Here is a 230,686-nt window from a genome sequence, read left to right as displayed (position 1 = left end):
TTCAAGTTCGGATCAATCAACAAAGTCGAAATCGTCGTCGGCGAAATCTCATAGACATGTATCCGGCGGCAGTGTGACATCAATTGCCCAACAGCTTATCGGTGTTCCATATCAATATGGCGGTACCACGCCAAATGGTTTTGACTGTAGCGGCTTTATCCAATATGTGTTTTCCAAGGCTGGAGTGAGCGTGCCGCGGACATCAGGAGGTCAATACAGCGCTGGAAGCAGCGTATCAAGCCCAAGCGCTGGTGATCTTGTCTTCTTCTCAACTGACGGTTCTGGTGGCGTCTCACATGCAGGGATCTCCTTAGGAGGCAATCGTTTCATTCACGCCTCATCGTCCAGAGGTGTTACCATCAGCAGCCTCAACGGTTCCTATTGGGACAGCCGCTATCTAGGTGCCAAAAGCTACTAAAATGCATCAAGCAGGTAAGTGAGAGATCGCGTGATCCTCACTTACCTGCTTTTTTTATTTTCAGGTGCAACGCTCCCTTTATAATCTGGTTCTCTTAACCGATATATAATTTGATAGTGAGAAAATGATGACGATCATCCAACTGCAGCGGCAGCTCTTTCAGATAGAATCATCAGACCCCGAATAACAACTGAATACATAGGCAATGGAACAATGAATCATACCCCCGAATCATCAAAATAAGAAAGGTGTGTCACGCTTTGACGACTGCAACAAATGGAACCATTACCCATTTGATCAATGGGACATTACAATCACTTAAGACGGCTCTATCTTTAGACCATTCGATTTCGAAACCCGGTTTGCTTGAAACCCCTTTACAAGTCACATTCGGTGTCTTCATTGGTATTACCGGCGATTTCAAAGGTAAATTGGTGATTAACGGTCACCATCAAACATTTGCTAACATTGGTGAAAAAATGTTCGGGATGCCTTTGGAAGGGGAAATGTTGAAATCCTTCACAGGGGAGATCGGTAATATGATTGCCGGAGGTTTGTCAACGAACATCTATCATCAAGGCATTAAGATAGACATCACAGCTCCGACAGTTATGGATGGTGACTCACAAATAACCGGCTTTAGACAAGCGATCCATGTTCCAGTTCACTTCAACACTGATGAATCCTTTGACCTCTACTTGTTAGTTGATGAATAGGCAGAAAAGCGGGTGTCCCGAAAAATGGGCACCCGCTTTTTTAGTAGGAACGATCCCTTTTCAAGACTAATAGCTTAAAATCAGGGAAGATGTATACAAATAATTGTAGAATATTGTCTAAAATTTGGTTACAATTGAATAAGGAAAGGCAAAATTTTGGAGGATATCCTTATGTATGACGTTCGACTGCTAAGAGGCTTGTTTAAACCGAATCTATCTTTCTATCAATTGACCATCGCTGAAAGCTATAAGGGATTCCGCTGGCGATTGATTCTGTTAATGCTATTAAGTATTATTATTTTTTCCATCAGTGCGGGGTTTGGATTGGGAACGGAAGTGCTATCCGGCAGCTTAGCCCAGGTGTCCCCGGAAACCTTTGCGGCGACAAAATTAATGTACATATTTGGCAAAGCTATTTTGGGCCTCCTGTTTGCTGTGATCATATTGTTGGTTCCAAGTCTATTATATTGGACGTTAACGCCTAGCACTTATGGCAAACTCGTGATTGTGCAACTCTTTGTCCTATCCATTCTTCTGATTGAAAAAGTCATCATGATTCCTCTCGTAATTTGGGGCGGCATCGAGTGGTTTTCCTCACCTTTATCCTTAGGTGTCATCGGACAATTCATCACACATAATGAATTCGTGATTAAATGTTTAGGCATTGTTTCGCTGCTTAAGCTATGGGCCGTGATCGTTCAGTATAAGGGCATTAAACGGCTTAATCGGGAAATGAGTTGGAAGAACATTTTACTGATGGTCGTTATGATCAATGTCATCTTCTGGATCATCGAGGCTGTTTTGGCTTCTGTCAATTTTACACGGCTCATTTAAATTCAAGCTGTAAAAGGGGTGAGGCACTTGAAACCAAAGCAAAAGTTATCGATTTGGGTGGCGGCCATCGTTGTATTTATCGGGGTGAACGTTTATCTGATATACAAGGATAGCAGCGCCGCCGAACGACTTAATTACGTTAGTGATTGGGAGCGTGTAACAACCGATCATTTAGTCGAAACCATTGCATCATCAGGTGTGGTTGCACCTGCGACAACTGAACGTATGTATTTCGATCCTTCCTTGGGTTCCTTCCAATCATTTTTTGTGCAAAAGGGCGACACGGTAGAGAGCGGGGATCCTCTTTATGAATACGCCGTCACCGATGCGGCTGAGAACCGCCAATACTTAGAAGGAAAAATTGATAAACTTGAAGGGCAGATTGACGATATTGAACTGAACATCAACCAATTAGAAACATTAAAGGATACTGTCCCCGAGGAAACAGAAAATGAAGATGTGACTGTCAATAGTGGTGATCAATCAACATCTGATCAAACGCTGGCAACAGAATATGAGATTGAGATGAAAATCTCGCAAAACGAACTTAAAAGGGATATGTTAGAAACGAAACGAGAGACCTACGAAAGTCAGCTGCAAAGCCTTATGGACAGTCCGTCAAGTGTGACCGTGACAAGTCCTTATTCAGGCGTTGTGCAGACCATCCATCACGATTTAAATAATCCTGTTATCGCGATCGCCTCCGAAGACATCGCGGTTCATGGTAAGTTAAGCGAGCAGGCCACGAGACTGGTCAAAAGCGGTATGAAAACCTACATACGGTCATCAGCGGTTAAAGGCAAAAGAACGGGGACGCTTACTGACATCAAGCCCGTGCCTGTCGATGAGCCGGAAACCGAACAAGCGAGCAAGTACGCCTTTACTGTTGAATTGGAAGAACAGACGGAAGACTTACAAGTTGGCTATCATACACAACTGGCATTTGTAATCGATGAAGCCCAAGACGCTTTAGTTTTGCCAGAACAAACGATTGAAACGAACGATAAACAAGACTACACATGGGTGCTATCAAACAATGGTACCGTCATCAAGCAACAGGTCAAAACAGGATTGCAAGTGACAGGTGATGTGGAACTTACCAGCGGTGCTAAAGAGGGTACCCACGTTGTTCAAGAACCTGAACAAGTCAACGATGCCGGTGCCGGATTTATCACGCCGCTGAAATGGGATTTCATTGACACGTCGATCTTCACAGAATTGAACAAGCACGAGGTGTTTGAACATCTTTTGTTAGGCGTATTGGAATAATCAAGTTAAGATCAAAAAAAACAGGCCCACCCTTTTTTAAAGGGTGGGCGCTGTTAGAGGAAAAATGGGTTACCAACCATTATTGATCTCCTCATGTCCATAGTATTCGCATCAAATTGCCTTTCTATAACTGGGATTTGGGGCCTAAATTTCAAGGTAGTATAAGGAAATGATATAGGGTTTAAATCGGATAACCTTATCAGAAAAAATGGTGATTTCGACGGATGATCTATCCGATCGGGTTGTGATTGACCCGATTGACTGGTTCAAGTTGTCAGTGTCCGTAAGTGGACATCTTAGGTGACATACAGTCATAATAATACATATAAAGACAATAGGGTGACGATCAATCCCAAATGACAGATGATTAAAAGGAGGCATCCAAAGTGCTGAACTGGTTAAGAAGAATAACTGGAACAGAAAAGTGTTATCTGTGTCACAATAAAGCCGTGGAGCCCCGGTATTATCTTAATAATCAAGGAGAAAGGGTTGCTGTGTGTTTTAAATGTGTGAGCTATGCGGAAAGAAGGGCCATGAGGAAAGAAAAATAGAAATTAAGAGCTGGTTCTTCTATCTTCAATGGTCCATATAAAAAATCCAATGCCACCTGACATCGGATTTTGGGCTTGCAAGATTAGATGCTTGGTTCGTCTTGCTGATTGTTGCCTCATGGACCTAAAAGCTTTATATCGTCGTTATGGGCGCGCCTAATTTGTTGCATAGGGTATGAAGCAAAGTTAAGCACTCATCAATTTTAGAATAACTTGACATGCAATAGGTGGTGCGGTGCAGTTGTTTTTCTAGTGAGTAGTAGGAGAGATTGAGTTTTAGCTGTCGGCCGTTTTTAAAGGTGACTAACGATGTCTGATTGGTTAGCGAATGAATGTCATGAATATGGCGATAAGCAATCCAATGGCAGTGAAATTGATCGGGTGAGTGTGTGGGAAAGACATAGATGTTTTCGATTGGTGAGACAGGAATCGGTACCTTTTTCGGAATATGCAAGTGCATCTTCACAGCTTTACGTCTTCCATCGTAGGTTGATGCTCTCGCTACGCAAGCCTCATGAATCAATTGGGTCGGTGACTTTATTAAGTAATGATCCCCTTCTGTGTCTATCACCTTCAAATTGTACAGAGAATGGTTATAAGGTATCAGTGCCATTGTACTCCTCGATATTTCATAATGATCTTGCTCAGTAAGAACCTTTTCCATTGATGTTCCTCCTCTTCATTTTTAAGATTATTTCACTAACTGGGGATATATGTCTATTATAACTGAAGGCAACGATAAAACATAGTAGTTTTTACAAAAGAATGAAAATTTTTATAAAAACACAGGACTAATTGATCTTAAAATAAAAAATGACAAGCATATTAGCTTGTCAGTAGGTTTGAATCACTTCTCCAAATGGTGGTTTGGGTTTGAAATTAAATGGAACTAACCAAGTGACATCGTAATTAACTTCAATGTCATCCCAGATATAACCGGTTAAATCCGTTATGTAATAAAGTTGATTGACTTCGTTTTCCTCACACCATTCAAGAACATCTGTATAGGACCCTTTCCCATGTTTCTTATAGGGGATGGCGACTTTTTCTTTGGTCGTTGTTAATTGTCTGATCTTGAAGTCTGCGAATATCATGGGTATTTCAACAAGGGTTTTATTGATCAAATTGATGATATCTTTGATCGTTTCTTTTGGGTACTCATTAGTAGATGTATCAATCGCTAATGCCGAGTTCTTTATTTTGTTTTGGTTCATATCATTGATTAATTCCTCTTTCCAACTAATATATATCACTCCTTATAGGCCTGTTACTTATTATAGTGCCCCAAATTGGGCATTAATATATCTCACTTGGCGAATTAGGATATCATGCATAACACCTAATGAAGTCACATCTCCAGCCAATTCCACTCCGGATGCTTTTCATAGAATTCACGCCGCTTTTCAACCGCGAATAACCCTCTCAGAACTCCATAATAATATTGGACGAAGGACGTTCTGATAGCCCGGCGTTTATAGTGAAACACGGTTTCTTTAAAAGCCTGGATCACAGTCGAAACATGCCATTCCAACGGCATGTTGAAGTGGTAGCTACGGTAGGCCTGCTGGGCTTTTCCCCATAACTTAAAAATCTCATGTGCATGAGCAAAAAAAGGTTTAACAACAGCGACAAAATCTTCAGGAATGTTAGACGGAACAAAGGTATGATCTAGATCTGTCCATTTTGTTTGGGCAGCGTCAAGATCATGTGACTTAACGTTCTCTATGACATTCTTTAGATCTTTTTCTTTAGGAGCTTGAAAAAAACTCGTTTTTTCGGCTGTTGAAGAGTCATGATCTGCGTCACAGCGGTTGTCTATCGATCCGTCACGCTCTGTCAGATGTTCGTCCGACGGTGCATCAGCAGCTTGAAAAACAAAAATATTATGAGAGAAGCCACCTTTTGCTCGCACTGTATGATGTGTCGACAAAATCCCCAATTGTTTCGCCTTCCGTAGCATCCGCTCAAATGTGGAACGTGAGGGACCTTCTTTATGTTTATGATGTCCGGCAGCCACAAGCTTCGCGATCCGTGCATTGCACACACCGACCACCTTCACACTATGCTGCGTCAAAATCGTGAAAGCAAGCCGTTCCCCTTTGGAAAACGCCTCGCCATGATGATCTAAGAATTGTTTGATTGTCCGATTAAACGACGGGACATCGGTGAATTGACTGAAATGTTGATATTGCTGAATCAAACCGGGTTTCATTGATTTTCACTCCTGAGATATGAAATAGGGGTCTTCACTGTATATATAGAGCTCAGAAAGAAAAACGGGGGGGATGTTTTTCAAAAATTGCTGATGAATACTGTTATTTTTCCAAAGGTTGATTTCCGCTCCAGGATGCTCGCTTTCCGCGGGGCGGGCGGTGAGCCTCCTCGGCGCGCTGCGCCTGTGGGGTCTCACCTGTCCCGCTCGTCCCGCAGGACTCTAGCAAGACATCTTGAGTAAGCGGCGCTGAGGAACACACTAAGTTTAAGTGTTCCGAATCTCGACGCACCTTCCGCTCCAATCAACTTTTTCGATCTTTAGCTTTCATAATTTAAAAGCAACAATCTTTCAGAGCCTTTTCAAAAGATCGTTTTTTGCGGGCGGTTTATTTAATTATTGATGTTTTGTGGCAAAAAGGGATGACCTTTCAGTATGAGAGCTGATCGTTCCACAATGCGTATTAACCGTTCCAAAATTAGCGCTCACTGTTCCAAACAGACATTCACAATATCAAACAGACAGCTTCTATAGTGTTTCCGGAAAAAATTTAAATTTGGGGGATTCTTTAAAAAACGCGTACTCGCTCACCCCCAAACTTCAAAAATCTCTCAAGGAAACGTTAAAAATCCCCTCATTCGACACGGAGATTTGTCAATTTTCCTCATGTGAACGACATTCAATGTTTATCTATATTAAAGGTACCGCGGAATTCACAGAAAGGCGCGCTTTTCGAAGGGAAAGCAAAGTGTCACAGTGCGAGGTATCTTTTGAAGAACTGTCTCAAAACTATGATTCTATGATTAAAAAGCAAATCACATCCCTTGGCATCTATAAAGATTACGATCGTTATTACCAGTGCGGTTTGCTGGGTTTGTGGCAAGCCCAGCAAACTTATCAACCAGACAAGGGCAAGTTCTCGACCTATGCCATCGTGAATGTGAGAGGCAAGATGATGGATGAATTGAAACGTGAGCTGAGCTATTTGGAACGTCACAACTTTCCAGATGAAACCTATTTCGGTCAGATTGTCGACGAATCACAGGTACCTATTCTTGAGGAGGATATGCTCGAACCCTATATAGACAAACTTAATAAAGGTGAACAGACCTGGGTGCGGCATGCCATTATTGAGCAAAAGAAGGTTGGGGAGATTGCTAGTGACCTCGGCATGCCTATTGAAACCGTTAAGAATTGGCGGAAGCAGGCTTTGAGGAAATTGAGGGAGGGGCAGGTTAGGGGATTATGCTTTAAATAACTGAGTCAATTTCATCATTCAAGACTAAAGCAGAAAACCCAAACATTTGTCAGTGTGCTTGGCCTATTGATTGCCACTCTAGGCGGACGCTTTCCGCGGGCATGGCTTGAGCCTTCTCATGCTTCGCATTGCGGGGTCTCAAGACTCATGCTATTCCCGCAGGAGTCGCCGCCTTCCGTTCCAATCAACGATGTTAACGCACTGATTTGACAAACGTTAATACATTAGACCGTTCGAGTGTTCGGATCAATGATGAATATAGAGCATTTATGAAATTGACTCAATAACTAAGAAAAAATTAAGAATGAATCGTATCGAATTTTGTCAACCAAAATGTTATAATATGTAGGTCAAAATCGTTAATTTTGCTGGAATGATAGAAATCCTAATTTACTAATGATTGGCGGATATATTCTCAGAATTGCAACGAAGTAACAATAATAAGTATAATTTTAAGATAACAATAGGAGGAATGTTCAATGACTACAACAGCAACCATCGAGCCGCACGGCGGTCAACTTGTTCAGCGCGAATTACAAGGTGCTGAACGCGACGCTTATATGAATCGATTAGGCGATATGCCATCCTTAACGATTTCGAAATGGAGTATTTCTGATGTTGAATTGATTGCGATTGGCGGATTCAGTCCATTAACAGGTTTTATGGGTGAAAAAGACTACAATAATGTGGTTGACAATCTTCATTTGGCGAATGGCGCTGTTTGGAGTATTCCGATTACCCTACCGGTGACTTCTGAAATGGCGAACGGTTTACAGATCGGGCAAGAAGTGGCCTTACAAGGTGAAGATGGGATTACATACGGTGTTTTGCAACTAGAGGAAAAGTATCAGCCTAATAAAGAAAAAGAAGCGAAGAACGTTTATGGGACAACAGATATTGAGCATCCCGGTGTCAAACGTTTATTTGATAATGGAGACGTGTATTTGGCCGGACCCATTGTTATGATCAATCGTCCGAGCCACGAACCATTTGAAGCCTTTTACTATAAGCCCAGCGAAACTCGACAATTATTTGCTGATCTAGGCTGGAACACGGTTGTTGGTTTCCAAACGAGAAATCCAGTTCACCGGGCGCATGAATATATTCAGAAATTGGCTTTGGAGAATGTTGACGGGCTATTGCTGAATCCATTAGTTGGCGAAACGAAGAGCGACGACATTCCAGCTGATATTCGCATGGAAAGCTATCAAGTGTTACTAGATAACTATTATCCTAAAGATCGTGTACGCCTAGCGATTTACCCGGCGGCGATGCGCTACGGCGGACCTCGTGAAGCCATTTTACACGCGCTTGTAAGGAAAAATTATGGCTGTACCCACTTTGTTGTCGGCCGTGATCACGCGGGTGTCGGTGATTATTATGGCACATATGAAGCCCAAGACTTGATTAGTCAGTACGAAGAAGAAATGGGCATGCACATCTTTAAGTTTGAGCACAGTTTTTACTGCCAAAAGTGTGACCAAATGGCTTCTATGAAGACCTGCCCACATGACAAAGAGGATCGCTTCATTTTAAGCGGAACGAAAGTGCGTGGTTTATTGCGTAACGGGGAATTTCCGCCACCGCAATTTACACGTCCTGAAGTTGCTGAGATACTGGTTAAAGGGATGAAAGAAAACTAGTTGATTGACCCATGTTAAGAATAAGGCGTGATCCATTGTGACGTTGAAAATTGGGTTTGTTTTAGTTGTCGTTGTTCTAATGGTGGTCGGGCTTGTGTTTGAAGTGGCCCGGCCTGACATGATTTTATTTAGTGTTTTGACCCTCTTCTTATTAACAGGGGTTTTAACGCCAGAGTTAGCGCTTCAAGGCTTCTCGAATGAAGGCATGTTGACAATTGCCTTGCTGTTTATTATTGCTGGGGCTATTCGGAAAAGCGGCTTTTTTGATCGGTTAATATCTCGTGTCCTCAAGTCTGATCGGAAGCCCAAGTGGAATTTATTCAAAATGATGGTGCCGCTTTCTGGCTTGTCAGCGTTTGTGAATAATACACCTATCGTGGTTACATTTACACCGATTATCCGGAAGTGGTGCGAAGATCATCAACTATCACCATCCAAGTTTTTAATTCCACTGTCTTATTGTACAATTTTAGGCGGTATGATTACGTTAATGGGGACGTCAACCAATTTGGTTGTCCATGGCTGGTTGACTGACCGCGAATACCAAGGTTTTTCCCTTTTTCAACTCGCGATTGTTGGCATTCCAGCAGCGATTGTTGGCTTGATCTATATTGCGACCATTGGTTATAAATTACTGCCGAATTATAAGGCGCTATCTGAAACGTTTGATGAGAATGCCCGGGAATACTTGGCGGAGATGGCCGTTGAACCGCATTATGCGTATCTTAATCAATCGATTGAGCGCGCAGGTTTACGGAATTTACAAGGACTCTTTTTAATTGAGATTATTCGAGGCGATGAACGGATCAGTCCGGTTAATTCAACAACTCAGATCCAATCCGGTGATCGCCTAATTTTCACTGGGATGGTGTCAACCATCGCAGAATTACAGAAAATTAAAGGACTACGCCTAGAATCTGATTCTGACTTATCATTAGATACATTAGAAAGTAAGAACTCTCAGCTCGTGGAAACCGTTGTGTCCCATCAATCGTCTTTACTATATAGTAAGTTAAAGGATACGCAATTTCGAGGGAAGTATGATGCTGCCGTAATCGCTGTCCATCGCAACAATGAACGTATAAAAAGTAAAATCGGTGATATCACACTCAAACCAGGAGATACATTGTTGCTGTTGGCGGGGGCTGATTTCATGAAGCGTCACAGTCAATATAATGATTTTTATGTTGTCACACCCTTGGACACAACACTTGTTTCTGAACAAGAGGCTAAAAGTGAAACGAGAAAAGGCTGGATTGCTGTCAGCACATTGTTAGTGATGATTCTAATGGTCACTTTCCAAGTGCTTTCTATGTTCAAGGCAATGGCCCTGGCCGTAATTATTTTACTGGTGACGAAGGTTATTACACCTGAAGAAGCGAAAAAAAACGTGCAATTTAATATTTTGCTGCTGATCGCCAGTGCCCTCGGGATTGGTACAGCCCTAGACAAGACGGGAGCGGCGAGTTGGGTTGCGTCGGGACTTGTTCAAATCGGACAGCCTCTTGGGATTGTGGCGCTTTTATTTATTATCTATATTTTGACGAATATTTTTACAGAGACGATCACAAATAGCGCCGCAGCTGCGATGATGATTCCGATAGCCGTGTCTACTGCTGAACAAGTAGATGTGGACCCTACAGCATTTGCTGTAATTGTAGCGATTGCTGCCTCGGCCGCTTTCATCACACCAATAGGTTATCAAACGAATTTGATTGTCTATGGTCCCGGTCGTTATCGGTTTGTAGATTATGCTAAAATCGGAACGCCGTTAAATCTTATTGTTATGATTATGGCGGTGACGATTGTTTATTTTTATTGGGTTCAATGACTTTGTTTCATGCTTGTTTCAATTGGGTAGAATGATATGAAGCTGCTTATGAAGGGATTGATACTTGTGATTATAAATAACGACAGAGTATCTGACTTAAAGGCGTATGAAGAAAAATTCGAAGTGGACGGCTTTGAATTTTATTTAAATGGGTTTATTTATATCGACGGTTGCTCGCCAGGAATGGCTTCACTTAAAAAGTTTGCTGAGATGCTTAGAGTTCAGTCGTTGCGGGAAGCAATCAGCCGATTAAAGGGTAACTATTTCCTATATGTCGTTGACCAACAGGCACAGCGTCAATTCGCCTTTATCGATAACAGCGGGATGTATGAATCATTCTATTCTTCCAATCATATCTCAACATCGTTTCTTGATTTGGTTAGATATGAACATTTTACTTCTAATGATCTTGATAAGTATGCTGTTGTCGAGTTTCTTAACTTGGGTGGGACCCATTTTGATCGAACAATACTTGCCACCGTTAAGAAATTCACTGCTGATGATCTTATGACATTTGACAATGGAGTTGTCACTGGTTTAAAGAAAAATAGAACCCACATTGAGGAGGCTTCTGATTATCAAAATATTATAGATTATTTTGAAGCCTTTGCACCTCAGTTAAAAGATCGTAATATCAGTGTTGATCTTACAGGGGGTATTGATTCTAGACTTATTTTCACCATTTTAGATTACTTTGGTCTTCCATTTGAGGCTTCTGTCACAGGGGAAAAAGAAGATACTGATATCAAGATTGCTGAAACAGTTTCAAGGCAGACAGAGCACCAATTATATCGAACAGAACGGCCATCGTCATTGGATGAGCCATCTATTCATGAGGCTTTCTATTATGGTGATGGCTTGTTTGATGTCCTTAGGTTATATAGTGCTCGTCAAGCTCATCAAGACCGGTTAGGGCGGGGGATTGACCTCGTTATCAATGGGGCTGGTGGGGAGCTCTATAAAGATTTCTGGTGGATGCAAGACTTTCCATTTTATAGACGGAAGGCTTCCAATATCAAACGACTTTTAGATACACGGATTCTGCCAATACAAATGCCTGGGGAGTATTTAACAGAGGATTATCGCCAAAGGCATGCCTCATTTAAAAATGAGCTACTTGAAGAGCTAATGGTCTATCAATCTGAGATCAATACAGAAACCTATGATAAGATTCACTATTATTTTAACTTACAAAATAATGCGGGTCGGATTATTACCAGTGCGAATCAATATTTTGATGTTTACTCACCGCTTTTGGAATTAGAAAATATCAGAATGACGCATCATTTGCCGAAAATGACAAGGTTCCATAATCATTTTCATAGGGAAGTCATTACAAAGGTCAACCCTTCAATTGCGAAAATTAAGACAACAGAAGGTGGAATGACGGTATCTTCAAAACCTCACTATCAAATAAGAGACAATATTCTTTATGTAGCGGATCGAGGGAAACGGCTAAGTAAAAAAGTAGGACAAAAGGTGTTTAAGAAAACATTCTTCGGTGAAAAGTATCATCGCAATCACTTTTTTGAGCATTTAAGGCAGTTAGAGACCGTTCACCATTCGATTGATGTCCTTAAAGAAGAAGGGATATTACATCCAGATGTCGTGCTTGAGAATATTCCGGATGCTTCCTTAGGGAAATTAATGTCTTTGGGGATGATTATTAACTATATTAATAAGAATGAGTCATTCATTAGTTATTTTAATAAAAGATAACTACGGAACGAAACAAAGGAGAACCATGAATGTCAAATCCGATTAAAGTCATGACGATCTTCGGCACCCGACCGGAGGCGGTTAAAATGGCGCCAGTTGTTTTAGAGCTGGAAAAACATTCGACAGAGATCGAATCCATTGTTACCGTAACGGCCCAACATCGGGAAATGCTTGACCAAGTTTTAAATATATTTAATATTGTACCCGATTATGACTTGAATATCATGAAGGATCGTCAGACACTGACTAATATAACAACAGAGGCATTACAGGGACTGGACGATATTATGAAAAACGTTCAACCTGATTTCGTCTTTGTTCATGGAGACACGACCACGTCATTTGTGGCCAGTCTTGCCGCCTTATATAACCGAATTGCTGTTGGGCATGTCGAAGCTGGTTTGCGAACATGGGACAAATATTCTCCGTTCCCTGAGGAGACGAATCGTAACTTGACGGGAGTGATTGCAGATCTTCATTTTGCACCGACAGAAACAGCTGCTCAAAATCTATTAAATGAAAATAAACCAAGAGAATCGATTTATGTCACCGGCAATACCGTTATAGATGCTTTAAATACTACCGTTAGAAAGGACTATGCACATTCTGTGGTTGACAAAATTAAGCATAATCGGTTTATTCTTTTGACAGCTCACAGGCGGGAAAATCTGGGAGAACCGATGCGAAATATCTTTCGGTCTGTTAAAAACATCGTCGATGAACATGAAGACGTTCAAGTGGTGTATCCTGTTCATCTGAATTCAGCTGTTCGTGATATAGCGTATGACGTCCTTGGTCAGCATTCTCGTATTCATCTAATTGAACCACTGGATGTGATTGATTTTCATAACATTGTTTCACAGGCCTATATGGTCTTAACGGATTCTGGGGGAATACAAGAAGAAGCGTCATCCTTAGGAATTCCGCTACTTGTTTTACGGAATACGTCGGAAAGACCAGAAGGTATTGAAGCGGGGACTATGAAGCTTGCAGGAACCGATGAAACAGACATCTACAATATGACGAAAGAGTTACTCGTATCCGAAGAGGCTCACAGTAACATGTCAAAGGCTATCAATCCATATGGTGATGGTCATGCTGCCCAACGTATAGTCCAAGCCGTGTGGAGTTATTATCATCAATAAATAATGTGCAAGAACAGATCATTGCATCTGTTCTTTTCTTTATCTTTTTATCTCTGCTTCTAAACGATTCATTCAATTTATGGGGTTGTAAAATATTTCAAAAATCAGTATAAGATCTTTTTATCGATGGGAGTGTTTTATAATGTGGTAGCATTCATAACGCTCCTTAAAATTTAAAATAAGCTATTACTTAGTATTGCACAACTAACTATTCTGTATCATTAGTAATCTAATTGATATTAAACGTTAATCTATTGAAAAATAGTTCGAATAGATTCTATCATTTTGTCGAAATAGTTGTTAAAATGTAGAATGATCAAGTATAGGGGGAGGAAGACAGTTGAATGGTTAGAAAACTATTATTATTATTTGGTGGATTGTTTTTATCTCTGGGGTTATTCCAGCAAACGGCCGCCGCGACACCAAATTTTCCGGATGTCCCGGATAACTATCGGGCGGCAGAAGAGATTAATTATTTATTCAACCAAGGAATTATTGAAGGTTTTCGTAATGGCACGTTTCATCCAAATGAGGAAGTGACCAGAGCCGATGCTGCAGTTATGATTGGGAAGGCTTTAAATTTGGATGGAACGAAACAGAGTACAAAGTTTCCTGATGTCGCCAAAGACTTTTATGCTTCAGGGTATATACAGTCAGCCTATGAAAAGGGCATTATTACTGGGTATAGTGATGGTAACTATCGTCCACATGACAATGTTAAAAGAGAAGAGATGGCTTTCCTCATTTCGCGTGCGTTCTCTTTAAACGAAACAGGCTTTCTTTCTTACACCGATATTAAGCAAAATGACCAAATCTATAAACCTATTAATGAAGTTACAACAGCCGGAATAACCAATGGATTTCCTAATCATACTTTTCGACCGGACGCTTACATATCGCGGGCAGACTTTTCCTTAATGGTCGCCAGAGCAATTAACGAAAAGTTTCGTGTCACCATTACCCAATCAATCTCCGGAAACGGTGTTGTTACAGCTGATGTTCTACACGTTCGCCGTGGACCGTCAACGAACTATGATATTGTTGATAAATTGTACATGAATGATTCTGTAAAGATATATAATAGGGTGGGTCATTGGGCATTTGTCCAAAATAGCAATACAAAAGGCTACGTTCATATGAATTATATCAGGGAAGCAGATGAAGTCTTAGAAAATCGTGTTGTTACAATTGATGCTGGCCATGGCGGCCATGACCCAGGCGCCACGGGTCAAGGACTTAAAGAGAAGAATATTAATCTACAGGTGGCTAAAAAAGTGGCTAAGCATCTAAAGGACATGGGATTATCCCCATTTTTAACCCGAGATGATGACACGTTTTACGAATTACAAGAACGTGTTGATATGAGTGAAAGAGCGGGTGCTGAAGCGTTCGTTAGTATTCATGCTAACTCTTTCAAAGAAGAATCAGCTAATGGTACAGAAACCTATTATTATTCAGCAGATGTTAACCCTTATGGTAAGCAAAGTCGAAAGTTAGCTGATTTCATTCAAGACAGAATGGTTGAAGTGTTTAATTTAAATGATAGTGAAAATAGAGGTATTAAATATGGCAATTTCCATGTGCTTAGAGAGAATAGTGTTCCGGCTGCTCTTGTTGAACTTGGGTTTATCACCAACCCGTCAGATGCTGAGCATTTAAGTTCACCAGCTTGGCAAGATCGTGCGGCAAAAGCTATTGCATTAGGTATTTCAGATTTCTTTCATTATCTATATGAATAAAACAGAGAACGGGCAATAAGTCCGTTCTCTATTATAATGGTTAGACGAAGGATGTTGTTTATGAAAAAGATGGCTATCATTTTATCAATAACTGTTTTTATCCAATATTTATTACCTTTTGCCACTGCTACTGCTACTGCAAGTAATACAAGACATAAGTATCTCGTAACCTTTCGTGGTGAGCCACAATCTGATTTGATTGAAAAGCTTGGTGGAGATGTTCGCCACAGATTTGAGATGCTATCCACGCTTGCTGTTACCTTGTCTGAAACATCTGTTGTTCGTTTAAATAAAAATCCTGATGTTAAATTAGTTGAGAAAGATTTCGTCGTGGAAACAAAAGCACAGATAACCAACTGGGGAATCGACAGAATTCAGGCCAAGCCATTAATAGATTCAAAGGTAACGGGTAAAGGTGTCAAAGTAGCCGTTATTGATACAGGCGTCGATTGTGATCATCCTGATTTAAATATTGCTGGTGGCGTGTCAACGGTCAACTATACCAATTCCTATGAAGACGATAGTGGTCATGGAACGCATGTTGCTGGTATTATTGCTGCACAAGATAATAATATTGGTACAGTTGGTGTCGCTCCTGGGGTTAGTCTTTATGCAATCAAGGCGCTAGGCAGCGATGGTAGGGGTGTTCAGTCTAGTGTTATTGCTGGAATCGAATGGGCGATAAACAATAAGATTGATATCATTAATTTAAGTTTAGCAACGCCGAATGGGTCGAAGGCATTGCAAAGAATGCTTACAAAAGCTTATCAATCAGGTATTATAATTATTGGTGCGGCAGGGAATGTAAAGTCAAATGATGATGGTAATACGGTTCAGTACCCAGCAAAGTACAAGAGTGTTATGGCTGTAGGTGCGATTGATAGAGACAATCAGCACCCGTATTTTTCGGCTGAAGGATCGTCTCTTGAATTAGTTGCACCTGGTGTTAATATTTACAGTTCCTTCTTAGGTGAATCTTATAAAAGAAAAAGCGGGACATCGATGGCGGCTCCATATGTTTCTGGTGTTGCCGCCTTATATGAACAGATTAACCCAAAGGTGATCAATGAAAGACTTAGGGATGTTTTACATCAACGGGCTGTTGATCTTGGCAGCGAGGGAAAAGATACGTTGTACGGCTATGGACTTGTTCAAACCCCTACGGAGCTTAAAGCTGATATTATAAGTCCTTCGACGCCGCACAATTTCACAGCTACTGCTTCAAAATCAGTCATTTCGCTTAACTGGTCGTTATCACAAGATAATCAGGAAGTAGTCGCTTATGAATTATATCGCAACGGAAATAAGATAGATACTATCGCTAGTCAAAAGCATTCGTATCGAGATACCGTTTCTAAAGGGGAATATACTTATAAAATAAGAGCTATTGACCAATCGGCGAACAATTCTCAATTTAGTTCGGCTGTTTCGGTTGAAGTAACATCATCGATGGTAACTTTTTCAGATCTTAATGGAAGCGAATGGTTTGCTAATGAAGTTCAATTTCTTGCGAGCAACCAAGGAATTAAGGGCTTTCCAGATGGCACATTTCGTTCCCAATACCCTATTAATCGGGCCAATGCGGCGGTCATCATAGGAAGGCTGTTAGGTTTAGACATTGAACAAACAACAACTGTTTTTTCTGATGTTCCGCAAAAATACTATGCTTCAGGTTATATTCAATCGGCTGTTGAAGAGGGAATTATTAAAGGACGTGGAAACGGAACTTATGGACCAAAAGATAGCATTACCAGAGAAGAAGTGGCGCTTTTAGTGGCCAGAGCATTTTCATTATCGGATATGACGCATTCGTGTTTTTTAGATGTGAATTCATCAATGAATTCTTATAAGGCGATTAATCAACTTTGCAGTGCGGGGATTACCAATGGCTATAGGGATGGGACATTCAGGCCGGATCATTATGTTACACGGGCGGAGTTTTCTGTGTTTGTAGCAAGAGCGATCCATGATGCATTTAAATTATATCACTAAAAAGCCAGGATCTAAAAAAGATCCTAGCTTTTTAGTATAGAGCTCTGTATAGGAAGACAACAAACTCTGCCCGTGTTGTTTCTTCTTTTGGTTTGAAGGTGTTATTTTTATAACCCGTTGTTAAACCAGCGGCAGCCATTGCCTGAATACTGTCATAAGACCAGTCGTCTTCACTGACATCTTTAAAATCAACTTTTCTAGTATCAGCTGATAAGTTAAATACTTTAGTAAACAATGCAGCGACTTCCTGGCGAGTGATGGGCTGGTTAGGTTTAAATGTGCCATTTTTATATCCGTCAATATAGCCAGCCTTGTCTGCTGCATTAATCGCACCTGCGCCCCAAAAGTTGGATGAAACGTCGCTGAACGACCCACTGGAACTGGACGTGTCAAGATTAAAGTGATTGGCAAGGATTTGTGCAACTTCAGCTCGGCTAATGGTTTGCCTAGGACGGAAGGTGTCATCTTTATAGCCATTAATAACGTTATTTTTGCTTAGTTTAGTAATTTTTTCGTAAGCCCAGTAGCTTTTTGCAACGTCATAGTAATGTCCATTTGATAGTGGCTTTGGGTCAACATCTTGCTTTTTGATTGGCTCATTAATGACTCGTCGAGCACCTAAATATTTCGGTCCCCAGTAGTAAGGGCTGTTAATATTGTCAATCGTGACGCCATCTGTGGAAGAGGTATGAATAAAGTCCCCTCCGCCAATATATATGCCGGAATGGGATGGTCCGCTCTTATAAGTTTCAAAGAAAACAATGTCTCCACGTTTTAAATGAGATTTGGAAACGGCTTTTCCAGCTTGGTATTGTTGACTTGTTGTCCGGGGTATATTGATGCCAACTTTGTTAAATGCATATTGGACAAAGCCTGAACAATCAAAGCCCTTAGGTGTGGTTCCCCCCCAGCGATAGGGAGTCCCTATGTGTTGTTTTGCAGCGGTGACAACGTCATCACGCGTATTTGCCTGGGACTGTGGTACAAAGAAGACTGTGAACACTGTCAGTATTGAAATGACTAGTGTTAATGTTTTTCTGGCCAACCCTTTATCCTCCATTTATTTCAAATATTGATCCTAACATGTTGAGTCTAGCACATGAATTTAGTATGTGAGATTACAGTTTCATAATAATAAACGTCGAACTTGCAAACTTTTTGTAATATATCAACGGTAATTCTAATAGGACATCTGCATTAATATTCCTTATTTAATATGAAAAATGAGGAAATCATCTAGTAAAATAGCAAAATGTTTGCTAATTTTATTATGAGGATTATATATGAGGGGGAAGAACATGAAGAAATTTCTATCAGGTATTTTAGGCTTATTACTAGTCTTTTCGTTTATTACAGTTGGTCACGCTCAAGCAAACTTTCCGGACCAGTATGATTATGCTGAAGAGGCCATGAATGCATTAATCGACCAAGGAGTTCTCAAAGGAGATGGTAAGGGAAACTATTTTCCTGGAGATCAGATTACTAGAGCAGAATTTGCCGCCTTTGTTGTGAGATCATTAGACATAAAGGGAGGAGACTTTGACCCTTTCCCAGATGTGTCTTCTGATAGAGCGCTATATGATGAGATTCATCAAGCGGCAGCAGCAGGTATTGTTAATGGGTATCCCGATGGCACATTTCATCCTGATTTGAAGATTAGTAGGGAGCAAATGGCAGTGATGATTAATCGGGTTCTATCAATTAATGGAGTTGTTGCTGAAACAAAACCGTTAACCTTCACTGATAAGAATAAGATCTTACAAAAAGAAGAGTATTTAAACGCAGTTAAGACTAATGTTGCTCTAGGAATTATTAAAGGCTATTTGAATAATACTTTTCGACCGAAAAATAATACTATTAGAGCTAATGCAGCAGTTGTGATTTATCGTGTTCAGAACGTCTTGGAAAAGTCACAAGGTGAATATAGTGTTGCGTCAATTTCAAGTGACGGTGACATCAATAAGCAAAGTGAAATGTATCAAACATTTGATGGAGCTAAGCGTCAGGCTGATCACTCAAATGAAGTTGTTTTTCATGGTAATAAAATTGTTTGGATGAAAGATGGTCTTGTTCACGCAGGTGGATTTACGGTTTTTTATGAAACCTCAAGACTATCATCTGACCTAACTTATGTTTCAACTGGAACTGAACTAAAATATTTAGAATCTGGGGAGTCTTGGGTTAAGGTTCAATTAGGGAGATTAACAGGCTACATTAAGCAGGATGTAGCCGGCTTAAAACCGTCTGAACTTGCTGAGAAACGATCATATTATACTGTGGACAATGATGTCCTCTATCATCACATTGTCAGTGGTATGAGTGGAACTTATTCATATGGACCGGCCCCTGATTTCCTTCAAGAAGGTAAAAAGTATTATAGTTGGGACGGTCATACGTTCAAAACGATATCTGGACAGAAGGTCGGAACGGCATATCAATATTTTAATCTTTTACCTTTGAATACAAAGACCTCTTATACAGCTGAAGATCTTAATCGCTATGTCAAGAATAATATCCCGGATAGGATTAAGCAAAAGATGGGTGGCACTGGGCCTCTTGCAAGTTTAGGCGATGAATTTATCAAAGCCCAAGGAAAGTATGGTGTCAATGCCTTATACTTACTTGCCCATGCGATTCATGAGAGTGCGTGGGGGAGCAGTTGTATAGCTCAGGAAAGAAATAATATATATGGGTATCAAGCAAATGATGGCAGGGAATGTAGCGAAGTCTACAAATTTGACTCTTATCAAGATAGCGTCAACCAAGTTGCTCAATATGTTATCAATAATTACCAGGATCCTGATGGTCAATATTACTACGGAGCCATGCTTGGAAACAAAGCAGCTGGTATGAATGTGAAGTATGCGTCCGATGCGTATTGGGGTCAAAAAATTGCGGGCTATATGTATCGGATTGACAAATCGCTTGGGGGGGATGACTTCGGAAAATATAACCTAGGTATCGCTACGGCAGATTCCCTGAATGTCAGACCGAAGCCAAGCACCTCTACTACCGAACCATATCAGTATCCGCGTGCTGGCGCAGGTCTTATTATTAAGGATAAGGTAGAAAATAGCGAAGGTAAGTGGTTCAAAATCACTTCCGAAAATTCGGACTTTCGAAGTTTTGATTATCTATATACCTACAATAATGGTCAATACGGCCAGCTTGCAAAAGACGTTTCCATCGCCAAATAAAATACGACAAAATTAAAGAGGGTGCGACATGTTTCTGTCGCATCCTCTTTGTGTTATGATTAGGTTTGAAAAGTGACATTCATTTAAGTTGGTGGGTCAAAATGTCTTCATCAAAAGTCGATATCCTAGGAATTCAATTTATCAATTCGTCTTTAGTAGATATTATGAAACTATTAAATAATCATATACAAAAAAAAGAGAAAGCATTTGTTGTCACGGCAAATCCGGAAATTGTTGTTCATTCCCATCGTGATCAAAATTATAGAAAATTGATAAATACAGCAACATACATTACCCCTGATGGCACAGGGATTGTCAAAGCCTCACGCTTTCTTAACCAACCAATTTGTGAAAGGGTCACAGGCTTTGATATTTTTATGAATGCTTTGCAAGTAGCTGATGAAAAGCAGTGGTGCGTCTACTTTTTAGGCGCAAAAGATGCCGTTCTTAATAGAACTTTAGAAACGGTCAAACAATTATACCCATCTTTGAAAACTGTGGGTGCCCATCACGGTTATTTCGGTTTGGACGACGAACATATTATAGAGGATATAAGGCAGGCCCAACCCGATTTTATATTTGTTGCCATGGGATTCCCTCGCCAGGAGCAGTGGATTGCCCGTCATATTTCTAAATTTGAAAAAGGGGTATTTATTGGTGTAGGGGGATGTTTTGATGTCCTTTCTGGAACAACCAAGCGTGCGCCGCAAATCTGGCAGAAGTTAAATATTGAATGGCTTTATCGGTTGTTACAGCAACCCCAGCGTGGAAGACGAATGATGGCCCTTCCACTGTTCGCTTTGAAAATCTTAAAGCAGAAAGCTAAGATGTTAAAATGAAGCAAAGCATAGTAAAGGAACAACGGTTATCGCGATCGCAACCTTATTATCAAAAGTGTTAGGAAGCCTCTTTCGCATTCCGCTTCAAAATATAGCTGGTGACGAAGTTTTGGGTATTTTCACGTTGATCTACCCTTTATATATGGTTGCGTTAATAATATCAGTTGCTGGTATTCCGCTTGCAATTTCTAAACTCATTTCTGAAGCCTATTCCCATGGTAATGAAAGAGATATTCAATCCATTTATCAGACGGCTTGTATCATGGCTATTGGTTTTGGTGTTACAGGATTCTTAGTATTGACCTTATTTTCAGAACCCATAGCGATTCTGCTAGGTAATTCCGAGATGCAGTCAGCTATTATCGTTGTAGCAATCACACTTGTTATTGCCCCTTACATGGCATTACATCGCGGCTATTTTCAAAGTTATGGCGATATGCGACCGACCGCAATTTCACAAACGATTGAACAATTTGTTCGTGTCGGTATCATTTTAATAGCTGCCATATATTTTACCCGAATTGGTGCTTCAAGTATAAAAATATCGACATGGGTCATGACTGGCTCATCAATCGGGGCGTTTACTTCGCTCGTTTATCTGCGGCAAGTGTTCACACGTACTGATCTTAAAAATAAAGCAAAACAACCGTTTCGTATGGAGGTCTTTAAATATTGGTCAAAACGAATTACCAAGGTTTCAATACCTCTAGCTATCGGAACTTTGACGATGGCACTTTTAAATTTAGTCGGTTCGTTGACGATTCCGAGCTCATTACATTGGTATAAGAGTCATCAAACTAATGTCAGTGAGTTATATGGGATTTACGGTCGAGGACTCTTGATCATTCAAATTGGGACGGTGTTCTCAACTTCGATCCTTTTACCACTTGTTCCTGCCGTGTCTTTTTGGATTGTGAAGAATAATCATAAACAAGCCGCTAAGGTTATCAAGCAATCGGAAGCATTGAATCAATTGATATCCTGGCCAACAGCTATAGGATTTTCTAGTCTGGCGGTCCCGCTTAACCTTGCATTATTTGGTGATTTGCAGGGTAGTTTTGTATTTGCTTTACTTGGGTTCAGCTTCTTAGTGATTTCCTTACTACATTGTTTTTCAGAGCATCAATTATTATAAAGCGGCATCCTACGTCATTATATTGGGTGTTGTTGTTAAAGCGGTCCTTAATATTTTATTGGTGACAAACCTAGGTCTCATTGGTGCAGGTATTTCCACATTGCTTGTCTACACATTGATGTATGCAATTAGTATATTTTTGATTAAAAAAAAGGTTCCTTGCTCGTCTGTTCACAAAAGATGTAGGTGTTTTTATATTCGCTAGTTTTTGTATGGGAGCTGCTGTCGGTGTACCGTTGTTCATTTTTGATGTTGGATTGTGGTCAAGGTTAGAGGCATTCGTATATATTACCGTTTCCATTATTGCAGGAGCGGTTATTTATTTTACTTTAACGGTCTTAATTATGGGTCTTGAAAAATTGAAAAACTATCCTGTGGTTGGGAAAGTCATCACTAGAATCAAGTGATTTTATGCTTGAATAGAATTATGTGAAAGGGGGCTCGGATTAAAATGAATATTGTAATTTCTGGATATTATGGGTTTGACAATACTGGGGATGAAGCCATCCTTTTTGCCATCATTTCAAATTTGATACAATTGGATACAAACATTGAAGTTACTGTTCTCTCGAATAATCCAAAGGAAACTTCCAAAACATATGGGGTAACCGCTGTCAATCGTTGGCGTATTAATGATGTCGTTAAAGCCTTGAAGAAATCAGATGGTCTCATTAGTGGAGGCGGGAGTTTATTACAGGATGCAACGAGTTGGAAGAGTGTCCCCTATTACATAGCTGTGATGTTCATCGCTGTTATTTTAAGAACGCCTTTTGTTTTTTATGCCCAAGGTGTTGGTCCGTTAAAAACAAAATGGAGTCAATGGCTATCGAAACTAGTGATCTCAAAGGCGTCTTTAGTTACTGTTCGTGATAAACAGTCAAAGCGATTGCTACAGAAGATCGGAATAAAAAAAGATATTCATGTAGTTCCAGACCCCGTTATTGGACTCGATTTTCCGAAAAACAAATATATGCTTCAAAAGCGTGATAAATACTCGGAATCCGTTATAGCGGTTTCAGTCCGCGATTGGAAAAAAGGGAATGGCTACCAAAAAAAAATGGCCACTGCGTTAGATGGTGTTATTGATAAAGGATTTAAAGTGGTGTTCATCCCATTTCATGGCGGTGAAGATACTCGTGCTTCGCGTGATATCGCTTCTATGATGAAGGGAACGCCGGTGATTGCCTGCGATGATCTTAAATTAGAAGAGAAAATGGCGATCATTGACAATGCAGACTTGCTGTTTGGTATGAGGCTGCATTCACTTATTTTTGCAGCCGTTATGCAAACTCCTTTTATTGCCTTATCTTATGATCCGAAGATCGATGCGGTTGCAGAACAGTTTGATCAGCCTATTATAGGAAAGGTCGATGGGCATTGGTCGGCGGATGATTTAGAGCGATTATTACTTAATCAATACGATCATCTAAACATTGTAAGACAAAAGTTAAAACTGATGATTGAAAATGAACAAGAAAAGATTCGATTAACAGCAAAAAATACTTTGCAAGCCTTCTATAGTAAGTTTTAGACTCCTTTATTAATAACATATCTATGTCAAATCATTGACAATTTTCGAGGTTAGAAACAAAATTAACGGTTCAAACGTTAGATCAGTGGCAGATAAAGGTGCGAAAGTCATCGAAATAAGGTAAAATAAGTAGTGGATTTTTTAGATGCTAGACAAAAGGAGTAAATGTATATGGTAAATTTCGCTATTGTTGGTTGTGGTCATATTGCCAACAAACATGTCGAACAAATTGATAAAATAGAAGACGCTCATTTAGTAGCTGTTTGCGATAAGATTCCTGAAAATATGGAGAGGTTTGTAGAGAAGTATCATGTGCAAGCCCATGAAGATCTAACTGAAATGCTAAAAAACGACGATATTGATGTTGTTAACATCTGTACCCCAAGCGGATTGCATGCGCCGCTAACCACCCAAGTGGCTAACGCGAAAAAACACATCATTGTTGAAAAACCCATTGCTCTTACAATCGAAGATGCCGACACTATGATTGCTGCATGTAAGGAGAATGGTGTCAAACTTTCTGTCGTCCATCCAAATCGATTTCGTCCAGCGGTTATGGAACTTCGTAAGGTTATGGATGAAGGTAAGGTGGGCAAACTTAGTCACGCGAATGCCACCGTTCGTTGGAACCGGAATCAGGCTTATTATAATCAAGCGGATTGGAGAGGGACCAAAGCTTTCGACGGCGGGGTTCTCATGAATCAAGCCATTCACAATCTTGATTTGTTAGTTTGGTTAATGGGTGATGTTGAAGAAGTCTTTAGTATGGATGCGACCCGGCTACGTGACATTGAAGCGGAAGATGTATCCACAGGAATTGTTCGATTTAAGAATGGAGCCCTAGGCGTTATCGAAGCGGCAACAACCATTTATCCGACAAATCTTGAGGAGACATTAAGTGTCTTTGGCGAGAATGGAACGGTTAAAATAGGTGGTAGAACTGCGAATTATATAGAGCACTGGGACATCGAAGGTATGGAAGAAAAAGAAGTTAAAGGGATGATTGATCGGATTGAAAGTGACCCATTTGGAAAACCTGGTCATCAGTGGATTATCGAGGATATGATTTCGGCTATTGATGAAAATCGTCAGCCTATTGTAACTGGTGACGATGGTAAAAAAGCGCTAGAATTAGTATTGGGTCTTTATCGTTCGGCAGAAAGTCATCAACCAGTGAAACTAGATTAAAGTTCCATTGTTTTGTCTTAAAAAGGGGGGACATGGCATTGCGAAAATTCCATCGACTGAGGTTAATGATTGGCAAAATACTCTTCTTTATAGATAATAATTATAAAGCTTTTTTAAGTTACTTCTTAAGTCATTACTATAAAGAGAAGGTAAACAAAGTAGGTCAAGGTGTTAGATTTAATGGGAAGTCGAAACTCACTGGAATGAATCATATTGAAATAGAGGATAATGTTCATATAGGTGATAATGCCTTTATTCGTGGTGAAGGTGGATTGTTTATAGGAGAAAATACACATATTGCCAGAAACCTTGTGTTGTATACACATAGCCATAACTATGAAGGCGAAGCTTTACCATATGACAATTCATTTAGATTTCGTGATGTTATAATTGAAAAAAATGTATGGATAGGTATAAATGTCACAATAGCACCGGGAACGCATATTAAGGAAGGGGCTATTATTGGAGCTGGTTCAGTTGTGCATGGTGTCATTGAAAAAATGGGGATCTATGGTGCAAGTGGCCCTAACCTTTTACGTCAAAGAGATCAGGAACACTATGAAAAACTTGATAGAGAAAGACGATATGGAGGTATGAATGGTGTCCCGTTACCTGCAAAAGGCATTGGTGAGGTTCAACGAGTATCTAATGTTTCAAAGTCCTCGAAAGAAGAAGGCTGATTTTAGGGACTTCAAAACAAATGAGATAAAATCATCGGATTATCAACCCGTATTCTTTCTGTCTACAGGGAGAACAGGGACGAAATTTTTCACGGAGTTACTGAGTCATTCAAAGAATGTTTGTGTTTTCCATTCGCCTCAACCTGAATTTATTGAACAAGGAAAAATAGCCTATGAAGCTTATCAGTTATTAGGTCAATCTGATAGAGATAAGACATTAAATGAATTAATTTCACAAATATTTGTGGTGGGTAGAGAGGAATTGTTGTTTAAAACATATCTGAGGAATCAAAGATATATGGAAACCAACAATCGAATCACCTTCCTAGCACCTGCCATTAAATATTATATTCCTAATGCTAAATTTGTCCATTTGCATCGACACCCAGGTGAATTTATTCGTTCAGGTTTGCGGCGAGGATGGTATTCTGGGGACCTTTCACATGACAAAGGCAGGGTAGAACCAACTTCTAATTCTTCTAACTTCAATGAATGGAATAACTTTGATTCTGTAGAGAAGATTGCCTGGTTATGGAATGAAACAAATCAATTCATAAATGACTTTTTGGCTCAGTTAAACCAGGATGATTATTTTGTTTTTAATTTTAATGAATTGAATAGAGAGCATGTTTCACAACTGTTACAGTTTCTCGATATTGACGAAATTGAAGACGAAACGATAGGCAGACTTTTACCTCAGAAAGTAAACGAACAAAAAACCGGTTCAATTGATGAGTATCTAAATTGGGAAGAAGCTGAAAAAGAAAAGGTGAGGCGGATATGTCAAAAGTTAGCGGATGAGTATAACTACCTATTGTAAAACTAGCCCCTATCAGAGTTTATTAAGATGGTCTGTTAATTTTTATTTATGTGGAGGTAGCAATGATGAATTTATTTGAGTCTTTATCTCAAAAAATTGAATCGAAGCAAGCAACAATCGGTGTTGTTGGGTTAGGATATGTTGGCCTACCGTTGGCAGTGGAGAAAGCAAAGGCTGGTTATCATGTGATTGGCTTTGATGTTCAACAAACAAGGACGAATATGGTCAATCAAGGGATTAATTATATCGGTGATGTTGTGAATGAAGAGCTAGCGGATATTGTCAATAGTGGAAAGCTTAAGGCAACGACGGACTACTCTTTGATTGAAAGCGTTGATGCTGTTGCCATTTGTGTTCCTACACCATTAGATATCTACCAGCAACCGGACACTTCTTATGCTGAAAGTTCTGCAGAAGAAATTGCAAAATATCTACAACGTGGAACGTTAGTTGTCTTAGAAAGCACGACATACCCTGGAACCACACAGGAGATTATTAAGCCCATTTTAGAGAATCATAACCTTAAATGTGGCGAGGACTTTTTCTTGGCTTACTCCCCAGAGAGAGTTGATCCAGGTAACAAACAATTTAAAACAAAAAATACTCCTAAAGTTGTTGGTGGTGTTACTGAAAGTTGTACAGCCATTGCCGCAACCTTATATTCTAATGTACTTGAGGGGAAAGTTCATAAAGTGTCAAGTCCGGCTGTTGCTGAAATGGAAAAGATTCACGAAAATACATTTCGGCATATTAATATTGCCTTAGCTAATGAAATGGCTCTTTTGTGTGATAGAATGGGCATTGACGTTTGGGAAGTGATTGATGCAGCGGCAACGAAGCCCTATGGATTTATGCCATTCTATCCTGGTCCTGGATTAGGTGGCCATTGTATTCCAATCGACCCATTTTATTTAACATGGAAAGCCAGAGAATATAACTATCATACACGATTGATCGAACTTTCAGGAGAAATTAATAACGGCATGCCTGAGTTCGTCGTTAATCGTTGCATGCAGATCTTAAATGAATATAAAAAGTCAGTTAATGGAGCCAAAATTTTGGTTCTGGGTGTAGCATATAAAAATGATATAGATGATGTCCGTGAATCCCCAATACTGGATATTTTAGATCAAATTGATCAAGCGGGTGCTGATTGGACTGTAGTGGATCCGTTTGTAAATGAATTTGTTCTTGGTGATAAGAGAGTACAAACAATGGAGCTAAATGAAGAGCGAGTTAAAGATGCCGACTTGGTGCTCATTGGAACCAATCATTCAACTTTCGATTATAATTTAATTATGAATGAAGCCAAAGTAATCTTTGATACAAGAAACGCATTTAAAAACACAGAAGATATTCAGGGGAACTATTACAAGTTGTAGTTTTTAACACCCGAACTGGTGGTAAATTTATGAGAAAAAACAAATTCGTGTTAGATATTAGCAAAGTTATGAGCGGGATATTTTTAATAAATATCCTCTCAGTTATTACCCTGCCTATTATCACAAGAATTTATGGTACGACCGTATACGGAGCCTATTCATCAGTGTTAGCGCTCTTAAATATATTAGTGTCAGTTTCGACCTTAAAATATGAACTTGCCATTGTTATTCCTAAAAGTAAGTATGCTGGGAAGATGTTATTAAGACTCGCTGTTGTTATTATGATGGTGTTTTCAGGTCTTGTCTTGTTAAGTCTACTATTCTTTAATGGGCCCATAGCGAAAAATCTTCAAGTCTCTCGTTCAGTTGCTTTCTTATTGCCAATTCTGATTGCTTTAACGGCTATTAAGCCCGTTTACCAGGCATGGTTTTCTAGAAACCAAGAATATGGGTTGATTTCAAAAAACCATATTACGGATCAACTGATTACCAAATTAGGAACGATCGTAGCAGGACTTATTTCACCAACAGTTTGGTCGTTGGTGATTATGTACAGTGCAGGGAAGCTATTTACGACATTCAATCTCATTCGTCTGTCTAAAGTGAATTTTAGAAAAGTAAAAACAAAATTTTTGTTGGGATATATGCGTAAGTATAAAAAATTCGCTATATTTTCCACGCCAGCCACATTGGCCAACGTGACTTCAACACAAGCGCCAATCTTATTATTAAGTCATTTTTTTGGTGTTGAAATTGTGGCCTTTTACGCAGTTATTCAACGTTTAATAAGTATGCCGATTGGACTTGTTCAACAATCGTTGGGACAAGTTTATTATGAACGTGCTGCCAAAGAAATTAATAAAAAAGGGCATGCGACAAGTATTACAATTAAATTAATGTTGGTGTTGTCATCAATTGGAATTGTAGCAGGAGTGTTTTTATACTTTCTAGGACCGCCGATATTTTCTTTTTTCATAGGCAATCGATGGGCGGATGCATCACCTTACCTTATCCTATTATTACCATTTTTTTTGTTCCGTTTTATTAAATCACCAATCAATTATTGGACATTGATTAATCGGCAAGAATTGACCCTGATTTTCAATGTATTACAGTTTTTATTAACTGTTATCTCATTTTGGTTATTTCACGAAACTCCAAAACAGGCGATTTTCTCCTTTTCTTTATTTATGGCAGCTTTCTATATCTCAAATATTTTATTTATAATTATTCACAGTGTTCAGATTAAAAGGAGATCTCAAGTTGGTAGATGAACATTCTAAAGAGGAGATAATATGGTAACGATTGATATACCTAACCGTTTTACACAAGAATTAAATTATATTATTAAAACCATTTTTGGTGATTTTTTAGGTATTGATTACGAAATTATAAATTCAGATAGACAAAATTATAGAGTTGTTCTCGATAATGGGAAACAGTTATTTATTGACGACGCCTTTTTTTCAGAGCATCATCATCTTGATTACCTGAGTCAGAATCATATTCCCTCTAAGATTATATTTACAAAAAATCGGTTCACCCCTGAAAGTGATCTGCCAATCCTTTATGGAAATGAACGGTTGGATGTTGATGATAAGATAATTACCTGTGGTATCGATATATTTGCATCTGCTTTTTTTATGCTGACTCGTTGGGAAGAATATGTGAAACCTGAACGCGACCATTTTGACCGATTCCCTGCAAGTGCAAGCACCGCGTATAAATATGATTTTTTGCATCGCCCCATTGTGAATGAGTATGTTGAATTTTTGTGGTCTATGCTACAATACTTAGGTATTGAACAGGAACGGAGGAAACGTGAATATCGATTAATCCCGACTCACGATGTTGATCAAATTAACTACTGGAAAAACGCTAAGACGATGGTGAAATCATCTGCCAAAGCCTTAATAAGAAAAAAAGATGTCGTCGGTTCGATTCGTCCTTTTATGGACTATTCCAAAATAAAACTGCGCTTAAAAGAGGATCCTTATCATACATTTGATTGGCTCATGGATTTGTCTGAGGCGGCCGGCCTAACATCACGTTTTTATTTCATGAGTGGGGGTGTGACGAACTACGATAATTTTTACCAAGTTCAGTCTTCGCAGGTAAAGCGTCTAACAAATCACATGCTTGATCGTGGACATGAGATTGGCTTTCATCCAAGTTTTCAGACGTATAAGCATCCTGAGCAGCTAGAATGGGAAAAGCAAGCGCTTGAATCTGTCGTTGGTTTTAAAGTGACAGAAGGAAGACACCATTATTTAAGGTTTTCTGTACCCCATACGTGGCAACTTTGGGAAGATCATGGTTTATTGTCTGATAGTACAATGAGTTACGCCGATCATGAGGGTTTTCGGTGTGGTACATGTTATGAATTTCATCCTTTTAACATATTGACTCGGCAAACGTTGCAATTAATGGAATACCCGTTAATTGCCATGGAAGTAAGTCTCGGCGTTTACCAGTCAATTACGTGGAATGATATGTTTGAAAAGATGAAAAAGCTTGCAAATACAGTGCAAAAGTATAATGGGAATTTTGTGTTTCTATGGCATAACTCCAATTTTAATACCGGGATTTGGAGTCAACTTGGACATGCTTATAAACCGATTATTCAGCAATTGTCCAAAAATGATTAGGCTTACTAGAGGAAGTGACGTTAGTGAAAAGAGTTTTGATTTTTGCCAACCCTTACCCTCCGATGCAAAGTATTGGTACAAAACGCATTACTAAATTTATTAAGTATATGAAGGAAAATGGATGGGAACCAGTCGTTATTGCACCGAAAGTGGCAGGCTCCGATGACTTTGATAGACAATCGGATATAGAGGTCATCAGAGTTCCTATTGTTGGCCCAACTCAGTTATACAATGTTGCACGAAGTCTATTTCCACGGAAAAACAAACAACGTCGGTCCCATGACAGTGCTACCGAGCGTAACAGTTCAGTTAAAAAAAGCAGGAGTTCGGTTTTTAATCAATGGTTATTCATACCTGATGAATATATCTTTTGGAGTGTTAGTGCCGTATCAAAAGCTTTAAAGTACATAAAAAGGCATCCCGTCGATTTGTGTTTCGTATCTGGGCCCGCCTATAGTTCCTTTGTGTCTGGTGTTCTTTTTTCGAAACTAGCAAAGATCAAACTCATTACCGATTTTCGTGATCCTTGGATTGATAGTGAGTTTCTGGAATATAAAACAAATGCTCACTTTGCCCTAAATCGGTGGTTGGAGAAGCAAGTGGTTAAACAATCGGAAAAGGTTACAACGGTTTCTCCAGCCATTAAAGATATGTTTTCAAACCGATACCTTGAACAAAACAAGTTCTCAGTCCTATTTAATGGATTCGATCAGGATGATCTACCTGAAAGGCCGCTTGAAATTCCAGGTGGTGGAGTCATCAAACCGATCACCATTACACATACAGGAACTTTCTATGGGCAGAAAAATCCTTCGACGTTTTTGGAGGGATTGTCATTATTTAAACAGAGACATCCTAAAAGTGATTTTGTTGTGAATTTTGTGGGTGGAATTCATCAAGAATATCTGCAATATGCCCGTGACCATGAGCTTGAAGTCATTGATACGGGTAGGGTCACTTATAGTGAAAGCTTGATTCATCAGCAGCAGGGGGATGCTCTATTATTGATTCCCGGGCCCGGAAAGGGGACTATTACTGGGAAGTTCTTCGAATACTTAAATGCTAAAAAACCAATCTTTTGTGTGGGAATCCCAGGATCTGACTTAGATTATTTAATCAATCGAACGCATTCGGGCTTACTTGCCGATGTTTCATCACCTGAAGATATTGCCGATAAATTATCTGTCTTGTTAGAGGCATGGCAACGGGACACAGACTTATTTACATTTGAAGATATCGAGTCTTTCGAATTTCGTCATTTGACGGGTCAATTAACTGCCATTTTTGATCAAGAAACCAATTCAAGCTCAAGTGAAAGGGGGCAGAGGACATTTGATTCATAAGCTCCAGGATCTTAAGGTTCAAGTGATCATAGGTGTAATCCTGTCCGTTTTATTTGGATACTTATCTATTCATACTTCAATTACGTCCATATTTGCGATTATTGTTGCCGCCGCTTGTGTGTTATTTATGTATCAAAAATTTCTTAAGCGTTTCGGTACTATAACTGTATTGACGATAAAAGCTTGGCTAATTTCATCTTTTTTGGGTGCTGCCTTTTTTTCGATTGGTGTTGGTCCATTTAGCTTGTTTGCTTATCGTCTTCTGGCTATCGTTGTTTTTTTGTTTTTTTTCATCCAACTTTTTAAACGGAACACAGATATATTAAAGTGGGGGCAAATTCGGGTCAAACCGTTTATAGGTTATTTAATGGGATGGCTTTGTTATGCTTTTTTATCACTGGTATGGGTGAATTCGTTTTCATTAGGCGTGAAAGGTTTCATATTTCTTTTTTTAGGTATATTACCGATATTCGTGGTCGTTTTTTATTTCAAAACGTTAGCAGACTATATTGACTTTTTCTATATATGGCTAGGTATGACAGCATTTTTGGTTGCTATTGGTGTATGGGAGCATATCACTGGAAATCATTTGAGTACATCACGAATTGTGAATTCTCCGGTATGGGATCAGGATATCCCGACTGCTGTTTTTTTTAACCAGAACGATTATGCGACCTTTTTAACACTAAGTCTGTTTTTTATAATTGCTTTTATTAAGCATATAAGAAATGTTCACTTTAAAATTTATGGGACATTGCTGTTGGTGGTTTCCCTTTATCTAATTTATGTCACGGACTCACGTGCTAATTTCTTAGCTATTGCCTTTGGGGTAGTTTGTTGGTTTTTCTTTTTAACCAATTATAAAGAAAGACGGTGGATCTTAACCGGGGGTGGTTTGTTAGCACTCCTTGGAGTCGTTGTTTACCATAGTAAAGTTCTATCTCTAATAGATAAACTCACTAATATGTTTTCCTTTTTTGGTGGTGAAGTCGCGACCGGTAAGTCCATTGATATTAGAATTAACTTAATTAAGAATTCACTTTTGTTTCTGGTAGACACATTCGGCTTGGGTGTGGGTTCTAACAACGCTAAATATTATATAGATCACTATAGTATTTTTCCGACGTATACAGTTCTAGATATTCACAATTGGTGGGTAGAAATTGCTGTGAACTATGGTATATTTGTTTTTATAGGCTATTTAGTATTGTACTTATCATTACTCATTTCTTTGTATAGAATCTATAAGAGTACTGATAATGGTAAGGAGAAAATGATATGTGAGGCTCTCTTAGGCGGTATGTTTGTGTTTATCTTTGCTAGTATCAGTCCGAGTTCGATTTTAACATTACATTATCAATGGATATTTTTTGCATTTACAATCGGCTTTTTAAATTATTTTAGAATGAATGGTTACGGTCGAATACGATAGCAAGCTTTATTTAGAAGGGAGCGGTTGTGACAGCCATGAATAGTGTCAATAGAATATGGAGTCGTCTAAAAAAATACTTTTGGTTTTTACTATTACTTCCTTTATTGACCGGTGCAGTTAGTTATCTGTTAGAATCACAACAAAATCCAGTATACACTGCATCAATAAGCATTGGATTAGGGGATTTTGAAAACGATAGGAATTATACTAAACAGGGAAGTGCAAAAGAAATTATTCTGAGCACACAGTTTTTAAAACAGTTACAAGGTAATGATAAGACAATTATGCCTGTAAGTGACATTCAGAGTTCACTGTCTGTTAATGGGAAACCTAGAAATGTCATTAAATTAAGTTTGAGTAGTGGGAATTCCCAGAAAGTAAGGCGGACTCTAAAAGCTGTAACAAGTAGGTTCGTGAAGGAAAGTGAGGAAGTCTATAATAGAAGAATATCCTTTCTAAATGATACAATAAGTGAGCTGAAACAGAGCACTGCTGGACCTGAGGATAGCTTTGATAAACAAAAATTCTTATATGAGTTAAAGTCAAAGTTATTGGATACGAAAAAGACAAAAATTGTTGAAGATTTAACTTTATCAAAGCAAACAGGTCAACCTAAACGTCAAGCAACTGTTGGATTTTTGATTGGCATTGTGTTAAGTCTCTTAATTTTGTTTGTTCCAGAAATACTACGTCCGGAAAAAGATAAATATAAGAACAACAATGGTATAAAAGATAAGGAGGATGAGCAATGAACATTCCTATGCTTGATTTAAAAGAGCAATATCAAACATTAAAATATGATATCAATGCCGCCCTTGAAGAGGTGATGGCATCGTCACAATTTATTCTTGGCCAAAACGTAAAAAAACTTGAAAAAGATGTTGCTAACCTAAGTAACGTATCACACGGTGTTGGTGTGGCTAATGGTAGTGATGCGTTACATTTATCACTACTAGCCTGTGGTGTTGAACCAGGGGATGAAGTGATCGTACCCACGTTTACTTTCTTTGCGACGGCAGGGGCTGTGTCGCGAATCGGTGCAACCCCTGTATTTGCAGACATAGATCCGAAAACCTTTAACATAGATCCACAATCGATTAAGGCAAGAGTTACCGAACGAACAAAAGCAATTATACCGGTTCATTTGTATGGACAGGCCGCAGATATGGACTCAATTAATGAGATCGCCCAAAAAAATGGCCTTTCAGTTGTTGAAGATGCTGCACAAGCCATTGGATCAGAATATAGAGGTCGTCATGTTGGTGAGTTAGGAGACATGGCGTGTTATAGTTTTTTCCCAACTAAAAATTTGGGTGCTTACGGTGATGCGGGCATGATTGTAAGTGATCAAGAGTCATTAGCCGAGAAATCTCGTGTATTAAGAGTTCATGGCAGTAAACCAAAATATCACCATCATGTATTAGGATATAATAGTCGGCTTGATGAAATGCAGGCAGCCATCTTAAACGTGAAATTTGAGTATTTGAATCAATGGAATGAACTAAGGCGGCAAAAAGCAGAACAATATAACTCATTAATCAATGAAAAGTTGGCTGATGTGATTCAAACTCCTTATGAAGATGACAATAACTATCATATTTATCATCAATATACGATTCGTGTTCCAAGAAGAGATGAACTTCAGGCTTTTTTAAAGGAAAAGGGAGTCGCATCTATGATTTATTATCCTATTCCTTTGCATCTCCAACCTGTGTTTAAGGATCTTGGTTATAAAAAGGGAGATTTTCCAAAGGCTGAAGAGGCTTGTGATGAGGTCATCTCACTACCAATGTTCCCAGAGTTACAGCAAGACCAGCAGGAATATGTTGTTAAGCAACTTGAGGCCTTTTTCCTACGGTAAATTAAAAGAACCCGTGATATTATTATCATTCACGGGCTTCTTTTTATAGTTGTTAAGATAGATAGGGTTTTTATAAACCTATTCATAAACATTTAAAGGGGGCATCGTCAATGAGTGTAAAAAAAGCCATTATTCCCGCTGCGGGATTGGGAACGAGATTTTTGCCTGCAACAAAAGCTCAACCTAAAGAAATGCTACCCATTGTTGATAAACCGACGATTCAATATATTGTTGAGGAAGCGGCAGCTTCAGGTATAGAGGATATCATTATCATTAGTGGTCGTGGGAAAAGAGCGATTGAAGATCACTTTGATAAATCATATGAGCTTGAGTCGACCCTCAGGACTAAAAACAAGACAGAAATGCTTGAAACCATTAATCACATTTCTAGCCTTGCTAATGTCTATTACATCCGTCAGAAGGAGCCCTTAGGCTTAGGACATGCTGTATATTGTGCCAGCCGATTTATCGGAAATGAACCGTTTGCTGTCATGTTAGGTGATGATATTGTTAAGTCAAATAAGCCATGCCTAAAGCAATTAATTGATGTCTATGACCAACATCATTCTTCTGTTGTTGGTATACAAAAAGTTCCTGATGAAGACGTAAGCAAATATGGCATTATTGCTCCAAAACATGATCAAGAATCAAGCTTGATTGAGTTAGAGTCTTTAGAAGAAAAGCCAAGCATTGAAGAAGCTCCTTCGAATCTTGCGGTTATGGGCAGGTATATTCTGACACCAGAAATATTTAATATTTTATCAGACCTCCCTCCAGGGTCGGGGGGTGAAATCCAACTTACTGATGCGATCAAGGTTCTCGCAAGCTCGGAAAAAGTGATTGGTTATCCATTTGATGGTGACCGTTATGATGTTGGTGATAAGTTTGGTTTCATTAAGGCAACAATTGATTTCGCTATTGAACGAGACGATTTGAAGGACGGAACCATTAACTATTTACAGCAAGTATTAGAAGAACTTAAAAGTGGAGGAAAAGTATGAAAATATCTGTGGTCGGAACAGGGTATGTAGGTTTAGTCACAGGCGTTTGCCTGGCAGATATCGGTCATCAAGTCACTTGTATTGATATTGATAAAGAAAAAGTTAAGCAGCTAAAGGAAGGTATTCCACCAATATATGAACAAGGCTTAGAAGAATTAATGGCAAAAAATATTGAGTCAGGTCGTTTGTCCTTTACTAGTGAATTAGATGAAGGTTATAAAGATGTCCAAGTCATCTATATCGCTGTTGGAACCCCTCAAAATGAAAATGGTTCTGCGGATCTTTCTTATGTAAGCCTCGCAGCGAAAGGCATTGCTGAAAATATTAATCATAATGTCGTTATTGTGACAAAGAGCACGGTTCCAGTAGGAACAAATGATCATATCAAATCAATCGTACTTAAATACTTAAAAGCACCCGTTTCGGTTGATATGGTGTCAAATCCTGAATTTTTACGGGAAGGATCAGCGATTAAAGATACTTTTGAAAGTGATCGAATTGTTATTGGTTCTGACAACAAAGCAGCAGGAGATATGATTGAAAAGGTTAATGAGCCATTCGGTCTGCCTGTTTTTAGAACGGATGTTAAAAGTGCTGAAATGATAAAGTATGCATCCAATGCCTTCCTCGCGACAAAAATTAGCTTTATCAATGAAATAGCCAATATTTGCGGCAAAATTGGTGCCAATATTGAGGATGTCTCAAAGGGGATGGGCATAGACCGTCGGATTGGACCTCAATTCCTCAATGCAGGAATCGGTTATGGCGGATCATGTTTCCCGAAAGATACAAATGCTCTTGTTCAAATTGCTGGTAATGTCGAACATGAATTTGAATTGCTTAAATCAGTAATAAAGGTTAATAATCATCAGCAGTTATTATTGGTTAACAAAGCCAACCAAAGGCTTGGTGATTTAAAAGGATTAAATATTGCCTTGTTAGGTCTTGCTTTTAAGCCTAAGACAGATGATATGAGAGAGGCTCCGTCCATTGTCATTTCAGAGGAACTCGTTAAGCAAGGGGCTAATGTTACAGCTTATGACCCTCTAGCAATTGAAAATGCCCAAAGTATCTTTCCAAATGAGGTACAATTTACAGATTCTATTGAGGATGCAATTGGCCAAGCTGATGTAGCGTTTATTTTAACTGAGTGGGATGATATTAAAGATTTAAATTTGGAGCGGGCTTATCAGTTAATGCGTCAACCTATTATCTTTGACGGTAGAAATACTTTTCCGCTAGACGCAATTAAAGGGACAGGATTTGAATATCATTCAATTGGAAGACCAACGATCGATGAATTAAATGAAACATGATAAAAGGAGTGCTTACGGGCTTTGAAAGTTTTAGTGATTTCTCATCTCTATCCAACACATTTTAATCCTTATGCAGGGGCATTTGTTCATGAACAGGTAAAAGAGCTTATGTATCAAGGTTGTGAAGTCGTTGTCATTTCACCCGTAAGGTATGCTCCTTTCCCATTAAATCAATTATCTAGGAAATGGTCTGCCTATGCTCAAACACCTTATTATTTAGAAAATGAGGGTGTCCCGATATACCATCCTAGATATATATCGTTTCCAAAAAATATTTTATTTCATCAGACCGGTCGTTTTATGTATAAGGGAATTTATGATACGGCAAAAAAATTACATAAACAATATCAATTTGATCTCATTCATGCTCATGTTGCTTTACCTGATGGGGTGGCAACAATGAAATTGGCTCATCAATTGGGCCTTCCATTTGTTTTAACGATACATGGGAAAGACCTTCTTGGGACCATTCATACTAATCGTTCGTCTAAATTGCAGGTGAAAAAAGCGATACAAAGCGCCAAACAAGTTGTCCTAGTTAGTGACCGCTTGGACACCATAAGAAAACAGGCGTTTGAGGATGTTATAGATGAGAAATGTCATGTGGTTCCAAATGGCGTCAGTCCAATCTTTCTGAAAGAGCCTATGGATCAAGAAAAACAAAAGCCTTCATTTTCTCCTATATTATTAAGTGTATCTAATTTAAATCCACTTAAAGGCATCCAATATAACATTGTTGCTGTTTCAAAGTTAATTAAGAAATATAATAATTTACACTATTATATTGTTGGCAAAGGAGAAAGTGAACAATATTTACGGGACCTCGTCACTGAACATCAATTGCAAGATCATGTTACGTTTTTAGGTGCAAAAAGTAAGGAAGAGGTTAAGCAATTGATGGAACAATGCGATGTTTTTTCGATGCCAAGTTGGAATGAAGCATTCGGAATTGTCTATATTGAAGCAATGGCCTGCGGAAAACCTATTATAGGTACACGTGGGGAAGGTGTGGAAGAAGTTGTGTCAAATGAAAGCAATGGATTCTTGGTACCACCTCAGGATGAAGATGCGCTTGCTACGGTCATAGACAAACTTTTTGAAAATGAACAGTTACGGCGAAAAGTAGGTGGGAATGCCAAGGAACTCATTGAGGAAAAGTTCACGTGGAAACGTAACGGTGAGCATATGTTAAAAATTTATCAACGTGCTTTAGAATCATAATTCGTTGACCCGCGATTGGAATTATGGGCTATTTTATTAAAGCTTTATTGGAGGATCTTTATGAAAGTGTGTCATATAACTTCTGTGCATATATATAACGACACTAGGATCTTTGTAAAAGAGTGTCAGTCACTGGCCCAACATTATGAAACTCATCTCGTTGCCCCTGATGCTCCAGATAAGACCATTGAGGGTATTCACTGTCATGGTGTACTGAAGTCTGGAAGTAACCGATTGTCACGAATGACATCAACGGTTCGAAGCGTCTTTAAAAAAGCGTTGGAAGTCGATGCTGATGTATATCATTTTCATGATCCTGAACTTATTTTTTCTGGTATGATGTTGAAAAAAAGGGGCAAAAAAGTATTTTATGATGTCCATGAAGATGTTCCGAAGCAAATTCTTTCTAAAGACTGGCTTCCAAATGTTCTTAAAAAGCCGTTAGGCCTAATGACAAGGAATTTAGAGGCGTTTGCTTCAAAGAAATTTGATGGTATTGTGACCGCAACTCCGGAAATAACAGAGCGATTTGAAGCTTATAATGATCAAACGATTACTGTTCAAAACTTTCCGCTTTTAGACGAATGGGAGCAAGAAGATAATAACAATGCACAAACCTTTGACAATAAGGCAGCTTACATTGGTTCTATTACAAAACCAAGAGGGATCTTGGAGATTATTCAGGCTTTTGGAAAGATCAATGGAGGTACAAATGAAAATGTCAGGTTGCTCCTTGGCGGAAAATTTGGCACCCCCGAGTTAGAAAATAAAGCTCAGCAACTTAATGGTTGGCAATATGTCGATTTTCTAGGATGGCTAGGTCGAAATGAAGTCCGAGAGGTTCTAAACCAAGCAAAGGTTGGGCTGGTACTGATTCATCCTGAGCCAAGATATAAAGTATCTTATCCTGTTAAAATGTTCGAATACATGTCTGCAGGTATTCCGGTTGTTGCGTCTGACTTTCCTTTGTGGAAAGGAATTGTTGAACATAATGAGTGTGGGATATGCGTTGATCCTCTTGATCCCTCTGCGATCGCCGATGCCATCCAATTTATTTTGGATCATCCTGAACAAGCTAAGAAAATGGGCCAAAATGGGAGGCATGCAGTCACTGAAAAGTATAGTTGGGAACCGGAATTTAAAAAATTGCTGGAATCATATCAAAAAATCAGTCGTTAGTATGATAAAATAGTTTATGTTATTTTTAGTAGGAAATGAGGTTTTTTAATGGAACCGGCATCAATTGGACAAAATGTTATTATTGGGGAAGATGTTTCCTTTGGTAATAACGTAACTATAGGAAATAATGTTATCATATATGAAAAAACAAAAATTGGTGACGATGTTGTCATTCAGGATAACGTTGTTGTTGGCAAGCAGCCGTCTAGAGCTAAAAATTCAATCCTATCAGAGTCCCAGAAACTCCCCGGTGCTGTGATTGGCTCAGGGTGTACAATAGGTACATCGTCTATCATTTATGCGAATGCTTCGTTGGCGGATGATGTGTTTGTTGCAGACCTTGCGACAATTAGAGAACGGGTTACGATTGGAGAAAAAACAATTGTTGGACGGGGAGTATCAGTTGAAAACGACTGTGATGTTGGTCAGAAATGTAAGTTAGAAACGAATTGCTATGTCACTGCCTATTCAGAACTTGGTAATTACGTCTTTATGGCTCCTTATGTTGTGACGACAAACGATAATTATATGGCTCGTTCAAAAGAGCGTTATAATCATTTTAAAGGTGTCACAATTCGGGATGGTGGGAGAGTTGGGGCGAATTCAACCATTTTGCCGGGTAAGGTTATTCAAGAAGATGGAGCGGTTGGTGCAGGTAGTCTTGTTACCAAAGATGTGAATACAGGAGAAATGGTAATTGGTTCACCTGCAAAATTTTATCAAAAAGTACCTGAAGATCAACTGTTGAAAAACCAGTAAGTATTTTTAATATAGAAAGTTAATGTCTAATTGGCACTTTTCTTATAAGTGATTTTCAATACATGAGGTGAATATTTTGAGTACCTCCAGTGGCTATAACGATTCATCACAACCTTTAGTATCAATTATTACACCTTCATATAATTCATCGGATTATATAGAAGAAGCAATAAGTTGTGTCAAGAATCAAACTTACGAAAACTGGGAAATGATTATTGTTGATGATTGTTCCACTGATAATTCAAGGGAAATCATTCAAAAACAAGTGTCTTATGATCAGCGCATTCGCTTCATCCCTTTAAAGGAAAACAGTGGTGCGGCAGTTGCTCGGAACAATGCTATTTCCGCTGCAAACGGAAGATACATTGCTTTTCTGGATAGTGATGATTTGTGGATGCCACAAAAGCTTGTTGAACAAGTTGATTTTATGGAAAGGAATGACCTTGCCTTCACATTTACACAATACAGTGTCATTGATCAAAATGGAGAAGAGGTTAATGAAGTTATAAATATTCCAAGGGTTATTGACTATAAGGGCCTTTTAAAAAATACGATTATTGGTTGTTTAACGGTCATGATTAATATAGAAAAAACCGGGTTAGTTGAAATGCCCAATATAAGAACGAGACAAGACTTCGCCCTATGGCTATCTATTTTAAAGAGAGGTTTCAAAGCATACGGCATTCAGAAAAAATTGGCGCAATACCGTGTTGTTAAAGGTTCGATTTCTAGTAATAAATTTAAAGCAGCAAAAAGAAATTGGGAAATATACAGGGAAATTGAAAATCATGGATTGATGTATTCTAGCTGGTGTTTCATTAATTATATCTTTCACGCCATAAAAAAAAGAATATAGTGATAGTGAAAGGAACTGGGTGATTTCTCTTAAAATGAATGTAAAGAGTAAGTCACCATTTTTTTATTACTATATTAACTGCAGATAAGAAAATTTTGTTGAATATCAATCGTCAAACCTGCAAAAATTATGTCGAATGTTATAGTGAGACAGCCACACTTATGGTATATTTAAAGATGTGGAAGTGTATTTTAAGTCGAAAAAAGTAAGATGATATTTCCCTAATCAGGAGTTTTACCATGGTTTCTAGACAAGAATTTAATAGGAGAAATAAAGTGAAACGGGTTATCAAATCAACTGTTTTAACTGTACTCATTTTGATTTTGGCCGGCGTTTCTTTTGCAGGTTATTTAATTAATAACACGTTAAACGCGGCAAGTGATTCTTACAATCCGATTGATCGTGGTGGAAAATCAAAATATCGTGAAGAAAAGGTTTCGATAGCTGATGAGCCGTTTTCAATACTATTAATGGGTGTTGAAAATTATTCCTCGGGTGGTAAAAATGGTAGAACGGATACTTTAATTGCCTTGACTATTAATCCGAAGAAGAAAAAGGCTTATATGGTAAGTATACCTAGAGATACAAGGGTCGATATTGCGGGTGCTGACCGAAAGGCTAAAATCAATTCTGCCCATGTTTTTGGCTCTTTAAATGGCTACGGTGGTAATAAAGCCGCTGTTGAGACGGTTGAGAATTATCTTGATATCCCAATTGATTATTATGCCCAGGTTGATTTTCAAGGCTTTATTGATATCATAAAGGAAATTAACGGGGTAACGGTGGATGTTCCTTTTAAATTCTGGGAAAAGGATATTCTCCATGGGAATAAGAAAATTAATTTTGAGAAAGGCAAACAGCATTTAAATGCTGCAGAAGCCTTAGCATACGTTCGTATGCGTAAACGTGATCCATCAGGTGATTTTGGTCGTACTGAACGACAAAGACAGGTCATAACGGCTGCAGTGAATAAGGTTAAAACCTCTCACATGATATTTAAAATTGATGATATCGGTGAGATCATTGGTGACAATATTGAAACTAACTTAAGTGTCAAGGAGATTTATTCTTTGCAGAAACAATTCGCTGATATGAGCAATTTTGATATTCAATCATTGGCTTTTAAAATGAACGAAGGTATTCGTATCGATTCCAAATGGTACTATAGGCCAAATGAAGATAACCTTGAGAAGATTAAGCGAACACTTAGAAACAGTCTCGAAATTGGTGATGCAACCAGCGAAGAGGAAATGGATTCGCCTAATCCATCATACAATGAGAAATAAACAATTAATATAAATCCCTTATAATCGAGAGCTTAGGTTTTAGATTATAAGGGATTTTTAATATGAGTGGACAAACAAAAAACTCGGAGAAATTTTATTTTCCCCGAGATGATGATTGGTTCAATATTACTTTTTTCACGGTATTGAGAATGGGTTTTCGTCGTTTATTGAGGACATCAATGATTTCCATTGTAAATTGAAACATGATGACGGCTAATACTAAGAATAATAATGATCCCCATAGAACTGAGCGCGAGAATACAATGCCGCTAAATCCGAAGAATGCGCTAATGATATAAATAATCAGCACGGTTGTTTTATGGCTGAACCCAATGTTGAGCAAATGATGGTGTAAATGTGATTTATCGGGTGCCGAAATTTTTTGCTTTTTAATAAGCCTTCGAATAATCGCGAACGATGTATCAAAGATGGGAACCGCAAGAATCATGATAGGAATAATTAACGAAAAAATTGTTATACTTTTAAACATACCCAATATTGATATAACTGATAATGCATAGCCGATAAACAGTGATCCAGTATCACCCATAAAAATCTTGGCTGGGTTGAAGTTAAAAAGTAGAAATCCTAATGTACCGCCTAACAATAGTACGGATAGTCCGATCGGTAATATCTGATTGTTAAGCGCACTCATAATAATAATCGATGTTAAGGCAATTGATGAAACGCCTGTTGCTAAACCATCTAAACCATCAATTAGGTTAATGGCGTTTGTGATCGCAATAATCCAGAAAAGCGTAAAAGGGATAGCAAGCCAACCAAAGTGGATCTCACCAATCATTGGAATTCGGATAAATTCGATTTGAATACCCGAACTGACCACGATTACTGCGGCCATTATTTGTCCTAACAACTTAAGCTTAGGTGAAATAGCGAATTTATCGTCCAAAAATCCTGTTAGCGCAATAATGCCTGCACCAATAAGAAAAGCTGTCATAAATTGAAATTGAGGTTGTAAATAAATATATCCGGCGATGAAGCCAAGAATAATGGCTCCGCCACCCATGTAGGGCATAATATTATCGTGTACTTTTCGGTCATGGTCTGGTTTATCAACGACGTTAAGTTTGAAAGCTAATTGTTTCATCAATGGTGTCGAAAGTATAGTCACACATACCGAAATAAGAAAAGCAAAGGTGTACGAGTTCAATATGTCCATGAATTCACCTTCTCTGTTATCACCTTTATTTTAAGGTTGGTCTTTTGTCATGCGTAATATGCTTCCTTTACGTTCCAATAAACATCAACACTAATGATAATACGAATTCATTTTTTTGTACATACTAATCATAAAATTTATTGCTGTTTAATTCTAGATATTCCTCCCCATTCTGCGTTATTTGACAATTTCCACTACATAAATTCGTCATCCAGGTTGAAAATTCGTCAGTATTATCGACATCAACATATAATTCAATAGTTACTTTATGAGTGTAATGAGTGTCCTTTAACTTATAGTTTCGATTTCTTAATTCGTTTTCGACCGTTCCTAAAAGGGAGTAATCCATGGTCACAGCCATGACATTCATTAATTGCCGCTCAACAATTCCCGCCGCATGAAGGCCTTCCGAAGTCGCCCTTGAATAAGTGCGGATCAAGCCGCCGGCGCCTAGTTTAATTCCGCCGAAGTAGCGCGTGACCACAACGGCCGTGTCACGAAGATCTTTCTTTTTTAGGACCTCAAGCATAGGTACGCCCGCTGTACCACTCGGTTCACCATTATCACTGGCCTTTTGGATATGGTTGTTTTCTCCTATGACATACGCATAGCAGTTATGGGTGGCTTTCCAATGGTCTTTGTTAATGGTTTCGATGAAGTTTTGGGCATCCTCTTCAGACTCTACGCGTTTGACATGAGCAATGAATCGTGATTTTTCGACAATGATTTCATTTTCATTTGGCTGTTTTACTGTATAATAGGAATTAAGCATCGGTCATCCCCCTCTGGATCCTGAAAAAATTTGTCACATCTTCTTTCATCATAAGCGGGTGACCGAGTGTTATCAAATATTTAGACGACATAAACAGTAAAAAAGTTTCGAATGACTTTCCTAGATTTAAATAGTGACTTAGACCTATATACAAATATGGGTAAGAAGGTTCTAGTGCTTCTGGCGAGGATTCGGTAAAGTGAATTTGGGGGTCTATTTTATGTCAACCAAGCAGCAATCAACTACCCTAGATGCCAAACAGCTGGACGCCATTCTAACAAAAATGATGGAGACGGTGAGTGAAAGCCGTGATCAAATATTCGAGATCGGTGAGCAGAGTCGGGCCGATTATGACGGGCTGATGCAGGACTTAGCCGATGTAAAAAGACAAGCCGATGAGACTATTAACATGTACGATCAATTGGAATCGAAAGCACGGTTGGCACGCGGCCGTCTTGCCCAGGTTAGTAAACATTTTCAAAATTACAATGAAGAGGAAATTAGAGAATCTTATGAAAAGGCGAATGAGATTCAGGTCGAAATGTCCACTATTAGAGAAAAAGAGTACCAGTTAAAACAACGAAGAAATGATATTGAGCGCCGGTTGAGAACCTTAAAGGAAACCGTGGAAAAGGCAGAAAAATTAGTGGGACAAGTTAATGTCGTTCAAAATTATTTAAAAGGCGATTTAAAGAAAGTCGGGGAGCTTATTGAGGATGCCAAACAAAAGCAAACATTTGGCTTAAAGATTATCGAAGCCCAAGAAGAAGAACGGAAGCGCTTATCTAGAGAAATCCATGATGGTCCCGCACAGTTATTGGCCCATGTGTTATTAGGGTCGGAAATTGTCGGCCGCGTGCAGAAAGAAGAAGGCCCTGAGGCGGCTACTAAGGAACTGTCCAAATTCAGGGATATGGTCAAAAACGCGCTTCGTGAAGTCCGCAGGATTATTTACGATTTGCGGCCGATGACCTTGGATGACCTCGGACTTGTGCCGACGTTAGAAAAATATCTCACTCGAATCGAAGAGCAATATGCCCCTGTGAACATACAGTTCCGTAATATCGGTGAGGAACGTCGGTTACCGGGGCGAATGGAGGCCGCTCTATTTCGCCTTATTCAAGAAGCTGTGCAAAACGCCTGTAAACATGCTAAAGCGGATATGATTAAAGTCAGTATGGAATGCCGGCAAGATTCGGTCGTTTTACTCGTCAATGATGACGGGGTTGGCTTTGATCCCGACCAAGAACGAGACGATTCATTTGGTTTGATTGGGATGAAAGAACGCGTCGACGTACTTGAAGGACAACTCACAATAAAATCAGAACCAGGCAAGGGGACGCTCGTGATCTTTCAGATTCCGATACTTGAGGAGGAAGAATAGATGAATAATACCCGGGAAACCACAACGAATATTGTATTAATTGATGATCACCGTCTGTTTCGTGAAGGGGTTAGACGGATATTGGAAATGGAGCCAGGGTTTGAAATTGTCGCAGAAGGCGATGACGGTAAAGATGCCGAGGAGATTTTGTGGAAGCATCAGCCTGACGTTGTTTTGATGGATATTAACATGCCTGGTGTTAACGGTGTTGAAGCGACGCGTCGTTTGATCAGCCGTTCACCGAATACAAAAGTCATCATTTTATCCATTCACGATGATGAAAACTATGTGACCCATTCTTTGAAATCGGGGGCATCGGGTTATCTGTTAAAAGAAATGGATGCGGATTCTCTGGTTGAAGCCGTTCATGTTGTCACTGACGGCGGTGCATACATTCATCCTAAAGTCACTCATAATTTGGTGAATGAATTCCGGCGATTGGCGACGTCAGGCTCTAAACGTTCCGGATCCGGTTTTAGAGACGTGGAATATCGGAAACCGTTACATATTTTGACGCGCCGGGAGTGTGAAGTACTGCAACTGATGACCGATGGTAAGAGTAACCGTGCTGTTGGAGAAACATTGTATATTAGTGAGAAAACCGTTAAAAACCACGTCAGCAATATTCTACAAAAAATGAATGTTGAAGACCGGACTCAAGCGGTTGTTGAAGCTATCAAAAATGGTTGGGTGAAAGTTGGCTGACATTTTTCATACTTGAAGAAGGGATAAACTTTCTTCACATAATGCCATTAAGGTTTGGCAATAAGCAGAATTTTCTTAGAAAAATGATGCAACCTTGTCTGTTTTTCGATAAACTAAGGTTAAAACCGAAGATAGCGAGGTGCATTTATGTCAAAAATAGCCCTAGCAACGGACAGCACAGCGTATTTACCGCAGGACTATGCCGGTGAACATGGTATCCACGTTGTCCCGCTGCGTGTCAACTTCGATAATGAGTCCTATAAGGAATTGGATGAGCTCACGCCGGATGCGTTCTTTCAGAAGGTGAGAGAAGGGGGCGATTTGCCGCAAACGTCCCAGCCGCCCATCGGGGAGTTTGTGGAATTATATGAGCAGTTAGCCAAGGACGGATACACTGATGTCATCGTTGTCACGTTATCAGCTAAAATCAGCGGTACCTATGAAGCGGCGACATCCGCCGGTAATATGGTGGAAGGTTTGAATGTGCACACGTTTAACTCTGCAATAGCCTGCCTGCCGCAGGGATTCTATGTTATGGAAGCTCAGCGCATGCTCCAGGAAAGCGCTTCGGTGACGGATATCCTGACCCGTTTGGAAGCCATCCGCGAACGGGGGATGACGGCCTACTTCATGGTCGATGATTTAAATCACTTGCACCGCGGCGGGCGTCTATCGGGGGCGCAAGCAGTTGTCGGCAGTTTACTGCGCATGAAACCGATCATTACGTTCCAAGATGAAGTTATTAAGCCTTACGAAAAGATCCGTACGAGAAAAAAAGCTTTGAACCGGATTAAAGATCTGTTTCGAGATGATGTGGCAACAGCGAGTCACGTGCGCGTGGCTATTATTCAAGCCAATGTTAACGAAGCTGCCGAAGAACTGGCCGATTGGATGCGGACTGAATTTGATCATGTAGAAGTCTATATGAGCTATTTTGGTCCCGTCATCGGTACGCATGTCGGTGAAGGCACCCTTGGGATGGGCTGGTATCATGTCTAGCGGTAGGACCGGTAGGGGGCTTTTGAAGAGGATGGCCCCCTTGTGGCACCGTGCATCCTCAATTATCACCTCACGTTTGCACCGTAATATCATCTTATTTTTAAACAGTCACTTAACACCCTTTTTAACCCCACTTGCAAGATTTTCTACACAAGATCCACAGGCTATGATTGAACCCCATTGGAACCAAAAGCATTTGAATCCCCATTTTTCATACAGTCGACCATTACAAAAACAACTATATGGCAGGCATCTTTTACGCGCGGAACTGGATGTTGATGATGAAGTGCTGGAAGCTCATCTTGATAGTGGTTATGTCAAAATGGCTCCGGGCATCGTGCGTGACTCCGGTCGACCAATTTGTTTGCGGTGTGGGAACACCCAGCCACATCTATTTTCAAGTTATCATTGTTATCGGTGCCAAAAGCAGTGTATCTATTGCCGGCAATGTATCACTATGGGTGTTGTGAAAGCATGCACACCTCTATACACGTGGTCTGGGCCGCCGGTTGATTATGGTGATCAGGACTTTGTTGAAAGGTTTTTACAATGGGGCGGATCTTTAACGAAAGCGCAGCAGCGAGCATCCGATCAATTAGTTAACGCTGTTGCGCGCCGAGAATCCTTCTTAATTTGGGCTGTGTGCGGTGCCGGAAAAACAGAGGTATTGTACCAAGCGCTTGAGTACGGCTTACAGCGTTACGGGCGCCAAGCGATCGTCTCGCCCCGTGTTGATGTGATCATGGAATTATCCCCGCGCTTCCAATCAGTGTTCCCCGATGTTGATTTCATTTCCTTATATGGCGGGAGTCAAGACGAGGATCGATTAACGCCACTGACTTTAGCTACTGTCCATCAACTGTTGCGTTTTTACCAAGCATTTGACGTGATTTATGTTGATGAAGTTGATGCCTATCCCTTTCACAATAACCCATTTCTTAGATTTGCATTGGAAAAGGCACGCAAACCTGATGCGCCGATTGTTTATCTGTCAGCAACCCCTGATCGACAACTCAAGGATTCCTTTCAAAAGGGCCGTGTTGCTGGTACAAAAATTCCGTTACGTTATCATGGTCACCCGTTACCTGTACCCACTTTTCGTTGGCTGGGGAATTGGCAAAGACAATTGCGTGAGCGTCGTCTCGGTCGCTCGTTGCACCGTTGGTTGATGAAAAAGGTGGGTTGTGAGCATCCCATTTTCATGTTTGTCCCAACAATCGCGATGGCGGAAATATTGGCGGTTAGAGTTAGGCAGGTTGTGGATCAACCTGTGGCGTGTGTACATTCGGAAACCCCCGGTCGTCGTGCCATGCTGGAACAGTTTAAGGCGGGTGATATTTCGATACTCGTGACAACGACTATCCTTGAACGCGGGGTTACGGTATCCCGGGCTGATGTCGCGGTGTTCGGTGCTGACGATACACGTTTCGATGAGAAAGCGCTCGTGCAAATGGCGGGTCGCGCTGGCCGTGATCACCGTTATCCAGATGGTGAGGTTGTGTTCTTTCACTATGGCATCACCAATCACATGGTCAAAGCGAAAAATCATATTCAAATGATGAACCGGGAAGGTGGACAGGGGTGAGGGTTTGTGTGGGGACATCGTTTATTTTGCGAGGGATCTGATCGCTCACTTGTGTCGTGGGATCGCACTCACTTTGAAATCTGGAGAAAGGGGGTTTGTTTAGTATGAGCCATTGTCTTTGGTGTGGGGACTTTGTTACATCGAACTTAACGTGGTCAAATGTATTCCGTTTGGATGTCGACCACGGTTTCTGTGAATGGTGTGAGCGGCAGTTAGAACCTTTAGACGCTGCTCAATCCTTGTGTCGCCAGTGTGGTCGGGATTTATCACAGTTACCGGAAACGTTTCATGAAAAAGGGGTATGTCAGGATTGTTTACGTTGGGAAGCGAGTGACTGGAAGGGAGTGCTTGACAATAATCGCTCGCTCTATCATTATAATGAGTTTTTACGAGACGTGATGGCTCGTTACAAATTTCGAGGCGATGCCTTATTATCCGAAGCGTTCCGGACACCATTCCGGCGGGCCTTCAGGCGATACTTTAAGAACTTTTGTGTGGTGCCGATTCCTTTAAGCAAAGAGCGCATGTTTGAACGGTGCTTCAATCAATCGGAACGCTTGGCGGCATTAACCGGTGGAACAGTGGTTTCTGCTTTGGAGCGCCCGTTACATACAGAAAAACAAAGCAAGCGAACCCGGAGTGAGCGACTTGCCATCCAGCGTCCATTCCAATTGGTAGACAAGGCGACATCTGGGGTTATCGGAAAACATATTTTACTCGTCGACGACATTTATACGACGGGGACGACACTCCGGCAAGCGGCAGCGGCAGTGCGCGAGGCGCAACCCAATAAGGTATGCGCGTTGACTTTAGCGCGCGGATAGTCGGTAGAACTAGGGTGAAAAATTCTATAAAGGAAGTGGTCTGTTTGATTGTAAAAGAACGAACGGAACCCATCCGTATAAAATTGCTAGAGGCGTTAATAAGAAGATTGCCGGAAAACCATGCTAAGCAACGGAGTCTTAAAGAGGACTTAACTAAAAGAAAAGCGGGTTACGGTGGTGAACTGGAGTTAGACTATCATTTGCGGCTTTTACCTTATAGTTGGAAGATTTTCAATGATCTAAGGCTTACTTATCATAATCGTGCTTTCCAAATTGATGCGTTAATTTTGACTCCGAATTTTGCCGTTATTGTGGAAGCGAAAAATCTTGCTGGCAACCTGACCTACGATCCCACTTTTAATCAGTTAATCCAAAATCATAATGGAAAAGTCAGGCGAATTTCCGATCCCTTTGCACAAGTTATCCGCCAACGAAATCTATTAATCAAATGGTTAGAGTATCATAATGTCTATTCACTACCATTTGAATATCTGGTGGTGAATACCAATCCACGTACAATCCTTGAAGCTGATTCGAACAACCAGCATATAGCAAAACATTTTCTTCATGTTGAAAATGTCCCTATTTCAGTAAAAAATGTCACTTCAGTCTATAAAGATCCAATTATTAATGCTCGGGAATCACACCAACTCAGTACACTACTTGTGAATGCGTACCAACCCGCTTCCATCAATATTTTGGAAGAATACGGTGTTTCTAAGAATGAATTGTTACAAGGGGTTCATTGTCCGAAGTGTGAGGCGATACCCATCAAACGAAAAAACAGGAAATGGTATTGTCAAAAGTGTCAGAGTACCTCCAAAGATGCCCACGAACAAGCCATTCACGACTACTTTTATCTAGTTAAATCCACCATAACCAATGGCGAATGCCGAGATTTTCTGCAGTTATCATCACGTCATGTTGCTAAACGTCTTCTTAATTCAATGTATTTATTGACCCGATGTCCTCACCATTCATGGAAGTATTGTCTTAAGAAATGAACCTATCATTCATTCTGCTCAGTCTCAGCCAATCACTTCAAGAAAAAGAACCGCTCAATTTTCAGATGTTTTCGCTCACTTCAAGGAAAGAGCGCTCAATTTCCAGATGTTTTCGCTCACTTCAAGGAAAGAGCGCTCAATTTCCAGATGTTTTCGCTCACTTCAAGGAGGGAGCGCTCAATTTTCAGATGTTTTCGCTCACTTCAAGGAAAGAGCGCTCAATTTCCAGATGTTTTCGCTCACTTCAAGGAAAGAGCGCTCAATTTCCAGATGTTTTCGCTCACTTCAAGGAAAGAGCGCTCAATTTTCAGATGTTTTCGCTCACTTCAAGGAGGGAGCGCTCAATTTTCAGATGTTTTCGCTCATTTCAAGAAAGAACCGCTCAATTTTAGTTGTCCAATCCACCCAAACCATACATCATTTTCTTCATCCGGTAAAAGCTAATCACAACACTATATAGACAGGTGATATACAATGCCGGAATTACCGGAAATGGAAAATTACAAAAACCAACTCCAAAGCCACCTTATTGGAAAAGAGATAACCGAGGTCACGGTCAATCGATCCAAATCCATCAACGTTGCCAAAGAGACCTTTCAGCAGCAAGTCCACAATCGAAAAATTTTAGATGTTGAGCGCCGCGCCAAGTACCTACTTTTTCATCTCGATTCTGGAAAACAACTTTTATTACATCTTATGCTTGGTGGGAAAATGTATCTTGGGAGTCAAAATGACAGTCCCGACCGGACCAAACAAGTGGTGTTGTCGTTTGGCTCGGTTGATTTGTTTTTTATTGGATTGCGGTTAGGTTATTTACATTTGCTGTCACCTGAACAGGTTGAACAGGAAATGGGTGATTTGGGCCCTGATCCATTATCACCGGAATTGACGCTGGATAACTTCCGCCAGCGTCTCGAAACGAAACGCAGTATGTTAAAATCAGCGCTCGTCGATCAGTCGTGGATCTCGGGCATCGGCAATCGCTACTCGGACGAAATCTGTTTTGCTGCGGCATTATCGCCTGAGAAAAAGGTGAATGAACTGGATCAAGAAGAGGTGAGTCGTCTTCACATCGCAATCCAAGACGTTTTAGCAGAAGCGACACATCTAGGCGGTTACATGGATATGCCCTTTTATAAAGGGGATAACACAACAGGCGGCTATCTTCCGTATTTTAAAGTCCATGGTCGAGAAGAAGAGCCGTGTCCGCGTTGTGGAACACCGGTTGTTGTAGAAGAAGTGGCTTCTCATAAGACCTATTATTGCCCCAACTGCCAAAAAGAGTGAGTGGCACAGTGTACCTAATATTAAACAAACGTTTGATTAAACCTATACCTTAGAACTGCCCCTCTTGCTAAAACATATAACCTCCACGCAGGGGTGATTTTTTCGAGAATGACATTTGCAACAGCAAGCATTTCAAAGTATGATAAAGATAGATTATGAGACTGGGGAGAGATCACATACATGCAACGTTTGATGTGTAAGGGAAAGATTCACCGGGCTACAGTGACTGAAGCGGATCTTGACTATATTGGCAGTGTGACGATTGATGAGACGCTAATGAAAGAAACCAATATTCACCCATATGAGATGGTGCAAATTACTAATTTGAAAAATGCAGCGAGATGGAAAACTTACGCCATACCAGGTGAGCAAGGTTCCGGAACCATCTGTCTTAACGGACCACCGGCGCATCTATTTTCAAAAGGTGATCTTGTCATTATCTTGAGCATGGGACAGTTTGACGAGTCGGAAATTAGTGAATTGCGCCCTCGTGTTGCCTTCGTTGATGAAAATAATCAGATTACGAATGTCGAGGAGCACCGTCTCGATAACTGGAATCAAGATCAAGTCGAATCAACATCATAAAGTCATGACAAGTGAGGCTTTGATCTAGTGGGATCAAGGCTTTTTTTTTCGCTAAAAGGTGAATGTGTTGCTGGTTAATGTTTTATTACAGCGGGGGTCAGACACCACCTTTAATCACAGCATTTTATGCCGATATATATATTAGAGGAAGGTGATACAATGGCTGAATTGAGTAATTGCATTTATTGCGGACAGGTCTTTGTCAAAGAGTCATCATCGGTTTGCCGGAATTGTCAAAAGGATATCGACCGTCAATTTCATACGGTTTATGATTATATAAAGACGAAAGCGCACCGCCAAGCAACAGTTCAAGAAGTCCATGAAGCGACTCAAGTTGAAACATGGCTGATCTATAAATGGATTGAAGACAGACGACTTGACACCAAGTCATTTCCAAATATGGGTTATCCCTGTCATTCTTGTGGACAGCCCATTCAGCGCGGTAAACTTTGTGATAAGTGTCTTAAGCATATGCAACGAGATTTGGAGCGTGCCGAATCATCCCATCACGTTCAAGATGATCCCCGTGCATCCCAGTATTTGACCTATCATACTGAAGATCATTAAATGTGACTATTTTCTTATTAAACAATTCCGGCGTGCAGCCGATATAAATAATAGAATGAACAGACTCGGTCTTTGCGAGGTGTAACCATGAAAATCAACGGTTCTTCATATATGAAACAATTGCAAATGTATCAAAATCATGCCCAAAAGTCGCAACAGGCGTCAAAGCCTGTGTCCAAGCAGGATCAAGTTGAAATCTCATCGACTGCGAAAGATATGATGCAGACGAACCGTATTGAAAGCGAACGACAAGAAAAAGTTGAGCAACTCAGGAAGCAAGTCGCTGATGGCAAGTACGACATGAATTATAATGAAACAGCAAAAAAGCTAGTCAATTACTGGCGAGGAGCTATGAACCATGATGAATGATTTGGTGTCTACCTTAGATGATTTGCTTCAAGCGCACGAACGATTACTAGCTTTGGCGCAAAAAAAGAGTGACACCATTAAAGAGGGTGACTTTGCGACCTTGGATCAAGTCATGAATCAAGAACAATCGATGATTCAAGCTATCACGCAACTCGAAGAACGTCGACTGAACATGACAGAGACTTTTTTTCGAGAAAAAGGGGTTCACAATGACGGGACGTTGACCATGCTGATTGCTCATGCTCCTGAAGTCACCGGACGCAGGTTGCAAGATACCCAGCTTCAACTGGCTAATGTCCTGTATGAACTTCAAGCGGTCAATCAATTCAATCAAGAACTGTTATCCCAGTCATTGGAATGGGTTCACCTTAATATGAATCTCGCACAGCCGAAGACAGAACCGACGAACTACGAACCACCATCTAAACAAAAATTAAACACACCCGCGACATCACGATTTGATTCCCGGGCTTAGGAAAGGAGGCAGCCCCGATGCGCAGCACATTTGCCAGTCTAGAAACGGCCAGGCGCGCCCTGTCTGCCCAGCAAGCAGCAATTCGCACCACCGGCCATAACATTTCCAATGCTAATACGGATGGATATTCACGTCAGCGCGTGAATATGGAAGCGACACGAGCTTACCCAACACCTGGGATGTCACAATCAATGTCAGCAGGTCAACTCGGCACAGGTGTTGAAGCCGGTTCTGTTCAACGCATCCGTGAATATTTTGTTGATAGTCAAGTTCGCGAGCAAACCACTAAAGCTGGTTACTACAATGCGAAAAGCGAAGCGCTTAGCAAAATGGAACAAATTATGAATGAACCGACGGAAGAGGGAATGTCCAAGGTCATAGATGACTTTTGGTCGTCCTTGCAAGACTTGGCACAAAATCCGGCTAACTCTGGAGCCCGGTCAGTTGTTTTAGAAAAAGGGAAGGCTGTCGCCAATACCTTTAATTACATGTCATCCTCGCTTGAACAAGTTCAAACCGATTTGAAACAAGAAATGGATGTGACGGTCAACAGTGTTAACTCCTTGGCGACACAAATTAATGATATTAACAAACAAATTGCCCAAGTTGAACCGCACGGATTGGTCGCCAATGATTTATATGACAAACGCGATGGACTCGTAGACAAACTATCCGAACTTACGAATGTCAAAGTTGAACGAATTGAAAGCGGCGGGCAGGCATCATCGGCCGCTGCCGGCAAATATACAGTGAATCTTATTGATGAAGGCGGTACGGAGCATACCCTCGTTGATGGAGAAAACCTCACGGCGAATCAACTCAAGATCAGCTATGGTGAAAGCGGTGAATCACCGCAGCTCAGTATATCGGGTGAATCGGACCAGCAAGGACTTTCGCTTGGAGAAGGCGGCGGAAAGCTACAGGGACTCATCACGAGTTATGACACCGATTATAAAAGCATGTTGGGCCGGCTTGATCATCTAGCTGAAGGTTTGGCGAGCGAGTTTAATGCCGTCCACAGGGAGGGTGTTGATCTAAATGGAGAATCTGGGAATAACTTTTTTATTTCAGTTCCTGAAGATTCTGGAGACGGTCACTATGCCCAGCAAATGAAGGTAAAGGATAATCTAGGGGTTAAAGATATTGCAGCAGCAGCTGATGAAGAAAATGTTGATGGCAATAGTGACACCGTTCAAGGCGACAACGCAAATGCATACAATTTAGCGGATGTTTTGACGACGAAAATGGATATTAATGATGAAGCGGGTCAAGACCAGACCGTTAAGGAATATTATCAAAGCATGATTGGCGACATGGGTGTTAAGGCACAGTCGGCTAATCGAATGAAAGAGAATACGGCGACCTTAAAAAGTCAAGCCGAACAACGGCGAATGTCAATCAGCGGTGTTTCCGTTGATGAAGAGATGACGAATTTGATCAAATATCAACATGCCTACAGTGCGGCGGCACGAATGGTGACCACTGTGAATCAAATGTTAGACACCGTCGTTAATCGCATGGGCAGGGGATAGGTGAAATGTTATGCGCGTGACACAAGGGATGATGTCGCAGGACATTCTTAGACAAATCCGCAATAGCAACCAGCAGATGTCAAGATATCAACAACAGCTCGCCACAGGTAAAAAAATCACACGTCCATCCCAGGACCCGGTTGTAGCTACTATGGGGATCGGATACCGTACGAATGTTGCTCATGTTGAGCAATACGAACGCAACATGAACGAAGTGCAAAAATGGACGGACAGTACCGGATCAGCATTAGATCAGGTGAATAGTGTGCTGCAGCGTGTTCGGGAGTTAACCGTTCAAGCGAGCAATGATACATATGATGAGAGTCAACGTGAGCATATTGCCGGAGAAGTCGAGCAATTGCGTGATGAGTTAGTGAACATATCGGAAACAAAAGTAGCTGGCAAATATATTTTTAATGGTGAAAGCACCCAAGAGCCTCCGTTAAGCAAGAATGAAGATGGGGACTATCAAATTAATTTAGCTGAAGATCATAAGCAAGTGAAGATCGCGGTTAATGATGGGGTGAAAATTCAAGTTAACACACCCCCTGGCGATGTTTTTGATCCAGCCATGTTTAAGGACTTGAACAATCTGATCGGCAAGTTGAAAGGTGATTCAAATACCGAGGATTCGGCATCGTTCGATGATTTCATCGGGACGATTGACTCACATATTGACCGCGTGCTTGGCACCCAGGCTGAACTGGGGGCTAAGCAAAACAGAGTGGATATGGTTAAACAGCGGCTTGGTAAACAAAAGGAAATGGCTACAGAAATAATGTCAAACAATGAAGATGCTAATTTTGAAAAAACATTGATTGAGTTAAAGCAGCAGGAAAGTGTCCATAGGGCCGCTTTGTCTGTGGGATCTCGCATGATTCAACCGACGCTCGTTGACTTTCTAAAATAAGGTTGTTCCAGAGTGGAACGGCCTTTTTCTTTAACATGATATTTCAACCCCGGATATTCTCATGGACGGTGATGCTATGATGATGCCACATCTTGTGATGCATTCGACACAAGGAAAAATCGGTCTGAGATCCACAACACCGCAAGTCCAGATGCACCAACAAAAGGCTGACGTTTCTATCAAGCAGCAGCCAGCAAACATGTCTGTTAAGCGCCGTCCGGCTAAAGTGACCATTGATCAGACACAGGCTTGGCATAATTTGAATTTAAAATCGGCGATGGTTCGGATTAAGGATGCTGCTGATCAGGGTAAACAGGCCGTGCTTGAAGGGATCCGGCGTCGAGCGGGGCAAGGGGATCAATTGATGCGTATTGAGACTCCAGGAAACCCCATCGTCTCGCAAGCTGTGGAAAATGCATTTCGACAGGGTCACTACGATACTGGTTCCGTACCACCATCTCAAGCAGTTAAGCTTCATACTCGTCCTAGTTCTCTTGATATTCGTTGGCAAACGCATCAACCGGAGATACGTGTCAACATTAATCAACCGCAGTTTTCTTTTCAACGCGGCCGTGTGAACGTCTATATGCGGCAATATCCGGAGCTTGATATACAGGTTAAACAAACGTTTGATCAATCGGTGTGAAAACAAACGACTTTCCCACCTTAACGTCATTTTGGAGGGAAGAAATAATGATAGAGGATGTGTGCCATGACAATAGAGACCAAGTATCACGGTGAGATGGAGATTAATCATGATGAAGCGATTCATTTTGATCATGGACTCCCTGGATTCCAACATGAGACAACATTTGTATTGCTGCCGCTGGAGCAGGCGTCCCCATTCGTGGTGTTGCAATCGCTCAATCATCCTGAGGTGGCGTTCATCATGACGACACCTTTTTTGTTCTATCCGGATTACGCATTTGATCTCCCGGAAGATGCCATCGATCAATTGGCCATTGAATCAGAATTTGATGTTACGATTTATTCCATTTTAACGATCAAAGAGCCATTTGAAGACTCGACCATCAATTTGATTGCTCCTGTCATAATTAATCATCAGACAAAAGAAGCTAAGCAAATTGTTCTCCAATCCGATGATTATACGACGAAACATCCGCTTGTATCGGGCAAGGAGGGGTCCAATGCTCGTTCTTAACCGGAAGAAAAATGAATCCATTATGATCGGCGACGACATAGAGATTAAAATTGTTGATATAGACGGTGAACAAATCAAACTTGGCATCGATGCCCCGAACCATGTGGACATCCATAGGAAAGAAGTATACATGTCGATCCAAGAGGCTAATAATGAGGCGACACAGCAACAACTGTCGCTGGATGTCTTAGATCAGTTGAAGCAGCTTGGTAAGTAGAAAGTGATGCGTCAGGCTGTTGTTTATAGACACCCACAAAAAAGGCCATCTAGCAAATATGATAAAAAATCCAGCTCCAATAGAACTCATGTTCGCTATTTTGTGTTATACTAGATCATATACAGTTACATAAAAGCGGGATGGGCGGTGGCACCCCATTAATCTGTCGTTTGATAGAGAGAAAGGGGGTGTTGCGGTGGCCGTTTATGAAACGTTGGTACTAATGGTGAGTTTCGGAACATTAGTGGCGTTGATTATGACAGGCACAAATAAAAAGAAATAGCCCTCCTGCCGGCGCTAGGTGTGGAAAGGCTATGTCATCTTAATCCTGAGCCACCGCAAATCTTGCGGATGTGGCTGTACGTGAGCGTCGGTGTTAGCGCACCGACGCTCTTTTTTAGTATATGAATATCTATGACTATTATATGCCAAAAGTCGCAGGAGGACAACTGAAATCTTTGTTCCATAACAAAATAAATTGGAACGGGGAACGAGTTATTTAGAGCCTTGATATAAGACGTTCGAACCTCTCGCTTATGAATGAGCCGTGGTGGTATAATTTAAAAGGAAAATAAAATTCCTTGGAATAACATCGATGATGACAGCTATGTCGCTTGGACAGCATTGGAGTGGTGACTGTTGATTGAAGAGAAAACACAACTGTTTTGGCGAACGACTTTGGCATTAAGTCTCGGTTCGCTCGTGATTTTTGCTAATGTTTATTTTACACAACCGATATTGCCGGTGTTGACGGAGGAATTTGCCGTTTCGCCGTTGGTTTCCAGTTTATCTGTGTCGTTTGTCATTTTAGCTCTCGGCATTGCTTTATTTTTTTATGGCCCAATATCGGATAGTATCGGCCGCCGGGGCATTATGATCACAACGATGACGCTGGCGACATTGGCGACGTTGATGATGGTTTTTGTGCCCAATTTTGAGAGTTTATTGATTGTGCGGATTTTGCAAGGCATCTGCTTAGCGGGGTTACCCTCGCTCGCTGTTGCCTATATCGGTGAGGAATTTTCGTCCAAGGCGATTCCTGTCGCCATTGGTGTTTACATTAGTGGCAATACGATTGGGGGCATGCTTGGGCGGATTACAAGTGGTATTATGACTGATATGTTTAGTTGGCGCGTCGCCTTTCTTACAATGGGCATAATCAGTCTCATCTGTTTAATATTGTTTATTGTATTATTGCCTGCTTCACGACATTTCGTGAAAAAACCGTTGAATTGGCACGAGGCCTTATCGACCTATCGACATCATCTGCGGAATACAGAGTTAAGATTGGCTTACATCATAGGTGGCTTGCATTTCTTTATTTTTGTCGGTTTGTTTAATTATGCGACTTATTTATTGAGCGGTGCCCCTTTTCATCTACCAAGTTCGCTATTAGGACTGTTATTTTTAACGTATCTGGCAGGCACGGTTAGCTCGCCGATTGCCGGCAGACTATCGGCTTATTTTTCACAAACATTTGTGATCGGAATGGGGATCACCATCATGGTTCTGGGTCTCCTAGTTACTTTGATACCTAGCATTATTGCGGTCATTGTAGGTTTACTGCTGATATGCTTCGGATTCTTTTCGGCCCATTCTGTGGCCAGCTCATGGGTGAGTAGCCGGGCAGCTTTTGCAAAAGCGAGTGCTTCGGGATTATACTTGATTGCCTATTATATCGGCGGGAGTCTGGGACCTTTTTACCTCGATCCGTTTTGGAATCTATGGCATTGGGATGGCGTTATTGTAGGTTGTTTACTTGTTTTGGTTGTAACGACTTTTTGTATGTGGAAAATGTATCAACTTGAGAAAGGATCTTTGAAAAGGAGGGCGTTCTCTTGAAGAAGTACAGCATAGCAGTCGTTCCAGGTGATGGTGTTGGTAAAGAGGTCATGCCTGAGGCGGTAGAGGTTCTGGAAACACTGGCTGAAGTTCATGGCGGCGTGTCGTTTTCATTTGACTGGTATCCATGGAGTTGTGATTATTATCTAGAGCACGGTCAGATGATGCCTGAAGATGGCATGAGTCGTCTGCAAAACCATAATGCCGTGTTTCTGGGAGCTGTTGGTGATCCAACCCGGGTTCCCGACCATGTTTCGTTATGGGGACTTTTAATTAACATTCGCCGGGAATTCGAACAGGTGATCAATGTGCGTCCAGCGAAAAATCTGAAAGGCATTCGTTCACCACTGGCGAATCCCAATGACTTTAACTTCATCGTTGTCCGTGAAAATAGTGAAGGGGAGTACAGTGAGGTTGGTGGTCGTATTCATCGCGGCGCCGACGAGTTGGCCATTCAAAATGCTGTCTTTACTAGAAAAGCGGCGGAACGCACGATGGATTATGCTTTTCAATTAGCGGAAGGACGCCGTGGTCATGTGACGAGTGCAACGAAATCAAACGGGATTGTTCACTCAATGCCTTTCTGGGATGACGTTTTTAAAGATATGTCAGTAAAATATCCTGATATCAAAACGGAGGCCAACCATATAGATGCACTCGCGGCCTTTCTTGTCTCGAAACCTGAAGCCTTTGATGTGATTGTGGGTAGCAATTTATTCGGTGATATTTTAACGGACTTAGGTGCTGCAATCATGGGAAGTATCGGCGTTGCGCCAGCAGCCAATATTAACTTGAACGGTAAGTACCCATCCATGTTTGAACCCGTCCACGGCTCTGCACCAGACATTTATGGGAAAGGACTTGCTAATCCAATCGGTCAAATCTGGACCGCCAAAATGATGCTTGACCATTTGGGTGAGACAGAATTAGGAGAAACATTAATGAGCGCGATCGAAGACGTGCTTGCAGCAGGTGTCAAGACCCCTGATCTCGGCGGATCGTATAAAACTAAAGAAGTCACAGCTGAGATGATTCAAAGGTTGAAAGTGATGGCTTAAATGGATCTGCCCTAATTAAAAATGAATTAGGGCAGAGATTATTTTTGGTTAATAAAGGAACAAAGGTTTGTTATAATAAAAAACATGGTATCCCTTCCATATTCAGCAGATGAAACACGAGAAGAACCCACTACTCGTAAGAGAACAAGTGGACCCATGAGTTAAATATCAAAGTAGCAGTAAACAAATCCCCTAAGACGATATCTTTAGACTATTCGATATTCACTCTTTACAGACAATTTTTAAAATGGTATGTTTAATATACAGAAAACGGGATATTGAAACCAAAAGGATCGATGGATATGACGCGTACGTGGGAAAGTTTGTATTCCAAAAATGGTTTGGCAGCAAAATATATTGCGAGAGAAATACTTAAAATTGAAAATCAAGAGAGAATTCCAAGAGTCACTGACTTTTGTGATCGGTTGTCATTGGGACGAGGGACTGTCCAGGGAGCACTGAAATTATTGGAAGGTTTGGATGCCATTGAGTTAGCATCAAGAGGTCATCTAGGTACCTTTTTATTAAATAAGGACGTAAGCGTTCTCTCGGATATTGCTGATATCGGTCCACTAATAGGGGCAATGCCGCTTCCGTATTCTAAGAAATATGAGGGGTTAGCTACAGGAATTGTTGATGCTTTTGGAAGCACAAACAAACGCGTTAGCTTAGCCTATATGAGAGGGGCGAGCACAAGATTAGAAGCGCTTAAGACTCGTAGGTATGATTTCGCCATTGTATCCAGGATGGCGGCTGAGGATGGTATTAAAAATCATAAAGGACTTGAAATAATAAAATCATTTGGCCTTGGCACTTATGTATCGGGACACAAAGTTTTTTTCGCGGATCCTTCCAATACCCAGATTAAATCTGGGATGAGAATAGGCATAGACCGATCTTCACCAGACCAATCAATGTGTACCCTTTATGAATGTGAAGGAATAGATGTTGCCTTAGTTGATCTTAATTACATGCAGCTGTTTCAGATGTTAAAAGAAAAACAAATTGACGCAGCCGTTTGGAATAAGGATGAAGTTCAGTCCGTTGAAATGTTGAGTTCTGCTGACTTTCAATCCGGGAAAGCGAGAGAATTGACTAAACTGACATCAGAGGCAACTATTGTTATTGATTCTACGCGTTCAGAAGTCATTGAGCAAATGGCGCTATTAGATGCGGGCATTGTTAGGGGAGTACAAAGGAAAGTAGAAAATGGAGAAAGATTTCCACAATACTAAATCTATTTTTCCTTTTAATATACTAAATACCGTAAATTGAACTTTTTAGGAGGTGGTGAAACATTTAACTTTTATACATTAATAGGGCTTTAAAAAAGGATTTTTGAAAACGCCTACAAAATTTGGGGGAGTCTAAATGCTGTCAGAGGAGATGGAGGAACGGTTAGATTTACTTTTAAGTAGTGAGCAAATCACAAGTGAAACTTATAAAATCGTCAAGGAACAATTAAAAACGTTAATAGAAATGGATCAACTTGATGTTAATCATGAAACGGCCGGGTCATTTACGAATCATTTAGCCATTGCAGTCGAGAGGATTAACCAAGGTCATCCTCTCGATGGTGTAAGTGAACAGACGGAGGAATTAATCGAAGCCAATCCTCAAATATATCGATTTTCACAAAATATGCTTAAAAGTTGTCTATGGAATTATAATGCATATCCAACGAGGGCTGAGGAAGGGTATATTACCCTCTATTTAGCAATGTTTAATCAACAGTAATAAGTCACTAAGATACTAGGTTCAAAATAAGTTTTATATAAGGGGAGAGTAAAATGATTAAAATTGTTATTGGTGGTTTGCAGAAGGATCAAACGAAAAGAGCGATAGAACAAGCTGGAGGCGATCAAGTAGAAGCCATTGTTTCTACTGACTTTGAGGGTGCCAAACAAGTGAAATCAAACCAGGTTGACTACTATCTAGGGGCATGTAACAGCGGTGGAGGTGCAGCGCTTTCTGTTCCGATAGGTATTCTTGGTTATAGTAACTGTGCAACAGTAGCTAAAGCAGGTGGGAGGCCTAAACAAGAAAAGATTGAGAAACTGGTCCAGGAAGGGAAAGTTGCGTTCGGAATGTCCGTGGAGTCAATTGACACAGCAGTTCCAATGATCATTGAAGAAATATTAAAAAATAAAAGGTAGGGATCAACATGGATTTTTCAATAACAAAGTTAATATTAGTAACTTTGCTGACCACTGGAACCGCTTTATTGTCTTATTACGGCCGTGCTGTTTTTAATGATGGTTTGCGACCCATTATGCCGGAATACATTGAAGGTCGTATGAAACGTGCGGAAATGTCCTCAGTTGCCTTTGGCTTAAGTGTCGGTTTTATTGCTTCCGTTGGGATATCCTTTACTTTATCTACTGGCCTATTGAACCCGTGGTTGTTATTTCTTCCGACCGATATCCTAGGTGTATTTGCTGGATCGGCCATACTCGCTGGTGTATTAGGAGCAGCGTGGGGCATAGCGATCGTAACAGGATTAACAGCTGTACAAACGGCTTTAACTTTTTTCCCGGTCGATTTTATAGGCGCCCTTGGCGAATTGAGCTCACCTGTATTAGCAGGATTCGCACTATTTCCAGTTTTAGCAATCATATACCAATTCGGATGGAAAAAGGGTGTTATAACCGGGGCTGTGGTGCTTTTAATTCGTGCTGTGATCGAACAAGGATTATTGCCTGAAAGCATTCAACTCTTACCAGAAGCAGCGCAGCTGTTTGTCGGAGTGATCATCCTTATTATATTTGCCCTAGCTGAAGATCGAAAAAATCAAAGTGGGACGTCGATGGACGAAGGAGAGTCGCTTTTTGAAGAGCGTACTAAGCGCATTTATAAGGGTTTACCATTCTTTGCGATTGTTGGTGCATTAGTAGCCATTGTTTCAAATTTGCATTACTTTGCGGGTTCTGAGGTTTCCGTATTTACGTTACACGATGCCTATACAGCTGGGAGTGGCAGTGAGGAACAGGCCTTGATCAGACAGGCTGCCTTGGCGGACTTTTTAAGAGGGATTGGCTTCATTCCATTAATTGCAACAACAGCTCTGACAACAGGTGTATATGGTGTTGTCGGTTTAACTTTCGTATTTCCAGTTGGATATTTAATGCCAAATCCTATATTGGCAGGTATAGCCGGAGCGATTGTATTGACGCTGGAAGTCCTAGCTCTTTCTAAATTAGGTAAAGTTCTAGAAAAATTCCCTTCATTAAGGGAAGCATCGGATAATATTCGGACATCGATCAGTACAGTCATGGAGATTGCGTTGTTAATCGGATCAGCTTTAGCTGTGCTCAAAATGGGTAACTTTACTGGGTTTACAATCTTTGCATTATTGTACTTTATTAACGAAGCGACAGGTCGTCCTGTCATTCGCCTAGCCGCTTATCCGCTAGCAGCTATTTTAACAGGTATCTTATTAAACATTCTTTATTATCTCCATTTATTTACTCCCGTGACTGGGTAACAGAAGAGGTGTTCTAAATGACTGAAAATATACAGACGGTAACGGGGACGATCGAACCAAGTCGCTTGGGTCAAACGATGATCCATGAACATGTCGCTTTAGATCTTTCACACATCAGACAGGATAATGATCCCATCCTGTCTGATGATGAGATGCAAAATAGGGAAATCGCCCGTCTGGTGGCTGCAGGATGTGGAGGAATTGTCGAAGTTACGAATCGAGGTATGGGTAGAGATGTTGAAGCACTAGGATCAATGTCCAGAAAGCATCGTTTACCTATCATTGCGGCAACGGGTTTTTATAAACAAGACTATTATCCAAGAGACGTTTTTGAAAAAAATGAGGATGAGATTGCGGCGTTATTTATCTCTGAGATCTGTGAAGGTATTGAAGGCACGGGGATTCGAGCCGGCATCATTTCCGAGATTGGCAGCAGCTTAAACGAAATGACTAAAGAAGAGACAAAGGTTTTTCGTGCTGCCATCCGTGCTCAACACGAGACAGGTGCTCCTTTAAGTACTCACTGCGAGTTGGGAACCATGGGCACTGAACAATTAAAATTATTCTCAAAAATGGGTAGCGATTTTTCAAAAATATCGATAGGGCATCAAGATCTTAATGGCGATCGAGAGGAATATGAACGTTTGCTCCAAGCGGGTCTTTATATTCAATTCGACACTATTGGAAAAAATAGTTATCGGGCGGAAGCAGATCGATTAGAGGACTTAATTTTTCTAATTGAAAAGGGATATAGCAAACAATTGATGTTATCGACGGATATTACTAAGAAATCATATTTAAAAGTAGCGGGTGGATTTGGTTATGAACATCTTTTTACTAAGTTTATTCCAGCCCTTAAAAATAGAGGCGTATCTGAAGATATCATTAAAACCATGATGATAGATAATCCCCAACGGTTTCTTTCATTTTAGGAGGGTTCTACATGGGGTCACCTGTGTTAAAAACAATGAGTTTCAACGAAGCTAAGGAGAAACAATTTCAATTAGTCAATACCATTACTAAGGAATTTGATGGGGGGGCTTTTTTTAACCAAGGGGATTTAGGCGTCGTTCCCGGTATAGGCAAGCCTGAACAAACTCATAAGGTTGAAAAGGTACTGGCACAATTCTTTCAGGCAGAATCCTGTGCGCTTGTCAGAGGGGCAGGAACGGGGGCTATTCGTGAAACATTGACTTCCCTTCTCAACCCTGGAGACAAGTTGTTCATGCATTCAAGTCCAATCTATAAAACCACAAAAGAAACCATAGACATGATGGGATTGACTCCCGTGTTCGTCAATTATAATGACACAGATGAGTTAAGGAAAGCTCTTCAAGAAAATAGAGATTGTCATATTTTTTATGCCCAACATTCGCGGCAAAAACCAGATGATTCCTATGAATTAGATGAAGTCATTCAACATGTTCATGAGCTGAACCCAGAGCTCCCTATTGTGATTGATGACAATTACACTGTATTGAAAGTTAACAAAATAGGGACAGAACTGGGGGCTTCCTATTCATGTTTTTCTGGATTTAAGTTATTAGGTCCTCCCGGTATTGGCATTGTCGTTGGCGATCAGGCAGCAGTTCAAGCCATTGATAAGCGGAATTATTCGGGCGGAGGCCAAGTCCAAGGATACGAGGCGATGGATCTGTTACGGTCCTTAGTCACAGCTCCAGTGATGATTGCTGTCCAAAATGAACAGACCGATCGCTTAAATCACTTGCTTAATGACGGGGTTATTTCAGATGTATATCAGGCCTATGTAACCAACTCACAATCCAAAAATGTGATTGTTGAGCTTCAAGAGCCGATAGCGGAACAAGTCATCGCTGAAAGTGAGAAGTACGGTGCCGCCATTTACCCAGTGGGTGCTGAATCACGATTTGAAGTATTACCTATGATTTACCGTGTTTCCGGTAGCTTTTTAGATGATCATCCGGAATTGGTCAAAACCGGTATCAGAATTAATCCTATGCGCTCGGGAGCAGATATGATCATTGATATTTTAATTAAAGCCATTGCGGATGTTCATGCGAATGAGAGGCGGGATTAACATGAAAAAAAGAGCGATCGTATTAATTTTAGATAGTCTAGGCGTTGGATATATGGAAGATGCTCAAAAGCATCGGCCACAAGATGTGGGAGCCAACACGTTTTACCATATCCTTGATCAAGCTGAGCAAATTTCAATCCCTCAATTGGAAAGACTAGGCGTTAATGATATCTTGCATCATCCGCGGTTAAGCCAGGAAAAAGGTGTTGGAGGATATGGGACCTTAAGTCTTGAGCATGACGGAGCAGATAGTTTTGTTGGTCATAATGAAATTATGGGGACCCAACCCAAAAAGCCACATACAGGTCCTTTCGCAACGGTGATTGATGATGTTAAGGAAGCCATGGAGCAAGAAGGTTACCAAGTTGAAATACCCGATCAAGATTACCCTTACTTATTAGTCAATGGGTTAGTCGTCGTTGCAGATAATATTGAGACGGATTACGGTCAAATTTATAATGTAACGGCGCCGCTTGATCAAATTTCCTTTGAAGAGGTATTAAGCATTGGTGAAGCGGTCAGACGTCACGTCAAGGTCAATCGAGTGATAGCGCTTGGCGGTGAGGTCCAGCTAGAACAAATTATTGCATCAATAGAACAAAGGGAAGATGGTTTAGTAGGTGTTAATTCACCGAAATCAGGTGTTTATGAGAAAGGTTACCAAGTTCGACACCTTGGTTATGGGATTGATCCAGACACGCAAGCAAGCACCATTTTAGACAAAAATGGAAAGGAAGTCGCACTCATTGGAAAAATGCAGGACGTCATTACTTGTAATGGGGCAAAAAAGTTTCCTGCTATAGAAACGGATTTAGTGATGCAGTTGATAATTGAACAAATGAAAGTCATGGACGAAGGGCTTATTTCGGCTACAGTGCAAGAAACTGATTTAGCAGGACATGCGGAGAATGTAGAGCGTTACGCACAAAAAATCATGACTGTGGATCGCTATCTGGAAACCATCTTAGATAATATGACAGAAGAAGATTTATTAATCATCAGTGCTGATCATGGAAACGATCCAACGATTGGACACAGTCAGCATACAAGAGAGAAAACTTTCTTACTTGCATATGGAAAAAAATATCATTCGAGTCATCTAGGTGAAAGAGAGACATTGTCTGATATTGCTGCGACCGTAACAGACTTTTTCAACTTAGATCGACCGGAAAATGGGCATAGTTTCTATTCTTCCTTGGTCGAGTAGTGTATGTTTTCGTGATACTAGGGGGCAAGCAAATATGTTTTTAGATATAACACAGCAAAAGAATCCAGCACTCTTAGAAGCGGGTGTCTATTTTCACCAAAAAGGGCTTATTGATCCCAATACGTATCTCATTGATCTTGATGCCGTTCGTGCAAATGCGGCAAATTTATCTAAAGAGGCACATCAACAAAAGCTTAAGTTATATTTTATGACTAAACAAATAGGACGAAATCCTTTAGTATCCCAAGCTATTATGGATGCCGGTATATCTAAAGCGGTTGCAGTTGATCCATGGGAAGCCATAGCTTTAGCTAATCATGGTATTCCGATAGGGCATATCGGCCACCTTGTTCAAATTCCAAAAAACATGATTGGAAGGATGATTGATTTAGAACCAGAACAAATCACGGTGTTTAGTTATGAAAATGCAAAGGTGATTTCTGATATAGCAACTTCAAAAGGTAAGAAGCAGAATATCCTTTTACGAATGGTTTCTCAAGGTGACTTTTTGTATCCCGGACAAAAAGGAGGCATCCACCTTGATCGTATGGATGAAGAGGTGGGAAAAATTGAACGCTTATCGGGTGTCAATATAATCGGTGTCACAAGTTTTCCATGTTTATCTGTTGAAGATAATAGCGTTAAACCCGCCTCTAATTTTAAAACAATAAATAAGGCGGCTAATTATTTGCGCTCTAAAGGATATCAGAACGTTCAAGTTAATGCACCTAGCGCCAATGCATCAAAAACATTAAGTTTAATAAAGGAGCATGGTGGGACTCAAGGAGAACCCGGCCATGCCTTAACAGGGACGACGCCCCTTCATACCGATGAACGTCATCCTGAAATCCCGGCGATGGTTTATGTATCTGAGGTATCACATAAATTTGATCACCAGTCATATGTATTTGGCGGTGGATTCTATCCGCGCTCACATGTTCAAAGGGCACTTGTAGGCCATCGTTTTAGTGAAATGGCCAAGGCTGAAGTGATACCCAATGATCCTGGAAATATTGACTATTATGGCACCTTGAACGTCAATGAATCGGCAATTGGGGACACAGCTTTATTTGCCTTCCGGACACAAATTTTTGTAACCAATGCTCAAGTGGCTATTGTTACAGGGGTTAACAACCACCCAAAGATCGCCGGTATTTATGATGCTATGGGCAATATTTTATCAAATGGGGAAGCGTGAAACAGATCTATAACACTGGGAGGAGAGTGTGTATGATGAGAAAGATAACCATGGTCATGCTCGTTTGTATTGTCAGTCTTGGAGGGCTAGTTTTGTCATCTACGTCGGCATCTGCAAGAAGTCCGAAGATCAGTCACGGAAGTCCAGAAGCAGTGGGAATGAACGCTAATGAATTAGCGAAAATTGACAAGGTTGTTAATACATCAATTCAGAACGGAACGACACCGGGAGCGGTTGTTTTAATTGCCAAAGACAACAAGATAGTAAAAGAAACTGCTTATGGATATGCCCAAAAATATGATATGGGACATGTACTGGATCATCCTCGTCGCATGAAAAAGAAAACCATGTTTGATATGGCATCTATTACCAAGGTCATGGGAACAACACAAGGGATTATGAAACTTGTCAGCGAAGGGAAGCTTTCAGTCAATGATAAAGTGGCGTCATACATCCCTGGTTTTGCCCAACATGGTAAAGGGGACATTACCATTGCTGATTTACTGACTCACACATCGGGATTAACGCCATGGGAACCAACTTATCTTTATGCCGACACTCCAAGTGACGTCTTGCAATATATTAATAACCTTCCTTTAGAATATGCGACAGGAACGGATCGTCGATACAGCGATTTTAGTTTTATGACACTGGGGTTTGTTATTGAGAAAATAACTGGACAGCGACTTAACAAATACTTGCAGCAACATATCTATGAACCATTAAAAATGAAGGACACAATGTTTACACCCCCGGATCAATTAGATAATAAGATAGCTGCGACGTCCTGGGGTAACCCATACGAATATAAAATGATCGATGACCCGAACTTCGGCTATTATGTGGAGAAAGATGCTGATGATTTCAACCGGTGGAGACATCATACCCTAGTTGGAGAGGTCAATGATGGAAATAGCTATTACGGCAATAACGGTATAGCCGGACATGCAGGTTTGTTTTCAACAGCCCGCGATATGGCTATCTTGGGTCAGACAATGTTGAACGGTGGAACATTCGGTAAGGTCAAGCTTTATGATCAATCGGTCATAGATACCTTTAGGCAACCACAACGTTTTGGACAAGGATATGGTTGGGAGCTTAACCAAAGTTGGTATATGGGGGCTATGCACTCAGATGAAGCTTTCGGACATACCGGATTTACTGGGACCCAAGTTATTTTTGACCCGAAATATAACTTGCAAATCATCGTTTTAACGAATAAGCAGAATAACGGGCCTTTGCCGGATGGATCCCTACCTAGTACGGGACCATTGTCAAATAAAGTAGCCAACCTTGTGTATCAGTCAATAGAATAAATCGCTATGTAGTTCAGACAACAGGTTTTGAATAAATGGACATCTAAATGGGTGAAGCGAAAAGAGGTGATAAGCTAACTTCCTATTCATTAATCATTAGTTTCAAAATTTTCTATTGAATTCTAAGAAATATTTATGTATACTCATATGTAAGCGCTATCTAAAGCGGCAATAATAGTAATATTCACACTTAGGAATGATCATTCGTATAAACGAGGTGATAGAGAAAACATTCGCTTCATTAATTGTCGACAGTTGACATAAGGTTGGCTAATGAGTATCAAAAGGTTGGGAGATGTTATGAATGGTTATATATGGCGTTGCTTTACTATCAATCTGCATGTTAGCGGGCACTTTCCTAGGAGGGTTGTTAGGCAAAATTGTAGGTGTAAGTGCAAATGTTGGCGGCGTTGGCATTGCTATGTTGATCTTAGTGTTATTGGTTGATTATTTAATGAAGAAAAATAAGCTTAATAAAAATACCAAAGAAGGGTTATCGTTTTGGAGTGCTATATATATTCCTATAGTTGTGGCAATGGCAGCGCAGCAAAATGTTTTAGCAGCCGTTAAAGGCGGGCCAATGGCTATAATGGCAGGGGCATGCGCCGTTGCAGTCAGTTTTGTACTGGTTCCAATTTTAAGTAAAATTGGCGGGAATAATTCTAGTGCCTATGAAAATGAAGAGGATGAAGTGATATAACTTATGTAAAATGAAGGGTGGGGTACCAAAATGATGGATACCTTGTTAAATGTTTTAAAGGACAATGGTCTGGTAGCAGCCTTTGCAGTCATTGGTATTACAATGTATGTCTCATATATTATTTCCAATAAGGTTACCAAGGGTAGAATACATGGTTCAGCCATTGCTATATTATTAGGACTTGTTTTGGCTTATTTTGGAGGATTACAGACAGGCGGAGAGAACGGCTTAGCTGATATCGGAGTGTTTGCAGGTGTTGGCTTAATGGGTGGGGGGATGCTACGCGATTTAGCTATTGTAGCTACTGCCTTTGGTGCCAATCTTGATGAAGTTAAAAAAACCGGCTTAGCTGGTGTTATTTCCCTATTCTGTGGCGTTCTGGTATCCTTTGTCGTTGGTGTCATTGTTGCCCTTTCATTTGGATATACGGATCCGGTTAATTTGACAACAATTGGAGCAGGGGTAGCGACCTATATTGTTGGGCCTGTAACGGGATCGGCGATTGGGGCAAGTTCTGGAGTGATAGCTCTGAGCGTCGCCGCAGGCTTAGTTAAGTCGATTTTAACAATGATTGGAACACCGATTGTGGCTAGGCTTATTGGTCTCAATAATCCGCGGACAGCAATGGTTTACGGTGGCTTGATTGGTACTACAAGCGGTGTCTCAGCGGGTTTAGCTGCAACAGATGCTAGACTGGTTCCCTATGGTGCTATGACAGCAACATTTTATACCGGTTTAGGTTGCCTTTTGTGCCCATCAGTATTATTCTTAACGATGAATGCTTTATTAGGATAAATATGATCTTTGGTCACATTATTGTCGACAGTTGACAATAGGCAAATGTTAAGAATGAAATGTTATAATGTCTCCAAATACAAGGGCTGCGGTCACTCCAAGGAGGAGACAAATGAAAGATCAAATGATTGATAATAATTCACTTTCTTATCTTATTGCTGAAAAAATAGCTGAACAAATTATTACAGGCGAGCTCGTACCTGGGGAAAAGGTTGTTGAGACAGCGTATGCCAGTGAATTCGGCACAAGTCGGGCTCCTATTAGAGAGGCCTTATATTTATTAACGATTGAAGGCTTAATTGAACGCATTCCAAGGAAAGGGGCTGTGGTTAAAGGCTATACTGAGTCAGAAGCGTATGATTTGTTAGAGATAAGGATTATGCTAGAATCCATGGCTATGAAACGTATTAGTGTCGTCGGAGTCAATCAATCCATTATTAAGGAAATGGAAAATAAGGTCAAACTCATGGATGAAGTTGAGAATGATAACCAAGATTATGCGAACTTAAATCACCAATTTCATTTGCATCTTATTGAAATGAGTCAGAGCAGTATCATCAAAAATATGTACTCGCGTCTAGGTATCCCGCTTTTATCATTACAAAGAATTTCGTTTTTAGAAGAAAAAAACATGCAAAAGTCACTGAGGGAACATCAACTAATTGTCAATTTGTTAAAGGAAGGCCGGTCTGAAGAAGCTCATAGTATTTTAGAAAAACATAATCAAGATGTTATTAGCAGGGTTGATGATCAGATCAATAAAGAATAAATATATTACTGTACTTTGTGTTAAATGGAGGGGAGTCTTATCAATGAGAGTGACACTCAATCGGGTTGAACAAGATGGGAAAATTACACTTCAGGAAAGTTCAGGATTAGCAATTGTAACAATCAATCGTCCGCATTACAAAAATGCGATGACGGTCAATATGTGGTTGGAGTTAGCTGATATTGCTAAACGGATTCCTGAGAATCCGAAATCAAAAGTTGTTATTATTCGAGGTTCAGGGGGGCTGTTCACAGCTGGTTCTGATATTAAAGAATTCAGCCGGATGTCAGTTGATCAAGTCAATGACGCATTCAAGGCCATGGAAGAAGCAATTTCGGCTTTTGAAGCATTGCCTATTCCAACGGTTGCTTTAGTTAATGGCCCCGCAGCTGGTGCGGGATTTGAGCTTGCTTTAGCTTGTGATCTTAGAATCGGTACACACAAGACCAAGATAGGGATGCCCATCGGACGATTAGGCATTACCTTAAGTAAAAAATTTATTAAACGCATCGTTGATTTAATGGGTCCTAGCAAAACCAAAGATCTTGTCTACACAGGCCGGTTGTTAGATGTGAAAGAGGCATATCAATGGGGGGCTGTCAACTATGTGGTTCCCGTTAAGGAAAATCCTGAACGTTATGTCATATCGCTAGCTAAACGTATTCAGGAGCAATCACCAGCCTCGCTTAGAGCTGTCAAAGAAGGTGTGGCAGCTGTTAACTCGCCGATGGATCGATTGCTGGACGATGAACTGGAATCATATGTTGACTCTGTTGATTTTCCTGAAGGCACTCAGGCATTTGTAGAAAAAAGAAAACCTCATTTTTAAAGGAGTGGTTGGATGTTACCTTTGAACGGTATAAAAGTGGTTGATTTAACGAGGATTTTGAGTGGTCCTTTCTGTACAATGACATTGGCGGATTTAGGTGCCGAAGTCATCAAAGTTGAAAGTCCAAAAGGCGATGATACAAGACAATGGGGGCCTCCTTTTGTCAATGATGAAGAAAGCGCTTATTTTCTAAGTGTGAATCGAAATAAGCAAAGTATTGTCCTTAACTTAAAAGAAGAGAAAGGCAAAGAAATATTATTAAAATTAGTTGAAGATGCAGATGTAGTGGCTGAAAACTTCCGTCCAGGAACATTAGAGAAGCTCGGTATTGGTTATGAAACTTTGAAACAACACAATCCCGGCATTATCTTAGCCTCTATCTCAGGTTTCGGACAGACGGGGCCTTATGCACAAAAACCCGGATATGATGTGTTAGCTCAAGGGATGGGCGGTCTCATGTCTGTGACCGGAGAGCCAGGAGGATCACCGGTCAAAGGCGGCTATTCGCTCGCGGATATTGGCGCAGGTATGTGGGCAACTATCGGAGTTCTTGCGGCACTTAAAGAGAGAGAGCGATCTGGAGTTGGGCAATGGGTTGATGCGTCGTTATTGGATACCATGATTTCATGGCAAACCTACCTTGCCGGTAATTATTTTGCAACTGGAAAGGATCCGAAGCCTTTAGGTGGAGCACATCCAAATATTGTACCTTATCAAGTGTTTGGAGCTTCTAATGGCCACTTTGTTTTAGCCGTTGGGAACGATCAATTATGGCAGAAGTTCAAGGCAGTGATGGACCTTGATATCTTGGAAGATGAACGGTTTGCAACGAATCCTAGAAGAGTGGATAATCGCGATTTACTGATTTCTATACTAGAAGAAGCATTTAAAGAGAAAACCGTGCAGGAATGGGTCTCGGTCATTGAAGAAGCTGGCATACCATGTGGACCTGTTAATCAGTTCTCCGACATTTTAACAGATTCACATGTCAAAGAGCGGGAGATGGTCGTTGAAGCGAATAGCCCTGAACTCGGGACTTTACAAATGTTGGGTATTCCCGTGAAATTGTCGAGAACCCCAGGCCAAATCGATAGCTTACCGCCGCAATTTGGTGAGCATACAGATGCGATTCTAGAGCGTCTTGGCTATAGTGAGGAAGACATTAAATCATTTAATCATAGTGGGGTATCCGCTAATCAATCAGAACAAAATGTTAATTAAATTGTCGACAATCGACGATTAGTAGATCAATCCAATCCTTACATTGAGGATTGGATTGATTTTATATCTGCATCCAGTATGTGGATCTTTGTTAGATGGACATCAATCGAGTACAATTCGATGCCTAAGTATTCTTGAAAGTGGTGAAAAATACGGGATTGGGTTTTTTTAATTATGCTTAGGACATCAGTATCATTGGTAATTTGGAGAGACACTTGCAAATCAGCATAAGGTAATCCGGAAAGAGCAACGCTGATATGGCTATAACTGTGGATTTCCGGGATGCTATCACATGCGATCGAAATGAACTTTTTCAAAACTTCGGGATAGATGGATATTGCCCCCACTTGGAAATTAGGCTGCACAACAGTAGCTTCACCAATCACTTCTTTCTGGGGTGATAATAATTGAATCCCTTTTGAGATTAAACGTTTAAAAACAGATTGTTCCACCTGTAATTCAGGTATTGGGATCACGTGCTTCCCTTGAGTTTTCCTAACAAACAAGGCCATTTTAATTTGGCCCGATGACCGGACGTCTTCGATGTTCACATAATGATTAATGGGGCCTAAATGTAATCTGGAGGCTATTAATTTGACCATCTTTTCCGATGTGCCGATAATAAGAATTCTATGAACGGGTAAGTGTTCAATGACATCGCGGACCTCTTTGGTATGTTCCTTATAAAAAAAGGTGGCCCGTTTGATTGCGGTTATATAGTTTTTCTCATATTTTGCAGAGGTGCCGGCTATTTTTTTTCCGTTAAAAATTAATAAACCGTCGTCGACAATGGCCGGGATACTATTCTCATAGGCAAAAAAATGTGCACTTGTGCTTTTGCCCGTACCACTGTCTCCGCTTAGCGCGAATACTTCCATTAAGGTTAGCTCCTTTTAAAAGTTTGACGAAAATCATAGCTTAGTCCATATCACAATATTATCATATTTTAGTAACCTTAATCTTATCCCAATTCGCTTGCCAATGCTTTTGGATTAAACGTTGTTCGTAAATTTGTGCTCGTTCCTTTGTTTCCTGAAAATAGGGTGTTGGCTTGACCTTGAGGTTAATAACATCATTAAGGCCACAAGGCGCAGCGAGGATGATATCATTGTCACGGTTAAGCTTCAGTCCCAAGGCTGTTGCTGTCTCTGGAAATTTTGACATCGCATCGATTGAAGATGTGTAGGGGGGATTATTATTGAGCACATGCATCCTCGCCTGATTTTTGACGGACCAAGGGATATCAGGAATAATACTTTTTAGCTGTTGCTCGTATGTCTTTTCTTGCGCTTCTTCAATCATCGAATCATTAAAGTAAATGACATCGACATCCGGCAGAGGGGTTCTCTGCTGAAATCCGTGCAAAACATCCCAGATTTTTGCACGCACGAATCCCGCACAGACCCACCAGTCGGGCAAATCAAGGGACTTGGCCGCTTTTAACACATCCATCATCCACTTATCAGCTTTGACTTGTTCAATGATGTCGTCGAGGTTGTTGATTCGAGTCATGAGCGATATCACCTCTATAGCGAACTTATATTCCCATTATAAACGAGGTTCAAAGAAAAGGAAAGCGATTTGGCGGAATTATTAGTAAAATTGGCGGGATTACGTTTCAAATTGGCGGGATTCTGTCTCAATTTGGCGGGATTATCAAAAAACCAACACCGCAACCAGCGATGTTGGCTTCAGATTTATAATTTGAATTGACCAACAGTGTCATTTAAATTTTCGCCAAGTCTGGCAAGGGCTTCGGAACTGGCTTTAATTTCTTCCATGGTGCTGCTATTTTGCTGAACGGACGCGGAGGCTTGCTCGATCCCCGCTGAACTTTGTTCCGATATGGCAGCCATATTTTCAATGGATTGATTGATTTCCTTACCTTGTTCATTAATTTCCGTTAGGTGAGTGGACATAGATTGAAGGCGGTCAACCATGTCCACAATGTTGGTGTAAATGGTCGTAAAGGCTTGATTGGATTTTTCTAATTTGTCCGTACCCTGCTCGACTTCATGGAAGCCGTTCGTTAACATCCCACTGATTTCATTCGATTCATTTTCAATACGTTGGACAACATCGGTAATCTCACCAACGGACTGGGAAACTTGTTCGGATAGTTTCTGAATTTCACTGGCAACGACAGCGAAGCCACGTCCGTGTTCCCCCGCTCTAGCGGCTTCGATGGAAGCATTCAGCGCTAATAAATTGGTTTGTTCAGAAATCCCTTGAATCACATCAACGAGTTTGGTAATTTCTTGTGTCCGGCCTTCAAAACCTTTCAGTTTCGTTGCCGATTGTTCGAAGTTCTTGTTGATTGTCTGCATTTGTGCGACGGAGTCTTCCATAAATGTGGAACCTTGATTGGTTAGCTCCATCACTTCTTGGGAAGACGAATGAACCATTTGACTGTTATCACTTTCTTGGTGCACCTTTTGCAAAAATTGGTTCACGTTATGAGAAATGTTCGTCGTCGTTGATGATTGTTCTTGGACACCGGATGTTAACTCTTGCATGGTTGAAGCTATTTGTGAACTGCCCTCCGTCACCTCATCAGCCGATTGGGCAAGCTCTTCACTGTTGCTTTTAACTTCTTCAGAAGCGGTGCGAATATCCGTGACCATCTGTTTTAAATTGTTGAGCATGCGATTGAACGCTGTCGCTAGCTGCCCTAATTCATCATGACTATGATAGTTGATATTATCGACGGATAAATTGCCGTCCGCGACATCACTGGCTGTATCAATCACATGTGTGAAGGCTTTTTTGACAACACGATTGATGACAACAATGATACCGACACCTAAAATAATGGAAATAATGATTGAACTCATGAGAACAACGAACGTGCCAGTTGTACTTTTATGTAAATTTGATACAGCACTATTCCGTTCTTTGTTGACGATTTCGCGCAATTGTTGGAGTAAGTCCACAGTTTCACTGCGAAGTTCAGCAACTTCTTTCCGGAATTTCGTAGCTCTATCGTTGTTATTGACGGATATGGCATTGATAATTCGAGTTAAAAAGAGTTGGTTGACCTTTTTATTATTCTGACTGATTTGATTAAATAAGGTCTTCTGCTCTTTAGTATCCATTTCCGGCTTGATTGTCTCTTCAAGTTGGTGAAATTGTTCTTGTTTGTCTTGAAATGCCTTTATTGACTCCTGTGATGGTTGATTAATGTAATCAGCGATCTGAATATCCTTGGTTCTGAATAATGAGCCCATTTGTGTCACGTCGATTGCCCGCTCCCCGCGTCTTTGCAGAGCTGCTGAGTCACTTCGAATACTGTTAAGGAATCCGCCAATCAATATTGATGAAATGGCAACTAATACCACAGTACTGATAAAGGCAACGCTATATTTTGGACCCAATTTTAAATTTTTCCACCTGAATTTTTGAAAAAAACTCATGATAATCCCCTTTATGTCCTAAGCTTAAAGTCCTACTTAGTCATATCGGGTGACTTTTAATGAATGTTTATAGTTGATTAGTCCTGATTTTGGGCAGGATAAGGAAAACGCCCCTTAAATGACGGTGAAAAGGCTGTCACTGAAGGGGCGTTATTTATGTAGAATTAAGTGAACGAGGTTAGAAAAATGTTGTTCACATCACGAAGTTTGTGTTTCTTTCTTGTAATAAACGACCCATTTTAACCGGTAAGCTTTACTAACCAAAGATGTGCGGCTTTCAGTTTTCGTTTTTCTCAGCATGTTTTTTAAATGGTTCCGTAATGTGTACAGAGAGATAAACAGTTGCTTCGCTATTTTCTCCGTACTCGTTCCCATGACCAAAAGTTCAAAAATCTCAATTTCCCGTTTAGTAAAAAACCGGCGGATGAACTCATGATCAATGGCGAAAGACGTCCCTTTCGGTAATGTTTCGGGATGTCTAAAACCGCTGATTCTGTTACATAGAGGTAAGACATAATGATGGTCCAAGTAGACCCCATACTCGACCAACAAATGGCATCCCTCAATTAAGGTTTCCGACGCTGCGCTTTGCGGCAAAAACCCAGATGCCCCACACTCAAGTGCATCAATAACGAATGACGGTTCATCATGATAAGAAACGACCATTATAGGGAGATGAGTCTGGCTATCCAGTTTCTTAACCTTATCCCGCCAATGGTAGCTACTTTTCTCAAAAATGTTAACCGTGCAAATAATGAAATCAACATCATTGTCTTTAGAAGACAGTGCCTTGGATGACTTGAGTTGTACCTGTGGGTCCTCCTCTAGCACAGATTTTAACCCGGCATTTGTTACCGGATTTGGGTCAATGAGAACACCGGTGATTGGCTGTCTTGATCCATCCTGGTTCCTCAATGTTTCCCCCATATGTATATACCCCCTATTTGTCTAGACAGAAGGTACTATAACACAATTCGACAAATTTCACTATAATCCTATTTACCTAGTTTAAAAATCTTTTAACAAATTAATCAAGTGAATGGATTTTTAATGCAGAAAAAAGTATTAAACATTTGTAGTACATGTCCGATATAAGAAGTGTAAGACGAGTGAACGGTGGCCGCCATCACTTTTCCAAAACGACCACAAGGACGTGGGAGTACAATTTCAAGGAGGAAATTAACAATGAGAATTAATCACAACATTGCGGCGTTGAATACTCAGCGTCAGCTGTCGCAAAACAACCAAGCTACCCAAAATTCTTTGGAAAAACTGTCTTCTGGTATGCGTATTAATTCTGCAGCGGATGATGCTGCGGGTCTGGCGATATCTGAAAAAATGCGCGGGCAGATTCGTGGGTTGGAGCAAGCGCAGCAGAATGCTCAAGATGGTATCAGTCTTATTCAAACGGCTGAGGGTGCACTTAACGAAACTCAATCTATTTTGCAGCGCATGCGTGAACTTTCTACACAAGCTTCTAACGATACAAATACGAATGCTGACCGTCAAGAAATTCAAAAAGAAGTTGATGCATTAGTAGAAGAAATTGATCGTGTTGCGGATACTACTGAATTTAACACCAAAAAGCTGATTAACGGAGACTTGAATGGAGTAACTAGTCAAACAGAAAGTGTTGAATTTAATGAAAATAATACTGATACTTTTTCTTCAGTAGCTGTAGGGGGCAGTAGTATCAGTAATGACACATCATATAATGTGGAAATCACTGGTTTATCTACTAGTGGAACAACCACAACTTACTCAGTAGATTGGACCAGTGCGTCAGGGAATACTGGATCAACAAATGTGGGTGCAGGTGGAACATTTAGCATCAACAACGTTGAGGTAACGATGAGCAGTGCATCTGTATCCAAAGAAAATGTAGGGGATCAAGTTACATTAACTACTAGAAAATCCGAAACTAATAATACCGACAACTCTTTAAATTATCAAATTGGTGCCAATTCTTCACAAGTCATGGGCGTTTCCATAGGTGATATGAGTGCATCTGGACTTAACGTTGATGGGATTGATGTTACGACACAACGTTCAGCCGAAGCCTCAATCTCGGCTGTACAAAATGCGCTTGATGACGTGTCAGGTCAACGTGCAGAACTTGGTGCATTCCAAAATCGTTTAGAACACTCGATAAACAACTTGGGGACATCGGCACAAAACTTAACATCTGCTGAATCTCGCATTAGAGATGTTGATATGGCAAAAGAGATGATGGAATATACTAAGAACAATATTCTCAATCAGGCAGCTCAATCAATGCTTGCCAAGGCCAATCAACAACCACAAGGTGTACTTCAACTACTTAGATAATTGTTTTAAAAGGGAGGGGGGGATCCCCTCCACTTATTTTCAATTTTAAAAACGAGAGTTTCTTTTTAGTTATATATAATTAAAAATGAAAGGGAAATTTAGAATGAGGGTAACTGCATGTGTTATCACAAAAAATGAAGAAAAGAATTTATCATTTTGTTTAGATAGCCTTCAATCTAGTGTATCGGAAATAATAGTGGTTGATACAGGATCAACTGATAACACCATTCAAATGGCAAGAAAGTACAACGCAAAAATTTACTTTTTTGAATGGATTGATCATTTTGCTAAAGCAAGAAATTTTGCCCTTTCAAAAGCAACGGGAGATTGGATTATTTTCTTGGATGCGGATGAATATATCACAAAAGATAGCTTGCAGTATTTTGGACAAATTTTAAGGGAGGCTCAAAGCCAAAAATGCAATCTGATTTTTAGCCTTCTTACAAATTACGATAAGGATAGACGGGTATTTCAAAATACATTACCTGCCATTCGAATATTTAAAAACGACTCTGATATAAAATATAAAGGGGCAATTCATGAATATGTTTATCATAGAAAAGCGAAAGCCAAAAGTCTTAATGCAACTAAATACATTAAAATTATTCATACTGGTTATTCGAGTTCAGCACGCCTTGAAAAAAACAAAGGTGAGCGAAATTTAAAGCTATTATTAGAGGAATTAAATAAAAAACCAGATGATAGTGATTTGTGTTTTTATATTTCTGAAGCTTATATGATGAATAATAACTTGGAAAAAGCATTAGATTACGCTTACCTTGTTAACAAATATTGTAACTCTAAAAATATCGGTATTTATGAAAAAAATTATTTAAACATAATTGGAATCAAATTAAATCTAAAGTTCTCCAAAAGTGAAGTTTGGGATACTCTTAGGGAGGCATTAGAAAACAAACCTGATTTCCCTGACTTTCATTTCCGTGCCGGAGAACTGTTAATGAAAGACTATCATTACCATGATGCCATCCAATCATTCGAGACTGGTATTCAATATCTAGATAATGTGTTGAATTCACAGTCAAGTGCACATTTACATTTAGATACTGTCTTTAAGTCTCTGGGTGACCTATACTATGAAATTAATAATCTCCATAAAAGTGTGAGTAACTACGTTGAGTCCTTAAAACAAAACAAATTTCAGTTTTCGTCCTTAAAAAAATTATTGCACATCCTAGGTAAACGTGAAAAAGAAGATGACATCATTTCATTCGTTGAACAAGTTTACAATTTAAAAAATCAAAAAGAGACTTTATATTTAATAAAAGCGGCGTTGTCTATAAGTAATCCTTTACTTGCTGAATATTACATTAGTCAATTTGGTGTAGCTGGGGGTGGTTACTTAAAAAAGGAAAAAGCTTTTTTAAAGCTGTTAAAAAGGGATTATGAAGTTGCCGCAGAATCGTTCAAACAATTGTATGTTGAAAATTATAACAATGAATATGCAATTTATGGTATTATAGCATCTCAGCAATCGAAAAATCCACAATTATTAGAGAATTATTCTTTGATTACCAACCCTTCACTAAAGAGATATATTGAATATAGTCTTTATAAAAATAATCAGTTGCTTTCCATAGATAAAAAAGAAATATTAAATATTATCAATAAATATTTGCAGATGAGTAAAAATAATATTGATTCGTTTTCGGAAGTTATTTCGGAATTAAACATATATAAAGAAGTCGCAGATCTTTTGTTCCACTATGAAAATTATAATTCAGCTGTTGAATACTATAATCAATACTTGAAAGAGCATGATAATTTACCGGAGAATGTTATAGGTGAAGTATTAATAAAAATGGGAAAAAGCCTATACAAAGAAAAGCAGTATGATTTAGCGTTAGACTTTTTTAAAGACGCCCAAAATATTGTGCCAAATGACTATAGAGTTTACGAAATATCAATAATGGTATGTCTGCAAAACAATTATTTTGATAAACTCAAGGAGATTACTCAGAAAGCATCTGTTTACTTTCCTAAATCTAATTTTGTATCCAATCATTTAAAGGATGTTAGTACACTATGAGTGAATTAAAAAAAATTTTATACCTTGGAGTATCCGATCTAGGTAAGTCAAATGTTGAATGGTATTATTATGTTTTTAAAGAGTCTTTTTATCGTTTTCTGCAAGATAAACGTATAAATGCTCAAATAAATATAGATTTATACATTATTCAAGAAAATTATGATTTTGATATTGAAAAATATGATTTGATTATAATAGGTTCAGGCCCGTATTTTGGTTTAAATGAAATTTTGAATATATATCATAGAGCAGCGAATTTCAATATTCCAATCGTATCTTGGTGTACAGGATTTGGCTCGACAGATAAGATTGAAGAACAAAGTAATGAATTAAGTGAGCTTTTATTAGATCTAAATGCTGTTTCAGTTAGAGATTACAAAACTAAAAATCATGTTGTTTCTTTAGTAGAGAGTAGAAATAAAGACATTTGGACTTTGGCCAATCCCTTGTTTTTATCCAGAGATTCTATAGAAATACAAAAGAATGAATCAGAGGACATATTAGTTAATATTGATCAACAATTAGACGAACATACCGAAGAACAGTTTGAAATAGCTATACAAATTTTATTGAATAAAGGTTATTTAATTACTCTTAACCCGCTAAACTTAAAGGCACGAAAATACATTAAGTTTTTCGGTGAGAAATTCACCGAAGATCGTTTATCGATAATTGAAGAAACAAGCAGTTTGAACCGACTAAAGCGATTAATAAATCAATCTTTGTTAACCATTAATACAGATAATGATGTAAGTGTATTGTCAGCTTCCGTTGGTAAGCCTTTTATTTCAATTTGTAAAGATGACAATATAAAGGAGTTTGCGGACTACATTGGTTTTCAAAAGTTAGTCCATTCAAATGAGCAATTACATGCTGGATTAATATTACAAAATGTTGATGACATTCAATCAAATTATTGTCAAATGTTGAAACAAATTAAAAAAGTGAAAAATAGTTATTCATTTGACACTATTTATGAGGAAATGATCAACATATTGGGTCTTAAAGAGATGTGTAAAGAATCTCGAATTGAAATTAATGAAAGCCTTGCAGGATCTATTCCGGAACATTACAGTGGAAAAGAAGAATCACCAATTTTTGTTGGTGGTGCGGGTCGTTCGGGTACAACGTTATTAAGAGTGATGCTTAATGCACATCCAAACCTTTGTTCAGGTCCAGAGTTGAAATTGTTGCCAATGATCTCCGATTTATATAACCAAACGAATCAGCTAACCTCAATTATGCATTCATACCATTTAGAAAAAAGTGATATTAATGATATATACGCTACCTTTGTCAGTGGCTTCTTTCGGAAATTCAAAAATTGGTCAAAAGCGGATAGAATTATAGAGAAAACCCCTCACAATGTATTAATCATGAAAGAACTTGCCAATATCTTTCCCAAGGCAAAGTTTATTCATGTTGTTAGGGATGGTAGAGATGTTGCATCATCTTTAGTAGAGATGAATTGGCGGGATTTTCAAGGAAAACCTCTCTGGTATGTTCAAAATATCAAAAATGCGGCCAAATACTGGGCTCAAGTTGTTAATAAGGCTATAAATGATTCTAATCATCCGCAATTGAGAGATAATGTTTTGACTATTAAATATGAAGACTTGATAAATCAACCAGAACAAATCATACAAACTGTCCTAAACTTTATTGGTGAGCCATGGTCCCCTGAAGTTCTAAATTATGATCAAGTTGACCGAGGCTATGAACCAGAAGAATCCAGTACAAAACAGGTGTCTAAGAAGTTATATACAAAATCCAAGAATAGATGGGAAAAACAACTTTCGCAGCAAGATAAGGAAAACTTCAAGCAAATTGGGGGGCAATTACTAGTCGAATTAGGTTATGTGAAAACGTTTGATTGGTAGTAATATAATGGATACATTAATGAAATAGTCTTAGAGGTGGCATCTTGGAAAAAATCTTATCACAGTTCAGGAAATGTTTTCTCGGTCCCCCTGGTAACGTTACCTGACAATGATAAGACTTATTTAAGAGCATACTTTTAAATATACACAGATACCCTTATATAAGAAGAATAGATAAACATAAGTTTTACTATCAACTATTACTGATTCATGGTCATTTGGTGTTAAAATTCAACATTTGGCTAAAAAACCGCTATGTCTTGGCAAACCTTTTCAGCAGACCTACATCAAGAAATGGAGGAAATAGCGAGTAAAATCCAATATTGATTTGTCACTGTTATATTTATGGGTTTATACCAAGCGTTGTCGATGCTTGAACCGTCAGGAAGTCTTCAGCGAATCCATGATTCCATTCCACAGAATAAAAATCAAACCTATAGTATACGGCAGCACGTTTTTGATAGGTGCAAAGATAGCACAATCAGTTATGTCAACCGTCAGTTGAATATTAGCTACAAAACAATTAACGGATTTATTATGATATCGCTAACCAAACACTTATAGAGACAGAACTTTTAAGTGTAGTTGGTATTGATGATAATCGGATAGAAATGGGTGTCGATCGTCGAGCTCTAAAATGTACCCTATAGAGTAGACACTAAAAAAAGAGTCTACCCTATGGGGTACTTTTATGTATAATGAAGAAAAACACTGGGATGAGGAAATGATTGACGATGAGTAATATGTTATTGAGGGATAAAGAAATAAAGCAGTTAGCTGCTAATCCATTTGTGAAGTCAGTTAGTGAAAAAGGAATCACCTATACAGACGCATTTAAGCGTAAACTTATAATATAACGTGAAAATGGGAAATTACCTAGACAGATTTTCGAAGAATCAGGCTTCAATATAGATATTATCGGTAAGAAACGCATGGAAATGGCTGCTTATCGTTGGCGTGTTGCCTACAAAGAGTCTGGAATAAATGGACTTCAAGATACACGTAAAGGTAACTCTGGAAGACCAAGTGAGACAAATTAAAATGACATTAAAAGGTCATTTTAAAATCATTTATAACCTAAAACGGATCCGTAGAATCATGAAGAAATACAATATTATCTGTCCAATTAGAAAAGCAAATCCATATCGAAGAATGGCTAAAGCAACAAAGGAACACACTGTATTACCTAATTTATTAAACCAACAATTTAAGCAGGATAAGCCTGGGAAGGTGTTGCTTACAGATATTACTTATTTATTTTATGGCAAAGGTAAAAAAGCTTACCTGTCCACTATTAAAGACGGCTCGACTAACGAAATACTAGCCTACAACGTTTCTGACCGTATTACATTAGATATGGCGACAGATACGTTATATAAGTTGAAAAATAATAGAAGAATAAAGTTAGCAAATTGGATCCTTTATTCATTCGGATCAAGGTTTTCATTATACTAACCCCACTTTTCAAAAGTTAGTTAAGAAATACGGTATAGGACAATCGATGTCAAGACGAGGGAACTGTTGGGATAATGCCCCTCAGGAATCCTTTTTTGGACATTTTAAGGATGAGGCATTTATTAAACCTTGCGAAACACTGAAACAGTTGAAAAGAGAAATCAAATCATATATGACCTATTACAATGATTATAGATATCAATGGCATTTAAAAAAGATGACCCCTGTTCAATACAGGAATCATCTTCTAAATGTAGCATAACTCTTTTTTTAATGTCATTTACAAAGGGTACATTTTACTCTGGGTCACTCTTCTGTTTTACCTCCTAGAACCATTCGCACAATAGTCATGAGCTGTCAAACAGCGATATTTCAAGGCTTTCAAAATATCATGTGGTTCAAATGGTTGGAAGCCAGTTATGAACAGCCAGTTTTCATCATTTGGGAATTTAATATATTAGAATATTCATGCACTTTTATGCTAGGACAAGGGGACCAATCAAAGCGTATTTGATTTTATCTGTGAACACTTTAGAGTTCATGTGAAACTGGAGTTATGGCCAAAGACAACGAGATACAGACCTTCTTCATCTCGTGGCATGATAAGCTGCTTCCGTTCAAGCGTCAAGGACGCCCTTGACCCTCTCACTTTAGAAGCTAGGTGATTGGCATGAACAAGGGAAGAAAATGGGTTATTAAAAGCATTGGAAATGTGTGAGTGACACAAAAAATGACGAAGAGCCGTTATTTTAAAAATAAGGTGGGTACAAATTGAGAGGTACCTATTATTATAATAAATTTACATTAATAAGAATAGGTAGTAGTTATTGCTTTTTGTGGAATACTGGATAAGGGCTTTTGCAAATAGTGTTAGTACAGTATCCGTATTGTATACCAAAAGAAATATACCCTATAATTTTAATTCTGTTCCCACAAAGAGGACAGTTTATCTGGGTCTTTGTCATAATCATCACCTCTTTTCTTGATACTATTATACAAAAAATATATTAAATAAGAAAATTTACTCATTGTATTTCTCAGAATATGAGAGCTTGTTTTATGATGGGAAACTTTTGTTTTCTATTTTATTTATTGATTTTCAAAAGATATCAAATTGTTTTGAGTCTTAAAAGAGCATGTTTATATGTTTAATTAAATGAATTTCAGTATTAGAAATATGAAATCCATACTAAAAAAAAAGTTACAGTACTACGGTAGCTTGGTAGTTTCAAAGCTTCACCTCTATTTTTGAATAGTTAAAAAATTCATGAAATAAGAAGAGGGCAGGTTAAGCAAAGCAAGATCTATGACGCAGGGTAGGCAGTGATCATCTGACAGTATATCATACCATGAACTTAATGATCAGTTTTGGTCTTTTAGTTGCCACGGTAATTGCTGTCTCACAAAAAAAAGAAATAGACCCCTGCATTATTTAGGCTGAGTAGGGAAGGCTATTTCTTTCTGAATCGGCAACCGCACTTCATGCGGTTAGCTGCTATAGAACATCGGTTGCCGCCGATGTTCTTTTTAAAATTCATTATAGGCATCAAAGAACCAAAAATCAAGTTATATAATTTTGGATTTGCTACATTATTTAACTTAGTATTAATAATAAAAAGTGACCTCAAATAGAGATCACTTTTTATTGTGGACTGTACTATAATATTTTATTCTTAAGACCATATCAATAGGGAAACCAATGAGAAACCAAACTATTGATATCCAATAGGTTCCGGGAAAAGGATCCAAATCAATATTTAAGGTAATCCCATACTTTGTTATAGTAGTTACGATTGCCCCTATGACTGGCATAATCCATAACAATATAGAGTATGTGATTTTTTCACTTCTTTGGACTTTTATAGACATTTCAAATCACCTACTTTTCCCCATACAGGAATGGCTCCTCTTTTGGTTGAATCAATTTCATCATTGCTTATATTTATACTTGATCTGAACAATCCAAAGGTCTATTGTATTAATGTTTGTCAATTCAGCACGTTAACATCGTTGATTGGAACGGCAGGCGGCGACTCCTGCGGGAATAGCATGAGTCTTGAGACCCCGCAGTGCGAAGCATGAGGAGGCTCAAGCCATGCCCGCGGAAAGCGTCCGCCTAGAGTGGAAATCAACAGGCCAAGCACACTGACAAATGTTTGGATTTTCTGCTTTAGTTTTGAATGATGGAATCGATTCGGTTGCATAAAAAATACCTCCTAGTAGTCCTTGAAACGGATTAAACTATAAATCGTAAAAACCGTTTCTTTTTTTGTCTACTTAGGAGGTACCATATAAACCTCGGTCTGCTTTTCCAATTCCATTAGAAGAATCGTTTGTAGCTATCGAAGTGTTTACTCCAGTATGGGTTGTCTAAGTTGGAAATCATGACGCCGTCAGAACTAGCGTGGATGAATTCGTTATTCCCAATGTAGATCCCCATGTGAGAAATACCACTTTCATAAGTGTCTTCAAAAAACACAAGGTCACCTTTTTTCGGTGCGTTCACATAGAAGGAGCGGTTGTAATAGCCATCACTGGAGGTACGTCTGATATCTTTCCCGGCTTTAGTGTAGATGTAGTGGATGAATCCGCTGCAGTCGAACCCGCTTGGCGAAGCGCCGCCCCATGCGTATCCCGTACCAACTTGCTCTTTCGCATCGCTAATAAGTGAATTGACGTTATAGTCTGCATGAGCAGAAGTTTGTTCAATATTTGAAGCCCCGTCATCATTTGAAGCACTGCTATTTGAAGAACCGCTATTTGAAGTACTGTCATCAGATTCGGAAGTCGTTCCGTTTAATGTTAAGGACTGTCCAACGAGAATCAAATCTGAAGATAGATTGTTCCATTGCTTTAGATCACCGACAGAGACGTTATGTTTTTGTGCGATGTAGGATAAGGTATCTCCAGACTTGACAGTATAAGCGGATGATGAGCTGTCAGTTGACTCAGGAGTATCGGGATGAACTGGTTCAGTTTCACTTGAGTCAGAGCTTGTCTCTGGTTGAGAAACTTTAAAAACATCGCCAGGATGAATCAGACTGGAGCTTATATTATTCCAGTCCATAAGGTCTTGTAGAGAAATGTGATGTTCGGCAGCGATGCCGCTTAACGTATCACCGGATTTGACTGTATATGTACTCATGTTCTTAGCACCAGATGATTGAGAATCAGATGAACTACTGGAACTCGAAGGACTAGCGCTAGAGGATGAACCTTTACTCGTTTGGATCATTTGATCAGGATAAATGATCGTGCTGTTAAGGTCGTTAATCGATTTTAAAACGGCAACACTCGTATGATATTGTTGAGCAATGTTCCAAAGGGAGTCCCCTTTTTTAACCTTATAGGAAGCTGCTTCCGCGTCCGTGTGCATGGCCAAAGATGTGGCAATAACAGCAGTAGCCGTAACCGACATGACCGTTTTTTTCATATACATTCTCCCTTGTATTATTAATACGAAATTTCTTGTATTATAGCATATTGTGTTGGAAGATTTGGCCATATTCATGTAAATGTAATGTGATTTTAATATATTAATAGATTGGATTTAGATTATCCTATTTAACTTCTCGCATATTCCTTCAATCTATTTCTTCAAAAAGTCTAAACCATTCTTTATTCCAGCCGATAATAATAGTAGAAAGCATTTCGGATCAATTGTTGGTGAAAGTATATAAAGAGGTGAACAGTAAAATGGTAGCCGGTATGGGTAGTATGGGCGGTGGTGACCGCACGCGGATGTTTGGTATGGCCAGCGGTATGGATGTCGATCAAATGGTCGATAAATTAATGAAAGCCGAAAAAATGCCGCTGCAAACAATGAAACAGGACAAGCAAGTCATGGAATGGCGCCGTGATGAATATCGGGATATGAATAAGCTGATGACAGAACTGAAAGACACGACCTTTGATATGTCGCTGGAGCGGAGCTATCTGACAAAAACAACGACATCATCGAATGAAAGTCTCGTAACGGCCTCGGCGAGCACGAATGCCTCAGATACAAGCTATACGATTGCTAACGTGACAAAGGCCACGGCGGCGTATAACAGCAGTGCGAGTTCGATTTCGGGATCACAAGACGACAAAATTGATCTCACGGCGAGTTTATCATCACAAAAAGATAAGTTTGATCAACCCCTAACTTTTGATAGTGATGGAACGTTCAGTTTTGACGTCACGACGTATAATGATGATGGTGAAAATTCAAAAATATTCACGTTTGAGGGTTCTGATTCGTTGAATGATGTCCTCAAGACCGTTAACAATTCGGATCTGGATGTCAATATGTTCTATGACACTGCCTCAGATAAAGTTTCCATCACACGAACGAAAACGGGTAATTTCCATGGTGGTGCACCGAGCTCTGGAAGTATTGGGGCCGATGCTAATACATCAGCTGCAGGGGATGCTGAAATACAGTTTACCGGATTTATGAAAGAGCAATTAAAATTAGATGGATCGAATGAACAAAGTGGAAGCGATGCTGCTTTTACGATTAACGGTTTGGAAACAACGAATCACAAAAATAACTTCACAGTTGATGGTATGACATTTAATCTTAAGCAAAATTTTACCGCACCTGTCTCGGTGTCATCTTCAACGGATGTGGACGCAGTTTTTAATAAAGTGAAAGACTGGGTCGATAAATATAATGAAGTGATTGAGAAGGTCAATGACAAAACCTCAGAAAAGCGGTATCGCAATTACAAACCATTAACGGACAAGCAACAAGAGGAAATGACGGATCGTGAAATTGAATTATGGATGGAGAAAGCCAAAAGTGGGATGTTATCTCAGGACCATATTCTTTCCAGTGGGTTAACGAAAATGCGCATGGATTTATATAGTGAAGTGTCTGGTACAAGTAACCCGGACTACAATCAGTTGTCAGAGATTGGGATTCAAACATCGGATAATTACAGGGAGAATGGGAAGCTGATCTTAACGGAATCGAAGTTGAAAGCAGCGATTGCAGATGATCCCAACGCGGTCATGGAACTCTTTACGAATCACAGCGAAAATAGCGACGAACAAGGTATTATGCAGCGGATGGATGAGACCATAAGTAACACCACGGCGCAAATCGAAAATAAAGCGGGCAACACAGGAATGGAAACCAGTCAATTTTCCATCGGCAAGCGCCTGGAAGATATGAATGAGCGTATCGATGATTTCCAGGATCATCTTACGGACGTCCAAGACCGGTATTACCGTCAATTCACCGCTATGGAGCAAGCGATCCAACGGGCCAACCAACAATCGGCTTATATCTCACAGAACTTTAGTTAAAAAGTGAATGATTGAACACAGGAGGATAATCCAATGGTTACTGCAAATCCTTATCAAGCCTATCAAAAAAATTCAGTGGACACTGCATCACCAGGCGAACTGACGCTCATGTTATACAACGGTTGCTTGAAATTTATTCGCCAAGGTCAAGAAGCGATCAAGAATGAAGACTTGGAAAATAAAAATACGGCTTTGCAAAAGGCACAACGCATCATTCAGGAACTGATGACAACGATGGATATGAAAGTCCCGATTTCACAGGAGATTATGCCGCTCTATGACTATATCAATCGGCGTTTAATTGAAGCTAATATGCAAAGTGATCAAGAGATTTTGAATGAGGTGGCGGAGCTCGTTACAGAATTTCGCGATACTTGGAGACAAGTCATCCAAATTACCCGTAAGCAGCAACACGGACAGGGTGGACAGGCATGACATTGACAGCCAAAGACCTTTATCAAAAATCTGTGGACATGCTCGCACATCTGAAGACTTATTCCACAACGTGCGAATCGCGCGACGTCTTTATTGAGCAGCTCAATCAATTCATTGATGAGCGCGATCAAATCATTCATCATTTACCGGCATCAGAGGCAAGTTCTAATAACCAATGGGCGGCCTATTTAGTTGATACCGATCGTGATATCCGTCGGTACATGAATGACGTGATGGCTGATATTCAGAGCGACCGTCAAGTATTGAAACAAAAGAAGCATAAGAACAAAAGTTATGCTCATCCATTTGGTATTTCCAAGGATGGCATGTTTTTGGATCAAAGAAAGTAGGGAAACTATGCCGATAACCGAAGAGCAACTCACTGTGTTACATCAATATCAAGACCTTATTAATACAGTAGAGCAGGCATTTATATATATTAAGAATCGAGCGTTCGATGATCAGATGGACGCTGCCAGGCAAATGCTGCCGGACATCATGGCAGCGTTAATGCAAATCAATCAATCTCATCAACTATTATCAGACTGGTTTGAGTCCAATGAAGCTCTCCAAACCGCTATCACTACATTCAACAACTTCGTCAGTCGGCTGAATCAGGCATCCGGCGTACAACCGGAAATTTTACACGAACGCGTCTTATCGGAATTGTCGCCTAGGTTCCTGTCCTGGAAGCGAAATGTTGAGGCGCAATTGATCAGCTATACACAGCAATAGTTAGGTGAAACATTTTTTATATCAACGTTCCTAACTAGGTTTGAGGTTGAATAGAAACGGGAATTCTATGAATGTGGACACGTTGAATTAGTGAAAATGGCTGTAAGGAGGGAATTATGAACGTTAACTGAGGGAAACTCCACTGTATGAATGGAAGGTTCAGAAAAATTATAACTTTTGCAGGGATAATCAGAAGCTCTGGAGAATACATATGTAATTCGAAAGGAGGAGTTCTCTATGAACTATAATATTCGTGGTGAGAACTTTGAGGTGACTGAAGCACTGAAGGATTACGTAGATCGGAAGCTTGGAAAGCTCGAAAAGTATTTTGATGAGCCAATCACAACCGAGATTCGTGTGAACATGGAAGTACACAATAACGATCGCGTTATTGAGGTCACCATCCCGATGCAAGAACTTCTCTTAAGAGCCGAGGATACACATACAGATATGTATGCAGCCATTGATCTCGTTACAGAAAAACTAGAGCGGCAAATCCGCAAATATAAAACAAAAGTCAATCGCAAGTTTCGTCAAAGCGGCCGTCCAAAACAATGGCGCGATGCCATGACTGAGGGCAGCCTGGCTACAGCCACTGAGGTGGTTGAAGAAGAGGAATCAGAATTCGAAGTGGTTCGTAACAAACGTTTTGATTTCAAGCCCATGAATGTTGACGAAGCCATTTTACAAATGAACATGCTTGGACACACGTTCTTCGTCTTCAATAATGATGAAACAAATGACATCAGCGTGGTTTACAAGCGTAAGGACGGTAAATACGGTTTAATTGAGCAAGAATCATAAAATAAAAGTGCGCCGGATGAATGGTTTGATTTGTCCGGCGCTTTTTTCTTTGCTGGACACTGAAATCACGAAGCGGTGTCCATAAAATGCAATTTTGCCCGATCATCTACTATTCCTTCCTTTCTAAAGGCACCGCGACACTATTCGGACTGATTCATGATATGGACAACTAGAATACCGAATTTAATCATGAGCATTAGCGCTTGGTAGACACTCATGAATATCGCCTCCTTTATAGAGACATACCCGAAAAATGGACTGACCTAACTATTATTATCCGAATTTTTAGAAATTAGTGTAAAAGTAATAGATTGCTTCCATGATATTATGGTTCAATCGTGGTGATTGTTACAAATTATGGGTACAAAAGCCTGCATTGCTTTTGCGTTAATCTTTATGATTAGGCTTAAAAAGCATGAATTTGTATGATATGCTTTGATAGATATCAATAAATAGCAAGCGCTTACATAGATATAGGCTGTTTTAAAAAAGTTGTTGATTTTTTAGATACGAATTGATGGTTGCTCGCGGAAAGCGAAGTGTATCCGGGTTGCGGTCCAAAAACAACCATTTATAAGCATAGAGCCTAGATATAAGAAAAGTAAGGAGGGGACATATGGCGGGGACGATTTATTTATCAACGTTTCAATCCATCAATGATGTCAAACATTTAAAAGATCATATGGCATCCGATGTGACATTTGCTATCGATCAGCATTTGCAGTCAAAGGTCGACCTTGATTCTGTGCTGACATATGACATCACACAGCCGAAGAGTCTGAAAAAGGTGCAGGAACATATTGAGAGTGGCTATTCGGTTGTGATGTTTCCAGAAAACCAACCGCGGGAATGGGAAACCCCAGGAAAGTATTATCCGGCGATATTTGCAAGTATTGCGCCTTATCTCGATCGCGTCAAACCGGTGATTGTAGAAAAAGGAAGCGTCACCTCAGAATTGCCGTTATGGCAGCCTGGTTCTGAGATCGCTGATGACAGTGATCAGTTGGCCCGGTCTTTCTATTTTTATATACAGGATCAGCGCTTCAAGCTACGGTACCGGCCTGGCAGTTATAATTTCTTTAATGAGTTGGTGGCCCAGGGCAAGGCCAATCCTAAGCGGACAGCGATGATGGACCAATCGTCGACGTTATCTTATCGTGACAGCTTGCTTCAGGTCTATGGTCTGGCCGAAGCATTACGACCGGTACTGAAAGAGCAGCGTGTCGGTTTACTGCTGCCAACATCGGTACCGCATGCGCTTGCGTTGTTCGGCTTATTTTATCTGCAAAAGACCCCGGTGATGCTTAATTTCACGATGGGAGAGACGACACTAACCGAATGCTGTGAAACGGCTGAGGTAGGGACAATCCTGACGTCGCGGGCGTTTATTAAGCAAGCCAATTTATCTTCGGTGGCATCAGGACTCGAGAAGCATGTGAAACTCGTCTATCTGGAAGATATTAAACAATCGATTACGACAACTCACAAGGTAAAAGCCGGCTATCTTTATGCGACAAAGGCGGGCGTGGACAACGTATCTGAACCGGAGTTGGTGTTATTCACGTCAGGCACTGATAGCCGGCCTAAAGGGGTTATCCTAACGCATAGTAACATCTATGCGAACATCACGCAGGCGCTGACCACTGTTGATATTGACGAGACGAATAAGGTTCTGAATGTCTTGCCGATGTTTCACAGCTTTGGATTGACGGCGGGAACGCTTATGCCGTTTGTGATGAACATACCGGTTTACCTTCATCCGTCCCCTTTAGATTATAAAGTGATCCCGGAGATTGTCTATCAACATCAGATCACGGTGTTTTTTGCGACATCGACGTTTTTAAACGGGTATGCTAAATATGCGGACTCACTTGACATGCGTTCTTTGCAGTTAGTTGTTGCCGGCGGGGAAAAATTAAAGGACGAAGTGTATAACCGATACTTGGAGCAATTCCAGGTGCAAATTTTTGAAGGTTACGGCATGACGGAATCGGCACCGATCATTGCGCTCGGTGCACCGCGTAATAATAAGCGGGGCACCGTGGGGCAGCTCTTGCCCGGCATACAGCACGAAATCCGACCGGTTGACGGGATCAAAGACGGCGGTTCATTGTTTGTAAAAGGGCCGAATATCATGAAAGGCTACCTCTTATACAATAAGGGCTTTGTCCCAGCTGAGGAATGGGTCGACACGGGTGATGTCGTACGCATTGATGATGAAGGTTACGTCCACATCATATCTAGGTTAAAACGGTTTGCTAAGATTGGCGGGGAAATGATTTCATTGACATTGGTCGAACAGTTGGCGATGGAATGCTTTGAATCGAGTGAAGTTGCAACGATTGCCGTTCCCGACCAACGCAAAGGGGAAAAAATCATTCTGTTCACAACGAACGCTGATCATGCGCTCAAAGACCTTAAGCAATATATTAAATCGGAAAAACATCCAGCGATTGTGATACCGAAGGAAATAGAAATCATTGATGACATTCCGGTCATGGGCAGCGGCAAAACCGATTATGGTGCTTTGAAGCAGATTTATCTCAATCGGAAATAAAAATGATAAGTGAGGAAACCCGCTGTGGTGTGCAGCGGGTTTCAATATGATCGGAATCCCTTTTTGCTAGACCCTGTTTGTTTAAAAATAACCGTTAATGTCATAGTTGAGATGAAAATTCAAATCAATGGAATACTTCTCGAGGCCTTGGTTAAATTATGAAAAGATGGTTAACTGAAAGGAGTTTTTTTATTGACAAGTGAGGAATTGAACCTTCTTGAAAACATTGCTTCACTACAGGAAAAATTGAGTCATACCCAAATTAACCATTGGCAGCAATATTCACATATCGGCACATGGCAATTCTGGTTCGGTGCTTGTCTGTTATTACTCCCCCTGATTATTCTGTATTTTCTGATTGACAGGAGTAAGATGATGTTATTAGGATTTTATGGGTTCAATATTCACGTTTGGTTTGGGTATTCAGATATATTTGGTGTTAGACAAGGACTTTGGCAATACCCTCACCAGCTAATTCCGTTTTTCCCATTTGCTCTTTCGTTAGATGCTTCATTGGTTCCGATTGTCTTTATGTTAGTTTACCAGTGGACGCTGAACCACAATAAAAATTTTTATATTTATTCAATCGGTGTGTCCCTGTTTTTTGCATTCATTTTTAAACCGTTTTTATCTAGTATTCACTTATTCCGTTTTGGTGATGGAGCCAATTACTTAACCCTTTTTTTTGGTTACCTAGGGGTATTTTTGTTTTCTAAAATCATCACCAATGTGTTTTTGTATATGCGGGAGAAACCGGCTAATGGGTAGGCGTTACACAAGTGGGTAGGAAATTCGGTAACCAAAACTAGAACTCGCTCATTTTTAACGCGAACGTACTCTCATTGGAGAGTGCTTACTCAGTGCAGCTCATAAGAAACCCCCAGGCCTTCATACAGCCTGGGGTGTCTTATGTCTTACATCAACCTGCTTTGTTGTAGCCCGTTTCCATTTCTACATCGATCGGGAAAGCTGGCTCACGGAAGCGTCGGACTCGCATCGTGAACAGTGCTATCACAATGACAGTACCTAGGGCTGCTAGAATGTAACTGATCGTCATAGGTAAACCAAAGCCGATGGGGGCATAAGCAATGTACGTAAATGTTGCAAAGGTCATGAACGTTGCTGGAAGCAAGGCGATCCAGTAATTGCGATGACCGAGAATGAGGTACATTGCGCCGACCCAAAGGGCGATCATGGCCGTGGATTGATTGGCCCATGAAAAATAGCGCCAGAGAATGTTAAAATCGATGCGCGTCAATACAAAGGAAATAACAAACAATGGGACAGCAATCCAGATACGGCTGCTCATTTTTCGTTGAGCAATCCGGAAGTAATCGGCGATTATCATCCGAACACTGCGGAACGAGGTGTCACCGGAAGTAATGGGTAGAACAATGACCCCAAGGACGGCGATTGTACCACCGACAGCTCCGAGCATTTCCTTGGCAACTGCGCTGACAACGGCAGCCGGTCCGCCTTGATCAGTAATGGCTGCTAATTCTTGACCGCTAAACAGACTCATGGCCGCTGCGGCCCAAATCATTGCGATAATACCTTCCGCAATCATCATCCCGTAGAAAATGAAACGTCCATTTTTCTCATATTGCGTCGTACGGGAAATGATCGGCGTTTGTGTTGCATGGAAGCCTGATAAAGCCCCGCACGAAATCGTTAAAAATAGCAATGGAAAAATCGGTGCGTCTTTCGGATGCATGTTGGCCAAGCTGATTTCTGGGATCGGTGCTCCCGTAGCGACAAGGCCCACTCCAATACCAATAGCGCTAATCAGGAGTAATGCCCCTAGAATCGGATAGACTTTACCGATGATTTTATCAATCGGAAGAAGGGTTGCGATAATATAATAAACGAAAATCGCTAGTACGATCAGTGAAAGTCCGATCGTATGATTGGTTAAGTCACTCAGCAATGTTGCTGGTGCGGTCACAAAAACCGTCCCTGTTAATAGTAATAATAAAATAGTGAAAGCGTTGACAATATGTTTCATACTTTTACCTAGAAATTTACCAGCAAGCTGCGGCAGATGTGCCCCTCGATTACGGATCGAGATCATCCCGATCAAATAATCATGGACAGCGCCACCCAAGATACAACCGAACACAATCCACAAAAAGGCGACCGGACCATACAGGGCGCCAAGAATCGGACCGAAAATAGGACCGACGCCGGCGATGTTTAACAATTGGATAAGTGAATTTCGCTTTTTGCCCATGGGAAGATAATCAATATTATCTTGCTGGTCATAGGCAGGCGTTGTTCGGGTATCTTTTCTTTTAAAAATCTTTTCAACGATGGTCCCGTATGTGAAGTAACCTAGAATCAAAAGTAGAATCGAAACAATAAACGTTATCATGGGTGTCACCTCTAAATATAAAAGCGTTTTATGAATCCGTTTACATTATATCGTGTGAGAGTCTTAAGATTGCAGGTTTGTGTCCAAGATGTTGAAAGCGCTGTCTAAGAGGCGGAATAAGCGGGTTGACGTACAACCTACAATTCTAGTTGTTCTCGCAAACCTTTGACATAATTTCGGCTCACGGGGATGGATTCATCATAGCCGTATATTTTTAATTGATAGGCGCCGTTGAACCATGGACTGATTGCTTGAACGTGTTGTAAATTGACAAGAAAACTTTTATGAGTGCGGTAAAAAGGGTGTCCGCTCAATTTTTCTTCAAGGTCTTTCAAGGTGAGTTTTGAGTCAAACACCTGCTTCGATGTATGAATCTTGGTGTCGCGTTCTTCGCGATTGACAAATAAAATATCATTCGGATGGAGGTAATGAATCTTGTCACTCGTCTCAACCGCTAATTTCCCAGTGCGGTGACGGTTCTGTTTTTGGTCAAGTGGGTTCAGCCGCTGTTTGACGCGCTCAATGGTTTCGGCTAATTCTTCTTCTGCGAACGGTTTCAGCAAATAATCGATAGCATTCACGCGAAACGCATGGGCGGCGTAATCGGGATAGGCTGTCGCGAAGACAATCACTGGAGGATGTTTTAATTGATCTAATGTGCTAGCGAGATCCATCCCCGACAAACCACCCATCTCAATATCTATAAAAGTGAGCTGGGGCTGACGGCTGGTGATGAGTTCTAGAGCTTTTTCTCCGGAAGCGGCCTCAGCCACAATCTCGATGTCTGGATATTCGCTTAATAGATGCTTCAATTCTTCTCGAGCGTGGCGCTCGTCATCAATAATGATTGTTTTCATTGGATGCTGCCTCCTGCTGGGATGTAAAAATAAAAGGTCGTTCCTTCGCCGGTATGACTGTCAATGTGGAGCCGGGACTTTTCGCCGTACGTCATGACTAAGCGGCGGTTCACATTATATAAGCCAATCCCTGTACTGTTTTTAGAGTCGGCCGGCGCCCTTAGCAATTGCGACTTTAAGGTAGCGTCCATGCCCACACCATTATCTACAATTGCGATTTTTACCCAAGTTTGTTCATGGCTGATCACGATCGTTAGCATGCCATGGTCGGGCAGAGGTTTTAACCCATGTTTGATCGCATTTTCGACGAGTGGCTGCAAGGTTAACGGTGGAACCGTGGTATTAAGCGCTGCTTCATCCACATGATAATAGACGGTGAATTGATCGGCAAACCGGGCTTCCTCAATTTCTAAATAAGCTTTAACATGATTGAGTTCCTCTCGTAAACTTTCCTGTTCGCGGTGGGTTGTCGTTACATTTTGTCGGATGTAGCGCGATAGAGAAATCAGTAGACGCCGGGCTTTGTCCGGATCGGTTCGAACGAGCGACACAATGGTGTTGAGTGCGTTGAACAGAAAGTGGGGGCTGATTTGCGCCTGCAGCGCCTTAATTTCGGATTCACGCGCGAGCTTAATGTATTTTTCACTTTCAGCAATCTCAAGTTGTTGACCTAGCAAAACGGAAAGTCCCTTAACGAGCTCAATGGCCACCGTATTGATCTGTCGGTTGGAACGATAATAAAATTTCAGCGTTCCCACTGTTGTCTCCCTGATATTTAAAGGGGCAATCACAGCAGCGCCTAGTGGACAATCAGGCTTGTCGCATTGAATATCTTGTTTTGACACAATCATCAGTTGACCCGTTTGAATAACGTCCTTTGTGGCCGCTGTCTGAATGGGATCCTGGGCACGGTGATGGTCATCAGCTAAACCAACGTGAGCGATAATGTGCGTTTGGTTGGTTAACGCGACGGCGGATGCGTGTGTTTCTTTTAATAATATCTCGCAGGTTTTCTTCCCTGTCGTCTCGTTCAAGCCTTCGCGCAGGTGCCGAATCGTCAAATCAGCCAAACGCAGGGCTTTTTGCGCCTGCAGCGCACCTGATTTTTCTTCTTCGCTGCGAACATTACGGATGATGACGACAAACAGAGCCGAGCCCAGGCCATTGGCAACAATCATCGGGATCCCAATTTGAACAACCAAATCTAAGGCTTGGTCAAACGGACGGGCTAATAATAAAATAATCGACATTTGTACAGTTTCAGCTGCTGCACCGGTGATCAAGGCTGATTTGATCGAAAGGGGATGATGTCGTTTGAGTCGCCGGTGGACCAGTCCGGCTAACAGCCCAGCGACAATGGCGGAAAAGCCACAGGCAAAGGCGGTGAATCCGCCGAGAAAATATCGGTGGACGCCAGCGATGAGTCCAGCGCCAAGACCGGGCCCAAGTCCGCCTAACAGCCCAGCCAACACAACGCCGATCACTCGCGAATTCGCTAATGCCTGATCATGTTGCAGCGTAAGTGTATAGCGTGAATACGTAAGGGCATTCGTATCAACGGTGAGCGCGGTATACGTGCCAATAATGCCAAACAGACCGAATAAAATGGTGAAAATCACTCGTTGCCGGCCGTTGATGGCTTGTTGGTTAATCAGTTGTTTGAACAGCGGGAGACGGGTCGCGACAAATGCAATAGATACAATGATCGCTAGCCGTTCCAACATGGAAAAAGTTAATGCCACCATCAGTCAACAGCCTTTCTTTGTTGAGCGAATTCTTGAAAATAGAGGTCATTCTCTTTCCTATTATAATCATTTTTTTCTATGAATACGAATGGGGAAATGAGCATTTCCTTTTCTAAATTGATGGTTCCATAAAAACGAGCGCTTTTCTCCATAAACAATTAATTAGACCCTTTCAAAAAAAAACGAGCCTGAGAATTCAAGCTCGTTTTTTCGCGTCATGTATTTGTATCGATCAGCTTATCGGATCCGTAATTCGTTTTCGATATCAAAGAAGTGGACTTTGTTCATATCGAGGGCCAGTTTCATTTGTTGTCCACTGGAAATGTCTGTCCTTGAATCAATGCGAGCGATGATTTCGTTATCATTGATGCTTGTGTAAAGATAAGTTTCCGCACCCATTAATTCGGCAACGTCAATGTTGGCGTCAAAGGACGTATCTTGAGAGGATTCGATAAATACGGGTTCATCATGAATATCCTCAGGACGGATGCCAAGCATGACTTCTTCACCGACGTAACCATGCTGACGGAGCGGCTTCATTTTTCCCTCTGGGACTTTAAATTTGTTATCACCAATAGTAGCATAGCCGTCTTCCAGTTTGACATTTAAAAAGTTCATGGCTGGTGAGCCGATAAAGCCGCCGACAAAGATATTTTCGGGTTCATCATAGACATCTTTGGGCGCTCCGACCTGTTGGATGACCCCATCTTTCATAACGACAATCCGCGTGGCCATGGTCATCGCTTCTGTCTGATCATGGGTGACATATATTGTTGTGGTTTGCAGACGCTGGTGCAGTTTGGAAATTTCTGCGCGCATTTGCACCCGCAATTTGGCGTCCAAGTTTGATAATGGTTCATCCATTAGAAACACTTGTGGGTCACGGACAATGGCCCGACCAAGCGCGACACGCTGGCGCTGCCCACCTGATAATGCTTTTGGTTTCCGGTCTAAAAAATTTTCAAGGCCGAGAATCGAGGCCGCATTGTCAACGCGTTTCTTAATTTCATCCTTTTTGAATTTACGTAGTTTCAATCCGAACGCCATGTTATCATAGACGTTCATATGTGGATATAATGCATAGTTTTGAAAAACCATCGCGATATCACGGTCTTTCGGGGCGACATCGTTGACGACCCGGTCGCCAATCTGCAATTTTCCGTCAGTAATGTCTTCGAGTCCAGCGATCATTCTTAGAGTGGTTGACTTTCCGCAACCTGAAGGTCCGACGAAAACGATAAATTCTTTGTCTGCAATAGACAAGTTAAAATTATCAACCGCTTTTTCGCCACCCTTATCATAAATTTTACTGATATCTCCCATTTCGATGCCAGCCATTGTTTGCTCCCCCTTGATCATGAATAAGTTAACTCTATTGTAAGCGGTTTAATAAATTAAGTGAATTGACGATTTGCATGAAATTTCTTATTTCTTTTGTTCAATAGTGACAAAAGACGCCACACGATGCTTGGTGAGCGTCAAGTATATCGTGACTGCATCCAGAAACTGCTTGGGGTCAAGGCCCGTTTTTTCTGTAAACCGCTCAAGCCGGTATTGCAGGCTGTTACGATGAATGTAAAGTTTTTTTGCGGCACTGGAGATGTTCATATGATGTTCCAGGAACGTCAGCACCGTATCGACGATCTCTTGATCAAGGTCTTTAATCCGTGCGTCAATGGGGTGAAAGGACGATGGATGATGGTCCAGCACATCATTTTTAATAAGCTCAAGTGGCAGCAAGGTCGCATATTGAAAGGTGCGTTGTTTAGGATAAGTTAATCGTGCCAAATAAAAAAGCTGTTTTTGCCGGGAAAAGATCGTTTCCGCGATTGTCAAATCCGTCATCATTGGGCCATGAAAAAGGTGAGCATCAAGAAATAAATCGGCTGCTAATAACTCAGTCAACTCATGAATGTCTTCAGGTTGTTCCGCGCTTTCATGAATAATGACGCCCGATTGCGCGCTTGTCCACAGCATAATCCCATTGCCAGGAAAAAAGCCGGAGATCGCTTGTTTGACTTCATCATAGTCTTGAGGTTCCCGTTTAAAATAAAAATGGATGAATGCGAAAGGGGATTCGCTGACATTTTGTTCAGGGGAAGCGCCGGTTAATAAAACACGTTCCCAAAAACGCTCGGCATGGGTTTGAGTTTTTGTCGGTGGATGAACCGGATGGCACTGTAATGCGAGTAACTGCCATTCGTTATGCGTTACGGCTGTTTTTAATAGACCGAAGCGGGCCAGAGCCGTGTCCTGAAACCAATAATAATTGTCCGGTTGGTTAATGGCCTCTTGTTCAGTGACCAACGCCTCTCGATAAATTGCTTTCAATTGTTCATACATGGCCTTCATCCTTGAATGTTAGGTTATTATTATAAATAGAAATTGCCATGGTTGCCTAAAAAAGTGGGTGTTCACGGGTGCGTTTGCTATGACTAAGTATCATACACGTGAAAAAGCATGAGTTCATGGAGTTGGGACATAATGGGTTCTATTTCGCTATCAGGCGGGGTTGCTGTTTGCCAGTCAACCTCACCATTATAATGGTAAATCGCCCTGTACGGCTTGCCGTGATAAAAAAATGATATTTGGTATTCCCTACGCCGATTTTCACTCGAGAAAAAAGGTTGATAGGTAAAATGGGTTAGCATCATCTTCACCTCTCATTAAACAATATCACGGTTTCCCGATGAATGAAAGCGGTCAATCACTTTGTGTGGATCGATCTTGTCTCGTAGCAAGTGCGTTGTCCCGAGGTTGTCCCGCACTGTCATAAAAGTGTCCCGTATTGTAAAGATTCTGTCCCGAAAAACACCAATCTAGGAACGCCCTTGTCCCGTAGCAGGTGCGTTGTCCCGAGGTTGTCCTGTATTATCATAAAAGTGTCCCGTATTGTAAAGATTCTGTCCCGTAAAACAACAATCTAGGAACGCTCTTGTCCCATAGCAGGTGCGTTGTCCCGAGGTTGTCCCGCACTGTCATAAAAGTGTCCCGTATTGTAAAAATTCTGTCCCGTAAAACACCAATCTAGGAACGCCCTTGTCCCGTAGCAGGTGCGTTGTCCCGAGGGTGTCCTGTATTGTTATAAAAGTGTCCCGTATTGTAAAGATTCTGTCCCGTAAAACACCAATCTAGGAACGCCCTTGTCCCGTAGCAGGTGCGTTGTCCCGAGGTTGTCCTGTATTATCATAAAAGTGTCCCGTATTGTAAAGATTCTGTCCCGTAAAACAACAATCTAGGAACGCTCTTGTCCCATAGCAGGTGCGTTGTCCCGAGGTTGTCCCGCACTGTCATAAAAGTGTCCCGTATTGTAAAAATTCTGTCCCGTAAAACACCAATCTAGGAACGCCCTTGTCCCGTAGCAGGCGGCTCGTCTCATAAATCGTTTTTATAAGAATGTTTTCGATGCAAAAAGGATGGGGTAGGTTGTATAATATGAGAGGAACTTATCTGAATCGTACGATGGATGTATTTTTCAAAGCAATAGAGATAAAGGATGAAGGATAATGGGTTTTTTTTCAGTGATTGGAATGATAGGCGTGCTAGTTATCGCTGGAGCAGTGATTGGTGGTCTCACCAATTCCATAGCGATTAAAATGTTATTTCGACCGTATCAGGCGAAATATATAGGAAGCTGGCGCGTGCCGTTCACACCAGGGTTGATTCCGAAGCGACAGGAGGAAATCGCCAGCCAACTCGGTCAATTGGTGATGAAGCATTTATTGACTTCGGACAGCATTAAGCAAAAGTTGAATGAAACCGACTTACAGCAGACAGTTACTGATTCGGTTAAAGCGAAAGCTTATGATTGGCTGGATGCTGATGAAGCGGTCGAACAGTCGTTGTCAAAATGGCTAGGTGGCGAGCAGCCTGTCGATGAGATGGTAGATAGGTTGGAATCGGGCATGGAACGCATCGTTCGTGATTGGTTGGCGAGCCATCGAAATTGGGCTGTCAAAGATATACTACCGGAGACATTGGATACGTCCATTGAGCAAAAAATGCCTGAAGTCGCTGGAGTGATCACACAACATATTGTTAATTATTTAGAAAGTCCGGATGGCAAGGCGGAAGTAACTAAGAAGCTTGATGCGTTTCTGGAATCTAAAGGCATGTTTGGCGGCATGATCCAAATGTTTCTCGGCAATCAAAGCATGGTCGACAAGATTTATCCTGAGCTCATCCGATTTTTACGGGAACAAGGGCTTGAAGACGTGATTAGCCGGATGTTGCTAGATGAGTGGAGCGCGATTAAACAGAAAACGATTGCCGAACTTGAAGAACAATGGGCCTATGAAGGTGCGCTGGAACATTATGTATTAAGCGTTATGGACGAGCGCCAGCCTGTAAAAGCATTGTTTGCCAAGCGGCCATCTGAGCTTTTAGGCAATCAGGTGAAAGATGACATTGATCAACTTGTACCTCGAGCGGTTCAGATGCTGATGATGCGGTTGTCCGACCGTTTACCTGATTTGCTTAAGTTATTGAATTTGGAAGACGTGGTCACACGGCAGGTCCAGCAATTTTCAGTGCAAGAGTTGGAACAAGTGATTTTAATGATTTCCAAAAAAGAATTTAAGATGATAACGTATCTTGGGGCTTTTATCGGTGGTGTGATCGGGGTGTTCCAGTCACTCCTAATATTCTTGATGAATTAATATATGTCGGTTGATTTGCTTAAAAGGTTTGACTCTACTACACTGGATGTCAGAATGACAATGTCCCAATTTTGGTTGACTGGACATGCTTGAAATAGAAGAATATAACATTTGTGTCCGTGGGATATAAAATTGACAATATGTGGAGGTTAACAATGAGTAATCCGTATGATGTAGCTTATGAGCTAGAAACAGCGATCCGTAACAGTAAGGAGTACACTGCACTAAAAGATGCGTACGCTGCTGTTAATGAGGATGAACCAGCGAGTAAAATGTTCGAGAATTTCCGTAATCTGCAATTGGAATTGCAACGTAAACAAATGCAAGGTGAAGAAATCTCCGAAGAAGAAGCACAGCAAGCTCAACAACAGATGCAATTGATTCAACAGCAACCAACCATTGCAAAACTGATGGAAGCTGAACAAAGCATGAGCACGATCATCAATGAATTGAATCAAATCATTACCAAGCCGCTTGAGGAACTATACGGAACATCTGACCAAGCCCAGCAATAACTGTTAGAAGAAAAGGAAGCTAACTCTTTTTTGGAGATAGCTTCCTTTCCTGTTTATTTGGGGAGATGGAGGTGCTTATTTTTCGGGGGAGCGCTCACTTTTTCCGAGGAGCGCTCAATTTTTCTGAGGAGCGCTCAATTTTCGAGAGAAGCGCTCACTTTTTCCGGGGAGCGCTCAATTTTTCTGAGGAGCGCTCAATTTTTCGGGGGAGCGCTCACTTTTTCCGGGGAGCGCTCAATTTTTCTGAGGAGCGCTCAATTTTCGAGAGAAGCGCTCACTTTTTCCGAGGAGCGCTCAATTTTTCTGAGGAGCGCTCAATTTTCGGGGGAGCGCTCACTTTTTCCGAGGAGCGCTCAATTTTTCTGAGGAGCGCTCAATTTCCGAGAGGAGCGCTCACTTTTTCCGAGGAGCGCTCACTTTTTCCGGGGAGCGCTCAATTTTTCGGGGGAGCGCTCAATTTTTCTGAGGAGCGCTCAATTTTTCCGGGGAGCGCTCAATTTTTCTGAGGAGCGCTCAATTTCCGAGAGGAGCGCTCACTTTTTCCGAGGAGCGCTCAATTTTTCTGAGGAGCGCTCAATTTTCGAGAGGAGCGCTCAATTTTTCTGAGGAGAGCTCAATTTTCGAGAGAAGCGCTAACTTTCCGAAAATCCCGCCCACATTTTTGCTTGAAACCTGCCATTAACGCCATTCATACATAAAAAAAGGAAGCGATGATTCATCGCTTCCTTCCTAATAGCTACATTAATTGATTTCCATAATCTCGTTGTCACCTTGGTTAACGTCACCGGTTTTTAAGAGATTGAGTGACTGATCTTCCGACATATTGGTAAAGACAACAGGCACAACTGCGGATGGGGCTTTGGCTTTAACATGATCAAGATCAAATTCAAGCAGTTTTTGGCCGCGCTTGACCTTATCGCCATCTTGAACCAAGACTTCAAAGCCTTCACCTTTTAAGTTGACTGTTTCCAAACCGATGTGAATTAATATTTCATAGCCTTGATTGGACGCAATTCCAATCGCGTGTTTCGTAGGAAAAATGTTCATGATTTTACCGTCAACGGGTGCGACAACAGAACCTTGAGCCGGTTCAATGGCAAATCCGTCACCCATCATTTTTTGGGAAAAGACTTCATCAGGGACTTCAGTGATCGACATGATTTGACCTTCCACGGGTGCCCCAAAGTCCTCACCTTTCAATGGCGGCAATTGATTCCCATCTGCCTCTGGTTCAGTCGCTTGTTCCGGTGCAGGGACCTCGTCGTCACCCGAAGCCATCCGTTCTTTCATCGCATCAGCCACGAACTCAACCTGGGTGCCGACGATGACTTGTAGATTGGTCTTGCTCATCTTCATGACACCATTGGCGCCTTGGGCTTTCAACCTGCCTTCATCGACCTTCGACATGTCGTTGATTTTCAGCCGCAGGCGGGTGGCACAGTTATCAAGTGATTGAATGTTGTCTTTGCCACCCAAAGCTTGCAAATATTGATAAGCCGTTGCGTCGTATTTTCCATTAGAGGTCGTCGACTCAGAACCTGACTCATCTTTTGAACCAGATGATCCAACTTCTTGGTCAAACAACCAAGAGGCAACACCAGCGCCTTCGCCTTCTTCTCGGCCAGGTGTTTTTAAATTAAATAACGTAATGGCGAAATAGAAGACAATAAAATAAATCACACCGTAAATGAAGCACTGTAAAAGTAGCAACCATTGACCTTGGGCGAGTTTGAATTGTAAAACATAGTCAATAAACCCTGCGGAGAAGCCAAAACCGTAGTGAATATCTAAAAGATTAGACACAATGAGTGACGTTCCAGCTAAAAGAGCATGAATGACATAAAGGACAGGTGCTAAAAACATAAATGAGAACTCAATCGGCTCGGTAACTCCAGTTAAAAATGATGTGAGCGCTAAACTAAACATTAAACCGCCGATGACTTTCTTATTCTCTTTTTTAGCTGCTAAATACATAGCTAGACAAGCCGCAGGCATACCGAACATCATGACCGGATAGAACCCTGCAGTAAAAATCCCAGCTGATGGGTCACCGTGCAAGAATCGAGTAATATCTCCGTGCCATGTTTGGCCGCCCGCATCAAATGATCCAAATTCAAACCAAATAAATGTATTAACGACATGGTGCAAGCCAAATGGAATCAATAGCCGGTTAATGACCCCGTAAACGCCAGCTCCAATGGCCCCAGCGTTGATAATCCATTCACCAACAGCGTGAATACCGTCTTGAACAAATGGCCAAATGATACCAGCGAGCCCGCCCAAAATAACCATCGTTACCGTCGTAATAATGGGGACAAAGCGTCGGCCGCCGAAAAAGGCCAAGTAATCTGGCAGCTTGATTTTATGAAATCGGTTATATAAAAGTCCAGCAATAATTCCGGAAATGATACCGCCTAAGACGCCCATATTTATGGAATCATCGACACCCTGGGCCGCATTTGTGAGTACAAGATAGGCAATTGCACCAGACAAGGCTGCAGGGCCGCTCCCGTCTTTAGAAAAACCAATGGCGACACCAATCGCAAAGATGATGCCAAAGTGACCTAAAATGCCGTTTCCGCCCTCGACCATGAAAGGAACGTCGAATAAGCTCTCGTTACCTAGGACCAAAATGATCGCGGCTGCGGGTAAGACGGCAATCGGAAGCATTAAAGATTTTCCGATTTGTTGTAAAAAGCCTAGCATGTTAAAACCTCCTTATTTAATTAGTCCAAATGACTCGGGTTGTATGACATCTATTCTCAATCAATACCCACTCATTTATCACGTCCTTAATTATATCACTCAGGGCGAAATGATTTTCGATGTTATCGCTTTCTTAATGGCATGGTAGCACAAGATAATATAGATGTCTAGACATTTAGAGGGAGGCCTTTTTATCCAGACAAAGTTCTTGGTATTTACGGATTTAATGTTATGAATCCATGATTATTTCAAGTTTTGGTATAGACAACTATATTGAATTTCCTCGTATAATACTTTGGAGAAATTTGGTCATTGCCTGTTCTATTTCCTGCTTGCCGGACATATCATTTAACAGAAGGCCTGAACATACTTATACGGAAAAAAGGGGGATTACCTTGGTTTATCGCTTACTAGCACTGGACATCGATGGCACCCTTTTGGGAAGTAATAACCGATTAGACAAGGAAACAAAAGAGGCCGTGGCTTATGCGAAGGAAAAAGGTGTCGCTGTAACGTTGGTCTCAGAACGGCATTTTCATTCGGCGGCAAAGGTGGCGAAAGCACTCAAAATTGATAATCCCATTATCACCCACAATGGGGCGTTCGCGTCAGATGCCATTGATGAACCGATCTATACGAACAAAATTGATTATGAAATTGTTAAGCAGTTGGTTGAGTTTCTGGAAACCTACCCGTGCCAAATCCGCGTCTCGCACGAAAGGTTAGCGGTTAGTAACAAACCGAAACAAAAAAATTTAATTGCTAAGATGACGGTGGGTCTCAACGAATCACCATTTTATCCTGTGACTTACGTTGATTCGTTGTCGGAATACTTAATGGATCATCGCGATGATGCAACCGAACTGAGTCTCACATTATATAATGAGGATAAAGAGGATATCACGATGGCCATCAATGATTATTTTCCAGAAATTCATGTTCAAGCCGAAGATGATTACAATTTGACGCTGACACAATTAGGGACATCTAAGTACAATGCGCTCGTCTACTTAGCTCAACATCTAGGATTTTCATTAAGTGAAACCGTTGCGGTCGGCAATGATTATAATGACACGGAAATGATCGCTAAAGCAGGTCTCGGTGTCGCGATGCAAAATGCCCCGAAAGAGGTCAAAGATGCAGCAGAATGGGTGACGCGGTCTAATGACATGAATGGTGTCGGCTATATGGTTAAGGAAGTGTTCCGTAAACAAATGCGCAAGCAGATTTGAACCCTTGATTGAGTCAAGGGTTTCCTTTTTGTGTTTTAAAGGACAAGTATGGTTATTAGGTCACATTAATATCAAGTTAGGGTAAGTGCCCGCGGAAAGCGAAGTATTTTGATGAAGCGATGACAGGAAGGAATGACTATTCTAAACAAATCATCCGAACTGATTAATAGAAAAGTTCGGATGACTCTGTGACTCATATACTTTTGTCACAGCCTCTTTTTCGTCTAGGGGCGATACCAATCCAAAAGATGATAAGCCGTTTTTCGCGGTAAGTCTCTGACTTTGAATGTTTTTCCCGCTAGAGACGCCATGACGGAAAATTGGGCGGTTGCCGCGTCAAAACGTTTTTGCATAGGTGATGATGAATGGCTCATGGCCTGGATGCAGTGTTTTTTAGTAATGACGGTTGTTTTAGCTAAGGTTCGGAAGGTGAACAGGAGTTGCTCCTTGGATTGCCCAAATCCGCTATCTTTATAACATAAGTAGCTGTAAAGCACCGCAAGCGGCAGTGATAGAAAGGCCAGCCATCCCCAAGGGAATAGAATGGACAGCACAATGCTAATCACGACGGGAGCTGTTGCTGCTCGAAATAGTTTGAGCCATAGGCTGTTTTTTCTGATCGCAGTTATCTCTTGGGAATAACTGAATGCCGGAATAATGTTTCCAACCAGCTTAGGAATGTCTGTTTTTTTAATCAAAGGATAGACTAACACTGATGTCCCAGCACCTTTACCGGGTTCACCGCTGCCTGAAGCACATTCTGCATAAATGGTGGCATAGCCGAGCGGCTGCCGCAGTAATCCTTCAGTAATACGGATCGCCTGAACGCGGCGCACTGGGATTTTCTGTTCTTTTTTTTCAAGAATCCCTCTCTTGATCACCCATTCTTTTTCATCGGCCGTCAAGCTGAAAGCCTTCATACGGAAGAACATGACAATGGCCGATACCACCCATAATACAGCTAAACATAGAATGATAAACACAATCAGGAACACGACTGATGTGTGCAAAACAGTTCCCCATAAATAGGTGTAAGTATCCTCAGGAATCACATCGCTGAGCTGGGAATAGATCGCTAAGAAACCCGCTAAAATGAGACCGACGGCAGATGATGTCAAGCTGACAACCACCTGTTCTTTAAGCGTTAATTGATAAAGGGTCTTGGTCTCAGGAGGCTTTAAATTTTCCTTATCATGGGAATCTGTTGATGATGCCATGTTCGTTTGTTGTTTGTTATGGACAAATGCTTTAATCACATCGGCCTCATCCTTAGTAATCGCGGGCAATGTGACTTCAGGTCGTCCGCGGCTACCAGCCGTTTCGATATCAAGTGCGGCTAATCCGAACAACCGGTGGAGTACATTCGCACGGGTTCTCACCGATTGGATACGGTTATACCTGACGTATCGTTCACTTTTTATGACGGCGCCCCTTTTCACGTAAATGTGTTCGTCCTCAAATCGATACCGATACCGCAGCCATTCAATGACTCCAAAGATCACATAAATAAAGAGCAGACCGACCATCACAAGCGAAGGGATCCAATCTTTCCAGCTGCTGTCACTGATATCCCCTTTGAATGTTAAAATGATGGCCAAAATAATGGGTACAATAATTTGCTTGATTGAATCGGTCAGCCTAAGAACCACGGTTAGCGGATGGAGTTTTTTCAAATCAGACGACTCAGACATCCTCATCACTCACCTTAATCAGTGCGGCAATGTGATCCCGTAGCTGGTAAGCTTCGGTCTCGGGCAATGCCGGTATCTCATGGGTGGTCGCTGCTGTATGGATTTTAATCGTCGCTAAATGATAGCGTCTGAGATAAGGCCCTTGAGCATGGTCGACGTGCTGGATACGAATCATGGGTACGATGGTTTGTTGGATGATGATGACCCCATGCTTAATCAAAATAGCCTCATCATTGACACTGTAACTCCAACGCCGCCAACGAAGTCTGGGCCATATGATGACAAAGGCTCCCGTATAGACAAGAGAGCAACCGAAGAGGATTAAATCAATCCATGTTGGCCACTCAAAATAAAATGTGGCGACCAAAATGGCGATGGTAACCAGCCAAAAAATAGCAGCAACAGTCGCTTGGCTCCACCGCCACACTAAGATCGCCCGGGGATCAATTTTTTTCATTGCTTCAATCCTTTCTATTAAATGAAACGGAAACGGAGCGTTCCGTCTAGTCTAGAAAGCCATTCAATTTGGCAAGCAAAAGCGCGTGCCCGAGTTCAGCGCTTTTCCACTCACCGTTTTTAATGGCATCTAAAATAATTTGAGGCTCGAATCGGTGGACAGTTAACTGCTCGTCATCATCGAATTGGGGCTGCGTTTCATCAATGATGTCATTGGTGAAAAAGAGGTGGGCGACGTGATTCGATACACACGGATCAGAATAAACCGCGCCCAATGGATGCAGCGTTCCGCAGATGAGTCCCGTTTCTTCACGTAACTCCCGGCGTGCACCATCTTCCGGTGCCTCGCCGGTTTCACACCCGCCTGCTGGCAATTCGTAGACGCTGGCATCCACAGGCTCGCGATACTGCCGAACTAAAATAATCCTGCTTTGATAGTAAACAAGGACACCAGCCGCATGAGGATGAGGGTCATAGATATAGGGATCATCATGAATGGTTGCTGTCATGGTGCTCACCTCCATTATTTACCGATGAAATAAAACGAGTTTACCGTCAGATGACGTTAACCGGTGGGTGTGCTGGCCAAATTGTTTCTCTTGTAACCTTTTGTCACCTAATTGTTTAGCCTCATTTTCACTTGAAGCCTCTAGCATTTCATTTAGTAATGTTTCTCCCGATGGATCAAAAACGGTTAACATGTATTGACTCATGAACATCAGCTCCTTTATTTTCTATATTCTGACCGACGCATAGCATCGGCGGATGTTGCGGTATTAGTCGATGGTCCTATATTGTATATATTCGTATTATAACTATGATAATCCTTTGAAAAAGATCCGTTCAAGAGAAATTTTCTAATAAATAAGTGTGGACGTTTGCTCATCTTCAGTCTAACCTTGTCCATGAACTCATGAATCCCATCCCTCCAACCCAAGAAATGCACGACATGCTTATGATAAAATAGGATCAAAGATGATTAGGAGGGAGTGTTAGGATATGGGCGTCACATTTTTACATGCGGCTGATCTTCACTTAGATCGTCCGTTTAAAGGCTTGTCTCATGTGCCCGAGTCTCTTTCTCATCGCATTAGGCAAAGCACATTCACAGCCTTTCAGCAGCTGATCACTGCAGCAGTGGAACACAAAGTTGATTTTGTCGTCATTGCCGGCGACTTGTTTGACGGCCATCATCCGTCACTGCGGGCCCAGAGATTTGCACAGAAACAATTCCAACGCCTGGCAAAGAACGACATCTCTGTATACCTGGTGCTTGGGAATCACGACTTTGGATTGCATCAGCGTCTAGAGCAGACGTTTCCTGAAAACGTTCATGTGTTTCCGGAGGATGTGTCGGTCCAGTCATTCCAAAAAGAGGGAACCACCGTCCATTTATACGGGTTCAGTTATCCGGAACGTCATCTGAAGCAACGAAAGATTGATACATATGAAAAAGTGGATCATGCTGATTTCCATATCGGTATTTTACATGGTTATCATGAAGACGGTCAGGATGATCATGATGTGTATGCGCCTTTCCACTTGCAGGATTTGTTGGACAAACAGTTTGATTATTGGGCACTTGGGCACATTCATCAAAGGCAAATGCTCCACGATGATCCACCAGTTTGCTATCCAGGAAGTTCGCAAGGCTTATCCATTAAGGAAACGGGGGAAAAAGGCGCTCATATTGTCAACCTAGATCATCAGTATGGAGCCGCTATTCAATGGTTGCCGGTCCATGATGTTCAATGGACTGACCCTGTCGTCGATGTCTCGCAAATACAAACGGCAGAACAACTGAGCGAGCATCTTGAGCAGATTAAGGAACAGTTGAGACAGCCGCAGACAGGGGTGCTTGCGCGCATAACCCTGACAGGGGCGAGTCCGATCAAACGCTTGCTGCTTGAACCGTACCACCTCCAGGATCTCCTCGATACTCTACATGAAGGTGAAGAAGAGGCGCCGGACTTTGTCTGGATTTTGGATTGTCATGACGCTGTCGTCCCTGAATATGACCGGGAAGCGTTAAAGAATACCAATCACTTTTTAGGCGATTTGGTTCGGTTGCGGGACACAACGGAAACGATTGATGACTGGCTCGAGCCGCTATATCAACATAAACGAGCGGGCCGTTATCTGGCGTCGCTCAACCAGCAAGAACAGCAGGAAGTGCTCGATGAGGCCGAAGCGTGGTTAATCGAACAATTAAGTCAAGCGGGAGAGGGGGGGGCTTTAGATTGATAATCAAAGAGGTTTATATGGAAGCGTTCGGTCATTTTCACCAACAACGCTTCGTCTTCCAGTCGGCGCAGTTCAATACCATTTATGGGGCTAATGAGGCAGGGAAAACGACGCTGATGACGTTTATCATTCATATGTTATTTGGTTTTCCCCATCGAACAACGCTCTCTCCTTATATTCGAGAACAATCCGGTGGACGATTGACGGTGGATATCGAAGGGGAGACTGTGATCATTGAGCGATATGCCGGTATTAACAAAGGCCGGGCAACGCTTTTCCGGGAAAATGGTTCGATTGAATCTGAAGATGTGCTGGCAATATGGCTGCAGGGGATGAATCAAACGCTGTATCAACACATTTATGCCTTTGATATTGATGGGATTGCTCACCTGGAAAAGCTCTCTAGCGAAGATTTGAATCATTATCTATTCAGCACCGGTATGATGGGTAATGAACGGATTAGTCAAATTGAACGTGTTTTGGACAAGCATATGGGCGAGCGCTTTAAGCCAGGCGGTCGCAACCCGATGATGAATCAAGAACTGAAAAGTCTGGATGATAAACGGGGCCAGCTTAAGGACTGGGAAAAACAGCGGCAAACGTATGATGAGAAAATCAATGAATGGGAAAACGTGCGCGAGCGTGAGCAGGAATTACGTGAGCGGCGTGCTGCGTTGCAGGAAGAAGCCTTACAGTACCAACGCTATCAAAGTGTGCTCCCCTTATTAGTCGAACAGCAGGACATCAAACAGGCTCTTGATCAGCAGCCTAAGCAGACGTTTCCAGATCAAGGTCTGGAACAATTGGAGTCATTGCGATCCAACATCATGACATTGGAAGGTGAACAAGCGGAGAAACAAGATAAGATTAATCGGATCAAGGAACGGATCGACATGATTCGGACGTATCCAGACATCCTTCGCGAGGAAGCGGCGATCAAACAGTTGATGTCTGAGCAGCCGACCATTGAACAGGCACGTCGCAACCGGGATGAGGTGAGCCACCAACTTGCTCATGAAAATCAAGCATTGCAAGCAACCATGGAACACTTAGGTCCTGAGTGGACGAAGGAGACGATACGGAACGCTGAAATTCATATCGAAGCGAAGGATCAATTGCAAAAAGTATTACAGCACAAGCACACCCTCGAACAGAAAAAGGAACTGGTGGAACAGCAGCTAGACAATAGCACGTCCCAATTAGAGCGTTTACAAGACAGGCTGACAAGCTTGAAAAGCCGTCTGCTGACTGAAGAAAAGCGCAAGCAACTAGAACAAGCCACACAGTCCAATTCTGACGCGCATGCTGAGCGGGATTGGCTAGAACACCAACTTAACACGGCAAGGGGATCGTCTCAACTTCAAAAAGCTATCACCCGGACCCAGAAAAGTCTTACGGTGACTCTGAGTTTGTTAGCGATCGCTGGTGGTTGGTTGGGCTGGCAACAGCTTGATAGAGTCTTTGGCCTTTTGGCGTTTGCGGTGATCGCGGCTGGTGCTTTAGCGGGCTATATGGCACTCGGCCGGTTGAAAAAGACGTGGACAACCTCTCAGGAGCAAATCGACGATTGGCAGCGGCGACTTAATGAAGTGGCATCGTCATCACCATCGACAACGGACAGAGAATTACTAGAAAATGACCGCCGTCTTCGCGTGGAATATGATCACTTACAACAGCAATTTACTGACGAACAAGACCACAATCAGCGGATCCTTGAGCAGTTGGATACCCATCAACAACAGTTGAACGACGCTCTTCATGCGATTTATCACTGGTTACAGGACCATGGTTTTCCCCAGACAACGACGATCGATTTGCTGCCGGATATTTACGATTGGGTGGCTGAGGGCCGGCGCCAGCTTATGCAAATCGAGGTCTATCAGAACAAAAAGGTGTCACTAGAGGAACAGCTGCAGCAATTCAAACAGGGCGTGGAAACAGTTGGACAGCGCATTAGTATGGACAACGCCCATGCTGCCGGACTTGAACAATGGCTGGAGACAGCCAAGGCTGCTGAGCGTGATGTGTCACACCAGCAAGCTATTCTGGAGCAATACGAAGAGGACGTTGCTGGATTACAGAAAAAAATCGGTTATTATCAGGACCAAATTCGTCAATTGCTTGCTCAAGCGGGTGTTGAGAGTGAGGAAGCTTTTCATGAAAAAGGCCGGCACATAGAGCGACAACAGCAACAACAAACGAGACTGCAGGCATTAAAACAACAAATGACAGTGACTGCAGGGTCCGAAGCCCTATTGGTGAAAATTGAACAATGGTTTGCTAAGGGTACGTGGTCAGAGCGAACGCAAGCTATGATTGAACAAGACATTCGTGATATTGACCAAAACCTTCAAGAATTACAAGATCAACGCACGGCTTTACAATCTGATATTAAGTATTTGGAAGATAATGAAGCGTATCCAGAATTAGTGCATGACTATGAACAACTTAAGGCCAGTTTTAATCATCGAGCCAAGGAGTGGGCGGTCTATCAAACGGCGCTGCAGCTCTTAAAGACAACCAAGCGAACCTATCAAACGGAAAGACTTCCTTATCTATTGAAGCAAACATCAGCTTATTTTAAGATGGTGACACATGGACGCTATGAGAATGTTCAATATGATGATAACCATGGCTTTTATGTTATGGCTAGCACTGGTGAACAAAGGTTTGTTTCAGAATTGAGCCGTGGTACCAAGGAGCAGCTATATGTCTGTCTCAGATTGGCACTTGGGCAAATGTTTGAAACACAGACGGCTATGCCGATGATAATTGATGACAGCCTGGTCAATTTTGATCGTCAGCGTCGGCAGGAAACGCTAGACTTATTAAAGCAGTTCTCTAAGCAGCATCAAATGATTATTTTGACGTGTCACGAAAGTCAGATTGAGGATTCGGGTGAATTTGTCGAGCTCAGTTTATAGAAGGAGGTTGCGGCATGGAAGAACCCAGCTATCATATCCATTTAGTAGAAGACGAAGCCCATCTTGCCTCAGTTTTACAAGCGTATATGGAAAAGGAAGGATGGGAGGTGACTGTTTCAGAAACAGCCGAACAAGCTCTAGAGCATCTGAACACCGGCATACACTTGTGGGTACTTGACATTATGTTGCCGGGTATGTCGGGCTATGATTTAATTAAAAAAATTAAACAAAACAATCGGGAGATCCCGGTGATTTTCACATCGGCACGGGACGAGGACTTGGATAAAATTGTCGGACTTGAAATGGGAAGCGACGACTATTTAACAAAGCCATTTCTCCCTAAAGAATTGATTATTCGTGCCAAGAAATTGTTGCACCGGGTGTACAGTCAAGACATTAAACCGCAGGTGTTTCAGGTCACCGACTATACGATTGATATTAGCCGCCGACGTGTCAGCAACCGGTCTGATGAATCCATCGAATTAACGATTAAAGAATTTGATTTACTCTTATATTTAATTGAAAATCTGAATGTAGCTAAATCACGGGATAATATTCTCAGGCAAGTCTGGGGCGATGATTACGTCGGTTCCACGCGCGCTGTTGATGATGTCGTGCGCCGCATTCGCAAAAAGATGCCCCGCTTGAACCTTGATACGGTTTATGGTGAAGGCTACAGGGTAGTTTCCTAATGGTTCGGTTAACGCTGACGCAACGCATCTGGTTCTCTTTTATCGTACTGATCGTTTCCATTGGACTGATTATTACGATCGTTTATCCATTCTCGCTGCAAAAGACGTTGAAAGAGGACTCCTATGAGATGATCAAACAGCAGCAACAGAGCTATATTGGCAATGACTTATCTGACTTTGATGTTCCTGATACAGGCACAGGGTTTGTTGAGCGGCAGCGAGCGGCCCGTTCTGTCGGGCATCTCGTCGTCGTTAACGGTCAGGGCCGCCTCGAAGGTGATCCGGTGCCGCAGCAATTTTTAGATGAAGTGGCCGACAGTCTGCGTGATCAGGAATCAGAGATGGGTGAGTATGAAATGGAATATCAAGGGGCGACGATTTTTTATGTCGTTCGTAAAATCCAGGAATCACCGAATCAACTCTATCTGATTTCTTATATGTGGGACACGTATCGCAATCAAATGATGAAAAAATTGTGGTATCGTTTGCTCATTATTTTTGGTATCGCGGCTTTAATTAGTTTGGCGCTCGCTGGCTGGTTAACGCGTTATTTGAAAAATCCGCTCATCACATTAGGGCGTCACTTCGAAAATATTGCGGCGCTCAATTGGCAAAAGCCGTTTAAATGGCACAGCGGGGATGAGTTCGAGCGATTGTCCCATCAATTCGAGAACATGCGGCGCAATTTGATCCAGTATGATGAGTCACAGAAACAGTTCTTACAGCGGGCATCGCATGAATTAAAAACGCCCATTATGGTGATCCAGAGTTATGCTCAGTCTGTAAAAGATGGGGTTTATCCCAAGGGGACAGCCGAAGATTCCATGGAGATTATTATGGATGAGTCAGCGCGGATGGAGCAGCGGGTGCAAAAGTTAATCTATTTTGCTAAAGTTGATTCATTACGTGATGAACAGCCGGAAATGACCCTGATTGAGTTCGGCGAGCTTGCGGACACCATTCAGCAACGGTTTTCACAGCAGAGAGCGGATCTAGATATTGTCACACGCAATCCGTCGGTGCCACTCTATGTTGATGAAGAACAATGGCTTGTGGCGATAGAGAATCTTGTTGAAAATGCCGTTCGTTATGCTAAAACCACCGTTCGATTGTCCGCTGAACAACATGGTGATGAAACGTGGATGATCATTAGTAATGATGGGGATCCGATTCCGGAAGACCAATTGAATCAACTGTTTGAACCGTTCTATAAGGGAAGTAAAGGGCAATTCGGTCTAGGGATGGCGATCGTCAAACGAATTGTAGAACGACACAATGGTACGATTACAGTTCATAACGATCAAGATGGTGTTCATTTTACGGTCAAAATACCTTCGAAAGACATGTGAGGGCATGATAGAATAGAGACTAGTCATCCTATGCGTTGTAAAGGGGAGGTTAGATGCATGAGTGGTATTGGACAATGTAAGGAAGGCGACGCTATTACTCAATATCTATTAATTAAATCGGCAACGAAATCGGTTGCGAGTAACGGCAAGCCTTTTATGACCCTGATCCTGCAAGATATTACGGGTGATATTGAGGCTAAGCTTTGGGACAGTAGCGAACAAGATGAACAAGACTATACGGCGGATACGATCGTGAAGATTGAAGGGGACATTACGACGTTCCGGGGCAAACTCCAATTGCGGATCAAGCGGATTCGCTTGGCAACCGATCAAGATCCTATTGAAAAGTCGGATTTGGTGCCGTCAGCGCCGATGGAGATCACAGAAATGGTTGATTATATCAATCAATTTGTGTTTGCGATTGAGAATCCGAATATTCAACGGATAACGCGAGCGCTTGTTAAAAAGCACCAGCAGCCGTTTTTTGAATATCCAGCCGCTGTGAAAAATCATCATGAGTTCGTATCCGGTTTGGCCTATCATGTCGTATCGATGCTGAAACTAGCCAAATCTATCACAGAATTGTATCCAGATCTAGATACAGACTTGCTGTATGCCGGTATTATTCTCCATGATATGGGTAAAGTCACCGAACTATCCGGAGTGACAGCGCCCAGCTATACAGTGGAAGGCAAGTTACTCGGACATATTAGTATTATGGCTAATGAAGTGGTACAAACAGCACAAGAATTGGGCATTGAAGGCGATGAAGTGACAGTTCTTCAGCATTTGATTCTGTCGCACCACGGTAAGACAGAGTGGGGCAGTCCAAAACCGCCATTGATTCGTGAGGCGGAAGTGCTGCATATGATCGATAATTTTGATGCCAAAATTACAATGCTAAATCGTGCACTTGATAAGGCAAACCCCGGTGATTTTACCGAAAAATTATTCCCTATGGAGAATCGTTCATTCTATAAGCCAGCCTATTTAACGAATACAACACTTGTGGAAAACTAAGACAATCTATTATTGATACTTATGACGGTTCTATCTTGTCCCCCTCTTTCATATACATGTTTGTAACACATGTTAATGAGGGGGTTTTTTCTTTGAAACAAGGTAAACGTTCGCTCATCATTCTTGGTGGCTTATTAGTTGTTTATCTTTTACAACAGTTCGGTAATTTAGGTAGACTAGGCGCACAATTAGCAGCGCTACCTTGGTGGGGCTACTTCGTGATTGCCGGCATCATTTTTAGTGCTTATCAATATTTTTCGATTTCCAAAGATGAGCAAGAGGTTGATGAGCAGTGGATCGAAGAACAGGGCAAAGTGTACATGAAGCGGATTGAGAAGGAAAGAGAAAAGCGACGGCAAATGAAAAAGACAGACGCGATGTAACATTCGCGTCTGTCTTTTTTTGATGACAATGTTTTTTACTTACTGCTATCGCTTGAGTCACTGCTGCTTGATCCGGAACCGGAGCCTGATTGTTGCTGTGACTGTTGATCAGAAATTTCAAAAGCACTCTTGAATGTATCATTTTGAGCTTCAATGTTATATTTCTTGAATAATTCTTGGATAACTTTTTGGGCTGACTTGCCTTTGCTTTGTTTATATTGATCCGTGATATCATCTTTTAAGGCTTTAAAAGTATCCTTTTTGTCTGTCACTTGGATGATATGCCAGCCGGACTGTGATTTGACGGGTTGGCTGATTTCATCGACATCCAATTTAAAAGCAGCATTAAGAAATTCTTTTTGATATTGGGATTGACGTGTTATCCAACCCAAGTCGCCGCCTTCGCTTTTCGATGGACCAATGGAATTGTTTTGAGCCAATTTCGCAAAGTCCTTGCCGTTCTTCAATTGCTTACGAAGGTCTTTAGCTTTGGATTCTTTATTGACAATGATATGTCTCACTTTAATGGATTCAAGCTGCTTTTTGTTGTTCTTAAAGTAATCTTTGAGCTTCTTGTCTGTGACTTTAACGTCTTTGGTTTGAGCTTTTTCAAGCAAAAGCTGTGTGCGGATTGTGTCTTTATAATCCTCTAATTTCATCCCTTGTTGTTTCAAGGCATCTTCCAAATTCATGCCTGTCGGGAGTTGTTTTTTCATTTCATCAAGCTTGTCTTGGACTTTTTCATCCTTGACATCGTATTCCTTCTTAAGCATTTTCTTTAATGCAACTTGCTGACTCATTTGGGTCATCATTTGTTTGGCTTGCGGGGTCTGCTTCATTTGATCCCAAACTTCTTGTTGCGTCACATTACCGGCGTCTGATTTAGCAAGTGTCTGACCGTTACTATCGGAATCTGAACATGCTGCCAAACCAGCTAGTCCCAACATTATTGTTAAGATCAGGGTTAATTTCTTCATGTGTTTCACTCCTCTTTCGCAAATTGCATGACTTTGTTACATGACATTTTTAACTATAGCATATATTTCCCGACTAAATCCAAGAAAATAAGTAACATGGGAAAATTCCCATATTTCATCTATTGTCCTTTTTGTTATGAAACAGCGGAAAAAATGACAATATAGGAATTCGTTAATAAAATAGTGATGAGAACATTAATGGTCGTAAAAATTGAATCGTGTTTTTCTTCAGGAATACTTTTCTGTATACACAAAGAATTTGTTAGACTATTAAATGTGAAGATCGCAAATACTCCAAATGCGATAAACGTATAAACAACAATCATAGGGACCCTCCGTTTGGCACTTTAAAAAACTCTAATATAAGATTATCAAATGATGGCAAAAATTCATAGTTAAAAAAGGGTGAGAGATGTGAAAAATAAATGGAAGGTCTGGTTTTTTGTTGTCTCAGGCGTGATTATGGCGGAAATTTTGGTTGTGGTTGTCTTATTTATAGCGTTACAAACGCCGGGAAGTGATTTTAAAGAGCCAGAACCCGTTGAACATGGCGAACCGATTTTTACGATTGATGCGAACAAGCAGGAGCTGGAACAACTCATTAATCAGGAAGTTAGCGCTTCTAATAAACAGTCTAATTTGACATACCAAATTCATATTAATGATGATGCCAAAATTACCGGGAAGTTGAATGTTCTCAGCGCTAATATTCCATTTGAGATGACATTTGCGCCGACGGTCAAGGATGGCAATGTTTTATTAAAAGAGAAGTCTGTAAAATTGGGTGTGCTTAAGTTACCGCCTTCTGAGGTGCTGAAATTTATTAACAAAGGCACTGATTTACCAGAGTGGGTCCATATTGATGATGATAAGGAGCAAATTTATATCAATTTAACCCAATTGAAAATCAAAGATCGTTTTTATTTGCAGGCGGAAGCGATAGACTTAGCCAATAATCAAATTCAATTTAATGTGTTCCATGAATAATTATTTTAGGCAAATAAAGAAGCGAGTGCCCCTTAATTGGGGCACTCGCTGTTATTATTAAGCAATTTCGTGGTTTTTGATGAGAATTCGGCAGTGACCTGGTCCTTCTTCAACCCAGGATTGCGCTGGGGCACGAACAATATGAGCGAAGTAAAGAATGTCAGCGACGCTCATACCAAAGTTTAATGAGCCTATGGCTGAAAGATAGTGAACTTCCTCAGGAAAGGTGAAAGTCATGCCTAGACTAAATAGTGAAAGGATGACGAATGGCGCCAAGGTGACGCTCATATACCGTTTTTTCGGCATAGCTCCAGGAATCACACATTGCATTCGCGGCATCCATTGACCTTTCTCAAAATAGACGCGAGCTTCATGGCCCGATAGCCATGCAGGCAGACAATGCAGCAGTTTATGCAAAGGAAGCACTAAAATGATGGAACCCAAGAACAGTAACATGTTAAAGCGGAACGGACCGTTATAGCCATTCACCGTCATTAATAAATAAAACAAGATATAGAATGACATCGCACCGCCAAGTGACACTACCATTAAACGCGTGGTTCCTAATTGTTTAAAGATGTTAAATGTTTTCCAGCAGTTCATAGACTCACCCACTTCCATTATCATTATCATTTTATCCTCAATTACTTTACTGTGATTTTAGAAGAAAATCAAGACCTTATGAGACATTTTTTAGTTGAATTTTTGTGGAAAAATGGATTTTGGGCTGAAAGAGGAGGGAGGCTGTCCCGAGGTTGTCCCGTACTGTCATAAAAGTGTCCCGCATTGAAAAGATTCTGTCCCGTAAAGCACGAATCTTGGAACGAGCTTGTCCCGTTGAGTGTGCGCTGACCCGAGGTTGTCCCGTACTGCAATAAAAGTGTCCCGCATTGAAAAGATTCTGTCCCGCAAAGCATGAATCTTGGAACGAGCTTGTCCCGTTAAGTGTGCGCTGACCCGAGGTTGTCCCGTACTTCAATAAAAGTGACCCGCATTGAAAAGATTCTGTCCCGTAAAGCATGAATCTTGGAACGAGCTTGTCCCGTTAAGTGTGCGTTGACCCGAGGGTGTCCCGTACTGCAATAAAAGTGTCCCGCATTGAAAAGATTCTGTCCCGCAAAGCACGAATCTTGGAACGTGCTTGTCCCGTTGAGTGTGCGCTGTCCCGAGATTGTCCCGTACTGCAATAAAAGTGTCCCGCATTGAAAAGATTCTGTCCCGTAAAGCACGAATCTTGGAACGAGCTTGTCCCGTTGAGTGTGCGCTGTCCCGAGATTGTCCTGTACTGCAATAAAAGTGTCCCGCATTGAAAAGATTCTGTCCCGTAAAGCACGAATCTTGGAACGAGCTTGTCCCAATGGAGGTGCGTAGCCCTGAAAAAATAAAAAAACCGGAGATATGACGATTAGTCAGCGTCATTCTCCGGTTCATGGTTTTCCTGATTGAGGTTTCGGCTTTCCGATTGCATGTCTTTTAAATCTTGTCTAATGTGTTCGATATTCGGCTGAATATCGCGTTGCCACGTCTCGACAATGCCTTTGATATCTTTAGCTGTCGCTTGAATGGTGGTTAGTTGATTGTTCTTGAAATCATCAACGTAGGCTTTCACGGAATCGGTCGTGTTACGGAAGTCATTCACTGTATCACGTACGGATTCCGCTTTATTTTGCAGGTTATCACGAACTTCTTTACCCGGTTTTGGCGTATTCAGAAGCACGGTTATCCCCGCTGCTAAACCGCCCGCTGTAAAGCCGTATAGATACGATTTGAATTTGCTCATGTGAAAGGTCACCTCCTTCTAAAAGGTTTGTTTTGGCAAGAGCGCTCATTTTTTCAGTGGAAAGGCATTTAACAAAGCCTTTGGCATATAAATAATATAGGAGGAAAAGGTTATGAAGCTCCTATCATTTCTCATACTTGTGATCGCCGTCGGAATTGCAGCCTTCCGATGGGGGGTTCTTCAAAAACGGTATCAATTCAAAAGTACTAAGATCCGCAGGCAATATGCGCAGATGCTCGTAGGTACCGCTTGCGTAATCCTCTTTATTATGACGTTGATCGGATTAACCTATGTATGGTAATAAAACGCGGCCTTTAAAGGCCGCGTTTAACTGTGCTTGACGGTGTTAATGATGGTTTCCTGCGAAGCATAATGGGCTGCAAAATTTTATAAGTAATACCGAACAGAATGGTGTTGATTACGGCAGCAGGAATCACTACACCGATAAACATTGCAACAAAACTTTTCGGCAAACTAGCCAAAATGCTGACGAAAAACAAGAACAAGAAACCGCTCAATAATGTTCCGACAGCCGTCATGGCTAACGCGGCGATGTCATTTGGTATTAACCGTTTGATACCTATAAACACCGTAAAACAAATGGTTGATGTTAGGACTTTATCAATAATGTTCGGAATAAATCCGCCTGGCATGGTTGATGTTAGTGCTGATAATAACCCAGCCGCTAACCCTATGATCAAGATGTGCTTCCGTTCGGCAAACAGAAACAATGATAAAAACATCGCAATCAAGATCATATCCGGTTTCATGCCGAACAGATATCCCGGAACAAACGCGTTCAATACAGTGCCTGCAGCCAATAATATGGCTGTTAGGACAAGCTTCTCAATACTCTTCATGACTCATCTCTCCTCAGCTCTTAATATAAACTAATCTATATGTAGTTTAGCAAAATGCTGATGATAAAGCAACGCACTTACAAATTTTGTGTGATTGTGGCAGCGACATTTTGTAACTCTTCATTACTATATTCACCCTCATGGGAATGCCATACAGCTCCGAAACCGTCCCCTTTGCCGTATCTCGGAATGATATGGATATGGTAATGAAACACGCTCTGCCCGGCATGTTCACCATTGTTGTTAAGCAAATTCATGCCGATCGGTTGGAAAGCCTGTTCGACCGCTTGAGCAATCGTGGGAACGACCGAAAATAACTTAGAAGCGGTTTCCGGCTGCAATTCATAGATATTAGCTTCATGATTTTTGGGGATGACGAGCGTATGTCCCTTAGTTACTTGACTCAAGTCCAAGAAAGCATACACATCCTCGTTCTCAAATACCTTTGCGCTAGGAATGTCGCCGTTTATGATTTTACAAAAAATACAGTTTGGATCATGGACCATGCTAACTCATCCTTTTCAATCTTTTTTGAATAGTTTACACCAACTGCTGGTTGTGTTCAAACGAGTTCTGATATGATGAACCGTCATTCCCGGATCCAGATGATGTTCATCCGGAAGCTCCTTATGTAGAGACGATTTTTATGCGCAAGACTTTGCTCCCTTAGCACAATAATGTCAATTAGAAGGTTCGTTACAAACACAGATCATAACGCAAATTAATTTTTGGACGTAGTATAAGTCCCATCTTGATAGACCTTATATATACCTACCGTTCCTGATCCTCCATTTTCCCGGATAGATTTAGAAATGAGTTTGATTGTATAGTATGACCCTGTTTTATCTGTCTTCAGAGCGCCACCTATATTATTAAACGCTATATCATCATTGTTATCCATTTCTAATTGACGTCTTAAGTATTCTATAGCTGCCGTTTCACTGGAAAGATGTATGTTGCTAGTATCGGTGGTTTTAGAACCTGAATCAGTTTTTGCATTTTGATCATCAGTATGATTATCTGTGTTTGTTGAGGGATGATGAGTAGGGTTTTCTACAGATGTTGAATCCCTTTTGACATCATCCTTATTCGTTTGAGAAGGTTGCTCATCTGCAGTAGATTGTGGGTCAATATTCTGATTTTCTGCTGAACTTGCGGATGATGAGGGGTCACTACATCCAGTAAAAGTCATTAAAAGTGCGGGAAGCAAAAATAGGACGAAACGTTTCATGCAAAGGACCTCCATTTCTTAGCTTTAATCATAAAAAGACGGAGTTGAATCGTCAATAGTCAAGTCTTCTTTTGTGCGTATTGATTCGACAAAAACTCTTGCTACACTCCAACCGAAAACATAGTGCTATCCTAAAGATTTTGATAAAATAGAAAGAAAACACGGGAAGAGGTTTTAGAATATATGTCAGATCTTTTGTCCGTACAATCATTGACCGGGGGATATTCTTATCATCAACCGGTGATTCATCAGCTGTCTTTTGATATTCAGCCAGGGGAAATGGTCGGTTTGGTTGGATTGAATGGGGCTGGTAAAAGTACCACTATCAAACATATTCTCGGCTTGATGGAAGCCCATCAGGGGTCTATTGCTGTCAATGGTCACACGATACATGATGATATCGAAACATACCGGTCACATATTGGTTTCGTACCAGAGAGTCCGGATTTATATGATCAATTAACATTGCGGGAGCACTTAGAGTTGTCCGCGATGGCCTATAAGATTGATAAAGACGTTTATGAGAAGCGCATGGGTGATTTAACACGGATGTTTAGCATGGAAGGGCGTCTTGACTGGTATCCGGGGCGGTTTTCTAAAGGCATGAAGCAAAAGGTGATGATCATGTGCGCCTTTCTCGTGCGCCCGGACTTGTATATCGTCGATGAACCGTTTGTTGGTTTGGATCCGGTCGGCATTCAGTCGTTTCTTGATTTTATGATGGCGATGAGAAAAGAGGGGTCAGGCATTTTGATGTCGACACATATCTTATCGACGGCTGAACAGTATTGCGATCGGTTTATTATTTTACATAACGGACAGATCGCCGCCCAAGGTGATATGGAGACGTTGCGATCCACGCTCAAGCAACCCAAAGCCTCGCTTCATGATATGTACATCTCGATTGCGAGAGGGGAAACGCCATGGGATCAGTAATCGCGATTTGGCAGCGAAGGCGTTCCGATTATTGGCAAATGGCGCTGCGTTATTTGAAGCTTCTGGGAAACAGCGGCTTCATGTTTGGGTTATACATTTTGATCCTTCTTGGAGGGTATTATTACCAACAATGGATCGCGACGCTTGATTCATCGTTTCCAACCCCGGTCATACTGACGGTTGTCCTAGCGTTTGTTGCTGTTCGGACGCCGATCAGAACGTTTATACAGAGGGCGGATTTGGTTTACTTACTGCCAATGGAGCATCGCCTCAGTGTGTATTTTTCTAAGGCAAGGCTATACAGCTTCTGGATGCAAAGTGTCGTCATTGTATTCGTCATTGTGATATTCGCCCCGCTTTATTTTCAAACCGTTGATGATCGTGGGTTGTCGCTCTTGCTAGTTCTTGTCGGTTCATTGATCGTGAAAGGATGGAACGTGTTCTGCTCGTGGCGGGAAACTTATCTGCATCATATGAATGACTTGTGGCGCTATCGATCCATGCGGGTCGTTGTATCGATGGTATTCTTATATTTTTGGATTAAGCAATCACCGATCATTTTTCCCGTTATCCTTGTCCTTATAGCGGTGGTTGTGACTTTAGTATTTTATCGGAGTTTAGGTACGCGTCATTTATTGAACTGGGATCAACTCCTGGCAGAAGAGGAAAAACAGTATGCCCGATTTTTAAAATTCGCCAATATGATTACGGACGTCCCATCGATCCGGACGAGAGTTAAGCCGCGACCATGGTTGAACGGGTTGGTCAGGCTGGTTCCCTTTACACAGAAACATGTGTATACGCGTTTGTATGTAAAAACTTTTGCGCGCACAAATGATTACTTCTGGATGTTCATTCGATTAACTTTAATCGGCAGTATTATTCTATTTTTTATGCCAAAAAATATGGGTGTTTTAGTGGTTCACTTGCTGTTCTTATATTTGTCAGCATTACAGAATCAGCCGTTGCGCCAGCATCCATTTCCGCATGCGTTGGCTGGGTTGTATCCCATTGGAGAGGACCAGAAGCACTACAGTTTCCGCTTGGTTTATATGGGACTCTTAATTGTGCAAACACTGGTGCAGACGCTGGTGCTGATGTTCACCGATATTTCCATCCATTTAGTGCTTTACAGCGGTGTGTTAGGGCTTGTGTTTTCGATTGGTTATGCACTGCTTGCCACACGTCTATCACGAAAACGGGCATAAAAAAACGGCGTCCCCTTAGCTGCGGGGCGCCGTAAAACTTTCATGACTTGGATTTTTGAGGATCCGCTCGGTTTCCTCTTTATGTTTCGTCTCATCAGCAATCATGTCTTCGAGCTTAACGACAAGTTCAGTAAGACCAAGTGATTCCGCTTGTTCACGCCGCTTTTCATAACGCTTAATCGTATCTGATTCGGCTTGATGGACAACTTTCAGCATTGATTCAACATCTTGGGCTTTTTCAATGGGAGCCGGTTCGGTTGTCGGCTCACCGCCGAGCGTCGCAATTTTATCAGCGAGATACAAGGCGTGCCCTTGTTCGTCAGGGATTTCCGATTCAAAGAAAGGTTTCAATACTTTGTAGTCAATTCCGGAAACGGTTGCGGCAAAATGTGTGTACATAATCACAGAACTATATTCATTGGCCAAGTCTTCATTAAGTCCTTTAATCAATTGTTTCATGTTTTGATCCATCGTGACTCAACTCCTTTAATGACTAGCTATTCATAAATTACCCTGGCAAGCATTTCTTTAAACATGATTATCTATAGGCTGGGACAAAAGTTTTAGTCACAGGATCATTATAGGAGAAACATAGCTGTGATCGTCGTAACAATCAGACCAATGACGACAGGGACAAGGTTTCGTCTGGCCAAAGCAAAGGCGTCGACATTACAGATAGCTGCCGCTGGAATCAACGCCCATGGAACTAATGTGCCGCCGCCGACCCAAATCGCCGCTACTTGACCAAGAGCCGTTAAGGTGGCAATGCCTGAGCCAATCGCGGAGGCGAATAGATGGGCGATTGAACCGGCCAGTGAAATACCTGAAAAACCGGAACCATCAATACCTGTGATCGCACCGACAACTGTAAGTGTACCGGCCGCTACATTTCCACTTAATGGAACAATATGAGCTAAAGCCGTCCCTAAGTCATTAACAATCCCTTGAGAGCCGCTTGGAAGTGTATTACCAAAGACCGCCTTAAATCCTGAATCACCCATATAGAAAAAGGCGGCAATTGGAATAACGGGACCGAACACTTTGAAACCAAATTGAAAGCCCTCAATAAGATAGGATGTGATTTTCTCAAGGCCATCATTTTTATAAGCACTAAGCGAGATGGTTGCTAATATCACTACAACGGTACCGCCGACAAGTGCTGTGGCATCACCGCCTTGGAGCTGGAATAAGGACATCCCGATAACATCGATGATAAGAAGCACAGGAATCAATATCGCGAACATCTGTTTTCCTGTTGTCGTTAAACCGGTTGTTTCCGTGGCTTGCTGTTTCTCAATTTCTTTTATGTCCTGATTAGAAACGGTTAATTTTCCTTTTTTCATGTCTCTTTTTAAAAGGAAAAAGGCGATACTTGTTGTGACCACACCCATCACGATTACTAAAGGGACACTGGCGCTTAATACATCGCCGACAGGAATACCGGCTGCATCAGCTGTGAGCTTCGGTGCTCCTTGTATAATGTAGTCACCAGATAAGGCGATACCATGGCCAAACAAGTTCATCGCCATCGCTGCACCTAGCGCTGGAAGACCTACACGCAGGGCTACAGGTAATAAGATCACGCCTAATAAAGCAACAGCGGGGGATGGCCAGAAAAACCATGAAACGACCATCATGATTAAACCAATGATCCAGAATGCCAATGTCGGATTTTTGATGAATTTAGTAAACGGCCGGATCATGACGTCATTAATACCGGTTTTCGTCATCACTTGACTCAATGCGACAATCACAGATATGACGAGAATGGTGCTTAATAACTGTGTAATGGCATAAACGAGACTGTTAAAAATACCGGTAATGGCCGTGACAACCGATGCCGTTGAAATCAAACCAAGCAAAAAAATTCCGACGAGACAAACTAAGGTTGTGTCTCTCTTAAAAACCATAAACCCGATGATTAAAAAGATGAAAATAAGATATATCCAGTGGATGAATGTCAACTCAATACCCAATGCGTGACCTCCTTTCCCATCTTCAGCAGTGGGATTTCAGTGGAACTTATATCAGTAAATTATGCGCTCGCCCATAGGTGTGTGATTGTCATAAGTCCGTCCATAGACGGAGATAAACACAGTCGCAAGGTTATTCCCAAACTGCTTGTGAAGGGTTAAAGTTAGAGGAGAAGCGGTACTAGGTCGTGAATGAAGGGAGGATAACAATGGCGGGATTTGGTAAGTTGTTATTTGCACTCATATTTATTGTCGTAGGGGGCTTGTTGCTTTTTGTCAACGTTGGGATCATTTCCGGGGAAATAATGACGGAAATTGTTGAGTATTATCCGGTTTTGATTATCCTTTTCGGTTTATGGCCGATTATAGGACCTCTTTTCAACAAAAAACGTCCCCAGCCTTGGGGGATTTTGTTTATCGGATATGGTGCTATGTTGATGGCTGCCCACAGTGGTTACCTTGAATTCAAGTGGTTTCAGTTTTGGCGATTATGGCCGTTACTGATTGTTTATATTGGCTTCGAGATATTGTTTAGCGGTAAAAAAAATAAAGACAAGAAGAAAAAGAGCAGTTATGAATTGAATCGTGATTATGACGACGATGAAGGTGAAGATGGAGACGACTTTTCATTTGATGATTCAGACTTGTGGGAGGATCTGAAGAGCTGGAAAGATGATCCGGAGAGTTGGAAACAGGATGCGAAACGTAGGGCGGAAAAACATCAGGATCATGCTCAAAATATGAAGGAACTTCAGGAGCTTAAAAGTCTTAAGGAACTCAAGAATTCAAATGAACTAAATGCGGACGGTGTGGACCGTCAATATGAAAAAGAAGATGATCAAGACGAAACGACGACGGTCATGAGAATTGTTCAAAGTATGGAGAAGAAGAAACCGAATTGGCATGTCAAACCCCTCGATGAATGGTATTTTGTCGGCAGTTATGAGTTAGATTTTTCGCAAGCCTTTATACCTGAACAATTGACTGAGATTCACCTAAGAGGCTGGATTGGCGATTTCGATATTGTCGTTCCCGATGATCTGGCATTCGCGGTTGAGGCTCATGGACGTATCGGCAGCATTAGCATCAATGGAGAAGATTTTGAGGGATGGTTAAAAGGTGTTCACTACCAGACGCCTGATTATGAAGCGGCAGACCGGAAAATTCACTTTCAGTTTGATTACAAAATCATTGACTTAAATATCGATCGTGTATAGGAGGGGATGGCATGGCTAAACAAACAAGTTTTAAGAAGAAATGGATGATGACGATTGCCTATTCCTCCTTGATTTCGGGGCTGGCCCTATTTACATTATTTCAATTGGTCAGGTTGGTAGCACCTGATATGGGTGCAATCTGGCGGGACACGCTTATTACTGTGCTGATGACGATCTTTACTTTTGGTTTGAGCGGTTTTTTGCTATTTAAGGATTATTTATCATTTGAACGGCGTTTGGAACAAGTGACGATTTTTATCCGAACGTTAACGAGGGGGAAGTTGTCGCACCGGGCCACTGTTGATAAGCAAGATGAAGTCGCGCAATTGGAAGGATCATTGAATCAATTAGCTGATGATATCGAACAACAGGTGACATCACTCCAGAAGCTTGCGGATGAGAAGGAAAGTTTGGCCACAAGGGCTAAGAGTGCTGCGGCCATAGAGGAGCGGCAACGATTGGCTCGTGACCTTCACGACGCTGTGAGTCAACAACTCTTTGCATTAAGTATGATGGCATCGGCGGCCAACAAAGCTGTGGACAAAGATATAGAGTTAGCGAAACAACAAATTACGGATATCCGGGAGTTATCGCTTAAGGCGATGGGCGAAATGCGTGCGTTGCTCTTGCACCTCCGTCCGGTTCATCTTTCTAATGATTCTTTATATGAGGGTGTTTGTAAGCTCATGAACGAATTATCGGAAAAGACCAACATTCAATTTAACGATGATATAGACGATGTACAGGGCTTGTCAGCTGCGATGGAAAATCACTTATTCCGCATTTTACAAGAAGCATTATCCAATGCTCTCAGACACTCCGAGGCGAATCAGGTTAAATTACAATTGTATAAAAAAGACCGTACCGTGTTTTTACAAGTCCGTGATAATGGGAAAGGATTCGAAATATCTGAAAATAAATTATCTTCATACGGTATGCGAACGATGAAAGAGCGTTGTGAAGAATTGGGAGGCAAAATGACAGTCACATCTCAAAAGGGAGAAGGAACGGCCGTTGAGGCCCGGTTGCCAATCCAAAAGGGGGAAGCAGAAAATGTGTGAAGCTATTAAAGTTATGATTGTTGATGATCATGACATGGTACGCAAGGGTCTAAAAGCATACCTTGATATTGAGGAGACTATGACTGTTGTTGGGGAAGCGGACAGCGGTAACCGTGCTGTTGCTATGGCAGGTGAGGTGTACCCGGACGTCATTCTTATGGATTTAATAATGGAGAATGGCGATGGCATCACCGCTACAAAAGAGATCCTTCAAAGTTATCCGGATTGTAAAATCATCATTCTAACGAGTTTTTATGATGATGAACAAGTATTTCCAGCCTTGGAAGCCGGCGCGACGAGCTATTTGTTAAAGACCACGTCTTCTGAGGATATAGTTGAAGCGATACATAAGGCGACCATGCAAGACGCTGTTATTGATGATAAAGTAGCTAGCAAAATGGTTAACCGCATGCGTCATACTCAACATCAGCACGATGAATTGACCGAACGCGAACTGGAAGTACTTAAGCTTGTTGGTAAGGGGCGAACGAATGCTGATATTGCTGACGAACTTTTTATTGGCATTAAGACCGTTAAGACACACGTGAGCAACGTGCTGCATAAGTTAGAAGTACAGGACCGCACTCAAGCGGCTGTTTACGCACATGAGCATGATCTCGTATGACACAAATGATTGTGATAACCTCTCATAAGATAAGACTGTCCAAAAGGGCGGTCTTTTTTTGTATGTGAGGGGCATGTTCTATTGAAGATGCTTGTGCCAATCAAAAAAAGTGCCCCGGAAGGCACTTTTCAACTAATCTGTCTCAATTCCGAAATCATTGGCACACCATGCCTGAAAAAGTTTGAAATCGGTGTGAACTTGATGTTTATAAAAAATGGAAAAATTGGTGAGTTGCTGTTTGAACCCGTCCAAATCCTCATCGATGACATTGATAATTTCTTGTTCACTTTGATGCGTAAGAAAATCGTGTCCAGCGTCTTCATCAGCGCGGGCGTGGACCTTAGCTGTTACCTTGCCCATAGTGTTCACTGTTTTTCCCATACTAATTTCATCCGTTAATGCATCACGACTGACTTCCTCATCATAAGGGGTGTTCTCTCTGACGTAAAAGTCATGGTCACCAATGCTGAAGTGCCCCAGATAAGGATCTTCTAGATAATGCATAGCGCGTTGCGTCTTGATCACGCGGCGGCCATGGTTCGGTTCATCGATATTAATCAGATCATCGAAAGTGAAGAAGTGAGCAGGTGCCGGGATGCGCGCTTCTTTCGCCTCTAGGATGACATCATCATCTTGATCAGAATCGATGCCTTCAATTAAAATAAAATATCGCGTGAGACCGATGGATCCCGTTCCGGCTCCAAATATCTTAACGGCGTCCTTAATTGTGAAATATCGTTTGTCAATTTGATCGAAATCGACATTCAAGGAATTAAGATATTCACCCCATGACGCCTCAAGTTGGCTGCGTTCTTCATCCGATAACCGTATGAGTCCAGTATCCTCTCTAAATTGGCGGATACCGTTGTTAAGGGTCGTCATTCCGTGTAGGGCTTCCATTTGGTCTTTGTCCTTCAAATCACGAAGAATATCTTGAACCGGGCCTTCTGTATTCGATTCGTGAAAGCTAAACGCCTTCGGACTTTTATCCGTATCATGGAATGCAAGCAATTGATAATAGTAGGCATCTAAATATTGTTTGATCAGAGATTTTTGTTGATCCTCGCTATAGTCCATTTCCTCTGAGTAGAGTGCGATACTCACAGCCATACGGAACACATCATAAATGTAGGATCCTAGATAACCTTCATCAAAATCATTGGTGTCATAGACAATGTTGCCTTGCTTATCCTTGAAGGCACCGAAGTTTTCAAAGTGAAGATCACCTTGGAGCCAGGTTGGTTTGTCTTCCGGTGTATGGTAGGAAAACGGCAGTTGAGTCGCATCATAGTAATACAAGTAGGCGCTGCCGCGGTAAAATTGAAAGGGACTAGTTAACATTTTTTTATATTTCGTTTGCCGCTGCTCTTGATTTAAATTGAGAAGTTCACTATCATATTGATTCAAAATCGTTGAAATTGTCATTTTCCGCAAATACTGACGTGTCTGTTCAATTCGATCCACTGAATGGTTCATAATGATCCTCCAAGCTTTTTTGCCTTTTATTATGGCTCTGTTAAACATGACAAAAACAACAATGACCTTTAACATAGCCTTTATTATATAGCTTTCGTACCATTTTATTTTTTATTGTAGAATAAAAATCGCACACTGCAAAACAGTGTGCTGTTCAAAAGTTGGTATTCAAATTTAAATACTGGGATAGCAGGATTCGAACCTGCGCATTACGGAGTCAAAGTCCGTTGCCTTACCGCTTGGCTATATCCCATCGTTATGACATTTATTAGGATGATCTCTGGGTTTCATTTTTATGCAAAAAGATTTTTATTTTTTTGTGGCCCTATGCGAACGCATGTGCTATATTGAAGTAGCTGTGAAATTGAGTGAATATAAATAAACTGGGATAGCAGGATTCGAACCTGCGCATTACGGAGTCAAAGTCCGTTGCCTTACCGCTTGGCTATATCCCATCGTTATGACATTTATTAGGATGATCTCTGGGGTTCATTTTTATGCAAAAAGACTTTTATTTTTTTGTGGCCCTATGCGAACGCATGTGCTATATTGAAGTAGCTGTGAAATTGAGTGAGTATAAATAAACTGGGATAGCAGGATTCGAACCTGCGCATTACGGAGTCAAAGTCCGTTGCCTTACCGCTTGGCTATATCCCATTGCTACGACATCCATTATGATGACCACGGGTTCAAATTTATATGCAGCATTTAAGGCCATTTTTTATAGATATTTTATGTATGAAAAACTGGAAGCGATTAACCACTTTTGTAAAGGGTACAATGAGGTAGGGTGGTCGTGCTTGTTAGTCGCTTGAGCAATCTTTGACAAAATATCGATAGATTGTAACACTTATTATATGCAACTCATTATTATTTGAGTTACAATAATGGAGGTTTGCATTGTATGAAGTAGGAAGGATGTTTGTTTTTGACCCAGTTTAATGATACCTTTCTAAAAGCTTGCCGGGGTGAAACGGTTCCCCACATACCTGTTTGGTATATGCGGCAAGCCGGACGTTATCAACCCGAATACCGCAAAATTCGTGAGCAGTATTCCTTTTTCGATATTAATAAAAATCCGGAAGTCTGTGCTAATGTCACGCAATTGCCAGTGGATCAACTAGGGGTTGACGCAGCGATTCTTTTCGCTGATATTATGACGCCGCTCAAGCCTATTGGTGTCGATGTCAACATTGTCGAAGGTGTTGGTCCTGTGATCGATGATCCGATCCAGTCGATGGCCGATATTCAAAAGCTCGGCCAATTACATGTTCAAAGGGATTTACCGGAAATTCCTGAAACTGTACAAATTTTAACCGATCGTTTGCACGTCCCATTGATTGGATTCGCCGGTGCCCCTTTCACGCTCTCGAGCTATTTAATTGAGGGTGGGCCATCCAAAAATTATCATAAAACAAAGGGCTTTATGTATGCTAAGCCTGCGGAATGGTTTGAGCTTATGGATACATTGGCTGATCTAACAATTACTTATTTAAAAAGCCAAGTTGAAGCGGGTGCGCGTGCTATTCAAGTTTTCGATTCATGGGTTGGGGCATTGGGTACTGACGATTATGAAAAATATATTTTCCCAACGATGGACAAGATCTTTACTGAGGTAAAAAAAATGAATGTGCCGACCATATATTTCGGCAGCGGTGCAGGGCACTTGGTTAATCAATGGGCGGATTTACCGGCTGATGTTTTATCAGTGGATTGGCGCCTATCCATTGAACAAGCGCGTAACTTGGCACCAAACAAAACCATTCAAGGTAATTTGGATCCGTCGAAGCTATTAGCGCCATGGGACATGATTCAAGACGAAACCAAATCCATTTTAGATCAAGGCGGGAGCAAGCCAGGTTTTATATTTAACCTTGGTCACGGGATATTTCCGCAAGCGGATGTTGCGACATTACAGCGTTTAACAACATTTGTTCATGATTACACAAGAAAGAATCACGGGGGTGCTGAGTAATGGCTAAAAAAAAGATGGGCCTACTCGTCATGGCCTACGGAACACCATATAAACCAGAGGATATTGAGCCTTATTACACGGATATTCGTCATGGACGTCGTCCCTCAGAAGAAGCGCTTCAAGATCTTAAAGATCGGTATGAGGCAATCGGCGGAGTCTCACCTTTGGCAGAAATCACCAAAGCGCAAGCTGAGAACTTACAACAACATCTTAATGAGATTCAGGATGATTATGAATTTCAATATTACTTAGGACTCAAACACATTCATCCTTTTATTGAGGATGGGGTTAAAGCAATGAAGGAAGATGGGATTGATGAAGCTGTCAGTATTGTCTTAGCGCCTCATTATTCCACATTCAGTGTTAAATCGTATAATGGCAGGGCTACGGAAGCTACTGAGAACATCGGTGGACCGACCATTTATCCTGTGGAAAGCTGGTATGATGAGCCAAAATTTATCCATTATTGGTCGAAACAAATTAAACAAACGTTTGATCAAATGCCTGCTGATCACCGTGAACAGGCAGTTGTTGTATTTTCGGCGCATAGCTTGCCGGAAAAAATTATTAACAATGGCGATCCGTATCCACAGCAATTGGAGGCCACAGCGAAATTAATTGCTGACGAAGCCAATGTGAGTCATTATGCGATTGGCTGGCAAAGTGAAGGTAATACCTCTGATCCGTGGCTGGGTCCAGACGTTCAAGACCTAACACGGGATTTATTTGAACATGATGGATATCGAACATTTGTTTATTGCCCGGTCGGTTTTGTCGCAGATCATTTGGAAGTTTTATACGACAACGACTACGAGTGTAAGGTCGTTACCGATGAACTTGGTGCCCATTACTACCGTCCGGAAATGCCAAATGCGAAAGCGCCATTTATTGATGCTTTAGCAACGGTTGTGTTAAAACGGTTGGACAAGTCAGGTGAGTAATATGACACGACACATTGCCATTATTGGCGGCGGAATCACCGGAATGACCGCCGCCTTTTACCTTGATCGCTGGGCTAAAGACCAAGGAGAAAACGTTAATATTACACTATTCGAAGCCTCCGACCGTCTTGGGGGTAAAGTCGATACTGTCAAAAAAGAGGGTTTTGTTATTGAGCGTGGTCCGGAGTCGTTTCTAAAACGGAAACCGGAAATGTTGGAACTCGTTCATGATTTAAACATGGAGAATGATCTGATTGATAATCGGACAGGGCAAGCGTTTATCTTAAAAAATCAGCAGCTTCATCCGCTGCCAAAACCGTCACGAATGGGTGTGCCGACACAGCTAATCCCATTTGTGAGGAATTCTTTAATGTCAGCTGATGGTAAAGCCCGGGTATTGAATGATTTGTGGATCCCGAGCCTTCATTACGATGGAGATATTTCAGTTGGCGATTTTTTCAGTCGCCGTTTTGGGGAGGAGCTCGTCGATGATCTCATTAGCCCGTTGTTGTCCGGCATTTATGCGGGTGATATTTATAAACTGAGCTTAGCTACGACCTTGCCTGATTTTATGAAACTTGAGCGTGAGCACGGCAGTTTGATCAAAGGTCTCTATGGTCAAGGTAAACCCAAATCGGGCAGCCAATTCGCTACGCTGCGCAATGGTTTGCGTTCACTGATTGAAGCGTTAGAAGCTGAGCTGGCATCACGGATCAATATTGTAAAAAATATGGCTGTAAAGTCAGTTGGCAAGAAGAGTGCGGGTTATCAACTGCGGACATCAACGGGGGATCAATATGATATGGATGAAGTGATATTTGCGACACCCCATCATGTGACGGCACAACTGCTTGGCGAGCCTGAATTTTTAGAGCGCCCGAATGCCGATCCAAACACATCGGTTGCTACCGTTGCGATGGCTTTTAATGCTGATGACGTTGATCTTGGACAAGATGGTACAGGATTTGTTGTGTCCAGGCGTGAAAGTATGGCGATCACAGCCGCGACTTGGACCCATCTGAAGTGGAAACATGCAGCACCTGAAGGAAAGGCACTTGTCAGAAGCTATGTGGGTAAAGCCGGAAACAGTGCGATCATTCATGAGTCCGATGAGACGATTGTGCAAACAGCATTAGCTGATTTGCGAACCACGGTCGACATTGAAGCGGAACCGGACTTTTATGTTGTCTCACGTTGGCCTGAAGCGATGCCGCAATATCCAGTTGGGCAGAAGGAATGGCTGGCGTCAGCTCGGGAACACCTAGAAAAGAATTATCCTGGCATTTATCTTGCTGGTGCATCCTATGATGGCGTTGGTTTGCCTGATTGTATCCGACAAGCCAAGGAACAAGCGGCGGACCTGTTAAATAAATAGACTTTGGCTGAACGCTCATTTTTTGGAGTGCGCGCTCATATTCAAAAGAATGACGATTGCGTCCGTATATGTTAGATAATATGGTAATAGAAGGATAATTAGTCACCTCTCATGCGATAATAGGTCTTGAGAGGTGATTTTTTTTATGAAAGGGAAACCGACTGTTGCGCTTGATTTTGATGGTGTCATTCACAGTTATACAAGCGGTTATCAGGGAGCGGAGAACATTGTAGATCCACCGGTAGAAGGAATGAAGGAAGTGATTGCCGAATTACGTCATAAGTACAAAATTGTCGTTGTTTCTTCGCGTAGTTTACATAAAGGCGGCAAGGCAGCGATTCAGCAATGGCTTCAGGAGCATGATATTGAGGTCGACGACATCACGGGCGAAAAAGTGCCGGCTATTGTCTATGTTGATGACCGCGCGATGACGTTTGACGGTGATGCCGCAAGTCTAAAAGCAAAAATCCAATCATTCAAACCTTGGAACAAGAAATAACATATTTGGGGGATGTCTTATGAAATTAACGGTTGTCGGATTTTGGGGCGGTTACCCTGGAGCAGGAGAAGCCACAACGGGTTACCTGCTACAACATGAGGGTTTTAATTTACTGATTGATTGCGGTAGTGCTGTTTTATCGCAATTACAATATTATATCGCTCCGACGGATCTAGATGCGGTCATTGTCTCGCACTATCACAATGATCACGTGGCTGATATTGGGCCACTGCACTTTGCACGGCTCGTTCAAAGTTATTTGCATGATGACCCTCTACCGGTGCTACCGATTTATGGACATCAGGAGGCGCCGAAATCATTTAAGCAGCTCGATTTTCATAACATCGCTCAAGCCGTTCCGTATGACATTCAAAAACCCTTGGACATTGGACCGTTTCATTTTGATTTTATCAAAACTAAGCACCCTGTTCCGTGCGCGGCGATGCGGATCACCGATGGTTCCAGCGTGCTAGTCTTTACAGCTGATACGGCTTATTTCAATGATTTGGTACCGTTCGCCCAAGATGCCGACTTGCTCATTAGTGAATGTAATTTTTATAAAGGTCAGGATGGTGCTAAGGCGGGTCATATGACGAGTGAAGAAGCCGGGCAACTTGCGGAAAAATCGGAAGCTAAGCAACTGCTTCTCACACATTTACCGCATTATGGTGAGCATCAGAATCTCGTTGTTGAGGCAACTGACGTCTATCATGGCACAATCGCGTTGGCAGCGTCCGGATGGACGTGGGAATTTTAACGAAAAAGGTGGCGATGATAATGAAAGCCAATGAAGCAGATACACAATCGTTCAGCGACGCCATCGATCAAATGAATCAAGGTTTGGAGGACATTATTGAGATCTACAACAATTTAGAAGAAGATGTCCCCGTTATCCATTTTGACGATGAGGTGTTAGCACATATTGAAAAGGCCAAGCAGAAATTTGGAGAAGATGCGGTCGATCAAAAACTGAATGCGATCGTCAAAGAAATGCTTTCATGGTTACCTTTGGATGATGAAGCAACGGAAAGTTGAAGTGACATGGTGGGATTTTTTACTGAATTGGCGTGATTATTTGCCAAATTCGCGGGATTATCTACACATTTGGCGGCATCGTCAACCAAATTGCAAGATGATCAGATCATCGCTTTAACACATCCTGAAGATCAGGTTCAATCTGCCCCGGCCTTGTTGTCGGCGCATACCGGTTCAACACGGTGCCATTGCGGTCAATCAAGAATTTAGTAAAATTCCATTTAATTTGCTTTGAAAGGAAGCCAGGCGCTTGTTCGGTTAAATATTGGAACAGAGGATGGGCATCTGGACCTTTGATATCAACTTTACTGAACATCGGGAATGTGACGCCGTAGTTGAGTTGGCAAAAATCTTGAATAGCTTCATTGGATCCTGGTTCTTGATTCATAAACTGATTGCTGGGGAATCCGAGGATTTCAAGTCCGTCATTATGATATTTTTCATACAAGGCTTGCAGTGCTTTATACTGGGGTGTGAATCCACATTTGCTGGCGGTATTCACGATTAAAAGCACATCACCTTTGTAATCCGATAACGCTTTGTCCTCACCCATGATTGTTTTAGCTGAAAAATCATAGACGCTCATGTCATCTCGCCTCCATTTTGTCAAAACTTTATCATTGTATTCCATGAATCGTCAAAAGATTTGTTCCATTCTCGTATTAATGGTGATGATCAAACAGATCAAAAAGAAAATCAAAATTCAAATCCAACTGATTTTTATACTTTACAGTAGTAACGTTAATTGTTAGAATATGAACTATTAATCGAACATTGACGAACAGTTGTGACGAAGACGGGTGGTTAAGCGGATGCTCAGAGAGCCGGTGGTTGCTGCGAACCGGTCAGGCGCTTTTCGGAATCCAAGCACTTCTGAACTGAGGCTCGAACCGAGTAGGGTTGTCCGGTCGCACCGTTATCGCGCGGTTACAAACCGATAGAGGCCATCGTTTGATAGAAAACGGTGGTGAATGAGGGTGGCACCACGGCTTTTCGTCCCTCGCTGCTGATGAGCGGCGGGGGATTTTTGCATTCATTCCATAATTTATAACGAATCAACTGGGAGGAGAAGGCTATGTTTTTAGGTAAGGATCAATTAAGGACGCCGGGTCCGACGCCGGTACCAGACCGTGTCAAATATGCGATGAATCAACCGATGATCGGACATCGCGGCGAAGATTTTGCTCAATTGTTCGCATCTGTCAGCGAAAAATTAAAGCCGCTGTTTGGAACGACACAACCGGTCTATATGATAACCGGGAGTGGGACATCTGCACTCGAAACGGCGGTTATCAACACCCTAGAGCCGGGTGATGAGGTGATTGTTGTTGTCACGGGAGCCTTTGGTGACCGGTTCGCGGCAATATGTGAACAATATGGTGTTGTCACTCATCGACTTGACGTGGAATGGGGACGGGCTTGTCCACCTGATACACTAAAGTCATTTTTGCAGCAACACAGCAATGCCAAAGCAGTGATTGCAACCTACTGCGAGACGTCAACGGGTGTGTTAAATCCAGTCAAAGACTATGCTGAGGTCGTCCATCAGCACAGTGATGCTTTAGTCATTGTCGACGCCGTCAGCAGTCTCGGCGGTGTTCCTATGCAAATGGATGAGTGGGACATCGACATGGTGGTAACGGGTTCACAGAAAGCACTCATGTTACCGCCTGGACTCGGACTTGTCACAGCAAGTGAACGGGCTTGGCAGGTCATTGAAGGTAACAAGCGTCCATCATTTTACCTTGACTTACAAGCGTGTCGTGATTCCTATGAGAAAAACACAACCCCATATACACCAGCGGTTTCACTCATTCAAGGTTTGAACGAAGTGTGTGACATTGTTCAAGAAGAAGGTCTTGAAAATGTATTCGCGCGTCACCGCCTTATAAAGGATATGACGCGTGCAGCTGTGAAAGCACACGGATTGCCGCTGTTGGTATCGGATGACGATGCCTCTCCAACAGTCACCGCTATTAAAGGGGAACAGTATAACCCGGATGAGCTGCGAAAACAAGTTAAAGACACCTATGGACTCGCGTTGGCGGGCGGACAAAAACAGCTCAAGGGTCAAGTCTTTCGTATTGGTCATATGGGTGACTGTACGCCGGTTGATATTCTATCAACCGTCAGCGTACTAGAAATGGGTCTGAAGCAATTAGGTATGGATATTGAATATGGAGCAGGTGTGCGTGCTGCTCAGGAGGTGCTTAGTCAGAATGTATAAAGTCCTTGTTAGTGACCCCATCAGCGATGCAGGGTTGGCGATATTACAGGAAGACCCGAATGTGGAAGTGACAGTGTCAACAGACTTAACGTCGGAACAACTTCAAGCAACCATTAAATCCTATGATGCTTTAGTTGTCAGAAGCCAAACGCAAGTGAACGAGACGATTATCAATGCCGCTGATCAATTGAAAATGATCGGCCGTGCCGGTGTTGGTGTTGATAACATTGATGTGGATGCAGCAACAGCGAAAGGTATTTTAGTCGTCAATGCGCCGTCAGGTAATACGATATCTGCAGCGGAACATGCCATGGCCATGATGATGTCTTTGGCCCGGAATATTCCGAGTGCCCATCAATCAACGATATCAGGTCATTGGGATCGCAAATCATATCGCGGTGTGGAACTGAAAGGTAAGACGCTTGGCATCCTAGGCATGGGAAGGATCGGAGCCGAAGTTGCTCAGCGCGCCAGAAGTTTTCAAATGACGATTCTTGCTTATGATCCATTTTTGACTCAAGATCGGGCCAAAGAAATTGGAGTAGAAAAAAGCGAATTAGACGAGATTTTTACGCAAGCCGATTTTATGACGGTTCATACGCCACTTACGAGGGAGACACACCATCTTATCAACGATGCGGCGATTGAGAAAATGACGAATGCCCGCATTATCAACTGTGCTAGAGGTGGCATCATTGATGAAGATGCGCTTGTTCGAGGTATTAAGGCCGGCAAAGTGGTGGGCGCAGCCTTGGATGTGTTTGAAGAGGAGCCCCTGCAGCAGTCGGAACTAACAACCCTGCCTGAGGTCGTTGTGACACCGCATCTTGGGGCTTCAACGGCGGAAGCGCAAGAGAATGTCGCTTTGGATGTTGCTCAGGAGGTTGTTGATCACTTGAAGGACGGACGTTTTACCAATGCTGTCAATTTGCCGACGGTCTCTCCGGCTGTATTGGAAAAACTCAATCCATACATTCCGCTGGGGCGCCAGCTTGGGGAATCGGTGATCCAAATCATCGAAGGCACGCCGGTATCTGTTAAAATGACCTACTCAGGTGAGCTGACTGAAACCGAAACGACACCGCTCACACGAACAATTTTACAGGGAGTCCTCTCCTATTACTTAGGTGGCCGTGTGAACATCATTAATGCTGAACATCTCGCTAAAGAGTACGGTATTTCGCATAGTATCGAGCAATCTGCACATACTGGCGGATTCACGAGCAGTGTTCAAGTCGAAGTCACAACGGATCAAGAGATTCGCCGTGTTTCAGGCACATTACTGAACGGTTATGGCGCACGAATTAATAAAATTGATAATTACGCCATTGACGTCGCACCTGAGGAACATTTGGTGCTCATCCACCACAGTGACTTACCCGGTGCCATTGGTAAAGTCGGCTCCATCCTCGGTGAAGCCAATATCAATATCGGAACGATGCAAGTGGGGCGTCAAGCGATGGGTGGAAATGCAATCATGGTATTGACGGTTGACCGATCCGTCGACGAAGATGTCGTCAGCCGTTTAACGGACTTAGACGATATCCACAAAATTAAAAATATCGTGCTCAATTAGAAAATCTATGAGTCTTCCAATTATAGTCTCCTTAACATTGTTGTTAAGGGGATTTTTTTATGGCAACAGCATCATCAGCATTCATTGCTATGATAATGATAGACCAATTAATGGAATGTTGTTTAATTTGTTCAATACAAAAAATCAAAATTGTATCACTGACGTTCACTGAGCTTTACTGAAGGTTACTGAGGGAACTCAGCTCTGCAAATAGTCTCTGAGTGGGTTTGGAGATCCATCAGCCTGTCTGCTATGATGCAGAAGATAGAAAGCAGTCGATAGAGGCATCATCTTGAGTCAATCCAAACGATTCATTTACTGAGGGAGGACAAGCTTACATGAAGATATGGACAGAGACACTACGGCCAATTTCAATGATTATGATTGCCATTTCAATGTTATTATTAGCTGCTTGTGGAACAAATAATCAAGCCAGCAGTGAGAAAGCAAACGGCGGTGATCAGGATAAAACAATCGTTTTTGTTGATGCCGGCTGGAACAGTATTCGGCTACATAACCAAATCGCTAGTACTATCATACAAGAAGGTTACGGGTATAAAACGAAAGTGGAAAGGAACTCCATGTCCATCGCCCTTTTGGGTTTGAAACAAGGAGACATCGACGTTTATATGGAAATATGGGGAAACCGCATGGGGGATTCCTATGATAAGGCTATTGAAAATGGCAAAATCAAACAGATAGGCGTCAACTTTGGGGATACCGAGCGAGGTTACTTTGTTCCGACCTATGTCATTGAAGGTGATCCAAAGCGTGGCATTGAACCTATGGCTCCCGATTTGCATTCAGTGAAAGATTTACCTAAATATCAGGAACTCTTTAAGGCTTCAAAAAAGAAGGATAAAGGACGTATTGTTGGTTCACCGTCATCATGGGGAGCTGATAAGGTTCTTAAACAAAAAATGGAGACGTATAACCTTGATAAAACGTATAATTATTTCTCTCCAGGTTCAGGCATGGCACTTAATACTTCTCTTAAGAAGGCCTATGATGCCGGTGAACCTTGGTTAGGTTACTCATATTCACCAAGTTGGATCCTAGGAAAATATGATATGACGAAATTAGAAGAACCTGATTATGACCCTAAAGTCTGGAATAAAAATTATGGAACAGCATTTCCACAACAAGAAATCCCAATTGCGATCAATGCGGATCTAACTAATACATCACCGGAGATTGTTAAGTTTCTGAAACAATATCATACTAGCAGTAAGCTGACCAATGAAGGACTTGTCTATATGGAAGATAATGATGGCTCAGCCAAAGAGGCGGCTCATTGGTGGCTGAAAAATCATACAGATGTCTGGACAAAGTGGGTTCCGAAAGATGTGGCCAAGAAAGTGAAACAGGCGCTTTAGGTGTTCCGAGAAGAAACACACTCTTGAAGCTGTGTTACAGCAACGATAAAAAATCCGGTGGCATTGATTGCCATCGGATTTTACCAGCTTACTTCGGGTTATCATTTGTCGCCTCGAAAATCACGTCTTTCACTGTGTCGACGAGAAATCTTAGGTCTTCAACAGTTGAAGATAAAGGTGGAGCCAAGATCAACACATTGTTATATCCCGGTACTGTGTCACCGTTTTTGCCAATGATTAACCCCCGGTCTTTGCACGCCGTTATAATTTTTCCAATTAATTCGCTTGATGCAGGGGCTTTGGTGTATTTGTCTTCGACTAATTCAATGCCATAGAGAAAACCGATCCCGCGAACGTCACCGACATTGCTTGACTGGTTAAGTTCATATAGTTCACTAAGGATGGATCCGCCGTATTCCTTGACGCGCTCGACGATACTATCTCTTTCAATAATCTCAATGTTCTTTAATGCGACTTGGCAGGCCGCAGGATGACCACCGTAAGTAGAGACATGGCGGAAATGGTTGTCGGTTCCCGATTGTTTAAAAGATTCATAGATATCACGTTTCACAGCCGTTGCCCCTAATGGTAAATAACCGCTGGTTAGCCCTTTAGCCATGGTAATCATATCCGGTTCAACGCCTTCAGAATGCATGAAGCCAAACATTTGACCAGTTCGGCCGAATCCAGACACGACTTCATCAACAATCATAAGGACGTTATATTTTTGACAAATGTCGTAAATTCGTTTTAAATAGTTGCTAGAAGGGATGAGGACGCCGCCGCCTGAGATGAAGGGTTCCAATATCATACCGGCGACCGTCTCAGCCCCTTCCCAATTTATGACTTCCTCAACGTAGTCGGCTGCTGCCACATCACCTTCTTCTCCCGGACCGAATAGACTCCGATAGCTGTAGGGCGGTGGAACGTGTAAAAAGCCTGGAACGGTGGGATCATATTTCACCCGCCGGTTCGCTTGAGCCGTTGCGCTTAAAGCCCCAAGCGTCGAACCGTGGTAGGCCCGATAACGAGAGATAAATTTATACTTTCCTGGATTCCCATTTTGACTATGATATTGTCTCGCCATTTTAAAAGCTGTTTCATTGGCTTCCGAGCCACTATTAGAGAAAAAGGTGACATAATCTGTCGGCAGTAGACGACTCATTTTTTCGGAAAGCTGGATTGCTGGTATGTGACTGTTGGTTAAAGGAAAATAACTTAATTCAACCATTTGTTGGTAGGCGACTTCGGCAATTTCCTTACGACCGTGACCTAAGTTTAAACACCATAACCCCGACACCCCATCCATGTATTGCTTGCCTTCCGTATCTTTAAACCAAGCGCCGTCTCCTTTAGCAGCAATCATTGGTGAGCTGTCGTTGGATTTATGCATCGGATGCCATAGGTGTTTTTCGTCTTTTTCGAGCAAGTCTTCATTCTCTGTAAAAGAATTCATAATTCACACTCCTAACTAATCAGACTTTGGGAACCGGTTGAAAGTGCTTGAATAATAGGTGAATAAACGAATCCATGTGTTTTGGCAACAGCTTCATGAACGACATGGCCATTAACCACATTAATGCCTTTTGCGAGCGCTTTGTTTGTTGAAGCGGCGTGTTCATAGCCGTTATTCGCGATATTGAGCCCATATGGAAACGTGACATTATTCAAAGCAATCGTCGATGTCCGGGGAACAGCTCCAGGCATGTTGGCCACGGCATAATGAACGACCTCATGTTTGGTATACGTTGGTTCCGTATGGGTTGTAATGTGATCCATCGTTTCAATTGCTCCTCCTTGATCAATGGCCACGTCAATTAATACTGAGCCCGCTTCCATGGCTTCAACCATCTCTTCTGAAATTAAAGTCGGCGTTTTGGCACCGGGAATGAGTACAGCTCCGATGACCAAATCGGCGGATTTGACGGCTTCAGCGATATTAAATGGGTTTGATATCAGGGTTTGGATACGGCCACTAAATCGATCGTCGATTTCCCTTAAACGACCCGGATTAATATCTAATATCGTGACTTGAGCTCCTAACCCTAGAGCCATTTTAGCTGCGTTTGTGCCAACAATCCCGCCGCCTAGGATCACGACACGACCAGCGTTCACACCAGGGACACCACCCAACAAAACGCCTTTCCCTTCGTGCGGCTTCTCCAAGAATTGAGCCCCAATTTGTACGGACATCCGCCCTGCAACCTCACTCATGGGTGTGAGAAGGGGCAGAGAACCGTTGTCTAATTGAATCGTCTCATAAGCGATGGCTGTCACCTTATTGTTGACTAACGCTTCTGTTAATTCAGGCTCAGCAGCTAAATGGAGGTAGGTAAATAGAATTAAACCTTCATGGAAATAGTGAAATTCTTCTTTTAAGGGTTCTTTTACTTTGACAATCATGTCGGCCTGATTCCATACTTCAGCGCGATCGTCAATCAATGTTGCACCTGCATCTTTATATGCTGCGTCTGAAAAACCACTACCGATTCCAGCTTTTGATTCGACGAGGACTTGATGTCCATGCTCATTGTAAGCGTGTGCGGTGGCGGGAGTCATACCCACTCTGTTTTCATTGTTTTTGATTTCTTTGGGAACACCAATGATCATATTCAATCACCCCTCTTTTAGAAAAAGTGAATGGGTGCAGGAAGACACAGGGTCTTCCTGCTCAAGGAACTTACCAGTTGCGGTGGTCAAGGTGCTTATATTTGTTTAAATAACGTGTTGGTTTATTAAGAGCATCTTTTCTAAATGGCGGCGCAAGTTGTGTCCCATCAACTTGAATATCTAAGACTACCGGTCTGTCACATTCGAGTGCCGTTTTGAAAGCATCGATCAAGCTTTCAGGCGTATTGACGTAGATGCCTTTGGCTCCCATACTGTTGGCTACTTCGGCAAAGTTAGGTCCGTCAATATCGGCACCAACGAAACGATTGTTATAAAAATCTACTTGGTTTTTCTTCTCCGCCGACCAGGCGCCATTATTGAATACGCAAGCGACGACAGGAAGATTCTGCTCAACAGCGGTGCTAACTTCATGGAGACTCATTCCCCATGCACCGTCACCAGCAATGGCAACAACCGGGCAATCCGGTTCACCTAACTTAGCACCCATAGCGGCAGGATAGGCAAAGCCACAGTTACCGAACGTTAAGGCAGCCAAATGCTTGCGTGGTTGATTAAATGTTAAATAGGCATTAGATGTCGAGGAAGTGTTACCAATATCGGATGTGACAATAGCGTTATCCGGTAATAATTGGGATATCTCGAGTAAGGCTCTTCTTGGATTCATGGGATGACCGTCGACCATCGCTTCAGCAGTCAATTCTTGTTTCCACTTTTCCTTCATTTTGGAAACTTGATTCAGGCGTTTTTCGTTACGGTCTATATTAGGATATTGGTCGGCCAAACGACTATAGATTTCATCACTAGCAGCCTTGGCATCACCTAAGATACCCACTTCGATAGGGTGCGTTCTTGCGATATTTCTAGCATTGACATCAATTTGAATAATCTTAGCATTTTTCGGAAAATAATCAATGTCATAGCATGGTAAGGTGCCAAATACGGATAGCCGTGTTCCAATGGCTAAAACGACATCAGCATCTTTTAATGTATTCATAGCTGCTTTTGATCCCATGTAGCCGATAGGCCCAACAGCGAGCGGATGGTTATCTGGAAAGGCATCATTGTGCATATATGATACAGCGACGGGTGCTGTAAGATATTCGCTAATGGATTTGACGGTCTCAATGGCATCACTATCGACAGCTCCGCGGCCGGAAATAATCACCGGATTTTTGGCTTGACCTAAGAGGTCAACAGCTTCGTCAATTTTAGCTGTGTCACCGTATCCTTTGTGCGCAACTCTATATTGGTGCGGTTCTAATATTTCCGTTTCGATTTCGCCATAAAAGTAGTCACGAGGAATATCAAATAAGACCGGACCACGTTCAGCATAAGCAATCCGGAAGGCTGTCCTTAAGCAATCCGCCACGCGACTTGGATGAGGAACACGAACAGTCTCTTTAGTAATGGATTCAAACACTGATACCTGGTCACACTCCTGGAAGCCATCCCAACCAATTGAAGGGGTACCTGCAGATGGTGAAATAACGACCATTGGTGTATGGGCCATATTAGTGGCAGCAACGGATGTCACCATATTTGTAATGCCAGGTCCGTTCTGCCCGATAACCACGCCAGCTTTACCTGTCACCCGTGTGAAAGCATCAGCCATGTGGGCGGCACTTTGTTCGTGGCGTACAGGAATAAAATCGATTCCCGCTGTCGGCATGAGGTCGAGCATATCCATATACGCAGATCCCAGAATGCCGTAGATTTGATTAATGCCTTCCGCGAGAAGTTGTTCAACAATTGCCTCACTTGGTGTCAGTTTTAGTTTCGTACCTGTTAATTCAGCTTCAGTTTTGGCCATGTTTGTCGCTCCTTCTTAAAGAAATTTGGTTAGGACAACGTGACGTCCGTACCAGTTGGGATTTGAAAAACCCTTATCGGTCAATGACGATACGACGTCCGTACCAGTGTACTATATATTATGATAAACAGCGCAAACTTAGAAGTCAACACTCAAATAAAAATTTTCTGATATTTATTTAGCTATATCTTGTTTTGATTCCTTGGACGTCCCTAAAATCAGGTAATCAAGCTCGCTTTTGCTTAATTGTTTAAAATACTTCACTTTTGTTGCATAAAAAACCGCACCAATGATGATCCACACAAAAAGAGCAATCCATGAAGGTGTACTTAAAAAACCCGGTGATCCAGGGATGACGAGTAATCCGAAGAATGATATGCCACTAATCATACCGAGTAGGGCAAATGTTTTCTGAACGGGTGCTCCAGGTTGTGAGTTGTCCTGTCTCCACGTGAACTTTTATATTTTTTGCTTTCTAAGCCCATTTTATTGATAATAAAGATAACAACTTTATATGGAAGGTCGTTAACAGTTAAAGATGGAGGATTATGTCATGAAATTAAATCAAAAAAGTCCATTACCCCTTCATGCCCAGTTAAGTCAAATCATCGAAAAAAGGGTTCAGGAAGGGTATTATACGGAGCAAATTCCAAGTGAACGAGAATTGATGGATGAATATAATGTCAGTCGCAGTACTGTTCGTGAAGCTGTTTCAACTCTTGTACAAGAGGGGATTTTAGAAAAGCGGCATGGGCGGGGGACGTTTGTTTCCGATCGTCCTGTCCAAGAGTGGTTGAGCATTACCAATTTCACTGAAATTGCCAAACATTTAGATATCACATTATTAGATTACAAAAAAGTAGCAACCCCTTCTAATCTGAAATCAATCGATGATTTTCAGGGACAATGTTATTATATCATACGCCTGCGTTCAAAAAACCAAATCCCGGTGGCCATTGAGTCGCATTATTATCCTATTGAAATCGGTGAGAAATTGATTCATTACGACCTTACGCAGGCAGTATTATATGATGTATTGGAGCGAGATCTAAATTTCCAGTTTTGGGATGCTGAACAGATTGTTACTTGTGAGCAAGCAAGTCAAGAAGATGCTGACATCCTTCAAGCTGACCCCAGCAATTTGTCTCTATTAACGACCGAAAGAATGATGTACGATGCCAACGGCCAGTTAATTGAATATTATAAAGGCAAGTTTCTTTCTGATATGTATTCCTTTAGAATGAAAATGTCTAGAAGACATAGTATCCAAGAATGAATGGATTGAAAGCCATCTAACCCCCGCTAGATGTTAGCGGGGTCAGATATCATTATCCTCCGCGACTTTTTGGTGTAACAAATCGACAAAAATCTCCATAGCCTTCGTTTGAAAAGGAGTTGCTTGGGTCACTAATGAAAATTGGCGTTTAAATGGAAAGGGCTCCATATCAAGAATCTGAATGGTACCGAGTTCCAATTCTTTTCGAATGACCCATCGTGATAAAAAGGAGATGCCAAGGCCAGCCTCAACCGCCCCTTTTATAATCTGTGTACTGCCAAACGCCATCACTGATTCAGGGTATAGGCCTGTCTCGGTAAACATCCGTTCCGTCACTTCACGTGTTCCGGAACCAGGTTCTCTAATGATCCATGTTTCTTTTTCTAATTCAGATAATGTTAATGGACGCTTTTGAGTGATCCGGTGTCCAGTGCGGGCGACCGCAACCATTAAATCATTGGCAAGAGGTTCAATATAAAGGTGGCTGAGGGTGACATCACCTTCAACAATGCCGACATCCAGTTGACGATTGGCCACTTGTTGGGCGATCTCTGTCGTATTGCCAATCGTAATCGATGGCGTAATGTCTGGATACTCCCGGCGCAAATCCGCGATCACATGCGGTAAAACATACTCCCCGAATGTATAACTGGCGCCAACGGTTAGTTTGCCTTTTGCTGTGTGCATCATATCATCGACTACATTCTGCATGCGTGAATAAAGTCCAAGTATCTCCTTAGCAAAAGGGAAGACGACTTCACCCGTTTTTGTCAGATTCACGACTTTGTTATTGCGTTCCAGTAATTTTGTCCCCATGTTCTCCTCAATAATTTTAATATAGTGACTCACAGCTGGCTGCGTTATATGAAGATCCTCGGCAGCCCGGGAAAAATTCTTTCTTTCGGCAACCGTCACAAAGACAAGCAATTGTTGATCGAGCATATATTCACCTCATTTTCCGTTACCTATCTACATCTCAACTATATAATATCACTTATTATAACTATATAAATAATTAATTTTACTTATGATAGAACCCACCATATGATGGATATGTAAGCAATAACTTGGGGGTGAAGGTCTTGACACATATGAAGAGCGGTGCAGCTGCGAAGGAACAAGGTGAAGCAATGCAATCAACAAAGGGAAATGGCGGTCCGAATCCCTCACCATTTCAAAAGTGGGTGAGCGGCATTGCCTTTACATTCGTGATTGCTTTGTTAGGGTATGGGTTAGCCGTGATTCCTGGATTTAATAAAATTGGGTCGCTCGCTTGCGCTATTATTATTGCTATTATTTATCGACAACTATTTGGCTATCCAGAAAACATTCGTCCAGGCATTGAATTTTCGGCAAAAAAACTACTACGTTATGCGATCGTTCTGTATGGTTTGAAGCTCAATATTGATGTGATCTTGAATCAGGGATTACCGTTATTGGCCCGAGACATCGGAACTATTGTCTTTGCCATTCTTTTAACTTTGTTGATAGCAAGATGGATAAAAGCGGATATATCATTGTCTCTACTCCTTGGCGTAGGCACTGGTGTATGCGGTGCAGCCGCGATTGCAGCCGTGTCACCCATTGTCAAAGCTAAGGAGGAGGATACGGCCATAGGGGTAGGCATTATTGCATTAATGGGTACCGTATTTGCGATTATGTACACGGTTTTACGACCATTCTTGCCTTTGGATAGTATGGATTACGGGATTTGGTCAGGCATCAGTTTGCATGAGATTGCTCACGTTGCATTAGCGGCTGCCCCGGCGGGTGAAGATTCGCTAGCTATCGCGCTTTTGGCTAAATTGGGCCGTGTGTTTTTGCTCGTTCCTTTATGTTTTATTTTGATGTATTGGATGAAAAAAAAGTCAGCTGCCAAAGCAGAGGGTGACGATACAACAGTTGAATTTCCCTGGTTTCTGATCGGGTTCATTATCATGAGTCTTCTCGGCAGCTATGTGATTGGGAATATGATTGAAGTTCCACAATCAGTCATGGACGGTGTTGGACAAATATCGACGTTTATTTTGACAGCCGCTATGGTGGGCCTTGGGCTTAATGTGAGTTTCAAAGCTTTACGGACTAAAGCCTTGAAACCGCTGATTGCGATGGCCATAACGTCGGTCTGTCTATCGATCATCACTTATTTTACGATTTAACTCTCACGCCTTTCTGTCCAATCAACAACGACCATTAATATAGCTTTCCATAAAAAAAGAGATGGCAGTTTCGAGACTACCATCTCTTTGTATCTAAAAAACTAGTTAACACCGCTCGGTACGGATAATCCTAGGGCTTCAGCGACACGATTGCCCCATTCAGGATCAGCATTGTAGAAATGCTTGATTTGACGTAATTTAATTTCATCACTTTCAACAGGTCTCATATGATCAGCAAGATTTTCTACAAGACGCGTTTTCTCTTCTGGACTCATTAGGCGATAAAGGTCGCCAGCTTGCGTATAGTGGTCTTCACTATCATAAGCGACGCTGTCCGCTTCACCTTCGACGTCAAATGGCTTGATTTTTGTTGTCCGATCTTCCGTTGGGCCATTGACACTGTTGGGTTCATAATTGGGTGCGTCACCGCTGTTGCCATCGACCCGCATATAACCATCACGTTGATAATTGTTGACGCCATTAATAGGCTGGTTAATTGGAATTTGGTGATGGTTGACGCCTAGACGATAACGGTGGGCATCGGCGTAACTGAAGATACGGCCTTGAAGCATTTTATCAGGTGATGCTTCGATTCCAGGAACGAATTGACCTGGTGCAAAGGCAGCTTGTTCAACTTCAGCAAAATGGTTTTCCGGATTACGGTTTAATACCATACGACCCACTTCGATACGTGGATAATCTTCTTGGGACACTGTCTTTGTCACATCAAATAGATCCCACTTATATGTCTTATAATCTTCGTAAGGGATAATTTGAACGTATAATGTCCATGAAGGATAATCCCCTTGCTCAATGGCGTTGTAAAGATCTTCTCTGTGATAATCAGGGTTTTCACCAGCAGTTTTATCGGCTAACTCGGGATCCAAGTTTTTGACCCCTTGGTCGCTAACAAAGTGGTACTTGATCCAGAACGCTTCACCGTCAGCATTAACCCATTTATAAGTGTGGCTACCGTATCCATTCATGTGGCGTAAAGTTGCCGGAATACCACGGTCACCATGTAAATAGGTTACTTGGTGCAATGATTCTGGTGATAATGACCAGAAATCCCATACCATATTAGGATCTTTTAAGCCAGTCTTTGGATTGCGTTTTTGCGTATGAATAAAGTCAGGGAACTTAATGGCATCACGAATAAAGAAAATCGGTGTGTTGTTACCAACGAGGTCGTAGTTGCCTTCTTCTGTATAAAATTTAACTGAGAAACCACGTGGGTCACGAACAGTGTCGGCAGAACCTAATTCACCGGCAACCGTTGAGAAACGGATGAACATATCAGTGCGTTTCCCTTTTTCACTAAGGAAATCAGCTTTGGTATACTTTGATATCTCATCATTCGTTACTTCAAAGTAGCCATGTGCGCCAGCCCCTTTTGCGTGAACAATGCGCTCAGGGATACGCTCTCTATTAAAGTGTGCAAGCTTTTCTAATAGATGAAAGTCCTGAATCAAAGCAGGTCCGCGGCTACCGGCCGTTTGTGAGTTCTGATTGTCCGCAACCGGCGCACCAGCTGCAGTGGTCATTCTATTTTGTTTCTTTTCTTCAGACATGAACCGATTCCTCCTCATAGAATAAGTATTGTAATTGCAAAAAGGAGATTTTAATTGAAAATCGCTTTGGGACCGTATCTCCTTAATACAGCAAGTCATCTATGTTGTTGTTCTTCCATTACCCTTTTATTTTAAATAATAATCACGTTAAAGTCAATGTTTAATTATAACTATTATAATTTGATGTCGATTCTTAATGGTTCAGGACGTATATTCCATCTTATGTTAAAGAAGACTAGAACTTGTATACTTTTTACTATTTCTTAAGTTGGAGGCGGACAGTCATGGATCAAGAAAATGGAAAAAACAATGACAAGAAAATGGATCAAATGGGATCCAATGATAAGCGCATGACAGAAGGTGAAAATGACGACACCCTAACGACACGTCAGGGCGAACCGGTTAAGTACAATCAAAATATTCGTACGGTAGGGAACCGCGGACCCGCAACCCTTGAGAATTATCACTTTATTGAAAAAATCTCACACTTTGACCGTGAAAAAATTCCTGAGCGTATCGTTCATGCCCGCGGTGCGGGGGCGCACGGTTATTTTGAAACGTATGGAAAAGTGGGCGATGAAGACATTTCCAAATATACACGTGCGAAAGTCTTTCAAGGTGCCGGTAAGCAGACGCCTGTTTTTGTCCGATTTTCCACGGTGAATCAATTCCGGCATTCGCCTGAAACCGTCCGTGATCCGCGCGGTTTTGCGGTTAAGTTTTACACGGAAGACGGTAACTGGGATCTTGTTGGTAATAATCTCAAAGTCTTTTTCATTCGTGATGCGATGAAATTTCCGGATCTTGTTCACGCATTTATGCCAGATCCTGTAACCAATATCCAAGATGTTGAACGGATTATGGATTTCTGCAGTAACTCGCCTGAATCGCTACACATGCTGACATTTTTATTCTCACCTTGGGGCATCCCAGCGAATTATCGACAGATGCAAGGTTCCGGTGTGAATACATATAAGTGGGTAAATGAGGAAGGTGAAGCCGTTCTTGTTAAGTATCATTGGGAACCCAAACAAGGGATTAAAAATTTAACTCAAGAAGAAGCAGAAAATATCCAAGGTCAAAACTTTAATCACGCAACACAAGATTTGTATGAAGCGATTGAACGTGGTGATTATCCGGAGTGGGAGCTTTATGTACAGTTTCTAAGTGACGATGATCATCCCGAGTTGGATTTTGATCCACTCGATGACACAAAACTTTGGCCAAAAGAACAAATCCCGTGGCATCCTGTCGGCCGGATGGTATTGAATAAGAACCCTGAAGATTATTTTAATGAAGTGGAACAATCGGCTTTCGGTACCGGGGTCCTTGTTGACGGCTTAGACTTCTCTGATGACAAAATGCTTCAAGGCCGGACTTATTCTTACTCAGATACGCAGAGATATCGGCTCGGAGCTAACTATCTGCATTTACCGATTAACGCCCCGAAAAAACATGTGGCAACCAATCAGCGCGGGGGGCAAATGTCATACTACACCGATAAAGCTGAGGGGCAAAATCCACATATTAATTATGAACCGTCATCGCTGAACGGATTGGAAGAAACATCCCGGTCAAGAGAGGAATACACCCCTCATATTGAAGGCAATTTGGTGCATGAAAGTATCGATCGTGCTGATAATTATAAGCAAGCAGGTGACACATACCGGGCGCTTGATGATTTTGAGAAGAATGAGCTCATTAAGAACCTCGTGAATGGTTTATCTCAATCTCATACGAGAATCCAAGAGCAGATGATTGATCATCTCACCCAATGTGATAAGGAGTATGGACGCCGGGTCGCTGAAGGGCTTGAAAACCATAAGAACATGTCCAAAGAAGACATGGGTCATGGACCAGCCGGAACGGCCCACACCGAAGAAGCTGTTAAAGAAGCCGAACAGGAAGGCCATAACACTGATTCTTACTAGAAGGACACGTGCTGGGAGTTATAAATTAACTTCCAGCACTTTTTTGTTAATGGATCTTTTGTTTTTTGAAACGCCCGCCTTTAACATCATGGATATCACCAAAGGCTAGAAATGCCTTAGAATCAATATCTTCAACAATATTTTTGAGTTTAGCTTCTTCAAGTCTTGTAATAACAATAAATATGACTTGTTTATCGTCACCTGAGTAGTAGCCTGCACCGTTCAGATAAGTGATGCCTCGTCCCAATCGATCATTTAAGGCGCTGCCAATTTCTTCAGGGTAATTACTAATAATCCAGACGGACCGGGAAGATTCCAGGCCTTCCACCGTGATATCAATCATTTTAAAAGCGATAAAATAAGCGATAAGCGAGTACATGGCATTGTTCCAGCCAAACACAAAGCCAGCGCTGGCTAAAATGAAGATGTTGACGAACATCACGGTTTCGCCGACGGAGAATGGGCTTGTTTTATTCGTAAGGACAGCTAAAATTTCGGTTCCATCAGAAGAGCCGCCATTTCGCACGACAAGCCCAACCCCAATACCTAAAAGGACACCGCCAAAGACGGCTGCTAATAAATAATCACCCGTGAATTTCGGAACAGGAACAAGTAGAGCTGTAAAAATGGATAAGGCGGTAATAGCAAGGATTGAGGTAACCGTAAAAGTTTTGCCCATTTGTTTATAGCCGAGGATACAAAAGGGCATATTTAACAAGAATAAGAAAATACCGATCTGGATATGGGTGAGATGGGAAAGCATAATTGAAATTCCAACGATGCCACCATCAATAATGCCGTTAGGGACAAGAAATGTTTCTAACGCAACCGCTTCAAGAACGACCCCGATAAAGACAAAAATACTACGTTTGAACACTTGTTTCTTAGATAGTTTACGATGTTGAACCTTTTTTCCATAACTGGGTTGACCGTCGATAGTCCTATCACTTCTTTCTTTGCAATCTGTCATGCCTTTTATTCAATTATATACAAAATGAATAGGTTTATTAAGTGAAAAGTCTTGTTATGATGGGGAGAACGGCGCATTGAACCACTATGAAAAAGGAGGTGCTGTTGAAACAGACCTCCTTTTTCAAGTGCTAATCACTCAAACAGTGTTTGTATTCCGTGCATATCGTCAAAAATATAGTCAGCTTCCAATTCTTCAAACTTGGTTCGGGCTTTTTGCCCTGATAACCCCGTCAGTACGGCGGCGAAGCGGGCACCCATGGAGCGGGCGGCCATCAAATCAGCGATGGAATCCCCGACGACAAGAACCTGGTCGCCTTCCGACAGTGGCAATGACTGGCTTAACGCGGTATGTGCGCCTTGGTCCATTCCTAATAAGGCTTGCACATAAGTATATGGCTGTGGTTTGGCGAGTGGTGCGAGATCAGGATGGGCTTCTTCCGTTTCCAATACGTCACTCGCGGTCACGATGCGATTACGGTCAAAGAATTTAAGCACGTCTAAATCACTCAAAGGCTCGAGAGTTTCAAGTTTGGGGCGTCCGGTGCCGATTCCTAGTGTCGCGTGTTGACTAATAGATGTGAAAACAGATGTCATTGCCTCTTGGCTGACAACAGGAATTTCATTGGCTAGGAAGCCTTTTTTACCCTGTTGAATCGGTGGTTTTCCGGTGGAATGGACGACGTTTTCGGATCCGACATACCATTCTTGGAACGCCTCCCGGCAAACATCCCATAGACTGCTGTTGCGTGAAAAAGCTTCAGTTTTGACGCCTAATTTTTCAAAAGCAAGGTCGTTAAGATAGAGTAAAAGCTGCTGTTTTTCCACGGTGCTTGTTTCAAAATCCTTAACGAACATTTCATAGTCTGTATGTATATCGATTTCGGATTGTTCAATGAGTTCACCAATCGATATTAATGTTTCCCGGTCGATATCACCTGTTAAAGCAGTGACAACATCGGTCTGGTATCGTTCAGACAGTTGCGCACAGATATGCAGCAACTGGTAGGAAAATGTTAGGAATACCATGTCCCAGTTCGCATTAATGCCGCGGCTTTTAATAAAATTCAGTACGTCATCTTGAGCGAAAATATCTTCCCGGATTTGGCGGATGACCGGTTCACCGGGTGCCGGTGTAAAGGCTTCGGGATGAAGCCCCAAATAATGGTCGCTGTTCAGCATTTCCCATATGGTTAATGCTGAGGCATCGAAATATCTTTCTTCACTTAATAGAACCCCATCGACGTCGAATAAAACCGTTTTGTACATGGTTGGCCACCTCTTATCTACATCAAAATCTAATACTCATAGACTAACATATTTAGAGGTGATTTTCCCCCTTTAGTGAAATAAAATGATTGGACGTGCCCGATTTTTCGTTTTACATTAAGAGAGGACAATATCAGCGGAATTGAAGCAGAGGTGAGTGACATGAAATATATCAATAATCAAGAAATCATGGACGTAAATTTAAATTTTGCTATTGAAGAATACGCTTTGACCGAATTAAGCATTGATGAGACATATTTGTTATTTTACAGCATGACACCGACCGTCATTGTCGGAAAGAACCAAAATGTCGTTGAAGAAATTAATATGGATTATGTCCGCGAGCATGATGTCAGTGTGGCCCGGCGACTCTCCGGTGGGGGTGCGGTTTACAATGATGAAGGCGACTTGAGTTTCAGTTTTATTACCAAGGATGACGGCGATAGTTTCCATAACTATGAAAAATTCACAAAGCCGGTCATCCGCGCATTGCATCAGATGGGTGTCGATGCTGAATTACAAGGCCGGAATGATCTGATTGTCGGTGATAAGAAAATTTCGGGTAATGCGCAGTTTTCTACAAGAGGCCGCATGTTCAGCCACGGGACGCTGATGTTTGATGTCAATTTGGATAATGTTGCGCGCGCCCTTAATCCGGATGCAGAGAAATACAAATCTAAGGGCATTAAGTCAGTCCGGAGCCGGGTCACGAATATCCGCGATCATTTGAATGAGGATATGGATAGAATCCAGTTTAGACAAATGTTGTTAAAATATATTTTTGAAGAAGAAGGCGGTATTCAGGAATATGAACTGACTGAGAAAGACTGGGCACGCATTCATGAGATTGCTGACCAATATCGTGACTGGGATTGGATTTATGGGAAGTCCCCTAAATTCAACGTTCGTCACACAGAACGATTTACCGCCGGCCGCGTCGACATCCGCTTAGAAGTGAGGAAAGGTGTCATTGAAGAAGCCAAAGTTTATGGTGATTTCTTTGGTCTAGGGGATATTGAGGATATTGAGCAACTGTTAATAGGGACACGCTATGATCGAGACAGCGTAGCCCAGGTCTTCCAACCTATCGACATTAACCACTACTTTGGCAAGATTAACGAGGAACACATTCTCGATATGATGTTTTAATGCAAGGCTGTTTTCGTATGAATTGTTGCTTTTGACCGCAGCCCAAATACACTTCGCTTTCCGCGGGCGACCAGTGAGCCTCCTCGAACTCCGCTACCGCTTCGTTCTGCGGGGTCTCACTTTGGCCGCGGTTCCCGCAGGAGTCTACGTGTATTCGGGCTGCTCAGAGCGTTTAGAGTCGTTTTTTATTCCATGCAAAAGCAACAATTTTTTAGAAAACAGCCTAATGAAATAAGCCGCCTGTTGTTAGGGTGGCTTTTAATATTATTTGTTCTGTGAGGAGGATTTTGAGAGTGAACGCTCCGAAATCACTCGCTTTTATGTTAAGGTTCATATTTGGAGGATCTGCTCATGTTTGCGGGAAGTTGCTAATGTTTGAGGCGAAGTCGCTCATTTTAAACCGAGCGTGCAGAAAACGGAGCTATGCGTTATAATATTATGTAAGCGCTTTATTGAAAGGAGATAACGAATGAGACCCATTTTATGTGAAATTAACAATCATGTTGCGACGATAACGTTAAACCGGCCGGAGGTTTTAAACTGTTTTAATTTCGAAATGCTAGAGCAATTGGAATCAACCGTACAAAATATAGCAACGGATAAAGATGTCAGTGTTGTGATCATAACCGGAGCAGGTGAGAAGGCGTTCAGCGCCGGTGCGGATCTTAAAGAACGGAAAACGCTTAATGAACAACAAGTGCGTCGGAACGTTAAGAAAATTGGAGGAGTATTTGAACAGATTGCTGAACTGCCGCAGCCAACCATTGCGGCTGTTAATGGCTATGCTTTTGGCGGCGGGTTTGAGCTTGCTTTAGCGTGTGATTTCCGGTTTGCTGTCGAAGATGCGAAAATGGGATTGACGGAAACGAGCATGGGGATTATCCCCGGTGCTGGCGGAACGCAGCGCCTGCCGCGTTTAATTGGTGAGGACAAAGCGATGGAGCTGGTATTGACGGCGAAACGCCTCACATCAGAAGAAGCCCGGGATTATGGTGTATTGACGAGTGTGACATCCAGGGAGCAATTAATACACACTTGCTCGCAGCTAGCCGAACGTATGCAACAAAATGCCCCCGTGGCCGTAAAACAGGCAAAATATGCGATTAGAAACGGCATGAATACGGATCTACATACGGGTCTGAATATTGAATCCAAGGCTTATGATGTGACGATTCCGACGCAGGATCGGGTGGAGGCCTTGACCGCTTTTAATGACAAACGAAAACCTGAATTTACCGGTGAGTAAGCCGGGCGGCACAGCCAAAAATGGTTGTGCCATTATTTGTGCCTGTCTTTCCTTTAAAATAGGTTCATATTAAGAGTTGTCTCCGTATGGACTTGGGTCAATCAAGCCATCAAGATAAAATCGGGTTTGATAGCCGCATTTTGCACAAAAGGCGGCATCCTTACGGTTAATATGCTTGCATCCTTTGGATACGAGGCCAGGCTCATCACCGCAATGATTAATTAAGGGTGCCCCGCAGAAAATACAGTATTTATCACCCTCGTCAGAGAGACGGCCGCACCGGACACAAGTGTGTCGTTCCTCCTTTTTTTGACTGCTCATCATCAACCACCTCACCCATAGGATATGAGCACCTTAACCTGACTGTACCTTTTTCAAAAGTTAGGATAGTGAATGGTCATGAGCAATTGGGTACATTCAGGACTGTTATTGATGTAAGCATGTGGACAATCCGCCCGGAAAGATACGCCCTCTTGTGCGTCAGTCACGATGCTTTCTTTCTGTATTTTGGTAGTTAGTGACCCTTGGTAAACCCAAATTGTTTCGCGGACACCAGATTGGTGAGGGTGCGACCAGTAATCACACCCCGGTAGTAACTGAACCGTGTACATTTCAAAAGGTTGTGAACCGGTCATTGGAAAGACGGGATAGACAATATACTTTCCGTCATCTTCAATTAACGGGGTCGTGTCACGTTCTCTGGCCACTTGAATATCAGCTGTGTCATCGCTGACAAAAGTGGTAAAAGGGACATTTAAACCTTTGGCAATTTTCCACAAAGTGCTGACAGTCGGATTAGACGCGCCCGTTTCAATTTTGGCGAGGGCGGGTTTACTGACACCGGTTTGTTCGGACAAACGATCCAGACTTAACTGGCGATGAACGCGTAAATTTTTTAACCTGATGGCAATTAATTGATTTAAAGTTTGATAATCCATAAATGTCTCCTTGATAAATTGTTAAATATAACATACAATTATCTAATATATTAAACTATTTGACATTTTGATACAACTGCTTATTGAAGTATCTGATTAAGAAGGGGGCAGAGTGTATGAATCAAGCGCGAACGACCATGCAAATGGGACATACTTGGTTTGGTCAGGGCTTGCGGACGGGGATGCCGATCGCTGTTGGTTATGTTCCTATTGCTTTAACTTATGGTCTGCTTGGCAAAACGCATGGTTTATCGTTTATCGATACAACGGCGATGAGCATATTTGTGTTTGCAGGTGCGGCCCAATTCTTGGCCTTACAGTTACTGGGGACTGGAGCCGGGGCAATTGAACTCATTGTTGCGACGTTTGTTGTCAATATTCGCCACTTTATGCTAACAGCTTCCATTAATGAGCGGGCCGATCGCGAACACCCTTTAAAAAAAGCAGCATATGCCTTTGGGGTCACCGACGAAACATTCTCGGTCGCGATGATGCAGGAGGGACGGATCAATGCCCGATTTATGGCTGGATTAATTGCGATGGCTTATGGCAGCTGGGTGGTGTTTACTTGCCTAGGTTATACTATTGGGTCGGCACTTCCGCAGGTGCTGCAAGAGAGTATGAACATTGCTTTATACGCGATGTTTATCGGGTTGGCTGTGCCGGCGATGCGAACAAGCCGGAAAGTGATTGATTTGTTTGCGACAGCCGCCGTCTTGAATACTCTGTTTTCACTGTTAATGGCCACAGGGTGGGCTATTGTGTTAGCAACGATTTTGGCCTCTGTCGCCGTTGAATGGTTACACCATGATGAGGTAACAGCCAATGAGTGAGTTCATTTGGATCGTCATAGGGATGGGTGTGGTGACGTATGTGCCCCGGATGTTGCCATTAACAGCTTTACATAACACACGGCTGCCGAAACCGATTCAAGCCGTATTGAGAAATGTGCCTTATGCTGTATTAGGAGCTCTAGTCTTTCCGAATATATTGATCATCAATGCCCCCGGTTTGCTGCAAACGACCCCGTCTGATTGGTTGTTCGGCGGGATCGGTGCGATAACAGCTTTTGTCACCGCATATTTGGGCTGGAATGTCATGTTTGTTGTGCTTACATCGATTGCGGTTTTGTCTGTCTATACGGTGCTATTTTAAGCATTGGCTCTTTACTAAAATTTTTCACAAAATCAAAGTTTACGAAAACAGCCTCATCGTTTGTCGGAACTGCTTGTTCTAAATCGACCAAGCTTTGCTTACAATGTATTAGAGAACGGTTAGTGATCAAGTGTTAGACAGCAATACATCAAAGTGATGGTGAGATTGGAACTTCTAGGGGTGTTATATGTGAAAAAAGTAGCTTGGTGGTTTATTGGCATTTACGCGTTGTACATTGTTTTGATGCTCTTATACTTCTTACAATGGACGGATCCGGGTGTGCCTCCGGATGTCAAAGGAACAGCTGCTGATCCAGAAATGTTCAAAACCGATCAGCAACTGGTCTTAAGTCAAGAATTGAACAATATCCAGAATTTGCTTAGTTTCTTGACCATACCGCTCGACTGGGGGATTTACTTATTCATTCTTATTTTTGGTTTTTCCCGTTGGCTGCGTAACCGTTCCGAAGAAGTCACAGGTTTATCTGTGGTGCATACCGTTATTTATTTTCTCGGTTTGTCGATCTTGACCTTCCTGATCACGCTGCCGATTAATTATGTTGGTCATGTTGTGTCGGTCAATTATGGTCTGTCCGTTCAACCTTTGAGTGACTGGTTGCGCGACACGCTTGTTTCATTTTGGGTGAATTGGATCATCAGTCTGATTACGGTCGTGACCATTTTCTTCTTCATCCGCAAGTATCCGAAACGCTGGTGGTTGCCGGTATGGTTGTTATCCATTCCGTTTACAATTTTTTTAGTTTATATTCAGCCGGTTGTGATCGATCCGTTATACAATGATTTTAAATCCTTAAGTGACGGAGCGTTGAAAGAGCAAATATTAAATCTAGCTGATAAGGCGGATATTCCGGCCGAAAACGTGTACGAAGTGGATAAGTCTGAAGAAACGACAACGATGAATGCCTATGTTAACGGTCTGGGATCCAATCTGCGCATTGTGTTATGGGATACAACGCTGCAAAAATTAAAGGATTCCGAAGTGCTATTTACGATGGCCCACGAGATGGGACATTATGTGAAGCATCATCTGTTATATTCTGTAGGTGGAAGTATCGTAGGCATGTTAATCGGCCTGTATTTAACAAGTCAATTGTTGTTGCGCATTGTGCGGCGCTGGGGGGCACGACTGGGCATTAAGGGTCCTGGTGATTTAGCGGCACTGCCTGTCATATTATTAATATTTTCGGTGTTATCGTTCGCTGCTCAACCCGTTCAAAATGCGATTTCCAGGCATGCGGAGCATGAAGCTGATAAGTATGCCGTGCAATTGACCCAAGAACCTGAGGACGGCATCAACTCATTTCAGAAGATGACGGCTAATAGTCTCAGTCCAGTCAATCCACCGGCTTTAGTCAAATTTATCTCATACGGTCATCCGACGATGATGGAACGGATCATGTATTTGGAGAAAATGAAAGATCGTATGGATGATAATAAGAAGACAGGAAGTGAAGAATGAAGGCAAGGCTGGGACAAACGTATATGAATCACAAAATCATCCGAACTTTTTATTAAAAAGTTCGGATGATTTATTGAAAATAGTCATCGCTTCATCAAAATCCTTCACTTGCCGCTGGCACGGCCTCAGCTAACTTGGTCAAGAAAAACCCCTTGACCAAGTGGATCTTAGGCTCGTGCTTTCATGTCTTATTGTTCGGCTTCCTGAGTATCCTGTTTTAGATTTGTCCCAGGCTCTTTTATTTTTGGTTAAATGATGTTTGTCCAGGTTGGTAGAAGCGAAGTAAATCGCCATAGACAACCTTATCGGACAGGGACAAAATTTGACTAGCCTGTTTTTTGAAAGGCCGGCATTGTTTCATCTCTGTTGGTTCCCCTGTCGTCTTATCGTAACAAGTGTCATCGGTGTATAAATAGTTTTGCGTAATGAAACGGCCGTTGCGCAAGACTGTCAAGCTTTTCTTATCTTTGGATAACAAATCGGAACTGAATGAAATGTACTGATTGGTATGCATTCCGAGTAGGTGCAGCAATGTCGAGCGGATATCTATTTGTCCGCCAACCTTGTCAATCACTTTTCCCTCTACACCAGGGACACGGATGAATAATGGGATTTGCTGCAGTTTTGTTTGCACATAGGGTGTCACTTTTTTACCTAAGACTTCCGACATCGCTTCTTGGTGATTGTCCGAAATACCGTAATGGTCACCGTAGAGGACAATCACCGAACGCTTAAGTAATCCGCTGTCTCTAAGTTGTTCAAAAAAGTTTTCCAGCGCTTGATCCATATAACGTGCCGTTTGGAAATAGTGGTTGACAATCTTATCATCAGTGTCCTCGGGCGGAATCATGACATCGCGCTTATCAATTTTGTACGGATGATGGTTTGATAAGGTAATTAACTTTGTATAAAAGGGTTGATTGATCCCTTTAAGAATAGGCAATGATTGTTTAAAGAATGGGATGTCTTTTAAACCATAACCAATAGTATTGTTCATATTGGTGTTATAGGCTTTACTATCAAAGAAGAAATCAAATCCTAACGCGTCATACATCCGGTCGCGATTCCAAAAACTGCCGTGATTGCCGTGGAAGACCGCACTTGTATAACCGCGTTCACCGAGAATTTTTGGTGTAGCTTGGTAAGTGTTTTGGGCTTTTTGTGTAAAAACCGCTCCGCGCGGCAAGCCAAAGAGACCATTTTCAATGATGAATTCAGCATCCGATGTCTTCCCTTGACCGGTTTGATGATAGATTTGATTAAAATATAGCGTGTTTTTGTCATGGGTTAATGAACTTAAAAAGGGCATCACTTTTTGGCCATCCACTTTTTCCTTCACCATAAACGTTTGCAAGGACTCCATAGACACAAAAATAACGTTCATACCTTTGGCCGCACCAAAGTATTTCGGGTTCGGTTCTGTTTGTTGAGACTGCACGTAATTATAAACATCTGTGAGATCGTTACTGTCGGCCATGGCCCGTTGTGCTGAGGAACGGGTGTGTTGGATCAAGTCGTAAATGTGATAATTATAAGCGCCCATTAATTTGACAAACAATTTCCGGTCAAACGTTCTCATCAGCAACTGTGGACGCTCAATTTCAGCTAAACCTAGATTCAATAAAAGTAAAATCGCTCCAATAAGAAATGTCCGTCGGCGAATCATTTTGTTCGTAGGAATGACCGTGGCTTTGCGGCATAACGCAACCCCCAATAGAACGGCAATATCTGCAAACAATAATAGATCTGCAGGATGAAAAATCGCGTGAATACTGTCACCCAATTGTCCGAAGTTATTGGATTGGAACAAAACTGGAATCGTAATAAAATCATTAAAAAACCGTTCATACAGCATGTTCGCAAATAATATAAAGCTGAGGATCATGTCAATGATAAGTATGGCCATCCATTGTCTACGCCGTTTAAAAAATAAGGCGATACCGAAGCAAAGCACTATTGAACTTAAAGGGTTGAATAATAAAATCACCGCTTGCAAAATCGATTCAATGGATAATTGCATCACTACGATATAGACAATGCACGTTTTTAACCAGAATAGAACCATTGTTGCCAATAAGAAACGGTAGTCTCTGACTATTAACAAGTTTCTTAGTTTTTTAGACCAGCTTCGTAACATGGTATTTCCTCCATTAATCGAACTCAAATATTATGACGAACGTCATGAAGATTTTGTTTCATTAACAGGGAGAAAATTTTTTATTTAAGATGATAATAACGCCTTATGATGTCCATTTCAAGAATCATAATATGATAAACTGATAATGACTATTTTTAGATAAGGGGGATGCGAGATCATGAGTCAGCAGGATATGGAAAAAAAGCTCGTTGGAGAGGCGGCCGCGAGTTACGTTGAAGATGGGATGACTGTTGGGCTGGGTTCAGGATCAACCGCAACCGAATTTGTCAAGGCTCTGGCCAAACGCGTGACGTCAGAATCACTCAAGATTAAGACAGTCAGCACATCTGGGCGGACAACGAAGTTAGCCACGTCACTTGGGATCGACGTTAGTGACTTGAATGATGTCAGTAGTATTGATTTAACGGTTGATGGTTGTGATGAGTTTGATCCGACGTTTAACGGAATTAAAGGAGGCGGCGGGGCGCTGTTATTTGAAAAAATCGTGGCCGCGCAATCAACCAAAAACATTTGGGTAGCTGATGCCTCCAAACGAAAACAACAGTTAGGAGCTTTTCCTTTACCTGTAGAAGTCAGTCCATTCGGCTTTGTTCATGTTCAAGAGCGTCTTAAACACCAAGGGTTGAAACCACAATTACGCTGCTTGGATAATGGTGAATGGTTTGAAACGGATAGTCACAATTACATATTGGACTGCCATGTCGGGACGACCCAGGAACCTGAGCGGCTATCGGTATGGTTAAACAACCTGGCTGGCGTCGTGGAAAACGGATTGTTTATTAATATGGTCGATGAGGTCATTATCCCGGATAATGGTGAAGTGACTGTTTTAAAGAAGGCTGTTATATAAAAGATTCTTGCTTTTAGATACGAATAAAAGAAATATTAAATGCTGTGAGCAGCCCGAATACACGTAGACGCCTGCGGGAAGTGCGAGATAGGCAAGACCCTACAGGGCGTTAAGGATGATCAGCTAAAAACGTCACGTCCTGTGACAACGCTGATCCTACCCACATCAATCCACCCCAAAAAGCAAAAATCGCTTTTCGGGGACCCCGGGTGTGGGCATGAGGAGGCTTGCCACTCGCTCGCGGAAAGCGAAGTGTATTCGGGCTGCGGTCAAAAAGCAACAACCTATACGAAAAACCTTAAGAAAAACGGTCAATAAACAATGTCTGAACTCAGTCGAATTGACATAGGCTAAGGATAAGGCTCTAAATTATGGAATCGGAAGGAATGAATGATCGCTAATGTCTACGAGACCTACGGTTGCGATATTATATGGCGGAAAATCAGCAGAGCATGACGTGTCGATGCAAACGGCTTTTTCAGTGATCAATGCGATTGATAAAGAACAATACCAAGTGTTACCGATTCATATTACCAACCATGGCCGTTGGATTGAAGGGCATGAAGTTCAGGGTGAATTGTCTCACAAAAGTCAGTTGCTACTTGAGGAAAATCAGCAGGGTGGTTTTCAAAATAAATGGTTAACACCGGCGGGCATTCATGGAGCTCAATCCAAGCCGGATATTATTTTTCCTCTGCTTCATGGTCCTAATGGTGAAGATGGCACCGTCCAAGGGTTTATGGAGTTATTAGATATGGCCTACGTCGGATCCGGCGTGTCAGGTTCAGCGGTGGCGATGGATAAAGTATTGATGCATGATTTGTTTAAAGCCCATGGGTTAAAACAAGCGAATTATGTACACACAACGGCCTATGCTTGGAAGCATAAAAGCGCGGCGTTTATTGAAAGTGTCAAAGGGGACGTGGGGTTTCCCTGTTTTGTGAAGCCGGCGAATTATGGATCCAGTATCGGCATTAGTGAGTGTGCTGATGAAGCAGAACTGATCTCAGCTGTCCAGTTAGCGCTGCAGTTTGATCAGAAAGTGATTGTTGAGGAAAAAATCGACGGGCGGGAAATCGAAATCGGGGTGATCGGGAACGATGAACTAGATGTTTCCGTTCCTGGCGAAATCCAGACTTCGGGACAATTTTATGATTATCAAGCCAAGTATGAAGACGGAAATAGTACCTTGGTGATTCCGGCTGATTTATCGGAGAACGTTCATCAAGATCTCGTTAACCTTGCGAAACGGGCTTTCCATATTCTAAATGCTCAAGGGTTAGCGAGAGTGGATGTTTTTGTGCGTAATGACGAGATCTATATTAATGAAATCAATACTATGCCAGGGTTTACCCCTTATAGCATGTTTCCGTTATTGTGGGATCATACCGGTGTCTCTTATGGTGAGTTAATTAATCGATTATTGCGTTATGGCCTACAGCGACATCAGAGCCGTCAGGATATTCGTCATCTTATTGAATGACTGGCGATCTGCCATCTACGCAGGATATTCGTTCAATATACCGCAATTTCCACTTTTGTCTTTTACAGAGAAAGCGGTCATGAATATATTAGTATCGACATAATCAAAAATTTAAAGTGGTTATGTCAACGGGAACCCATACCTCCTCGCTGTTTTATGGTCGTTACGCCATGTCATGCCTCCTGAAGAGGACAGCCTGTGAACGCCAACAGGCTGTCTTTACATATATTAGTGTATGTGAAATGACCGGTCGCATGCATGAGTAGGTGTTCACGTGATTGGAAATAGCCACCTAGTATGGGATGGTTCTAAATGAAGAAAAATATTTTTGAACCTAAACATGAGGTGGTGAACACATTGAAAAATCGTTTTAACATGATGTCAATGCTATGTGGTGTGGGTATTGGTATGGCAACAATGGGCGTTGTCAATAATCGTAGACGTGGCAAAGTTGAGCACATGGCCAATGATTTTTTCGAAGATGATGTTGAGGCCAAACAGAATAGAGCCTATTAATGTCATACTAAAAAAAGCCTTCCATTCATCTGGAAGGCTTTTTCTTAACGTTTACGAAAGTATTTTAATGTCAATATGCTTGACGCCCCATTTAAAGGCCTTGTCTTTGGATGGAAAGTAAATGTCAATCCTATGACCGTCAATGGCACCACCAGTATCCGCAGCGGTGGCATAACCATATCCCGGGATATAAACCTTTGTACCGAGCGGAATGATATCAGGATCGACGGCAATGACTTTACGTTTTGGATGCTTCATGAGATTGACACCGGTCTTAGTGACTCCGCTGCATCCATCGCATTTAGCTGTATAAGCGGTCGCAGTCACTTGAATGGTTTGGCTGCTATCTTGCTTCGCTGATGAGTCGTGTGCCTTTTGTGCCTTTTGTTCCTTTTGTTCCTTTTGCGTCTTTTGCCATTTCATATATTCGTGGACAATTTTTTTGGCACGTTTGTCGCTATAGTTTTTGGATTCATCATTAGGGGTATAATAACCTAGATGAAATAATTTTTGTTTGATAAAATAAATACCTATGCCATGATCACCTTTTTGGAATGAAGGCTCTTTAATAACTGAGTCCAAATCCAAGGCATTAACGGTCTTGTTATTGACTACGCCAGTGGTTTTGAGTTGATGATCGGCTTGGAAATCTTTAACGGCCTTCATGGTTTTATGATCAAACTGGTTATAGCGGATGAATGATATAAGATTGGAATAAGAGCTGTTAGTGTCGACTTGTTCAGCGGCTAATGCCAACGGTGTCAAACTGAATAGGTTGAACAGAACGAAAGTCATCATGATAATCACAGGTCGCTTAAGTCGCTTCATTGATTGTTCACCCCTTGATGGATATTTTGTTTGTCGACAATACACGCCATTGTAGTACTTAGAGATGACATAGCAATAATAGTGAGGTTACAATTTGATTACGAAAGCCTATTGACAAAAATATTTTTTGTACTATAGACCCAATCCCTCTTAAGATGGGGTTATTACATAAGATGAGGTGAAAGGACATGGAAGGAAAATATGTTAATCAATCACGGGCTGTTAAGTCGGCTCATGTATTGCCACAAGATACGAATAATCATGGTACGATGTTCGGAGGCAAGTTAATGTCATACATTGATGATATTGCTGCCATTTCCGCTATGCGGCATGCTAGAAAGCCTGTCGTGACCGCTTCAACAGACAGCGTTGATTTTTTGCAGCCAATTAAAGAAGGGTCATCGGTTTGCTTAGAATCATTTGTTACCTATACCCACAAGACATCTATGGAAGTATTTGTGAAAATCACAACGGAAGACTTGATGACGGGTGAACGTGTGCTCTGTACAACCTCGTTTTTAACCTTTGTGGCGTTAACTGATGATGGCAAACCAACTGAAATTGAGTCAGTCATTCCGCAGACGGATGAAGAAGTGATGCTTCACGAAAGTGCCCCGACCCGGCGTGAAGCTCGACGCGTTCGGAGAGTTGATAGTAAACGGTTTGCTGAAACATTTACAGTGAAAAAGCCGTGGGAATAAAGTAAGAAAGAATATTAGTCATCAATGTGAGACCTTGGCATGCGCTGTTAACTTGATTATTTTTCTCAAACTCCGCATTCGTCCACACCGAATCGTCAATCCTTCATAGGATATGAATGTGAGATAAAGACATCTCAAAAACTCAGGCAAGATAAAGGAGCGATTGACGTTATGAGTTATGCAGGTGGATACGGCGGCGGCGCAGGCTTTGCGTTGATTGTAGTATTGTTTATTCTACTCATTATTGTAGGAACATCTTACGTTTATTAATTGAGGACCAATGAACCCGTCTTCTTCGGAAGGCGGGTTTGCTGTTATGGAAGCTTCATTTGAGCGGAGAGAATGCGGATTACTGAGGGTGTGTTGTTTCAATATTATCCGCAAATCATCAACATCTAGAAAAATTATAAAAAACTCCGCATTCGTCCACACCTAATCGTCAATGCTTCATAGGATATGAATATGAGATCAAGACATCTCAAAAATTACAACCAGAAGGAGCGATTGCCGATATGAGTAATGCAGGATACGGCGGTGGCGCTGGCTTTGCGTTGATTGTAGTGTTGTTTATTCTATTAATCATTGTAGGCACATCTTACGTTTACTAATCGATAGATCAAGAGGCCCGTCTTTTTCAAAAGGCGGGTTTTTTGTGTTCTAGAAGCTCAACTTGAGAGGACGAGCCTGTTAGGAAGAGGCACTTTGTATCAGTGTGTTTATTATATACATATATTGGAAGGCTAGAAATTAAGATGAGACAATTATAAAAAACTCCGCATTCGTCCACACCAATGAATCAATCCTTCATAGGATATGAATGTGAGATCAAGACATCTCAAAAACCACAACCAAAAGGAGCGATTACCGATATGAGTTATGGATACGGCGGTGGCGCTGGCTTTGCGTTGATTGTAGTATTGTTTATTCTATTAATCATTGTAGGCACATCTTACGTCTACTAATGAATATAAAAAAGGCTCCCTCAGTTCATTAGCCTGAGGGAGCCTTTTTATAACCCTTAAAAGAAGCGTGCAATTAAGGCTTGGTCGTAAGCCAAATATTAGTTAAAACCGGGGCCTATGCCCCCATTTTTTCATTTTGTCTTGCAGGCGGAGATAAACGGGCATCATAATCAGAGCAAGCAACAGACCTTTAATGATATTAAACGGTGTAACACCATAGACAATCAAGGTCATCAGACTATGAATACTGCTGTTGGCCGTATGAGCTAAATTGATGCTTTGCTCAATCGTGACGCCAAGGAACATTGCATAACCCGGAAAAATAAAGTAATAATTAGCGACGGCCATAGCCACGGCCATCAGAAGGGTCCCAGTTATTAAGCCAAGGACAAGCCCGGTTTTGTTTTGCTTCCGTCGGTATATGAATGATGTCACCACCACAAGAATGCTTCCGGCCAAGAAATTAGCAAACTCACCGATAGGCACGCCGGTAACATTGCCTTTGGCTAGCCAATGCAAAATATTTTTCAAGGCCTCAATCGTGATACCGGCAACGGGACCGTACATAATGGCGCCGATAACCGCCGGCAAGTCGCTGAAATCAATGGTCAAAAACTGCGGAAACAGCGGCAGTGGGAAAGCGATGTAATAAATAATAAAGGCAATAGAACCTAATAATGCAGTACTAATCAATTGTTGTGTAGACGTTTGTCTCATCAGATCACCCCATGTTTGTTTCTCATTTGTTTATCTGATGATGAACTCGGGAACGGTTTACTTTTACAGAAAAAGAGCCCAAGGAAATAACATCCTTGGGCTCTCGTTATCGGGAAAATTGTGCTCATGAATCGACGCACCATTAACTATACCGCTCATTAATAAACCGGCTTCATCATCCTTCTCCCTTCCAGACTGTACTGTCGGCTTCAGATTGCCACTGAATCCTACCGTCGTTACGGCTCGCGGGCTTAGAGTCATGCTCATCACCGCCGGTCGGGAATTTCACCCTGCCCCGAAGGACTAACTATTCAATTTATACTCATATCATATACGATGGGGATTAAAATTGCAACGCAAAAGTTTTGAATCATTTGGCGGGAGCAGTTTGTTCAAAGTTAAACCTGAGAATGGAGAAGGATATTGTTACAAGACGAAGAATATAGTTTGATAATCCAAGGAACATGGAGTTGATTTTATGAAACAACATATTTATAAATGGGGCAATCGGAACAAAACGACCTTGTTTTTCCTTCACGGAATGGGGAGCACAGGACTTAGCTTTGGTGAACTAGCGCAATACTTAATGGCTGATTTTCATGTGGTATCCATTGATCTGCCTGGACATGGACATCGAGAAGCTTTACCAGCAGAGCAAGATTATCAACCGACATGCATGGTTGAACAACTTATGGAGACGGTTCAAGAGCTGGGCCAGTCTGAGGTGTATCTGATCGGTCATTCATGGGGCGCGCACCTCGCGCTTTATTTTGCGAGTAAATATCCTGAATGGGTCAAAGGCCTTGTCTTGTTAGACGGCGGTTATTTGCAGCATGATGATCGCCCTGATGCATCTTTGCAGAAGGATCTAGAACAAGTGGAGGTATTTTATGATTCGGTCCGCTTTCCTTCATGGGAGGCATTCATTGAGTCGGAAAAGGCTGAATTGCCAAGGTGGTCGGAAACGCTTGAGGCTGCCTCAAGGTCACAAGTCATCGAAAAAGATGGCGAGATTCGACTGGCGGCCTCGCCGTATACATGTCAAGCACTGATCAAAGGCATTTACGAAGATCCGATTGAAACGGTCTTTCGAAAAATAAAGTCACCGCTGTTACTGATCCGGAGTACGCTGCCGGAGGACATGGAAGGTTTGCGAAAAAGGGCAGTCAATCGATTACAGGCGGCTATTCCTGGCGCAGAAGTCCAGGTCATTGTCGATGCCACCCATGATATTTATCGGGATGCTCCGGAGGAAACGGCTGAGAGAATCAGCCTTTGGGTTGATGGACAAGGATAGGTTTAGGTATAGATAGCAAAAGCTCATTTAACAATTATCCATTTGGATATGTGTAGATTTAAAAAGTTTGACCGTTTAAATGAAAAGGTAATCAGGTTTGATCAAAAATCTAAAAATGTTGTTCTGTTAATGGGTTATATTGTTGCATAATAAGTTGATCCTAAAATTAGGAAATTTTCGATGCGTTATGGTCATTCGTTTCAGAATGTTTAGCAGGAGGGATGTCCCATTATGACAGTTATTCAAAAGCGAAACTTTTTGTTTACCGGGATGTTTGTATTAGCGGTTTTATTTATTATTGTGGCACTCAACTATCATAATTCCAACTGGCTAGTCTTAGGCAAAGAGATTCAATCGTATCTTTATGATTTTTGGGGGACCATTGGAGATGGTCTTTTTGTTGTCATCACCTACATAGGTTCAGGCTATGTTGCCTTTCCGCTAACAGGCATCATTGTTATTTTCCTTTTATTAAGAAAGAACTACGGGATGGCCGGTTTATTGGTTCTTAACTTATTGGGGGTGCGACAACTGAACAGACTGCTCAAATTAATTTTTGCCAGACCACGGCCTGATTTGGAACACCTTGTCACTGTTAGTTATTACAGTTTTCCGAGCGGACATGCCATGAATTCCATCGCTTTTTTTGGTTTGCTCGCTTATTTGTTAAGATCTCGATTAAAAAATAAGGGGTATGATTTCAGATTCATTTGGCTTGCTGCTGCACTATTGATATTTTTAATCGGGCTCAGTCGGGTTTATTTAGGGGTTCATTATCCCATGGATGTTCTTGGCGGCTTCTTAGCCGGAGGCAGTTGGCTCTGTTTTACGCTGTTACTTCATAGCGTTTTTTTCGAAAACATACGTCATGAGGAACTTTTAAAAGAGCGCAATTGAGGTCTGATGATTTCATTCGGACTTTTGGTTGCGTATATCATGTCCGATAAAAATAACAAAAAATAATCCCTCATGTGCTTTAGCTGGCTAATTGAGGGATTATTTCTCTTAATACGCCTAGCCCCTCTTGATGGGGTTCGGTCTATTATGACCGTTCCATGTAACAGCATGGGCGGTCTTTGTTATTATTATTCAGTATCTCTGCTTCTATGTCCATTATACAACAAAAAACAACGCTTTGCATTTTTAAATGATTATTCTTTTAAGAAATATTGGCCTATATTCAGGCGGTGTTTGCTCGTTCCACAGACGTACGGCGTTTAAAGACGACCTTCCTTTGTCGCTATTTCAAAACTTTCCTTATGCTCTTCGCCATATTCGTATTCTCATAAAATCCCGAGAACATCATTTTTCCGGGACCATAGGCGTAAACGGGGACGTCGACACCTGTGTGGCCGCCGGTTGTCCAGCCGGTATGTGAACGAACGTTGAATATTTCAGCAATGGCTGTTTGGATCGCTGATTGATCCTCAGATTGGGCAGCCTTCTTAACGCTTTCTAGCTCTTTTTGTTTCAACTCAAAGTCGATATATTGATCCAATGTTTTTTCAACAGAGGCGCCGTCTTTGATAGCGGCAGCCATGAATTCAGGCGTACGATCGGCAGCCTTTATAGGTTTAGGATTCCAGACATACGGTCCGCCGCGGCCAATGCTTAATCCACCGGTTGAGTGGTCAGCTGTGGTAACGACGAGTGTGTGCTTGTCTTGTTTAGCAAAATTAATCGCTGCTTGAAACGCCTTCTCAAAGTCTTCCATCTCGCTCATAGCACCAACAATATCATTGCTGTGGCCAGCCCAATCGATTTGGCTGCCTTCGACCATCAAGAAGAATCCGTCTTTGTCTTTTTGTAGGCGTTCGAGTGCTTCATGGGTCATCGTTTCAAGTGAAGGTGTTTTGTTAGTGCGATCGATCATTTTTGGTAAGCCGACAGGTGCAAACAAACCTAACAATTGTTCATGTTGATCGGATTTCAGTTGCTTGGTATTTGTCACGTAACCAAAACCTGCTTGTTTAAAATCCTGCACGAGATTACGGTCATCGCGTTTAAAATAGTTCGTCCCACCACCAAGGAGAACGTCGACTTTATGTTGACCGCGTATCATATCATCAAAATAGTCATCCGCAATCGTATTGTAGTTATTCCGATCTTCGTTATGCGTCCCAAAAGCCGCTGGCGTGGCATGGTTGATTTGCGATGTCGCGACTAACCCGGTCGCCTTACTCTTTTCTTTTGCCCTTTCAAGAATGGTCTTGACCCGGCTTTTATCATTATCCACCGAGATGGCACCATTATAGGTTTTAATGCCTGCAGCCATCGATGTTGCTGCGGCTGCGGAGTCTGTGATATTCTCATTCGGATCATCGGGATGTGTGGCTTGCGTACCGACAAGATAACGGTCAAAAGCGGTTGTCTCCATTTGTTTTGTTTTCGGATCATCCTTGTACATACGATAAGCCGTTGTATAGCTCGGCCCCATACCGTCACCAATAAGAAAAATAACATTCTTAATTTTTCCAAGCTGCTTAGGTTGTGTGTGCGGCGGCTTTTCTTGTGGCGTTCTGGCATCAGCTGAATCGGTATGGATTTGAACCCCTGCGAAGCCTCCCACCGCTAATGCTGAGGCGAGCCCCAAACTTCCTAAAATTTTTCTCGTTTTTCCCATAACCATTGCCTCCCTTTAAGGTTTCACCGTCATGATAATCCTAATCTATTAATCTACAATTAATATAAAGTTAATAACATATTAAAAATAGAGAGAAAATTGTCGTAGATATAAAGGAGGGGTCATGAGGAGTTGGTATAAATTTGCGACACCTTGTGTGTTTTGTTGGAAAGATGTGATGGATATAAAATCAACAAAAAGATTGGTAAGGATTATACTAAGAAAAATTAAAAAAACTATATACGAATGTATGTTCCTTTGATAATGTAATATTAAGAAAACATAAACATAGGAGGTACATATGGAGCTAAGGAACATAAACATTGATGAACGCATGGCGCATTATAATGTGACTGGGTTAAGTATGGGTCTAGTTAATCATGGCCAAATGCCATTCAAGTTAAGTATGAACCAGCGAGCGATTTCCAATATTCCGATGCGGGTTTTTGTATTATCCAACAACTGATTGAAGATGTAACTGGAAGGTCAACATTGAAATATCTTCACTCGGCTGGGGTATTGGTTTTCAATGTATGATGGTAGCTTATCCCTATTTAGAGACGGGTGTTGTCATTATGACCAATACAGATTTAGGGGTTCATCAATTGAATGGGATCATTGGAGAAATATTTGAATGTCTGATATCTTAGTTTTTTTGTTAGATACTTTTTGCTCTAACGGGTATGGGGACCATATTGATTTGCATTTTCCTATGTAAAAATAACATAGGAAAAGCGAGTGTTTATCACTCGCTTTTTTTGACCGGGATATCAATCGTTTTATGGTAGTTTTTCATATAATGGATACCGCCGATGAAGAGTTTTTCCGGGGTGGTGTCAGTTTTAAAAATCAGGGTTCGTTCTTTTAGTATGTCTTGGTCAGTTTTCTTAAGGGTCTGATTTTCAGTTGCTGTTAATGAATCCTTATGTTCCTCATTACCGACAAAAACGTTATCTAAAGAAACAGAAGCCGCATTACTGATGGTGAGTTGGGTTTGTTGTTCGTTTCTTTTTATCCCTTTAACCGTTATCGATTGACTGGCCAGATGCCATTGATCGCCACCTTTGATTGAATTGAATGGTATGGTTTTGTTAAGTCGATCATAACCCATGAAGGTGTCTAACTTTAACTGCAATGTCTGTACGTTTCTCGGCAAGGCATCGAATTTTAGTGTGAAGGCCGTTCCGTTTAGCTTCGAATGAGTGCCTACGCCTTTGCTATCAATGACTTGACCGTTAGCCATCACTTTAAAACCGCTGAAGGGTCGCTGTGCACGATCAATATTTTCAGCATTGGTTGCCCCTTTAATTACTGTCATTGTCGGTGACGCTGTGATGGATGCCAATTTAACTGTGTCTTTATCGATCTTGATGGTTTGGTCTATTTTTTGTTCAATGGTCGCTCCCAAAGCCCGGTTCGGATCATAGTTAAATTCGATTTTACCTGTCTCATTATTTAATGAAAATTGTAACGCCAATTCGTGCACGAAACCGTTGACGGGTGCAAATTGATAAGTTCCCTTAAGTTGGGTGTGGGCATCATTCACTTTTCCGTAACCCGATTCAACGTGAGCATTTTCAAAAAAACCGGTTAGTTTAGAGGGTGAAAAGCTGAATTGGCTCTCACCAATGCGACCTTTTGGATCTCGTAATGTGTAGAAAAGAACGGTTTGATTATCATCCGTCATGATGCCGTTGAGCGTTAATTGAACGCCGTTTTGAAACGTATAGCTTTTGTTGATGGTTTGTCCCATTCCTTGATTGTTCAACGTCTGGAGCGTGCCATTAAGGACATTATCAAAGCCGAGGATTTTTTTCCCGTAATAAGCCAGGCCACTATAATTATAGGTGACTAATATAAGAGCTAACAGGACGGCTACAATTGTCCACGACTTTGGTGGTTTCCGCTTCGGCTTGTGATCCATTAAAGCTGAACGCAATCGACTTTCTAATTCATGTGGTACGTCTTCTTGCGTCATATGTTCCTTTTCTTGCTTCAACCGATCCTCAATCTCCGGCATGGTTCCCACCCCCATATAACTTGTTCAATTTTTTCAGCCCTTGAGATATCCTTGATTTCACCGTTCCTAAGGAGACCTTTGTCAAGTCAGCGATGGATTGATAATCGAGATCATGAAAATACCGTAATCGGATAGCTTCTTCCTGATGCAGGTTTAAATGACGTAACATATTCTGAATGGCTAGACGATCCTCGATTATTTGCTGGCTGTTTTTCTCTAAAGATAGGTTTAAATGATGTTCGGCCGCTTCATGATGCCATTCATCCACTAGGACCACTTTTCTCTTCTTTTTCAGCATAGATTTGCAACGGTTGGCTAAAATAGTTTTACTCCAACTATAAAAGGTTTCGGCTTTCTTAAGCTGATGAATCTTTTCATATAAGGTGACAATCATATCTTCCAATGCATCCAAAGCATCCTGTCGATTTCCCATATATGTGAAGGCGAGTTTATAATAATCTTGTTCTTGCTCCATAATCAGAGTTAGAAGCGCTTCTTTATCGCCTGTTTTTGCCTTTCTAACGAGCTGCGTCACATCCAAGTTGTCACCCCTTTCTCTTATATGAGTTATGGAAGGGTTAAAAAGTTCATTTTGTATCAAATTTTTTAACCCTAAAACAAAATGGATCCAAAAGTATCAAGTTTTGGATATTCGATATATCGTGGGTGAGCAATTCCTACCAAAAGTGAGCGTTCATCTCAGAAACGAGCGAAAAGTGAGTATCTTCCATCTGAAGAATACCGAAAAAAAAGACCCCCCTAAAGGATCTTTTATCCTGACTATTCAATTTAGGTCCAATCTACATCAACCGCATAAGGCACAGGGTCGACGGCGCCGGCATCTTTGAATCCTTTGATGCGTAAGCGGCAGCTGTCGCAAACCCCACAAGCCTCGTCCGCACCGTTGTAACATGATGTGGTGAGATAATAAGGCACATTCAAACGGAGCCCCTCTTGGACCGTGTCACCCTTTGTTAGATCCATCAAAGGAGCTTTGATGGACATTGTTTCATCACTCACTCCAGCCTTGGTTGCTAAATTGATCGTCTCGTTCATACTATTGATAAATTCGGGGCGGCAATCGGGATAGCCGCTGTAATCAACGGCACTGACACCGATAAAAATCGCCGATGCCCCGATGACTTCAGCATAGGCTGCGGCAAGTGACAAGAAAATCATGTTGCGCGCTGGTACATATGTTGACGGAATATCTGACGCGTCCGTCTCTGGTACGGGTATCGATGTGTCGGTTAAGGCACTGCCGCCAATGTCACTGAAAAAGCTGATATCAACAATCCGATGCTCTTGGACCTGATAATGCTCAGCAACCCGTTCCGCTTGTTTCACTTCTCGGTCATGTCTTTGTCCATAATGGAAGGTGATAGGGTAAAGATCGTAGCCAGCTTCTTGGGCAAGTCCCATGCATGTCGTGCTGTCCAATCCGCCGCTCAATATCATGACTGCTTTTTCACTCACAATAAAACCTCCTCTAAAAGTTCATGCACCCGAAGTCTCGGATGCATGGTTGCTAGCGGATGATGTAATCAATGATCAGTCCTAATGATAGTAGCCCGCCGAACATTGTATTCGTTTGGGCGGTGGATTTCATCGCCAACATCATCTGTAGTTTTTGCGTCTGTTGCTTGAAAGACTTTGCCGCTTGAAAAGCTTTAGGGACACTGACTAATACAAGTAACATCCAAATGGATTCAGCACTTGTAATAATCAGGGCAACAATCCATATGTAGGAAAAAACAAATAATCCTGAAAGTAAGTTAATGGCTTGTCGCCGTCCTAATAGGATCGCGAGTGTTTGTCGCCCTTTATCACAATCACTTTCTAGGTCGCGGATGTTATTCGCCAGCATGATCCCTCCGACCAAGAGCGCACTAGGAATGGAAATGAGAATACTGCTCGTCGTGACCTGGCCGGTTTGTATATAAAATGAAATGAGGACAAGAAATGATCCCATGAAAATCCCGGAGATCAATTCTCCAAACGGTGTATAAGCAATAGGGTAAGGCCCGCCTGTATAAAGATAGCCAGTCATCATGCATACAAGGCCGATCAAAGCAAGCCACCAACTGCTTTGCATGCAAATATAGACACCGATCAATATAGCGACTAGACAAAAACTATAACCTAAGTACAGGACCGTTTTAGGTGATACACCGTCACGGACAATCGTCCCGCCGATGCCTATGGATTCTTCAGTATCCAATCCGCGTTTGAAATCAAAATATTCATTAAACATATTTGTAGCTGCCTGTATGAGTAATGAAGCAACCATCATTGCTATAAATAGACCTATTTCAAACCCCGATTCGGGCAAAGCCAAAGCTGTTCCTAAAATGACGGGAATGAATGACGCTGTGAGGGTGTGAGGACGCATTAACTGCCACCATACTTTCCACCCCTTATTTTTCTCAATAACCCATTGGTTTGGTTCACTCATATAGAACGCCCCTATATTATAAAATACCTATAAATTCATATAAAGTTTATGAGAACTTGCGTTGGTTGTCAAATGAGAGTTCGCATAAACAATTCGCTGTAGTCGAATTTAACTTCTAGAAGATTGGTATGGTCATTTCATTAAATTGACACCCTAAAATTAGCGGGTGTATGCTAAAATTAGTTTGTTTGAGTTCTATAACGTATTTAAGGCACCAGGAGGATTTACGGTGATGACAACAACTCAGTCAAAAGATTTGCAATCGTTACTAGAAGAAGCCCATAACCGTTCACAGATGTTGCAAAAACCTATTTTGGTCAGTTATGTCACTGACCATTATTCCGTAAACCCCTTGGCGTTTTTTGCCCATAGTAAAGAAATTAATGTTAACCGCCGTATGTATTGGTCTGAAGGTGAGGCACTTACAATAATCGGAAGCGGCTGCTGCTTTGAATTGACAGCAAAAGGTGATGATCGTTTTGAGTCGATCGCTTCCCAATATCAAGTCTTATTGGCTGACGCTCAGCAAACGTCAGCGGATGTGTCTAATGGGACAGGCCCCGTTTTATTAGGGGGATCCAGCTTCTGGTCTGAATATGCTTCTGCCGAACAGACAACGTGGCGTCACTTTCCAGAAGCCGCTTTTTTCATTCCACAATTTTTATTAACTCAGAAGTATGAAGCGACAACACTAACCATTAATGTGGCTATCAGTCCAAGTGATGATGTCCAAGCAAAGAAACAAATACTGGATGAAGAGCTTAATCAACTTCTGAATGATGAACTGGAGATTGAATCCGGCGCTCATGACATTCACATGAATGAAAGTGACATTGAAGGATGGAAGCATGCTGTTGTTCATGCAACGGATAAAATTGAAGAGGGCGGACTAGATAAAGTTGTGTTATCTCGAGATGCGACAGCGACATTTAATGAGACGGTCACCGCGGAAGCCGTCGTTAAAAATCTCGAAGCGACGCAAAAGGACTGTTTTATTTTTGCGATTGAAAGGGATGGCGATTGTTTTCTAGGTGCCACACCGGAACGCATGATTAGAAAACAAGGCTCAGACCTTGACACTACATGTCTAGCCGGAACCATTGCCAGGGGAACGGATGACGAAGAAGACGACCGTTTGGGCAATGCATTACTAAACGATGATAAGAATGTCATGGAACATCAATTTGTTGTTGATATGATCAAAGGTGCCATTGAGAAAGATTGTCAATCTGTTCAGGTACCTCACCGGCCTGTTTTGTATAAAAATAAGCATGTTCAACATTTATACACGCCTATTACGGCAACGATTAATGAAGACCGATCAATTTTAAATCTTGTTGGGTCGTTGCACCCGACACCAGCTTTGGGCGGAACGCCAAGAGATCGGGCACTGGCTGTGATATCAGAACTTGAAAACTATGAACGTGGTTGGTATGGATCACCAGTAGGATGGCTTGATGCCGCTGGCAATGGTGATTTTGCCGTCGCGATCCGATCAGGACTATTAAAAGACAAACAAGCGACATTGTTCTCAGGTTGTGGGATTGTTGCTGATTCCGAACCAGAAAGTGAATATAAAGAAACAGGTCTTAAATTTAAACCGATGTTAACAGCTTTGGGAGGTGTGTAATATCATGTCTGTTCATTCAGAAACGCTGGCCGCCTTTACGGCCACTTTTGTCCAGCAATTAGCTGATTCAGGGCTTAGACATGCTGTTGTCAGTCCGGGTTCACGGTCCACACCTTTGGCTGTCGTATTAAAACAACATCCTGATATTAAAGTATGGATGAATCTTGATGAAAGATCAGCCGGTTTTTTTGCTCTTGGAATGGCCAAGGCTTATCAAAAACCGGTTATTTTGTTGTGTTCATCAGGAACGGCAACAGCGAATTATTATCCGGCTGTGATTGAAGCGCGCTACTCTCGGGTACCGCTGGTTGTTTTAACGGCGGACAGACCCCATGAACTACGGGAAGTCGGAGCACCGCAAGCGATTGATCAGGTTAAAATGTACGGCGAGCACGTTCGATGGTATCAAGACATGCCATTGCCGGACGACGGTGAGATAACGCTTCGTTTTGTGAAGTCAACTGCGATGCGAGCTGTTAAAAAGTCACAAGCGGCTCCGGCTGGTGCGGTACATGTGAACTTTCCATTTCGAGAGCCGTTGATGCCTGATATCGATGTTGCGCAAAAATATTTGCAGCCTGTGAACCAGCAACCGGGTGATACTACCGAACTTGCTGGCTGCATGCCGGGTGATGCATCGGCTGTAATCTCGGCTTTACAGTCAGCGAAGCGGCCGCTATTGATTGCCGGACCTGACCAATATCAACAGCCGGAAGATTTAGTGCAACTGGCAGAGAACTGGGGCATACCTATATTGGCTGATCCGCTTTCTAATCTGAGGAGCATTGACAGTCCTTGGGTTGTATCCGGATATGATGCAACGTTAAGAGATCCAGGATTTATTCAATCGTACCCAACGGATTGTGTGATTCGGTTTGGGGCGATGCCGGTTTCCAAGCCATTGCTTAAGTATCTTGAGCGTGTTCAGCCGGTATCGTATCTCGTCATTGATGACAGTTCGGAATGGCGGGAACCGACCCACTTTGTGACTGACATGATTTATACCGATTTGCCCCATCTGCTGAATCAAATTATGGACAAGCCCCCTGAAGAGGTGTGCTGGCAAGATTGGACTGAACAATGGCTGACGATTGATAAAAAGGTTCGACAAACGATTCGCACATTCACTACTGGAGAGAAGTGGTTTGAAGGTCAAGTGGTGCAATCGGTTCTTGAGCATAGCGCGCCCGAATCCGTGATTTTTGCCGGTAACAGTATGCCAATAAGGGATGTCGATACCTTTTATACAAAGGCGGATCCGTCAGTCCAAATTATGGCGAACCGCGGTGCCAATGGGATCGACGGTGTTGTTTCAACGGCTTTAGGAGTGCACGCTGCCGGTGGGCCGGTGACCTTGATCCTGGGAGATTTGACATTCTTCCATGATATGAATGGTTTAATGGCAGCCAAACAGCATGGCCTTGATATGACTATTGTCATTATCAATAATAATGGCGGAGGTATCTTTTCATTTTTGCCGCAGGCGAGTCAGACCGAGCATTTTGAGGAGTTGTTTGGGACACCAACCGATCTAGATATCGAGTCCGTGGCCCGTTTATACAATGGAACTTATGCTGTTGCGAAAGGTCAGGAAGATTTGCAGGCGGCTTTAAAGCAAGCCCGGCAAGGTTCAGGTCTTCATTTGATTGAGGCGATTGTGCCCGGCCGTGACGATAATCATAAAATGCATCAAGCCTTGTGGCAACAGACCAATCACGTCATTGATTCACTCGTGAATCCGTTAGGGGATCATGATGATAATTAAGGCAATGGATATTCATTTTGATGTTCAAGTGCACGGTGAAGGCGAGCCTCTGCTCCTATTACATGGTTTTACCGGTTCGAAAGAGACATGGGAACCGTTCATCGAACAATGGCAATCGACCTATCAAATCATTGCGGTTGATTTACCAGGGCATGGCGCAACGATAACACCGCATGATGTCGCCTATTATTCAATGGAGCACACAGCGGCGGCTTTGGTAGCACTGATGGCCAAGCTTGAATTAGACGCCGTTTCTATTCTTGGCTACTCTATGGGTGGGCGATTAGCTTTATATATGGCCCTGCATCATCCGCATATAATCAAAGGATTGTTACTAGAAAGCAGTTCGCCGGGACTTAAAACCGATGAAGAACGTATTGAACGCCGTCAACGTGACCATACTTTGGCTGATTGGCTGCTAGACGTTGGCATTGAGACATTTGTTGACTATTGGGAGTCAATTCCGCTGTTTCACACGCAAAGGTACCTTGACCAAAAGCAGCAACAAGACCTGCGCGAGACGCGGCTACAGCAGCACCCACAAGGTTTGGCTCATAGTTTGAAAGGTATGGGAACAGGTGAACAACCGTCCTTATGGGAGCCATTGAGTCACTTAGAGATCCCTGTATACCTTGTCGTGGGTGCATGGGATGAAAAATTTGTCGATATTTCTAAGGCCATGGCACAGCAGCTCTCATCATCGATTTTAAACGTTGTTCAGGGGGCTGGACATGCGGTCCACGTGGAAAAATCGATGACATTTGATAAAATAGTAAGTGAAGATTTTTATCATGTTATTCATAGAAAGGGTGAACAGTTATGACTGTTGAATGGCAAACCGTTCGTACATATGATGAAATTTTGTATGAAAAATATGAAGGCAAGGCCAAAATTACGATCAATCGGCCAAGAGTGCATAATGCCTTTACACCAAAAACCGTCACGGAATTGATTGATGCCTTTTCCCGTGCTCGGGATGACTCCAGTATTGGTGTCGTTATTCTGACAGGTGCTGGTGAAAAAGCGTTTTGTTCCGGCGGTGACCAGTCGAAGCGTGGCCACGGGGGCTATGTTGATGATGAGCAAGTTCCGCGGCTCAACGTACTGGATCTACAGCGGCTAATGAGAACGATGCCGAAACCTGTGATTTGTATGGTAGCAGGCTATGCTATCGGCGGCGGGCATGTGTTACATGTTGTGAGTGACTTGACGATTGCGGCTGATAACGCCGTGTTTGGTCAAACCGGACCGAAAGTCGGCAGCTTTGATGCAGGTTATGGTGCCGGTTATTTAGCAAGAATTGTCGGTCATAAAAAGGCCCGGGAGATTTGGTATCTATGTCGTCAATATAGTGCCCAAGAAGCTGAGGACATGGGCTTGGTCAACACGGTTGTACCGCTTGATCAATTAGAAGCCGAGACGATTCAGTGGGCGAATGAGATTCTCGAAAAAAGTCCGACAGCCATTCGCTTCTTGAAAGCGTCCTTTAACGCTGACACCGATGGTTTAGCTGGTATGCAGCAAATGGGCGGTGACGCAACGTTGCTTTACTATACAACGGATGAAGCGAAGGAAGGCCGGGATGCCTTTAAAGAAAAAAGGAAACCTGATTTCGACCAATTCCCTCGTTTTCCATAAAGGTATAAAAAGCCTAAACCAAGCTTGAGCACTCAAGCTTGGTTTTTCTAACATTAAAAGAAGAAGGAGTAGGAATTGATGAATGGATCGACATTACCCCATTGGCTGAATCAACGGGCCCATTTGACGCCGGAACGGATTGCTTTGGAAACCGATGAGAAATCACTGACGTTTAGAGAATTGAACGATATTGCCCGATCGGTTGCTCGTAAACTTAGGACCGTAGGTGTTCAATCAGGGAGCCATGTTGCCTTGCTGATGCGGAATTCTGTTGATATGGTTATAAGCTATCATGCCTTGTCATACCTCAAAGCAACGGCTGTTCCGCTGAATATCCGGTTAACAGCTGAAGAGCAAGCGTGGCAATTGAAGGATAGTGCTCCCGCTCTTTTATTGCATGATACTTCACATGAAACACGTGCTGATAACCTCGCAGATCAAAGCGGTGTTAAGCATTGTGCTTTTAATAACCTATTAGCTTACGATGAAGCTGATGTTGAACTCGTAAGGGAAGTTGACATGGATGATTCCCATACCATGGTCTATACCTCAGGAACAACCGGACGTCCAAAGGGCGTCATTTTAACACACGGGAATCACTGGTGGAGTGCGGTTGGTTCCGCCTTGAATTTGGGACTTGTAGCTGAAGATAAATGGTTAGCGTGTGTCCCATTGTTTCATGTGAGCGGCCTTTCCATCCTTATGAGAAGTGTGATTTATGGGATGCCTGTTTTGCTACATGAGCGCTTTAGTCCAGGCGCGGTCAACGATGCGATTAGACAAAAGGGAGTAACCATTGTATCGGTTGTCAGCGCAACGCTGTCACGTATGGTGAACGAGCTGGATGCCGAGGGTTATCCTGATCAGTTCCGCTGTATGTTACTGGGGGGTGGACCGGCCCCGCAGCCGTTACTTGAACAATGCCGGGACCTAGATATTCCTGTCTTTCAAACCTATGGATTGAGTGAAACGGCTTCCCAGATTGTCACTTTGGCTCCTGAATATATGCTGGAGAAACTCGGATCGGCTGGAAAGCCGCTATTTCCCGCTCAATTGAAAATTATCACTTCTCAGGGCGGTGAAGCCCAGCCGTTTGAACACGGTGAGATTGTCGTCAAAGGTCCCAATGTCACCATTGGCTATTATCATCGACCTGATGCAACCAAACAATCGCTACAAAATGGTTGGTTAAAGACAGGAGATGTTGGGTATTTGGATACTGATGGATTTCTGTACGTGCTTGATCGTCGGAAAGATATGATTATCTCGGGCGGTGAAAATATTTATCCTGCTGAAATTGAAAGTGTGTTAACAGCGCATCCTAATATTGAAGAAGCTGGTGTCATTGGTATGGAAGATAATCGATGGGGTCAAGTTCCCGTAGCGTTTGTGGTTCAAAAAGGCAATCATGAAGGATTGGGGTCTCAGGCATTGACGACTTTTTGTCAATCGCATCTAGCATCTTATAAAATTCCGAAAAAATGGGTCATGGTGGATGAACTACCGAGAAATGCGTCAAACAAATTGTTGCGGAGAGAGCTGCAGAAGTTGATTGATTAGACGGGCATGTTATTAAGTAACTTTTTTAAAGATGATAATTCATCTTTTGAGAACGTTACGCCTCGTCCCATTCGTTTGCGTTCGGGCGACCAGCTGCGAATATCATACTTAGGTTCACGGTCATTCCAGCTCACAATGGTGAGTTGCTTTGACCAACCATTTTCAGCTTGTGACAAGGTACCAAAAGAATCGACAACATCAAATTTAAACTCTGCCATTTGAAAAACCTCCTGATTAAATGGGTTAAGAACGTTTGTTCGTTTATTATGATAAATCAGCTTAAAGATAAATGCAAGCGTTTTTTTGAATTTTTTCATTGGGGCTGTCATGCATGGTCCATCCATTTTAGAACAACCTATAAATAAGTTGATGATAAAGGATGTGTGGATACCATGGAAGACAAAAATCAAAAGAGTTTTTCCAATGCGATGGGTATAACAGCTATCGTTATTGGACTGTTTATCTTAGCATTATTTATTTTTTTCCTAGAATATTAACTGACGGCAAATTGCCGTCCTTTTTATTGGAGGCGGTATAATGAACGTCATTGTTTTGGCAGATACCCATATGCCTAAGCGGGCACAATTGTTGCCTGAGTTTTTAGCTCCTTATTTGCGAGAGGCTGATTTAATCATCCATGCGGGTGATTGGCAAACAAGGGAGCTTTATGATGAGCTGCGGTCATATGCCCCTGTGGAAGGTGTTGCCGGAAATGTAGATACGGCCGATATGATTGAGCGTTTGGGTTATCAAAAACGACTGATCCATCAAGGGTACCAAATAGGTTTGGTGCACGGACATGGTGAGAAAGGAACAACCGAGCGGCGCGCTTATGAAGCTTTTGTTGATGACCCTCCTGACATCATCATTTTTGGCCACTCTCACATTCCTTATCTTCGTTATCATAGGAAAACGTTAATGTTTAATCCGGGTTCGCCCACTGACAAACGCCGTATGCCTTATTTTTCATTCGGCGTCTTATCTTTAGGTGAAACATTCAGTGCGGAGCATATATTCTTCAAAGGCTGAAGCAGTCGTTAGCCAAAAAATCATCCTTAAGTATGATATATAAATCACTCTCTGTAACGATGTGCCTCTTCAGGGTTTCTCGTAAGATAGGACCGAGAAACGGAGGAGGGGATGAACGTTGCAAAAGTACCATGAATTAGAATACACCATTCAATGCCATAAACGTCATTTGGAATGGATCAATCGTGAGGCATGGAAGTATCAGGATAATCATCCTCGGCTAAAGGGCTTCAAATCTTTGTTTAAGAGGTTAAATCGACGAGGGGCAGCCAATCGAAGTGACCCACCTTTTTCCTAATGATCATGTTTTCTTGTGCCGAACTTTAAATAAATAGAAATCCCTATTAAAATAATGAGACTCCCGATCAGTTGTTGAGATCTGATGATTTCATCAAAAAAGATATAGGCCAAAATGGACGATCCGACGGGTTCGCCGAGAATACTCATGGATATGGTTGTCACACCCACCCATTTGACAGCCCAATTGAGCAAACTGTGACCGAGCAGCATGGGGAGGATGGCGAGTAACAAAAACATCAACCAATCGAGCCCAGGATAAGGATAAAACCGGTTCTGAGCCAAAAAATTGAACAAAAATAGTGTCACTGTCGATGATGTGTAAACCATAAAAGTGTAAGTCATCAGTGATAATGTCGTCCTAACGGCTTGGCCGATCAACAAATAAACGGTAATCAATAAACAAGCGGTAAGGGCAAGAATATCCCCATAGAATGCTTGTCCACTAACAGTGAAGTCTCCCCATGTAATAATGACACTCCCAGCAACGGCTAGCAGTGCACCTGTCACACCAGCTGCACGAACGTTTTCTTTAAAAATCATGATTGCACCGGCAAAAGCAAATAACGGTTGCAAGGTCACTAACACGACGGAACTCGCGACAGACGTATAGCTCAGAGACTGAAACCATAGGATGAAATGAAATCCTAAGAAAATGCCGGCAATGATACATAAAACCGCCGTTTTCATATGAAGCTCTTTGAATCGCTGACGATATTTTAAGACATAGGGCAGCATAATGATGATTGTCAATAATAAACGGTAAAAAGCAATGATACCAGGTGGTGCTGTTGCTACCCTAACTAAAATCGCACTGGTTGATATGGACAAAACAGCAATAATAACGACAACATAGGGATTGATAACCGGTGATTTTTTAGACATAGGCATCGTCCTTCAATGATTTTAGGGAGAACTTCTTTAATATAGATTGTATAGAGCGGGATAATCAAGTATTTAACTTTTTGTTGTGAGAACTTTGGCTAGTGCACTGTCAATGAGATAAGACGGGACAGCGCCCACCTTATGGGACAGGAACGTTCCAAGATCTTAGATTTACGGGACAGAAACATTATGTTGCGGGACAGTTTTATTACATTATGGGACAACTTCGGGACAGCGCCCACCCTATGGGACTGGAACGTTCCAAGATCTTAGATTTACGGGACGGAAACATTATGTTGCGGGACAGTTTTATTACATTACGGGACAACTTCGGGACTGTGTGCCTCCAACGAATATTGCGCTTCCTACGTGAACGATGCATTCAAACAGCAAGGCATTCTATCAAGTCTCTACCTTGACACAGTTCAGAGCGATATCTAGAATAGTGGTATATGAGGGATTCCATGATAAAACGGAGGTTAAGTACATATGTCTGACAAACCTACGATTAAGCCAAGGGATAATGGTCCGCTTGTTGTTTCGGGCGATGTGACCCTTGTCGATGCTGAAGGTAATGAATTTGAAACGAAAAAAACGTACTCGCTTTGCCGCTGTGGCCGGTCTGACAACAAGCCATTCTGTGACGGTTCACATAAGGAAGGTTTTGAATCAGTCGTTCGTGCCGAAGAATAGGTCAATGAACACAGATCCCCGGATCATGTCTGGGGATCATTGTTATTTTTACATTAGGCTGTTCTAGACATATCATGGTAAAGGCTTAACCATCCATTGTCTTCATCCATCTTTTATTTGTACGGGAAGTGACAGCATGACACTTAAAGAAAAATTTAAATGTTGGTTCATCACGCTACTCATATCAATCCTTGGATACGTGGTTTTTTATTTTCTGCATCTACCCATACCTTGGTTGCTGGGACCGCTCGCGGCGGTATTAGCTGCGAATATCAAATTATCACAGCCATTATTTTGGCCGAGTGGATTGCGCAATGTTGGTTTAATGGTGATTGGTTACATGCTCGGGACATCATTTTCATTGGCAACACTGACTCAAGTTGTGGGGCAGTTACCAAGTATGTTATTAATGACCATTTTGACACTCGGTTTCACGGCGGGATTTGCTTACCTTATTTCCAGATTATCAAGCGTCAGTTATCATTCCATTTTAACAGGCAGTATTCCCGGTGGGTTGTCGCAGATGGTTGCGCTTGGAGAAGAAATTAAAGGCATTGATCTAACGGTCGTGACATTCATTCAAATTTCACGGCTCATGAGTGTGATTTTCATTGTCCCATTTGTAGTTGTTTACACACCTTTATTTGCGGAAGGTCACTCGGCGGCTACGTCCGCAGGTGAATCAACGTTATCGTTGTTTCAGACGCCGCATACCTTTGTATTTATTGCAGCCATGATCATAGCCACTTATTTGGCCAAACTCATACGTATACCAACGCCTTTTCTACTTGGCCCTGTAATCGCTGTAGCAGCCCTTAATATCAGTGGATACACCGCCCCTGGATTAGATAATTGGATGATCCATGGTGCGCAATTTGTAATGGGCGCTTATATAGCTCTTATGATGAAACCTCAGCAGTTGCAGAATAAACTGCGTACGGCCTTGTATGCACTCATCACAGGTGTAGCATTGATTCTCTTTGCTTATGTGGCGAGTATTGGCTTGGCATATATCCATGCTATGTCACCTGTCACTGCGTTCTTGGCGATGGCGCCCGGCGGTATGTCGCAAATGGCGGTTGTCGCTGCTGAAGTCCACGCTGATCTCTATGTCGTGACGGGTTATCAAATGTTTCGGCTTTTCTTTATATTGTTCCTCGTACCACCGCTGTTGAAATGGTTATTTCGACCGAAGAAAGAGTCGCAGAAAAGCGTATAAAAAAGTGATGTCCTCTGTGAGGACATCACTTTTTTGGATAGGTTTATCCTTCGCTTAAATAAAAGAGGATAAACGCATAAAGACCAATCCCTATAAAAATGAGTAAACCTGATATGATGCCAATAATTAGTGGGAGCGTTTCACGATCGGGATAGCGTCTTGTAACCACAATTGACATTACGACTGTGATTAGAAGTAAAATCAAGGATAGGTATACAAATGGGCTACCTGAATCGTAATTCCCCGAGGATATGTAACTGCCCAAAACAATCATAGAAATAAGGGATAAGGTAAAGAAAATAGCCGGTGTATAAAATAACTTCAAGTTCACGTCCTCCCTCTATGTATTTCCCAGCGTACAAGGATTTGTACGCAATTTCATTATAACGCATTCTTTTTCTAGACTGAAATGTTTTCCAAAAAGGTATATCAATGTTTTAACTTATGCTTACCTACACAAACTAAGGGCACTCAAGCATATTAAATATTTGGAGGATGATGAGAGTGCCGAAGAAATCCCTAATGTTCACTTTGGTCCTTGCCTTTGTGTTAATGATATCAACAATTTTTACTCCTTGGAATGTCGCGGCCAAAGAAAAAACACCGATTATGGTGACATTGAAAAATACAGAAGGTCAAACAGCAGGGCGCGCGACATTGAAGGAGACGAAGAAAGGGGTTCAAGTGCATTTACATGCGGAAGGATTGACACCTGGCGTGCATGGTATTCATTTTCATGAAAAGGGCGTCTGTAAGCCGCCGACATTCGATTCAGCCGGTAGTCATTTCAACCCCTATAATAAAGAGCATGGCTTAAAAAATCCTAAAGGTCCCCATGCCGGAGATTTGAAGAATGTGTTTGCTGATAGTAACGGTAAAATTAATATTGCCTTTACAACCGACCGTGTGACCTTAAAAAAAGGTGCTGAAAACAGTTTGCTTGACGATGACGGTTCTGCATTGGTCATTCATGAAGGTGCTGATGATCAGAAGACTAATCCATCGGGAAATTCCGGTGCGAAAGTGCTTTGCGGTTCCATAAAATAATGAACTGAATGCAAGGGATACCCCCGCTGTGATATATTAGTTTCAGATACTAAAAACAAGCGGGGGGTTAACATCGGTGGAACAGCAATTAGAACGATTGCAAATTTTAACAGAAATCGTTAGCGAATTTAAGACAGCACTTCTTATGGATCAAAGTCCTGATAAAACAGGCCAGATGGTCCTAGAAGTCATTCAAGAGTCCGGTGACCAAACTTTGACGGATCATGTGTTAAATGCTTACTTAAGATTATCGGATCCAAGTACAGCTGTTTCTTATCTCGATCAAGCAACACAATACCTTCATCAAAAAATCGATGAGTTTCAAGCATTATAATCAGGATGTCCTTCTTTTCTTAAAGGACATCCTAACTTTTGTCGTATGTCTCTTTCATGAGTGGATGCTGGTCATGACTGTGAAATACCAAGAGATGGCAGCAGCAAAGCTCAGTAACAAAGCCATATTTTTAGAAGCTTTTTTAAGTAAGGTTATCGCTGTCAAACTTATAAGAATCAATCCCAAGATCAAAAACAGCACAGAAACCGTCGTCCAATCGAAGGTTAACGTCATGCCAGGCGCAATCGGGTTAGGAAAAAGTGCCGAAAATAATGGACTGGGTCCGTTTAGTTCAATCAGGCTGGCCATTTCGTGGGGCGGTTTTTGTTGTCCCATAAAGGCAGTTACAGCGAAAATCACGACAATTATCACTGCTTCTGCACGCAGCCATTTTAATGGATCAATTGATTTTCCATGGCGGAGCTGATGTTTGACAAACAGACTGTTAAAAGCGGCAAAGATAACTAACGGTATCACTAATATGTTCTTGATGAGCAGGGCTTGTCCATAATTGGATGCCAACCCTTGTTTATATTGAATCAAACCTTGCTTGATCGAACCATCAAGGGGGTCGGCTATATCAATGAACATCGTCCCCAGTCCAGCCAAGAGTAATAAGATAAAGGCCCCAACGGCAAATGGTGTATACCAGTGTAAAAAGGGCAGCCATCTTTGTGTGGACTGTGACCGGAACGCGGCGACAACTGCAGTGCCTCCCCAAAGCATGACAGCTAGTAAATGAAGATAATGAAACCAGAAACCCTTAATAGGAGCCAGAGAAGCCGCATGACCGGCCTTGGCGTATGAGGCGATAAGCAGAATAACTAAGATAAAACCAATCGTAGCTAAGAATCGGTCGGAAGCGAGATCGTTAAAATGGATCAAGCCCATTAATAGTAAGGCGATGATGGCTGTGAACAACCATGCTTGCCCAACGGTAAACGTCAACATAACTGATTTAAAGGCTGTCCAGAAGCCTAAATCAGCAGTAAATGTGATTAGGGTATTTAATACAGGCGCAAAAGAGAAAATCAAAATACCGGCTGTGCATAAGACGAGTGAGGATTGGCGGATAACGATAGAAGGTGTTTTCACCTTCGGCATGATATAAAGAAACATGACCCCTGATACTATGCCTAAACACACATAGAGTAAGGCTTCGGTCACGATAACAACATAAGTCAAATCGATTCATCCTCCTCTCTTATTTCTTTTTCTTACGTCCGACGAAAAACAAGCCGATGAAGGCAATCACAATTAAACCGGCAATGACGGCTATGTATATTCGATTTTGATTGCCAGTGTCGCTGGATGTACCCTCTGTTTGAGCAGTCTGTCCCTCGTCCGAAGACGATGCTTCATCATTTCCCGAGGCGTTCGAAGAAGGATTGCCATCACGATTAACGGTAATCGTATAGTCACCATTGTTAATATGACCGTCTGGGCTGGCCAACTTCCAAACGACTGTGTATTTGCCATCTTTCACAGGTTGTTTCAAATATAGCGTGGCTGTGTGTCCATCGATGTTTTTCTTTTCAACAGGCAGCGAACTGTCATTTTGGTCAGTGACCTTGAAAGTCGACATTTTTTCAATTTTAGTATTGAATGTTATTGTGACATTTTCGAGCGACTTATTAAGGGTTGCGCCTTTGACAGGATCGGTAAAGATAATTTCACTGTGAGCAAAGCTTGTATTGGCGAACAGCAGCAAGCTTAATGTTAATAGGGCTAAAATCTTTTTGATCATGACTGTTTCCTCCTTTATGTGACCGCTTTAATCAGCTTAGCATGCTTTATCATATTTTAGTATAGTCCCCGGTCATTGTCGAAAATTGCTCAAATTCATGGGTGGATGAAGCGCAAATTTTATCGATATTTTTCATGTGTTCATTATGAGAATCGCTGACTTTCTTGTAAAATCCAGGTCTATCGTTAAAATTTTTGTAAATATTTTTATGTTGTTTCGACACTAGGAATATCGTAGTGACAGCTCTAAATAGTAGTGTATGGATGTGCGCACATCACATTATTATAGGGGAGCGTGTTCCATTTGTGGAATCTATCAAAAAAAGTAACGCCGATTGCCTTAGCTTCGGTCATGTTATTTGGGGGTTCAATCTCTGTTCAAGCAGCGACGGGGGAAGATCAGTCGCTACATCAAATGAAAAAGCAGTCACACGGGACCTTTAATATTTCTTGGGACAAGCATAAGAAGGCCCCAACGTTTATTTCTGGTAATCTATCTTCTAATGATGTTCTGAAGGCAGCTGATGTAAAGGCTTATCTCGAAAAGCATCATGATCTCTACAAAGTCCATCCTAACCAAGACTTGATATTATCGGATGTTAAAACGGATGAGCTGGGTATGAAACATTACACGTTTTTGCAGACGGTTAAAGGTGTTAAGGTTGACCAAGCAGAATTAACGGTTCATGTGAAAAAGGATGGAACGATTGCTTCTGTCAGCGGCAAAGTGTATCCGCAAGCTAAAAAGCAATTCAAAGGTTCGGCCAAACCCAAGTTGTCAAAGGGTGACGCCTTAGAAAAAGCTTGGCAGCACATTGACGTTGACAAGAGTGAAACGAAAGTTGCTTCTAAGCAAGCTAACAGTGTGTCCAAGATGAAGCAAACGGTTGAAAAAGGTCGTTTAGTCGTTTACCCCCATGAAGGGGCATCCCGTTTGGCTTATCATGTTGAATTGCAATTTATCAAACCTTATGGTGCAGACTGGCAGGTTTATGTTGACGCTAAGTCTGGCAAAATAGTTAACGCCTATAATGCTGTTAAAAATGCAGCAACCACAGGCTCTGGATACGGAGTACTCGGCAAAAAAAGATCATTAAATACGTATTATGCCAATAATCAATATTATTTGAGGGATATGACAAAGCCGATGAGCGGCGTCATCCGGACAACCACAGCCGATTATGGTACCAATGTTCCGGGGTATTGGTTGGTTGATGAAGATGGAATGTTCAATGCAAATGATCAATCGGCTGCCGTCAGCGCTCATTACAATGCCGGCGTGGTCTATGATTATTATTATAATAACTTTGACCGCAATAGCTATGATGGTAACGGTTCAACGTTGACATCTACGGTCCATTACAGTCAAAATTACAACAATGCATTTTGGAACGGTAACCAGATGGTCTACGGCGATGGTGATGGGACGACATTCATTCCGCTATCAGGTGCTTTAGATGTTGTGGCGCATGAATTAACGCATGCGGTGACGGATACAACAGCTCAGCTTGTCTATCAAGACCAGTCAGGTGCTCTTAATGAGTCATTTTCCGATGTATTTGGCACCTTCATTGAAGGAGATGACTATTTGATGGGCGAAGATGTATACACACCTAATCAATCGGGTGATGCATTGCGCAGTTTAGCTCACCCTGCAAAATATGGTCAACCTGAACATATGGATGATTATGTCCAAACCTCTCAAGATAATGGAGGGGTACACACAAACAGTGGTATACCAAACAAAGCCGCTTACAATACATTAAGCAACATGAGCTGGGATAAAGCTGAGCAAATCTATTACCGGGCATTGACAGTCTATCTATCTTCCTATTCCGATTTCAGTGATGCCCGCGCGGCACTATTACAAGCGGCAGCTGACCTATATGGATATAACAGTGAATATCAGGTCGTTGCCAATGCATGGAATCAAGTAGGTGTTAACTAGCAATAAACAACGGGGCTGTGCTTCAAGTATTTTATACTTGAGAACAGCCCCTGCTGTTTTATAGACAACCGATATCGTCCCATATGTCCCCAGGGTGTTCGGATGGTGAAGGTGTTGCCGCTAGTACAGGACTTCTATCAATGACAACTGATGGCGTGCTGATCGTTAATATTGTCATTCTCTTCTTCTGCCTCCTTTTTAATTTGAAACTTATCATGAAGCGTCCTATAATAGGCGTCCCATTGTTCATGATCATGGTAATACCTAGCTAAGGCATCATATATGTCTGTTTGTATATGTGTAGCCTGCATGCGATTGGCCAAAGTCAGCGCCTTATGAAGGTGATCCAATGCTAGGATATCTCGGCCGTGATAAAGATCAATGTCCTTTTGAAGCATAGATGTTTCAATCCATTCAGATTCATGACGGTTAGGGAGACGGGCTGTGACCTCGTTCAATTTATCTTGTGCCCCCGAATAATCACGCTGTTTGATAGCGGTGTTTGCCATGGCTAAAAGGGTTCTTAGTTCACCTAATGTATCCTGTTTGGCTTGTTTGATCGCTAAAGCGATGGCCAAATGTTGTTCTGCGCCATTGTCATTGAGTTGCGCTGATTCACACATGGCAATATTGTGATGAATTTTTCCGAGCAGGTGTTGGTGATTCATTGTTTCCGCACGCTGCTTTGCGGCATAGAATGTTTGCAAAGATGATTGGTAGAAGCGGTTTTCAGCATACATAATGCCTTGCAAAATATACGTACCAATGATTTGCTCTGACGCTTCATCGGGTAAATGAATCAGAGCTTTTTCACTAAAATAAGCCGTTTTGTCATACGCTTTAAGTCTGAAGTGAGCTGAAGCTAGATTGTAATAGATGGATCCTTTAAGATGAGAACGCTCTTCCGGAACGGTGTTCAAGCTGTTGTGAAACATCTGAATCGCTTTGTCATAATGATTCCTGTGGAACTGGATAACGCCGAGTTTCATGATGACAGGTGCACAAGCCGCTGTATCATTATGTTTAAAAATATCTAATGCTTGAGTCAACTGATTCTCAGCCTGTTGAAGATCACGGTAGTTGATGAGCAAATTCCCTAACTGGAAACAGGACTGAGCTTGGATGTCAAATAATAAAGCCTCTTCGGCTTGATCAATAATATCCTGGTAAAGTTTGATCGCTTGATCGGACAAACCGGCCTGTTCATAAGTTGAAGCCTCCTTAAGCAGGTGTTTGAGTTTTGTCCGTTTTTGCTCATTGACATATAAATTTTGTCTCAAGTTCAAGGTTTGTTGTAAATAATGCCATGTCTTGGGATCAAGAGGGGTTTTTCCGTTTTCGATGTTGCTTAGTCGACTAATTGACATGCCATTACCCGCAATTTCTTTTAAGGTTAGGCCCAACGCCTTCCGCTGCTTTCTGAGTTCATTTCCAATTGTCATTAAACCACCTCCTTATATAGCGTCATTTCACTACGTTGATTTTCTTAACTGCAAAATGAAAACTGTAGGTGTCAAGAGAGCCGAAGAGGCTCCCATATGTTTACAAAAATTTTAAACATTCTAAACAGTATAGGCAAGTGTTTTGCTGGGATTTCGTTCGTAAGTCACCTGGGTCTTTAGACCTGTATGTTCGATTAATGTTTCAAGTGATCTCTTGTTTAGCCCAAAAGTCGAAGTTATTTAGTTATAGGCGATGATTCTTCTTGACAGACAATAGGAAGTACGTTAAGAATCAATTTATAGGGTTCTAAGTAATAAACACAAGGATGATGGCACAATTTAAATAGAGTGGAAAAGTTACAGCAAAGGAGAGATGATATGGCGATTGTTTACATAAGTTTAATTGGTGCGGCGATTGTATTGATTGTAGCTGCTTTCTTCATTTATCAAACGGTTCGACGAACGTTGGATATCGTCATGCGGTTATCAAAAACCGCTGAATCCATGCGGGAAAGCGTCGAGAACATGAATAAGGAACAAAAACAGTTCATGCACCGTTTAGACAAGCTTAATGACGATATTAAGCAAAAGCAGGAACAGACGCAGGCAACCGTTCAACAAACGAAGGAATTGATAAGGCGTTTGCAGTCGGCACCTAAGGTTATTTGGGGCGGAGTTAAGGGAAAAGTAAAATAGAGCCCGAGCATTTTTTGGGCTCTAAATTTTCTCTGTGACGACCTGAGGATGGACCGTGATGTCAACGTTGCCTCTAAGCGCATTGCCAATCATGCAGTGGCTTTCCGCCTCATAAGCGAGATCGGTGACGTCTTTAATGGTTTCCGAAGAGGTGCTTTTATCGAGAGTAATGGTCGGGTAATGGGTGATCTGTTCAAACCGTAATCCGTCATCTTTGACCACGATGCCTTCGGATTCAATATCTGTTTTGACATAGTTAATATTGCGATTTGTTAATCTAGCAGCCAGGGTCATCATGTAGCACGTAGCCACGGAGCCAACTAACATTTCATCAGGGTTGGTGCCGACGCCTTGTCCACCCATCTGTGAATCGAAGGACACTTTTGTTTTTAATCCATGGACATCAATCGTGCCGGCGCCATCGCGTCCGCCTTCGTATTCACCCTTTAAATGAAACCGGTATTCTGTCATTTTAAAACCTCCCATCGGTTCATCGCTATTTTAACATACATGGTCATCGTTCATACGTTTTGATTTTGCAACTTTTAGGTGGCCTGTTTCGTTTAATGGGAGGATTAAGGGTTCATTTGCAGAATTTAAGAATGGACGTCCTTTACCTCAGCATAGAATAAGTTATGCAGATATAAAAACTCGATAGGTAAAAGTGGTTAGTTGTATGGTATAATTGAACTAAAAAGATGCTTCTCAATGTGAAAAAAGGGGCCGCCTGACCAACATGGATTTTATACATGAAATTCAAGAATTTTTTACGACATATGTAACTGAAGAAAATATTAAAGGATTGCTTCAAGGATACCGGGGATTAGGTTCCTTTCTAGGTATTATTTTGCCGATGCTTGAAGCTTTTTTCCCTATTTTACCATTATTAGCATTTGTGTTGGCCAATGCTGCCGCTTATGGATATTTCCTCGGCTTTTTACTATCTTGGGCAGGGTCCTGTATCGGATCTATTATCGTCTTCTGGTTTTTTCGGACTGTGGCCAAGAGAAAGCTAGGCAATTGGTTAGAAAAACGTGAGAATATTCACAATATGCTTTTGTGGGTTGAAAAAGGCGGATTCGGTCCCGTATTCATTGTTTTATCGATCCCATTTACGCCGTCTTCCATTATTAATGTTGTCTCAGGCCTTTCCAATATGAATCCCCGCTCGTTTATTCTAGCTGTTGCGATGGGTAAAGCGATTATGGTCGGTATTGTTTCATACTTTGGTGAAGATTGGCAGGAGATTATCAGACAACCGGTTCGGATTATTGTGATCATAGCTGTGTTAGCTGTTCTATGGGTGGCCGGCAAATATATTGAGCGCCGTTTGAATAAGGCCCCTAAGGGTCAATCCAAAAAGACGAGAAAACGCGATCGGATGCCTAATGAATAGGCTGTCTAAATGACTGAAGCAGGGGGCTTATGCCCCTGCTTCGATTTTTTTATAGGTTTCTTTGTTACATATAATGTAAAGTTTGGCTTTAGAAGGTATGGGATCTTTAAGTCTCCGGATAATGCCAAAATCGGAACCGTCCGCAATCAGTGAGGCCCCCATGTCTTTCAGCGCTTCAAACGCATCTTCGTAAGTTGTCCAGTCAGATTGTTTTTCAATCACCCAAAGATCATCGCCATATTTGTTACTTAATAATTGCATAAACAGTTGGCTCGTCCCTTTATGTAGCATTGATTTGGCCATGAGAAATGGGAAGGCTTCATTAGATAAAATGAATTCGTTGATTTTAACATGTTCAAAGTTCGGTACATGCTCTTCATTTGTGACCTCTACAATGGTGTAGATATCCCTTCCATGATCATAACCATAACTTTCAACGGCTGAGGCAATCAATAACGCTTGTCCATCGGCTATGCTCTGTTGACCGAGATTATCAGGTGTAAAAATCGATACAGATTTTGCTTTAAGAATATTGGCTTTATCCATGATATCAGCAACGGTGGGTTCGCCTTGTATAAAATGAACCCTTTCATGTTTGATAGGGGTTTTATCTAAGGTATCAATTAAAACAATATCGTTATCTGTTTCACTAGAAAAAAGAATCTCATTGATTGTTTTTTTGGATTTCTCAGACCAACCAACGATGACAAAATGATCAGTACCTTTATATTCCAATTTACCTTCCACCTTTAGTACTCGAAATAATCCAAAGACATCCACGATTTTACCGATGATGATACCAATGACGCCGATTCCAGTTAGGTAAAGACAAATTCCGACGATTTTGCCGGGGATCGTGACCGGATAGAAATCACCAAAACCAACCGTTGTAACGGTAGTCATCACCCACCAAAAGCCGTTAAAGGGATTTTTGAAATTGGTCGGTTCAAGATAATAGATGATGTATGAACTACAAATATATAGGATGGAAGCATACAGGAGCAGTGTCCATGTCCTCAACCTTACAATTTTCTTCATCAATTGAAACATCTGGGGCCTCCGTACGCGATTATGATGAATGATGTCTTCGTAAGCATATTTTTCCCATGTCTTTGACAGGCTATAAGTAGAACTTGAGTAAGGGTGATCATCATGAGCGGAGATTGGCTGTCAATTGTTCCTTTCTTAGTTGTTATTCCTTTAGCTATATTTACGAAAAAGGTGTTACCAGCACTGGTTGTGGGAGTTGTTGTCGGGGGTTATCTTGTTCAGCCGCAGCCTGTTGGTGGCTTAAAAGCAGCTGTTCAATATGTCGTCAACGCCTTAATTGATGAAAATAATATTAAGGTGATTTTATTTTTATATGCGTTTACGGGCCTTGTCGGAATGATGAAACATAGTGGAGGGATTAAAGGGTTTGTTAAATGGGCCTCAGATACAATCGAGACCAAGCGTGGTGCCATTGGGTTAACATGGGTGTCGACATTGGGGACATTTGCGGCACCAAGTTTTCGGATTGTGACCGTTGCTCCGATTATGCGTTCATTGCTACATAGAATTAAAATGACGCCACAAGAATTAGGGTTTGTGATTGAAACGACGTGTACCTCAATTGTTTCCTTAATACCGATTTCGACTGCATTTGTTGGTTATATGGTGTCAGTCACTAATATGGCGTTAAAAAATGAAAATATTAATGCTGATGGTTACTCAATGTTTTTACGTAGCATTCCATTTAATTTCTTTTCTTTGGCCATTATTCTGATCGGCATTTACCTTAGCTTTTTCCACAAGTCCAAAAAAGACGTGGAGAAGAATGCCGAACCGGAAAATAAAGAACAAGCTGAAGCTAAAGGCTATGAAGATTGTCATCCCGCGGTATCTAAAGATTTGCCAGCTAAACCGTTCAATCTCATTGTCCCATTGTTTTTAGTCATTTTCTTGACCATTGGGCTCACTTATTATAACGGTGTCAGGAAAGGTTTCAGTGGTTTTAATGCTTTTATTGAAGCGGATGTGCTTGATGCGATGTTAGTTTCGTTAGTGACTGGCATATTATTTGCCTTTGTCTTTTATTTGTTCCAACAATTTAAGTTACAGGATTTAATGGATGAATTTATTAGCGGCGCCAATGGTTTGATGCAAGTTGTTATTTTACTATCGGTTGTCTGGGGACTGTCTTTGGCCGCGAATGATTTAGGATTTGCCGATTTTGTCTCCAGTCATATCAGCTGGATTCCTGACGCCCTTGTTCCACCGGTTATGTTTGTTCTAGGTTCATTTATCGCTTATTTTATCGGGTCAGCGTTCGGGACTTGGGGCATTCTGATGCCTTTAGGCGTTTCGATGGCGGCCATGGCCGATGCTTCACTGCCTGTTGTGATTGGTGCGGTGTTTGCAAGCGGGGCATTCGGAGCCTTCGCGTCGCCGCTGAGTGACGATACAAACACGATGGCAGGGATTCTTGATTTAAAAGCTGTGTCTTATTCAAGATTTAAGTTAAAACCAGGACTGATTGCCGCGGGCGTTGCAACGGTGGGGTACGGAGTGACGGCTTTTATAATATAAGCTGACGGGTGTCTCTCACATAAAACGGACCGTAGTGATGCAAACTAGTTGTGACACTTTATAGAAAGGTTGAGAGGCTATGTCGGATGATAATAAACATTTGATTAATTTTATGAATCAAGAGCTCTCTAATTTTAATGTTATGTATGTCAAATTGCATCGCTATCACTGGTTTATACAAGGGCAGCATTTCTTTGTGCTACATAAGTTTTTCGAGGAACTTTATAAGGAAATGGCCCAAGACATTGATAACATGGCTGAACGGATTCTAGCTGTTGGTGGAAAGCCGCTGGCTGTTATGTCAAAGTATTTGGAACAGGCGACATTGGTAGAGGCGAATGCGGATGATGAAGAGGAAGAAGTCATCCAGCAATTGCATGAGGATTACGATCAGATGGTTCGTGAAATCCGTGAAGAAGGTTACAAACTCACGGATCAAGCCAACGATGAGCCGACCCACGATATGTTGGTTGAGCTTCAAGGCCGATTCGAACAGCATATTTGGATGTTAAGTTCCTATATGGAACAGCCAAGATAAGCGAGAGAGACTGGGACAAAAGTATATTCGTCACAGAATCATCCGAACTTTTTTATTAAACCGTTCGGATGATTTTTTTTAATCGTTATTCGTGTGATTGCTTCGTCAAAATCCTTCGCTTGCTGTGGGTACGGACTCAGCTAGCTTGGAAAAGAAAACTGTGCCTCCCTCCTTTTCGTACTTTTTGCAACTGGGGATTCTATACACTATGCCTGTCTTCAAGGTATAATGTTTACAGTCAGCACCAATAAGAAAGTCATTGGCATAGAAAGGTGCTGGGGAGAGGCGTAGCGCATTGAGAATATGGGGAGCTCGAGGTTTTACCGTTTCAATAGGTTGTTACACGATACTGCACTTTTTATTATATTTCTATCATTCTGAGTCGATGGAAGTGGTTCTTTCTGTATTTGGTTTCCTTTCCATCGTCTTTAGTTTTATGTATTTGAGACGGGTACAACTCTTGGTGCCGTCTTTTTTAATCATCGCGTCGCTTGTTATTGAAATTGTAAGCGGCAGTCCGATGATTCACGAGACAACAAACGGCCTTCTGCAAATGCGCAGTTTAATAGGCCTTTTATTTATCGTTCCGATGATCGGTTGGGTACTAAGGGAAGAACCTTATATCGAAAAGATCATGTATTTGGCGCGACATTTACTCCGCACAAGCCGTCGATTTTATTTTGGCATGATGTTGATGACGCAGTTGATTGCTTATTTTCTTCTGTTCGGTGCTTTACCTGTTAGTTATCAGTTTGCCGAAGCCTTTTTGAAAGAAAAAAAGGGGGAGGCATGGGACTATTTTAAAGGCACCGCTTTATTACGGGCTTTTGCTTTGAGTACGCTATGGGTTGTCAGCATTCCCAGCTTTGTGTATGCTGTCGAAAGTTTGAAGGCTTCCCTATGGTTGTCCATCCTGCAGGGATTTTTGCTTTCCTTATGTGCGATGGTTTTAGCGGTATCCATGTCTTATCTTAAGGAAAATCGGTATGGCATTGATATTACCAAAGAACTGCAGAATGTTATCGGAGAAATGGAACGGTACACAGGACAGGGGAAAAACGGGAGACGGCAAGTGTTAGAATTTGTGATTTTATTTGTCTCTTTGTTTGGCACGATTTTTTTTATTCATGGCATTTGGGGGACGCGATTATTAACCATTATCCCTTTGGTCATCGTCTTTTGGACGTTATTCTATTATATTGCTAAAAAAAGTGTTCCCCGTTTAATCAAAAGAATCCAGTATTATTGTACGGATGAGGCACAGGAAAAATCGCAGCAATTTTTGTTATTGTTGTCTGCTGGATTACTGATTAACAGTCTAAATCATTCCGGTATGGGTCAGATGCTGATAGATGGTATTTTCTATGTTGCTGATGGGGTTCCTTTTTTAAATGTGTTATGGCTGCTGCCGTTTGTCCTTATATTCCTTGGTCTTGTCGGATTAGGTCCTTTAACGGTGATGGTGCTAGTAGGAGGAGTTCTGCAAGGTGTCACAATTCCTTATCCGCCTGAATTGATTGTGATGGCCTTAACCAGTGGCAGTGTGATCTCGATTCTCTTGTCACCGTTTATTATGCCCGTCATTCTTTTGAGCGGAACCAATGGTTTAAGTGTTTTTAAAAATGGTTTCAAATTTAATTTAATGTATGCATTCGCCTTCTATTTGCTGACTCAAGCTTATATCCAATTATCGGTGGGTATTTTTCTATAAGGCTGTTTTCGTCAACTTTGTTGCTATTTGAGAGGAGGGTGTTGATTTCCGCTCCAGGAGCTCGCTTTCCGCGGGGCGTGTGGTGAGCCTCCTCGGTGCTCTGCACCTGTGGGGTCTCACCTGTCCCGCTCGTCCCGCAGGAGTCTCGCACCTTCCGCTCCAATCAACAATTTTTGATGCTATAGCTTTCATAAACCTTCAAAAAACAACAATCTTTTATTAAGGCTGTTTTCGTCAACTTTGTTGCTATTTGAGAGGAGGGTGTTGATTTCCGCTCCAGGAGCTCGCTTTCCGCGGGGCGTGCGGTGAGCCTCCTCATGCCCACAGGATGTGGGTAGGATCAGCGTTGTCACAGGACGTGACGAATTTAGCTGATCATCCTTAATCGCCTGTGGGGTCTCACCTGTCCCGCTCGTCCCGCAGGAGTCTCGCACCTTCCGCTCCAATCAACAATTTTTGATGCTATAGCTTTCATAAACCTTCAAAAAACAACAATCTTTTATTAAGGCTGTTTTCGTCAACTTTGTTGCTATTTGAGAGGAGGGTGTTGATTTTCGCTCCAGGAGCTCGCTTTCCGCGGGGCGTGCGGTGAGCCTCCTCATGCCCACAGGATGTGGGTAGGATCAGCGTTGTCACAGGACGTGACGAATTTAGCTGATCATCCTTAATCGCCTGTGGGGTCTCACCTGTCCCGCTCGTCCCGCAGGAGTCTCGCACCTTCCGCTCCAATCAACAATTTTTGATGCTGTAGCTTTCATAAAACCTTCAAAAAACAACAATCTTTTATTAAGGCTGCTTTCGCCAGCATTGTTGTTATTTGAGAGGAGGGTGTTGATTTCCGCTCTACGTGTATTCGGGCTGCTCACAGTATCTAACATTTTTTTTAGAAACTTTTCTGAACCCGGTGCATATGATTCATTGGATAACAAGAAATCATATGAAGGGCAGAATGTTTGATGGCGGATGAGTATCGTTCACGTATGGAGCGGCGAAATGGATCTAGAAGAGCTCGAAGCAGGAAGAAAAAAGGCGGGGGCCTTTTAAAAAAAATGATTCTCTACTGTCTCATTGCGGTGTTGCTGATTATCATAGTGGGTTCAATATGGATCTTCTCCATCATCCAGAGCGCGCCTGAGCTGACCTCAGAAAGACTAGAAACCCCTTTTTCATCACAAATTTATGATCAAGACGGAAAGCTTGTCACGACATTATTCAAAGAACATAACCGGATGAAGGTGGACATACAAGATGTTCCGGCTACGATGAAAAAAGCCGTGACTTCAATTGAAGACAGGCGATTTTATCAGCATAGCGGCATCGATATCCGGCGTATTTTTGGTGCGTTGATTGCTAACGTCAAAAATGGATGGGGGTCTGAAGGCGGCAGTACGATTACCCAACAGGTCGTGAAAAGAACGATATTATCCCCAGAAAAAACGTTGCCCCGTAAAGTCAAAGAAGCTTATCTAGCGATGAAACTTGAACAAAGCTATTCCAAAGACAAAATTCTACAAGTGTATTTGAACAATATTTATTACGGAAATGGGGCCTATGGGCTCATCACGGCATCGAAGACTTATTTTGGTACGAAAGATTTGTCCCAACTCAATGTTTCGCAAATGGCTTTACTTGCAGGTTTGCCCAATGCACCGAGTTACTACAATCCCTTTCAATATCCCGAGAGAGCCGCTGATCGAAGGAATCAGGTTTTACATGCTATGGTCCAAACCGATGCAATATCAGAGAAACAAGCCAAAAAAGCTAGAGCGATGTCAGTTGAGAAATTAGTTAAGAAGCAAAAAGACAATAACAATGATAAGGACCAACCCTATCAAGCATTTGTTGACCGTGTTTACCACGAATTGGTGATTGAACGTGAGGTCATTTCGGATGAACAGTTTTATCAAGGCGGTTTGAAAATTTATACGACTTTGGACATGGATGCACAGAAAGACGTTGATCAGCTTTTAAAATCGGATCAAGTCAATTATCCTGATGAAGCATTTGAAGCTGGTGTCGCCCTGATCGATACGCAAACAGGGGCTATCCGGGCTGTTGGCGGCGGAAGAGACTTTCTTGCGATTGGTGATACCAACTATGGTACTGAAGAAAAAAGCCCGCCCGGTTCCACGTTCAAGCCGATTATTGATTATGGCCCGGCCATTGAATACTTACATTGGGCAACGGATCATACCCTTGTAGATGAACCCTATGCCTATAGTGATGAAACACCCATTCACGAATGGGACGGTGAATATTGGGGATCAATGACCATGCGCAGGGCGTTGGAATGGTCAAGGAACATTCCCGCTTTAAAAACATTCCAGGCTGTTGGAAAAGAGAAGGCAACTAAGTTTGCCAAGCACCTAGGCATTGATCTTGAAAAACCCATTCCGGAAGCGGCAGCGATCGGCGGACTTTCTTCGGGTGTCACACCGCTGCAGCTGGCAGGTGCTTACGCAGCGTTTGGCAATGAGGGAATCTATCATAAACCCTATAGCGTGACGAAAATCATCTTTCAAAATGGGGACGACAAGACATTTCATCATGATTCCGTACGTGCCATGCATGACTATACGGCTTACATGATGACTGACATGCTCAAAACCGTCATGACGTCCGGTACAGGGGCTAAAGCCCATTTATCTGGCATTCCGGTCGCGGGTAAGACGGGATCAACCAATATCCCGAATGCTCTAAGGGAACAATACAACATTGGCGACGGCTTGCTTGATTCGTGGTTTGCCGGATATACGACGCAATACACGGCCGCGATTTGGACCGGGTACCCGAAATTCAAGGATGGTAACAAGGTTCATTATATTCGTTACGACGGGTCGGAAGATATTGCTAAAGCCATTTTTAAAAAATTGATGACAGGCATGTCTGACCCGGATACACCGGATTTTGACAGACCTGATTCAGTCGGCGGCTCCGGAAATACACTGTACGTGCAAAAGTCTAAGCCGGCAAGGTCCGTGGGCGACGAGCAACAAGATAACGACAGCCCGGATCAAAAGCAAAAGACACCGTCAAAACAACAAAAGCATCAACATGACCAAGAGCAAGAACAACCCGATCAGAACCTGGAAAAAGAACAAAACAAGCAACCTGATGGGGAGCAGCCTGATAAGAAAAGTCAACAGAATAAAAATGAGCGCAAGGATCAACAGAAGAAAGACGAGAACAATCAGGATTCCCAGAAAAAGCAGAACGATCAAGAAAGCCAAGATCCATCACAAGCCCCAGACAAAAATCATGCAGAGGGCGAAAACGGCCAGGATAAGGATAGTAACGCTGACGACAACACGGATGATCAAAGTCAGAGCGGGGATGACGATAGACAGGGCGATAATGAAAGCAATACCGATGACAAGCAGAATAGTGAAAAAACCGGGGAGACGGGATCTAAGGAAGGGGATCAAGAGCCCCAAAACGAATCAAAGAATGATAACTCATAAGAGGCTGTCCTTAAGGGACAGTCTTCCTTAAATTGAAGGTTCCTTGATTCATCTAGATTATGGAGAAACGTATTGTGAAAATGGAGGAATTTTCATATAATTATTATAATATGGATTTTTTTCAATTGGATCGGAAGGAGCGCGTACTTGTGGGTATGAAAGCTAACCAAGATTATTATAATCAAGGATTGGGTCCTATAAAAACAAAAGATAAAGTCATGGGTATCCTCGCTTTAGTTGTACCAATTATTAGCATTGTTATAATACTTCATTGGACGACGGTGTTTTCGATAATAGCAGGCCTTATGGTTGCTACTTTTTTTGGGTGTGGGGCACCATTTTCCATATCCGGCAATATAAAGTCAACCAATCAACGACCTATGTTAGACAAAAAAGGTTGGAAAATCATATAAGATGATCGTTAAATGGTAGTCGACTCATTGATCAATTGGAGAGTCTAAGGTGTTTCTTTTTATCGGGCCAGTTTGCTGGGTAACGTATTGTGAAAGCGATGGGAAAAGGTTAATTTTTTGGAAGGGCAATTAATCTATTGATATGCTTTAAGGGGGGATTGAATGAAGGTAAACGAATCACAGAATAAATTCAGAGGCAGTTAAAAAGCTTATTACAGAATACAAGCTAACACCAGAAAAGACTGTTCGGGAAACGAGCGCCTTTCTTGAAAAGGCCTTTTTTTATTATGTTTTTCTGGTTTTATTTTCATATTATGGTAGTCGGATTGGTGTAACGATAAGGGGTTCAAGGGAGTGAAGTATTATCAGAGCGGTAAAAAAGTTATTTAAGTGGATATGTAGCGGAAAAGATAATGACCTTGCTAGCCTTTTAGCGATGGCAGTTATGTTCGCCTTAATAATTGTTATGTATTATCCGGAATTTGAATCTATATGGGGACATATTCTGTGGCTTATTCCTTATTGCTTAATCCTAGTTGTGCTTTTTAGGCTAACTGAATACATTATTAGAAGATTATTAGGGGATAAGGCTAATAAAGAAGTCGGAAAGTTCTATACTGCTATCCTCATTATTGTGTTTGCTATTACAAGTTCGTTAATACCGTAAATAAAAAGCCGAAGGGTGATTGCAGCAAAGGGGGTCGCTCTTTGCTTATTTATGACAGGGGATTTTTCAGGAATAAAGCACAGTCAACATACATATAACGACCTTCCTCAATCGGTGCGCTTTTTTGAACAAAATGATTAATTTGATGGGGGATGCAACTTTGAATAAAAAAAGGGCAAAGGATTTATTAGGAGTTTTATCACTATTAACAGCGGTAATAAATGTGATTTTTTGCTTTGTAACAAGAGGACCTAATGCAAATTTGACCCTGGTTATAAGCGTGTTTACGGTGCTTTCCGTAGTTGGAATTATTTTTGCAATCATATCAAAAAAACTGTGGTTTATTATAATAGGAATTATATTAAATGGCGCAGTGTTAGGATTTGCTTATTTTCTTTTACTTGCAGTAGGCATTAGTGAACCATAATCTCTAAACCACATTAACATTCCATATAATTATTTGGATTTATGAAAAAGAGGTGAAAGTTTGAAATTAATACCATTGATTATATCGTTAGTTCTGTGCAATTTCGTATCGCTTTTAAATTTTTCGGGACACGATTATTTTAATGGCCCATTTATGGCTATAATCTCTTTATTTGTCCTAATCGAATTGATAAGAAAGCTAACAAATAAAAAGGAAAATGTTAGTTAAGCAAACGGGTGCTTTTTTTAATAAGTCGGAGCATTACTAACGTATGAATTTTCAGATTCTAATGGTGCTAAAAGTTTAAGGAGAGTATTTTAGTATGTAGGGGATGGGAATTTAATTGAGGATAATCATAATAATCGTTTGGGTGTTTCTCTTTCTTTATTTGCCCGAGTTAATTGGTTTAAATAAAAACATTTATTTTTTTCTTATTGGCTTCCCAATAGCTTTAATTGGGATATTTGCAATCGATTGTTTGCTCAAAGGTGAAAAACAACTTTAAAAAGGTGAATGAATTAAATTTCTGGAACGCCGTATACGATGAAAGTCGCACGTACGGTGTGAAGTGGGGAGCTAGCGATAACTTCAAAGGCTTACCTATCACTATAACAATCGTATGTCAGAATCGGGCCGTTTTGTGGAAGGGGTGAGATTAATCCATCTATGAAAAAAAAGATAAAGACTATAATCGGAATGGCACTTTTTAGTATATTTATAATAGGAATTATATTGGGGGTTTACTTCCTTGGAATAGCAGGGATTTTTGGAATACTTGGTGTTCAGTATCAATCAATCTGGTCATTCATCATTTTTGTAATTGGTATCTTTATTCTAGGGCCTCCAGTTGATTTAGTTTTTGGTGCTATAGCTGATTTATCCGTTGAAAAAATATCGGGAAAGATAACAGCGTTTGTTATCCAATTTCTTTTTGGATTTGCAACAAACTGGATCGCTATTTTTACAGTGGATACATTTATGAGCAGCATTAATCTTTCTCTAGAAGCGAAGCTGATTGTTCCACTAATATTAACCTTTTTTGAGTCGGTGTTCGGCAATAAAAATGAAGAGCACGAAAAAGTAGCTTAAGAGTATCATCTAATAAATTTATTTTGTTATCGGTAGCTTTCGTGACCTAAGAAATGCGTAACACTTTAGGGCCGGATTGTTGAGAAGCTATATTTTTATCTGTAGTTAAATTCACAAAGAGATAAATGGGGGAGTCGCACGCATGATTGAAGTTAAAAGAGGACTGCCAGAACATGTGGAAAGTATTTCAAGGGTTTGCATAGAAGGAAGGCAGGACGCAATTGGGCATATCAAAAGTCAGGAAAATATAAGAAGAAATAATCAAGTATTTTATAATGACGATCGTATCTATCGTGAATTAGATGAAGCAGATGGATGGGATGGTTATTTCGTAGCACTTGACAATGGAATCGTCGTGGGGGCTATTGGTGGCGGATAATAGACGATGATAAAAGTGAAGTCTATGTTTTATATCTGGATCCCAATCGCCGGCGAGAAGGGATAGGCACTAAACTTTTAAACTACTTAACAGATATACAGTGTAATAAGGGGGCTAGGGAACAATGGGTATCTGTGCTAAAAGGAAATGATAAAGGTATTCCTTTTTATGAAGCAAAAGGATTTCATTTTATGCATGAAAAAGAAGCCTATAGTAACGTTGAAGGGGAAGACTACATTTCATTGAGATATCGAAGAGACATATAAAAATTGAGCTCTATATAGGAATTGGACGCGCTTGTTTAAAATTTTTGGATAAGGTACAAATAGTTACCTGTTCATAAAAGGGCCATTAACAACATTAACACTGTTTGACAGCTTCTCTGGAACTAGCTTCCCACTTTGATGAATTGCCTGCTGAATCGTCGTACGACTAACATTATACCGTTGCATTAATTGGTTCTCGGATGGAATCTGATGTCCGGGGCTCAATTAATTTGAATAAGAAAATGTGTTATTGGATAATAAACTGTAAATTAAATATAATTGGAGGAAAATTAGTATGGATCAATTTAAACTAACAAAAAGCTTTTCATCATCGTTCGGACAGATCAGCTATGATATCAAGGGAGAGGGTCCACCTATTGTCCTTATACATGGAACTCCATGGTCATCATTTAACTGGCGCAATATAATTCCTGCACTAAGTCAATGGTTTACTGTATATTTTTATGATCTATTGGGTTATGGACAGTCTGAAAAGCCAGATGAGGATGTTTCACTTGGAGTCCAAAACAAGATTTTCTCAGAGCTTCTTGATTATTGGGAACTGAAAAACCCTATTGTGGTTGGACATGATTTTGGGGGAACCACTGTTTTAAGAACGCATCTTTTGGAGAAACGGGAATTTGAAAAAATAATACTTATTGACCCGGTCGCTATTGCGCCTTGGGGATCTTCTTTTTTCACGCATGTTAACAAATACGAAAAGGCTTTTCAGGGAATCCCGGAATACATCCATGAATCAATGGTCTCAACTTATGTCCAAGGGGCAAAATATAAATCAATGGATAAAGAAACATTGAATGGAATCATTAACCCTTGGCTAGGTACAACAGGTCAAGATGCATTTTATCGTCAAATTGCACAGGCCGACGAAAGTTACACCGATGAAATCGAATCTTTCTACAATGAGATCAAAAAGCCTGTACTCATAATTTGGGGTGAACAAGACAGTTGGATTCCAATTGAAAGAGGAAATAAATTGCACAATAAAATGAATACATCAGAATTTGTTTCAATACCAAATGCGGGACACCTGGTACAGGAAGATCAACCTACCGAACTTGTGTCATATATACTAAAATTTCTTGATACTTAAACGTAACGTTGATTGCTTTTATGACTGAGACTATGCGGCAAACGGGTGCTTTTCTCTTATAAGGAATAGCGTCAGTATCGCATGTAGGTATTGCCCACCAATTGTTGCACGCCATTGCTTATACCTTTAAAGATAAAGCACCCGGTTAGTCCAATAAGATATAACATATTTTTCGATTGTTTCTATTTCCTTTTTTTAAAACCCCCATAAGTAAAGTGACAAGGCTCACTATGGAACTGTTTGAAGATATTATTGTTAATGTTCCTACAATTGCTCATCCACTCCCAACAATCATGACATAACCAAGGAAGTAACTCCCCATATAATTCCTATTATAAATATACTAAAAGTGCCATAGTCTTTATCTTTTTTTCATAGATCGATTAATCTCCCCCTAACGTCGTATGCAGAAAAGCTTGCCTGTACGGTGTGAAGTCGGAGGAAAGCTGGCGAGAACGTCAAAAGCTTACCTATCACTATAAGAACTAGCGAGACTAAAATTGGCATATGAAATAAGCGCAGAACAACTCTAGAAAAGAGTGGTTTTTCTTGTCACTTCCTTTCATCAATGTTGACAGGGATGAACTGTACATTCATAATATGAATAATATTCAAATATGAATTGTATTCATTTTTTTATTTTCTCTTGGGAGTCAGTTTACCTAAAAAAATGACTTGCTTTATTTTATACCATTAGCGGAGAAAGGAACCAAGAAATTGAGAGAATCTAACGGAAACATCAGTGGTGATACGACTCGCCTAAGGAAAGAGCAATGGGCGATGTTGGTGATTTTGACGATGAGTTCGTTCGTAGTGGTATTGGATTTTGCCTCGATGTTCATCCCACTACCAACAATTATGGAAGACTTGGCTGGCACACTTGACGAAGCCACATGGGTGATAGCAGCCTTCATCCTAGCTTTTGCCGTCTTTTTACTACCCTGCGCCACACTGGTCAACTACTATGGCAAGCGACGGTTGTTCCTATCCGGCGTCATGATTTTTACGGTAGCTTCGATCGCATGCGCACTTACTTCATCCATGGCGTTCTTGATCGGTGCCCGGGTAGTATTAGGGATTGGAGCGGCCATGGTGGAGGCAGCTGTTTTTGCTCTGATAAAGGCCAACATCCCAGGCGAGAAACAGAGTTTCGCTTTTAAAGTGCAGGGTATTGCCTTCGTTCTAGGAGCGTTGTTGGGTACGCCGCTGAGTGGGGCCATAACAACCGGTTTGTCCTGGGAATACATTTTTTGGCTGAACGTACTAGTAGGAGTGGTGGTTGGCTTGGTAGGGCTACGAGTGATTCCTAAATCGAGCCCTGTTCAAGTTCCGAAAAGGATTGATATACCCGGCCTGATATTTAGTGGATCTGGCCTTTTCTTATTATTTTTTGCCATTATAGAGGGCACGCGATTTGGGTGGCATTCACTACTTATCCTGGGCTCGTTTGTCGGATCAGTCGCCCTATTAGTCTTGTTTGTCATGAATGAGCTTCGAGTTCAGGAGCGCCTAGTAGATCTAAGGCTATTCAAAGATAGACGCTTTGGTGTGGGTAACGTCCTGCGATGGGCCAGTGAGTTCGCCAGTATGGGCATTTATTTCGCGATTTCTCATTTTGTACAGGTCCAACTCGGGCACTCGGCGCTGGTCACTGGCCTGTTATTGATGTCAGTCATGATCGGTGGGATATTGATCACCCCCATCACCGAACCCCTTTCAAAGCGGGTCGACGGACGATGGCTGATTGTACCCGGATTCTTGCTGGTGGCAGGAGGAACCTTCTGGCTGGCACATGTATCGCCGGAGTCTGGGTGGGCATTCTTCCTCGCCCCACTGGCGATTGCTGGAGCTGGATTCGTTGCCCAGGAAGACCCGACTGTTAGTGCCCGGGACAGGGACATTCTACCTGAGCAGTCTGATGCTGCTTGGCGCGTTTCCTATACGATATTCCTCCTCGGGGTCGGGTTGGGCGTTTCAGTGGTTTCAGCCGTGTGGCAAAGCCAGCTCGTGTCCAACATGAAAGAAGTTATGGCTAGCAACGACCTACCTACGAGGATTACAAACAGGATATCCTCCTCTCTCTTTGATGAGGGAATAAGTGGACAGCCAGCAGCAGAAATTAGCGGCGCCACCGAAGTGCAACAACTTATTCAGATGGCATTCGCTGACGCGGTGAACACCGCGCTCCTTAGCTGCGTAACGGTGGCCCTTCTGGGAGCAATTATAGCTTTGTTCTTCATCTCGAATCGAAACAAAACGACTTCCATGGATGAGATAAATGACAAGTCATCCAGTTAATCAGCCGAAACTTAGTTATAGCTTTAAGTTGGAATGATAATAGCGACAGAGAAGTATAGCTATGACCTGGTCCAATTTTTACTAACATCCGCTTACTTTATAGGGACCTAAATACAGAAAGGAGATAGAGCAACTCATGAGTGGTCTTAGGGAGAGAAAAAAAGCAAAAACACGGGAAGCGATTCTGCGATCGGCCAAACGCCTGTTTATGTCTCAAGGCTTCATGAATACGGCCATGAGCGATATCGCATTCGACTGTGAAGTTGGCGTTGGCACCTTGTACAATTATTACAAATCTAAATCAAAATTGCTTCAAGAGATACTACGCAATGATTTGCCTGATTTGTCGCACCAGATAGAAGAGATCCAGCGGAATGATTTATTAAGCCTCTCGGAAAAACTCCATCGCATCATTTCACTGTCCATGGGTGTATTTCATCAGTTTCCACGTTCATTCTATAGGGAGTTATTTGCCGTTATATCCAATGAGACAGAAAGCGGGGATGTTTTAAACAGGATGCTTGATATCGACAAACAGTTCATCGCCTTAGTGGCGGACATGCTAAAGCGGGAAAAAGGGGTCGGCCGCCTACCTGATTCATATCCAGTCGATACATCAGTCGATCTAATGTACAGCGTTCTCGTCACCCAAATCATGATGTACCTGTTTGATGATCGTGTCTCAGAGGAACAGATATTGTCCAAGATTATGGTTCAGATTAATTTTTTGCTAGAACAACCGAAATCATAAACAAGAATGATAAGAGTAGTCGAGGGTCTTAATCTCGATACATTCCGTTGAAGAACGATATTGCACTCTTTCTATATTTAAAGGGCTATTTAATTGAACAAGGAAAATTTGACTTGGTGTAGAAGTAACAAACTTAAGGGAATATAACACTTTTAAAGATATGTATGAAGATGTCTCTTCAAAAGATTTAGATGATGTCGGTGGCTCAATTAAAGAGATGGTGGAGAGAACATATAAAATTTATTCTTCTGAAAGAGAAAAGCAATGGGGAACTTCAGCAATTACAATTAAGTTTGTTCCACAAAAAGGCCAAATTGTTGAATAAGGAGGTATATTATAATGACAAAACAAATGAAGCGTTTTGAAAACAAGGTGGCGCTGGTGACAGGTGGGCGTTCGGGGATTGGTCGGGCCATCGCCCGCCGGCTGCGCGACGAAGGAGCGACTGTTATCACCGCACAGCGCGGCGATGATGAGGAATTTGACTGGATTAAGGCAGATTTCTCCGATCCGCATTCACCGGAGCGGATCGTTAAAGAAGTCATCGCTCGGACAGGCAGGCTCGATGTAGTGATCAACAACGCGGGCATGATGCAGGAAGCTGCGATTGAAGAAATGAGCGTTGAGGATTGGCAGCGCAATCTCAGCGTGAATCTGACAGCTCCCTTCCTGCTGATTCGCGCAGCGCTGCCTTACCTGCGCCAGACGAAAGGCAGTATCGTTAATACCGGCTCGACGGAGGGGCTTGCTGCCAACACCTGGCATGCGGCCTACTGCGCGTCCAAGGCCGGGCTTCATGGGCTGACCCGTTCGGTGGCTGTGGACCATGGCCATGAAGGCATCCGTTGTAATGCGGTGGCACCCGGCTGGATCGACACTGAGTTAAACCTTGATATGATCGAAAGCACGCCTGATGCAGAGGCTTTCCGACGAGACATCGCACGCATCCATCCTGTGGGCCGCACAGGTTCACCCGAAGAAGTGGCAGCGCTCGTGACATTTCTCGCAGCCGATGAGGCTGGGTTTATCACAGGACAGGTATATACTGTGGACGGCGGCAGGATGACTAAGTTGAGTCTCCCTTGAACAAGGGGTTCATATCGCTTGCCTGCTCGAAGCTAACATTGAAAAACTGTGGTCGCTCAATAAAAATCGCAGTAAATGGCTTATATTCCATTTATTTATGGGTTCTATCATTTTAATTACTCATGAAAACTTGTTCACACTAATTTGCAGTATTATCATAATTTTATTTTCTGGAATGGACTTGTATAAGTTAAAACACTTTGACTTGGACGAAGTTTTCTGGGATAACGAGTCAATGGAATATGGCATTAGAAACCCACCTGACAAACGTGATAAGCAGTTAAAGCAAATAATTCAAAATGAAAGCTGGGTTATTGAGGGCGTATATTATAGTTGGTTAGACGATAGCTTCTCACTAGCAGATTACATATTTATCCTAAAGCCTAGTGTCTACTTACGTGATTGGAGAATAATTAAGAGATTTTTCTTAAGAAGATTAGGATCTAAACCCTCTTTAAAAAAAGATACCCTTAATTCGGTTATAAAGCTAATCAAGTGGAATCATCAATATGATAATGGAAACTTGAGAAATGCAATGGCTTTGTTAGAAAAACACCAACATAAGACATACCAATTAAAAAATAACGAGGATCTTTTCAAATACATTCAGGATTGATCCACAAATGAGCCCAGGAGTTGAACAAAATAGATTGTTTACAGCAGTTCATTTTTCTTGAGAAAAAGGAGGGCGATTGCTTGTCAAAGGGATTGCTTCACCATATTGAGATATATGTCTCTGACTTAAAAAGGGCGCCATCCACCTACTTGTCAATCAAGCCCTTTGCTGAATTGAATGATGGTATTGTTTAAATATAATTATGAAAATTCAGTAAATAACATTTGATTACAAAGGTCAAAGGAGATTTTATGGTAAAAGATTGTGTTTTTTGCAACCCGGAATTAGAACCTAAGCAAAAAGTCGTTTTGAGTAATGACCATTGTTTATTTTTTCAATTAGAACAAGCCCAAAATAATGGTGGATTACTTGAAGGTGCAGGGCTCATTGTCCCAAAGCAACATAGAGAAACTGTATTTGACTTAACAATTGAGGAATGGCATGCAACTCATGAACTTCTTCAAGAGGTTAAGAAGTTTTTAGATCATAACTACAAACCTAAAGGGTATAATCTTGGTTGGAATTGTGGTGAAGTTGGCGGACAACATATTTTCCATGATCACTTCCATGTATTACCGAGATATCAAGATGAACTATTGGCGGGTAAAGGGATTCGATATATGTTTAAAAGTAAAGAAAATCAAAGAAGTTGTTAGTTGACCCAGGTAATTTTTTTACCCTTAAACAAACGGGACGCGTTTGTCTAGTATTGGACGATATTGAGGAGATAGGTTGATGAAAATTTTTGCTGATATCGTTTCAGGTTTTGCCTTTGTCATTGGCTGGTTTATAGTAGTCGCAAGTCTATGCTATCTGATAGCTTCACTCGTAGCTGGTGGGTTATTTATTCTTATTCCGTCTTCGACACTTGTCGTTGGTATATTACTAACTTTGATCTCGAAAAAGTTGAAGTAATAAATTTTAAAGAACATTCGCGAGGCATAGCTCAACATTTAAAACAAAAAAACTACGATCCATTGATTATAAATCGAGTCCTGGTATGGAATAAGCAGAGTATAAATAGGGAGGAGAACTAATGCCTTTTGTGACTAATAGAATGGGTGGACAGTAAAGTTCAATAAATGTTGAAGGATGCATTGAAGGAGCATGCTTTATGTTATCGTTAAATAAATTCGGACAAATTGTGATTCTCAACGGCACTCCTCGATCTGGGAAATCCAGCATTGCCACTGTCATCCAGAATACGTTTGAAGGTGTGTGGCTGAATTTAGGAGTTGACCATTATATGAAACTGATTCCCGAACGTTATCAGCCTGGGATTGGGCTACGGCCTGGAGGTGAGCGTCCTGACCTTGAACCTTTAGTTATGGTTATGTATCAAACGATGTATGAGTCAATTGCTGCACACAGTCGTTTAGGGATAAACGTCGTTGTGGATGTTGGGCACCATGACGAGTATTCGGTACCTCGGGGGATTTTACCTAAGTGTGCACGAATTCTGAAGGAACTTCCAGTTATGTTCGTGGGCGTTCATTGTCCAATTGAGGTAATCATGAAACGGCGGATGGATACATGGAATACTGGTTACTCCGAAGACGGTTCGGTTCCAACGCCAGTCAAACGATGGCAGAAGTCCGTTCATGTGCCGGGTATCTATGACTTGGAAGTCGATACGTCAGTCCTTAACGCTGAAGCGTGTGCAAATGTTATTCGCCAACGACTCGAAAACGGTCCAACCCCGACAGCATTTCAGTTAATTGAGGACATGGGATCTGGTTAAGGTTTGGTCAACAGTATGTATCTCCGGAGCATGGCATAAAAGAACACGAGAATATGTTGGTTAAGAATCTTGAGCAAACCATCACCGGCAGTTATGATCCATCGTTCGACAAGGAGACATTTTTATGAAAATCAGGATGTTGGTTGGTAGTTAAGTCTTTACTGTTTTATCAGTAATCCTCTTTTATACATGTTATGTCGTGGAGCAAAAGAGTCTAATTGTATCCTTGTTTGGTTTGTTTTTTGTGGTATTTTTAGGTTTACTAGCTTTGGTGCTAGGGCGTTGGGCTAAGAGGCAAAACATCGGCTTATTAAAATGGACGGTCATTGTTTTAGTTTTGGTGAATGTCATGTTTTTTGTAATGGATTATGTCTTATTATCTGGAAATTTATCTGAGTTTTTCATTTCTTCTATTACTTACACTCTGGTTTTTTCCGGAATAATGTTTATAAGATATAAGCGCGGCTTGGAATAAATGGCTAAAGTTTCAAAAGTATTAATTGAGGACGTGTCTATGAAGAAAATCTTTATGCTATTTTTGTTTGTGACAAGTATTTCATTTCTTTTGGTTAGCTGTAAGGTAGGCGATAATAAGTCAGATGATAAGAACTGGACCGCCAGTTTAGATAAGGCACAAAAAATTGAAGTTTTATCACCGAAAGGATCTGAACCAATTACAACAATGACAAATGACCAAGAGATAAAAAAATTTGTTAAAGCTCTTAAACTTGATAAGTGGAAAATGAAAGATGTTCCCTCAAAGGCTATTAAGGGGGAAAAATATAAAATGTATCAAGAGAATACTGTTAAATTGGGCGAATCAGGCAAAGGTAAAAACGAGTTAAATAAAATTGCGGGCATGACAACATATAAAGATACCCCCTATATTGATTTCAATATAAAAAACAATACATTTAGTTTCAAAGTACCAGAAGAGGTAGCCGAATATCTGTCTAAATATAAATAGCTAAATCGTCTGTTTAACTGGGATTAGTATTTTAATAGAAACTAAAAGGAGTAATTGTCATCAATAGAAAATTTTCTTGGAGAAGTTATACCTTTTTAATTTTAAGTATCCTGGTTACGCTTTCTATGATTCTTTTAGATCCAATTGCCGTAGCAATAACAGAGCAAGTTGGATCTGTCGTAGTGATTTTTATTTTTGTAGGTACCGTAGCCTCCGTTATACTTGCAATCTTGGCTTTTTCTAATCAAACAGAGAAGAAAAATATAGCTATGATAGCCTTGCCTATAACCCTTATCAATATTGCGGTGATTGGTTTTTTCTTATGGTTTGGTGCAAATGTCGCATCATAGAATAAGGCTAATTATTCCTAACTAAGTCAAAGGAAGGGGAATTATGGGAGAATTATGAACATCGGTTTGTTTTGTTATGGTACTCTTCTTATTGGCGGGTTGCGGATCGAATGATAAGGAAAAACAGACGTTAATAGATGAAAATCGGATCATGGGACATTGTCGAATAAAGTTCATGAACAGAATGTCCATGCATAGGTTGTATTTGCCTCAATCAAAAAATCCCGACGTAGTTATGCCGCCGGGATTTTTTGATGTGCCTGGCATGGGTACAGGCTATAGGATGAAAGTCCCGAACAGTGAAGGCAGTAGTAGCTGTAGATGACTGCGTGTCTGAAGGAAGTCGGCCAACTTCCTCCTCAAGCAGGGAAGCCGTGCAAGGTCTGATGAAAACGCCTTACACTTGCGGTAACCGGGTTCAAGAGTAGCGTTGAATCATGAAGAAAAGAGCGCTGAGATTCCTGCGTAGCCTGTACATCTCCTGAATATTAGAATTCTAATATTTGGTGCTGATTCATGATAACACCGTCCGAAATGTTATGCCTGTATACCGTCAATATCTACATGGAGATGTCGCGGGCCCCGCAAGAGCGCGTTCTGTCGATACGGTGGTGGATCGAGAACCAGTTGAGGGTTTACCAAACGGCGGGCTAAGGCATCCAACGCAATCTGTACCTCCAGACGAGCCAGCGGAGCTCCAAAGCAGTAGTGAATTCCGTTGCCAAATCCAAAATGCCGATTATCCGTACGATCTGGAATGAATTGGTCAGGATCAGCAAACTGTTCAGGATCGCGATTTCCAGCAGCGAGCAATAAATTAACAATGGAACCTTTTGGAATTGTGACATCGTCAAGCGAAATGTCAGCGAGAGCGGTACGGTTTGCCAAAAATTGCACAGGTGGTTCGAAGCGTAAGAGTTCTTCAACAAGCGGAACAACCAGTCCTGGTTCGTTTCGCAAACGTTCCAACACCCCTGGGTTCCGTGACAATGTCAACCAGCCATTGGCCATCAAGTTCACCGTGGTCTCATGACCGGCTATCAGGAGTAATATCGAGGTGGATGTAAGTTCCGTAGGGGACAAATGCCCATCACCACTCTCGTCACTGATAAGTCGGGAGAGCATATCATCTCCTGGCTGGTCACGACGACTCTGTATTAGTTCCCCCATATACTGCTCGATCTCCCTGCGAGCTTGAGTCTCATCCATTGTCGGTTGTTCGTCATCGTCCTGTGGAAGGGGATCTAAACTTGCAACAATTGCGTCCGCCCAAACATGGAACCTTGGTTCGTCCTCCTCGGGAACACCAAGCAATCGGCAAATGACCGTCACTGGAAAAGGGTAGGCGAAGTCATCGACGATATCAATGCGGGAACGGTCCTGCATTCGATCAATTAGGTCATTCACGATATGCGTCAGTTCGCTTTTCATGTCGTCAATCATCTGCGGGGTGTGAGGAGGACCGAACTGACGTGTCACCAAGCGACGCTTCCGATCATGTTCAGGTGGATCCAACATCAGAAATGATGGTTCCCCCTCTGTGGACGTTGCTGCTTTCTCCTGATCCGAAAGGCGACTGCGAGGATCTGAACTTAGCCTTGGATCATACAACAATTTGCCTATGAGGCGATGGCTGCTAATCACATAGCTGCCATCCGCCTCTTGTACGATAGGCGTCTTGAGTAATTCTTTGTAAAGAGGATACGGATTGGCGCGGTTGGCATAGTTATTTACCTGTTGAAATAGACTCTCTTCTTTCATAGGGTTTTCCTCCCAAGTATATATATTTAGCGATATAGGGTGGCGCGTTACTCACAAAGCCACCCCAGTACAGATTTGTTCAGACCCTGTAACGCTACGATCAAGATCGTGAACTTGTCGACTTAGGAAAACGAGTTGGAACAGATTGCAAGGGCTTAGATATATCATACGAGGGGGCAGCCGGTGGAAATGGTGCGGCTGCGGCAACGTGAGTCTCGTAATATGGTAACCACCGCCCTTGATCAAAGCTTACGGCGGCTACTGTGCGCCCTTGGTGGCCATAAACAGCCACGAATCGTCTTCTCTCAGTTGAACCTTGCATGACGACAACTTCATCTGCAAAAGTTGGCAGACCGACCGATTTGACATTGACGCCAAACTGCATTGACCAGAAAGAGGGAACCTCCTTATATGGACGCTGCTCGGCACCAGTACATACCATATTGTGAGCCGCAACCTCAGCCTGCTCCACAGCATGTCCCCAGTGCTCAAGCGTGATCAGCTGATGGTCATAAAGTGGATGAGGAAAACGTGATACATCACCTGCAACAAAAACGTCGTTAGAGACAACGCCATGACTATCGAAGACGCGACAGCTTGCGTCACATGTTACCCCCAATTGTCCGGCGGCCAACCCAGAATGCTCAAGCCACTCTGTATTTCGAATAGATCCCATAGCGATGACAGCGACGTCAACATCCAACGTACTTCCATCGGACAAATGAGCACGTTGCAATTGTCCATCAGAGTCCCCTTCTAGCCCAAGGACCGTCGTATGACATCGCAAATCGACACCATAATCGCGCTGCATTTGGGCTGCCACTTCACCAATCTCCGCACCAAGTGCACTGACCAACGGCGTGTCACTCCGTTCCGCAACAGTGACAGAGAGATTAAGCTCACGGCAAACTGAAGCGATCTCACAGCCCATAAATCCACCGCCGACCACAAGCACACGACGAGGCTTAGTGCTCAAACGCTTATGAAGTCGTTCAGCATCATCACGGGTTCGTAGAACAAACACACCATCTAGATTTCGTTCTTCTTCTTTAGGCCATGGTCGAGCACGTACACCAGTCGCTATTAGCAACCGTTCAAATTCAACGGTATTCCCATCGGCAAGCTGTACCCGTTTGTTTACCATGTCTAATCCGGTAGCAGAGACACCAAGCTGCCACTCAACATCATCAAGAAGATGACGTTGGCGAGGTAATGCGGTACGATCAGCAGGAACCCAACCCTCCAACACTTGTTTGGAGAGTGGTGGTCGGTCGTACGGTTCATGTGGCTCATCGCCAATGACGGTCAATTGTCCTGTAAATCCCTCTTTCCGCACCGCTTCAGCGGCTCGTAATCCTGCCAGCGAGGCTCCTACAATGACGATACGACCGTTTACGGAATTTTGAACGTTAGATGTGCTAGTCATGATGTTTTCCCACTTCCTTATTCTCTTTTTGTTCGTCATTCTGATGGTTTGTCTCTTCTACGAAGATAGCCTGAACAGGGCAGGACGCTGCGGCACGCAACACTTTTTCGCTGTGCTCATTGTTAGGGCCCGGATGATACATAAGCGCTTCTTCGCCTGCAAGCTTGAATGTCTCAGGAGCCAAAAAGCAGCATTGAGCGTAGCCTTGGCAGCTATTCAAATCAACAACAACACGCATCTTTATACGCTCCTTTCGATCCTGGTAATGGAAGAGCCATAGGGTAAATCTGAACTGCTACTACTAAGCCAGTATGTCTACATGTTGACGGTTAAGATATCCTCATATGTCTTCGTTTAGAAAGAATAATGTTCATGGGCTGTACTCATGTCGTTCTGGTCCGCATAAAATATGATGAGCTAGAATGTTTGCCCCAAAGTACCTTTGATGAGCTACTTTTGACCGAAACTTATCACGCCTAAAGTTCCCTCTACATCTTGTGCTATTCTTTTCCCTTCTATGTATAGCCTCTATGCATTAGATTTTCGCTGAAACCTTAATGGTTCTTTGCTTGGATGGTAGAACACGTCTCTCCGTTTCAAGGAAAACCATCATACTAGAAGCCATAGCAGCTAGGCTATCACCCCTCTGAATGTTACTGTAAACACCAAGAAGAAGGTCAAGCTATAAAACATCCTTTACTCCCTTTCTTTTTGCCCCCGATCAGATTCTATAGTAAAATAAAAGGCGCTGCATGAACCATCAATCAAGGAGGACTTCCGAAAATGAAAAAAGGACAAATCACCATGGAAAATGGTGACAATATATTGATTGAGTTTTATCCGGACGATGCACCAAAAACGGTTGAAAACTTTGAGAAATTGGCTAATGACGATTTTTACAATGGGTTAACGTTTCATCGCGTCATCCCAGGTTTTGTTTCTCAAGGAGGTTGTCCAAAAGGTAACGGAACGGGCAATGCTGGTTATACGATTAAGTGTGAAACGGAAGGCAATCCGCGTAAACACCACCAAGGCGCGCTGTCTATGGCTCACGCCGGAAAAGATACCGGAAGCTGCCAATTTTTCATTGCGCATGATCCGCAGCCGCATTTAGACGGTGTACATACAGTATTTGGACAAGTACTCGAAGGCATGGATACGGTTTTGAAAATGGAGAACGGCGATACGATGAAAGAAGTTAAAGTTTGGGACGAATAATAGATTTTGATCCTGGCGTCAGTGATGGCGCCGGGATTTTTTAGATTTCAATCCTTGTTCCAACATCCGAATCCTTTTCCAAAATCGATCTATGATAATATGGCTTACGGACCTAAGATCCATGGTATTAAGGATAAAAAGATCTTGGATCAAGTCGTGGAAAAGAGTTTGCGCGGCGCAGCGATTTGGGATGAAGTGAAAGACCGGCTTAATGCGAATGCCTATAGTCTATCAGGGGGCTCTAGTAAAGGCATCTTGAGTAAACGGCGCTGAGGAACATCCTAAGATTAAGTGTTCCGAACCTCGACGGCCCTCCAGCTTTTATATATGAACATATGAGTTTACAATTCGAACGACTATTGTTACATTAAAATTAACAATTACATGAGTGAATCGGGGAGCCAATTTTGGCTGAGAGGATGTTGTTGCATCGACCCGTGAACCTGATCTGGGTAATGCCAGCGAAGGAACGCAATCCGAAGTGTTTAACGGATGGATAACGTGCTGCCTTTGATCGGGCGGCATTTTTTTATTTTGCTGTTTGAATCAATTTCATAATTAAAACGAAAGCAGAAAATCCAAGCATTTGTAAGTGTGCTTAGCCTGTTGATTTTCACGCTAGGCGGGTGCTTTCCGCGGGCATGGCTTGAGCCTCATGCCCACACCCGGGGTCCCTGAAAAGCGATTTTTGGCTTTTTGGGGTGGATTGATGTGGGTAGGGTCAGCGATGTCACAGGACGTAGGCCCGCAGGACGCGGGTCAGTTCAGCGATGTCACAGGACGTGACGTTTTTAGCTGAACCTCTTTATTTAAGCTGAACCTCCTTACATGCGCTGATCATCCTTGATTGCGCTGCGGGGTCTCAAGACTCATGCTATTCCCGCAGGAGTCGTCGCCTGCCGTACCAATCAGCGAAAAAGCCTTTAATTTAATCTAGAACTTTATTAAGGAGATGACATAATGGGTCAAGCGAATTTAGCCCTGCAAGTGATACCTAAAGTCAATACAGATGATGTCTATAATATTGTCGATCAAGCGATTGCGGTCATTCAAGCATCTGGTGTGAAATATGAAGTCGGCCCGATGGAAACCGTGATGGAGGGTGAGTTAGACGAATTGATCGAGATTGCGAAACAAGCGCAGCAAAAAGTGTTGGATGCCGGGGCATCGGAAGTGATCACGAATATCAAAATTCATTACCGTCCAGAGGGAGTTACTATGGATGAAAAAACCCATCAATACCGGGCATAAAACGCGCGTTTCTTGGTGGCACCAAGTCTATCCGCCCTTATTACTGATTGTGTTATTGATTGGGATCTGGGAACTGACTGCTCGGTTTATGTTGACGGAAGATTATATTTTGCCACCGCCGTCTGATGTCCTGTCCGCCTTAGTTAACAGCTGGGATTTACTTATGAAACATACCACGGTGACATTGTATGAAACGGTGTTCGGGCTCGTTATAGCGGTTATAGCTGGCATCATTGTCGCTGTGGCGATTGATTTTTCCAGTGTATTGCGCCGGGCGATTTATCCGTTGCTCGTGATTTCACAAACGATTCCTTATTTTGCGTTGGCTCCCATTTTTTTATTGCTGTTTGGCCTAGGACCGTTGCCACGCATTCTCATTGTTGCGCTCGTGTGTTTTTTTCCGATTACAGTGAGTCTGGCTGGCGGCTTGCAGTCTGTTGAGCGCGAATACATTACGTTCATGCGGGCGATGAATGCGACGAAATGGCAAATTTTCCGCTTCGTTAAGTGGCCGGCGGCGTTGCCATCATTGTTTACGGGCTTACGCATGGCCGCGACATATAGCGTGATGTCGGCGGTCATCGGTGAATTATTCGGCGGCAGTCGCGGATTAGGCATATTACTGAGTTTATCAACGCAATCTTATTTGTATGGCCGGGTCTTTGCGACGATTGTTGTGATCATCGGTTTGAGCTTGCTGATTTATATGATTGTTGAGTGTCTCGCACGGTTCGTCATGCATTGGCAGTATAAGTCTTAAGTTAGAGGGGTTCCATTCATTATGATTCGAAAACTATTATTGGTTATCGCCAGTTTAGGGGTGCTTGCATCGTGTTCTGATCAAGGTGATGGTGCTGACAGTGAACAAAAGCGGCAAAAAGTTTCAATGATGTTGGACTGGTCACCGAACACCAATCACACAGGACTCTATGTCGCTAAGAAAAAAGGATTTTATAAAGACGAAGGGCTAAAGGTCAACATTAAGCAGCCTGGTCAAGGGAGTTCAACCGATCAGTTGGTCGCTTCGGGTGAAGCTGACTTTGGTATTGGCGCCCAAGAAGGCGTGACACAAGCCCGGGCCCAAGATATCCCGCTCGTGTCTATAGGAGCTGTGATTCAACATAACACGTCAGCCTTCGCTTCTAAGAAACAGGCAGGCATTACTGAAGTCAAAGATTTTGAAGGTCAGACTTACGGCGGTTGGGGGGCTCCGAGCGAGAAGGCTACAATTAAAGCTGTCATGAAACGTCACAATGCTGATCCTTCCAAGGTTAAATTCGCAACGCTAGGTAAAACGAATTTCTTCAAATCGATCGGCAAACTCGCCGATTTTGAATGGATTTATTATGGTTGGGATGGTGTGCAAGCGAAGTTAAAGGGAACGGATTTGAACTTAATTTGGTTGAAAGATTTACATCCTGCGCTGGACTATTATACACCAGTGATCACAACCAATGAGCACCATGTGAATGAACAAAAAGATTTGACGGAAAAATTCATGGCCGCGACAAGTAAAGGGTATCAATACGCGATTCAACATCCTGATGAGGCTGCGGATATCTTGCTGGAGTACGCGCCGGAATTAAATAAAAAGTTAGTTCATGCCAGTCAAAAGTGGTTAAGTGACCACTACCAAGCCGACGCCAAAAAATGGGGTCTGCAAGATGAAGAAGTCTGGACGCGTTATACCGATTTTATGAAAAAGTATAATCTTATTAAAAAAGATGTTGATATAGACAAAGCGTTTACGAACGAATTTTTACCGGGAGTGGATTAATGCCATGCTAGAGGTTGAGCACCTTAACAAGTCCTTCGCTGGCCTTCCTGTTCTGTCTGATATCAGTTTTCAGGTGGAGGAAGGCGAATTTGTCAGCATTATCGGGCCAAGCGGAAGCGGCAAAAGTACAATCTTCAATCTATTGACGGGTATCTTGTCAGCAGACGCGGGTGATATTCACTATAACCAGGTCCCGGTGGAAAGCGATCGCCATCCTTTCGCTTACATGCCGCAAGAAGATACACTGATGCCATGGCGATCCGTGATTGATAATGCGGTGCTGCCTCAAGAAATTCTGGGTGCGAATAAAAAGGAGGCACGCCGGCGGGTTAAGGAGAAGCTTCCTGAATTTGGGTTGGAGGGTTTCGGTGATCACCGACCACCACAAATTTCCGGCGGTATGCGGCAACGCGTCAATTTGTTAAGAACGTATATGTTCGATCGTGATATTCTGCTGCTTGATGAACCTTTTGGAAGTTTGGACGCGATCACCCGTGCGAAAATGCATGAATGGCTATTAAACATTTGGCGTCGTCATCAGAAAACGGTGTTATTTGTGACGCATGATATTGATGAAGCGCTGTACTTGTCAGACCGGGTGTTCGTTCTAAGTGAGCGGCCAGGAACCATAGAGAAGGCCGTGACTGTCGATCTGACGAGGCCGAGACAGCGTCAGGTCATGAGTGATGACCATTTTGTTGAGCTTAGGGAGCAGCTATTTCAATATTTACTTCCCAAAAACGAGGATTTGAGCATTGAATGACGAAAGTATGAGTTGAGGGGGGATGTTGATGAGTAGCATCGTGAATATGGATTGGGTCAATGAACATTTGGCAAATGATGATCTTGTTTTAGCGGATTGTCGTTTTAATTTATCGGATGGTGATGAAGGACGGCGGCAGTATGCAGCTGAACACATTCCTGGCAGTCTTTATTTTGATCTGGATCAGGATTTGTCAGCCCCCGCTAGTCATCACGGCGGGCGGCATCCCTTACCAGATGTGTCGCAGTTGGCTGAGATACTAGGGCGTTATGGTATCGGCCGTCACACCACTGTCGTCGCTTATGATGAACAAGATGGCATGGTCGCGTCACGTTTCTGGTGGCTCTTGTCATACCTAGGTCACGAG

General features: G+C 41.9%; 222 protein-coding genes, 3 tRNA genes, 7 pseudogenes and 2 riboswitches (2 of these 234 cut by a window edge). Of the genes and pseudogenes, 164 read left to right on the top strand and 68 right to left on the bottom strand.

From position 1 onward, the window contains the following. The 4 genes from B9Y89_RS05280 to B9Y89_RS05265 form a co-directional block, all read left to right on the top strand. Positions 1 to 418, top strand: partial view of a C40 family peptidase gene (locus B9Y89_RS05280; RefSeq protein WP_085522184.1) — the final stretch only. It extends 572 nt beyond the left edge of the window; 418 of the gene's 990 nt are visible here — the last part of the coding sequence; its start codon lies off the left edge, out of view; its stop codon occupies positions 416 to 418. A 260-nt stretch (positions 419 to 678) separates the two neighbouring features. After that, a complete protein-coding gene (locus B9Y89_RS05275; RefSeq protein WP_085522183.1) occupies positions 679 to 1,134 on the top strand; it encodes a chemotaxis protein CheX in 456 nt (151 codons plus the stop codon). 171 nt (positions 1,135 to 1,305) lie between these two features. Continuing rightward, complete coding sequence (locus B9Y89_RS05270) at positions 1,306 to 1,968, top strand: hypothetical protein (RefSeq protein ID WP_085522182.1); 663 nt, start codon at positions 1,306 to 1,308, stop codon at positions 1,966 to 1,968. A gap of 27 nt (positions 1,969 to 1,995) precedes the next feature. Continuing rightward, entirely contained in the window at positions 1,996 to 3,237 is a 1,242-nt protein-coding gene (locus tag B9Y89_RS05265) for an efflux RND transporter periplasmic adaptor subunit (protein ID WP_085522181.1), read from the top strand. A gap of 684 nt (positions 3,238 to 3,921) precedes the next feature. On the opposite strand, the gene B9Y89_RS05260 is transcribed toward B9Y89_RS05265, so the two are convergent. The 3 genes from B9Y89_RS05260 to B9Y89_RS05250 all read right to left on the bottom strand — a co-directional run bounded on the left by B9Y89_RS05260 (position 3,922) and on the right by B9Y89_RS05250 (position 6,000). Continuing rightward, the gene (locus B9Y89_RS05260) at positions 3,922 to 4,452 is read right to left on the bottom strand and encodes a competence protein ComK (protein ID WP_085522180.1); all 531 of its coding nucleotides are present in this window, start codon (positions 4,450 to 4,452) and stop codon (positions 3,922 to 3,924) included. A 169-nt stretch (positions 4,453 to 4,621) separates the two neighbouring features. Further along, positions 4,622 to 5,002 (bottom strand): VWA-like domain-containing protein, encoded by a 381-nt coding sequence (locus tag B9Y89_RS05255; RefSeq protein ID WP_085522179.1) that lies wholly within the window; start codon positions 5,000 to 5,002, stop codon positions 4,622 to 4,624. Positions 5,003 to 5,136: 134 nt separating this feature from the next. After that, entirely contained in the window at positions 5,137 to 6,000 is an 864-nt protein-coding gene (locus tag B9Y89_RS05250; RefSeq protein ID WP_085522178.1) for a hypothetical protein, read from the bottom strand. Positions 6,001 to 6,748: 748 nt separating this feature from the next. Between B9Y89_RS05250 and B9Y89_RS05240 the strand changes: the two genes are divergently transcribed. The 7 genes from B9Y89_RS05240 (at position 6,749) to B9Y89_RS05210 (ending at position 17,327) form a co-directional block, all read left to right on the top strand. Continuing rightward, positions 6,749 to 7,258, top strand: coding sequence for a sigma-70 family RNA polymerase sigma factor (locus B9Y89_RS05240; RefSeq protein ID WP_176222112.1), 510 nt, complete (start codon positions 6,749 to 6,751; stop codon positions 7,256 to 7,258). 479 nt (positions 7,259 to 7,737) lie between these two features. Continuing rightward, positions 7,738 to 8,901, top strand: coding sequence for a sulfate adenylyltransferase (gene sat, locus B9Y89_RS05235; RefSeq protein WP_085522175.1), 1,164 nt, complete (start codon positions 7,738 to 7,740; stop codon positions 8,899 to 8,901). Positions 8,902 to 8,938: 37 nt separating this feature from the next. Beyond that, a complete protein-coding gene (locus B9Y89_RS05230) occupies positions 8,939 to 10,732 on the top strand; it encodes an SLC13 family permease (protein ID WP_085522174.1) in 1,794 nt (597 codons plus the stop codon). Positions 10,733 to 10,768: 36 nt separating this feature from the next. Beyond that, on the top strand, positions 10,769 to 12,451 hold the full coding sequence (locus B9Y89_RS05225; protein WP_085522173.1) for a hypothetical protein: 1,683 nt from the start codon (positions 10,769 to 10,771) through the stop codon (positions 12,449 to 12,451). 29 nt (positions 12,452 to 12,480) lie between these two features. Then, positions 12,481 to 13,596, top strand: coding sequence for a non-hydrolyzing UDP-N-acetylglucosamine 2-epimerase (gene wecB, locus B9Y89_RS05220; RefSeq protein WP_085522172.1), 1,116 nt, complete (start codon positions 12,481 to 12,483; stop codon positions 13,594 to 13,596). Positions 13,597 to 13,940: 344 nt separating this feature from the next. Beyond that, complete coding sequence (locus B9Y89_RS05215; protein ID WP_085522171.1) at positions 13,941 to 15,335, top strand: N-acetylmuramoyl-L-alanine amidase; 1,395 nt, start codon at positions 13,941 to 13,943, stop codon at positions 15,333 to 15,335. A gap of 60 nt (positions 15,336 to 15,395) precedes the next feature. After that, positions 15,396 to 17,327 (top strand): S8 family peptidase, encoded by a 1,932-nt coding sequence (locus B9Y89_RS05210; RefSeq protein WP_176222111.1) that lies wholly within the window; start codon positions 15,396 to 15,398, stop codon positions 17,325 to 17,327. A gap of 31 nt (positions 17,328 to 17,358) precedes the next feature. Here B9Y89_RS05210 and B9Y89_RS05205 read toward each other — a convergent pair whose 3' ends face one another. Then, the gene (locus tag B9Y89_RS05205) at positions 17,359 to 18,372 is read right to left on the bottom strand and encodes a C40 family peptidase (protein WP_176222110.1); all 1,014 of its coding nucleotides are present in this window, start codon (positions 18,370 to 18,372) and stop codon (positions 17,359 to 17,361) included. Between the two features lie 253 nt (positions 18,373 to 18,625). Here B9Y89_RS05205 and B9Y89_RS05200 point away from each other — a divergent pair, with 253 nt between their 5' ends. The 22 genes and pseudogenes from B9Y89_RS05200 (at position 18,626) to B9Y89_RS05090 (ending at position 43,001) form a co-directional block, all read left to right on the top strand. Next, entirely contained in the window at positions 18,626 to 20,524 is a 1,899-nt protein-coding gene (locus B9Y89_RS05200) for an S-layer homology domain-containing protein (protein ID WP_176222109.1), read from the top strand. A gap of 101 nt (positions 20,525 to 20,625) precedes the next feature. After that, entirely contained in the window at positions 20,626 to 21,363 is a 738-nt protein-coding gene (locus B9Y89_RS05195) for a WecB/TagA/CpsF family glycosyltransferase (protein ID WP_085522167.1), read from the top strand. A gap of 25 nt (positions 21,364 to 21,388) precedes the next feature. Further along, a pseudogene (locus B9Y89_RS05190) lies at positions 21,389 to 22,498 on the top strand (polysaccharide biosynthesis protein); the annotation flags it as partial. Between the two features lie 212 nt (positions 22,499 to 22,710). Beyond that, a complete protein-coding gene (locus tag B9Y89_RS05180) occupies positions 22,711 to 22,905 on the top strand; it encodes a hypothetical protein (RefSeq protein ID WP_085522161.1) in 195 nt (64 codons plus the stop codon). Positions 22,906 to 22,949: 44 nt separating this feature from the next. After that, on the top strand, positions 22,950 to 24,029 hold the full coding sequence (gene csaB / locus B9Y89_RS05175) for a polysaccharide pyruvyl transferase CsaB (protein WP_085522160.1): 1,080 nt from the start codon (positions 22,950 to 22,952) through the stop codon (positions 24,027 to 24,029). Between the two features lie 171 nt (positions 24,030 to 24,200). Then, positions 24,201 to 25,217 (top strand): Gfo/Idh/MocA family protein, encoded by a 1,017-nt coding sequence (locus B9Y89_RS05170; protein WP_085522158.1) that lies wholly within the window; start codon positions 24,201 to 24,203, stop codon positions 25,215 to 25,217. A gap of 32 nt (positions 25,218 to 25,249) precedes the next feature. Further along, the gene (locus B9Y89_RS05165; RefSeq protein WP_085522156.1) at positions 25,250 to 25,897 is read left to right on the top strand and encodes an acyltransferase; all 648 of its coding nucleotides are present in this window, start codon (positions 25,250 to 25,252) and stop codon (positions 25,895 to 25,897) included. Next, the gene (locus B9Y89_RS05160; RefSeq protein WP_176222108.1) at positions 25,818 to 26,717 is read left to right on the top strand and encodes a sulfotransferase; all 900 of its coding nucleotides are present in this window, start codon (positions 25,818 to 25,820) and stop codon (positions 26,715 to 26,717) included. Before B9Y89_RS05165 ends, B9Y89_RS05160 begins: the two co-directional genes overlap by 80 nt. 65 nt (positions 26,718 to 26,782) lie before the next feature. Further along, a complete protein-coding gene (locus tag B9Y89_RS05155; RefSeq protein ID WP_085522153.1) occupies positions 26,783 to 28,099 on the top strand; it encodes a nucleotide sugar dehydrogenase in 1,317 nt (438 codons plus the stop codon). Between the two features lie 29 nt (positions 28,100 to 28,128). Next, complete coding sequence (locus B9Y89_RS05150) at positions 28,129 to 29,373, top strand: lipopolysaccharide biosynthesis protein (protein ID WP_085522151.1); 1,245 nt, start codon at positions 28,129 to 28,131, stop codon at positions 29,371 to 29,373. A gap of 21 nt (positions 29,374 to 29,394) precedes the next feature. Then, positions 29,395 to 30,747: a polysaccharide deacetylase family protein gene (locus B9Y89_RS05145; RefSeq protein ID WP_085522149.1), complete on the top strand. Its 1,353-nt coding sequence runs from the start codon at positions 29,395 to 29,397 to the stop codon at positions 30,745 to 30,747. Between the two features lie 23 nt (positions 30,748 to 30,770). Next, a complete protein-coding gene (locus B9Y89_RS05140) occupies positions 30,771 to 32,090 on the top strand; it encodes a glycosyltransferase (RefSeq protein WP_085522148.1) in 1,320 nt (439 codons plus the stop codon). Next, positions 32,080 to 33,522 (top strand): O-antigen ligase family protein, encoded by a 1,443-nt coding sequence (locus B9Y89_RS05135; protein ID WP_085522146.1) that lies wholly within the window; start codon positions 32,080 to 32,082, stop codon positions 33,520 to 33,522. The genes B9Y89_RS05140 and B9Y89_RS05135 overlap by 11 nt, the downstream gene beginning before the upstream one ends. 26 nt (positions 33,523 to 33,548) lie before the next feature. After that, complete coding sequence (locus B9Y89_RS05130; RefSeq protein ID WP_085522144.1) at positions 33,549 to 34,274, top strand: GumC domain-containing protein; 726 nt, start codon at positions 33,549 to 33,551, stop codon at positions 34,272 to 34,274. After that, a complete protein-coding gene (locus tag B9Y89_RS05125) occupies positions 34,271 to 35,383 on the top strand; it encodes a DegT/DnrJ/EryC1/StrS family aminotransferase (RefSeq protein ID WP_085522142.1) in 1,113 nt (370 codons plus the stop codon). The genes B9Y89_RS05130 and B9Y89_RS05125 overlap by 4 nt, the downstream gene beginning before the upstream one ends. Positions 35,384 to 35,493: 110 nt before the next feature. Continuing rightward, positions 35,494 to 36,384, top strand: coding sequence for a UTP--glucose-1-phosphate uridylyltransferase GalU (galU, locus tag B9Y89_RS05120; protein WP_085522140.1), 891 nt, complete (start codon positions 35,494 to 35,496; stop codon positions 36,382 to 36,384). Next, the gene (locus B9Y89_RS05115) at positions 36,381 to 37,700 is read left to right on the top strand and encodes a UDP-glucose dehydrogenase family protein (protein ID WP_085522138.1); all 1,320 of its coding nucleotides are present in this window, start codon (positions 36,381 to 36,383) and stop codon (positions 37,698 to 37,700) included. Before galU ends, B9Y89_RS05115 begins: the two co-directional genes overlap by 4 nt. Positions 37,701 to 37,721: 21 nt before the next feature. Continuing rightward, positions 37,722 to 38,921 carry a glycosyltransferase family 4 protein gene (locus B9Y89_RS05110; protein WP_085522136.1) on the top strand — a complete coding sequence of 400 codons (1,200 nt, stop codon included), beginning with the start codon at positions 37,722 to 37,724 and terminating at the stop codon, positions 38,919 to 38,921. A gap of 60 nt (positions 38,922 to 38,981) precedes the next feature. Next, the gene (locus B9Y89_RS05105; RefSeq protein WP_085522135.1) at positions 38,982 to 40,100 is read left to right on the top strand and encodes a glycosyltransferase family 4 protein; all 1,119 of its coding nucleotides are present in this window, start codon (positions 38,982 to 38,984) and stop codon (positions 40,098 to 40,100) included. A 48-nt stretch (positions 40,101 to 40,148) separates the two neighbouring features. Further along, positions 40,149 to 40,859, top strand: a complete 711-nt coding sequence (locus B9Y89_RS05100; protein WP_085522134.1) for an acyltransferase — start codon at positions 40,149 to 40,151, stop codon at positions 40,857 to 40,859. A 76-nt stretch (positions 40,860 to 40,935) separates the two neighbouring features. Continuing rightward, the gene (locus B9Y89_RS05095; RefSeq protein WP_139822725.1) at positions 40,936 to 41,715 is read left to right on the top strand and encodes a glycosyltransferase family 2 protein; all 780 of its coding nucleotides are present in this window, start codon (positions 40,936 to 40,938) and stop codon (positions 41,713 to 41,715) included. 239 nt (positions 41,716 to 41,954) lie between these two features. Next, the gene (locus tag B9Y89_RS05090; protein ID WP_085522132.1) at positions 41,955 to 43,001 is read left to right on the top strand and encodes an LCP family protein; all 1,047 of its coding nucleotides are present in this window, start codon (positions 41,955 to 41,957) and stop codon (positions 42,999 to 43,001) included. A 94-nt stretch (positions 43,002 to 43,095) separates the two neighbouring features. On the opposite strand, the gene B9Y89_RS05085 is transcribed toward B9Y89_RS05090, so the two are convergent. Both B9Y89_RS05085 and B9Y89_RS05080 read right to left on the bottom strand, forming a co-directional pair. Then, positions 43,096 to 44,181, bottom strand: coding sequence for a glycosyltransferase family 4 protein (locus B9Y89_RS05085; RefSeq protein WP_085522130.1), 1,086 nt, complete (start codon positions 44,179 to 44,181; stop codon positions 43,096 to 43,098). Between the two features lie 124 nt (positions 44,182 to 44,305). Continuing rightward, entirely contained in the window at positions 44,306 to 44,953 is a 648-nt protein-coding gene (locus B9Y89_RS05080) for a YigZ family protein (RefSeq protein WP_085522128.1), read from the bottom strand. Between the two features lie 220 nt (positions 44,954 to 45,173). Here B9Y89_RS05080 and B9Y89_RS18725 point away from each other — a divergent pair, with 220 nt between their 5' ends. The 33 genes from B9Y89_RS18725 (at position 45,174) to B9Y89_RS04925 (ending at position 75,036) form a co-directional block, all read left to right on the top strand. Next, a complete protein-coding gene (locus B9Y89_RS18725; RefSeq protein ID WP_139822724.1) occupies positions 45,174 to 46,337 on the top strand; it encodes a sensor histidine kinase in 1,164 nt (387 codons plus the stop codon). Continuing rightward, on the top strand, positions 46,338 to 47,042 hold the full coding sequence (locus B9Y89_RS18720) for a response regulator (RefSeq protein WP_139822723.1): 705 nt from the start codon (positions 46,338 to 46,340) through the stop codon (positions 47,040 to 47,042). A gap of 147 nt (positions 47,043 to 47,189) precedes the next feature. Further along, positions 47,190 to 48,041, top strand: a complete 852-nt coding sequence (locus B9Y89_RS05070; protein WP_085522127.1) for a DegV family protein — start codon at positions 47,190 to 47,192, stop codon at positions 48,039 to 48,041. 31 nt (positions 48,042 to 48,072) lie between these two features. Further along, positions 48,073 to 49,626 carry an ATP-dependent helicase ComFA gene (locus B9Y89_RS05065; RefSeq protein WP_176222107.1) on the top strand — a complete coding sequence of 518 codons (1,554 nt, stop codon included), beginning with the start codon at positions 48,073 to 48,075 and terminating at the stop codon, positions 49,624 to 49,626. A 104-nt stretch (positions 49,627 to 49,730) separates the two neighbouring features. Beyond that, positions 49,731 to 50,450, top strand: a complete 720-nt coding sequence (locus B9Y89_RS05060) for a ComF family protein (protein ID WP_085522123.1) — start codon at positions 49,731 to 49,733, stop codon at positions 50,448 to 50,450. Between the two features lie 44 nt (positions 50,451 to 50,494). Next, complete coding sequence (locus B9Y89_RS05055; RefSeq protein ID WP_176222106.1) at positions 50,495 to 51,454, top strand: nuclease-related domain-containing protein; 960 nt, start codon at positions 50,495 to 50,497, stop codon at positions 51,452 to 51,454. Between the two features lie 474 nt (positions 51,455 to 51,928). Further along, positions 51,929 to 52,741 carry a DNA-formamidopyrimidine glycosylase gene (gene mutM, locus B9Y89_RS05050; RefSeq protein WP_085522120.1) on the top strand — a complete coding sequence of 271 codons (813 nt, stop codon included), beginning with the start codon at positions 51,929 to 51,931 and terminating at the stop codon, positions 52,739 to 52,741. 180 nt (positions 52,742 to 52,921) lie between these two features. After that, the gene (gene panD, locus B9Y89_RS05045) at positions 52,922 to 53,326 is read left to right on the top strand and encodes an aspartate 1-decarboxylase (protein ID WP_085522118.1); all 405 of its coding nucleotides are present in this window, start codon (positions 52,922 to 52,924) and stop codon (positions 53,324 to 53,326) included. A gap of 159 nt (positions 53,327 to 53,485) precedes the next feature. Further along, entirely contained in the window at positions 53,486 to 53,893 is a 408-nt protein-coding gene (locus tag B9Y89_RS05040; protein WP_176222105.1) for a TIGR03826 family flagellar region protein, read from the top strand. An 87-nt stretch (positions 53,894 to 53,980) separates the two neighbouring features. Continuing rightward, on the top strand, positions 53,981 to 54,262 hold the full coding sequence (flgM, locus tag B9Y89_RS05035; RefSeq protein WP_085522115.1) for a flagellar biosynthesis anti-sigma factor FlgM: 282 nt from the start codon (positions 53,981 to 53,983) through the stop codon (positions 54,260 to 54,262). After that, positions 54,252 to 54,737, top strand: a complete 486-nt coding sequence (locus B9Y89_RS05030) for a flagellar protein FlgN (RefSeq protein WP_085522113.1) — start codon at positions 54,252 to 54,254, stop codon at positions 54,735 to 54,737. The genes flgM and B9Y89_RS05030 overlap by 11 nt, the downstream gene beginning before the upstream one ends. Positions 54,738 to 54,754: 17 nt before the next feature. After that, positions 54,755 to 56,269, top strand: coding sequence for a flagellar hook-associated protein FlgK (flgK, locus tag B9Y89_RS05025; protein ID WP_085522112.1), 1,515 nt, complete (start codon positions 54,755 to 54,757; stop codon positions 56,267 to 56,269). A 10-nt stretch (positions 56,270 to 56,279) separates the two neighbouring features. Next, positions 56,280 to 57,179 carry a flagellar hook-associated protein FlgL gene (gene flgL / locus B9Y89_RS05020; RefSeq protein ID WP_085522110.1) on the top strand — a complete coding sequence of 300 codons (900 nt, stop codon included), beginning with the start codon at positions 56,280 to 56,282 and terminating at the stop codon, positions 57,177 to 57,179. Positions 57,180 to 57,255: 76 nt separating this feature from the next. Next, positions 57,256 to 57,825, top strand: a complete 570-nt coding sequence (locus tag B9Y89_RS05015; protein ID WP_139822721.1) for a DUF6470 family protein — start codon at positions 57,256 to 57,258, stop codon at positions 57,823 to 57,825. 66 nt (positions 57,826 to 57,891) lie between these two features. Further along, positions 57,892 to 58,341: a flagellar assembly protein FliW gene (gene fliW, locus B9Y89_RS05010; RefSeq protein ID WP_085522106.1), complete on the top strand. Its 450-nt coding sequence runs from the start codon at positions 57,892 to 57,894 to the stop codon at positions 58,339 to 58,341. Then, complete coding sequence (gene csrA, locus B9Y89_RS05005) at positions 58,328 to 58,558, top strand: carbon storage regulator CsrA (protein WP_085522104.1); 231 nt, start codon at positions 58,328 to 58,330, stop codon at positions 58,556 to 58,558. Before fliW ends, csrA begins: the two co-directional genes overlap by 14 nt. A gap of 196 nt (positions 58,559 to 58,754) precedes the next feature. After that, positions 58,755 to 58,841 (top strand): putative holin-like toxin, encoded by an 87-nt coding sequence (locus B9Y89_RS19555; protein WP_369596723.1) that lies wholly within the window; start codon positions 58,755 to 58,757, stop codon positions 58,839 to 58,841. A gap of 356 nt (positions 58,842 to 59,197) precedes the next feature. Next, positions 59,198 to 60,400: an MFS transporter gene (locus B9Y89_RS05000; protein WP_085522102.1), complete on the top strand. Its 1,203-nt coding sequence runs from the start codon at positions 59,198 to 59,200 to the stop codon at positions 60,398 to 60,400. After that, positions 60,397 to 61,458 (top strand): tartrate dehydrogenase, encoded by a 1,062-nt coding sequence (locus B9Y89_RS04995; RefSeq protein WP_085522100.1) that lies wholly within the window; start codon positions 60,397 to 60,399, stop codon positions 61,456 to 61,458. The genes B9Y89_RS05000 and B9Y89_RS04995 overlap by 4 nt, the downstream gene beginning before the upstream one ends. 302 nt (positions 61,459 to 61,760) lie before the next feature. Beyond that, on the top strand, positions 61,761 to 62,693 hold the full coding sequence (yhfZ, locus tag B9Y89_RS04990) for a GntR family transcriptional regulator YhfZ (RefSeq protein WP_085522098.1): 933 nt from the start codon (positions 61,761 to 61,763) through the stop codon (positions 62,691 to 62,693). A 136-nt stretch (positions 62,694 to 62,829) separates the two neighbouring features. Further along, on the top strand, positions 62,830 to 63,195 hold the full coding sequence (locus tag B9Y89_RS04985) for a PRD domain-containing protein (protein ID WP_085522096.1): 366 nt from the start codon (positions 62,830 to 62,832) through the stop codon (positions 63,193 to 63,195). 53 nt (positions 63,196 to 63,248) lie between these two features. Beyond that, positions 63,249 to 63,614, top strand: coding sequence for a DUF2620 domain-containing protein (locus tag B9Y89_RS04980; RefSeq protein ID WP_085522094.1), 366 nt, complete (start codon positions 63,249 to 63,251; stop codon positions 63,612 to 63,614). 8 nt (positions 63,615 to 63,622) lie between these two features. Next, the gene (locus B9Y89_RS04975; RefSeq protein WP_085522093.1) at positions 63,623 to 64,942 is read left to right on the top strand and encodes a YhfT family protein; all 1,320 of its coding nucleotides are present in this window, start codon (positions 63,623 to 63,625) and stop codon (positions 64,940 to 64,942) included. Positions 64,943 to 64,959: 17 nt separating this feature from the next. After that, complete coding sequence (locus tag B9Y89_RS04970; protein ID WP_085522091.1) at positions 64,960 to 65,874, top strand: phosphotriesterase family protein; 915 nt, start codon at positions 64,960 to 64,962, stop codon at positions 65,872 to 65,874. An 11-nt stretch (positions 65,875 to 65,885) separates the two neighbouring features. Then, positions 65,886 to 67,001, top strand: a complete 1,116-nt coding sequence (locus tag B9Y89_RS04965; protein WP_085522089.1) for an aminotransferase class V-fold PLP-dependent enzyme — start codon at positions 65,886 to 65,888, stop codon at positions 66,999 to 67,001. Position 67,002: 1 nt separating this feature from the next. Next, positions 67,003 to 68,208 (top strand): phosphopentomutase, encoded by a 1,206-nt coding sequence (locus B9Y89_RS04960; RefSeq protein ID WP_085522088.1) that lies wholly within the window; start codon positions 67,003 to 67,005, stop codon positions 68,206 to 68,208. A gap of 34 nt (positions 68,209 to 68,242) precedes the next feature. Beyond that, complete coding sequence (locus B9Y89_RS04955; protein WP_085522086.1) at positions 68,243 to 69,406, top strand: alanine racemase; 1,164 nt, start codon at positions 68,243 to 68,245, stop codon at positions 69,404 to 69,406. 32 nt (positions 69,407 to 69,438) lie between these two features. Further along, the gene (locus tag B9Y89_RS04950) at positions 69,439 to 70,722 is read left to right on the top strand and encodes a serine hydrolase (protein ID WP_254901185.1); all 1,284 of its coding nucleotides are present in this window, start codon (positions 69,439 to 69,441) and stop codon (positions 70,720 to 70,722) included. Between the two features lie 304 nt (positions 70,723 to 71,026). Beyond that, entirely contained in the window at positions 71,027 to 71,422 is a 396-nt protein-coding gene (gene madL / locus B9Y89_RS04945) for a malonate transporter subunit MadL (protein ID WP_085522084.1), read from the top strand. 30 nt (positions 71,423 to 71,452) lie between these two features. Beyond that, positions 71,453 to 72,217 carry a malonate transporter subunit MadM gene (gene madM / locus B9Y89_RS04940; RefSeq protein WP_085522082.1) on the top strand — a complete coding sequence of 255 codons (765 nt, stop codon included), beginning with the start codon at positions 71,453 to 71,455 and terminating at the stop codon, positions 72,215 to 72,217. A gap of 112 nt (positions 72,218 to 72,329) precedes the next feature. After that, the gene (locus B9Y89_RS04935; RefSeq protein ID WP_085522080.1) at positions 72,330 to 72,986 is read left to right on the top strand and encodes a GntR family transcriptional regulator; all 657 of its coding nucleotides are present in this window, start codon (positions 72,330 to 72,332) and stop codon (positions 72,984 to 72,986) included. A gap of 43 nt (positions 72,987 to 73,029) precedes the next feature. Continuing rightward, positions 73,030 to 73,815: an enoyl-CoA hydratase/isomerase family protein gene (locus B9Y89_RS04930; protein WP_085522078.1), complete on the top strand. Its 786-nt coding sequence runs from the start codon at positions 73,030 to 73,032 to the stop codon at positions 73,813 to 73,815. Between the two features lie 12 nt (positions 73,816 to 73,827). Further along, on the top strand, positions 73,828 to 75,036 hold the full coding sequence (locus tag B9Y89_RS04925) for a CaiB/BaiF CoA transferase family protein (protein ID WP_085522076.1): 1,209 nt from the start codon (positions 73,828 to 73,830) through the stop codon (positions 75,034 to 75,036). A gap of 38 nt (positions 75,037 to 75,074) precedes the next feature. Here the strand turns inward: B9Y89_RS04925 and B9Y89_RS04920 are convergent, their stop codons facing one another. From B9Y89_RS04920 to B9Y89_RS04905, 4 genes are all read right to left on the bottom strand, one after another. Next, complete coding sequence (locus tag B9Y89_RS04920; protein ID WP_085522075.1) at positions 75,075 to 75,914, bottom strand: hypothetical protein; 840 nt, start codon at positions 75,912 to 75,914, stop codon at positions 75,075 to 75,077. 61 nt (positions 75,915 to 75,975) lie between these two features. Continuing rightward, positions 75,976 to 76,548 carry a nucleotidyltransferase family protein gene (locus tag B9Y89_RS04915; protein ID WP_085522073.1) on the bottom strand — a complete coding sequence of 191 codons (573 nt, stop codon included), beginning with the start codon at positions 76,546 to 76,548 and terminating at the stop codon, positions 75,976 to 75,978. Positions 76,549 to 76,733: 185 nt separating this feature from the next. Beyond that, complete coding sequence (locus B9Y89_RS04910; RefSeq protein ID WP_085522071.1) at positions 76,734 to 78,449, bottom strand: methyl-accepting chemotaxis protein; 1,716 nt, start codon at positions 78,447 to 78,449, stop codon at positions 76,734 to 76,736. A gap of 198 nt (positions 78,450 to 78,647) precedes the next feature. Further along, on the bottom strand, positions 78,648 to 79,376 hold the full coding sequence (locus B9Y89_RS04905) for a response regulator transcription factor (protein ID WP_085522069.1): 729 nt from the start codon (positions 79,374 to 79,376) through the stop codon (positions 78,648 to 78,650). 258 nt (positions 79,377 to 79,634) lie between these two features. Here B9Y89_RS04905 and B9Y89_RS04900 point away from each other — a divergent pair, with 258 nt between their 5' ends. The 5 genes and pseudogenes from B9Y89_RS04900 to B9Y89_RS19550 all read left to right on the top strand — a co-directional run bounded on the left by B9Y89_RS04900 (position 79,635) and on the right by B9Y89_RS19550 (position 87,595). After that, the gene (locus B9Y89_RS04900) at positions 79,635 to 80,777 is read left to right on the top strand and encodes a flagellin N-terminal helical domain-containing protein (RefSeq protein ID WP_085522068.1); all 1,143 of its coding nucleotides are present in this window, start codon (positions 79,635 to 79,637) and stop codon (positions 80,775 to 80,777) included. A gap of 103 nt (positions 80,778 to 80,880) precedes the next feature. After that, the gene (locus B9Y89_RS04895; RefSeq protein WP_176222104.1) at positions 80,881 to 82,824 is read left to right on the top strand and encodes a TPR domain-containing glycosyltransferase; all 1,944 of its coding nucleotides are present in this window, start codon (positions 80,881 to 80,883) and stop codon (positions 82,822 to 82,824) included. After that, positions 82,821 to 84,704, top strand: a complete 1,884-nt coding sequence (locus B9Y89_RS04890) for a sulfotransferase (RefSeq protein WP_085522064.1) — start codon at positions 82,821 to 82,823, stop codon at positions 84,702 to 84,704. Before B9Y89_RS04895 ends, B9Y89_RS04890 begins: the two co-directional genes overlap by 4 nt. A 734-nt stretch (positions 84,705 to 85,438) precedes the next feature. Beyond that, a pseudogene (locus B9Y89_RS04885) lies at positions 85,439 to 86,421 on the top strand (IS3 family transposase). Positions 86,422 to 87,490: 1,069 nt separating this feature from the next. Next, on the top strand, positions 87,491 to 87,595 hold the full coding sequence (locus B9Y89_RS19550) for a putative holin-like toxin (protein ID WP_369596722.1): 105 nt from the start codon (positions 87,491 to 87,493) through the stop codon (positions 87,593 to 87,595). Between the two features lie 552 nt (positions 87,596 to 88,147). Here B9Y89_RS19550 and B9Y89_RS04875 read toward each other — a convergent pair. Further along, entirely contained in the window at positions 88,148 to 88,363 is a 216-nt protein-coding gene (locus B9Y89_RS04875) for a hypothetical protein (protein ID WP_085522060.1), read from the bottom strand. 116 nt (positions 88,364 to 88,479) lie between these two features. Beyond that, positions 88,480 to 89,598: a C40 family peptidase gene (locus tag B9Y89_RS04870; RefSeq protein ID WP_085522058.1), complete on the bottom strand. Its 1,119-nt coding sequence runs from the start codon at positions 89,596 to 89,598 to the stop codon at positions 88,480 to 88,482. A 257-nt stretch (positions 89,599 to 89,855) separates the two neighbouring features. On the opposite strand from B9Y89_RS04870, the gene B9Y89_RS04865 reads away from it, so the two are divergent. The 5 genes from B9Y89_RS04865 to hpf all read left to right on the top strand — a co-directional run bounded on the left by B9Y89_RS04865 (position 89,856) and on the right by hpf (position 93,428). Beyond that, positions 89,856 to 91,454 (top strand): flagellar hook-associated protein 2, encoded by a 1,599-nt coding sequence (locus B9Y89_RS04865; protein WP_085522056.1) that lies wholly within the window; start codon positions 89,856 to 89,858, stop codon positions 91,452 to 91,454. A gap of 33 nt (positions 91,455 to 91,487) precedes the next feature. Continuing rightward, positions 91,488 to 91,889 (top strand): flagellar export chaperone FliS, encoded by a 402-nt coding sequence (gene fliS / locus B9Y89_RS04860; protein ID WP_085522054.1) that lies wholly within the window; start codon positions 91,488 to 91,490, stop codon positions 91,887 to 91,889. Beyond that, a complete protein-coding gene (locus B9Y89_RS04855; protein ID WP_085522052.1) occupies positions 91,886 to 92,239 on the top strand; it encodes a flagellar protein FliT in 354 nt (117 codons plus the stop codon). Before fliS ends, B9Y89_RS04855 begins: the two co-directional genes overlap by 4 nt. Positions 92,240 to 92,246: 7 nt before the next feature. Then, the gene (locus B9Y89_RS04850) at positions 92,247 to 92,624 is read left to right on the top strand and encodes a DUF8042 domain-containing protein (RefSeq protein WP_085522050.1); all 378 of its coding nucleotides are present in this window, start codon (positions 92,247 to 92,249) and stop codon (positions 92,622 to 92,624) included. Positions 92,625 to 92,861: 237 nt separating this feature from the next. Beyond that, complete coding sequence (gene hpf / locus B9Y89_RS04845) at positions 92,862 to 93,428, top strand: ribosome hibernation-promoting factor, HPF/YfiA family (RefSeq protein ID WP_085522049.1); 567 nt, start codon at positions 92,862 to 92,864, stop codon at positions 93,426 to 93,428. 140 nt (positions 93,429 to 93,568) lie between these two features. On the opposite strand, the gene B9Y89_RS19545 is transcribed toward hpf, so the two are convergent. Then, entirely contained in the window at positions 93,569 to 93,646 is a 78-nt protein-coding gene (locus B9Y89_RS19545; protein ID WP_369596721.1) for a putative holin-like toxin, read from the bottom strand. A gap of 398 nt (positions 93,647 to 94,044) precedes the next feature. Between B9Y89_RS19545 and B9Y89_RS04840 the strand changes: the two genes are divergently transcribed. Together B9Y89_RS04840 and B9Y89_RS04835 are read left to right on the top strand one after the other, a co-directional pair. After that, positions 94,045 to 95,985, top strand: a complete 1,941-nt coding sequence (locus B9Y89_RS04840) for an AMP-binding protein (protein ID WP_085522047.1) — start codon at positions 94,045 to 94,047, stop codon at positions 95,983 to 95,985. A gap of 192 nt (positions 95,986 to 96,177) precedes the next feature. Beyond that, positions 96,178 to 96,753, top strand: coding sequence for a CBO0543 family protein (locus B9Y89_RS04835; RefSeq protein WP_085522045.1), 576 nt, complete (start codon positions 96,178 to 96,180; stop codon positions 96,751 to 96,753). Between the two features lie 151 nt (positions 96,754 to 96,904). Here the strand turns inward: B9Y89_RS04835 and B9Y89_RS04830 are convergent, their stop codons facing one another. The 6 genes from B9Y89_RS04830 to B9Y89_RS04805 form a co-directional block, all read right to left on the bottom strand. After that, complete coding sequence (locus B9Y89_RS04830) at positions 96,905 to 98,356, bottom strand: carbon starvation CstA family protein (RefSeq protein WP_085522043.1); 1,452 nt, start codon at positions 98,354 to 98,356, stop codon at positions 96,905 to 96,907. A 137-nt stretch (positions 98,357 to 98,493) separates the two neighbouring features. Continuing rightward, on the bottom strand, positions 98,494 to 99,213 hold the full coding sequence (locus B9Y89_RS04825; protein WP_085522041.1) for a LytR/AlgR family response regulator transcription factor: 720 nt from the start codon (positions 99,211 to 99,213) through the stop codon (positions 98,494 to 98,496). Continuing rightward, the gene (locus B9Y89_RS04820; protein WP_085522040.1) at positions 99,210 to 100,958 is read right to left on the bottom strand and encodes a sensor histidine kinase; all 1,749 of its coding nucleotides are present in this window, start codon (positions 100,956 to 100,958) and stop codon (positions 99,210 to 99,212) included. Before B9Y89_RS04820 ends, B9Y89_RS04825 begins: the two co-directional genes overlap by 4 nt. A gap of 237 nt (positions 100,959 to 101,195) precedes the next feature. Then, a complete protein-coding gene (locus B9Y89_RS04815; protein ID WP_085522038.1) occupies positions 101,196 to 102,296 on the bottom strand; it encodes an ABC transporter ATP-binding protein in 1,101 nt (366 codons plus the stop codon). 87 nt (positions 102,297 to 102,383) lie between these two features. After that, the gene (locus tag B9Y89_RS04810) at positions 102,384 to 103,301 is read right to left on the bottom strand and encodes a PucR family transcriptional regulator (RefSeq protein ID WP_176222103.1); all 918 of its coding nucleotides are present in this window, start codon (positions 103,299 to 103,301) and stop codon (positions 102,384 to 102,386) included. Between the two features lie 92 nt (positions 103,302 to 103,393). Then, on the bottom strand, positions 103,394 to 103,609 hold the full coding sequence (locus B9Y89_RS04805; RefSeq protein ID WP_085522034.1) for a DUF5342 family protein: 216 nt from the start codon (positions 103,607 to 103,609) through the stop codon (positions 103,394 to 103,396). Between the two features lie 855 nt (positions 103,610 to 104,464). Here B9Y89_RS04805 and B9Y89_RS04800 point away from each other — a divergent pair. Beyond that, the gene (locus B9Y89_RS04800; protein WP_085522032.1) at positions 104,465 to 105,616 is read left to right on the top strand and encodes a DUF445 domain-containing protein; all 1,152 of its coding nucleotides are present in this window, start codon (positions 104,465 to 104,467) and stop codon (positions 105,614 to 105,616) included. Positions 105,617 to 105,771: 155 nt separating this feature from the next. Further along, positions 105,772 to 106,131, top strand: coding sequence for a YlbF/YmcA family competence regulator (locus tag B9Y89_RS04795; RefSeq protein ID WP_085522030.1), 360 nt, complete (start codon positions 105,772 to 105,774; stop codon positions 106,129 to 106,131). Between the two features lie 741 nt (positions 106,132 to 106,872). Here B9Y89_RS04795 and nagE read toward each other — a convergent pair. After that, the gene (gene nagE, locus B9Y89_RS04785; RefSeq protein ID WP_085522027.1) at positions 106,873 to 108,837 is read right to left on the bottom strand and encodes an N-acetylglucosamine-specific PTS transporter subunit IIBC; all 1,965 of its coding nucleotides are present in this window, start codon (positions 108,835 to 108,837) and stop codon (positions 106,873 to 106,875) included. A 395-nt stretch (positions 108,838 to 109,232) separates the two neighbouring features. Here nagE and B9Y89_RS04780 point away from each other — a divergent pair, with 395 nt between their 5' ends. Next, entirely contained in the window at positions 109,233 to 110,069 is an 837-nt protein-coding gene (locus B9Y89_RS04780; RefSeq protein WP_085522025.1) for a Cof-type HAD-IIB family hydrolase, read from the top strand. A 224-nt stretch (positions 110,070 to 110,293) separates the two neighbouring features. Here the strand turns inward: B9Y89_RS04780 and B9Y89_RS04775 are convergent, their stop codons facing one another. The 4 genes from B9Y89_RS04775 to B9Y89_RS04760 are packed head-to-tail and all read right to left on the bottom strand — an operon-like array spanning position 110,294 to position 112,929. Beyond that, complete coding sequence (locus B9Y89_RS04775) at positions 110,294 to 111,760, bottom strand: PH domain-containing protein (protein WP_176222102.1); 1,467 nt, start codon at positions 111,758 to 111,760, stop codon at positions 110,294 to 110,296. After that, the gene (locus B9Y89_RS04770) at positions 111,753 to 112,217 is read right to left on the bottom strand and encodes a PH domain-containing protein (protein WP_085522021.1); all 465 of its coding nucleotides are present in this window, start codon (positions 112,215 to 112,217) and stop codon (positions 111,753 to 111,755) included. The genes B9Y89_RS04775 and B9Y89_RS04770 overlap by 8 nt, the downstream gene beginning before the upstream one ends. A gap of 46 nt (positions 112,218 to 112,263) precedes the next feature. Beyond that, positions 112,264 to 112,725 (bottom strand): NUDIX hydrolase, encoded by a 462-nt coding sequence (locus B9Y89_RS04765; RefSeq protein ID WP_176222101.1) that lies wholly within the window; start codon positions 112,723 to 112,725, stop codon positions 112,264 to 112,266. Positions 112,726 to 112,743: 18 nt separating this feature from the next. Continuing rightward, a complete protein-coding gene (locus B9Y89_RS04760; protein ID WP_085522017.1) occupies positions 112,744 to 112,929 on the bottom strand; it encodes a YhzD family protein in 186 nt (61 codons plus the stop codon). 286 nt (positions 112,930 to 113,215) lie between these two features. On the opposite strand from B9Y89_RS04760, the gene B9Y89_RS04755 reads away from it, so the two are divergent. From B9Y89_RS04755 to B9Y89_RS04730, 6 genes are all read left to right on the top strand, one after another. Then, on the top strand, positions 113,216 to 114,460 hold the full coding sequence (locus B9Y89_RS04755; protein WP_085522016.1) for a metallophosphoesterase family protein: 1,245 nt from the start codon (positions 113,216 to 113,218) through the stop codon (positions 114,458 to 114,460). Further along, positions 114,457 to 117,384, top strand: a complete 2,928-nt coding sequence (locus B9Y89_RS04750) for an AAA family ATPase (RefSeq protein WP_085522014.1) — start codon at positions 114,457 to 114,459, stop codon at positions 117,382 to 117,384. The genes B9Y89_RS04755 and B9Y89_RS04750 overlap by 4 nt, the downstream gene beginning before the upstream one ends. Positions 117,385 to 117,398: 14 nt before the next feature. Further along, positions 117,399 to 118,076: a response regulator transcription factor gene (locus B9Y89_RS04745; RefSeq protein ID WP_085522012.1), complete on the top strand. Its 678-nt coding sequence runs from the start codon at positions 117,399 to 117,401 to the stop codon at positions 118,074 to 118,076. Beyond that, positions 118,076 to 119,425, top strand: a complete 1,350-nt coding sequence (locus B9Y89_RS04740; RefSeq protein ID WP_085522010.1) for a sensor histidine kinase — start codon at positions 118,076 to 118,078, stop codon at positions 119,423 to 119,425. The genes B9Y89_RS04745 and B9Y89_RS04740 overlap by 1 nt, the downstream gene beginning before the upstream one ends. A gap of 57 nt (positions 119,426 to 119,482) precedes the next feature. Next, a complete protein-coding gene (gene yhaM / locus B9Y89_RS04735) occupies positions 119,483 to 120,445 on the top strand; it encodes a 3'-5' exoribonuclease YhaM (protein WP_085522008.1) in 963 nt (320 codons plus the stop codon). 92 nt (positions 120,446 to 120,537) lie between these two features. Next, the gene (locus B9Y89_RS04730; RefSeq protein ID WP_254901184.1) at positions 120,538 to 120,828 is read left to right on the top strand and encodes a sporulation YhaL family protein; all 291 of its coding nucleotides are present in this window, start codon (positions 120,538 to 120,540) and stop codon (positions 120,826 to 120,828) included. A 35-nt stretch (positions 120,829 to 120,863) separates the two neighbouring features. Here B9Y89_RS04730 and B9Y89_RS04725 read toward each other — a convergent pair whose 3' ends face one another. Together B9Y89_RS04725 and B9Y89_RS04720 are read right to left on the bottom strand one after the other, a co-directional pair. Further along, complete coding sequence (locus B9Y89_RS04725) at positions 120,864 to 121,805, bottom strand: peptidylprolyl isomerase (protein WP_085522005.1); 942 nt, start codon at positions 121,803 to 121,805, stop codon at positions 120,864 to 120,866. Positions 121,806 to 121,939: 134 nt separating this feature from the next. Then, positions 121,940 to 122,131, bottom strand: a complete 192-nt coding sequence (locus B9Y89_RS04720; RefSeq protein WP_085522003.1) for a hypothetical protein — start codon at positions 122,129 to 122,131, stop codon at positions 121,940 to 121,942. Between the two features lie 88 nt (positions 122,132 to 122,219). Between B9Y89_RS04720 and B9Y89_RS04715 the strand changes: the two genes are divergently transcribed. Then, positions 122,220 to 122,792 carry a YpmS family protein gene (locus B9Y89_RS04715; protein ID WP_085522002.1) on the top strand — a complete coding sequence of 191 codons (573 nt, stop codon included), beginning with the start codon at positions 122,220 to 122,222 and terminating at the stop codon, positions 122,790 to 122,792. Positions 122,793 to 122,849: 57 nt separating this feature from the next. Here B9Y89_RS04715 and B9Y89_RS04710 read toward each other — a convergent pair whose 3' ends face one another. Further along, the gene (locus B9Y89_RS04710; protein ID WP_176222100.1) at positions 122,850 to 123,395 is read right to left on the bottom strand and encodes a DUF3267 domain-containing protein; all 546 of its coding nucleotides are present in this window, start codon (positions 123,393 to 123,395) and stop codon (positions 122,850 to 122,852) included. An 802-nt stretch (positions 123,396 to 124,197) separates the two neighbouring features. Beyond that, on the bottom strand, positions 124,198 to 124,572 hold the full coding sequence (locus B9Y89_RS04705) for a YtxH domain-containing protein (RefSeq protein WP_085521999.1): 375 nt from the start codon (positions 124,570 to 124,572) through the stop codon (positions 124,198 to 124,200). Positions 124,573 to 124,684: 112 nt separating this feature from the next. Here B9Y89_RS04705 and B9Y89_RS04700 point away from each other — a divergent pair, with 112 nt between their 5' ends. Beyond that, the gene (locus tag B9Y89_RS04700) at positions 124,685 to 124,873 is read left to right on the top strand and encodes a hypothetical protein (RefSeq protein WP_085521997.1); all 189 of its coding nucleotides are present in this window, start codon (positions 124,685 to 124,687) and stop codon (positions 124,871 to 124,873) included. A 13-nt stretch (positions 124,874 to 124,886) separates the two neighbouring features. Here B9Y89_RS04700 and B9Y89_RS04695 read toward each other — a convergent pair whose 3' ends face one another. From B9Y89_RS04695 to B9Y89_RS04685, 3 genes are all read right to left on the bottom strand, one after another. Then, a complete protein-coding gene (locus B9Y89_RS04695; RefSeq protein ID WP_085521995.1) occupies positions 124,887 to 125,432 on the bottom strand; it encodes a tryptophan transporter in 546 nt (181 codons plus the stop codon). Positions 125,433 to 125,509: 77 nt separating this feature from the next. Next, positions 125,510 to 125,938, bottom strand: a complete 429-nt coding sequence (locus tag B9Y89_RS04690; RefSeq protein WP_085521993.1) for an HIT family protein — start codon at positions 125,936 to 125,938, stop codon at positions 125,510 to 125,512. A 215-nt stretch (positions 125,939 to 126,153) separates the two neighbouring features. After that, a complete protein-coding gene (locus B9Y89_RS04685) occupies positions 126,154 to 126,663 on the bottom strand; it encodes a hypothetical protein (RefSeq protein WP_085521991.1) in 510 nt (169 codons plus the stop codon). Positions 126,664 to 126,846: 183 nt separating this feature from the next. Between B9Y89_RS04685 and B9Y89_RS04680 the strand changes: the two genes are divergently transcribed. Both B9Y89_RS04680 and B9Y89_RS04675 read left to right on the top strand, forming a co-directional pair. Then, positions 126,847 to 127,599 carry an ABC transporter ATP-binding protein gene (locus tag B9Y89_RS04680; RefSeq protein ID WP_085521989.1) on the top strand — a complete coding sequence of 251 codons (753 nt, stop codon included), beginning with the start codon at positions 126,847 to 126,849 and terminating at the stop codon, positions 127,597 to 127,599. Then, a complete protein-coding gene (locus B9Y89_RS04675) occupies positions 127,587 to 128,807 on the top strand; it encodes an ABC transporter permease (protein WP_085521987.1) in 1,221 nt (406 codons plus the stop codon). The genes B9Y89_RS04680 and B9Y89_RS04675 overlap by 13 nt, the downstream gene beginning before the upstream one ends. 15 nt (positions 128,808 to 128,822) lie before the next feature. Here B9Y89_RS04675 and B9Y89_RS04670 read toward each other — a convergent pair whose 3' ends face one another. Both B9Y89_RS04670 and B9Y89_RS04665 read right to left on the bottom strand, forming a co-directional pair. Continuing rightward, complete coding sequence (locus tag B9Y89_RS04670) at positions 128,823 to 129,278, bottom strand: ferritin-like domain-containing protein (RefSeq protein ID WP_085521985.1); 456 nt, start codon at positions 129,276 to 129,278, stop codon at positions 128,823 to 128,825. A gap of 107 nt (positions 129,279 to 129,385) precedes the next feature. Next, positions 129,386 to 130,783 (bottom strand): hypothetical protein, encoded by a 1,398-nt coding sequence (locus B9Y89_RS04665; RefSeq protein WP_085521983.1) that lies wholly within the window; start codon positions 130,781 to 130,783, stop codon positions 129,386 to 129,388. 206 nt (positions 130,784 to 130,989) lie between these two features. Between B9Y89_RS04665 and liaF the strand changes: the two genes are divergently transcribed. Genes liaF through B9Y89_RS04650 form a run of 3 tightly spaced genes read left to right on the top strand, consistent with a single transcriptional unit; the run spans position 130,990 to position 133,683 of the window. Then, positions 130,990 to 131,997, top strand: coding sequence for a cell wall-active antibiotics response protein LiaF (liaF, locus tag B9Y89_RS04660; RefSeq protein WP_085521982.1), 1,008 nt, complete (start codon positions 130,990 to 130,992; stop codon positions 131,995 to 131,997). Between the two features lie 11 nt (positions 131,998 to 132,008). Further along, complete coding sequence (locus B9Y89_RS04655; RefSeq protein WP_085521980.1) at positions 132,009 to 133,058, top strand: sensor histidine kinase; 1,050 nt, start codon at positions 132,009 to 132,011, stop codon at positions 133,056 to 133,058. Continuing rightward, positions 133,051 to 133,683 (top strand): response regulator, encoded by a 633-nt coding sequence (locus tag B9Y89_RS04650; protein ID WP_085521978.1) that lies wholly within the window; start codon positions 133,051 to 133,053, stop codon positions 133,681 to 133,683. Before B9Y89_RS04655 ends, B9Y89_RS04650 begins: the two co-directional genes overlap by 8 nt. 132 nt (positions 133,684 to 133,815) lie before the next feature. Here the strand turns inward: B9Y89_RS04650 and B9Y89_RS04645 are convergent, their stop codons facing one another. From B9Y89_RS04645 to B9Y89_RS04630, 4 genes are all read right to left on the bottom strand, one after another. After that, positions 133,816 to 135,159, bottom strand: a complete 1,344-nt coding sequence (locus B9Y89_RS04645; protein WP_085521976.1) for a DUF2252 domain-containing protein — start codon at positions 135,157 to 135,159, stop codon at positions 133,816 to 133,818. Between the two features lie 181 nt (positions 135,160 to 135,340). Continuing rightward, a tRNA-Gln gene (locus B9Y89_RS04640) sits at positions 135,341 to 135,412 on the bottom strand. Positions 135,413 to 135,542: 130 nt separating this feature from the next. Beyond that, positions 135,543 to 135,614 (bottom strand) — tRNA-Gln (locus tag B9Y89_RS04635). A 130-nt stretch (positions 135,615 to 135,744) separates the two neighbouring features. Next, positions 135,745 to 135,816, bottom strand: a tRNA-Gln gene (locus tag B9Y89_RS04630). Positions 135,817 to 136,087: 271 nt separating this feature from the next. Between B9Y89_RS04630 and hemE the strand changes: the two genes are divergently transcribed. From hemE to B9Y89_RS04600, 6 genes are all read left to right on the top strand, one after another. After that, positions 136,088 to 137,134, top strand: a complete 1,047-nt coding sequence (gene hemE / locus B9Y89_RS04625; RefSeq protein ID WP_085521975.1) for a uroporphyrinogen decarboxylase — start codon at positions 136,088 to 136,090, stop codon at positions 137,132 to 137,134. Further along, entirely contained in the window at positions 137,134 to 138,075 is a 942-nt protein-coding gene (gene hemH / locus B9Y89_RS04620) for a ferrochelatase (protein WP_085521973.1), read from the top strand. The genes hemE and hemH overlap by 1 nt, the downstream gene beginning before the upstream one ends. A gap of 1 nt (position 138,076) precedes the next feature. Then, positions 138,077 to 139,450, top strand: coding sequence for a protoporphyrinogen oxidase (hemY, locus tag B9Y89_RS04615; RefSeq protein ID WP_085521972.1), 1,374 nt, complete (start codon positions 138,077 to 138,079; stop codon positions 139,448 to 139,450). A 145-nt stretch (positions 139,451 to 139,595) separates the two neighbouring features. Then, positions 139,596 to 139,949, top strand: coding sequence for a hypothetical protein (locus B9Y89_RS04610; protein WP_085521970.1), 354 nt, complete (start codon positions 139,596 to 139,598; stop codon positions 139,947 to 139,949). A 19-nt stretch (positions 139,950 to 139,968) separates the two neighbouring features. Then, complete coding sequence (locus B9Y89_RS04605; RefSeq protein ID WP_085521968.1) at positions 139,969 to 140,706, top strand: MBL fold metallo-hydrolase; 738 nt, start codon at positions 139,969 to 139,971, stop codon at positions 140,704 to 140,706. A gap of 20 nt (positions 140,707 to 140,726) precedes the next feature. After that, positions 140,727 to 140,984 (top strand): atypical membrane-integrating protein (Mistic protein), encoded by a 258-nt coding sequence (locus B9Y89_RS04600; protein WP_085521966.1) that lies wholly within the window; start codon positions 140,727 to 140,729, stop codon positions 140,982 to 140,984. A 106-nt stretch (positions 140,985 to 141,090) separates the two neighbouring features. Here the strand turns inward: B9Y89_RS04600 and B9Y89_RS04595 are convergent, their stop codons facing one another. After that, complete coding sequence (locus B9Y89_RS04595) at positions 141,091 to 141,570, bottom strand: glutathione peroxidase (RefSeq protein ID WP_085521964.1); 480 nt, start codon at positions 141,568 to 141,570, stop codon at positions 141,091 to 141,093. A 489-nt stretch (positions 141,571 to 142,059) separates the two neighbouring features. On the opposite strand from B9Y89_RS04595, the gene B9Y89_RS04590 reads away from it, so the two are divergent. The 3 genes from B9Y89_RS04590 (at position 142,060) to B9Y89_RS04580 (ending at position 146,163) form a co-directional block, all read left to right on the top strand. Further along, the gene (locus B9Y89_RS04590) at positions 142,060 to 143,211 is read left to right on the top strand and encodes a pyridoxal-phosphate-dependent aminotransferase family protein (RefSeq protein ID WP_085521963.1); all 1,152 of its coding nucleotides are present in this window, start codon (positions 142,060 to 142,062) and stop codon (positions 143,209 to 143,211) included. Next, a complete protein-coding gene (gene serA, locus B9Y89_RS04585; protein WP_085521961.1) occupies positions 143,204 to 144,787 on the top strand; it encodes a phosphoglycerate dehydrogenase in 1,584 nt (527 codons plus the stop codon). The genes B9Y89_RS04590 and serA overlap by 8 nt, the downstream gene beginning before the upstream one ends. A 338-nt stretch (positions 144,788 to 145,125) precedes the next feature. Then, positions 145,126 to 146,163: an ABC transporter substrate-binding protein gene (locus B9Y89_RS04580; protein WP_085521959.1), complete on the top strand. Its 1,038-nt coding sequence runs from the start codon at positions 145,126 to 145,128 to the stop codon at positions 146,161 to 146,163. A gap of 88 nt (positions 146,164 to 146,251) precedes the next feature. On the opposite strand, the gene B9Y89_RS04575 is transcribed toward B9Y89_RS04580, so the two are convergent. The 3 genes from B9Y89_RS04575 to xsc form a co-directional block, all read right to left on the bottom strand. Further along, the gene (locus B9Y89_RS04575) at positions 146,252 to 147,619 is read right to left on the bottom strand and encodes an aminotransferase (protein ID WP_085521957.1); all 1,368 of its coding nucleotides are present in this window, start codon (positions 147,617 to 147,619) and stop codon (positions 146,252 to 146,254) included. An 11-nt stretch (positions 147,620 to 147,630) separates the two neighbouring features. After that, positions 147,631 to 148,773 carry an alanine dehydrogenase gene (gene ald, locus B9Y89_RS04570; protein WP_085521955.1) on the bottom strand — a complete coding sequence of 381 codons (1,143 nt, stop codon included), beginning with the start codon at positions 148,771 to 148,773 and terminating at the stop codon, positions 147,631 to 147,633. A 70-nt stretch (positions 148,774 to 148,843) separates the two neighbouring features. Next, entirely contained in the window at positions 148,844 to 150,604 is a 1,761-nt protein-coding gene (xsc, locus tag B9Y89_RS04565; RefSeq protein WP_085521953.1) for a sulfoacetaldehyde acetyltransferase, read from the bottom strand. Positions 150,605 to 151,157: 553 nt separating this feature from the next. Between xsc and B9Y89_RS04555 the strand changes: the two genes are divergently transcribed. Continuing rightward, positions 151,158 to 151,880, top strand: coding sequence for a GntR family transcriptional regulator (locus B9Y89_RS04555; RefSeq protein ID WP_085521949.1), 723 nt, complete (start codon positions 151,158 to 151,160; stop codon positions 151,878 to 151,880). 42 nt (positions 151,881 to 151,922) lie between these two features. Here the strand turns inward: B9Y89_RS04555 and B9Y89_RS04550 are convergent, their stop codons facing one another. After that, entirely contained in the window at positions 151,923 to 152,822 is a 900-nt protein-coding gene (locus tag B9Y89_RS04550) for a LysR family transcriptional regulator (RefSeq protein ID WP_085521947.1), read from the bottom strand. 188 nt (positions 152,823 to 153,010) lie between these two features. On the opposite strand from B9Y89_RS04550, the gene B9Y89_RS04545 reads away from it, so the two are divergent. Continuing rightward, positions 153,011 to 154,039 carry a YeiH family protein gene (locus tag B9Y89_RS04545; RefSeq protein ID WP_176222128.1) on the top strand — a complete coding sequence of 343 codons (1,029 nt, stop codon included), beginning with the start codon at positions 153,011 to 153,013 and terminating at the stop codon, positions 154,037 to 154,039. Between the two features lie 101 nt (positions 154,040 to 154,140). Here the strand turns inward: B9Y89_RS04545 and B9Y89_RS04540 are convergent, their stop codons facing one another. Further along, on the bottom strand, positions 154,141 to 155,610 hold the full coding sequence (locus tag B9Y89_RS04540; RefSeq protein ID WP_085521946.1) for a catalase: 1,470 nt from the start codon (positions 155,608 to 155,610) through the stop codon (positions 154,141 to 154,143). 329 nt (positions 155,611 to 155,939) lie between these two features. Here B9Y89_RS04540 and B9Y89_RS04535 point away from each other — a divergent pair, with 329 nt between their 5' ends. Further along, positions 155,940 to 157,541: a catalase gene (locus B9Y89_RS04535; protein ID WP_441351465.1), complete on the top strand. Its 1,602-nt coding sequence runs from the start codon at positions 155,940 to 155,942 to the stop codon at positions 157,539 to 157,541. 46 nt (positions 157,542 to 157,587) lie between these two features. Here the strand turns inward: B9Y89_RS04535 and B9Y89_RS04530 are convergent, their stop codons facing one another. Continuing rightward, positions 157,588 to 158,511 carry a YitT family protein gene (locus B9Y89_RS04530; protein ID WP_085521944.1) on the bottom strand — a complete coding sequence of 308 codons (924 nt, stop codon included), beginning with the start codon at positions 158,509 to 158,511 and terminating at the stop codon, positions 157,588 to 157,590. A 134-nt stretch (positions 158,512 to 158,645) separates the two neighbouring features. After that, positions 158,646 to 159,779 (bottom strand): HAD family hydrolase, encoded by a 1,134-nt coding sequence (locus B9Y89_RS04525; protein ID WP_085521942.1) that lies wholly within the window; start codon positions 159,777 to 159,779, stop codon positions 158,646 to 158,648. Positions 159,780 to 159,941: 162 nt separating this feature from the next. Between B9Y89_RS04525 and B9Y89_RS04520 the strand changes: the two genes are divergently transcribed. Both B9Y89_RS04520 and B9Y89_RS04515 read left to right on the top strand, forming a co-directional pair. Further along, positions 159,942 to 160,928 carry a lipoate--protein ligase gene (locus B9Y89_RS04520; RefSeq protein WP_085521940.1) on the top strand — a complete coding sequence of 329 codons (987 nt, stop codon included), beginning with the start codon at positions 159,942 to 159,944 and terminating at the stop codon, positions 160,926 to 160,928. Positions 160,929 to 161,397: 469 nt separating this feature from the next. Further along, a complete protein-coding gene (locus B9Y89_RS04515; protein WP_085521938.1) occupies positions 161,398 to 162,174 on the top strand; it encodes an enoyl-CoA hydratase-related protein in 777 nt (258 codons plus the stop codon). Between the two features lie 69 nt (positions 162,175 to 162,243). On the opposite strand, the gene B9Y89_RS04510 is transcribed toward B9Y89_RS04515, so the two are convergent. Next, positions 162,244 to 162,495: a zinc ribbon domain-containing protein gene (locus tag B9Y89_RS04510; RefSeq protein WP_085521937.1), complete on the bottom strand. Its 252-nt coding sequence runs from the start codon at positions 162,493 to 162,495 to the stop codon at positions 162,244 to 162,246. 53 nt (positions 162,496 to 162,548) lie between these two features. After that, positions 162,549 to 163,112: a helix-turn-helix domain-containing protein gene (locus B9Y89_RS04505; RefSeq protein WP_085521935.1), complete on the bottom strand. Its 564-nt coding sequence runs from the start codon at positions 163,110 to 163,112 to the stop codon at positions 162,549 to 162,551. Positions 163,113 to 163,228: 116 nt separating this feature from the next. Here B9Y89_RS04505 and B9Y89_RS04500 point away from each other — a divergent pair, with 116 nt between their 5' ends. From B9Y89_RS04500 to B9Y89_RS04490, 3 genes are all read left to right on the top strand, one after another. Further along, positions 163,229 to 163,945, top strand: a complete 717-nt coding sequence (locus B9Y89_RS04500) for an AzlC family ABC transporter permease (protein ID WP_254901183.1) — start codon at positions 163,229 to 163,231, stop codon at positions 163,943 to 163,945. Then, positions 163,938 to 164,267, top strand: coding sequence for an AzlD domain-containing protein (locus tag B9Y89_RS04495; RefSeq protein WP_085521933.1), 330 nt, complete (start codon positions 163,938 to 163,940; stop codon positions 164,265 to 164,267). Before B9Y89_RS04500 ends, B9Y89_RS04495 begins: the two co-directional genes overlap by 8 nt. Before the next feature lie 189 nt (positions 164,268 to 164,456). Continuing rightward, on the top strand, positions 164,457 to 165,746 hold the full coding sequence (locus B9Y89_RS04490; RefSeq protein WP_085521932.1) for a M48 family metallopeptidase: 1,290 nt from the start codon (positions 164,457 to 164,459) through the stop codon (positions 165,744 to 165,746). A 238-nt stretch (positions 165,747 to 165,984) separates the two neighbouring features. Here B9Y89_RS04490 and B9Y89_RS04485 read toward each other — a convergent pair whose 3' ends face one another. Continuing rightward, positions 165,985 to 167,883 (bottom strand): LTA synthase family protein, encoded by a 1,899-nt coding sequence (locus B9Y89_RS04485; protein ID WP_139822719.1) that lies wholly within the window; start codon positions 167,881 to 167,883, stop codon positions 165,985 to 165,987. Positions 167,884 to 168,061: 178 nt separating this feature from the next. Here B9Y89_RS04485 and rpiA point away from each other — a divergent pair, with 178 nt between their 5' ends. From rpiA to B9Y89_RS04470, 3 genes are all read left to right on the top strand, one after another. After that, positions 168,062 to 168,754 carry a ribose-5-phosphate isomerase RpiA gene (gene rpiA / locus B9Y89_RS04480; RefSeq protein ID WP_085521930.1) on the top strand — a complete coding sequence of 231 codons (693 nt, stop codon included), beginning with the start codon at positions 168,062 to 168,064 and terminating at the stop codon, positions 168,752 to 168,754. Positions 168,755 to 169,154: 400 nt separating this feature from the next. After that, the gene (locus B9Y89_RS04475) at positions 169,155 to 170,237 is read left to right on the top strand and encodes a D-alanine--D-alanine ligase (protein WP_085521928.1); all 1,083 of its coding nucleotides are present in this window, start codon (positions 169,155 to 169,157) and stop codon (positions 170,235 to 170,237) included. A 312-nt stretch (positions 170,238 to 170,549) separates the two neighbouring features. Continuing rightward, positions 170,550 to 170,753, top strand: a complete 204-nt coding sequence (locus tag B9Y89_RS04470; protein WP_085521926.1) for a hypothetical protein — start codon at positions 170,550 to 170,552, stop codon at positions 170,751 to 170,753. A gap of 51 nt (positions 170,754 to 170,804) precedes the next feature. Here B9Y89_RS04470 and B9Y89_RS19655 read toward each other — a convergent pair. Together B9Y89_RS19655 and B9Y89_RS19650 are read right to left on the bottom strand one after the other, a co-directional pair. Then, a pseudogene (locus B9Y89_RS19655) lies at positions 170,805 to 171,098 on the bottom strand (3D domain-containing protein); the annotation flags it as partial. Between the two features lie 252 nt (positions 171,099 to 171,350). Next, positions 171,351 to 171,548, bottom strand: a pseudogene (locus B9Y89_RS19650) (peptidoglycan-binding domain-containing protein); the annotation flags it as partial. A gap of 221 nt (positions 171,549 to 171,769) precedes the next feature. Between B9Y89_RS19650 and B9Y89_RS04460 the strand changes: the two are divergent. The 4 genes from B9Y89_RS04460 (at position 171,770) to B9Y89_RS18715 (ending at position 173,244) form a co-directional block, all read left to right on the top strand. Continuing rightward, a complete protein-coding gene (locus B9Y89_RS04460; RefSeq protein ID WP_085521922.1) occupies positions 171,770 to 172,282 on the top strand; it encodes an acyl-CoA thioesterase in 513 nt (170 codons plus the stop codon). Between the two features lie 171 nt (positions 172,283 to 172,453). Beyond that, entirely contained in the window at positions 172,454 to 172,552 is a 99-nt protein-coding gene (locus B9Y89_RS04455; protein ID WP_085521920.1) for a YjcZ family sporulation protein, read from the top strand. Positions 172,553 to 172,794: 242 nt separating this feature from the next. Further along, entirely contained in the window at positions 172,795 to 172,890 is a 96-nt protein-coding gene (locus tag B9Y89_RS04450; RefSeq protein ID WP_085521919.1) for a YjcZ family sporulation protein, read from the top strand. Between the two features lie 261 nt (positions 172,891 to 173,151). After that, positions 173,152 to 173,244, top strand: coding sequence for a YjcZ family sporulation protein (locus B9Y89_RS18715; protein ID WP_139822718.1), 93 nt, complete (start codon positions 173,152 to 173,154; stop codon positions 173,242 to 173,244). A gap of 102 nt (positions 173,245 to 173,346) precedes the next feature. Here the strand turns inward: B9Y89_RS18715 and B9Y89_RS04440 are convergent, their stop codons facing one another. Further along, on the bottom strand, positions 173,347 to 173,961 hold the full coding sequence (locus B9Y89_RS04440; protein ID WP_085521916.1) for an ECF transporter S component: 615 nt from the start codon (positions 173,959 to 173,961) through the stop codon (positions 173,347 to 173,349). Between the two features lie 174 nt (positions 173,962 to 174,135). Further along, positions 174,136 to 174,268, bottom strand: a riboswitch (FMN riboswitch). A gap of 171 nt (positions 174,269 to 174,439) precedes the next feature. On the opposite strand from B9Y89_RS04440, the gene B9Y89_RS04435 reads away from it, so the two are divergent. Further along, positions 174,440 to 175,258, top strand: coding sequence for an alpha/beta fold hydrolase (locus tag B9Y89_RS04435; RefSeq protein WP_085521914.1), 819 nt, complete (start codon positions 174,440 to 174,442; stop codon positions 175,256 to 175,258). Between the two features lie 231 nt (positions 175,259 to 175,489). Then, entirely contained in the window at positions 175,490 to 176,155 is a 666-nt protein-coding gene (locus B9Y89_RS04430; protein ID WP_085521912.1) for a phosphatase PAP2 family protein, read from the top strand. Between the two features lie 343 nt (positions 176,156 to 176,498). On the opposite strand, the gene B9Y89_RS04425 is transcribed toward B9Y89_RS04430, so the two are convergent. Next, the gene (locus B9Y89_RS04425; RefSeq protein ID WP_139822717.1) at positions 176,499 to 177,881 is read right to left on the bottom strand and encodes an alkaline phosphatase; all 1,383 of its coding nucleotides are present in this window, start codon (positions 177,879 to 177,881) and stop codon (positions 176,499 to 176,501) included. A gap of 301 nt (positions 177,882 to 178,182) precedes the next feature. Here B9Y89_RS04425 and B9Y89_RS18970 point away from each other — a divergent pair, with 301 nt between their 5' ends. Continuing rightward, positions 178,183 to 178,347, top strand: a complete 165-nt coding sequence (locus B9Y89_RS18970) for a hypothetical protein (protein ID WP_176222099.1) — start codon at positions 178,183 to 178,185, stop codon at positions 178,345 to 178,347. 25 nt (positions 178,348 to 178,372) lie between these two features. After that, a pseudogene (locus B9Y89_RS19645) lies at positions 178,373 to 178,531 on the top strand (serine hydrolase domain-containing protein); the annotation flags it as partial. 95 nt (positions 178,532 to 178,626) lie between these two features. On the opposite strand, the gene B9Y89_RS04415 reads toward B9Y89_RS19645, so the two are convergent. The 4 genes from B9Y89_RS04415 to B9Y89_RS04400 form a co-directional block, all read right to left on the bottom strand. Then, positions 178,627 to 179,901, bottom strand: a complete 1,275-nt coding sequence (locus tag B9Y89_RS04415; protein WP_176222098.1) for a DUF4179 domain-containing protein — start codon at positions 179,899 to 179,901, stop codon at positions 178,627 to 178,629. Further along, entirely contained in the window at positions 179,888 to 180,436 is a 549-nt protein-coding gene (locus B9Y89_RS04410; protein WP_369596720.1) for a sigma-70 family RNA polymerase sigma factor, read from the bottom strand. The genes B9Y89_RS04415 and B9Y89_RS04410 overlap by 14 nt, the downstream gene beginning before the upstream one ends. Before the next feature lie 254 nt (positions 180,437 to 180,690). After that, positions 180,691 to 181,359, bottom strand: a complete 669-nt coding sequence (queC, locus tag B9Y89_RS04405) for a 7-cyano-7-deazaguanine synthase QueC (protein ID WP_085522334.1) — start codon at positions 181,357 to 181,359, stop codon at positions 180,691 to 180,693. A 70-nt stretch (positions 181,360 to 181,429) separates the two neighbouring features. Continuing rightward, positions 181,430 to 182,356 carry a 1,4-dihydroxy-2-naphthoate polyprenyltransferase gene (locus B9Y89_RS04400; RefSeq protein WP_085521904.1) on the bottom strand — a complete coding sequence of 309 codons (927 nt, stop codon included), beginning with the start codon at positions 182,354 to 182,356 and terminating at the stop codon, positions 181,430 to 181,432. Positions 182,357 to 182,588: 232 nt separating this feature from the next. Between B9Y89_RS04400 and B9Y89_RS04395 the strand changes: the two genes are divergently transcribed. The 5 genes from B9Y89_RS04395 (at position 182,589) to B9Y89_RS04375 (ending at position 188,949) form a co-directional block, all read left to right on the top strand. Next, positions 182,589 to 183,986 (top strand): isochorismate synthase, encoded by a 1,398-nt coding sequence (locus B9Y89_RS04395; protein ID WP_085521903.1) that lies wholly within the window; start codon positions 182,589 to 182,591, stop codon positions 183,984 to 183,986. Positions 183,987 to 183,990: 4 nt separating this feature from the next. Further along, a complete protein-coding gene (menD, locus tag B9Y89_RS04390; RefSeq protein WP_085521901.1) occupies positions 183,991 to 185,751 on the top strand; it encodes a 2-succinyl-5-enolpyruvyl-6-hydroxy-3-cyclohexene-1-carboxylic-acid synthase in 1,761 nt (586 codons plus the stop codon). Then, positions 185,741 to 186,574 carry a 2-succinyl-6-hydroxy-2,4-cyclohexadiene-1-carboxylate synthase gene (gene menH, locus B9Y89_RS04385; RefSeq protein WP_085521899.1) on the top strand — a complete coding sequence of 278 codons (834 nt, stop codon included), beginning with the start codon at positions 185,741 to 185,743 and terminating at the stop codon, positions 186,572 to 186,574. Before menD ends, menH begins: the two co-directional genes overlap by 11 nt. After that, entirely contained in the window at positions 186,571 to 187,389 is an 819-nt protein-coding gene (gene menB / locus B9Y89_RS04380; RefSeq protein ID WP_085521897.1) for a 1,4-dihydroxy-2-naphthoyl-CoA synthase, read from the top strand. Before menH ends, menB begins: the two co-directional genes overlap by 4 nt. A 78-nt stretch (positions 187,390 to 187,467) precedes the next feature. Then, the gene (locus tag B9Y89_RS04375) at positions 187,468 to 188,949 is read left to right on the top strand and encodes an o-succinylbenzoate--CoA ligase (RefSeq protein ID WP_085521895.1); all 1,482 of its coding nucleotides are present in this window, start codon (positions 187,468 to 187,470) and stop codon (positions 188,947 to 188,949) included. Here B9Y89_RS04375 and B9Y89_RS04370 read toward each other — a convergent pair. Next, on the bottom strand, positions 188,946 to 189,167 hold the full coding sequence (locus B9Y89_RS04370) for a YdbC family protein (protein WP_085522333.1): 222 nt from the start codon (positions 189,165 to 189,167) through the stop codon (positions 188,946 to 188,948). The genes B9Y89_RS04375 and B9Y89_RS04370 overlap by 4 nt on opposite strands. 319 nt (positions 189,168 to 189,486) lie before the next feature. On the opposite strand from B9Y89_RS04370, the gene B9Y89_RS04365 reads away from it, so the two are divergent. Beyond that, the gene (locus tag B9Y89_RS04365; RefSeq protein ID WP_085521893.1) at positions 189,487 to 189,978 is read left to right on the top strand and encodes a metallophosphoesterase family protein; all 492 of its coding nucleotides are present in this window, start codon (positions 189,487 to 189,489) and stop codon (positions 189,976 to 189,978) included. A gap of 118 nt (positions 189,979 to 190,096) precedes the next feature. Then, on the top strand, positions 190,097 to 190,276 hold the full coding sequence (locus tag B9Y89_RS04360) for a hypothetical protein (RefSeq protein WP_085521891.1): 180 nt from the start codon (positions 190,097 to 190,099) through the stop codon (positions 190,274 to 190,276). Here B9Y89_RS04360 and B9Y89_RS04355 read toward each other — a convergent pair. After that, the gene (locus B9Y89_RS04355; RefSeq protein WP_085521889.1) at positions 190,273 to 191,160 is read right to left on the bottom strand and encodes a DMT family transporter; all 888 of its coding nucleotides are present in this window, start codon (positions 191,158 to 191,160) and stop codon (positions 190,273 to 190,275) included. The two genes, B9Y89_RS04360 and B9Y89_RS04355, sit on opposite strands and share 4 nt — an antisense overlap. A gap of 489 nt (positions 191,161 to 191,649) precedes the next feature. On the opposite strand from B9Y89_RS04355, the gene B9Y89_RS04350 reads away from it, so the two are divergent. Together B9Y89_RS04350 and B9Y89_RS04345 are read left to right on the top strand one after the other, a co-directional pair. Then, the gene (locus tag B9Y89_RS04350; protein ID WP_085521887.1) at positions 191,650 to 191,853 is read left to right on the top strand and encodes a CDGSH iron-sulfur domain-containing protein; all 204 of its coding nucleotides are present in this window, start codon (positions 191,650 to 191,652) and stop codon (positions 191,851 to 191,853) included. Positions 191,854 to 191,989: 136 nt separating this feature from the next. After that, on the top strand, positions 191,990 to 193,072 hold the full coding sequence (locus tag B9Y89_RS04345) for an AbrB family transcriptional regulator (RefSeq protein WP_085521885.1): 1,083 nt from the start codon (positions 191,990 to 191,992) through the stop codon (positions 193,070 to 193,072). 43 nt (positions 193,073 to 193,115) lie between these two features. Here B9Y89_RS04345 and B9Y89_RS04340 read toward each other — a convergent pair whose 3' ends face one another. Next, the gene (locus B9Y89_RS04340) at positions 193,116 to 193,397 is read right to left on the bottom strand and encodes a hypothetical protein (protein WP_085521884.1); all 282 of its coding nucleotides are present in this window, start codon (positions 193,395 to 193,397) and stop codon (positions 193,116 to 193,118) included. Between the two features lie 179 nt (positions 193,398 to 193,576). On the opposite strand from B9Y89_RS04340, the gene B9Y89_RS04335 reads away from it, so the two are divergent. Further along, positions 193,577 to 194,119 carry a superoxide dismutase family protein gene (locus B9Y89_RS04335; RefSeq protein WP_254901182.1) on the top strand — a complete coding sequence of 181 codons (543 nt, stop codon included), beginning with the start codon at positions 193,577 to 193,579 and terminating at the stop codon, positions 194,117 to 194,119. 76 nt (positions 194,120 to 194,195) lie between these two features. Further along, positions 194,196 to 194,453 carry a hypothetical protein gene (locus B9Y89_RS04330; RefSeq protein WP_085521880.1) on the top strand — a complete coding sequence of 86 codons (258 nt, stop codon included), beginning with the start codon at positions 194,196 to 194,198 and terminating at the stop codon, positions 194,451 to 194,453. Positions 194,454 to 194,507: 54 nt separating this feature from the next. Here B9Y89_RS04330 and B9Y89_RS04325 read toward each other — a convergent pair whose 3' ends face one another. Together B9Y89_RS04325 and B9Y89_RS04320 are read right to left on the bottom strand one after the other, a co-directional pair. Continuing rightward, entirely contained in the window at positions 194,508 to 195,638 is a 1,131-nt protein-coding gene (locus B9Y89_RS04325; protein WP_085521878.1) for a copper resistance D family protein, read from the bottom strand. 19 nt (positions 195,639 to 195,657) lie between these two features. After that, entirely contained in the window at positions 195,658 to 196,200 is a 543-nt protein-coding gene (locus B9Y89_RS04320; protein ID WP_085521877.1) for a copper resistance CopC family protein, read from the bottom strand. Between the two features lie 351 nt (positions 196,201 to 196,551). Between B9Y89_RS04320 and B9Y89_RS04315 the strand changes: the two genes are divergently transcribed. Further along, complete coding sequence (locus B9Y89_RS04315) at positions 196,552 to 198,147, top strand: M4 family metallopeptidase (RefSeq protein ID WP_085522332.1); 1,596 nt, start codon at positions 196,552 to 196,554, stop codon at positions 198,145 to 198,147. 137 nt (positions 198,148 to 198,284) lie between these two features. Here the strand turns inward: B9Y89_RS04315 and B9Y89_RS04310 are convergent, their stop codons facing one another. Continuing rightward, positions 198,285 to 199,589, bottom strand: coding sequence for a helix-turn-helix domain-containing protein (locus B9Y89_RS04310; RefSeq protein WP_085521875.1), 1,305 nt, complete (start codon positions 199,587 to 199,589; stop codon positions 198,285 to 198,287). A 378-nt stretch (positions 199,590 to 199,967) separates the two neighbouring features. Between B9Y89_RS04310 and B9Y89_RS04305 the strand changes: the two genes are divergently transcribed. After that, entirely contained in the window at positions 199,968 to 200,285 is a 318-nt protein-coding gene (locus B9Y89_RS04305) for a DUF948 domain-containing protein (RefSeq protein WP_085521873.1), read from the top strand. A 21-nt stretch (positions 200,286 to 200,306) separates the two neighbouring features. On the opposite strand, the gene B9Y89_RS04300 is transcribed toward B9Y89_RS04305, so the two are convergent. After that, positions 200,307 to 200,756 carry an OsmC family protein gene (locus B9Y89_RS04300; RefSeq protein ID WP_176222097.1) on the bottom strand — a complete coding sequence of 150 codons (450 nt, stop codon included), beginning with the start codon at positions 200,754 to 200,756 and terminating at the stop codon, positions 200,307 to 200,309. A gap of 265 nt (positions 200,757 to 201,021) precedes the next feature. Between B9Y89_RS04300 and B9Y89_RS04295 the strand changes: the two genes are divergently transcribed. Then, a complete protein-coding gene (locus B9Y89_RS04295) occupies positions 201,022 to 201,681 on the top strand; it encodes a TVP38/TMEM64 family protein (RefSeq protein WP_085521869.1) in 660 nt (219 codons plus the stop codon). Positions 201,682 to 201,708: 27 nt separating this feature from the next. On the opposite strand, the gene B9Y89_RS04290 is transcribed toward B9Y89_RS04295, so the two are convergent. Continuing rightward, positions 201,709 to 202,731 (bottom strand): potassium channel family protein, encoded by a 1,023-nt coding sequence (locus tag B9Y89_RS04290; RefSeq protein ID WP_085521867.1) that lies wholly within the window; start codon positions 202,729 to 202,731, stop codon positions 201,709 to 201,711. A 102-nt stretch (positions 202,732 to 202,833) separates the two neighbouring features. Here B9Y89_RS04290 and B9Y89_RS04285 point away from each other — a divergent pair, with 102 nt between their 5' ends. The 9 genes from B9Y89_RS04285 (at position 202,834) to B9Y89_RS19290 (ending at position 213,200) form a co-directional block, all read left to right on the top strand. Beyond that, positions 202,834 to 204,249 (top strand): Na+/H+ antiporter NhaC family protein, encoded by a 1,416-nt coding sequence (locus tag B9Y89_RS04285; protein WP_085521865.1) that lies wholly within the window; start codon positions 202,834 to 202,836, stop codon positions 204,247 to 204,249. Positions 204,250 to 204,328: 79 nt separating this feature from the next. Then, positions 204,329 to 204,787 (top strand): Dps family protein, encoded by a 459-nt coding sequence (locus tag B9Y89_RS04280; RefSeq protein ID WP_085521863.1) that lies wholly within the window; start codon positions 204,329 to 204,331, stop codon positions 204,785 to 204,787. 295 nt (positions 204,788 to 205,082) lie between these two features. After that, positions 205,083 to 206,498 carry a hypothetical protein gene (locus B9Y89_RS04275; protein WP_085521861.1) on the top strand — a complete coding sequence of 472 codons (1,416 nt, stop codon included), beginning with the start codon at positions 205,083 to 205,085 and terminating at the stop codon, positions 206,496 to 206,498. Positions 206,499 to 207,454: 956 nt separating this feature from the next. Beyond that, complete coding sequence (locus B9Y89_RS04265) at positions 207,455 to 209,959, top strand: transglycosylase domain-containing protein (protein WP_139822713.1); 2,505 nt, start codon at positions 207,455 to 207,457, stop codon at positions 209,957 to 209,959. A 74-nt stretch (positions 209,960 to 210,033) separates the two neighbouring features. Next, a complete protein-coding gene (locus B9Y89_RS04260; RefSeq protein ID WP_085521855.1) occupies positions 210,034 to 210,372 on the top strand; it encodes a hypothetical protein in 339 nt (112 codons plus the stop codon). 800 nt (positions 210,373 to 211,172) lie between these two features. Beyond that, a complete protein-coding gene (locus tag B9Y89_RS04255; RefSeq protein ID WP_254901196.1) occupies positions 211,173 to 211,466 on the top strand; it encodes a hypothetical protein in 294 nt (97 codons plus the stop codon). Positions 211,467 to 212,132: 666 nt separating this feature from the next. Next, positions 212,133 to 212,555 carry a YrvL family regulatory protein gene (locus B9Y89_RS04250; RefSeq protein ID WP_085521853.1) on the top strand — a complete coding sequence of 141 codons (423 nt, stop codon included), beginning with the start codon at positions 212,133 to 212,135 and terminating at the stop codon, positions 212,553 to 212,555. 142 nt (positions 212,556 to 212,697) lie between these two features. Beyond that, positions 212,698 to 212,934, top strand: coding sequence for a hypothetical protein (locus B9Y89_RS19295; RefSeq protein ID WP_254901180.1), 237 nt, complete (start codon positions 212,698 to 212,700; stop codon positions 212,932 to 212,934). Beyond that, positions 212,931 to 213,200 carry a GNAT family N-acetyltransferase gene (locus B9Y89_RS19290; protein WP_369596719.1) on the top strand — a complete coding sequence of 90 codons (270 nt, stop codon included), beginning with the start codon at positions 212,931 to 212,933 and terminating at the stop codon, positions 213,198 to 213,200. Before B9Y89_RS19295 ends, B9Y89_RS19290 begins: the two co-directional genes overlap by 4 nt. 63 nt (positions 213,201 to 213,263) lie before the next feature. Here B9Y89_RS19290 and B9Y89_RS19535 read toward each other — a convergent pair whose 3' ends face one another. After that, entirely contained in the window at positions 213,264 to 213,425 is a 162-nt protein-coding gene (locus B9Y89_RS19535; RefSeq protein WP_139822712.1) for a GntR family transcriptional regulator, read from the bottom strand. A gap of 70 nt (positions 213,426 to 213,495) precedes the next feature. Here B9Y89_RS19535 and B9Y89_RS04235 point away from each other — a divergent pair, with 70 nt between their 5' ends. The 11 genes and pseudogenes from B9Y89_RS04235 (at position 213,496) to B9Y89_RS04185 (ending at position 222,123) form a co-directional block, all read left to right on the top strand. Then, positions 213,496 to 214,314, top strand: a complete 819-nt coding sequence (locus B9Y89_RS04235; protein WP_139822711.1) for an alpha/beta fold hydrolase — start codon at positions 213,496 to 213,498, stop codon at positions 214,312 to 214,314. Positions 214,315 to 215,094: 780 nt separating this feature from the next. After that, positions 215,095 to 216,612 (top strand): MFS transporter, encoded by a 1,518-nt coding sequence (locus B9Y89_RS04230; RefSeq protein WP_139822710.1) that lies wholly within the window; start codon positions 215,095 to 215,097, stop codon positions 216,610 to 216,612. 136 nt (positions 216,613 to 216,748) lie between these two features. Further along, on the top strand, positions 216,749 to 217,363 hold the full coding sequence (locus B9Y89_RS04225; RefSeq protein ID WP_085521845.1) for a TetR/AcrR family transcriptional regulator: 615 nt from the start codon (positions 216,749 to 216,751) through the stop codon (positions 217,361 to 217,363). 130 nt (positions 217,364 to 217,493) lie between these two features. Beyond that, a pseudogene (locus tag B9Y89_RS18705) lies at positions 217,494 to 217,688 on the top strand (hypothetical protein); the annotation flags it as partial. 14 nt (positions 217,689 to 217,702) lie between these two features. Beyond that, complete coding sequence (locus B9Y89_RS04220; protein WP_254901179.1) at positions 217,703 to 218,449, top strand: SDR family NAD(P)-dependent oxidoreductase; 747 nt, start codon at positions 217,703 to 217,705, stop codon at positions 218,447 to 218,449. 235 nt (positions 218,450 to 218,684) lie between these two features. Then, positions 218,685 to 219,065: a P-loop NTPase family protein gene (locus tag B9Y89_RS04215; RefSeq protein ID WP_085521843.1), complete on the top strand. Its 381-nt coding sequence runs from the start codon at positions 218,685 to 218,687 to the stop codon at positions 219,063 to 219,065. Positions 219,066 to 219,316: 251 nt separating this feature from the next. Continuing rightward, a complete protein-coding gene (locus tag B9Y89_RS04210; RefSeq protein ID WP_085521841.1) occupies positions 219,317 to 219,721 on the top strand; it encodes an HIT family protein in 405 nt (134 codons plus the stop codon). Positions 219,722 to 219,800: 79 nt separating this feature from the next. Then, positions 219,801 to 219,980, top strand: a complete 180-nt coding sequence (locus B9Y89_RS04205) for a hypothetical protein (protein WP_085521839.1) — start codon at positions 219,801 to 219,803, stop codon at positions 219,978 to 219,980. Positions 219,981 to 220,179: 199 nt separating this feature from the next. After that, positions 220,180 to 220,806 carry a chloramphenicol phosphotransferase CPT family protein gene (locus B9Y89_RS04200; RefSeq protein ID WP_085521837.1) on the top strand — a complete coding sequence of 209 codons (627 nt, stop codon included), beginning with the start codon at positions 220,180 to 220,182 and terminating at the stop codon, positions 220,804 to 220,806. A gap of 514 nt (positions 220,807 to 221,320) precedes the next feature. After that, positions 221,321 to 221,773, top strand: a complete 453-nt coding sequence (locus B9Y89_RS04190) for a hypothetical protein (protein WP_085521833.1) — start codon at positions 221,321 to 221,323, stop codon at positions 221,771 to 221,773. A gap of 125 nt (positions 221,774 to 221,898) precedes the next feature. Next, positions 221,899 to 222,123 (top strand): hypothetical protein, encoded by a 225-nt coding sequence (locus B9Y89_RS04185; protein WP_085521832.1) that lies wholly within the window; start codon positions 221,899 to 221,901, stop codon positions 222,121 to 222,123. A 537-nt stretch (positions 222,124 to 222,660) separates the two neighbouring features. Here the strand turns inward: B9Y89_RS04185 and B9Y89_RS04175 are convergent. Continuing rightward, positions 222,661 to 223,641, bottom strand: coding sequence for a cytochrome P450 (locus B9Y89_RS04175; protein WP_254901194.1), 981 nt, complete (start codon positions 223,639 to 223,641; stop codon positions 222,661 to 222,663). Here B9Y89_RS04175 and B9Y89_RS19285 point away from each other — a divergent pair. Next, positions 223,596 to 223,748, top strand: a complete 153-nt coding sequence (locus B9Y89_RS19285; RefSeq protein WP_254901200.1) for a hypothetical protein — start codon at positions 223,596 to 223,598, stop codon at positions 223,746 to 223,748. The two genes, B9Y89_RS04175 and B9Y89_RS19285, sit on opposite strands and share 46 nt — an antisense overlap. A 236-nt stretch (positions 223,749 to 223,984) precedes the next feature. On the opposite strand, the gene B9Y89_RS04170 is transcribed toward B9Y89_RS19285, so the two are convergent. Beyond that, positions 223,985 to 225,310, bottom strand: coding sequence for an NAD(P)/FAD-dependent oxidoreductase (locus B9Y89_RS04170; RefSeq protein ID WP_085521826.1), 1,326 nt, complete (start codon positions 225,308 to 225,310; stop codon positions 223,985 to 223,987). Continuing rightward, entirely contained in the window at positions 225,303 to 225,548 is a 246-nt protein-coding gene (locus B9Y89_RS04165; RefSeq protein ID WP_085521825.1) for a ferredoxin, read from the bottom strand. Before B9Y89_RS04165 ends, B9Y89_RS04170 begins: the two co-directional genes overlap by 8 nt. 545 nt (positions 225,549 to 226,093) lie before the next feature. On the opposite strand from B9Y89_RS04165, the gene B9Y89_RS04160 reads away from it, so the two are divergent. From B9Y89_RS04160 to B9Y89_RS04130, 7 genes and pseudogenes are all read left to right on the top strand, one after another. Next, positions 226,094 to 226,528 (top strand): peptidylprolyl isomerase, encoded by a 435-nt coding sequence (locus B9Y89_RS04160; RefSeq protein ID WP_085521823.1) that lies wholly within the window; start codon positions 226,094 to 226,096, stop codon positions 226,526 to 226,528. A 54-nt stretch (positions 226,529 to 226,582) separates the two neighbouring features. After that, positions 226,583 to 226,795: pseudogene (locus tag B9Y89_RS04155) on the top strand (phosphate ABC transporter ATP-binding protein); the annotation flags it as partial. Between the two features lie 117 nt (positions 226,796 to 226,912). Then, positions 226,913 to 227,018, top strand: a riboswitch (TPP riboswitch). A 470-nt stretch (positions 227,019 to 227,488) separates the two neighbouring features. After that, entirely contained in the window at positions 227,489 to 227,779 is a 291-nt protein-coding gene (locus B9Y89_RS04150) for a thiamine-binding protein (RefSeq protein ID WP_085521822.1), read from the top strand. Beyond that, positions 227,751 to 228,539 (top strand): ABC transporter permease, encoded by a 789-nt coding sequence (locus tag B9Y89_RS04145; protein WP_085521820.1) that lies wholly within the window; start codon positions 227,751 to 227,753, stop codon positions 228,537 to 228,539. The genes B9Y89_RS04150 and B9Y89_RS04145 overlap by 29 nt, the downstream gene beginning before the upstream one ends. 21 nt (positions 228,540 to 228,560) lie before the next feature. After that, entirely contained in the window at positions 228,561 to 229,556 is a 996-nt protein-coding gene (locus B9Y89_RS04140) for an ABC transporter substrate-binding protein (RefSeq protein WP_176222096.1), read from the top strand. 4 nt (positions 229,557 to 229,560) lie between these two features. Beyond that, on the top strand, positions 229,561 to 230,319 hold the full coding sequence (locus B9Y89_RS04135; RefSeq protein ID WP_085521818.1) for an ABC transporter ATP-binding protein: 759 nt from the start codon (positions 229,561 to 229,563) through the stop codon (positions 230,317 to 230,319). 28 nt (positions 230,320 to 230,347) lie between these two features. Further along, on the top strand, positions 230,348 to 230,686 hold the start of the coding sequence (locus B9Y89_RS04130) for a sulfurtransferase (protein WP_085521816.1). The gene runs 492 nt beyond the window's last position; only the first 339 of its 831 coding nucleotides appear in the window; it begins with the start codon at positions 230,348 to 230,350; its stop codon lies off the right edge, out of view.

Source organism: Tuberibacillus sp. Marseille-P3662 (genome assembly GCF_900178005.1).
Classification (GTDB): Bacteria; Bacillota; Bacilli; order Bacillales; family Sporolactobacillaceae; genus Marseille-P3662.
The sequence above is the reverse complement of the archived record's forward strand: the minus strand, read 5'-3'. Positions and strand labels throughout refer to the sequence as shown.

Coding starts and splice junctions, on each gene's coding strand:
- B9Y89_RS05270 (WP_085522182.1), top strand. CDS start 1,306: ATGTATGACGTTCGACTGCTAAGAGGCTTGTTTAAACCGAATCTATCT.
- B9Y89_RS05260 (WP_085522180.1), bottom strand. CDS start 4,452: ATGGAAAAGGTTCTTACTGAGCAAGATCATTATGAAATATCGAGGAGT.
- B9Y89_RS05255 (WP_085522179.1), bottom strand. CDS start 5,002: ATGAACCAAAACAAAATAAAGAACTCGGCATTAGCGATTGATACATCT.
- B9Y89_RS05250 (WP_085522178.1), bottom strand. CDS start 6,000: ATGAAACCCGGTTTGATTCAGCAATATCAACATTTCAGTCAATTCACC.
- sat (WP_085522175.1), top strand. CDS start 7,738: ATGACTACAACAGCAACCATCGAGCCGCACGGCGGTCAACTTGTTCAG.
- B9Y89_RS05225 (WP_085522173.1), top strand. CDS start 10,769: ATGAAGCTGCTTATGAAGGGATTGATACTTGTGATTATAAATAACGAC.
- wecB (WP_085522172.1), top strand. CDS start 12,481: ATGTCAAATCCGATTAAAGTCATGACGATCTTCGGCACCCGACCGGAG.
- B9Y89_RS05215 (WP_085522171.1), top strand. CDS start 13,941: ATGGTTAGAAAACTATTATTATTATTTGGTGGATTGTTTTTATCTCTG.
- B9Y89_RS05210 (WP_176222111.1), top strand. CDS start 15,396: ATGAAAAAGATGGCTATCATTTTATCAATAACTGTTTTTATCCAATAT.
- B9Y89_RS05200 (WP_176222109.1), top strand. CDS start 18,626: ATGAAGAAATTTCTATCAGGTATTTTAGGCTTATTACTAGTCTTTTCG.
- B9Y89_RS05195 (WP_085522167.1), top strand. CDS start 20,626: ATGTCTTCATCAAAAGTCGATATCCTAGGAATTCAATTTATCAATTCG.
- B9Y89_RS05180 (WP_085522161.1), top strand. CDS start 22,711: ATGGGAGCTGCTGTCGGTGTACCGTTGTTCATTTTTGATGTTGGATTG.
- csaB (WP_085522160.1), top strand. CDS start 22,950: ATGAATATTGTAATTTCTGGATATTATGGGTTTGACAATACTGGGGAT.
- B9Y89_RS05170 (WP_085522158.1), top strand. CDS start 24,201: ATGGTAAATTTCGCTATTGTTGGTTGTGGTCATATTGCCAACAAACAT.
- B9Y89_RS05165 (WP_085522156.1), top strand. CDS start 25,250: ATGGCATTGCGAAAATTCCATCGACTGAGGTTAATGATTGGCAAAATA.
- B9Y89_RS05155 (WP_085522153.1), top strand. CDS start 26,783: ATGAATTTATTTGAGTCTTTATCTCAAAAAATTGAATCGAAGCAAGCA.
- B9Y89_RS05150 (WP_085522151.1), top strand. CDS start 28,129: ATGAGAAAAAACAAATTCGTGTTAGATATTAGCAAAGTTATGAGCGGG.
- B9Y89_RS05145 (WP_085522149.1), top strand. CDS start 29,395: ATGGTAACGATTGATATACCTAACCGTTTTACACAAGAATTAAATTAT.
- B9Y89_RS05125 (WP_085522142.1), top strand. CDS start 34,271: ATGAACATTCCTATGCTTGATTTAAAAGAGCAATATCAAACATTAAAA.
- galU (WP_085522140.1), top strand. CDS start 35,494: ATGAGTGTAAAAAAAGCCATTATTCCCGCTGCGGGATTGGGAACGAGA.
- B9Y89_RS05115 (WP_085522138.1), top strand. CDS start 36,381: ATGAAAATATCTGTGGTCGGAACAGGGTATGTAGGTTTAGTCACAGGC.
- B9Y89_RS05105 (WP_085522135.1), top strand. CDS start 38,982: ATGAAAGTGTGTCATATAACTTCTGTGCATATATATAACGACACTAGG.
- B9Y89_RS05100 (WP_085522134.1), top strand. CDS start 40,149: ATGGAACCGGCATCAATTGGACAAAATGTTATTATTGGGGAAGATGTT.
- B9Y89_RS05090 (WP_085522132.1), top strand. CDS start 41,955: ATGGTTTCTAGACAAGAATTTAATAGGAGAAATAAAGTGAAACGGGTT.
- B9Y89_RS05085 (WP_085522130.1), bottom strand. CDS start 44,181: ATGGACATATTGAACTCGTACACCTTTGCTTTTCTTATTTCGGTATGT.
- B9Y89_RS05080 (WP_085522128.1), bottom strand. CDS start 44,953: ATGCTTAATTCCTATTATACAGTAAAACAGCCAAATGAAAATGAAATC.
- B9Y89_RS18725 (WP_139822724.1), top strand. CDS start 45,174: ATGTCAACCAAGCAGCAATCAACTACCCTAGATGCCAAACAGCTGGAC.
- B9Y89_RS18720 (WP_139822723.1), top strand. CDS start 46,338: ATGAATAATACCCGGGAAACCACAACGAATATTGTATTAATTGATGAT.
- B9Y89_RS05070 (WP_085522127.1), top strand. CDS start 47,190: ATGTCAAAAATAGCCCTAGCAACGGACAGCACAGCGTATTTACCGCAG.
- B9Y89_RS05065 (WP_176222107.1), top strand. CDS start 48,073: ATGGCCCCCTTGTGGCACCGTGCATCCTCAATTATCACCTCACGTTTG.
- B9Y89_RS05060 (WP_085522123.1), top strand. CDS start 49,731: ATGAGCCATTGTCTTTGGTGTGGGGACTTTGTTACATCGAACTTAACG.
- mutM (WP_085522120.1), top strand. CDS start 51,929: ATGCCGGAATTACCGGAAATGGAAAATTACAAAAACCAACTCCAAAGC.
- panD (WP_085522118.1), top strand. CDS start 52,922: ATGCAACGTTTGATGTGTAAGGGAAAGATTCACCGGGCTACAGTGACT.
- B9Y89_RS05040 (WP_176222105.1), top strand. CDS start 53,486: ATGGCTGAATTGAGTAATTGCATTTATTGCGGACAGGTCTTTGTCAAA.
- flgM (WP_085522115.1), top strand. CDS start 53,981: ATGAAAATCAACGGTTCTTCATATATGAAACAATTGCAAATGTATCAA.
- B9Y89_RS05030 (WP_085522113.1), top strand. CDS start 54,252: ATGATGAATGATTTGGTGTCTACCTTAGATGATTTGCTTCAAGCGCAC.
- flgK (WP_085522112.1), top strand. CDS start 54,755: ATGCGCAGCACATTTGCCAGTCTAGAAACGGCCAGGCGCGCCCTGTCT.
- flgL (WP_085522110.1), top strand. CDS start 56,280: ATGCGCGTGACACAAGGGATGATGTCGCAGGACATTCTTAGACAAATC.
- B9Y89_RS05015 (WP_139822721.1), top strand. CDS start 57,256: ATGATGATGCCACATCTTGTGATGCATTCGACACAAGGAAAAATCGGT.
- fliW (WP_085522106.1), top strand. CDS start 57,892: ATGACAATAGAGACCAAGTATCACGGTGAGATGGAGATTAATCATGAT.
- csrA (WP_085522104.1), top strand. CDS start 58,328: ATGCTCGTTCTTAACCGGAAGAAAAATGAATCCATTATGATCGGCGAC.
- yhfZ (WP_085522098.1), top strand. CDS start 61,761: ATGACGCGTACGTGGGAAAGTTTGTATTCCAAAAATGGTTTGGCAGCA.
- B9Y89_RS04985 (WP_085522096.1), top strand. CDS start 62,830: ATGCTGTCAGAGGAGATGGAGGAACGGTTAGATTTACTTTTAAGTAGT.
- B9Y89_RS04980 (WP_085522094.1), top strand. CDS start 63,249: ATGATTAAAATTGTTATTGGTGGTTTGCAGAAGGATCAAACGAAAAGA.
- B9Y89_RS04975 (WP_085522093.1), top strand. CDS start 63,623: ATGGATTTTTCAATAACAAAGTTAATATTAGTAACTTTGCTGACCACT.
- B9Y89_RS04970 (WP_085522091.1), top strand. CDS start 64,960: ATGACTGAAAATATACAGACGGTAACGGGGACGATCGAACCAAGTCGC.
- B9Y89_RS04965 (WP_085522089.1), top strand. CDS start 65,886: ATGGGGTCACCTGTGTTAAAAACAATGAGTTTCAACGAAGCTAAGGAG.
- B9Y89_RS04960 (WP_085522088.1), top strand. CDS start 67,003: ATGAAAAAAAGAGCGATCGTATTAATTTTAGATAGTCTAGGCGTTGGA.
- B9Y89_RS04955 (WP_085522086.1), top strand. CDS start 68,243: ATGTTTTTAGATATAACACAGCAAAAGAATCCAGCACTCTTAGAAGCG.
- B9Y89_RS04950 (WP_254901185.1), top strand. CDS start 69,439: ATGATGAGAAAGATAACCATGGTCATGCTCGTTTGTATTGTCAGTCTT.
- madL (WP_085522084.1), top strand. CDS start 71,027: ATGGTTATATATGGCGTTGCTTTACTATCAATCTGCATGTTAGCGGGC.
- madM (WP_085522082.1), top strand. CDS start 71,453: ATGATGGATACCTTGTTAAATGTTTTAAAGGACAATGGTCTGGTAGCA.
- B9Y89_RS04935 (WP_085522080.1), top strand. CDS start 72,330: ATGAAAGATCAAATGATTGATAATAATTCACTTTCTTATCTTATTGCT.
- B9Y89_RS04930 (WP_085522078.1), top strand. CDS start 73,030: ATGAGAGTGACACTCAATCGGGTTGAACAAGATGGGAAAATTACACTT.
- B9Y89_RS04925 (WP_085522076.1), top strand. CDS start 73,828: ATGTTACCTTTGAACGGTATAAAAGTGGTTGATTTAACGAGGATTTTG.
- B9Y89_RS04920 (WP_085522075.1), bottom strand. CDS start 75,914: ATGGAAGTATTCGCGCTAAGCGGAGACAGTGGTACGGGCAAAAGCACA.
- B9Y89_RS04915 (WP_085522073.1), bottom strand. CDS start 76,548: ATGACTCGAATCAACAACCTCGACGACATCATTGAACAAGTCAAAGCT.
- B9Y89_RS04910 (WP_085522071.1), bottom strand. CDS start 78,449: ATGAGTTTTTTTCAAAAATTCAGGTGGAAAAATTTAAAATTGGGTCCA.
- B9Y89_RS04905 (WP_085522069.1), bottom strand. CDS start 79,376: ATGGGGGAAACATTGAGGAACCAGGATGGATCAAGACAGCCAATCACC.
- B9Y89_RS04900 (WP_085522068.1), top strand. CDS start 79,635: ATGAGAATTAATCACAACATTGCGGCGTTGAATACTCAGCGTCAGCTG.
- B9Y89_RS04895 (WP_176222104.1), top strand. CDS start 80,881: ATGAGGGTAACTGCATGTGTTATCACAAAAAATGAAGAAAAGAATTTA.
- B9Y89_RS04890 (WP_085522064.1), top strand. CDS start 82,821: ATGAGTGAATTAAAAAAAATTTTATACCTTGGAGTATCCGATCTAGGT.
- B9Y89_RS04875 (WP_085522060.1), bottom strand. CDS start 88,363: ATGCAACCGAATCGATTCCATCATTCAAAACTAAAGCAGAAAATCCAA.
- B9Y89_RS04870 (WP_085522058.1), bottom strand. CDS start 89,598: ATGTATATGAAAAAAACGGTCATGTCGGTTACGGCTACTGCTGTTATT.
- B9Y89_RS04865 (WP_085522056.1), top strand. CDS start 89,856: ATGGTAGCCGGTATGGGTAGTATGGGCGGTGGTGACCGCACGCGGATG.
- fliS (WP_085522054.1), top strand. CDS start 91,488: ATGGTTACTGCAAATCCTTATCAAGCCTATCAAAAAAATTCAGTGGAC.
- B9Y89_RS04855 (WP_085522052.1), top strand. CDS start 91,886: ATGACATTGACAGCCAAAGACCTTTATCAAAAATCTGTGGACATGCTC.
- B9Y89_RS04850 (WP_085522050.1), top strand. CDS start 92,247: ATGCCGATAACCGAAGAGCAACTCACTGTGTTACATCAATATCAAGAC.
- hpf (WP_085522049.1), top strand. CDS start 92,862: ATGAACTATAATATTCGTGGTGAGAACTTTGAGGTGACTGAAGCACTG.
- B9Y89_RS19545 (WP_369596721.1), bottom strand. CDS start 93,646: ATGAGTGTCTACCAAGCGCTAATGCTCATGATTAAATTCGGTATTCTA.
- B9Y89_RS04840 (WP_085522047.1), top strand. CDS start 94,045: ATGGCGGGGACGATTTATTTATCAACGTTTCAATCCATCAATGATGTC.
- B9Y89_RS04830 (WP_085522043.1), bottom strand. CDS start 98,356: ATGATAACGTTTATTGTTTCGATTCTACTTTTGATTCTAGGTTACTTC.
- B9Y89_RS04825 (WP_085522041.1), bottom strand. CDS start 99,213: ATGAAAACAATCATTATTGATGACGAGCGCCACGCTCGAGAAGAATTG.
- B9Y89_RS04820 (WP_085522040.1), bottom strand. CDS start 100,958: ATGGTGGCATTAACTTTTTCCATGTTGGAACGGCTAGCGATCATTGTA.
- B9Y89_RS04815 (WP_085522038.1), bottom strand. CDS start 102,296: ATGGCTGGCATCGAAATGGGAGATATCAGTAAAATTTATGATAAGGGT.
- B9Y89_RS04810 (WP_176222103.1), bottom strand. CDS start 103,301: ATGTATGAACAATTGAAAGCAATTTATCGAGAGGCGTTGGTCACTGAA.
- B9Y89_RS04805 (WP_085522034.1), bottom strand. CDS start 103,609: ATGCTAACCCATTTTACCTATCAACCTTTTTTCTCGAGTGAAAATCGG.
- B9Y89_RS04800 (WP_085522032.1), top strand. CDS start 104,465: ATGGGTTTTTTTTCAGTGATTGGAATGATAGGCGTGCTAGTTATCGCT.
- B9Y89_RS04795 (WP_085522030.1), top strand. CDS start 105,772: ATGAGTAATCCGTATGATGTAGCTTATGAGCTAGAAACAGCGATCCGT.
- nagE (WP_085522027.1), bottom strand. CDS start 108,837: ATGCTAGGCTTTTTACAACAAATCGGAAAATCTTTAATGCTTCCGATT.
- B9Y89_RS04775 (WP_176222102.1), bottom strand. CDS start 111,760: ATGTCTGAGTCGTCTGATTTGAAAAAACTCCATCCGCTAACCGTGGTT.
- B9Y89_RS04770 (WP_085522021.1), bottom strand. CDS start 112,217: ATGAAAAAAATTGATCCCCGGGCGATCTTAGTGTGGCGGTGGAGCCAA.
- B9Y89_RS04765 (WP_176222101.1), bottom strand. CDS start 112,725: ATGACAGCAACCATTCATGATGATCCCTATATCTATGACCCTCATCCT.
- B9Y89_RS04760 (WP_085522017.1), bottom strand. CDS start 112,929: ATGAGTCAATACATGTTAACCGTTTTTGATCCATCGGGAGAAACATTA.
- B9Y89_RS04755 (WP_085522016.1), top strand. CDS start 113,216: ATGGGCGTCACATTTTTACATGCGGCTGATCTTCACTTAGATCGTCCG.
- B9Y89_RS04745 (WP_085522012.1), top strand. CDS start 117,399: ATGGAAGAACCCAGCTATCATATCCATTTAGTAGAAGACGAAGCCCAT.
- B9Y89_RS04740 (WP_085522010.1), top strand. CDS start 118,076: ATGGTTCGGTTAACGCTGACGCAACGCATCTGGTTCTCTTTTATCGTA.
- yhaM (WP_085522008.1), top strand. CDS start 119,483: ATGAGTGGTATTGGACAATGTAAGGAAGGCGACGCTATTACTCAATAT.
- B9Y89_RS04725 (WP_085522005.1), bottom strand. CDS start 121,805: ATGAAGAAATTAACCCTGATCTTAACAATAATGTTGGGACTAGCTGGT.
- B9Y89_RS04720 (WP_085522003.1), bottom strand. CDS start 122,131: ATGATTGTTGTTTATACGTTTATCGCATTTGGAGTATTTGCGATCTTC.
- B9Y89_RS04710 (WP_176222100.1), bottom strand. CDS start 123,395: ATGAACTGCTGGAAAACATTTAACATCTTTAAACAATTAGGAACCACG.
- B9Y89_RS04705 (WP_085521999.1), bottom strand. CDS start 124,572: ATGAGCAAATTCAAATCGTATCTATACGGCTTTACAGCGGGCGGTTTA.
- B9Y89_RS04700 (WP_085521997.1), top strand. CDS start 124,685: ATGAAGCTCCTATCATTTCTCATACTTGTGATCGCCGTCGGAATTGCA.
- B9Y89_RS04695 (WP_085521995.1), bottom strand. CDS start 125,432: ATGAAGAGTATTGAGAAGCTTGTCCTAACAGCCATATTATTGGCTGCA.
- B9Y89_RS04690 (WP_085521993.1), bottom strand. CDS start 125,938: ATGGTCCATGATCCAAACTGTATTTTTTGTAAAATCATAAACGGCGAC.
- B9Y89_RS04685 (WP_085521991.1), bottom strand. CDS start 126,663: ATGAAACGTTTCGTCCTATTTTTGCTTCCCGCACTTTTAATGACTTTT.
- B9Y89_RS04680 (WP_085521989.1), top strand. CDS start 126,847: ATGTCAGATCTTTTGTCCGTACAATCATTGACCGGGGGATATTCTTAT.
- B9Y89_RS04675 (WP_085521987.1), top strand. CDS start 127,587: ATGGGATCAGTAATCGCGATTTGGCAGCGAAGGCGTTCCGATTATTGG.
- B9Y89_RS04670 (WP_085521985.1), bottom strand. CDS start 129,278: ATGGATCAAAACATGAAACAATTGATTAAAGGACTTAATGAAGACTTG.
- liaF (WP_085521982.1), top strand. CDS start 130,990: ATGGCGGGATTTGGTAAGTTGTTATTTGCACTCATATTTATTGTCGTA.
- B9Y89_RS04655 (WP_085521980.1), top strand. CDS start 132,009: ATGGCTAAACAAACAAGTTTTAAGAAGAAATGGATGATGACGATTGCC.
- B9Y89_RS04650 (WP_085521978.1), top strand. CDS start 133,051: ATGTGTGAAGCTATTAAAGTTATGATTGTTGATGATCATGACATGGTA.
- B9Y89_RS04645 (WP_085521976.1), bottom strand. CDS start 135,159: ATGAACCATTCAGTGGATCGAATTGAACAGACACGTCAGTATTTGCGG.
- hemH (WP_085521973.1), top strand. CDS start 137,134: ATGGCTAAAAAAAAGATGGGCCTACTCGTCATGGCCTACGGAACACCA.
- hemY (WP_085521972.1), top strand. CDS start 138,077: ATGACACGACACATTGCCATTATTGGCGGCGGAATCACCGGAATGACC.
- B9Y89_RS04610 (WP_085521970.1), top strand. CDS start 139,596: ATGAAAGGGAAACCGACTGTTGCGCTTGATTTTGATGGTGTCATTCAC.
- B9Y89_RS04605 (WP_085521968.1), top strand. CDS start 139,969: ATGAAATTAACGGTTGTCGGATTTTGGGGCGGTTACCCTGGAGCAGGA.
- B9Y89_RS04600 (WP_085521966.1), top strand. CDS start 140,727: ATGAAAGCCAATGAAGCAGATACACAATCGTTCAGCGACGCCATCGAT.
- B9Y89_RS04595 (WP_085521964.1), bottom strand. CDS start 141,570: ATGAGCGTCTATGATTTTTCAGCTAAAACAATCATGGGTGAGGACAAA.
- B9Y89_RS04590 (WP_085521963.1), top strand. CDS start 142,060: ATGTTTTTAGGTAAGGATCAATTAAGGACGCCGGGTCCGACGCCGGTA.
- serA (WP_085521961.1), top strand. CDS start 143,204: ATGTATAAAGTCCTTGTTAGTGACCCCATCAGCGATGCAGGGTTGGCG.
- B9Y89_RS04580 (WP_085521959.1), top strand. CDS start 145,126: ATGAAGATATGGACAGAGACACTACGGCCAATTTCAATGATTATGATT.
- B9Y89_RS04575 (WP_085521957.1), bottom strand. CDS start 147,619: ATGAATTCTTTTACAGAGAATGAAGACTTGCTCGAAAAAGACGAAAAA.
- ald (WP_085521955.1), bottom strand. CDS start 148,773: ATGATCATTGGTGTTCCCAAAGAAATCAAAAACAATGAAAACAGAGTG.
- xsc (WP_085521953.1), bottom strand. CDS start 150,604: ATGGCCAAAACTGAAGCTGAATTAACAGGTACGAAACTAAAACTGACA.
- B9Y89_RS04555 (WP_085521949.1), top strand. CDS start 151,158: ATGAAATTAAATCAAAAAAGTCCATTACCCCTTCATGCCCAGTTAAGT.
- B9Y89_RS04550 (WP_085521947.1), bottom strand. CDS start 152,822: ATGCTCGATCAACAATTGCTTGTCTTTGTGACGGTTGCCGAAAGAAAG.
- B9Y89_RS04545 (WP_176222128.1), top strand. CDS start 153,011: ATGCAATCAACAAAGGGAAATGGCGGTCCGAATCCCTCACCATTTCAA.
- B9Y89_RS04540 (WP_085521946.1), bottom strand. CDS start 155,610: ATGTCTGAAGAAAAGAAACAAAATAGAATGACCACTGCAGCTGGTGCG.
- B9Y89_RS04535 (WP_441351465.1), top strand. CDS start 155,940: ATGGGATCCAATGATAAGCGCATGACAGAAGGTGAAAATGACGACACC.
- B9Y89_RS04530 (WP_085521944.1), bottom strand. CDS start 158,511: ATGACAGATTGCAAAGAAAGAAGTGATAGGACTATCGACGGTCAACCC.
- B9Y89_RS04525 (WP_085521942.1), bottom strand. CDS start 159,779: ATGTACAAAACGGTTTTATTCGACGTCGATGGGGTTCTATTAAGTGAA.
- B9Y89_RS04520 (WP_085521940.1), top strand. CDS start 159,942: ATGAAATATATCAATAATCAAGAAATCATGGACGTAAATTTAAATTTT.
- B9Y89_RS04515 (WP_085521938.1), top strand. CDS start 161,398: ATGAGACCCATTTTATGTGAAATTAACAATCATGTTGCGACGATAACG.
- B9Y89_RS04510 (WP_085521937.1), bottom strand. CDS start 162,495: ATGAGCAGTCAAAAAAAGGAGGAACGACACACTTGTGTCCGGTGCGGC.
- B9Y89_RS04505 (WP_085521935.1), bottom strand. CDS start 163,112: ATGGATTATCAAACTTTAAATCAATTAATTGCCATCAGGTTAAAAAAT.
- B9Y89_RS04500 (WP_254901183.1), top strand. CDS start 163,229: ATGAATCAAGCGCGAACGACCATGCAAATGGGACATACTTGGTTTGGT.
- B9Y89_RS04495 (WP_085521933.1), top strand. CDS start 163,938: ATGAGTGAGTTCATTTGGATCGTCATAGGGATGGGTGTGGTGACGTAT.
- B9Y89_RS04485 (WP_139822719.1), bottom strand. CDS start 167,883: ATGTTACGAAGCTGGTCTAAAAAACTAAGAAACTTGTTAATAGTCAGA.
- rpiA (WP_085521930.1), top strand. CDS start 168,062: ATGAGTCAGCAGGATATGGAAAAAAAGCTCGTTGGAGAGGCGGCCGCG.
- B9Y89_RS04475 (WP_085521928.1), top strand. CDS start 169,155: ATGTCTACGAGACCTACGGTTGCGATATTATATGGCGGAAAATCAGCA.
- B9Y89_RS04470 (WP_085521926.1), top strand. CDS start 170,550: ATGAAGAAAAATATTTTTGAACCTAAACATGAGGTGGTGAACACATTG.
- B9Y89_RS04460 (WP_085521922.1), top strand. CDS start 171,770: ATGGAAGGAAAATATGTTAATCAATCACGGGCTGTTAAGTCGGCTCAT.
- B9Y89_RS04455 (WP_085521920.1), top strand. CDS start 172,454: ATGAGTTATGCAGGTGGATACGGCGGCGGCGCAGGCTTTGCGTTGATT.
- B9Y89_RS04450 (WP_085521919.1), top strand. CDS start 172,795: ATGAGTAATGCAGGATACGGCGGTGGCGCTGGCTTTGCGTTGATTGTA.
- B9Y89_RS18715 (WP_139822718.1), top strand. CDS start 173,152: ATGAGTTATGGATACGGCGGTGGCGCTGGCTTTGCGTTGATTGTAGTA.
- B9Y89_RS04440 (WP_085521916.1), bottom strand. CDS start 173,961: ATGAGACAAACGTCTACACAACAATTGATTAGTACTGCATTATTAGGT.
- B9Y89_RS04435 (WP_085521914.1), top strand. CDS start 174,440: ATGAAACAACATATTTATAAATGGGGCAATCGGAACAAAACGACCTTG.
- B9Y89_RS04430 (WP_085521912.1), top strand. CDS start 175,490: ATGACAGTTATTCAAAAGCGAAACTTTTTGTTTACCGGGATGTTTGTA.
- B9Y89_RS04425 (WP_139822717.1), bottom strand. CDS start 177,881: ATGGGAAAAACGAGAAAAATTTTAGGAAGTTTGGGGCTCGCCTCAGCA.
- B9Y89_RS18970 (WP_176222099.1), top strand. CDS start 178,183: ATGGAGCTAAGGAACATAAACATTGATGAACGCATGGCGCATTATAAT.
- B9Y89_RS04415 (WP_176222098.1), bottom strand. CDS start 179,901: ATGCCGGAGATTGAGGATCGGTTGAAGCAAGAAAAGGAACATATGACG.
- queC (WP_085522334.1), bottom strand. CDS start 181,359: ATGATATTGAGCGGCGGATTGGACAGCACGACATGCATGGGACTTGCC.
- B9Y89_RS04400 (WP_085521904.1), bottom strand. CDS start 182,356: ATGAGTGAACCAAACCAATGGGTTATTGAGAAAAATAAGGGGTGGAAA.
- B9Y89_RS04395 (WP_085521903.1), top strand. CDS start 182,589: ATGACAACAACTCAGTCAAAAGATTTGCAATCGTTACTAGAAGAAGCC.
- menD (WP_085521901.1), top strand. CDS start 183,991: ATGTCTGTTCATTCAGAAACGCTGGCCGCCTTTACGGCCACTTTTGTC.
- menH (WP_085521899.1), top strand. CDS start 185,741: ATGATAATTAAGGCAATGGATATTCATTTTGATGTTCAAGTGCACGGT.
- menB (WP_085521897.1), top strand. CDS start 186,571: ATGACTGTTGAATGGCAAACCGTTCGTACATATGATGAAATTTTGTAT.
- B9Y89_RS04375 (WP_085521895.1), top strand. CDS start 187,468: ATGAATGGATCGACATTACCCCATTGGCTGAATCAACGGGCCCATTTG.
- B9Y89_RS04370 (WP_085522333.1), bottom strand. CDS start 189,167: ATGGCAGAGTTTAAATTTGATGTTGTCGATTCTTTTGGTACCTTGTCA.
- B9Y89_RS04365 (WP_085521893.1), top strand. CDS start 189,487: ATGAACGTCATTGTTTTGGCAGATACCCATATGCCTAAGCGGGCACAA.
- B9Y89_RS04355 (WP_085521889.1), bottom strand. CDS start 191,160: ATGTCTAAAAAATCACCGGTTATCAATCCCTATGTTGTCGTTATTATT.
- B9Y89_RS04350 (WP_085521887.1), top strand. CDS start 191,650: ATGTCTGACAAACCTACGATTAAGCCAAGGGATAATGGTCCGCTTGTT.
- B9Y89_RS04345 (WP_085521885.1), top strand. CDS start 191,990: ATGACACTTAAAGAAAAATTTAAATGTTGGTTCATCACGCTACTCATA.
- B9Y89_RS04320 (WP_085521877.1), bottom strand. CDS start 196,200: ATGATCAAAAAGATTTTAGCCCTATTAACATTAAGCTTGCTGCTGTTC.
- B9Y89_RS04315 (WP_085522332.1), top strand. CDS start 196,552: ATGTTATTTGGGGGTTCAATCTCTGTTCAAGCAGCGACGGGGGAAGAT.
- B9Y89_RS04310 (WP_085521875.1), bottom strand. CDS start 199,589: ATGACAATTGGAAATGAACTCAGAAAGCAGCGGAAGGCGTTGGGCCTA.
- B9Y89_RS04305 (WP_085521873.1), top strand. CDS start 199,968: ATGGCGATTGTTTACATAAGTTTAATTGGTGCGGCGATTGTATTGATT.
- B9Y89_RS04300 (WP_176222097.1), bottom strand. CDS start 200,756: ATGACAGAATACCGGTTTCATTTAAAGGGTGAATACGAAGGCGGACGC.
- B9Y89_RS04295 (WP_085521869.1), top strand. CDS start 201,022: ATGGATTTTATACATGAAATTCAAGAATTTTTTACGACATATGTAACT.
- B9Y89_RS04290 (WP_085521867.1), bottom strand. CDS start 202,731: ATGTTTCAATTGATGAAGAAAATTGTAAGGTTGAGGACATGGACACTG.
- B9Y89_RS04285 (WP_085521865.1), top strand. CDS start 202,834: ATGAGCGGAGATTGGCTGTCAATTGTTCCTTTCTTAGTTGTTATTCCT.
- B9Y89_RS04280 (WP_085521863.1), top strand. CDS start 204,329: ATGTCGGATGATAATAAACATTTGATTAATTTTATGAATCAAGAGCTC.
- B9Y89_RS04265 (WP_139822713.1), top strand. CDS start 207,455: ATGGCGGATGAGTATCGTTCACGTATGGAGCGGCGAAATGGATCTAGA.
- B9Y89_RS04255 (WP_254901196.1), top strand. CDS start 211,173: ATGATTAATTTGATGGGGGATGCAACTTTGAATAAAAAAAGGGCAAAG.
- B9Y89_RS04250 (WP_085521853.1), top strand. CDS start 212,133: ATGAAAAAAAAGATAAAGACTATAATCGGAATGGCACTTTTTAGTATA.
- B9Y89_RS19295 (WP_254901180.1), top strand. CDS start 212,698: ATGATTGAAGTTAAAAGAGGACTGCCAGAACATGTGGAAAGTATTTCA.
- B9Y89_RS04235 (WP_139822711.1), top strand. CDS start 213,496: ATGGATCAATTTAAACTAACAAAAAGCTTTTCATCATCGTTCGGACAG.
- B9Y89_RS04230 (WP_139822710.1), top strand. CDS start 215,095: ATGTTGGTGATTTTGACGATGAGTTCGTTCGTAGTGGTATTGGATTTT.
- B9Y89_RS04225 (WP_085521845.1), top strand. CDS start 216,749: ATGAGTGGTCTTAGGGAGAGAAAAAAAGCAAAAACACGGGAAGCGATT.
- B9Y89_RS04220 (WP_254901179.1), top strand. CDS start 217,703: ATGACAAAACAAATGAAGCGTTTTGAAAACAAGGTGGCGCTGGTGACA.
- B9Y89_RS04215 (WP_085521843.1), top strand. CDS start 218,685: ATGGAATATGGCATTAGAAACCCACCTGACAAACGTGATAAGCAGTTA.
- B9Y89_RS04210 (WP_085521841.1), top strand. CDS start 219,317: ATGGTAAAAGATTGTGTTTTTTGCAACCCGGAATTAGAACCTAAGCAA.
- B9Y89_RS04205 (WP_085521839.1), top strand. CDS start 219,801: ATGAAAATTTTTGCTGATATCGTTTCAGGTTTTGCCTTTGTCATTGGC.
- B9Y89_RS04200 (WP_085521837.1), top strand. CDS start 220,180: ATGTTATCGTTAAATAAATTCGGACAAATTGTGATTCTCAACGGCACT.
- B9Y89_RS04190 (WP_085521833.1), top strand. CDS start 221,321: ATGAAGAAAATCTTTATGCTATTTTTGTTTGTGACAAGTATTTCATTT.
- B9Y89_RS04185 (WP_085521832.1), top strand. CDS start 221,899: ATGATTCTTTTAGATCCAATTGCCGTAGCAATAACAGAGCAAGTTGGA.
- B9Y89_RS04175 (WP_254901194.1), bottom strand. CDS start 223,641: ATGTTGGATCCACCTGAACATGATCGGAAGCGTCGCTTGGTGACACGT.
- B9Y89_RS04170 (WP_085521826.1), bottom strand. CDS start 225,310: ATGACTAGCACATCTAACGTTCAAAATTCCGTAAACGGTCGTATCGTC.
- B9Y89_RS04165 (WP_085521825.1), bottom strand. CDS start 225,548: ATGCGTGTTGTTGTTGATTTGAATAGCTGCCAAGGCTACGCTCAATGC.
- B9Y89_RS04160 (WP_085521823.1), top strand. CDS start 226,094: ATGAAAAAAGGACAAATCACCATGGAAAATGGTGACAATATATTGATT.
- B9Y89_RS04150 (WP_085521822.1), top strand. CDS start 227,489: ATGGGTCAAGCGAATTTAGCCCTGCAAGTGATACCTAAAGTCAATACA.
- B9Y89_RS04145 (WP_085521820.1), top strand. CDS start 227,751: ATGAAAAAACCCATCAATACCGGGCATAAAACGCGCGTTTCTTGGTGG.
- B9Y89_RS04140 (WP_176222096.1), top strand. CDS start 228,561: ATGATTCGAAAACTATTATTGGTTATCGCCAGTTTAGGGGTGCTTGCA.
- B9Y89_RS04135 (WP_085521818.1), top strand. CDS start 229,561: ATGCTAGAGGTTGAGCACCTTAACAAGTCCTTCGCTGGCCTTCCTGTT.